The organism is Streptomyces shenzhenensis (genome assembly GCF_021462265.1).
GTDB classification, from domain to species: domain Bacteria; phylum Actinomycetota; class Actinomycetes; order Streptomycetales; family Streptomycetaceae; genus Streptomyces; species Streptomyces shenzhenensis.
Map to the genome: position 1 here is coordinate 1 of NZ_JAJONF010000013.1, position 223,616 is coordinate 223,616.

Here is a 223,616-nt window from a genome sequence, read left to right on the forward strand (position 1 = left end):
GTCCACCACCGCCCTCGTCTCGACGTACCGCACACTCAGGAAGTGAATGACATGCAGCTCGGACTCATCGGCCTCGGCAAGATGGGCGGCAACATGCGCGAGCGCATCCGCCTCGCCGGCCACACCGTCATCGGCTACGACCGCAACCCCGACGTCTCCGACGTCAAGTCCCTCGAGGAACTGGTCGAGAAACTCGACGCCCCGCGCACGGTGTGGGTGATGGTCCCGGCCGGCCACGCGACCCAGTCCGTCGTCGACGAGCTCAAGGACCTGCTGTCCGAGGGCGACACGGTGGTCGACGGCGGCAACTCCCGCTGGACGGACGACGAGAAGCACGCCGCCGAACTCGGTATCAAGGGCATCGGCTTCGTCGACGCCGGTGTCTCGGGCGGGGTGTGGGGCCTGCAGAACGGCTACGCCCTGATGGTCGGCGGCGACAAGCAGCACGTCGAGCGGCTGGAGCCGATCTTCGAGGCGCTCAAGCCGGAGGGCCCGTACGGCTATGTCCACGCCGGCAGGGTCGGCGCCGGGCACTTCTCCAAGATGGTCCACAACGGCATCGAGTACGCCATGATGCAGGCGTACGCGGAAGGCTGGGAGCTTCTGGAGAAGGTCAAGTCCGTGGACAACGTCCGCGAGGTCTTCCGCTCCTGGCAGGAGGGCACCGTCATCCGCTCCTGGCTGCTCGACCTCGCGGTCAACGCCCTGGACGACGACGCGCACCTGGACAAGCTGAAGGGGTACGCGGAGGACTCCGGCGAGGGCCGCTGGACCGTCGAGGCGGCCATCGACAACGCCGTGCCGCTGCCGGCGATCACGGCCTCCCTCTTCGCCCGGTTCGCCTCCCGCCAGGACGACTCCCCGCAGATGAAGATGATCGCGGCGCTGCGCAACCAGTTCGGCGGCCACGCCGTCGAGTCGAAGGAGTAGTGCGCCGTGGGGGACCTTCTCCTGGTCCGCCACGGTGAGACGGAGTGGAGCCTGTCGGGCCAGCACACCAGCTGGACCGACCTGCCCCTCACCCAGCACGGCGAGGAACAGGCCAAGTCCCTCGCTCCGCTCCTCACCGGCCGGACCTACGCACTGGCGCTGTCCAGCCCGCTGGGCCGCGCGATACGCACGGCCGAACTGGCCGGCCTGACCGGGGTGGCACCCGAACCCGACCTGCACGAATGGGACTACGGCGGCTACGAGGGCGTCACCACGGCGGAGATCCACCGTTCCCGACCCGACTGGTACCTGTGGACCGACGGCGTCCCGCCGGGCCCGGAGGGCCACCCCGGCGAGTCGCCGGAGCGGATCGGCGAGCGGGCCGACCGGGTGCTCAGGAAGCTGGAGAGCGCGCTCACCACCGGCACGGGCGACGTGATCCTGGTGGCCCACGCCCACTTCCTGCGCGTGCTGACCGCGCGCCGCCTGGGTCTGCCGCCCGCGGAGGGCAGGCTGTTCCAGCTGGCGACCGGGACGGTCAGCCGGCTGTCCACCGAGCACGGCCGGCCCGTGATCGCCGAGTGGAACAAGCAGCCGTAAGAAACGTCGAAACGGCCCGTCGGTACAACTGACGGGCCCTTTCGCCGTGTTGGCCTCAGGCGCTCACCAGCGGCTCTCCCGGGGCGGCACCACGGGAAGTTTCTACGGCCCCTTTCCTAACCCCTTGTCGAAAGGCGCGCGAAGCCCATAGCCTGACGCGGCGCCGGTGCCCTCGTCCGCCCCGGCCCGGCCGTGACGGGATGGGAGGGGCAGCCGCGTGAAGCGCACATCGCGTGACATCCGCACCGCGAATCGCTACGAGGTGCTGCGCCAGATCATCGCCCAGTCCCCGACCTCACGGCAGACCCTGGCGGCCGCGACCGGGCTGAGCGTGGCCACCGTGGCCACCCTCGTCGGCGAACTGCTCGACCTCCGGATGATCACCGAGGTCGGCTTCGAGGACTCGGCGGGCGGCCGCCCCCGGGGCCTCGTCGCCGTCAACTCCGCGGGCGGCGCGCTGATCGGCGTCGACATGGCCGAGACGTACGTCCGGGTGGAGCTGTTCGACCTGGGACTGAACGTGCTGGCCCGCGCGGTGGAGGACATGCGCCCCGGCGAGAGCCGCCCCGAGCAGGCGGTCGCCCGGGTGGCGACGGCCGTCGGCGCGGTGGTCGCCCAGGCCGGCGTCGAGGGCGCGCGGGTGCTGGGGGCCGGGGTGAGCGTGCCGGGGCAGGTGGACCGGGCCACCGGCATCGCCGAGTACGCACCCAACTGGGACTGGCACGACGTGCCGTTGCTCGACCTGCTCTCCGAGCACATCGCCTACCCGCTCCACCTGGACAACCCGCTGCGGGCGTGCGCGGTGGCCGAGCAGTGGTTCGGGGCGGCTCGCGGCCGCGGGGACACCGTGGTGGTGAACCTCGGCACCGGGGTCGGCGCCGGGCTCGCGCTGGGCGGCAGGCTGCACCGGGGGGTGAGCAACAGCGCCGGGGAGTGGGGGCACACCACGCTCGTGCTGGACGGGCGGCTGTGCCACTGCGGCAACCACGGCTGCGTCGAGACGTACGTCGGTGCCCCCGGCATCATGCTCAACCTGCGCGAACTCAGCGCACGCAGCACGCTGTTGCACCCCGAGGACCAGACGGCGACCATCGACGCCCTGGCCCACGGGGTCGCCACGGGCGACCCGGTGGCCGTCAAAGTGGTCCGCGACACGGCCCGTTACCTGGGGGCGGGCATCGCGGACCTGGTGAACCTGTTCAACCCCGAAGTGGTCGTGCTCAGCAGCTGGGTCGCCAGGAAGCTGGGCGCACCGCTGCTCGACGAAGTGCGCGAGGCCGTCCGGCGGCACGCGCTGCGGCGGCCGTTCGCCGCCACCGAGATCGTCCTCTCCCCCGTCCCCACCGACCCGGTCTGCCTGGGCGCGGCCACGTTCGCGCTGGAGGGCGCCCTGCAGGCCGTGGGACAGAGGACACCGAAACGCACCACCCCGGCAAGGAGCCGTACCGCACCGCCTTCATGACGACGGAAGGGATGCACGTGTCTCACCCGCACCACAGCAGATCGGTCCTCCTGACGGCCGCAGCCGCACTGGCCCTCACCGGGCCCCTGACATCACTCCCGTCCGCCTCGGCCGCCACCGGCACCGCCCCGGCCGCCGAGGTCTCCCCGCACGCCGCCCAGACCATCGACGACATCGGCGCCTCGGGCGCCTGGTGGGTCAACGACCTCCAGCACTTCTCGCCCAAGGTCCAGGCCCGGGTGGCGAAGCTGCTCTTCGCCAAGCAGGGCCTGGACCTCAGCTCGTACCGCTACAACATCGGGGGTGGCGGGGTCGCGGTCACCACCCCGGCGCGCGCCGCCGAGGACTTCCTGAACTCCGACGGCTCGTACGACTGGAGCAGGGACGACGGCGGCCGGACGTTCCTCGGGTACGCCGCGAAGTACGGCGTCGAGGACCTGATCGGCTTCGTGAACAGCGCGCCGGCGCGGTGGACCACCAACGGGCAGAGCTGCGGCGGACAGCTGAAGGCGGAGAACGAGTCCGACTACGCCCGCTACATCGCCGACGTCACCGACCACTTCGCCCGCCAGGGCGTGCGGCTGGACCACATCAGTCCCTTCAACGAACCGGACAACGACTTCGGTTCGTGCGGCCAGGAGGGCATGCGGGTCACCGTCGACCAACGCGACGACATCGTGCGGGCGCTCGGCGCCGAGCAGCGGGCCCGGCACCAGAAGACCTCGATCATCGCCGACGAGTCCAGCCAGACGACCCAGTTCGTCTCCGAACTCCCGCAGTGGATCTCGCAGCCGGACACCGCGCAGTACGTGTCCGCGCTGGCGCACCACACCTACGACAACCCCGGCGACGGCCAGCTCGGCAACGTCTACGAGACGTCGCGGACGGTCGGCCAGAAGTCCTGGGCATCGGAGATCTGCTGCTTCGGCAAGGGCTCGACGGGCTGGAACCAGGAGTACGACCCGTCCATCGACAACGCCCTGCTGATGTCCCGGATCATCTACAAGGACTTCGCGAGCGCCCACGACTCGGCCTTCCAGTGGTGGGTGGCGCTGGCCAGCGGCTACGGCACCGACCCGTACGCGAAGAACGACGCCGGCTGGAACGACGGCCTGATCTACTACGACCCCGACTACGCGACGAACGGCAACCAGACGCTGTACTTCACCAAGCGGTACTACGCGCTCGGCCAGTACAGCAAGTTCGTCGAACCGGGCTCGGTCGCGCACAACGTGACCGGCGCGCCGGACGGGGTCGAGGTGTCGGCGTACGACAGCGGCGGGAAGTGGGTGGTCGTGGTCAACAACCACAACACGACCGCCACCCCGCTGAGTCTGCACTTCAACAAGGCGACGCCGAAGCGGGCCGGGGAGGCGGTGCGGACGTCGGCCACCGAGGACTGGGCCGAGGTCGCCAAGCCGTCGGTGAGCGCGGGGACGGTCTCCGCGACCCTGGCGGCCCGCTCGATCACGACGTACGTCTTCGACCAGAAGGGCCACGGCAGTTCGGCCGTGACCGGCGCGCTGGCGGGCAGGCAGTCCGGCAAGTGCCTGACGGCGGACGCCTCCGGGGCCGCCATCGCCACCTGCACGGGCGCGGCGGACCAGTCCTGGTCGTACGACGCGACGGGTGCCCTGAAGGGCGCGAACGGCTATCTGACGGCGTCGGGTTCCGGCCTGACGGCCACCGCCGACCACACCGGTGACGCGAGCCAGCGCTGGCTGCTGAACGCCAACGGGCAGATCCTCAGCGAGGCGTCCGGCAAGTGCCTGGACGTCAGCGGACAGGCCACCGCCGACGGCGGCAAGGTGATCCTCTACAGCTGCAACAGCGGCACCAACGAGGCCTGGACCAGGAAGTAGCCGCACCGTACCGCACCCGACCGAGGGCCGCCGGCACCCCCCTGACCCGGCGGCCCTCAACTTGCCCTGCTTTCACATCTGTTCGCCATTCCGAACCGGTGCAACGTTTCACGCAGACTTCGTCCAACCTCTTGCCGAAGTGTTAGCCGAAGGTTAACGTCCCGCTCCGCAAAGCAATTTCAGCCATCTGGTTCCGAGGTCCCACGGGCCGTAGAGGCACAGCCGCACTCGACAGACAAGGACGTCAGCATGTCGGCACTCAGCAACAACAACTGGTCCCGCCGGTCTCTCTTCCGGGCGGCAGCGGGCATGGCCGCCGCCGGCACGCTGGCCGCGTGCGGCAGCAACAACGGCAGGGGCGGGGGCAGCGGGTCGGGCAAGCAGCTCACGCAGATGTACCACGCCTACGGCGAGGCCGGCGTGGAGCAGGCGCTCAAGAGGTACGCCTCCGGGTACAAGAGCGCCGACGTGACGACGCAGTGGATCACCAGCTCCGACTACGAGAGCAAGCTCTTCGCCACGCTGCTCACCAAGTCCGCCCCGGACGTGTTCGAGTTCCACCCGCAGATCCAGATGGTCAAGAGCGGTCAGGTCGCCGACCTGAGCGACCTCATCGACCCGGTCAAGGACGACTTCAACCCGGCGGACATCAAGTCGCACACCGTGGACGGGAAGATCTACGGCATACGGATGATCGACGACCCGCAGTTCTTCTTCTACCGGCCCTCACTGTTCGAGAAGGCCGGCGTCAAGGTCCCGGAGACCCTCGACGAGCTGATCGAGGCCGCCGCCAAGCTCACCACCAGCAAGATGAAGGGCGTCTTCCTCGGCAACGACCTGCACGCGATCATCAGCCCGCTGATCTGGTCCGCGGGCGCCGACACCCTCGACGACAAGAACCAGATCGCCTATCACACGCCGGGCGTCGTCGAAGGCCTCAAGAAGCTGCGCAAGCTGTTCACCAGCGGCGATCTGCTCCTCGGCGCCCCGACCGACTTCTGGGACCCGTCCTCGCTCAACCAGGGCCTGTGCGCCATGCAGTTCTGCGGTATGTGGGCGATGCCGCAGTTCCAGAAGGTGCTCGGCGACGACCTCGGGATCTTCCCCTTCCCGAAGACCGTCGACTCGGGCAAGCAGTCCGTCTACAACGGCGGCTGGTCGATGTTCGTCAACGCCAAGGGCGACAACGTCGACGCGGCCAAGGAGTACGTCAAGTGGCTGTGGATCGACCAGAAGAAGGACCAGGAGGACTTCGCGACGTCGTACGGCTTCCACATCCCGCCGCGCACCTCGATCGCCGCTTCGGCCACCAAGCTCAAGTCCGGTCTCCCCGCGGAGGGCGTGAAGCTCTTCAACGAGTTCGGGCACTTCGACAACATCGGCTGGACCCAGGCGATGATCCAGGCGTCGTGGGACGTCCTGTCCAACTGCGTCCGCAAGGCCGGTGACCCGGACAAGGCGCTCGACCAGTGCGACACGGCCGTCAACCGCGAGCTGAAGAAGCTCTTCGGATAGATCGCGGACGGATCGGATCCATGTCGACGACCACGACGCGCGACCTCGCGAACCCCGCCTCGGTGCCGGCCGGTCCGGCCAAGCCGCGGCGGGGCCTGCGGGACAGCCGCACCCTCAACTTCTGGCTCTTCATCGGCCCCTTCCTGATCGGGCTGATCGTCTTCGTCTACGTGCCGATCGGCTGGAGTCTCTACCTCAGCTTCTTCGACGCGCGGTTCACCGTCACGCCGGACAAGTTCGTCGGCTTCGACAACTACACGTACATGCTGACGGACCCCAAGTTCACGGGGTCGCTCGTCACCTTCACCGTCTTCGCGGTGTTCATCGTGCCGGCCACCTGGGCGGTGTCGCTCGGCCTCGCCCTGCTGGTCAACCAGATCAGGTTCATGCGGGCGTTCTTCCGGTCGGTGTTCTTCCTGCCGACCGCGTGCAGCTACGTCGCCGCGTCGCTGATCTGGAAGATGTCCCTCTTCAGCGGGGTCCGCTTCGGCCTGCTGAACACGGTCCTCGGCTGGTTCGGGGTCGACAGCATCGCCTGGCTGGCCTCCCCCAGCCCGCCCTGGTACTGGCTCGTCATCGTCACGCTCCGGCTGTGGCTGCAGTCCGGTTTCTACATGATCCTGTTCCTGGCGGCCCTGCAGAACATCCCGGGCGAGCTGTACGAGGCCGCCGCCATCGACGGCGCCAAGCGGGGCTGGCAGACCTTCCGGTACATCACCCTGCCGCAGCTGAGGGCCACCTCGACCGCGGTGATCCTGCTGCTGCTCATCGCCGCCTACCAGGCCTTCGACGAGTTCTACAACCTGCTCGACAAGACCACCTGGGGCCGGCCGCCGCTGGTCGAGCTGTACGCCACCGCCCTCGGCACGTCACAGGACTACGGCGCCGGGAGTGCGGGAGCCGTCATCCTGACCCTGCTGATCATCGTCGTCACCCTGTTCCAGGGCAAGATCATGGGCTTCGGAAGAGGGGACGAGTCCAAGTGACCACCACCACGCCCGACCTGAACAAGACCGCCGCCACGAAGGCCAGGCGCCGTCGCGGCGGCGGAGTGATGGGCAGCACCGGCCTGTACATCGCCACCGGTGTCGCCGCCTTCCTCTTCCTGGTCCCGTTCTACGTCCTGCTCCGCAACGCGCTCACCACGGACGCCGCCATCACCGGGCCGAGCTGGGAGTTCTTCCCCACGCACGTGCAGTGGGGCAACCTCAAGGAGCTGTTCGACGACCCGCAGGTGGACTTCGCCCAGTCCATGTGGAACTCGCTGATCGTCGGCGTCTCCATGACCGCCGGCATCCTGCTGGTGTGCTCGCTGGCCGGCTACGCCCTGGCCCGCATCCCCTACAAGCACGCCAACAAGATCTTCTACGTCGTCCTGGGCACCCTGATGGTCCCGACCTCGGTGACCTTCGTGCCCAGCTTCGTGCTGGTCTCCTCGCTCGGCTGGGTGGACACCTACCGGGGCCTGATCATCCCGGGCCTGTTCAGTGGTTTCACCTGCTTCCTGTTCCGGCAGTACTTCCTGGGGTTCCCGAAGGAGCTGGAGGAGGCGGCACGCGTGGACGGGCTGGGCTACTGGGGCTCGTACTGGCGCGTCGTCGTGCCCAACTCGCTCAACTTCTTCGCGGCGATCGCCACCATCACCTTCATCAGCGCCTGGAACGCCTTCCTGTGGCCGCTGGTCATCGGCCAGGACCCCGGGGCGTGGACCGTCCAGGTCGTGCTCTCGTCGTACATGACCAACCAGACGGTCGTCTTCCACACGATCTTCATGGCCACCGCCATCTCCATCCTGCCCCTGGTGTTCGTCTTCCTCTTCCTCCAGCGCTGGCTGGTCCAGGGGATCGCGCAGACCGGCATCAAGGGCTGACCCGCCTCGAGAGACCTGGAGACCGATGTCTTTCCGCTCCGCCACGGCTGTCGACTACGTCGAGGACGTCTCACCGGGCTCCGGGGCCCTGCCGCCCCGCGCCTGGTACCCCGCCTCGGACGCCGCGTCCCTCTCCCTGAACGGCAGTTGGCGCTTCAGGCTGTCGCCGACGGCCGACGCCGAGGACGACTCGTTCGCCGCGCCGGGGTACGACGCCGACGGCTGGGCGGAGGTCTCGGTCCCGGGGCACTGGGTGCTCCAGGGGCACGGCGCGCCGGTCTACACGAACCACCTCTACCCGTTCCCGGTCGACCCGCCCAGGGTCCCGACCGAGAACCCCACCGGTGACCACCTGCGGTTCTTCGACCTGCCCGAGGGCTGGGACCCGGCCGACGGCGGTACGGTGCTGCGCTTCGACGGTGTCGAGTCCTGTGCCCGGGTGTGGCTGAACGGCACGGAGGTCGGCGAGTTCAAGGGTTCCCGGCTGCCGCACGAGTTCGCCGTCGGCCATCTGCTGAAGCCGGCCGGCAACGTGCTCGCCGTCCGCGTCCACCAGTGGTCGGCCGGCTCCTACCTGGAGGACCAGGACCAGTGGTGGCTGCCCGGCATCTTCCGGGACGTGACCCTGCTGCACCGCCCGGCCGGCAGCGTCCTCGACTTCTTCGTGCACGCCTCCTACGACCATGTCACCGGCGCGGGCACGCTGCGCGTCGACTCCGACGTGGACGGCCGGGTCACCGTGCCGGAGCTGGACATCGACATCGCGACCGGCGAGCCGGCGACCGTCCCGGTCCAGGCGTGGACGGCCGAGACCCCGAGGCTGTACGACGGGGTGCTGGCCACCGAGGGCGAGCGGGTGCCGTTGCGGATCGGCTTCCGGACGGTGGAGGCGGCCGACGGGCTGATCAAGGTCAACGGGAAGGCGGTCCTCTTCAAGGGGGTCAACCGGCACGAGTGGCATCACGAGCGGGGCCGGGCGCTCGATCTTGAGACCATGCGCGCCGACGTGCTGCTGATGAAGCGGCACAACATCAACGCGGTCCGCACCTCCCACTACCCGCCGCACCCGGCCTTCCTCGACCTGTGCGACGAGTACGGCCTGTGGGTGATCGACGAGTGCGACCTGGAGACCCACGGTTTCACCGAGCAGGCCTGGCGGGACAACCCGGTCGACGACGACCGCTGGACCCCGGCGCTGCTCGACCGGGCCGCCCGGATGGTCGAGCGCGACAAGAACCACCCGTCGGTGGTGATCTGGTCCCTCGGCAACGAGGCCGGCACCGGCCGGGGCCTGACCGCGATGGCCGAGTGGATCCACGGCCGGGACGCCTCCCGGCTCGTGCACTACGAGGGTGACGTCGACTGCCGTGACGCGGACGTGTACTCGCGGATGTACGCCGACCACGCCGAGGTCGAGCGGATCGGCCGGGGCCTGGACGGCGGCACCCACAAACGCCGTGCACTCCCCTTCATCCTCTGCGAGTACGGGCACGCCATGGGCAACGGCCCCGGTGGCCTCGCCGACTACCAGCGGATCTTCGAGTCGTACGGCCGGCTCCAGGGCGGCTTCATCTGGGAGTGGATCGACCACGGCATCAAGGACGACCGCTACGGCTACGCGTACGGCGGCGACTTCGGCGAGGAGCTGCACGACGGGAACTTCGTCTGCGACGGACTGGTCTTCCCCGACCGGCGGCCCTCACCGGGGCTGGTGGAGTACAAGAAGGTGATCGAACCCGTCCGCATCGAGGGCGACGGCGCCACCGTCCGCGTCACCAACCGGCAGGACTTCGCCGATCTGGCCGCGCTGGACTTCGAGTGGTCGTACCAGGTCGGCGGCGAGACCGTCGAGTCGGGCCGTCTTGCCGTACCGGCCCTGGCGGCCGGCGAGTCGGCGGACGTGAAGCTGCCGGAGCCGCCCGTCGCCGCCGGCAGCGGCGAGACCCAGTGGACGGTACGCGCCCTGCTGGCGGCGGACACCGCCTGGGCGCCGGGCGGCCACGTGGTGGCCTGGGGCCAGTTCCCCGTCTCGGGGCGGCAGGTGCCGGCCTTCGCCGCCGCCGCGGGACCGGTGGTGTCCGGCGACGGGGTGATCACCCTGGGGCCGGCCGTCTTCGACGCCCGCGGCGGCGCGCTGCGGGGCATCGGCTCGGTGCCGGTGACCGGACTGCGACTGGACGTGTGGCGGGCGACGACCGACAACGACGACGGCGCGGCCTGGCAGAGCGACATCCGCTACGGCGCGCTGTGGCGGAAGTTCGGTCTGCACCGGATGCGGCACCGCCTGGACGCGGTGGAGCCGGCCGCCGACGCCCTGACCGTGCGCACCCGGGTGGCGCCCGCCGCCTGGGAGTTCGGGCTGGTGACCGTCTACCGCTGGACCACGGACGGCGACCGGCTCCGGCTCACCGTGTCTGTCACCCCCGACGGCGACTGGACGGTACCGCTGCCCCGGCTCGGGGTCCGCTTCGGGCTGCCGGCCGCCGACCGGGTGCGGTGGTTCGGCGGCGGGCCGGGCGAGGCGTATCCGGACACCAAGACGGCGTCGATGGTCGGCCGTTGGCAGTCGACGGTGGACGACCTGCAGACGCCGTACGTCCGTCCGCAGGAGAACGGCGCCCGCGCGGACGTCCGCTGGGCGGAGATCGGCGGGCTGCGGATCGAGGGCGACCCGGAGTTCTGGTTCACGGCCCGCCGCTGGACCACCGAGCAGCTGGACGCGGCCACGCACCGCAGCGACCTCACCCCGGGCACAGCATCCGACAGCGGCTCCGCGGCAGGCGTGTGGGTCAACCTGGACCACGGCCAGCACGGCATCGGCTCGCAGTCCTGCGGTCCGGGCGTGCTGCCGCAGTACCAACTGCACGCCCGGCCGGCCGAGTTCTCCTTCGTGTTCTCGGACATCGGCTGATCCGCCGCCCCTGGGCGCAGAGGGGAACGAGTACGGCCGTCAAACCCGGCGACCGATTCACCCGCACGAATGGCGGCGCATCGGAAGCCCCGCAGCCCGTCGCCCCGCCGTCGCACGACGGGGCGACGGGGCGACGGGGCGACGGGGCGACGGGCTGCGTGATGGCCGCCCCGACGTACCCGGCCGGCTCGGTCAGCGGGTGCGGGTGATGGTCTTGTGCTCGACGTAGCCGGTCAGGCCGACCTTGCCGTACTCACGGCCGATGCCGCTGGCCTTGTAGCCGCCGAACGGGCCGTCGAAGCTGTTGCCGGCCCCGTTGATGATGACGCCACCGGTGCGCAGCCGCCGGGCGACCGCCAGGGCGCGCTCGGTGTCGGTGCCCCAGACACCGCCGGACAGGCCGTACTCGGAGTCGTTGGCGATGCGGACGGCGTCGTCCTCGTCCTCGTAGGCGATGACCACGAGGACCGGGCCGAAGATCTCCTCCTGGGCGATGCGCATGGAGTTGTCGACGTCGGCGAAGACGGTGGGGGTGACGTAGTTGCCCTTCTCCAGGCCCTCGGGGATCTGCGGGCCGCCGGTGACCAGGCGGGCACCCTCCTCGATCCCGAGGTTGATGTAGTCGATGACGCGCTGCTGCTGGTCGCGGCGGATCATCGGGCCGATGAAGGTGTCCGGGGCGGCCGGATCGCCGACCTTGAGGGATTCGACCATCGTCTTCACGGCCTCGACGACCTCCTCGTACCGGCTGCGCGGCGCGAGGACTCGGCTCTGCAGGATGCAGGCCTCGCCGTTGTTGCCGAGCGAGGCGAAGCGCAGGCCCTGCATGACGGTGTCCAGGTCGGCGTCGTCCAGGATGACGGCGGCGGACTTGCCGCCCAGCTCCAGGCCGACGCGCTTGAGGTGGTCACCGGCGATGGAGCCGATGCGGCGGCCGGCGCCGGTGGAGCCGGTGAAGGAGATCTTGTCGATGCCGGGGTGGGAGACGAGGTACTCGCTGGTCTCGCGGTCGGCGGGCAGGACGGACAGGACGCCCTCGGGCAGACCGGCCTCGTGCCACAGGTCGGCGAGGAGCGCCATGCTCAGGGAGTTCTCCGGGGACACCTTCAGCACGACGGTGTTGCCAGCCAGCAGGGCCGGGACGAGCTTCGCCGTGGCCGCGGAGAACGGAGAGTTCCAGGGAATGACCGCGGCCACGACGCCGATCGCCTCGCGGCGCACGATGGTGTCGAAGGCGACCGACTCGTCGGAGGGCTCGATGATCTCCTCCCAGCCGAACTCCCCGGCGGCCTTGAGGTACGCCTTCACCTGGCGGGTCAGGAAGGGCTGACCCGCCTTGGTGAACCAGCCGGCCGAGCCGTTCTCGACGGAGATGGCGTGGGCGACCTCGTCGGCACGGGCGGCACGCAGTTCGTCGTAGCGGCGGACGACAGCCTGCCGCTCCTCGGGGGTGGTGCGCGGCCAGGGGCCCTGGTCGAAGGCCTTGCGGGCGGCGGCGACGGCCGCGTCGACGTCGGCCGGCGCGGCCTGGGCGGCACTGCCCAGCACGGACTGGTCGTGCGGGGAGCGGATGTCGAGCAGCAGGGACGGGTCGCTGGGGGCGGTCCAGGCGCCGCCGATGGAGAGCTTGTCGCGGACGGTCATGATTTCACGTTCTTTCGTGTGGAGAAGCGGCGGGACTGGAGTGCCCCCGGGGCGCGCCGTCGGGACGGCGCGTGGAGGGCAGTGGCGGTCCGGCGGACGGAGTTGCCCGCCGGTGGGGCCGTCGCGGCAGCCGATGGACGAGATCTGCACGAAGTGACCCGACCGCTGACCGCGCGGCACCGGCAGCGCGGCGCGGGTGACGTCGGCATTGCGCGTTCTTCATTCCCTGGGCTTTGTCCGCCACCCCACCGGATGGCAACATCAGTGTAGCCATCAAAGAAAGAAACGCAACACTGATGTTGCAGTTATTGGCAGTGCCGCATCTCACAAGAGGCTTTCGGTGGAGTGATCGTGCGTAGGGATAGATTTTGAGGACCATGAGAGCTGACGCCGCACGCAACCTGAACGCCGTCCTCCACGCGGGTGCCCGGCTCCTCGCCGAAGATCCGGGCACCTCCATGGCGGCCATCGCCGTGGCCGCCGGGGTGGACCGCACCACCGTTCACCGCCGCTTCGCCAACCGTGAGGCTCTGCTCAGCGCGGTGTTCCGAGCCAAGCTCGACTCCGCCGAACGCGTTCTGGACGAGGCCCGGCTCACCGAGGCGCCCGTCCCGGTCGCCCTGCACCGCTACCTGGAGGGAATCATCCCGGTCAGCCGTGTGTGGCCCGTCGACACGCGCCGCATGATGCGCAAGGACCCCGAGGCGGACGCCCGCCGGGCGGAACAGAGCAGTCGCCTGGACGCGTTCGTCCAGCGAGCCGTCGACGAGGGGTACCTGCGCGTCGACGTCAGCGCGGCCTGGGCTCGTGCGGTCCTGGACGAACTGGTCGACACCGCGGCACACCGGTTCCCCGATCTGGAGGCGCCTCAGGCAGCCGACCTGGTCGCCCGCACCTTCCTGGAAGGCGTCGGCGCGGCCTGACGCTCCGGCGACCTCCGTACCGAACCCCCGTACGGAATAGGCGCGTCGAGCGAGAGCCACCCCTTTCGGCAGCTCGGCCGGTCGGCGGCTCGGCGGCGAACTCGGCAACGCGTCTGCAGGCTTCGGCGCTGCTCAGGCCCTGGTCCATGAGCCGGAGAAGCCCATCGCACCCCTTGAGCCGGGGTGTTGCAACGACCACCGGGACTCAAGGCGTGGTCCGGGGCCTTCGGTCCGCTCAGCGTCCGTGCCCGGCGGCCCCGCAGCGGTACAGGGTGTAGCGGGAGACGTGGACCGGTGAGCAGTGGCCGATGACCCAGCGGACCAGGGCCCGGCCGGGAGTCCTCGCGCCCCGGGCCCGGTGGGTGAGGTCGGCCGAGGAGAGCACGACGTAGCGGAGCCGGCCGGTGTCGATCAGGTGGTGGAAGGTGCCGGGCGCGGGATACGGCACCCGCGCGGTGAAGCCGCCGAGCGGGAGGACGGAGGCGTTGTCGGAGAGGATGTACGGTGCCGCCATCTGCCAGCGGGGCACGGCGGCCAGGTAACGGGCACCGTCGCGGTGGGCGGTGAGGTAGGCGAGGACGCGCCGCTGGTCCGGGTCCAGGGCGTAGGCGCCGTTGCGGGTGGCGATGCTGCCGGGGCCGATCCGGCCGAACCCGCCGGGCTGGTTGTACCGCAGGGAGGTCGCGGACGCGGACCAGACGGCGGGGATCACCAGGACCCCCGCGAGGGCGACGGCCAGGGCGGCCCGGCGCGGACCTGACCCGCCGGCGGCGAGGAGGACCAGGGCCGGCAGGGCCAGGGCCGCGGCGACGCCGGCCGACCAGGTGAAGAAGCCCGGGTAGTGCAGCGTGAGGGCCGCGCACCAGCCGACGTCGATGGCGAGGACCGCGCACAGGACGCTCCGGCGCCGCACCCGGGTCACGGCCGTCGCGGCCAGGGCCGACAGACCGACCGCCACCACCCCCATGTAGTAGGTGTGTCCGGTCACGCTGCCGAAGCTGAAGACCAGGAAGAACGTCACCAGCCAGACGCCCCACAGCAGGTACCCGGCCAGGAAGGGATCGGTGCGCCCCGGGCGGCGGCGCCACAGCGTGACCAGCCCGGCGGCCAGGCCCAGCGCCGCCAGCGGGTACAGCCAGCCCGTCTGGCTGGCCAGCCCGGGGCTGAACATCTTCCAGACGCTGTCGCCCATCCCGGCCGAGGCCCTGCCGTGCGCCGGGTCGGCGACGATGCTCCCGGTACCGGCCGCGTCGACACCCAGCGCCTGGAAGCGGGTCAGGAAGTTGTAGCCGACGACCAGGGCGATCGGCGAGTTGTCGGTCGTGCCGTCGAGGTAGGGACGGTCGGCGGCCGGGGTGAGACCGGCGGCCAGCATCCACGACAGGGACACCGCCAGCATGACCGCCCCGGACACGGCAAGGTCCCGGAGCCGGCGGCGCACCGTCGTCGGTGCGGCCACCAGGTAGGTCACGGCCAGCGCGGGCAGCACCGCCCAGGCCTCCAGCATCTTGCACTGGAAGGCCACCCCGACCCAGACGCCCGCCAGGACGAGGGTGCGCGGCCGGGCGCGGGCGGTGGCCCGCTGGGTGGCCTCGGCGGCCAGCAGCAACAGCAGGACGAACGGCGCGTCCTCGGTGACCGAACGGCCGAGGCCCACGGTCACCGGGGTGAGCGTGAGGAAGGCCGCGGCCAGCAGACCCGCCGGTACGCCGGCCCAGCGCCGCACCAGCACGTGGAGCAGCACCACCGAGGCCACGCCCTCCACGGCCTGCGGGATCACCAGGGACCACGGGTGGAAGCCGAAGACCAGCGCCGACAGGGCCTGCGGCCACAGGAAGCCGGGCAGCTTGTCCAGAGTGATGGAGCCCGCCGGGTCGAAGGAGCCGTAGAGGAAGGCGACCGGATTGTCGGTCATGCTGCGCACCGCGCTCGCGTAGAAGGCGTGGTACGCGCTGTGCCAGATACCCCAGCAGAAGAGCAGCGCGGCGACGGCGGCGATGCCGGCGAGGATCGGGCGCTCGTAGCGCTGGGTACGGCTCCGCGCCCGGGCCGGCGAGGGCGGCGGCCCCTCGGCACGCAGGAGCGGCTCGGCGCTGACAGGGCTCGGCATCGCGGACGGCCTCCAGGACTCCCGGTGTCCAGGGCTTCCAGAACGCCCCGGCGTACTACGGCCTGTAGGACGACTGGATCCCGACGAACGTCACGTCCGGAATGTCAAGGAACACGCAGGATCTTCGTGAGTGGCGGTCGTGGAAGCCGTAAGAATCCTGAGCCCTGCCTGCGCCTCATCGCCCGGCGTGCTGGGCGGCGAGCCGCACCGGGGCGTTCTGGGCGCCGTACCCGCGATACCCGGGATCCCGCTGGACCAGTTCGAAGAACACCCGGCCCACCGTCCGGGTGTAGCAGTGCCGGAAGACACCTCCCGCGTCGCGGTCGTAGAGGATGCCGAGGTCGCGGTACGTGTCCAGTTCCCCGTCGGCGAACTCGTACCGGGCGGCGAGGTCGTCGTGGTAGTTGGCGGGGATGGGCAGCAGACGGCCACCGGCCGCACGGAAGGCCCGGGCGGCGGCGACCACGTCCTCGACGGCCAGGGCGATGTGCTGGGCGTGCAGGGTGTCGTCGGCCGGGGCCGCGCCGACCCCGAGGGCGATCCGGACGCTGCCGTCGGCGTTGGTGACGGCGCGGGAGCGCAGCAGCCCGTAGGGGTCGGCGACGTCGACACTCTCCTGGGCACGCAGGCCGAGGACGCTGCGGTGGAAGAGGGTCGCCTCGTCGTACTGGTGCCAGGGCTGGACGAGCGCGAGGTGGTCGATGCGTGCCGCCGGCGTCCCCGGCTCGTCCGGCGTCTCGGCGAAGTCGGCCCGCCAGTCGGGGTGTTCGGGGTCGCGGCCGGTGGCGCAGAAGAACAGTTCCGTGCCGTCGGGCGCGGCGACCGCGGCGAGCGGGACGTCCTCGGGGGCCCGGCGGCGGGGCAGCACGGGGGCGAGCAGCGCCTCGGCTCGGCGGGCGGCGGCCCGCGGGTCCGGTGACTCCAGGCCGATCGCGGCGAGCCCGGTGCCGTCGCGGCGGACGGCGGGACCGGTGTTGAGCAGGATCCGGGCCTCGCCGCGTTCCCACAGGTCGACGGGCTTGCTCCGATGACGCGCGGTCCGGGCGAAGCCGAGGGCGCCGAGCAGCGCCGAGACCGGCTCTGCGTCGGGCGTGACGAGTTCGGCGAACGCGATCCCCGTCGGCACGACGGGCGGGGGCAGCTCCCCCGCCCCGACGGCCTCTTGCAGCACCAGCAGTGAGCGGTGCGCGTCGACGGCGGTCGGGCCGGCCTCGGCCTGCCGGAAGACGTCGTTGAAGACTTCGAGGGAGAGCGGCCCGTCGTACCCGGTCCGCAGCACATGGCGGACGAGCCCGGCCACGTCGAACCCGCCCTGACCCGGGAAGCAGCGATAGTGGCGGCTCCACTGGAGCACGTCCATGGCGAGAAGCGGGGCGTCGGCCAGCTGCAGGAAGAAGATCTTCTCGCCGGGGATGTCCTCGATGCCCTTCGGGTCGGACCCCCGCGAGAGGATGTGGAAGCTGTCGAGGCAGGTGCCGAGGGCGGGGTGCCCGGCCGCCTCGACGATCCGCCAGGCATGGTCGTACGTACTGACGTACCGCCCCCAGGCGAGCGCCTCGTAGGCGACGCGGATGCCGAAGTCCTGGGCGAGCGTCGCCAGGTGGCCGAGTTGCTCGGCCGCGAGAGCGTCGTCGTCGATCGCGGCCGGGGAAACGGAGGAACAGACGAGAACGGTGTCGGCCCCCAGCTCCCTCATCAGCGCGAACTTGTGCCGGGCGCGGCGGAGGTTGCGCGCGAACTCGTCGGCGGGGACCGCTTCGATGTCCCGCACGGGCTGGTAGAGGTCGATGGAGAGTCCGAGGTCGGCACAGCGGGCGCGGATCTCGCGGGGCGGGAGCGGACTGGCGAGCAGGTCGTTCTCGAAGATCTCGACGCCTTCGAACCCGGCTCGGGAGGCGGCGGTGAGCTTTTCGGTGAGAGACCCGCTGAGCGAAACGGTGGCAATGGAAGTACGCACGACTTTTTTCCTCACCTGCAGGACAGCGCCCCGTCAGGGACGCGGGGCGGTATCGATGTGCGGCTGCCGCCGCGGGGGCGCGAGAGACCACGACCGGCCCGCCCCGGTCACACGACCTGCCCCGCCGGCCTCTCCCCCAGCTCCCCGATGTCGGCCAGCATCCGGCCGCTGTCCGCCTCCCTCCCCGTGAACAGCCGGAACGCGTCCACGGCCTGGAACACGGCCATCCCGCCCCCGTCCAGCACGGCGCACCCCGATGCCCGTGCGGTCCGCACCAGTTCCGTCTCCAGGGGCCGGTACACCACCTCGGCCACCCACAAACCGGGCCGCAGCAGCTCCGCGGGCAACGGCAGCCCCGGATGTGCGGCCATCCCGGTCGGCGTCGCGTGCACCAGCCCGTCCGCACCGGCCAGCAGTTCCGGCAGCCGGTCCAGGTCCGCGGGGACCGCGCGCCCCGCGCCGAAGTACTGGTTCAGGGACCCCGCGAGATCGACGGCCCGGTCGGCCAGCGCGTCCACGACGGTGACCCGCTCCGCCCCCAGCGTGAGCGTCGCGTGCGCCACCGCGGCCCCCGCGCCCCCGGCGCCGAGCTGTACGACGCTCTCCAGCGGGGCGTCCGGCAGCCCCCGCGCGAACGACGCCGCGAACCCGGTCACGTCCGTGTTGTGGCCGACGGCCCTCCCGTCGGCCTCGAAGACCACCGTGTTGACCGCGCCGAGCGCCTCGGCCTGCGGGGCGAGGGCGTCCAGGTGCTCGATGACCAGCTGCTTGCAGGGGTGCGTGACGTTGAGTCCGTCGAAGCCGAGGTCACGCGCGGCCCGCACCAGCTCCCCCACGGCCTGCGGCGGCAGGCCGAGCACGTCGAGGTCGATCCGCCGGTACAGGTACCGCAGCCCCTGCCGGTCGGCCTCCCGCTCGTGCAGGGCCGGGCTGAGCGAGGGGCCGATGCCGGAACCGATCAGTCCGACGAGATACGAGTCCTTGGCCACGTGGCCCTCCCGAGCGACATCACTAATGTACGAACTAGTACGTTAGCTATAGCACCCGGGGCGACAGCGTGGGAAGGCCTCTTCGGGAACGCCGGCGCGGCGGGCTTCTACAATCTCCGGCAACGGCCGCCCCCCGAAGGAACCCGATAGGAACCCGATGACCAGCGTCGAAGAACCGGCACAGACCAACGGGCGGCTGCGCGACGCCGCCCGCACGCGGGCCGAGATCCTCGACGTGGCCACCCAGGAGTTCGCCCGGGCCGGCTACGACGGTGCCCGCGTCGACGAGATCGCGGCCCGCACCCGCACCACGAAGCGGATGATCTACTACTACTTCGGCGGCAAGGAGCAGCTGTTCACGGCGGTCCTGGAGCGCGCGTACGGGGTGATCCGCGAGGCCGAGCAGCAACTGGACGTCGAGCACCTGGACCCGGTCGCGGCGATCCGCCGGCTCGCCGAGCTGACCTTCGACCATCACGAGCAGCACCCGGACTTCATCCGTCTGGTCAGCATCGAGAACATCCACGGCGCCGAGCACATCGCGGCCTCCGCGAAGCTCGGCAGGATGGGCTCGCCGGCGCTCGAGGTGATCCGCCGGATCCTGGCCGCCGGGCAGGAGTCCGGCCTGTTCACGGCCGACGTCGACGCCGTGGACCTGCACGCGATGATCAGTTCGTTCTGCTTCTTCCGGGTGGCGAACCGGCACACCTTCGGCGTCCTCTTCGGCCGTGACCTGGTGGACCCGGCGCAGCGCGGGCACTACCGGGCCATGCTCGGCGACATGGTGATCGCCTACCTCACCGCGGAGCGCGCGGCGGACTGAGCGCGCCGGCCGCCGGACACCCGGCGGGACCGGACGGGTCCGGCACGGCCTCTTGACACCGGGGAAACGCGAGCGCAACATCCGTACCCATCGCGACTAACTACCCAGTGGGTTAATTAGCGTCCGCCCCTGGTCCGCCGACCCGTCATCCCTGGGAACCGGCCCTCTCCCCCGCCGCTCACTCCGCTTACGTTGGAGTTCCCCGAAGGAGCACCGCCGTGTCCGTCCCCGCCCAGTCCGCCGCCACCGCCGTACCACCCGGTGGCCAGCCGAGGAAGGCCGCCCTGGCCGCCTGGATCGGCAGCGCCCTGGAGTACTACGACTTCTTCATCTACGGCAGCGCGGCCGCGCTGATCTTCCCGAAGGTCTTCTTCGACGACTCGGACCCGGCCACCGCCACCCTGCTCTCGCTGGCCACGTTCGGTGTGGCGTACGCGGCCCGGCCGGTCGGGGCGCTGTTCCTCGGACATTTCGGGGACCGGATCGGCCGTAAGAAGATCATGGTCTTCACGCTGCTGCTGATGGGGCTGTCGACGTTTCTGATCGGCTGCCTGCCCACCCGCGCCCAGGTGGGCGGCCTCGCCCCGGTGCTGCTGGTGCTGTGCCGGGTGCTGCAGGGCATCTCGGCGGCGGGTGAGCAGGCCAGCGCCAGTTCGATGAGCCTGGAACACGCGCCGCCGAACCGGCGCGGCTTCTTCACCAGCTTCACGCTCAGCGGCACGCAGGGCGGTCAGCTGATCGCCACTCTCGTCTTCATCCCGGTCTCACAGATGCCCGAGGACCAGCTGATGTCCTGGGGCTGGCGGCTGCCGTTCTGGCTGAGTGTCGCGGTGGCCGTGGCCGGCTGGTTCATCCGGCGCAGGCTTCAGGAGACCCCGGCCTTCGCCCGGCAGACGGCGAGCGAAGGTGTCGTACGGCTGCCGCTGGTGACACTGCTGCGATACCACTGGGCGGACGTGCTGCGGGTGGTCGCGGGCGCGCTGATCGCCTCGGTGAGCACGATCTTCACGGTCTGGGCGCTGGCGTACGCGACGAGCGACTCGGTCGGGATGTCCAGGACGTCGATGCTGTGGGTGGGCGCGCTGGCGAACCTGGTGGCGCTGGGCGCGATCCCGGCGTGGGCCACGCTGTCGGACCGGATCGGCCGGCGGCCGGTGTACCTGATCGGCGCGGTGGGCAGCGCGGTGGCGATGTCCGGTTACCTGTGGGCGATCTCCACCGGCTCCTACCCGCTGATCATGCTCCTCGGGATCGTCGCCTTCGGTGTCGTCTACAGCGCGGCGAACGGTGTCTGGCCGTCCTTCTACGGAGAGATGTTCTCCACCCGGGTGCGGCTGTCGGGCATGGCGATCGGTACCCAGATCGGGTTCGCGGTGGCCGGGTTCGCGGTGACCTTCGCGGCACGGATCGCGGGCCCGGGCGGCGACGACTGGTCGGCGGTGGCGCTGTTCACGGCCGCGCTGTGCGTGCCGCCGGTGATCGCGGCGCTGTCGGCCCGCGAGACCCACACGGTACCGACCGAACTGCTCGGCGAGCGTCCGGGTACGGAGGCGGCGCGGCCGGAGACCGTGACGGCCTGAACCGGTCGCGTGGGCACGTGAGGTGGCTGCCGACGTCGATGCCGGCGAACGCGTTGCCGACACCCGCGTACTGGGTGGAGCCGGTGCCATACAGCGCGGCGGCCGTGTTCAGCGCGGCGGTACGGGCAGCGGCGTAGTGCGCGAGGAGCGGCCGACACGCGTCCGCCCGGGCCGGTGCCCGGGCGGACCACGGCCGTCACCCGTGCCGGAGGTCCGGGCCGACGCGGGCCGGGCCGAGCGAGCTGCTCGGCGGGCGTCCGGGTGCTCAGGCGGCGCGGCCGGAGACCGTGACGGCCTGAACCGGTCGCGTGGGCACGTGAGGTGGCTGCCACGGTCCGGAACCGGCCGTCTGACGCCGCCTCGGCCGGCGCGTCGATCCTGCCGGGCCGCGTGCAGCGGGCCGGGAACCGAGTGACTCAGCCGGACACCAGCAGCTCCGTCCAGTCCTTCGCCACCCGCTCCAGCGAGAACCCCTCCCGCACCTGTTGGCGGGCCGCCGCCCCGGCGGCCCGCCAGTCGTCCTGCTCGGCGAGGCCGGCGATGGCGTCGGCCATCGCCTCGGGGGTTTCGTGGATCCAGCGCCGGTCGTAGATCTCGTCCGCGCCGGGCCACGGCAGCAGCGCGGGTACCGCGCCGGAGGCCATGCCCTCGGCCGGGGCGAGGTGGAAGCTCTCGTCGTCGCTGGTGGACAGGACGTGCCCGACGCGGCGCAGCCAGTTGGCCACGTCAGGGCCGAACTGGTCGAAGACGACGGCCCCTTCGAGCAGCGGCGAGGTCTGCATGCGGCGCAGGATCGCGTCGTAGTGCTCGCGCTCCGCGGGCTTGTTCCAGATCCACCAGTACTCCCACGGCGGCTTGGACTTGACCGAGAGGTGCCAGCGGCGGTCCCGGGCCCGCAGGGCTTCGAGGACGTCGAGGCCGAGGTCTAGGCGTTTGCGGCTGGGCGCGATGCCGATCATGCCGAGCCGGTGGCGGGCGCCGGGCGCCTTGGGCCGGTCGAGCTGGTGCACGTCGACCCAGTTGCCGATCGTGGTGATCTTCGCGGCGGGCCAGCCGGTGCGGTCCCGGGTGGCACGGGCGTAGTACGGGCTGACGCACACCACCCGGTCGACGGCGTCGATGTCCACCTGGCGCGGGTATCCGGCGTCGAGTTCGAAACGGTGCAGGCGCACGATCAGCCTGCTGCCGCGCCGCTTGTGGCGGCTGTACCAGATCGCCGCCGGGCCGCACCACTCGACGACGACCACGTCGGCCCAGGCGGCGAGTTCGCGGCCGGCGGCCGCGTCGTGCTGGGCGAGCGCCGGCCAGGCGTCGATCCGGACGTCGAGGCCGGGCAGCGCGCGGAGATGGTCGAGGAGGCGGGTGAGGAACTTCAGGTCGTGGCCGGCGACGCCGACCCGCAGCGGGCGGGCCCGGGCGGTGACGGCGGCGGGCGCGGCCGGGAAGGCGCGGTCGAGGTGGCCGCGCCAGCGGGCCGCCGCGGCCTCCATGGTGTACTCCCGGGCGGCCGCCGCGCACCGGCCGGCGGCGAGCTGCCGGGCCTGCGTGTCGCGGACGGCGACGCGGACGGCGTCCGCCGCGTCCGCGAGGGTGGCGCCGCCCGGTACGAACAGGGGGTAGTCGGCGCCGAGCAGTGCCTCGTGGGCGGGGGTGCGGTTGAGCACGACGGGCAGGCCGACGGAGCCGAACTCCAGGACCTTGGTGGAGAGTTCGAGGCTCGCGTCGAGGGAGGTGTCGCGCCAGCCGAGGCCGAGGTCGCAGTCGGCGGCGAGGCGCATGGCCTCCTCGCGGGGCACGCCGCCGTGGTGCACGACCTCGGGGGTGGTGGTGAGCGCCTCGGCCATGGCGGTGTCGAAGCCGGGGTGGGCCGGGTCCTTGTGGATCTTGTCGCCGACGGTGTGCAGTTCGGCCCGGATGCCGCGCTCCGCCAGCAGTGCGGGCAGCCGGGTCATGGGCAGGGTGTTCCAGCGGGGCGCGAACTTGCCGGTGTAGACGAGGCGTACCGGATCGTGCAGGCCGTTGCGGTCCGGGACCGGGAAGCCGGGTTCGGGCACCGCGGGCGGGCTGAGCACGGACCGCCCGCAGGCCTCCGGCACCCAGGCCTCCAGGAAGCAGCGCAACTCCTCCGTCTGGCAAAGCAGTTGCCGGCAGGCGGTGGCGATGCGGGCGAGGTCGGCACGGGCCTCCTCGGTCATCTGGGCCGGGGACTGCGGGATGTCGGTGAGGTAGGCCCAGATCCGGCCGTCGAAGGCGCCGTCGCCGGCGATCTGCTTCACCAGCCTGCGGCCGCGCAGCACCAGCAGGTCGCAGGGCTCCTCCGCGTCGAGCCGGGCGAGCAGCCGCGAGGCCTGGAGGGGCGAGAGGGGGTGCGCGCCCTGGCCGGGGACGAGGTGTTCCTCGTACGGCCGCACCACGGTGACGCCGGGCAGTCCGGCCAGTGGGTCGGTCAGCCTGCCCGTCTCGACGGGGGCCTTGAGGACGAGGCGGGTCCGGCAGCCCGCGCGGGACAGCGCCTGCACCGTCGACTGGGCCCAGACGGCGGAGCCGTCGATGAGGTTGAGGTCCACGTCGCCGTAGACGAGCGCCCGGAGGGTGCGGGTCATGACGGTTCCTTTCCACGCACGGCGAACAGGCGGTGCCCGGCACGTGACCAGTTCTCCGGCGGGACGCCGGAGTCCAGGAGCGACCGGCGGACGAGCAGCGGGCGCAGGGCCGGTACGAAGGCGTAGTCGTCGGCGGCGGGGGTGTGGCCCACCGCGTCGGCGCCCGAGAACTCCTGGGCGCAGAGCAGGTCGAGCAGGAGGGTGTCCGGGCGGTCCTCGGTCAGGTCCGTCCAGTCGGCGACCCAGGGGGCGGTGGGCGGTCCGGCGTGGACGGCGACCGAGGCGGCGGTGAGTTCGTCGAGGGCGAGGCCCGCCGGATCGGCGACGACCACCTCGGCCGGCCGGTGCAGCTGGCCGAGCGCCTGGGCGACGAGCCGGGCCACGTCGGTGGCGTCGCGGGGCGCCGCCAGCACGGCGACCCGGCGTTCGGCGAGCGGGTCGGGGCCGCCGGTGAGTGCGGCCAGCCGGGCCAGCCGGACCCGGGTGCTGTCCTGCAGGAAGACGTCCCGGAGCCGGTCCCGGCCGTCGGTGACCGGGTCGAGGCGGCACAGCGCCGTGCCGGTGTCGCCGTCGAGGACGGTGTCCCAGGGCAGCTGGGAGAGCCCCGGGGCGGACGACGCCGGGCCGTCCCGCCACAGCACCGCCGTACGGCCCAGTCCCCTCGCCCGGGAGATCAGTTCGGCCAGCCGCCGGTCCAGGTCGGGGGCGAGTGCGGTGCCGGTGAGGGACCAGGGGCCGTCATGGGCCGCGCAGGCGCTCAGCTGGACCAGGAAGACGTCCGGGTCGGTGCGTTCGACCAGCAGCCGTCCGTCGTGCGGCAGCACCCGGCTGACCACCGCGTCCGCCGCGAAGTCCTGGGCGGTGCGGTCGGTGAGCACGCCGGTGATCACCAGCCGGTCGCGGGGCGCCACGGACAGGGCGCGGTGGGAGAGGTGGAAGCGGTCGTCGGTCCGCGGCTCCGGGGCGGGCGCGGGGACCAGGGTGCCGGAGGACCGGCCCTTGGCCTTCCGCTGCCGCCACAGCCCGTACAGCTCGCCCGGCAGCCGGGCCGCGCCGCGCTTCGGCGACCGGGCCGCCGACACCAGCGCCTTGCCGATCCGCAGCGAGGTGGAGCCCTCCAGCATGGCCACCCGTGCCTCCAGCACGCCGGTCCGCTCCCGGGCCCGGCGCAGCGCGGCGGAGAGCTGGTCCTTGTCCCGCAGGGCGGCGGCGAGCCGTTCGGCGAGGCCGTCCTCGCGGGCGGACTCCAGGGCGCGGGCGGTGTCCTCGGCGGCCCGTTCCAGGTCGATCAGGCGGGCCCGCTGGGAGCGGGAGACGAAGTCGGCGAGGACGTACTCGTCGGCGATCCGCAGCGCGGTGGCGAAGCCGTCGGCCGGCAGCGGGCGGCCGAACCAGTCGTGCGGCGGCAGGAGTTCCTCGGTGCACGCGAACACCGCGCCGGAGTGCAGATGCGTGTAGCCGAGCGAGGCGGCGTGCAGCACCTGGCAGCGGTGCGCCACCAGCGCGTCGAGCAGGCGGTGGTAGGGCAGGTCGGTGCCGGGGTGGCCGAAGACGATCAGGCCGCGGCCGCCGGGCCGCATCCGTTCCAGTGCGGCGAGACAGTCCGCCTCGGCCCCGTGCAGGGCGAGGTCCGGGCCGTAGCAGAGGAGCATCAGCTCCCCCTCGCCGACGGGCTGTTCGTGCCGGGTGAGTCCGACGCCGGGCGGCAGGTGCAGATAGGGGTCGAGACGCAGGCCGCCGCTGGTCGCGTCCACGACCGAGGTCACGTCGTCCAGGTGCGGGTGGAGCAGATCGGTCAGGCGCATCAGCGGGTCCTTGTGAAGACATGGAAGCCGACCCGGTTCTCGCGGAAGCCGTACGGCCGGAAGAGGGTGTGGCTCAGGCCCAGGGGTTCGAGTTCCGCGCGGTACGCGGCGACCGGCCGGTGCAGGATGTAGTCGCCGCGCGGGACGGGTTCGTCGGTGTTCTCGTCGGTGACGATCAGCCGGCCGGTGATCCGCACGAGTGAGGCGAGGTTGCGCAGGCTCGCCGCCCACGCGGCGTCGTCCAGGACGTGGAAGAGGACGTCCACGCACATCACCACGTCGTAGAGCCAGGGGCTGCGCCACTCGTCGAGGGCGGCGACGCGGTAGCGGGGGCCGCCGCCGGTGGTCCGGGCGTGGCGGACGGCCTCCTCGCTGGCGTCGAAGGCGTCGACGTGGTGGCCGCAGCGGGCGAGGGAGCGGGCGAAGTGCCCTTTGCCGCAGCCCGCGTCGAGGACGAACAGCGGGGCGGCGGGGCTGGACAGGTCGCCGATCAGGGTGAGGAGCTGGCCGAGCCGGATCGCGTAGAAGATCTCGTTGCCGGGCCGGTCCAGGCCGATGTGGCCGCCGGAGGCGAGGTCGTCGCGTTCGCGGTGCCGGTTGTCCCAGTAGGTGAGGGGGGCGTCGGTGTAGGTGCCGGCAGGGGTGCGGACGGCGTCAGTCATGGCGCTCCAGCCACTCGGTGAGCACGCGGGCGATACGGGGGCCGGCCTTGCCGTCCCACAGCGGCGGTCCTTCGGGGCCGGCCGGCGGCTGCCCGTCGAGGACCTTGCGCAGGGCGGGCACCAGTTCGCCGGGCCGGACCAGGCGGTTGGTGCCGTGGGTGACGGTGACCGGGCGTTCCGTGGTGGTGCGCAGCGTCAGGCAGGGCACGCCGAGCACGGTGGTCTCCTCCTGGACGCCGCCCGAGTCGGTGATCACGGCGGCGGCCCCGCGGACCAGGCCCATGAACTCGACGTAGCCGAGCGGTTCGAGGAGACGGATGCCGGGCGCGTCGGCGAGCCCCGCCTTGCGCAGCGCCTCCCGGCCGCGCGGGTGCAGGGGCACGGCGAGGTCCAGGTGACCGGCGGCCTCGGCGAGCGCGCGGGCGGCGGCCGCGGCGGCCTCGGGGTCGTCGACGTTGGCCGGGCGGTGCAGGGTGACCACGCCGTACCGGTCGGGCAGCGCGTGGGCGGCGCGGGCGGCGGCCGGGTCGAAATGCTCCAGATGGGTGAGCAGGGTGTCGATCATGGGGTTGCCGACGAAGTGCACCCGGTCCGGGGCGGCGCCCTCGCGCGCGAGGTGTCCGACGGCCTCCGGGCTGGTGACGAAGAGCAGCTCGGCCAGCTGGTCGACCAGGCGCCGGTTGACCTCCTCCGGCATCGCCATGTCGAAGCTGCGCAGCCCCGCCTCGACATGGGCCACCGGGATGCCCAGCTTGGCCGCGACCAGGGCCGCGGCCAGGGTGGAGTTCACGTCGCCGTAGACGACGACCAGGGCCGGGGCACGGGCGAGCAGCTCGCCCTCCAGGGCCACCAGCAGGTCGGCGGTCTGCCGGGCGTGGCTGCCCGAGCCGACGCCGAGGTCGGTGTCCGGGGCGGGCAGACCCAGCTCCCGGAAGAAGACGCGGGACATCCGTTCGTCGTAGTGCTGGCCGGTGTGCACCAGGACCTGGTCGTGCCCGGTCGCGCGCAGGGCGGCGACCACGGGCGCGGCCTTCACGAAGTTCGGCCTGGTCCCTACGACATGGAGTACACGGCCGTTCATGTCGTACGTTCTCCGCTCTGTCGGCCTACCGTGGCGACATGGCCCGACGTCCGTCCCGGCACCTGCCGCGTGGTATTTCTCGGTTCCCCCGTGCCATCAGCTTGGCCGCATCCGTCGCCTGGGGCGAGTTGCGGCACGACCCCGCCCGGGCCGCGCTGCTCGGCGTACGGCTGCTGCCGGGGCGGCTGCGGCGCGGGCTGGAGCCCGTCGAGCGGCGGCTCGCCGCCCGGGCCCGCGGGGCCGGGCCCACCGCCGCCCCGTCCGCGGCCCGGGTGCCGGCGCCCGCCGGCCGTCCGGTGCGGCCGGAGCCCGGCCGGGTGCTGCATCTGGTCACCAACGGGCTGCCGTTCGCACACGCCGGCTACACCGTGCGCACCCAGGCGCTCGCCGAGGCCCAGCGGGCGGCCGGCCTGGATCCGCACGTGGTGACCCGCATCGGGTTCCCGGTGGCGCAGGGCATCCTGGACGCCCGCCCGTTCCAGATCGTGAACGGGGTGCCGCAGCACCGGCTCCTGCCCTATGGCATGCCCTACGGGCCGGGCGCGGTGCTGGCGCGCAACGCCGAGCTGGCCGGGCGGCTGGTGGAGCGGCTGCGGCCGGCCGTGCTGCACGCGGCCACCGACCACGGCAACGGGCGGGTGGCGCTGGCCCTGCGGGAGACCTACGGGCTGCCCGTCGTCTACGAGGTGCGGGGCTTCCTGGAGGAGACCTGGCTGACGCAGGCGCCCGGCCGCGGACCGGACGACGCGTCGTACCGCGCCCGGCGCGCCCTGGAGACGTACTGCATGCGCGGGGCCGATCTGGTGCTGACGCTGGGCGCGGCGATGAAGGCCGAGATCGTGGGCCGCGGGGTGCCCGAGGAGCGGGTCCTGATCGTGCCCAACGCGGTGGACGACGCCTTCCTCGCCGCGCCGCCGGACGGGGCACGGCTGCGCGCCCGGCTCGGCATCGCGGCGGACGACTACGTGGTGGGCACCGTGAGCAGCCTTACTCCACACGAGGGAATCGGCACATTGCTCCATGCGGGTGCCGAACTGCGCCGCCGGGGTGTCCCGCTGCGCCTGCTGATCGTCGGTGACGGGCCGGAGCGCGGCAGGCTCGAGGCACTGGCCCGGCGGCTCGGTCTCGGCGCCGGCGCCGCCCTGTTCACCGGCCGCGTGCCGCACCACCAAGTGCGCGCCTACCACGGCGTTCTGGACGTCTTCGCGGTGCCGCGCACCGACGGACGGGTCTGCCATCTGGTCACCCCGCTCAAGCCGGTCGAAGCGATGGCGAGCGGTCTTCCCGTGGCGGCCAGTGATGTCACGGCCCTGCGAGAGCTGGTGGAGGACGGCGTGAACGGGCGGCTCATCCCACCTGAATCTCCGCATGCTTGGGCAGAAGCTCTCGAAGTATTGCTCTACAGTCGAAACAGGCGGCATGAATGGGGAGCATCCGCCCGCGCGCTGGTAGCGCGTGAACGCACCTGGAAAAGGGTCGCTGCCACGACCCGAGAGGCGTACCGCGCTCTTGGATGTGTCTGAGACCCCGCGCCCGGAACCGCTCACCGTCCGGGCTCTTCGGATCCGTACGGCGTCTGCCGTAGCTGCCGTCGAGGGCGGAGTGAATCCCTATGCAGGTCGAAAAGGCCGTACCGCTCGGGGAATCGAGCGCATCGCTCGGGGATGAGGAACAGACCGACAGTTTCGAACTGGCCGTCATCGGGCTCGGCTACGTCGGGCTCCCGCTCGCGCGGGAGGCGTCGCTGGTCGGCCTGAGAGTGGCCGGGCTCGACCTCGACCCACGGGTCGTGGAGGGCCTCAACGCCGGCCACTCCCATGTCGACGACGTCTCCGACGAGGACGTCGCGCGGATGCGGGCGGCCGGGTTCACCGCGTTCACCGACGACAAGTGGCTGGCCCGGGCGCAGACCGTCGTGATCTGCGTGCCGACCCCGCTCGGCGAGGACGGCGGCCCCGACCTGAGCGCGGTGACCTCCGCCGCGCGGACGGTGGCCGGCCGGCTGCGCCCCGGACGGCTCGTCGTGCTGGAGTCGACCACCTATCCGGGCACCACCGAGGAGATCGTCAAACCCCTCCTGGAGGAGTCGGGGCTGCGGGCCGGCGAGGACTTCGCGCTGGCCTTCTCACCGGAGCGCATCGACCCCGGCAACACCACCCACGGGCTGCGCGAGACACCGAAGGTGGTCGGCGGCTGCACCCCGGCGTGCGCGGCGAAGGCCGCCGCCTTCTACGGCAAGCTCGTCGACACGGTCGTGCAGGCCAAGGGCACCCGCGAGGCCGAGATGGCCAAGCTGCTCGAGAACACCTACCGGCACGTCAACATCGCCCTGGTCAACGAACTGGCCATTCTGTGCCGCGAGTTGCAGGTCGACGTGTGGGACGCGATCCGCTGCGCGGGCACCAAGCCGTTCGGTTTCCAGCCCTTCAGGCCGAGCGCCGGGGTGGGCGGGCACTGCATTCCGATCGACCCCAACTACCTTTCCTACAAGGTGCGTTCGCTCGGTTACGAGTTCCGGTTCGTGGAACTGGCCCGGGAGATCAACGCGCACATGCCGGAGTACGTGGTGCGGCGCGCCCAGGACCTGCTCAACCACGAGGGCCGCGCCCTGCACGGTTCCCGGGTGCTGCTCCTCGGCGTCACCTACAAGCCGGACGTCGCCGACCAGCGCGAGGCGCCGGCGGTGCCGGTGGCCCGGCTGCTGCGCGAGCGGGAGGCCGAGATCGCCTTCCACGACCCGTTCGTACCGGCCTGGTTCGTGGACGGGGAGGCCGTGCCCCGCGTCGCCGACGTCATGCCCGCCGTGCGCTCGCACGACCTGACCATCCTGCTCCAGGACCACTCCGTCTACGACCTCTCGGCCCTCGGCGACGAGGCCCGCCTGCTCTTCGACACCCGGGGGCGGATCTTCCGGCCCGGCGTCGAGGTGCTGTAACCGGCCGCTGCTTGGACCGCTGTGGCAACTCCCCTGCCGCCGCCCGGAGTCGAAGCGCTCCGGGCCGCGGAGTCGAAAGGCGCTCAGATGCGGATACTCGTCGTCACCGTCGTCCACCACCCCGAGGACGCGCGCATCCTGCACCGGCAGATCACCGCGCTGCGGGACCGCGGGCACCACGTCGTCTACGCGGCGCCGTTCTCGGCCCGCGAGGTGCGGCCCCGCCCGGACCTCGAGGGCATCGACCTGCCCCGCGCGGCCGGCCGCAGCCGCCGTACGGCGGTCAGGGCGGCCCGTACCCTGATCGCCGAACGCGGCCACGAGGCCGACGTGATCCTGCTCCACGACCCGGAACTGCTGCTGGCCCTTCCCGGCACCCTGCGGCGCTGGCGGCGCTCCGGCACCGGTCCGGTGGTCGTCTGGGACGTCCACGAGGACACCGCGGCCGCGCTCGCCATGAAACGCTGGGTACCGGCGCCCCTGCGGCCGCCGCTGCGGCTCGGCGTCCGCGCGGCCGAACGGCTGGCCGAACGCCATCTGCGGCTGCTGCTCGCCGAGGACGCCTACCAGGAGCGGTTTTGCCGCACCCATCCGGTGGTGCCGAACTTCACCACCGCCCCGGCCCGGGCACCCGAACCGCCGGACAGCGAACGGGTCGTCTACGTCGGCCACCTGTCACGGGCACGCGGCGCGCTGGATCTCATAGAGACGGCCCGGCACCTCGGGTCCGGCCTGCGGGTCGAGGTGGCCGGCGCCGCCGACCCCGACGTCCGCGACGCGCTCACGGCGGCCGACCGGGACGGCGTCCTGCGCTGGCACGGCTTCCTGCCCAACGACCGCGCGCTCGCCCTGCTCCCGGGCGCGCTGGCCGGGCTCTCCCTCCTCCACGACCAGCCCAACTACCGCCACTCACGGCCCACCAAGGTCGTTGAGTACATGGCCCACGGCGTCCCCGTCGTCACCACCCCCACCCCGCTGGCCGCGGACATGGTCGAGCAGCACGGCTGCGGGCTCGTCGTCCCCTACCGGGATCCGCGCGCCACGGCGGCGGCGATACGCCGGCTGAGCAGCGACGCGATCCTGCGCCACACCGCGGCCCAGCGCGGCCGGGAGGCGGCTCTCACTCACTTCAACTGGCTTGAGAAGGCAGCCGAGTTCACGGGGTGCCTGGAGACCTGGGTACGGGAACGGGAGGACGCCGGGGCCGGGCGCGCGCGGGACGCGGCCCGTACCAGGCGGCCTCGCCGCCGCCCGGCAGCGAGGCCGTCACCCGGCCCCAGGCCGCGTCCTGGACGGGTCGGCTGAACTCCGCCTTGTCGGCGGCGAGTTCGGTAAGTTCGGCGACGGTGTCGTCAGGGCGGTCACACCGACGCGCTCACCCGGCCCTATCCGTTGGACCAGCCCCGTTCGCAGAGCACCAGCCGGTAGCCGTCCGGGTCCTCGACGGTGATCCCCCACTGGTTCCAGTACGGGTTCGGGGAGGGCACCCGCTTGCCGCCGTGCTCCTCCAGCCGGGCCACCAGGTCCTCCGGCACCGGACCGTCGGCGTAGATCACCAGCAGGTCCTCCTCGGTGGGCCGGGGTTCGACGGGCCGGGCGGGCTCGTGCACCAGCTCCAGATGCCAGTCGGCGTCCGGCCAGCCCACCATCAGAAGGTCGTGCTCACCCGGTTCCGGCCCGCCCTCGGCCCGCCACACCACACCGAGCCCCAGCCCTGCCACCCAGAACCGCTCGGCGGCCGCCAGGTCCCGGGAGGGCCGGGCGATCCGGATGTGACTGCGACCGTTGACGGACATCGTGACCTCTTCCCGAGCTGCCGTTACCCGCTCGGCAGCCTAGGTTCCCGGCCCGCGCGCCACCATCGGCCGATCGCCCTCGGTCACGGGTCCTAGGGCCTGTCAGGCGCGCGGAATGCCGTACGCCCGCTCCACGCGCAGCCGCAGCACCAGCCGGCGGTCGCGGACCATGGCGGCGCGGTAGTCGTCCCAGTCGGGGTGCTCGCCGCGGACGTCGCGGTAGAGGCGGACGAGCTCCTCGACGGTCGCGTCGTACGGGTCCGCGGCGACCGGCGAGAGGTCCGCGGTGCCCTCGGCGACCGTGTAGGCCCAGCGGTCGGGGCTGGTCACGTGGTAGGAGGCGCGGGGGTCGCGGCGCAGGTTGCGGGTCTTGGCGCGGCCGTCGGTGAGCGAGACGCGCACGGCCCGCTCGTCGGGGTAGTACGCGTGGTTGACATTGGACAGCTGGGGGCGGCCGTCGCTCTTGAGGGTCACCAGCACCCCGTCGTGTCCTTCGGCAAGCAGCTCCAGAAGAGCGTCCTCGGTCATGTCCGGTGCAACCGTGTCGCGCCCGCCGCGCATTCCCGGACCGGCCGGCGAGGTCCTTCGCGGTGCGCACCGCCGCCGTCGGACCGGCGGCCGCGGCGGGTCGTTGCCCGGCGCCTCTTCTATAGCGTCCGTCACACCGCGCGTGGATGAGCGGGACCATTCCGCTCTTCCTGCGCGACGATGAGGTCCGAGGTCGGACCGCACCGCGGACGACACGACCCAAGGAGAGCGATGGCACAGCTGCGACAGGAAGTCGACCCCGGTGAGGTCGGGCTGGACGTGAAGGCACTGGACCGCCTCGACCAGCACTTCGCCCACTACGTCGACGAAGGGCGCCTGCCCGGTTACCTGGTGGCGGTGGCACGCGGCGGCCGGGTCGCCCACCTCACCGCACAGGGCCACCGCGACCGCGCGGCCGGGCTGCCGGTCGAGGCGGACACCATCTGGCGGATCTACTCGATGACCAAGCCCGTCACCGCGGTCGCCGTGCTGATGCTCGTGGAGGACGGGCTGCTGTCGCTGGACGACCCGGTCGACCGGTTCCTGCCCGAGTTCGCCGCCCCGCGGGTCCACGTGTCCGGTTCCGGCGACGACATGGTGACCCGGCCGGCCGACGGACCGATCCTGATCCGCCATCTGCTCACCCACACCGCCGGGCTGACCTTCGCCTTCTACCGGACGCACCCGGTGGACGCCCGGTACCGCGAGGCGGGCCTGGAGTTCTCGGTGCCGGCCGGCGCGGACCTCGCCGAGACGATGGCGGTGTACGCCCGTATGCCCCTCCAGTTCGAGCCGGGCGCCCAGTGGAACTACTCCGTCGGCTTCAACGTGCTCAGCCGCGTCATCGAGGTGGTCTCCGGGCAGGGACTCGACGAGTTCTTCGCACAGCGGATCTTCCGGCCGCTCGGCATGCCGGACGCGGGCCTGCACATCGTGCCCGAACAGGCCGACCGCCTTTCGGAGTTGTACGGTGAGACGGAGGGTGGCGGCATAGAGGCCATCCCCGGCCTGCCGTTGCGCGGCCGCCCCCGTCTCCTGTCCGGCAGCGGCGGCCTCGCGGCGACGGCGTACGACTACCACCGCTTCATGGAGATGCTGCGCCGGGGCGGCGAACTGGACGGCGTGCGACTGCTGTCCCCCGCCTCGGTCGGGCTGCTGGCCAGCAACCACCTGCCCGGCGGGGCCGATCTGCGGGCCTACGGCGCCCCGGTCCACCGGGAACCCGGCAACGACGGACTCGGCTTCGGACTCGGCGTCTCCGTGGTGATCGACCCGGACCGCACCCTGTCCCCGAGCAGCCTCGGCGCCTACGGCTGGACCGGCGCGGCCACCACCGCCTTCTGGGTCGACCCGGCCCACGACCTCACCGTGCAGTTCCACACCCAGGTACGGCCGAAGACCCTGAAGGTCTTCCCGGAGCTGCGGCGGCTGGTCCACGAGGCGATCCAGGGCTGAGCGCCGTCCGGCCGTGCGGCGCCAGACCGGATTCGGCTCCGGGCGCGGGGCGCCGGCCGCGAACCGGCCGGCGCCGAGCGGGCCGACGTCCACGAAGGGCGTCGGGCCCAGGTACAGGTCGCGGATCACCTCACCGGCCGCCGGTGCCTGCCGGAAGCCGTGGCCGCGGAACCCGGTGGCGTACAGGAACCGGGAGACCGAGGCCGCCTCACCGATCAGCGCGTGGTGATCCGGGGTGTTCTCGTACAGACCCGCCCAGCCGCCGGTGCGGCACAGGTCGAGCACAGGTGGCCGACGCGGTGCAGCCCGATGTCGTACCCGGTCTCCTCGCCGAAGCGGGCGAAGGCCTCCAGGCTCCGCGCGCCCAGCTGGATGTCGAGCTCGCCGGAGAACTGGGCGCGCACCCCGCCGACGGCCTTCGAGGCGGATCCGGCGGCGAGTTCGTCGCGTTCGACGAGGACGACGTCGCGGACGCCCGCGCTCGCGAGGTGCCAGGCGATGCCGGTACCCGTCACCCCGCCGATGACCACGACCTGGGCCCGAAGGTTCACGCGCGCAGCTCCTGTCGGTCTCCGCCGCGCCTTCCCGGGGAGGCCGGGCGGTCGACGGCGTCTCAGGACCAGTGGGCCACCGCGTCGAGGTGAGGCAGCACGTGGTCGAGGCGCTCACGCTTCGTGCGCAGATACGTGATGTTGTTCTCGCACGGCTCGATCAGCAGCGGGACCGTTTCGGCAACCTCGATGCCGTGCCGTACCAGCGACTCCCGCTTGCGCGGGTTGTTGGACATCAGGCGTACCGAACTCACCCCGAGGTCGCGCAGGATGCCGGCGGCGACGCCGTAGTCGCGGGCGTCGACGGGCAGGCCGAGCGCGAGGTTGGCCTCGACCGTGTCCAGGCCCTCCGCCTGCAGGGCCATCGCGCGCAGCTTGGCGAGCAGGCCGATGCCACGGCCCTCGTGGCCCCGCAGGTAGACGACGATGCCGCTGCCCTCGGTGACGACCGCGCGCAGTGCGGCGGCCAGCTGGTCGCCGCACTCGCAGTGCTGGGAGCCGAACGCGTCCCCGGTCAGGCACTCGGAGTGCAGCCGGGTCAGCACCCGTTCGCTGTCGATGTCCCCGTAGACCAGGGCGACCTGCTCGTCACCGCGGTCGTGGTCCAGGTAGCCGATGGCCTGGAATTTCCCGTACACGGTGGGCAGCGGTGCATTGACGACGCGTTCCACGCCCGAACGCCGTGGGGACTTCGTGCCGAGTACGCCGATGTTTTCTGTCATGATCTGATTCCTAAGCAGAGACGAAAGGCCATGAAAAGATGAGTGGTTCGGGCGCGCGTACGGCGGCATACGGCTCGTTGCCGGCGGACACTACGGAAGAGGTACGGACCAGGGGGGCGGGCGTTTCAACACAGGTCGCCGTCCTTCCCGTGGGGAGCTTCGAACAGCACGGTCCCTACCTTCCGCTCGCGACGGACACCCTCGTCGCCTGTGCCGTCGCCCGGGAGATCGCCGCCGCGTACCCGGTGCACCTTCTCCCACCCGTCACGGTCTCCTGCTCGCACGAGCACGCGGCCTGGCCGGGGACCGTCAGCATCTCCGCGGTGACACTGCACGCGGTGGTGAAGGACATCGCCGACTCGCTGCGCCGCTCGGGCGTCGAGGCACTGGTCGTGGTCAACGGCCACGGCGGCAACTACGTGCTGGGCAACGTCGTGCAGGAGGCGTCCGCACGGGGCGAGCGGCTGGCCCTGTACCCGGCCGTGGAGGACTGGGAGGCGGCGCTCGTCCGGGCCGGAGTGGAGACCTCGGCGCTCTCCGACATGCATGCCGGAGAAATCGAGACCTCCATTCTTCTGCACGCTCATCCCGAATTGGTCCGCCCTGGTTACGAGTCCGCCGATTTCACCGCTGACGACCGTCGTCATCTCCTCACCCTGGGAATGTCCGCCTATACCGAGTCGGGCGTCATCGGCCGTCCTTCCCTGGGTTCGGCGGAAAAGGGGAAGGAACTCCTGTCGAGCTTCGCGGATTCCTTCGGCGCCCTTTTCGAACTGCTCACCGCCGGGCGGGAGTAGCGCAGTCGGGGGTACCAGCGCAGGACCAGGACCACCAGGCCCGGCAGGGCCGCCACGAAGCTGAGGACGCCGTAGACGACGGCGGTGGCGAACCCGCTGTCCGCGCCGAGGCCGGCCGCGGCGAACGCCCAGGCGGTGACGCCCTCCCGGGGGCCCCAGCCGCCGACGTTCAGCGGCAGGCCCATGGCGACCAGGGCGAGGACGGCGATCGGGACCAGGACCGCCACGGAAGCGGCCGAGCCCGCGACGCGCGCGGCCACCACGAACATCCCGACGTGCCCGGCGAGGATGACCGCCGAGGACAGCGCGACGCCCGGGGTGTTCCTGCGCGACAGCAGCGCGCGGCGGGCCTCGCCGAGGCCGGCGCGCAGGGCGCCGGCGCGCACGCCCGGGGACTTGTTCATCCGGATGGCGATCACGATCGCGCAGGCGCCGGCCAGCCCGGCCGCCGCCAGCGGGGCGAAGCTGCGCACCTCGTCCCGGACCGGCGAGGGCAGGATCAGCAGCGCGCCCGCGCCGAACACGGTCAACGCGATCTGTCCCGCGGCGCGTTCGAGGACGACCGCGCGGACCCCGCGCCCGATGTCGCCCTCGCTCCGCCCGTGCCTGACCGCCCGGTGCACGTCGCCGAGCACCCCGCCGGGCAGGGCCGCGTTCAGGAACAGCGCCCGGTAGTAGTCGCCGACGGCGGGACCGAGCGGCAGCCTCAGACCGAGGCTGCGGGCCACCAACTGCCAGCGCCAGGCGCTCAGCACGGTCGTGACCGCGCCGATCACCAGGCCGATGACCAGCGTCGGGGTGTCGATCCGGCGCAGTCCGTCGAGGAAGACGCCGGTGCCGAGCCGCCACAGCAGCACGGCGATGATGGCGGCTCCGGCGAGGGTGCCCAGGTGGGTGCGGACGGCCCGGAGGTCGAGGCGCCGGGGCATGACCGGCGGGGCGACGGGCGCGGCCTGCCGGACCAGGGTGGGGGTGCTCATGAGGTGCCTCCGGTCGGCCGGGCGAGCGCGAGCAGGTCACTGTGGTGCACCACGACCCGCAGTTCACCGGCCTCGTTGGCGGCGAGCCGCTCGGCCAGGTAGGCGTCGGCGCGCCCGGCCAGTTCGGGGCGCTCCTCGACGGCCGCGCCGACCCAGCCGCGCAGCCACTGCCCGGTGAGCGCCTTCTCGTCGGGGCCGAGCCGCCACGCGCTGGGGTTCACCTTCACGGTGGCGCCCCGGTCGGCGAACGCCTCGCAGGCGGCCGTGACCGCGTCCGGGCCGAGCAGTCCGCCGCGCCGCTGGTGGGCGTTGAACGCCTCGGCGATCTCGGTGTCCAGCGGGTGGGACGGCGTCAGTTCCACCCGCCCGGCCACCGAGAGGGTCAGCAGCGCGGGGCAGCCGGCCCCGGTGCAGGCCTCGGCGAGTGTGTCGACCTCTTCCCGGGTGAGGACGTCCAGGAGCGCGGACGCGGTCACCAGGGAGGCGCCGACCAGCGCGTCCGGGGTGAGCCGGGCGACGTCGCCGCGCCGGGTCTCCACCGTGACCCGGCTGCCGTCGGCGGCCGCGCGGGGCGAGGCGACGGCGGCGAAGTGCAGCAGGTAGGGGTCGCGGTCGTGCAGGATCCAGTGCTGTGAGCCGTCCAGGCGGGGCGCGAGCCAGCGGCCCATCGAGCCGGTGCCGCAGCCCAGGTCGTGCACGACCAGGCCGCCCGCCTTGCCGGGCAGGTTGGCCAGCCGGATCCGCAGCGGGTCCAGCAGATCGTGCGACCGGGCCGCCGCGTCCGCGCTCTCGCGCAGCTCCAGCCACTCGGGGGCGTACCGGGGCGGCTCCTCCGTCCCGGTCTCGCGCAGCCGTACGGTGGCCCGCTCGCCCGGCCGGACGACGGGACCGGCCCCGGCGATCACCTCGGAAGGCACCTGTTCGCTCCCTCGTCCCACTTCTGCGTCCGTGACATCCGCCGGCCCCGGCTGCGCGGGAATCGCGCCGACCGGAGCAGTGGTCGTGGTCTCGCTGGTCATGCCGCCCTCCTGGGTTCGTCGGGGAGCCGCAGCAGGACTCCGGCCAGGCTGCGGGCGGTGGCCGCCCAGCCGTCGAGTGCCGCCCGGCGGCCGCGCGCGGCGGCCTTGAGACGGCGGCGTACGTCCGCCTCGCCGAACCAGCCGCGCAGTTCGGCGGCGAGCGCGGCGGGGTCCTCCGGCGGCACGAGAATGCCGGGTACTCCGCCGTCGGGGGCCCGGCCGACCGCCTCGGGCAGTCCGCCGACGTCGGTGGCGAGCACCGGGATGCCCCGGGCGAGGGCCTCGGTGACCGCCATGCCGTAGGTCTCGGCGTACGAGGTGAGGACCATCAGGTCGGCGGCCGCGTAGCTGGCGTCGAGGCCGGCGCCGGCCCGCGGGCCCGCGAGGTGCAGCCGGTCGGTCAGCCCGTGTTCCGCGATCAGCGACCGCAGCTGGGCGACGTACTCGGGAGCCTGGTCGAGCCCGCCGACGCAGGTGCAGGTCCACGGCAGGTCGCGGACCGCCGCGAGCGCCTCGACCAGCCGGTGCTGGCCCTTGCGCGGGGTGACGGCGGCGACGCACAGCAGGTGCGAGACGCCGTCGGTGCCGACGGCCAGCGGGGCGATGTCGGCGCCGGGAGCGGCCACATGGACCCGGTCGGGGGCCAGGCCGTGGTGCGAGACCAGCCGTCGTACCGCCCAGTCGCTGGTCGCGATCACGGCCGGTACGGCGCGCAGCACCGCGCGCTCCCGGGCGTCCAGGTCGGCGGCCACGGCCGCCTCCAGGCCGGTCTCGTCGCCCAGCGGCAGATGGACGAGGACGACGAGCCGCAGCCGCTCCGTCTCCGGTACGACGATCTCCGGGACCCCGCAGGCCACCAGACCGTCCAGCAGGACGACGGACCCGTCGGGCAGTTCCCGCAGGGAGCGGGCGAGGGCGTCACGGTCGGCGGTGTCCGGGCGCGGCCAGGCCCCGGGCACCGCGTGCCTGGTGACCTGCCAGCCGAAGCCGGGCAGGTCCAGGCAGACCCGCCGGTCGTAGGCGTTGCCGCCGCTCGGGTTGGCCGGGTCGTCGACACCGCCCGGCATGACGAAGTGCACGGTGCGCAGGGACATGGGGAGGATCCCGATGTTCGCCGGGGCGTTGCTTTCGGTGGTGGCCGCGCGCTGCGCGGGCACGTAGGTGAGGGCCGGTTTGCGGCCGACGGTCATGTCGGTCACAGGGCACGCTCGTAACTCGCCCAGGCGACGTGCGACTCGTGAAGGGTGACGGTCAGCCCGGCGAGGCCCTTGGCCCCCTCGCCCAGCGCGCCCTTCTCGATGCGCTCGGCGAGCCGGTCCGCGATGACCTTCGCCAGGAACTCCGTGGAGGTGTTGATCCCGGCGAAGTCGGGCTCGTTGTCGAGGTTTCGGTAGTTCAGCTCGCTGACCACGGCGCCGAGTTCCTGGGTGGCAAGACCGATGTCGACGACGATGTTGTCGTCGTCCAGCTGCTCACGGCGGAAGGTGGCGTCCACCAGGAATGTGGCGCCGTGCAGTCGCTGCGCGGGTCCGAACACCTCGCCGCGGAAGCTGTGGGCGATCATGATGTGATCGCGGACGGTGATGCTGAACAACGGACGACCCTCCAGGTGCGGCGCGTCTGGTCCGCCGGCTGATCCCTGCCGGTGGATGCCCTTAATACGGCTCTTGGCTTCCCCGCGTTCAGTCCACTCTCACTCTTTTCTCAGGTCAGGACCTCTTGGGGAGCGCAGCGGACGGTATTGGACGTTCCGTCAGCCGTTGTCGCCGTAGCGGACCCGGTGGCAGAGGGCCGGAATCGCCCCCGAGGCGAGTTCAGGGAGGACCTCCGGCAGCTCCTCGAACGGGCTTTCCCCTGTGATGAGGGCGTCCAGCGCCGGATCGGCCAGCAGGTCCAGGGCCAGGGCGAGCCGGTCGGCGTAGGTGCGGCCGGAGCGGGCGGCCGGGGAGACGGTGCCGACCTGGCTGCTGCGCACGGTGAGCCGGCGGGAGTGGAAGGCCTCGCCGAGCGGGAGGGCGATCCGCCGGTCGCCGTACCAGCTCAGGTCGAGGACCGTGCCCTCGGGCGCGAGGAGTTCCAGCGCGCGGGTGAGGCCCTGCTCGGTGGCGCTGGCATGGACGGCCAGGTCGCAGTCGCCCAGGGCGTCCTCGGGGGCCGCGAAGTCCACGCCGAGGGCCTCGGCCGTCCTCGCGCGGGCCGGGTCCGCGTCGACCAGCTGGAGCCGTACGCCGGGGAAGCGGGCCAGCAGGGCGGCCACCGAGCAGCCGACCATGCCGCCGCCGATCACCGCGATCCGGTCGCCGACCAGCGGGGCCGCGTCCCAGAGGGCGTTCACCGCGGTCTCGACCGTGCCCGCGAGTACCGCGCGCGCCGGTGGTACCCGCTCCGGTACCACCGTCACCGCGCTCACCGGAACGACGTAACGCGTCTGATGCGGATACAGACAGAAGACCGTACGCCCGATCAGCCCAACGGGGCCTTGCTCGACCACGCCGACGCTGAGGTAGCCGTACTTGACCGGACCGGGGAACTCGCCCTCCTGGAACGGCGCCCGCATCACGGTGTGTTGGCTCTGCGGCACCCCGCCCCGGAACACCAGTGTCTCCGTGCCCCGGCTGACTCCCGAGTACAGCGCGCGCACCAGCACCTCGCCCTCGCCGGGCTCCGCGAGGGTGACGTCACGCAGCTCTCCGTGGCCCGGGGAGCGGAGCCAGAACGCGCGGGCCGAGCGGTTCATCGGCATCCTCCTGAACGATCGGGAAGTTGTTCACGTACCGAGATGTGCACAGCGATGAAGTGCACAGGCCGCGCACAGTACGCGGCGTTGATCGACTCTGTCACTCGGCCGGAGGACGTGCGGTGGCCCTGAACAACACTTACGAAGCCAGGCTGGTCCAGCAGGAGACCGCTGTGGGAGCGGGCGTGCAGATCCTTGTGCTGGCCCTGCTCGGGACGGCGATCGGCATGGGGCCGGCCGGCTGGCTGACGGGTCTCGCGTTCGCGATCGCCACCTGGGCCGTGCTCTCCCGGGCCCTGCACCGCGCCCGCCCCCGCTCCTTCGGTCCCGCCAACCGGGTGACCCTCGGCCGCGCGATCCTGGTCGGCGGCGTGACCGCCCTGGTCGCCGACTCCTTCGAGAGCTCCCCGCCGGTCACCCTGCTGGTCGGCCTGACGGCCGTGGCCCTCATCCTCGACGGCGTGGACGGCAAGGTGGCCCGCAGGACGGGTACGTCGACGGCCCTGGGCGCCCGCTTCGACATGGAGGTCGACGCGTTCCTGATCCTGGTGCTGAGCGTGTACGTCGCCACGCTGCTGGGGCCCTGGGTGCTGCTGATCGGCGCGATGCGCTACGCGTTCGTCGCGGCGGCGAGGATCGCGCCCTGGCTCAACGCCCCGCTGCCCCCGTCGATGGCCCGCAAGACGGTCGCCGCGATGCAGGGCATCTGCCTGCTGCTGGCGGGCGCGGACCTGCTGCCGTACCTGGGCGACCTGGGCGTGGTGCTGCTGGCGCTCGGCTCTCTGGTGTGGTCCTTCGGGCGGGATGTGGTGTGGCTGTGGCGCAACGCGCGGCACACGGTGCGGATACCGGCGGAACCGGAGCCGGCCGGGGCGGCCATGGAGGCGTCCGTCGAGGGGATCGAGATGCTGGAGCTGGCGGTGCGCTGACCCGGCTGCGCCGAGGACAGCCGAGGGCCCGGACCGGGGGTTGGTCCGGGCCCTCGGCTGTGGGCCTACGGGCGTTGGCCTACGACCGCGCGCCCCGCGTCCGTACGACGGCGAACGCGGCCGCCGCCAGGCCCAGGGCACCGACGATCAGGCCCGCGACGCCGAGGCCGCGGGCGGTGGAGTCGCTGGAGTCGGCGGCAGCGGTCGCCTCGGCGCCGGTCTTGGTGGCCGGCGCGGAGGAGGCCGCGGCCGCGTCGCCCGCGGCGGTCAGCTTGAGCGTCGGCGCCGGGTTCTCCGGCTCGTCGCCGCCGCTCTGCGCCTGATCGATCCAGCGGACGACCTTGCCGTCGGAGTACGTCTGCAGGGTCTTGAAGGTCAGCTGGCCGGTGTCCTCGGGCAGTTGCCCGAAGGCGACGTCGAAGTCCTCGTACTGCCCGGCACCGATCTTGCCGCCGGTCCAGGTGACCTCGGAGACGGCCTCGGTGATGGTGCCGTCGTCGGTCTTCACGGGCGTCTTCAGCTTGGTGGTGGTCACCTTGGCGGTCCAGCCGTCGTGCGGGGTGACGAGGACGCCCAGGACCGGGTGGTCGGTGGGCAGGTAGACCTGGACCTTGGTGGTGGCGGCGGTGTCCTCCTCGTTGGGCACGCGGAAGGTCAGCACGCCGTCGGTGGCGCCCTTGGCGTAGCTCTCCGGGTGGACGGTGACGTGCGCGGCGGCGGCACCGGCGGCGGCGAGGACCGACGCGGCGGTGAGCGCGGTGACGGTGGCGGTGCGGCGCAGGGCGCGGCGGGTCGCAGTCATGGCAGGCATGGCAGGCATGGTGAAGGGATCTCCGTACGAGTGAAGTCTGTCTGAGCGTCTTACGGGTGCCGGACGGTGTACGGGATCGGGATCGGGGGGCCGCGTCGGCTCACCGCGTGCCGCAGCGCGAGCAGCGGACGGGGCCGTATCGGACCGGCCGGGGCCGGACGGCGGCCGTCGGCCGGGGCGGGCAGCGGGGCGTCGTGCCACCAGGCGGCCAGACCGGGGACGAGCGCGGCCGTCCGGCGCAGCAGCGACCACAGCGCGGCCTCGCCGCGCCGCAGCCACCAGGAGGCGACGAGCGCGGCGACGACATGGGCGACGGTGGCGTGCGCGGTCAGGACGTGGAGGTGCGGGTACGGCTGCGCCGTACCCGCCACGGCATGACCGCCCATGCGCATGTGGGCCATGGTCATGGCGGGCGCGGGTGCCGGAGTGACCGCGCGGGCACCGTCGAAGCCGAGGTGCAGACCGGCCTGAGTGAGGAGCATGCCGACGCCGATCTCCGGCAGCCCGCGCTCACGGCCCGCGAGGGCCCGGCCCAGGCCGAACACGACGACGAACCCGGCCGCGTCCGCCCACAGCGGCGGCATGTCCCCCATGGCGAGGCCGTGCCCGGCGGCGGCCAGGAGCACGCACACCGCGGCGAACACCGCGGCACGCAGGCTCCGTACCGCCGGTGACGCACTCATGGTGAGCGATCCTCCCACGGTGGGGGATACGCGAGGCATGGACAGTCCGTTCACTCACCCCGGGGGATTACCTGTGCCGTGGCACCCCGTCAGCGGCGGATGAGGGCCAGCACCTCGTCCCGCGTCCGGGTCAGTGTGGGGGTGTCCGCCGCTTCCACGTTGAGCCGCAGCAGCGGTTCGGTGTTGGAGGGGCGCAGGTTGAACCACCAGGCGGGGGTGGAGACGGTCAGGCCGTCGAGTTCGTCGACGGCGACCCCGGGGTGGGCTGTGAAGTGGGCGCGTACGGCCGCGAGGGCGGAGCCGGCGTCGGGAACCGTGGTGTTGATCTCTCCTGATGCCGGATGGCGCTGGTAGCGCTCGATCAGGTGGGACAGGGGTTCCGGCTGTGAGCCGAGGGCTGCGACGACGTGGAGGGCGGCGAGCATGCCGGTGTCGGCGTTGTAGAAGTCGCGGAAGTAGTAGTGCGCCGAGTGCTCGCCGCCGAACACCGCGCCCGTGCGGGTCATCTCGGCTTTGATGAAGGAGTGCCCCACCCGCGTGCGGACCGGGACTCCGCCGAGCTCGCGGACCACCTCGGGCACGGTCCGTGAGGTGATCAGGTTGTGCAGCACGGTGCTTCCCGGATGGTCGGCCAGCAGCCGGGCGGCGATCAGGGCGGTGATGGCGGACGGGGTCACGGCTTCGCCGCGTTCGTCGACCACGAAACAGCGGTCGGCGTCGCCGTCGAAGGCCAGGCCCAGGTCGGCCCGCGTCTCCCGCACGACGCGCCGCAGGTCGACGATGTTGGCGGGGTCCAGCGGGTTGGCCTCGTGGTGGGGGAAGGTGCCGTCGAGCTCGAAGTACAGCGGGACGATCTCGACCGGAACGTCACGGAAGACGGCCGGCACGGTCAGACCGCTCATGCCGTTGCCGGCGTCCACCACGATGCGGAGCGGTCGGACGGCGCGGACGTCGACCAGGTTCAGCAGGTGGGCCGCGTAGTCCGCCAGCATGTCGCGCTGGGTGACGGATCCCGTGGGGCGGCGCGCGGCGGGCGGTCGTCCGCCGGACGCCCAGCGTTCGACGAGCGTGCGGACGGCCTGCAGACCGGTGTCCTGGCCGATCGGTGCGGCACCGGCCCGGCACAGCTTGATGCCGTTGTAGCGGGCGGGGTTGTGGCTGGCGGTGAACATCGCGCCGGGCAGGTGCAGGGCGCCGCTGGCGAAGTACAGCTCGTCGGTGGAGCACAGGCCGATCTCGGTGACGTCGGCGCCCTGCCCGGCGGCGCCCCGCGCGAAGGCACGGGCCAGTGCGGGCGAGCTGGGCCGCATGTCATGGCCGGTCACGATGGCGCCGGCGCCGGTCGTCTCGACGAAGGCGGCGCCGAACAGCCCGGCGAGTTCCTCGTCGAGCTGGTCCGGGACGAGGCCTCGGACGTCGTAGGCCTTCACCACGGCGGACAGGTCGAGGCCTGGTCTGTCGTTCACTGCGGGTCCTCCTCGTAGGTCGTCCAGACGGCGGTGTCCTGGGGGACGTCGCGGCCGTCGAGCGGTGCGCTGGACAGCAGGACCCGGGCGCCGTCGTCCAGCGGGACGGGGCGTGGCCCGAAGTTGACCAGGCAGCGCAGCCGGGCCGATCGGTCGAACGCGAGCCACGCGCCGTTCGCGGGGCCCCGCACGCGCGGTGCCGTGTCCGGGGCGGGATGGTCGTGGCGCAGCCGCAGTGCGGCCCGGTACAGGGCGAGCATGGACTGTTCGTCGTCCTGCTGCGCCGCGACGGTGAGTCCGGCCCAGTCGGCGGGCTGCGGGAACCAGCAGTCCCCGGGCGCGGCCTCGCTGAAGCCGTACGGAGGGGCGGTGCCGGACCAGGGCAGCGGCACCCGGCAGCCGTCGCGTCCGCGGTGGCGGTTGCCGGAGCGCTTCCACAGCGGGTCGCGAATCCGGGCGTCGGGGATGTGGGCCTGCGGCAGGCCCAGTTCCTCACCCTGGTAGACATAGGCCGCGCCGGGCAGGGCCAGCATCAGCAGGGCCGCCGCCCGGGCGCGCCGCTCGCCGAGCCGGCCGCCCCCGTACCGGGTGACCGGCCGGATCGCGTCGTGGCTGGAGAGCACCCAGGTGACGGGAGCGCCCACCGCCCGCATGGCGCGGGTCGACTGCTCGATGACCTCGCGCATCGCCGGTCCGTCCCAAGGGCATTCCAGGAAGGCGAAGTTGAAGGTCTGCTGCATCTCGCCCGGGGCGACGTAGCGGGCCAGCCGCTCGCGGTCGAATATGCCCGCCTCGGCCACCATCACGCGTTCGGCCGGGGCCACCGCCCCCGCGGGCGCCGGGTGCCGGTCCAGGAGACTTCGCCAGTGCCTGAAGAGCGGGTGCAGTTCCTCCTGGTCGTAGTAGGGCATCAGGTGGTTGCGGTGGACGTCCTGGTGCTGGCCGGGCCCGGCGTCGGGCAGGCCCTCGGCCTTGAACAGGGTGTGGGCGACGTCGACGCGGAATCCGTCGACACCGCGGTCCAGCCAGTGGGTGAGGATCCGCTCGAACTCGGTGGCCACCTCGGGGTGGCGCCAGTCGAGGTCGGGCTGCTCGGGCGCGTGCAGATGCAGGTACCACTGTCCGGGGCGGCCGTCCGCCTCGTCGACGCGGGTCCAGGCGGGGCCGCCGAAGGCGGACTGCCAGTCGTTGGGGGGAAGTTCGCCCTTCTCGCCGCGCCCTTCCCGGAACATGTACCGCTGCCGGGCCGGAGAGCCGGGCGGGGCCGCGACGGCCTCGCGGAACCAAGGGTGCCGGTGGGAGGTGTGGTTGGGGACCACGTCCACCAGGACCTTGATCCCGAGGGCGTGTGCCTTCGCGACCAGCACGTCGAAATCGGCGGGTGTGCCGAGGTCTGCCGCGACGCCGGTGTGATCGGCGATGTCGTACCCGCCGTCCGCCAGCGGCGAGGGGTAGAAGGGGGTGACCCACACCGCGTCGACGCCGAGCCGCGCCAGGTGGTCCAGGCGGGCGGTGGCGCCGGGCAGATCACCGGTGCCGTCGCCGTCGCCGTCCGCGAAGGCGCGCGGGTGGATCTCGTAGCAGACCGCCTCCCGCCACCACGGGGCGGGGCCGGAGGTCATTCGGACCGGTCCAGGCGGGCCACGCCGATGTGCGCGTCGGCCATGCCGTAGAAGACATAGCGCACGCCGTCGATCTCCTCGATCGCGGTCGGGAAGACCACGTTGGGCACGGTGCCGGAGCGCTCCTGCTCGGTTTCCGGGGCCATCAGCGGCTCGGAGGTGCGGGCGATGACACGGCTGGGGTCGGCCGGGTCGAGGATCATCGCGCCGGCCGCGTAGTTGACCGTCTGCACCTGCGCGAAGGGGTCCTCGATGGTGCCGGAGACGCCGTGGTGAATGAGCAGCCAGCCCTCGTCGACGCGGATCGGAGCCGGGCCGGCGCCGATCTTGAGCTCCTCCCAGGCGTACTCGGACAGGGCGACCAGGCGGTGGTGGCGCGGCCGGGTGAGGGCGCCCAGGTCCCGCTTCACCTCGTCGACGGGTACGTAGGAGATCCAGATGCCCGGGCGGTCGTCGGTCACCCCGGCGGGCAGGTGGACGCCCTCGCCCGGCCGGAACCAGCCGAGGTCCCACATCGGGCGGTGCAGCATGGCGTAGTACATCGCGCCGTCCGGGCCCGGCACGGGCTCGGGGAAGTGCACGACGTCCTTGTTCGGGAAGAGGTTGAGGTCGGTGTCGAGGTCGGGCTGGTAGGCGAACTGGAGCGGGCCGAGGCGCTCCCAGTGGACGAGGTCCTCGGAGACGGCGAGGGCCGGCTTGGGGCCGAGCGGCCCGTAGGCCACGTAGGACATGACGTACCGGCCCAGGTCCTCGATCCAGGTGGTACGGGGGTCCTCCACGCCGGCGTTGTTCTTGCCGCGCTCCCAGCCGGCGTCGGGCGCGAGGACCACGCCGCGGCGCTCGACCCCGGTGGGCACGCCGTCGTCCAGGACGACTTCGGCGAGGCCGACGCGGGAGACGTTGCCCTCGGCGACCAGCCGGGGCAGCAGGTGCAGCCGGCCGTCGGGCGTGCGGCCGGAGGCCGGGTTGAGCACGCCCTCGACCTCGTCGGCCTCGCCGGGCAGCGGGGACATCACTACGCCGACCCGGGTCAGGGTGTAGGGGACGGGGGCGGTGGTGCTGTGGGACACGGAAGTTCAGCCCTTCGTTGCTGAGTCGATGTCGGTGGAGGTGAAGCGGCTCTGGAAGACGAGGTAGAGGGCGACCGCCGGCGCGGCCAGGACGCAGGCCCCGGCGAGAATCGCGCCGAAGGGATTGGCGGCGGCGGAGGCGACGGTGCTGATGTAGTTGGCGAGCGAGACGGCCAGCGGCTGCATGTCCTGACGCTTGGTCACCAGGAACGGCCAGAGGAACTCGTTCCAGGGCCCGGTGAAGCTGAGCAGCACGACCGACATCAGGGCCGGCTTGCACAGCGGCAGCGCGATCCGGAAGAGGATCTGCAGCTCGTTCGCGCCGTCGATGCGGGCCGCCTCGAACATGGCGGCCGGCAGTTGCAGGAAGAACTGCCGGAAGACGAAGACGGCACTGGTGTTGATCGCGAACGGCAGGATCATGCCGAGGTAGGAGTCGGCGAGACCGTAGTCGCGGACGATCAGCACGTACAGCGGGATCAGCAGGAGCTGGAACGGCACGACCTGGACCAGCAGCACCAGGGCGAACGTCGAGCCGCGGCCGCGGAACTGCAGCCGGGCCAGGGCATAGCCGGCGAGCAGGCCGAACACGGTGGTGCAGAGGATCACACCGCCGGTGAAGATGCCGGAGTTCACCAGCGAACGGCCCAGCGAGATCGCCGAGTCGATCGCCGCGTAGTTGTGCAGGCTCAGGTTGGACGGGTTCGGGAACGCCCCGGCGGGGCTGGAGTCGGGCTCCTTCTGCAGGGAGCCGACGATCATGTAGTAGAAGGGGAAGAGGAAGGCGAAGGCGCCGATGAGCAAGGCGATGCGGGATCCGGTCGACCGGGTACGGGACCGCGGGGCGCGCTCGGCGGCGCGGCGCTCGCCGGCAAGGCCGGCTGCGACGTCGTTGGTCATCTCAGTCCCTCTCCACGAGTCGTCGGTAGACCAGCGAGACGGCGGTGATCAGGACGACGAGGATCACGCCGATGGCCGCCGCCTCGTCCGGGTGTCCCTGCTGCAGACCCCGCTGGTACATCAGCAGCACCGGTGAGGTCGTCGCCCCGTCGGGGCCGCCGCCGCTGGTGAGCAGATAGGGCTCGGTGAAGAGATTGGCGCCGGTGACGGTGGCCAGGATCAGCACCAGCAGGGTGGCGGGCCGGACCGCGGGAACGGTGATGGAGCGGAAGACGCGCAGCCGTCCGGCGCCGTCGAGGGCCGCCGACTCGTAGAGCTCCTGGGGCACGTTCTGCAGCGCCGACAGGTACAGCACCACGAAGAAGCCCAGTTGCTTCCACGCCACGAAGACCGCCACGACCGGCATGGCCAGATGGGAGTTGATCAGCCAGGACGGATCCGGCGCCAGCGGGCCGAGCGCCTGGTTGACCAGGCCGTCGCTGTTGAACAGGAACATCCATACGCCGACGACCGCGACGCTGGCCGTGATGTAGGGGATGTAGTACGCGGTGCGGAAGAATGACCGGAAGGGCAGCTTCTTGTTCAGCGCGTCGGCCAGGACCAGGGATGCGACGGCGGTCAGCGGAACGTTGATGACCAGGAAGACGGCGATGTTGGCGAACGAGCGCCAGACGTCCGGGTCGGTCAGCACCGTCGTGTAGTTCTCCCAGCCCACGAAGGGCCGGTCGACCTGGACGCCGGGAGCGGCGAAGAAGTAGTCGTGGAAGGACATCCACACGGCGAAGCCGAGGGGATACACGAAGATCGCGGCGAGGTAGATCAGGTAGGGGGAGACGAACAGGATGCCGATGGGCTGGTGGCCGCCCAGCCGCAGCCGCCACCGCCGTCTTGGCGCCGGTGCCTTGGCCGTGGTCCCGGCGGCGGGCCGGGACCGGTCAATGTCAGAGGTGGTACGGGACATGGCGGGTTCTCACTGGCCCTGGGCGAGCTTGTCCACCTTGGCCGCGGCGTCCTTGAGGGCCGTGGTGAGGTCGCCCTTCCCGAAGATGACGGCCCTGGTGTAGGTGTCGCGGAACGTCTGCCAGACCTCGACGGAGTTCGGCACGTTGGGTGCTTCGACGGTGTGCTCCGCCTGCTGCGCGAAGACCTCGTAGTCCTTGTGCGAGGCGAAGTAGGACGGGTAGACGCTCGTCAGGCCGGTGCGCATCGGCATCTGCCCGGTCGCCTCCAGCAGCTTGCCGTCCTGCTCCTTGCTGGTCGCGAACTTCATGACGTCCCAGGCCGTCCCGCGGTTCTTGCAGGAGGTGTACATGCCGATGGACTTCTCGTCGCTGAAGGTGCCCTTGCCGGCCGCGCCGTCGGCGGTGGGCACCGGCACGGCCCCCCACTTGAGCTTGTCGCCGTAGACGGAGACCGCCCAGGGGCCGACGGTGGCCATGGCCGACTTGCCCTCGGCGAAGGCGTCGCCGTTGTAGCTCTCCTTCGGCGCCAGGCCCTCGGCGTACATGGTCTTCCACAGCTGGGCGGTCTTGATGCCGTCGGGCGAGGCGAACTGGGCCTTGCCGTCCTCGACCAGTTGCTTGCCGGTCTGCGCGGTGAACATCGGGTAGTAGTCGAACCAGGACTGGTAGAACTCCGAGGTCGGGGCCGGCCAGATCGCGGCCTTGGCGGCCTTGGCCGCGACCAGCTTGCGCGAGGTGGCGAGGAAGTCCTGGTAGCTGGAGAGCTTGGGGTGCTCCGGGTCCAGCCCGGCCTTCCTGAACAGGTCCTTGTTGTAGAAGATCATCACCGGGTTGCTCTTCCACGGCAGCTGGTAGTACTTGCCGTCCGGCGACGCGTACTGCGACAGCCTGTCGCCGACGCGCTCCTGCAGGTACTTCTTGCCGTCGGGGAAGTCGTCGAGCGGAACGAGGCCGCCCTGCTTCTGGAACCCGGGCACGGCGGCCGGCGCGGTGTTGAGGATCAGGCAGGGCGCGTTGCCGGCGGTGATCGCCGCACCGATGACCTCTTCGGAGCTCTTGCCCGCGGGGATCTCCTGGGCGGTGATCTTCTCCTTGGGGTGGCCGGCGTTCCAGGCCGCCACCATGTTCTTGCCCCACGCGACTTCCTGCGCGTTGTTGGAGTACCAGATCGTGATCGGGCCGTGCGCGGTGGCGGAGGCGCCGGAGTCGGATCCGCCGCTGCCGCACGCACTGAGCGTCAGGGCGGCCACCGGCAGCAGGGCGAAGAGGGCCTTCTTCATCGGAGGTTTCCGTTTCTCGCTGGATGAATCTCTTGCGGTACGGCTCGGCCGGTGCGTGTGTGTCCCGTCCCGTCCCGGGGGCGGGGCACACCGGCGCGCCGCATGTCTCAGCGGACGTACGCGGGTCTCAGCGGACCGCCGCGGGTCTCAGCGACCGGCGCCGACATCCGCGACCGGCGCGGATATCGGCAATCGGCGCGGATCTCCGCGGACGTGCGCGTCTCAGCGGATGTGCGCGTCTCAGCGGACCGGCGCGGGGCCGGTGGAGCCGCGCACCACCAGGGCGGCGGGCTCCAGCTCCACGTCGGCGGTGGTGCCGGTCTCGATCAGTTCCACCAGCGCCTGCGCGGAGGCCCGGCCCCAGGAGACGGGGTTGGCGCGGCAGGTGGTCAGCGGGGGGCTGGTGTAGGAGGCGAGCGGTACGTCGTCGAAGCCGACCACGGACAGGTCCTCGGGCAGCCGCAGTCCGGCGTCCTGGGCGACCGCCATCCCGGCCGTGGCCGAGAGGTCGTTGCCGTAGACGATGGCCGTCGGCGGCGTGGGCCGCTGCAGCAGCAACCGGGTGGCCCGCGCTCCGCCCTCGGCGGTGAAGCCGCCCGGCAGTAACGTCCCCTCGGGCAGCCCCGCCTCGGTGAGGGCGTCGCTCCAGGCCTGGCGACGGCGCCGGGCGTGCACGAACTCCTCGGGGCCGGCCACGTAGGCGATGTCGCGGTGTCCCAGGCCGGCCAGGTGGTGTACGGCCGCACGGACGGCGGGACGGTCGTCGAGACTGACGGACGGCAGGCCGGCACCGGAATCCGGCACCCCCACGGCGACGGCCGGCAGGCCCAGCTCGGCGACCAGCGCCGGACGGGGGTCGCCGGCCCGCAGGTCGGTGAGGAACACGCCGTCCACGCGATGGTCGGCGGCGAGCCTGCGGTAGGTTTCCACCTCGTTCTCGGGGCGGCTCATCTGCAGCATCAGACCGTCACCGCTCTCCGATATGACCGTCTCGATGCCCGCCATGAAGGCGGGGAAGAACGGGTCGGTGCCGATGAGCTCGGGCTCACGTGCCAGGACCAGTCCGACCGCCCGGACCCGGCCCGTGGACAGCGCCCGGGCGCTGGAACTCGGCGTCCAGCCCAGCTCCTCGGCCGCGGACCGGACGCGCTCCTGGGTGTCCGCGGCCACGCCGGGACGGTTGTTGAGGACGAAGGAAACGGTCGCGCGGGAGACCCCGGCCAGTTTCGCCACGTCGGCGATCGTGGGACGTCGAGCCATGCGCGCACCGCTTTCTTCCAAGTAACCGTGCAAGCCCCCCAAGGGCGGCCGAGCAGGCCCGGCACCGGGGTGTCGTGAGGGGCACCCAACCGGCGTTTAAACCGGTTTGAATGAACGCCTCGTAGCCTCGGGGCTGGAGTCGCGGAAAGTCAATAGCCCGAAAGAAAGTTGTCCACTTGTCATATCCTGATACGACATGGGTGTTTTGCTCCGACCGGAGGGGCGGGCCGACGACGGCAGCCTCCACGGTGCGCGAGGGCCTCTCCCGATGCGGGCCGACACCCCCCGGACAGGGCGAGAAAGAAGATTCGCGAGGCTTCACGGAAATCGCCGGACTGCTGCATTACGAGCAATTTCCGGCCAGGCCGGCAGTGCCCTGGCGGCGAGCAATACCGCTCCCCCGGCGGGACTCTCAGAAAATCTCCCGCTCGTGACACCTTCCGGGATCCCGGCGGACCCCGCCGATCCCGCGACATCCCGCCGAACAGGAATCTCGGCAGGTCAACGCCGTGCGGAGGGCCCCGGCATCGGCCGCATGATCCGAGGTCGCCTTTCACCGATTCGGCACCCCGGAAGCATACGGAAGCAGAGACAAAAACCGGTCGATCGGCACGAAACGCGTGGCCACCAGCAGCACGCGACGGCCGTCAATGCCCCGTACACCCTCTTATTGCGCGTCGGCCACGACGGGCCCCGCCCTGCGACGGTCACCCGGGCGACCGGGCCGGAGTTTCTGTCCGGCCGCCGAGGAGCGGTACGGATGCCGGTGGCCGGGCAACTGCCCGGCGAGGGCGTGGCCGCGTGCGCCGGATCCTGGCCCTGGCCGACGCGAGCCTCAGTGGCATGCACATGATTAGCTAGGCCCAGCGGGCGGCCGCGCCGTGGCGCAGGACGTCCTCGGCTGGAGTGAGCCGCGTCGAAGGTGATGTGCAGCCCGGCCCGGGTGAGGAGCACGCCGACGCCGATCTCCGGCAGCCCGCACTCACGGCCGCCAGGGCCCGGCCCATGACGAACCCGACCACAAAGCCGACCACGTCGGCCCACAGCGGCGGCATGTCCCCCCCTGGCGAGGCCGTGACCGACAGCAGAAGCACCCCGGCCAGATGCGGTTCTGCGGGACTCCGTCAACCGACAAGTCAGCATCGAACTCCCGGGACTCGGTCGCGGAGGGCACAAGACCGGCTGACACAGACGTCGCCGGACTGGCCGTCACTGGTCCGCCGACGTTCCCGGAGACGAATGGCACCTCCGCACGCGCAGCAGACGCACCGGTTCCCCTTCCAGGCGTTGCTGACCGGGCTTGGCGGGCGGGCGGTGGGTCCGGGCCGTGAGCCTGGTCGTCCCGCAGCACCCCGCCCGTCACACGCACCGCCGCCATTGCACGACGTGCGACTGCCGGAAGCCCGCAGCGGGCGATATCGTCACCGGACGACCGACGACCGGACGTCGGCGCGATTCGCCAGGGACGAACCGGGGACGTGATGAGCATTCGGATTGAGCCTGCTTGTAGGCGACTGCTGGCGCACTCGACCGGCAGCACGACCACCCACCAGGGAAGCGGATACACCATCACCACGCACTACCGGACCTATCCCTTCATCGTCCGCAGGCCGGGGTCCGGCACGACCACCACTGCGGTGGCGTGTGGTACCTGTGACGCGGCCGTCGGTGTCCGCGTCCACAGCGTCGAGGAAGCCACCCGCCGCAGGCGCCGGATCGCTCTCGGAACGGTGTTGCTGCTCGTCGTCCTGCTTGTGGCCGCGATCAAACTGGCCCGCCTGGACGCCTGGCCGCCGGTCGGGGCCATCGCGTTCGTAGGCGGGTTCGGGGCCTACCGGCTGTACCGGGCATGGCAGCGCTACGACGGTATCCGGGCCCTCGAACGCCGCCACAAGATACTGCCGCCCACCGACGCCGCCGGGTAGATGCTCCTGGCCGTGGGCATGTGGGGGGTTTGGCGCCACCGGCGGCCGCGACGCGGGCGGGGAAACGGCGCCAGGGCCTAACGCCTATCCCCCAGTTGCGGCCTCCCGCATGGCGGCCGCCTCTGTGCGGCCGTCGGCTCACACACCGCTCAGCCTCGACGACCCGCCCAGGACGAGCCCGGAGCCCGGCGTGATGCGCGCGCCGGGTCCCGGCAGTCGTACGGCCGCCGGCTCAGCGCCCGACGGCCATCCGTACGAAGTCGGTTCCGCCGACGCGGGCCCGCCGGCCCTTCGGGCCCGCGACACCCAACTCGCCAGCGCGGTCTCGTTGATCCCGAGATCCTGCGCGACCTGCGCGATCGGCTTGCCGGTCTCGGCGACGGTCCGCACAGCCTCCTCACGGAACTCCGCGCCGAACTTCCGCCTCTTGCCTGCCATGACCTCAACTTCCGCTGCGGTCATGGTTTTAACACTACGAGGGGAAGGTCACCTGCCCGCTCGCCTGGCGCCGGGCACAGGCGTGGGGGGGACCCGCGGCGGCCGCCCCGTCAGCCGATGTCGACCACGACCTTGCCCCGGGCGGTGCCGCTCTCCACGGCGGCGTGGGCGTCGGTGACGTCGGCGAGCGTGAAGTGCCTCGGGTCGAGCAGCGGCTTGAGTGCCCCGGCGTCGGCGAGCGTGGCCGCCTCGCGCATGATCTCGCCGTGGTGTTCCCGGCCGCGCCCGGTCAGCAGGGGCAGCAGGGTGAAGACACCGGAGTAGGTCGCACCGCGGAAGGACAGGGGGGCGAGGCTGTGGCTTCCCCAGCCCAGGGCGCTCACGACGTGCCCCGTGTAGGTGCGTACCGCGGCGAAGGAGTCGTCGAGGACGGAGCCGCCGACGGTGTCGAACACGACGTCGAAGCCGTCGCCGCCGGTGTGCTCGGCGACGTACTCCTGCACGGCGGTCGTGGTGTAGTCGATCGGGGTGGCGCCCAGGCGCTGGACGACCTCCCGTCGGGCGGGCGAGGCGGTGGCGAAGACCTCGGCACCGCGGGCCCGGGCGATCTGTACGGCCACCTGGCCGATGCCGCCGGCTCCGCCGTGGACGAGGACCTTCTGTCCCGCGTGGACCCGCGCCCGGTCCACGAGGCCCTCCCAGGCCGTGATGAAGACCAGGGGCAGGGCCGCCGCCTCGCGCATGCTGAGCGCGGCCGGCTTGCGGGCCAGCAGACGGGCGTCGACGGCCGCGTACTCGGCGAGCGTGCCCTGCACGTCACCGACTCCGCCGGTCATGCCGAAGACCTCGTCGCCGGGGGCGAAGGCCGTGACGCCGGGGCCGGTCTCCTCGACCACGCCGGCCAGGTCCAGGCCGAGGACGGCCGGGAGCGTGCGCCGGGCGTGGGCGGCCTTGCCGGCCCGGATCTTGGTGTCCAGCGGATTGACGCCGCTGGCCTCGATCCTGACAAGCACCTGCCCCGGGCCGGCGACGGGCTTGTCGATCTCGCTGAGGACCAGCGGAGTGTCGAACTCCCGGAGAACCACTGCGCGCATGGCTGCGCCTCTTTCCTGTCTTGCTGGGTGGGTGTGCGCGGTCGGCACGGTGGTGCACCGGCCGCGATCAGATGTGACTGCCGACGAGCAGGTGCGCCGCCGACTTCGCTTCCTCCACGACGGAGCGGTCCTGGAGCAGGCGTCCCGAGGTCAGGGCGCCGTCGATCAGAAGCCCGATCTGCCGGGCGAGCGCGCCGGGGACTTTCGCGCCGGCGCGCTCGCACAGTTCGGTCAGCCAGTCCTGACGACGCCGCGTGTGCTGCACGGTGATGGCCCGGGCCTCCGAGTCCAGGTCCGCCTCGACCGCCGCGCTGACGAACGGACACCCGAAGAAGCCATGCCGGTCGAAGGCGTCCGTCAGCGCGTCGAACAGCCCGACGAGCTGCTCGCGAGGGTCGTCCCCGCTGCGTGCGGCGGCGTCCTGCAGTTGCGCCATCCAGGAGTCGTCGGTCCTGCGCAGGTACGCCGCGACGAGCTCTTCCTTGGTGCGGAAGTGCACGTACAGCGTCGACTTGGCGACGCCCGACGCCGCGATGACCTGATCGACGCCGACGCCGCGCAGCCCGTTCGCGTAGAACAGCTCCGCCGCCGCCGTGAGGATCCTCTCCTCGGACTTCGTCTTCCTGACCCGTGTCACCATGGCTCGACCTCCTTAATCGGACAGACTAGTTCGTTCGATTAAGTTCCGCAAGCGCGGAGTCCCGGGGCCGGCGGAGCCCTGGGGAGTTCGATCGGCCGGGCGCACTGCCGCGGCGGGGCCCGGCTGCCCGCGGTCCGCCGTGTCGCTCCGATGAGCGAAACTGCGTCTCATGTCGACTCATCTGACGCGGGACGTACTCGCTGAGCGGGATCAACGGCTGGTCGCGGCGCTGCAGTACAACGGCAGGATCAGCGCGGAGGAGGCGTCGTCCGTCCTGGGCTACAGCACGCGTGAGGTGCAACGCCGGTTGAAGTCCATGACGGGCAGTGGCGCGGTTCGCGTGGTGGCCCGCCGCACTCGCGGCCCGCACGTGGGAGCGACGATGCTGCGCGTCAAGGTGCTGCGCGGCAAGCTCGACACGATCACGTCCGCCCTGGCCAGACGCGAGGACATCCCCTTCGTCGACGTGTCGGCGAGCGGCGACGAGATCTCGGCGGTGCTGCTGCACACCTTCGAACCCCGCAACCGGCTGATCTTCCAGCAGCTGCCCGCCACCGGCGCCGTCACGGCGGTGACGGCGCAGACCGTGCTGCACGTGTTCTGCGAGGCGAGCGACTGGCGGCTCGACGTGCTCACCGCACGGGAACGCGAGATGCTGGCCCGAAGCCCTCAACCGCCCGCGCCCGGTCGGGAGTTGGACGCGACGGACGAGGACATCGTGGCCGCGCTGGAATCCGACGGAAGACTGTCCGCCGCCGCGGTGGCCGACCGCACCGGGCACGCGGAGTCCACCGTGCGCCGCCGGATGGCGTCGCTGTTCTCCCAGGGGCAGGTCGGTACACAGGTCCTCGTCGATCCACAGCGGCTCGGCATGGACATCGACGCGAACATCTGGATGGAGGTCCCGCCCGATCACCTGGACGCCACCGGCCGCTCCCTGGCCCGGCACCCTGCCGTCCACGGTGCCCTGGCCACGACCGGGCGGGCGAACCTGTGTGTGGCCGTGTGGTTCCGCGACATCGGGGAGCTGTACCGCTTCCTCACCGAGGACCTGAGCGGACGCTCCATCGCCGGCACGGACACCGTCCTGGTCGGGCAGTGGGTCAAGCGGGCTGGAATCCACCGGTGAACCGAGCCCCCTGAGACACAATCGCTCTCAACGGCAGCCCGAGGTGCTGGTTCCGCTCAAAAGTAGCCGCCTGTGGCCGCGTCCGCGGCCGCGTCGATCGATGATCGCAGACATGCCCGTCACATCAGCCAGGGAGAGACACATGTCGGACATCGATCTGCTCGCACCCATGACGGAGGCCGCCCATGCGGCCGGAGACTTCCTGCGGGCCGCCCCCGTCCCGGCGCCGGCCGCCACCTGGGCGGAGTTCGCGCACAACTTCGAGGCGCTCGACAAGCCCGCCGCCGACCGGCTGCGCGCCCGCCTTTCCGGGCTGCGTCCCGGCGCCGCCTGGGGCGAGGAACTGGGCGACACCCTCCCCGCGCACGGCGAGGTGTGGGTCGTCGACGCCGTGGACGGGGCGGTGCAGCTCCTGCAGGACCTGCCGTACTGGTCCGTCAGCATCACGCTCGTGCGCGACCTGCGGCCGGTGGCGACGGTGCTGCACTCGCCCGTGCGGGGTGAGACCTACACCGCCGCTCGCGGGCACGGTGCCCGGCTCAACGGCCGGCTGATCGAGCCCTCCCGCAAGACCGAGCTCGAACTCGCTCTGCTGGCGACCAGTCAACCGCCCACCGTGGCCGACCAGCCGGACGCCGTCCACGCCGCGGGCCGCTCGCTCTCGGCGCTCCTGCCCCACGCCGGGGCGGTGCGCAACCTCGGACCGACCTCCTGGCAGGTCGCGGACGCCGCCGGGGGGCGCATCGACGCCTTCTGGGAGTACGGACTCGACGACGTCAACCTCCTCGGCGGCTCCCTCGTGGCCACCGAGGCCGGACTGCGGGTGACCGACATCGAGGGCAACCCCTGGCAAGCAGGCGCCGCGAGCTTCATCACCGCCCCGGCCGCGCTCCACGACCAGCTCCTGAAGCTCCTCTCCTGACCCGGCCCGCAGGGTCTGCCGGCGGCCGGGTCCGGGGCTTCGTACGTCCGGGGCTTCGTACGTCCGGTGCTTGGCACGGCGTGCGCGATGCCGAGCGCGAGGCGCGGATCACCGAGCGAGTCCGGCACCCTCGCGTCCGGCGCCCGCGGGTGCGGTGGGCGCGGGTGCGGTGGGCGCGGAACTCCCCCGGGCCGCGCCCACCGCGGGTGTGTCAGGCCGCCCGGCGGGCCTGTCCCCGGTGGTCGCGGATGATGTCCGCGTACCGGCGTCCGCTGCCCTTGATCGTGCGGGCCTGGGTGCGGTAGTCGACGTGGACCAGGCCGAAACGCTTCTCGTAGCCGTACGCCCACTCGAAGTTGTCCAGCAGCGACCAGGCGAAGTAGCCGGCCAGCGGGGCCCCCTTGCGGACCGCCGAGGCGCAGGCCGCGAGATGGCCGGCCAGGTACTCCTGGCGCTCGGGGTCGTCGATCGTGCCGTCGGGGCGGACCACGTCCGGGTAGGCGGAACCGTTCTCGGTCACGTAGAGCTTGCGGGCGCCGTACTCCTCGGTGAGGCGCAGCAGCAGCGTCTCGATGCCGCTCGCGTCGATCTCCCAGTCCATGCCGGTGCGCGGGACGCCGGGACGGTGCACCGAACGGGCGTAGGGCGCGGGGCCGCCCGGGTCGTCCTCCACGTACGCCGGGAAGTAGTAGTTCAGGCCCAGCCAGTCGAGCGGGGTGGCGATGGTCTCCAGGTCGCCCGGCCGCTCCGGGAGTTCGACGCCGTAGGTCTCGACCATGTCGGCCGGGAAGCCGCGGCCGTGCACCGGGTCGAGCCACCAGCGGTTGACGTGGCCGTCGTGGCGGCGGACGGCGGCGGCGTCCTCGGGGCGGTCCGAGGCGGCGAACACGGTGGAGAGGTTGTTCACGATGCCGACCTCGGCACCGGGCGCGGCGGCGCGGATCGCCTGGGCGGCCAGGCCGTGGCCGAGGAGCAGGTGGTAGGAGGCGCGGACGGCGGCCGTGAGGTCGGTCAGACCGGGGGCCATCTTGCCCTCCAGGTGGCCGATCCAGGCCGAGCAGGAGGGCTCGTTGAGGGTGGTCCAGTGCCGGACGCGGTCACCGAGGCGCCCGGCGACGACGGAGGCGTACGCGGCGAAGTGCTCGGCAGTCGGCCGCTCGGTCCAGCCGCCCCGGTCCTGGAGGGCCTGCGGCAGGTCCCAGTGGTAGAGGGTGACCGACGGGGTGATGCCGGCCGCCAGCAGCACGTCGATCAACTCGTCGTAGAAGTCGAGGCCCCTGGCGTTGACCGGGCCGTCGCCGCCGGGCCGCACGCGCGGCCAGGCGACCGACAACCGGTAGGCGTTGGTGCCCAGTCGGCGCATCAGCTCGATGTCCTCGCGCCAGCGGTGGTAGTGGTCGCACGCGACGTCGCCGTTGTCGTCGCCTGCGATCTTCCCCGGGGTGTGCGAGAAGGTGTCCCAGATGGAGGGTCCACGGCCGTCCTCGGTGACGGCTCCCTCGATCTGGTACGCCGCGGTTGCCGTGCCCCACAGGAAGTCGTGCGGGAGGGCGGCGAGGTCGATGGTCACGAAAGTCCCTTCGGAACTGGAGGGTTCACTTGACGGCGCCGGCGGTCAGCCCGGCGACCAGGTAGCGCTGGAGGAGCAGGAAGCCGGCCACGACGGGGACGCTCACCACCAGTGAGGCGGCCATGATCTGGTTCCAGTACACGTCGTTGAGCGTGGAGTAGCCCTGGAGCCCGACGGCCAGGGTGCGGGTGGTGTCGTTGGTCATCACGGACGCGAAGAGCACCTCGCCCCAGGCGGTCATGAAGGCGTAGACGGCCACCGCGACGATGCCGGGGATCGCGGCGGGTACGACGATCCGCAGCAGCGCGCCGAGCGGCCCGCAGCCGTCCACCAGGGCCGCCTCGTCCAGGTCCCTCGGCACCGAGTCGAAGTACCCGATCAGCATCCAGATCGAGAACGGCAGCGAGAAGGTCAGGTAGGTGAGGATCAGGCCGCCGCGGGAGCCGAACAGGGCGATGCCGGTGGCGTTGCCGATGTTGACGTACAGGAGGAACAGCGGGAGCAGGAAGAGGATGCCCGGGAACATCTGCGTGGACAGCACGGTCACCGTGAAGACCCGCTTGCCGCGGAACTCGTAGCGGCTGACCGCGTACGCGGCGAACACGGCGACGACGACCGAGCAGACGGTCGCCGCGACCGACACGATCAGCGAGTTCACGAAGTACTTGGCGAGCGGGACCGTCGACCAGATGTCGATGTACGGGCGGACGGTCAGCCCGCTCGGCAGCCAGCGGAACTTGCCGGTGACGTCCGCGAGGGGCTTGAGCGAGCTGGAGATCATCACGTACACGGGGACCAGCACGAACCCGGTGAGCAGCGTGAGGAAGATCCGCCGGGACCAGAGGAAGGAGCGCGGCGGGGCCATCGGCGAGCTGGGGCTAGACATCCGCGGTCCTCCGTCCGCGCGAGGTGAACACCAGGTACCCGCCGGTCACCACCAGCAGGAAGAGCAGCAGGAGCACGGACATGGCCGAGCCGGTGCCGAAGTTCCAGGTGACGAAGGAGGCCTGGTAGATGTGGACCGAGATGAGGTCGGCGGCCTCCGGGGCGGACTTGCCGAACAGGACGTACGGCGTGTTGAAGTCGTTGAACGTCCAGAGGAACAGGACCAGGATCAGCACCTGGTTGACCGGGCGCAGCGACGGCAGGGTGATGCGGCGGATCTGCTGCCACATGCCGGCGCCGTCCAGGGCGGCCGCCTCGTACAGCTCCCGCGGGATGTTCTGGAGTCCGGCCATCACGATCAGGAAGGCGAACGGCCAGCCTTTCCACACCGACACGATGAGCAGGGCGTAGAAGCTGTTGTCGCCGATCAGCCAGAAGGACGGCTTGCCGGTGAGGTGCAGCTGGTCGTGCAGGACGTGGTTCACCAGGCCGTTGTCGTGCTGGAACATGAACACCCAGGTGATGACGGCCGCGTAGACCGGCAGTGCGTACGGCACCAGGAACAGGGCGCGCAGCAGGCCCCGGCCGCGGAAGGTGTCCTGCATGAACACCGCGGCCGCGGTGCCGATCAGCCAGCACAGGCCGACCGAGAGCAGGGTGAAGCCGACGGTGACGAAGAAGGAGTGCAACAGGGCTTTGCCGACCGGCGCGTCGAAGTCGACGGCCATCCTGTAGTTGCCGAAACCGGCCCAGGGGGCGGTGGTCCAGTCCCGGATGAAGAACTGGGTGAGCTCCTTGAAGCTCATCACGACGCCGATGACCATCGGGACGAGATGGACGAGGAGTTCGAGCAGCAGGGCGGGCAGGAGCAGCAGGTAGGGCAGTCCGATCCGGCGGATCCGCCCGGGGCGGCGGCCTGAACCGCCCGCCGCCCCGGGGGACTTCGCACGCACCGGCTCTTGCACGGCGGTGGTGGTCGTCATGGTGCTCAGGCCGCCGGCATCTGCTGCTGGGCCTTCTCCAGCTCGGCCTTCACGGAGTCGGTGGTGATGGGGCGCCCGGCGGCCACGTCGGCGAACAGGTTCTTCACGGCCGTACCGACGGTCGTCTCGAACTGGGACTCCGAGGCCACCTGGGGCAGGGCCGCGGCGCTGGTGGCGAGGGTGTTCTTCAGGACGGAGTTGGCGGGGGTGTTGAAGGCCGCGTCCTGCTGGGCGGTCTTGACCGGCGGGATGGAGCTGTAGGCGGTGTTGAGGATCTTCTGCTCGTCGTCGCTGGTCATGAACTTCACGAACTTCGCGGCGCCGTCGAGGTTCTTGGTGTTCTTGAAGACCGCCAGGTTGATGCCGGCGACCATCGAGTTGACCTGGGTGCCGGTGCCGGGGGTGCCGGACTGCACGGGCACCGGCGCGATGCCGTAGTCGCTGTCGCTCATGCCCTGCGACTTGAGGTTGGCGGACGCCGACTGCCACAGCAGCATGGCCTGCTTGCCCTTGGCGAAGTCGCTGACCGACTGGTTCTGCGCGTACTCGGCGTCACCGGTGGGGATGACCTTGTCCTTGGCCATCAGGTCGATGTACTGCTTCACCGCGGCGACGACGTTGTCGTTGGTGAAGTCCGGCTTGCCGTCGGAGGTGAAGAAGTCGGCGCCGTGCTGCTTGGCGAAGACGAAGACGTGGTGGATGTTCTCCGAGACGTTGCCGCCCTCGGCGCCCAGCACCGAATTGCCCTTCGCCGATATCTTCTTGCCGTCGGCGATCAGCTCGTCCCAGGTGGCGGGCGGCTGGGAGATGCCGGCGTCGGCGAAGATCTTCTTGTTGTAGTAGAGCGCGTACGCCATCGAGTACAGCGGTACGGCCGCCGGGTCCTTGCCCGTGGCGCCGGTGGAGCCGAGCGCGGAGTCGACGAACCGGTCCTTGCCGCCGATCTTGGCGAAGTTCTTGGCGTCCCAGGGCAGCAGCGCGCCGGTCGCCTGCAGCGAGGCGCTCCAGGTGTTGCCGATGTTCAGCACGTCGGGGCCCTGGCCCGAGGTGGTCGCGGTCAGGATCCGGTTGAGCAGGTCCGACCAGGGCACGACCTCGAGCTTGACCTTGATGCCGGTCTGCTTCTGGAACTTGTCGAGCTCCGGCTGGAGCACCTTCTTGTCGGCCTCGATGCTGGCACCCTGGTTGGAGGCCCAGTAGGTCAGCGTCTTCGGGGAGTCGTTGGACCCGCCGCCGGTGGACGAACCGCCACCGCAGGCCGTGGCCGCGAGGGCGAGAGACATGGTGACGGCGCCTACGGCCGCGGCTCGGATGCTGCGCATGGCTCCTGCTGTGCCTTTCCGGGAGTCGAGAACCCCGAGAGGGCTTCGCGAAGGCCGCCGCCCGCGAGTACGGACGCCTGGGCCGACGTTCGGCTTCCGAAGCCCCTCATGGCTTAATTTAGGACGTGAGTTAATCCCCCGGAGGGTGGCTCGTCAAGGGATCCGGCACGGGTGTCCACGCAGGCGGGCAAGGGAGCGGCCGGCGACGGAGCGGCGCTACGCCCACGCCCGACGGCGTGACCTGGGCCGAAGCCGGACGCCCTGCGCGGCGAGCGGCCGGCCGCCGTTCGACAACGGTTGTGTTTCGACGGGCGAATGCTGGTGGCCGAAGGACGGGCGGGGGTGGAGCCGGATACGGCGGTGGGGACCGGTTACGGCGATGGGGGCCGGGGTCGGCACGAGGGCCGGGGACGGCAACGCACGCCAGGCACGCCACGAGGACCGGGCACAGCGACAGACGCCCGACACGCCACAACGACCAGGAACAGCGACAGACGCCCGACACGCCACGAGGACCCGGCACAGCGACAGACGCCCGACACGCCACGAGGACCCGGCACAGCGACGCACGCCCGACACGCCACAACGACCAGGAACAGCACCGAACGCCCGACACGCCACAACCATCGGGCACAGCGACGCACGCCCGGCACGGCACGAGGGCCGGGGAGGTTGTCCCCGGCCCTTGCTCCTGCCCGTGTCAGTGGGCGGGTGCCGTGGCCGGTGTCGGGGCGTGGCCGGAGGGGCGGCTGGTGAAGGTGCCGCGGCCCTGGGTGCGGCCGCGCAGCCGGGTGGCGTAGCCGAACAGTTCGGCCAGCGGCACGGTGGCGGTGAGCACCGCCGTGTCGCCCCGGGTCACGGAACCGGTGACCCGGCCGCGCCGGGCGGCCAGGTCGCCGAGCACGCCCCCCACCGCGTCCTCGGGCACGGTCACCGTGACCTCGGCGACCGGCTCCAGGAGCGTCATCGCACAGGCCCGCAGGGCCTCCCGGAGGCCGAGCCGGCCCGCCGTACGGAACGCCGTGTCGGAGGAGTCCTTCACATGCGTCGAGCCGTCGGTCAGGGTGACCCGCAGCCCGGTGACCGGATGCCCGCCGAGGGGGCCCTCGGCGAGGGCGTCCCGGCAGCCGGCCTCGACCGCCCGGACGTACTCCTGCGGCACCCTGCCGCCGACGACCGCCGACCGGAACGCGAAACCGTCCTCGTGTCCGAGGGGTTCGACGTCCAGGACGACGTGCGCGAACTGCCCCGCGCCGCCGGTCTGGTGGACGTGCCGGTGGACGAAGCCGGTCACCCCGCGGGCCACGGTCTCCCTGAGGGCGACCCGTGGCCGCCCCACCGTGACCTCGGGGCCGCCGTCCCGCCGGATCTTCTCCACCGCGACCTCCAGGTGCAGTTCACCCATCCCGGACAGCACGGTCTGGCCGGTCTCGGCATCGGTGCGGACCACCAGCGAGGGGTCCTCCTCGGCCAGCCGGGCCAGCGCCTGCGCCAGCCGGCCGGTGTCGGTACGGCGGCGGGCCTCGATCGCGACCGAGACCACCGGCTCGGCGGCGACCGGCGGCTCCAGGAGCAACGGGGCGTCCGGAGCGCACAGCGTGGCGCCGGGACGGGCCGACTTCAGCCCGCCGACGGCGACGATGTCACCGGCCACCGCCCGGTCGAGGGGCTGGTGCCGGCCGGCCATGACACGGAGGATGCGCGCCACGCGTTCGGTACGGCGCGTCGCCGGGTCCCACACGGTGTCTCCCTTCTCGATCGTGCCCGAGTAGACCCGGACGTGGGTGAGGCGGCCGGTGGCGGTCGCGGTCACCTTGAACGCGAGCGCCGCGAGCGGCCCCTCGGGGTCGGCCGATCGCCACTGCTCCGCGCCCTGATGGGTACCGCGCACGGCGGGGACGTCGAGCGGTGAGGGCAGATACGCGACGGCCGCGTCCAGGAGCGGTTCGACGCCCCGGTTCCGGTAGGCGGAGCCGCACAGGACGACGACACCTTCGCCGGTCAGGGTGAGATCGCGCAGGGCACCGGCCAGGGTCGCGGAGGACAGCCGGCCGGGCGGCGCGCAGAACTCCTCCAGCGCGGCCGGGTGCAGCGCGGCCACCGCCTCCTCCAGCGCGTGCCGCCGGCGCTCCGCCTCGGCGCGCAGCTCCTCGGGCACCGGGCCGGCCACCGGTGCGGCCGCCGGTCCGGTCATCGCCGTACCGCCGGCGTCGGCCCAGACCAGCGCGCGCATGCGCACGAGATCGACGACGCCGGTGAAACCGTCCTCCGTGCCGATGGGCAGCTGGACGACGAGCGGGGCCGGGTGCAGACGGTCGCGGATCGACTCGACGGCTCTGTCGAGGTCGGCGCCCGCGCGGTCCAGCTTGTTGACGAAGGCGATCCTGGGGACGCCGTGCCGGTCGGCCTGCCGCCACACCGACTCGCTCTGCGGTTCGACGCCGGCGACCGCGTCGAACACGGCGATCGCGCCGTCGAGGACGCGCAGGGAGCGTTCGACCTCGTCGGCGAAGTCGACGTGGCCCGGGGTGTCGATGAGGTTGACACGGTGGCCGTGCCAGGCGCAGCTGACGGCCGCGGCGAAGATGGTGATGCCGCGGTCGCGTTCCTGGGGATCGAAATCGGTGACGGTGGTGCCGTCGTGGACCTCGCCGCGTTTGTGGATGGTGCCGGTGGCGAAGAGGATGCGTTCGGTGACGGTGGTCTTTCCGGCGTCGACGTGGGCGAGGATGCCCAGGTTGCGAACGGCGGCAAGCGGAATGACGGAGTTCGGGTGGAGTTCGGTGCGCATGGCCCGATGCCTTTCGAATGACATTCCCGGAACGGCTCCGGAGGGGCAGCGCAATTTCCCGTGCGGCGAAGTTCACCGGCCATGGCTGACGGCACGTCAATATCTGTACGTATGCCGGTGGTTGAAGATCCGGTCGCGCGTCACGGAGTCCGGTGCCGGCCGCGCAGCGGGCACCGGGGGGACGGGGACACGAGGATCACCTCGTAGCGGGAACGGGGAGAGGCGACGGCGGTGCGGTCCCGCATGGCCCTCTCCCCTCGTTCGTCCGGACTTGTCATGGAATTGCACCTGGACCGCGTTCCGCGGCTACGGTGGGTGATATGCGGTGAGTGTAGGCAGGGGGTGCGGGGCGCGGCACCCGGTTTTCGACCGCCCGCCCCGGTCCGGCACTTCGGCGGATGCCTGGACGGCGCGGAGACTCGGCGGCCAGGCGGCAGACCCGCCACGGGGACCGGGCGCCCGGAGGGTGACCTGCGGGGCTCTTTTGGGAAATGCCGGTTCGTTCCCTTTTCTCCACTCATCGGGGAATGCGGGGACTCGTTGTCCCGGCATTTTCCGGACATTCATCTGGCCGGCAGTGATAACTCCGCGCACCGAGAAGGCGCTTTCCGGAACGGCGGACGGGGGCGGACCAGGTCCACCCACAGAGACCGCCGCAACTCCAGCGAATGGCCGAAAAACACGCTTTACGGCTGCCACACGGACATCGGGACGCCGATCTCCCGCACCGGCACCGCCGGACCCGGAAAGGACGTCCGGAACGCCCCGGATGCACATCGTCCCGGGTGACGCACGGAACGAGCCGTCCGGTATCACCGAGGCAGGAGTTGATGTGGAACATGTGTGGACATCCGGTGAAGTGCTGCTCGTGGCTGAGAAATTGGGATCCCGCCTCGGGTTCCGGCGGGGCGCGCAATGGCCGGGAAGTGGTCTGTCCGGGTGGCCGGTGGACGCTCTATCACTGCACGAACAGGCCTAATCTGATGCGCGAGCAGGCTGAATGGGCCCGGCAAGCGGACGGATTGGAATCGATTGGACACGGAAAAGACGCGGAGAGCGCCATTCGCCGCACTGCGCCCGGGTGCCACGATGCCGGTCGCCGCGCAGGTGCTCATCGCGGGGACGCTCTTCTCCCGTCTCGGTGACACGCTCGCCACCCTGGGCCTGGTGCTGCACGCGGCGGACCGGGACATCCGCTTCGGGGTGACCGAGGTGATGCTCGCCGAGCTCATCCCGACGGTGCTCGCGGCACCGCTGATCGGTTCCGTGGTGGACCGGTTCAGTGCGCGTACGGTCTGCCTGTGGGCGCTGCTGGTCCAGGCACTGTCCCTGGGCGCGGCGACCGCGGTCGGCGGGTTCCATGTGCGGGTGGCCCTGGTCGCGCTGTCGGCGCTGGCCGGAGTGGCCTCGGTGGCCGCGGGGTTCAAGATGCTGCCCGCGGTGGCCGGTGAGCAGCACACGGGCCGGGCGAACAGCCTGCTGACGGCCGGCCTGTCCGTCGCGGGGCTGATCGGTCCTCCCCTGGCGGGCTTCCTGAACTCCCTGTGGGGCACCCCCGCGCTCCTCGCCGCGGACGCCGCCTCCTTCCTGGTGCTCGCGGGCTGCACCGTGCTGGCGGTGCCCAGCACCGTGGACGTGGCGATCGGCCGCCGCCCCGCCACCAGGCTGGCGGACGGCTACCGGGCGCTGCGCGACGCGCCGGTGGTGGGCACGCTGATGCCCGCGCTGGCGGCGGCGATGGTCGCCACCAGCGTCGAGAACGTGGCGGGCGTCTACTACCTGCGGGACGTCGTCAACGGCAACGACACCATGTTCGGCCTCTTCCTGGCGACCTGGGCCCTCGGGTCCGTTCCGGGCGCGTTGCTCGCCGGCCGCGCGGGCTGGTCGGACCGGCACAGCCTGCTCATCATCGGCGGCGTCCTGGGCATCGGCCTGGGGCTGCTGCTCACCGGCCTGATCCCGGTGGCCGCGGTGATCTTCCCGCTGTTCCTGATCGCGGGTTTCGGCAACGGTGCCTGCAACGTCGGCCTGCGCAACGCGGTGCACGCGCGCGTGCCGGCCGAGGTGCACGGCAGCGCCTGGGCCTGCTTCCAGGCACTGTCCCGCAGCTGCATCGGCGTCGGCTACCTGCTCGGCACGCCCAACAGCGCGGTCTCCAGCCAGGGGCAGGTGATCATCTCCGGTGTCATCCCGCTGGCGGCCATGGTGTGGGCGGCCGTGGTGACCCTCCGCCGCGGCCAGTCCACCGTGACCGAGCCCTCCTCCTGAGCCACCGGCCGCCTGCTCGGAAAGCGGCGGGGGAGCGGGACAGCGGGTCCGCCGTCCCGCTCCCCCGCCGCTCGTGGCCCTCTTGAGGGCGCCCGGTCGCCGACCACCCCGACCGCCCGCCGCGGTCGGCCTCCCCTCGCCCGGGCGGCCCGGCCGGAGCGCCGGACACGCGCGCGCCGTCGGCATCGTGTTCCACGGCGGCACTCGGCGACATCCGCGCTCCCGGATCCGAATGACAGTCAGTTGGTCTAGTCCTCTTGACGGAGGGGCCTCGGCGGCGGTTTGGTATGTACCAAATCCCGGCCCACCCCCCACCGCCCCGCCCTCGATGGGCATCCCGAAAGGGCCATTGTCATGCACCTGGCAAGATTCGCGGCCTCCGCGTGTGCCCTCGCACTCGCGGCCACCGGCGTCACCGTCGCGCTGGCCCCGGCCGGCAGCGCCGCGGCGAGCAGCGTCTACTCCGTGGCTCCCTACGTCGACATGTCGAACAGTCAGGAAGGACTGCTCGACACCGCCGTCACCGGACACGGTCTGAAGGCCTACACGGCGGCCTTCGTGCTCGGCGAGGGCTGCACCCAGATCTGGGGCGACACGCTCCCCATAGGCAACGACTCCTACACCGACCCCGAGATCGCCAGGGCGAAGTCCGAGGGTGCCTCCGTCATCATCTCCTCCGGCGGGGCGAGCGGTGAGCCGCTCGCCTGGACGTGCTCCACCCAGAGCAGCATCGACGCCGGGTACCAGGCCATCATCGACGACTACGGCGTCACCCAGCTCGACTTCGACGTCGAGGGCGCCGCCGTCGCCGACACCGCCGCTGCGGCCCGCCAGATGCAGGCGATGAAGGACCTCAAGGCGTCCAACCCGAACCTGCGGTTCTCCATGACCCTGCCGGTGCTGACGAGCGGGCTCACGAACGACGGCGTCAACATCCTCAAGGCCGCCAAGAACGCGGGCATCAAGATCGACGTGGTCAACATCATGACCATGGACTACTACGCGGGCACCGGCACCGAGATGGGGCAGGCCGCCCTCTCCGCGGCCAGGGCCACGCTGGCGCAGATGCAGTCCGTCGACTCGGGCTACACCTACGCCGACCTCGGCATCACCCCGATGATCGGCAAGAACGACGACGGGTCCACCTTCACGCTCGCGGACGCGCAGACGGTGGAGAGCTTCGCCGCCCAGAACGGTGTCGGACGGCTGGCGTTCTGGTCGGCCAACCGGGACCAGCCCTGCAGCGGCAGCGCCAACTCGCTGTCCACGTGCAGTGAGATCAGCCAGAACAGCCTCGCGTTCACCGACGCGTTCGTGCCCTACGAGGGCGGCTCCGGCGGCGGCGGAACAACCACCGACTTCTCGCTGTCCCTGTCACCGGGTTCCGCCTCGGCCGCCCAGGGCGGTTCGACGACCGCGACCGTCGCCACGGCCGTCACCTCCGGCGGCGCCGAGTCCGTCAGCCTCGCGGCCTCCGGAGCCCCCTCGGGCGTCAGCGTCTCCTTCAGCCCCGCCTCCGTGACGTCCGGCGGCAGTTCCACGCTGACGGCGACGGTCGGCTCGTCCGTCGCCGCGGGCACCTACCCGGTCACCGTCACCGGCACCGCGGCCGGCACCAGCCACAGCGCGACCTACACGCTCACGGTCACGTCCTCCGGCGGCGGCGGTGGCGGCGGTGGCGGTTCGCTGACCAACGCGGGCTTCGAGACCGGCAGTCCGAGCCCCTGGACCTGCACGGGCGGCAGCGCGGTGGTCGCCGGCCCGGTGCACAGCGGCAGCCACAGCCTCCAGGTCACGCCGAGTTCCAGCAGCACCGGCGAGTGCGACCAGGGCGTCACCCTGGCCGCCAACCACAGCTACACGCTCACCGCCTGGGTGCAGGGCCCGTACGCCTACCTCGGAGTCAGCGGCGGTGCCACCGCGAGCACCTGGTCGAACAGCGGCACCTGGAACCAGCTCACGGTCAGCTTCACCACCGGCAGCAGCGGATCGGTCACCGTCTACGTCCACGGCTGGTACGGCCAGTCCGACGTCTACGCCGACGACTTCACCCTCGGCTGACCGCGCAGACCGACGAGGGGGCCGGTTCCCCGGGCGCGTGCCCGGGGAACCGGCCCCCTTCTCGTCCGTACCGCCGCGCCCTTGACCGGTTACTGACCGAAGCCGTAGGCGAACAGGTGGTCGGTGCCCGTCGAACCGGTCACCGGCAGCGTCACCGACGCCACCTGCCTGGACGGATCCAGGGCGACCTTGGTGGCGAAGACGTAGGTCTTCACGTTGTCCCGGCCGCCGCTCCCGGTGTTCCGGTAGCCGGTGGCGACGGCCGTCGTGTCGCCCGGCAGCGGCTTGCTCGATCCGCCGTTGAGGGTCCAGTCCGAGAAGCCGACCGTCGCCCGGGTGGTGGTGCCGTCGGTGTAGGTGACGGTCAGGGTGCCCGAGACCCCGTCGGTCGGCGCGTTGACCGCCGCGCCCAGCAGCCCCAGCGACGCCCCCGAGGTGCCGGCCGGCATCGGGAGGGTCTGGCCGGCCATCTCCAGGTTGTCGAGCTGACCGGACGTCACCGTCGGCCAGGTGTAGGAGACTCCGTCGACCGTGAGGGGGGAGCCGCTCGTGACGCCGGCCGCCGACAGCGCGTTCTGCGAGTAGGCCCAGCCGCCGCCGTCGAAGCCGCCCGAGTACTTGGTGCCGTCGGGGTAGACGCCCTCGTTGGTGGCGTACGGCCACAGCGCGCCGGGCCTGGCGACGGCCACGCGGAGCGTCGCCCCGGACAGTGCCGTACCGGTGCTGTGGTCGGTCAGGGCGAAGGTGACCGGGTACGTCCCCTCGTTCGCGCCCGCGGTCACGTGGACCTTGGCCTCGGCGCTGCCCGAGGCGGGCACGGTCAGCGAGCCGGACGCCGTGTCCGGTGTGACGCCGGAGGGTGCCGTCGCCGTCCAGTCGACCGTGACGGCCTTGCTGCCGAGGTTGGTCAGGTCGAGGGTGCCGTCACCGGCCGCGCCGGGCTCAAGGACCAGGCCGTTGCTCGGACCGGTCGCGGCCAGCACCCGGCCGCCGCCCGTGGTGTCCGACGGCGGCACCGCCGACGCGCCGGACGCCCAGGAGGTGTTCGCCCGGGTGCCGAGCGTGTAGTCGAGCCTGCCCGCGCCCTCGAACTGCCGGTACGTCAGCCAGGACTTCTGCCACGCCTTGCCCTTGACGTTCAGGGACTGCACGTACGGCGCGTCGGGTGCGGCCTGCGGCGCGTTGATCCGCACCGTCCTGCCGTTTCCGAGGGCCACCTGGGCCGCCGGGAACGCCGGGCTGCCGAGCACCAGGGTGTCCGTGCCCGGGGTCTCCGGGTACATACCGAGCTCGGACCAGACGTACCAGGAGCTCATGGCACCCAGGTCGTCGTTGCCGAAGGAGCCGACCGGGGCGTTGAAGTACAGGTCCTGCTGGGCGGCGCGGACGGCTGCCTGGGTCTTCCAGGGCTCGCCGGTGTAGTTGTACTCCCAGGGGATCTCCACGCTGGGCTCGTTGCTCAGGTCGGCGTCGGTGCCGCCGGGGTTCGCGATGTCGTCGAGCAGGCTGTCCAGGTAGGACGAGTACGCCTTGGCGCCGCCGCGGGCCTGGATGAGCTGCCGCAGGTTGAAGGGGACCATGGGGGTGTACTGGGCGGAGGTGCCCTCCACGAAGCCGTTGGAGGTGCCGGGGGTGAACCCGCCCGCGAACTGGCCGTCCTTGTTCTTGGCCTGGAGGTAGCCGCTCTGCGGGTTGAAGACGTTCATCCAGTCCTGGGCGCGGGTGGCGAACTTCTGGTAGACGGCCGTCTTGCCGAGCGACTTCGCGAAGGCGGCGAGCGCGTAGTCGGCGGAGTCGTACTCCAGCTGGGTGGAGACCGGGCCGTAGAAGTTGCAGCAGTTGTAGTCGTTCTCGTCCAGCGGGAGGTAGCCCTTGGCGTCCCGTACCGACTCGCCGGGGCGGTCGTTGTTCGGGACGGTGGCCTCGTGCTGGAGGGCGGCGAGGGCCCCCGCCGTGTCGAAGTCCCTCGCGCCGAAGGCGTACGCGTCGGTGATGATGCCGGCGGCCGGGTCCCCGACCATCACGTAGCTCTCGCCGTTGTTCGAGGCCCACTTGGGCAGCAGGCCCGTCTGGTCGTAGCCGTTGAGCATCGACGTGACGACGTCACTGGCGACCTTGGGCTCGACCATCGCCATCAGCTGGGTCTGGGAGCGGTAGGTGTCCCAGCCCGAGTAGTTGGCGTACTGGGCCTTCTGGCCCTTGGCCAGCCTGTGGATCTGGTTGTCCATGCCCATGTACTGGCCGTTGTGGTCCGAGAAGACGTTCGGGTGCAGCAGGGCGTGGTAGAGCGCGGTGTAGAACTGCGTCCGCTGGTCGGCGGAGCCGCCGCCGACCTGGATTTTCCTCAGCACCGAGTTCCAGGCGTCGTGGTTGGCCTTCTCGACGGCGCCCACGTTCCAGTTCTTGATCTCCTTGCCGAGGTTGTCCGCCGCGTTGGCGTCACTCGTGTACGAGATGCCGACCTTCGCCTTCACCGTGGGGTTCGCGGAGGTGTCGAAGGTGAGGTACATGCCGTTCGCACCGGTCGTGGGCGGCTGGGCGGCCTTGGCCGCCGCGGCCGGCCGGGACGTGGCACCGGCGCTCGGGGCCGGGGAGGCCGTGCCGGAGGCCTTGCCGCCGTTCCCGTGCACGCTCGGGGCCGGCCTGGCCGGGACGGTGAAGTGCTTCTCCTTCAGCGGCGTCGACGTGGACTTCTGCGGGGCCGGCCGGACCTTACCCGCCTTCAGCGACTTGGCGTCGGGGGTGATGGTGCCGCCGACCCAGGTGCCGCCGGCGGTGAACGGCCGGTCGAACTTGATGTCGAAGTGCAGCGTGTACCGGTTGTTCGCGCCGCAGAAGTGGCCGCTGTCGATCGCGCCGCTGATCTCCTTGCCGTTGACCACCCGGACGCGGGTTCCGTCCACCTGGGTGGCGCCCCCGCTGAGCTTGAACAGCAGGTTCGCCTGCTGTCCTGCGGGGAAGGTGAAGGAGCCCAGACCGGCCCGGGTGGTGTCGGTCAGCTCGGTCCTGACCCCGTTGGCGTCGGTGACCTTGTAGGACCCGATGGCGGCCTGCTCGTCGGCGTGGCCGAAGCCGACGGACGTGCTGCCGAGGTTGCCCGAGAGCGCGCCGGTCACCGGCAGGACGGGCAGGTCGCCCGCGACCGGGCAGCCGGGTCCGGACACGTGGGTGAGGCTGAAGCCGGAGATCTTCTTGTCGGCGTACTCGTAGCCGCCGCCGTCGGGGCGGTCGGGCGTCGTGTCGGGGCCCCACTGCACCATGCCGGCCGGCATGTCGGGGCCGGGGAAGGTGTCCACGGCACCGGAGGTGCCGATGAGGGGGTTGACGAGGGATGCCGGGTCCGTCACGAGGGCCGGTGCCGCGGTGCTCGCGGCATGGGCGCTCGCGACCGCCGAGAGCGGCAGGGCTGCCATGCCCAGGACGCACACCACGGCCAGGCGTTGGCGGAATCTCTCTCGGGTGGTGCGTGGTGCGGCTGAAGGTCGGGGTCTCACCATCGGTTGCCTCCGCAGCAGTTCGTGCTTCGCACATCAGGTGTCGGCGCGCCGAGAAACACCGGAATGCCGGCGACAGGCAACGCACCCGGTCGCCCCCAACGGCGGCCTGACAACGTTGCCATGCACGAGTGTCGAGTGAAACGCCTGTGCTTGCGGCATGTCAACGAGGCCAACGAAAGTTTCTGCGCGCGAAGTTCACGGACGGTCAGGTCACTGACCCGGCGGACGCACCGCGGCCTGCCCTTGCGCCCGAGCTCACGTCGCACGAGGACGCGAACCCGCCCCACTCGCGGAGCCGGCCGACAGGACGGGCCGACCGCCGAAACTTGCGGTAGTTACGATTCCCGACCGAAGGCTCCTTCCGCACCGCATCACACCGCTACCGCGCACGCAGCACGCAGCACGCACCGGCCAGGACACCCGCCGCCGCGCACTTGCGCCCACAGCCGCGCCACGCGGGCGCAGACCTCCGCCCACCTGCGCGCCGACCGTGCGACTCGGACCCCGGGACCGCTGCGACGCGGAGTTCCCCGCGGGGCGGCGCGGATCGCGACCGGCCCGATGCCGCGAGCGAAGCGCGACGGATCGCGGTACGGACCGTGAACGGCCCGGTGCCGCGAGCAACGCACTACGGATCGCGGTACGGACCGCCGCAGGGCTGGTCTCGTCGATGCCCTCGGGGGCCTTGAAAGTCTTCAGGGCGAAGGTCAGGACCACGGTGACGGCGGCCCGCCAGCACGAGCGACACGCGACAGGGCCGCAGTACAGACCGTGAACGGCCCGCCAGCACGAGCGACACGCGACAGGGTCACGGTACGGACCGAGAGCGGCCCGCCGGCAGGAGCAACGCACGACGGGTCCTGGTGCAGGCCCTGAGCGGCCCGCCGGTGCGAGCGACACGCGACGGGTCGCCGCCGCCGGACCGGCACGTGTGCCGTGTCAGTGCCGGGATGCGGCCCGCTCGGCGTGAGTCGTCACGATGCCGGGCACCGGTCCGGCATTCATGGGAGCGGATAAACCCGAATAGCCGTCACGGCAATCAATTGACCATCGATTACTGCTTCTTGACCGAGCATTTCCTCGAACTTTTTCGAATTCAGAGGTGGGTTGTGTAGAGCGATCTCACCCGCGGGGGCCGCTCCGCCATGAGCCGCCGTCCACCTGATCGCCCAACTTGTCTGTCTGTGCCGGGACTTGGCCCTCGACCAGCGCAAGCACCAGATGCGCGACGGCCGGGCGATCTGGTCCGGAAGGGCACCGAAGAGCTTCCTGTGAGAAAGCTATTCGCTTCCATTGACCTGAACCCGTCAACTCTGCTTTGCTTCTCCGCGTCTGACAACGCATCACCATTTCGACGGCGAGAAGCCGTAGTGCGAACGCTTCTCGCTGGCTTTCCATCAGTCCGGTCCAGGACGAGAGTTCCCCGCGGATCGCAACACCGTGCGTGAGTTCCCCAACTGCCGAGCACATCGCCCGCGCAGTCACCCGGTGCCGCTCGGGCCTCTCCTCCAGCTCCGCGACGAAACGGGCGTCAACGTCGACGGCCGGAGCGGGCCGGCGGTGATGCGCCTCGTCGACGTTCCATGCAACCCACCTCCGCCGGACCGACGGCGGAGGTCCATGCGAAGAAAGGGCCCCATCACCCATGGGCACTCCCCACCTCCGCGGCGCGGCCCGAGCGACCCTCACCGGTCTCGCGTCGTTGTCCCTCGTCACCGCCGCGGCACTCGCCTCCATACCCCAGGCGACAGCCGCCCCCCAGGCCACGGGTCACACGGTGAGATCCAACCCCTACAGCCCGGCCTCCGGACACTCCTACCGGCACGGTGTCATACCGACCCTCCAGCGGAACGCCAAGATGAAGTCCTGGGCGGCCAGCCACCCGGCCGCCGCCGCGGCGACCGGACCGGAGACGCTGTCCTACGGCGGCGGCATCGACGGCATCGGTGTCCAGAGCGGCCACTCCAAGGTCTACCTGGTCTTCTACGGCTCGCAGTGGGGCACGCAGAGCACCAACAGCAGCGGTGACGCCACGTTCTCCGGCGACCCGGACGGCGCGGCCCCGGTCGCCCAGGAGATGTTCAAGGACATCGGCACCGGGAACGAGCGGTGGTCCGCGGACCTCACCCAGTGGTGCGACGGTCCCAACGTGTCGTCGGGCGCCACCAGTTGCCCGTCCAACGCGAACTTCATCCCGTACCAGAGCGGCGGCGTGCTGTCCGGCGTGTGGTACGACAACTCGGCGGCCTCGCCGAGCGCCGCGACCGGGCACCAGCTCGGCGTCGAAGCCGTCAAGGCGGCGGGACACTTCGGCAACACCACCGCCGCGTCCAACCGTGACGCCTACTACGTCGTCCTCTCACCGCACAACACCAACCCGGACAGCTACCAGGGCCAGTACTGCGCCTGGCACGACTACAACGGCGACAGCACGCTCACCGGCGGTGCCGTGTCCTCCTCCTACGGGGACATCGCGTTCAGCAACCAGCCGTACAACATGGACTCCGGCTCCGGCTGCGGCGTCGGGTTCGTCAACTCGCCCGGCACGCTCGACGGCTGGACCATGACGCTCGGCCACGAGTGGCAGGAGATGATGTCCGACCAGAACCCGGCCGGCGGCTGGACCAACCACACCGGCAGCTCGTACAACGGCCAGGAGAACTCCGACGAATGCGCCTGGCTCTCGCCCGGCAGCACGGGCGGGGCGGCCAACGTCACCATGGGCACCGGTACCTTCGCCGAGCAGGCCAGCTGGTCCAACGACACCAACAACTGCGCCATCTCCCACGCGATCGTCGGCGGCGGCAGCGGTGGCGGTGGCGGCACCTTCACCAACGGCACCTTCGAGACCGGCAGCCTGTCGAGCTGGACCACCAGCGGCAGCACCTCCGCCACCGGCTCGGCGGCGCACAGCGGCAGCTACGGCGCGATGGTCGGCTCGACCAGCCCGACGAACGCCTCCTCGGTCTCCCAGTCCTTCACCGCCCCGTCCGGCACCAGCAAGGTCTCCTTCTGGTACAACGTCACCTGCCCGGACACGGTGACCTACGACTGGGCGACGGCCACCCTCCAGGACACCACGGCCGGGACCACCACGACGCTGCTCGCCAAGACCTGCACCCAGGGTGCGGGCTGGAAGCAGGTCTCCGGCGCCGTGACCGCGGGCCACTCGTACACGCTCACCCTCGCCAACAACGACGACAACTACGCGGGTGACGCGACCTACACCTACTACGACGACGTGACCGTCTCCTGACCCCTCGAACCGTACGGTGGGGGCGGGCCGCCGGCCCGCCCCCACCGCCGTCCGCGCGCCCGCGCCGGGCGGCGGCATCCACCGGAGGGCCCGTGCCCCGTTCGCAAGTCCGTATGTGCCCCGCCCGGCGCGCACTGCGCGCCGGGCTCGCCGCCTTGGCCGCGGCAGCCGCGACGGCTGCCCTGGGCGGCTGTTCGTCCGGCCCCGCCGGACCGGCGGTCTCCCCTCCGCCGTCGCGTCCTCCCGCCGCCTCCGCGTCCTCCGCACCGTCCGGATCCGCCACCCGGTCGGTCGTCCTCGACGAACGGGCCCGCGGAACCTCGGTCCGGGTGGCCACCGGCACGCTCGTCGTGGTGCGCCTGCACAGCGCCTACTGGTCGACCCCGGCCGGGTCGGACCCGCGGGTGCTCGCCCCCGCCGGCGGCGGAACCACGGCCGCCGCGACCTGCCCACCCGGCCGCGGCTGCGGCATCTCCTCCGCCCGGTTCACCGCCCTGCGGCCCGGCACGGCTCAGGTCACCGCCACACGCGATTCGTGCGGGGAGGCCAGGCGCTGCCCGCCGGGGCAAGGACGCTACGACGTCACCGTGACGGTCACCCGATAGCGCCGCGACCGCCGGGCACCGCTGCCGTCGGCGGGCGGCAGGCCGTCCGCACGGGACGGCGTTCGTGGACGGGTCCACCACGGCGTGCGTGCACAGGCATCACCGTTGCCCGACGGCCGCGGTGACGAGCCGCAGGGCGTCGGCGAGCTGCTCGCGGTGCCGGCGCAGCGCCTCGGGGGTGACGCCCTTCCCGGCCACGGCCACGGCAAGGTCGTCGGTGGCCACCTTGAGCACGGCGCTCATGGTGGCGGCCCGCATGCGGATGTCGACCAAGTCGGCCGAGCGGCCCGCGCGTTCGGCGAGCACTTCGGTGAACGTGTCCTCCGCGCGCTCCCGGAGCACCAGATAGACGGCCCGCAGCGCGGGCTCCTCGTGCGTCATCCGGATCACGGTGAGAACCGCCTCGGCGTCCCCGTCGGTCGACGCGTCGGACGCGGGCCGGTAGGCGGCGCGCAGGTGCTCGGTCAGGCCGACGCCGGGCGGCCAGGCGCGCAGCACCGCCTGGAAGGCCGCGAGCGACTGGCTGAGCAGCGGCTCCACACAGCTTTCCTTGCTCGGGAAGTGGCGCCACAGGGTGCGTTCCGAGACCCCGGCCGCCCGCGCGATCTGCTCGCCGGAGGTGGCGGCCACGCCCTGCGCCGCGAACAGCCGGACCGCGTGACGGGAGATGCCGAGGCGCTGCCGCTGCCGTTGCCGGTCGCTCACCGGGGGCCGTCCCCGGCGGGGCGCTATCGGGCCACTGTCCACCGTCACGTCCTTCATCGGGCGATCCAATCACGCCCTGGCCGCGGGGCGACTGGCCGAAAACATTATTGGCAGTGACTGACAATAAAGTGTTACCGTCGAAGTGCCGGAAGATCACGTTCCGAGGTCCAGGAGGAGGACCCATGAACGGTGCCGCCGAGCGTTCCCGCCTGCCCTTCGCACGGCCGAACGTGCTCGATCTCGCTCCCCTGTACGAGGTGCTGCGCCGCGAGGCGCCGATCACGCCGGTCACCACACCGGCCGGGGATCCGGCCTGGCTGGTCACCCGCTTCGACGAGGTGCGCGACCTCCTGAGCGACAAGCGGCTCGGCCGCTCCCATCCCGAGCCGGAACGGGCGTCCCGCATCACCACCGCCGCGGTGCAGGAGGGCCCTTCGGGCAACTACGCCACCGAGGAGGCCGACCACACCCGGATGCGCCGGCTGCTCACCCCGGCCTTCTCCGCCCGGCGCATGGTGATGCTCTCCGATCACGTACGGCAGCTCGTGGACGGCTGTATCGACCGGCTGCTCGCCGAGCGGGCCGTCGCACCCGACGGGGTGGTCGACCTGCATGCCGGACTGGCCTTCCCGGTGCCGGTCGCGGTCATCTGCCGGCTGCTCGGCGTACCCGAGAGCGACCGCGAGCACTTCGCGTCGCTGTCGGAGCGCATGGCCAACTACACCATCGGGGACGATGCCGAACGGGCGCGGGACGAGTTCAACGACTACATGAGCACGCTCGCCGAGGCCAAACGCACCCGGCCGGGCGAGGACGTCATCTCCGACCTGGTACGCGCCCAGAGCGCCGACGCGGACTTCGACCACTCCGAAATGATCAGGCTCTGCGTCGGCCTGCTGTTCGCCGGGCACGAGACCACCGTCAACCGCATCGGGCTGGGCACGCTCTTCCTGCTCACCCGCCCCGAGCAGTGGCGGGCGCTGATCGCCGACCCCGTCGGCCGGGTCAACGCCGCCGTCGAGGAGATCATGCGCCTGGGCGCGCCCGGTGACCTCGGTCTGCTGCGCTACGCCCACACCGACGTCGACGTCGCCGGGGTCACCATCCGATGCGGCGACGCCGTGATCCTCTCCGTCAACTCGGCCAACCGTGACGCGGCCGTCTACACCGACGCCGAGACGTTCGACCCCGACCGTCCGGAACGCAACCACCTCGGATTCGGCCACGGCCCGCACTTCTGCATCGGTGCGAGCCTGGCCCGCACGGAACTGCGCGTCGTCTTCGCCGCCCTGGCCGAGCGCCTGCCCGGGCTGCGGCTCGCCAAGGACGTCGACGAGCTCCCGATGCGCACCACCCTCACCGGCGGGGTCAGCGAACTTCCCGTGACCTGGTGACGGTGCCGGCCGAGGGCCGTGCCCGCCGGGCGCCCGGTGGCACGCCCCGGAATGTCGCGGCGGGCGCGCGCCCGGCGTCAGGGCGGCGGCCCGTGCCAAGGCCGGGGTGGGACGCCCCCGTTCGGGAGCGTCCCACCCCGGCCGCCTTCGGCGAGTCCTACTTTCTCTTGAGGGTGAAGTCCTTGGTGACGGTGGAACGCTTCTTGATCTTCACCGTCGCGACGGTCGGCTGGAAGCCGTCCTTGGCCACGATGACCTGAAGCGGGTTGTTGCGGACGTCGAGCCACAGGGCGTACCCGCCGTGGGCGTCCGTCGTCAGCGTGTAGCTCGTCGCCCAGGTGTCGATCTGGACGGTCGCCCCGGCGATCGGCGCGGTGCCGCCGCCGGCGGTGACCCCCAGCACCGTCCCGGTGATCTTGCCCCAGGTGCTGGGCGGGGCGACGTGCATCTCCACGGGGAGCCTGGGCACGGAGTACGGAGTGTCGGTGCTGAAGGACAGCTGGGCGGTGAAGTCTCCCGGCTGGGTCACCTCGGCCACGGAGGCGTCCAGGGTGATCGTCACCTTCGAGCTCTTGCCGGGCTGCAGGGTGAGCTGTTGTCCGCTCTCGCTCAGCCAGCTGACGTCGCTCGACTCTCCCTGGTCGTAGCCCGGCAGCACCTCCACCGTGGTCGCGGGGGTCGCCAGCGCCACGCCGCCGCCGACCTTGAAGAAGCCGAGCGCGCCTCCGCCGCGGTAGGTGGCGGTGTCGGTGTTGGGCAGGGCGGTCCAGGTGCCGGCCTTCGGGTCGAGGGCGAAGCCCTGGTTGGTGATGCTGTTCTGGGTGACACCACCGGCGGTGACGAGCAGACCGTTGGCGGAGGTGTACGCGGCGCCCCAGAGGGTGACGGGCAGGTCGGCGACCTGTGACCAGGCGTTGGCGGCGGGGTCGTAGACGTAGGTGTGCTTGACCTCGCTGCTGCCGTTGTATCCGCCCGCGCAGTACAGCTCGCCGCCGATGCCGGCGCACGAACTCCAGGAGATCGGCTCCGGGTAGGCGGCCACCGTGGACCAGCTGTCGGCGGCCGGGTCGTAGACGGTGACGTCCGTGGAGCCGCAGGAGTCCGCCCCGCAGCCGCCGACCACGTAGAGCTTGCCGTCGAGCACGGCGCTGCCGGAGCCCGCGTACGGCTTGGGCGAGGCCGCGCCGGTGGTCCAGGCGTCGCTTCCCGGGTCGTAGATCTCCAGCTTGGAGTCGGGGTCGCCGCCGGCTCCCCAGCCGCCGACGGCGTAGAACTTGCCGTCGACGAAGCCGTGGGCGGCTGCCTCCCGGGTGTCCGCCGCGGCGGCCAGCCTGGTCCAGGTGCCGGCGACCGGATCGAGGACGTACATGTCCTTGGTGTCGGCGCTGCCGTCGAAGCCGAAGGCGGAGTAGACCTTCCCGTCGTCGGAGGCGACAGCGTTGTCCATCAGCTTCGCCGGCAGGTCGGGGGCCGCCTGCCAGGCGTCACCGGCGGCCCCCGGGACCACCTTGGCCGTGCTGCCCGCGGCGGACGCGGCGGCCCTGCTCGACAGCGGGGAGTACGTGCCCTTGACCAGCTTCAGCGGGGCGCCGCCCGCGGACTCGATGCTGAACCCGCCGGGCTGTTCCCCCAGCTTGACGGTGGCGGGTGCCGTACCGGTGTTCTTGACCGTCAGGGTCTTGGTGGTCTGCTCGCCCCATCCCACCGACGCGGTGATGGAGGTCTTGTCCAGCGTCAGCTGCCCGGCGCCGAGTGCGAAGTCCGCGCCGACCGCGCTGTCGGCCCGCACCTGCACCGTCTTGTCGAGCCCGGCGTAGTGCGGCTTCGCCGCGGTGAAGCCGTGGCTGCCGAGGGAGGAGAACAGGGCGTAGACGCCGTCGCCCAGCGCGGGGTCGTCGGGGGTGGCGACGGTGACGGTGCTCTGCTTGCTGTCGTCCTTGTTCGTCACGGTGGCACCGGCCAGCCCCGTGGCGGTGTTGGCGTCCGTCACGGTGCCGGTGAGCAGACCGCCCGCCAGGGGCGTGACGTGGCGCTCGCCGACGAAAACGTTGTCAACCTTCCACCACCAGCCGAACGAGCCGGTGAAGTGGAAGCGCAGCTGCACCGATGCCCGGCCGGCGTAGTCGGTCAGCGGGAGTTCGACCTTCTCCCCGCCGAAGGTGTCGGTGGCGGACCAGAGGGTGGTCCAGGTGGCGCCGCCGTCGGTGGTCGCGTCGACGTCCGCGCTCTGGCCCCCGATGGCCGAGTAGTCATCGGCGAAGGAGATCTCGGGGGCGGAGTTGCCGGTGAAGTCGTACACGGGGCTGAGCAGTTGCGAGTCCTGGGTCGCTCCGCCGCCGTAGTGGTCGCTGTCGACGATGGCGAACCCGCCGTCACCGCCGGTGGTGTTGCCGCGTGAGCCCGGGTCGTCGAAGGCCCAGCCGCCGGTCGTCCCGTCGGCGTTGACCACACTCCAGCCCTTGGGGGCGGAGTCGGTCGCGTCGAACGTCTCGGTGGTGCCGTCGTCCTTCACCGAGTAACCGGCGGGCCCGGTGGGCGCCCACGGGTCGACCGGAACCGCGACGTTCAGGCTCTGGTCGGCGTCCGCGACGGTGATCTTCCTGGTGGGCGACGTGTACCCGGGATAGGCGCCGGTCACGTGCAGCGTGTAGTCGTGGCCCTGGGGCAGTTTCAGGTCGAAGGCACCGGTGAGGGGGTCCGTCCACACCGGACCGCCGGGGACGCCGTCCGCGGTGATCTTGGCGTAGAGCGGCCAGCCGTGGCCGGAACCGTCGGTGACCTTGCCGGAGACCGTCCGGCTGGGGACCGGGGTCAGGGCGAAGTCCTTGGTGAGGGCGTCGCCGTCGGCGAGGGACACGCCGGAGGCGGTGCCGTTGGCGTAGCCGTAGGCTTCGACGGTGATGTCGTAGCTGCCGACCGGCAGGACGAGCGAGTAGGTCCCGTCGGCAGCGGTGTGCGCGGTGCCGCCGCCCTGGGTGGTGACGGTGGCTCCGGCGACCGGCTTGCCGGTGCTGTCGTCGGTGACGGTGCCGGAGAGCTTCCCGTGCGGGCCGCTGCGGAACGCGGCCAGCCCGTCGGGCGTGCCCAGGCCGGTCGGGCCGTCGTAGCCGGCACCGGCGGTGCACAGGTACGCGGGCGTGCAGGTGCCGTTGTCACCGCTGGTCACGTCGTTGAGACCGGTCCCGGAGGCGTACGGGTAGGAGTTGGGGTAGGTGCCCGCGACGGGGGTTCCGGCGTCCGCGTACACACTGGCGATGATCGGGGAGGCGGCGCTGGTGCCGCCGTACACCTGCCAGCCGCCACCGCCGTAGGTCTGGTAGACCGCGACGCCGGTGGCCGGGTCGGCCACGGCGGAGACGTCCGCGACGGTGCGCTTGTCGCATCCGGTGTCCGTCTGGAAGGCCGGCTTGGGCTCGTAGAGGGAGCAGCCGGATCCCGGGCCGAGGCCGTTGCGGTTCCAGACCGACTCGGACCAGCCGCGTGCGGAGCCGGAGTCCCGGACCAGCGAGGTGCCGCCGACGGACGTCACGTAGGGGGAGACGGCGGGGTAGGCCACCCCGTAGTCGCTGTCGCCCGAGGAGGCGACCACGGCGACACCGGGGTGGTTGTAGTGGGTGTCGTACGTCGTCTCGTCCTGGCTCTCGCCGCTGCCCGGGGTGCTGCTGTAGTTGGTGCCGTAGGAGTTGGAGACGTACTTGGCGCCGAGCGCGACCGCCTGGTCGACGGCGGCTCCGAGGTCCTCGAAGCTCGGCTGGTCCGCCTCGACGAGCAGGATGTGCGCGTTCGGCGCGGCCGCGGAGACCATGTCCAGGTCGAGCGAGATCTCGCCGGCCCAGCCGGCGTCGGGCGCGGGGTAGTCGGTGCCGCCGCGCTGGTCGACCTTGGTGAAGCAGCCGTTCGCCGCGGTGCAGGCGGGCAGCCCGTACTGCTCGCGGTAGACGGCGAGGTCGGCCTCGGCGCTGGGATCGTCATAGGCGTCGACGATGGCGATCGTCTGCCCCGCACCGCCGTCGGCGGGAAGGCTGTAGGCGCTCTGCAGGTCGGCGGGGCCGTAGCCGCTGGGGGTGACGGAGGCTGCCAGCAGGCCCTTGACGGCCTTGGTGTCGGTGCGGCGCAGGGCGAAGCAGGCGGCCTCGCCCTTCTTGGGCGTGGCGCAGGCCGGTTCGAGGGCGGCCTTCTTCTTGGCCGAGGCTGCCGACGAGGCCGAGGACGCCGGTGAAACCGACGGCGCCGCCGCGTGGGCCGGGATCTGCATGCCCACGACCGTCATCGCGGCGGCGCTCAGGACGGTCAGGCAGGCGGCGGCTCTTCGCCGTAAAGCTGAAGCGGTTCTCGGTGCAAGGCGCAAGACGTTACTCCTCAGTTTGCACTGCAAGGGTCGACTCGTACGTGATCCCCGGCCGACAGTGAATACGCGTGGCCGTATTCGCCAACTTCAATTGGCGTACCTCGAAGCGCAATTGACAATAAACGGCGTGTTACATGTGCATGTCATTAACTGCGCGACGAGATCCGGGCCCGGGAGAACAAATCTCCACGCCAATAGGGCCCTCCGCCGAAAACACGCGGGCCATTTCTGCTCGGTAATTGAGACTTGGTCGGCTGCAGGGACCGGGGGTCGGATGCACACCCCGCCGCGGCCACCGGAGTTGCCGGGGCCGGAACATGTGGCGAAACGGAGATCACCACCCTGGTGACCTGTGATAATCCTGACCTCGGCAGTCCCACCTGACAAGATCCGCCGCCTGCGAGCCCGCGCAGTTGCGCACTTGCGTAGCATCGGCGTGAACCTCGTTCCGATCTTCCGGGGAGTCGCTGATGGACGTTTTCTCCTCAGACGCGTTGTGGGCCGGCACCGGTCTGGGCGCTCCCGCCCGGCAGGTGCTGGAATACCTGGTCGGCCATCCGGACGCGGACGAGGACACGGTCGCGGCGGGAATCGGCGTGCCGGCCACGGCGGCCCGGGCCGCCCTGCGATCCCTGGAGGCCGAACTCCTGGCCGTGCGCGTCGGGGAACGGCCCACACGCTGGAGCGCCAGCCCGCCCCGCTCCTCGCTGGGCGCCCTGCTGGGCCGTAAACGGCAGGAGCTGGCCAGAGCGGAGCTGTACGCGGAACAGCTCCACGAGATCTATCGCACGGCCCCGGGCCGGCACATCGCCACGGATCTCTTCGAGGTGGTCGAGAGCGACGAACAGGTCGGCGCCCGCTACGCCCACCTGCTGCGCAGCAGCCGGCACGAGGTGCTGCACTTCGCGAAGCCGCCGTATGTGACCTCGCGGATCGCCCCCGCCGACGACTCCACCGCAACGGGCGCCACGGTCCGTCCCGGTGTCCGGCTCCGGTCCGTGTACGACAGCGACGGCATCTCGGACGACGGTTGCCTGGAGGCGGCCCTGCGGAGCACCACCGCGGAAGGAGAGCTGCGGCTCGTGCCCGGACTTCCCATGAAACTCGTCATCTTCGACGGCGTCGCGGCGATCATGCCGCTGCGGGGCGACGATCCCGCCGCGGGCTCACTGGTCGTGCACTCCTCGACGCTGCTGGACGTACTGACCGCCCTTTTCGAGAGCGTATGGGAGCGTGCCGTGCCCCTCTCGCTGGAAAGCCGGCCCGCTGCGCCGACCGCGAGCGCGGAAAGACACGACGGCGTGGTCCACAGCCGGACCCGGGACATCCTTCGCCTGATGTCCGCCGGGATGAAGGACGACGCCATCGCGCGCGCCCTGCGGCTCAGTCGCCGGACGGTTCAGACCCATATCAGCGATCTGGGCAGGCAGCTGGGCGCCCGGACCCGCTTCCAGATAGCCCTGCTGGCCCAGGAACGCGGCTGGCTCGGGGCCCCGGAGGAGTAGGCGACGCTCCCGGTGCGTTCCGGGCACCCTTTCCGTGAGACGGCCGAGCCCGGGCCGAATTCGACGGCCGCCCCGCCCGGCTTCTCATTCGAACAGGTTCGTGGACGGCTCACCCCCACGACGGTGCAGGACCGTTTACCCGAAACTCCGGTGCGACGGAAATGAGTTCGCCCATCGGCCGGTTGCGCGACACCCGGCGCAATGCCGCGTCTGCCGGGGAGAATGCCACGGAGAATACCGACTGCGCGGCCGCCGTCGCCGGCCCGTACAGCCTCTCCCTTCGCATGCGCGACCGCGGGCCGTCAGATCCCTTGCGGTCTTCTGACCGGGTTGGGCGGCCACCGGCCGGGCCGGTCGGCACCTCGTCACCGTTGAGCGCGTCGCACCGCGATCCGGATCGCCATGAGACCACCGCCCGGCCGTCCGCCGCGCCCGGTACGCCCTGCTCACGGCGTGGCAGCCCGGCTGCGACCGGCCGACGGCAAAGGCCCGGCAAAGGCCTGGATTCCCGCCCGGCACCCCGCTCAACCAGGGGCACGGAACGCGGACTTGTCCGTACGATCGACACCAGACCAGGGGAGATTTCGGGGAGATTCCGTGGAGGTTCCGGAGTGCCGTTCGACACCGGGGAATCCGTCTTGGGGGCCGAGGCGTTCGCATCCTGGGTCCGGTCGCGCCGTGCGGCGGCCCTGCTGACGCAGGAGGAACTCGCCGCCCTGGCCGCCGTGTCGGTACGCACCATACGCAACCTGGAGGCGGGGCGCGTCGGACGGGCACACACCCGGCGCCTGGTCCTCATGGCGCTGGCCGACCTGACGCCCCCACCGCCGTCGGCCCCGGCCCACGGCGCGGTCCCCGCCCAACTGCCGCCCGACGTACCGGCGTTCACCGGCCGCGACACCGAACTGCGGGCTCTGGACGGCCACCTGGCCGCCGCCACCGCCATCTGCCTGGTGTCCGGTCCCGCCGGAGTCGGCAAGACCGCCCTGGCCGTGCACTGGGGTCACCGGGCAGGTGACGCCTTCCCCGACGGGCAGCTCTACGCCGACCTGCGCGGCTCCGTACCCGGCACCGGACCGGCCACCACAGACGTACTCGCCGCCTTCCTGCGCGCTCTCGGCGTGCCCGGCGACGACCTGCCCCAGGCGCCGGACGAGCGGGCCGCCCGCTACCGCACGCTGCTCGCCGGGCGCCGCATGCTGGTGGTGCTCGACGACGTGGCGTCGGCGGACCAGATACGGCCGCTTCTGCCCGGCACCCCGCGCTGCCCCGTGCTCGCCACCGGCCGGGACCGCCTCGCGGACCTGGTCGCCCGGGACGGTGCACACCGCATCGGGCTCGGCCCGCTGCCGGCCGGCGACGCGCTGCGGCTGCTGCACGCCCTCGTCGGGGACCGCGTCGCCGCCGACAGCCTCGGCGCCACCGCCCTCGCCGAACGGTGCGGCCGGCTGCCACTGCCCCTGCGCGCCGCCGCCGAGGCCGCTCTGACCCACCCGGCACTTCCGCTGTCCGCGGTCTTCGCGGGCCCGGCGGCGGCCTTACCGGGAACAGGGCCGCAGGGCTGAGGTGTGGCGGGCACTCAGGGGGCACGGCCGGGATCCCGGTACGCGGAGAACGCGCGGCGCGATCCCCGCGGATCACCCCCTCAGGAACGTGACCCGCTCCCCCGTCTCCGTCATCTGGCGGGCCAGCGCACCCGCCGTGAACGCCGTCGGGTCGGTGCCCAGCCGCGCCGCCGCCGCGTCGGCCAGTCGCCGCACCGGCACCGTGCCGCGCGGGCCGAGTGGCAGGGGATCCAGTTCGCCGGCGTCGGGGGCGGTGTCGGCCAGGCCCCGCAGCCGCTTGGTGAAGGTGCCCCCGGGCCGCGGTTCCACCCCGAAGTGCAGGGACTCCGGTTGCTGGTGGAGGTCGAGACGGGCCAGGTCGCCCTGGAACAGGCAGAGCAGGACACTCGGTGCCAGGCGTTCCACCCGCACCGGCGGCAGCGGCCGCGCCCCGGCCGGGTCGGCATAGCCGTCGACCAGCAGTCCCGGGTAGCCGGAGACCAGGTCCGAGCGGATCAGCGCGCCGGTGACCATGGGGTGATCCAGCGGCAGCGGATGCGCGGCGTCCATCTCGGCGTCGGCCGTGCCCACCCGGCCGAGGCTGTAGGCGCCGTCCACCAGGTGGCGCATCCACTCCTGGTCGAGGTGGAGGAAGCGCACGGTCTCCACCGGCAGCAGCCGCTCGTCGGGGACGAGGTAGCCGAAGGGGACACCCTGAAGCCGGGAGAGACCCGTCAGCCACTCGGTGACACCCGCGGGGAGCGCGTCGTCGATGGGCGCCACCGCCAGGGGGTGCGCGTCGGCCACGGTGCGTTTCCCGGCCTGGTCGCGACGGCGCTTCCACTCGTACAGCGCCCCGGCGAAGCCCGTGCTGCGCAGCGCCAGCAGCCGGCCGGCCTCCCAGGCCGCGGCATGGCTGACGTCGAACATGCCGACTCCGGGGAGGTAGCGCAGCAGCTCGTCGGCGGCGCGGGCCGGGCCCTGGTCCGGGTCGGCGGAGGTCGCCGGGCCGATGGCGAACGGGCCCCGGTACCAGGCCACCGACCGGCCGCCGCCGCGCAGCCGGTGCCGCACCGGGACATAGCCCTGCCGCAGAAAGGCGTCGGCGTGCTCCTCTCCGCTGTCCGGCAGCCGCAGCGGGCTGCCGGCGTCGGTGAGCCGGGCCGCCAGTCTGCCGAAGGTCTCCGCCTCGTCGAGGCAGGCGAACCGCCAGCCGGCCAGCGAGACCAGGCGGACCAGCGAGTCGGGCCCGGCCGGCCCGAGGTCGAAGTCACCACCCGCCGGGAACCGCCCCTCCAGCGAGACCAGATGCACGGTGCTGGACGTGCCCGCCGGCGGCAGCCGCTTGCCGACCACCACCGCGCCGTCGCAGACGTCGCCGTCGCCGCGCCTGAGGTGTGCCAGCAGGGGCAGTTCGGCCCGGGTCGGCAGCAGGTCGGCCAGCAGCGCCCGGGGCACGTCGATGACCGTCACCTTGGGATCGTCCCCGGCCCGGAGCCCGGCGGGCGGCGGGAAGTACGCGTCCGCCGTGCCCGTCGCCGCCGACAGCGGCATGACCTGCGGCTCGGGCCGCTCGTCCCCGGCGAACAGCAGCAACGCCAGCCACGGCAGCGGCCCGCCAGGACCGGGCGCCGCCTCCGGGGCGCGCTCCCAGGGCAGGCTGGAGCGGCTGAGCACCAGATGCGGGAGCACATGGCTGTGGTCGCCGGTGCTGCCGTCCGGCGGGAACACGGCCCCGACCAGCTCCGGCGGCAACGCGAACCGCTCCCCGGCGACGGAGAAGGTCCGCGTCGCCGTGTACGCCCTGGGGTCGACTCCGATGGTCTGGGTGACCTTGATCGAGTAGTCCCCGGCGGCCAGCGAGGGCACCTGGTAGTCGAGGAACAGCGTGCGGTCCTGCGGCGTCGTGGTCACTGCGCCACCCCCACCTGCGGTACGACCAGGAACCCGGCCGCGTCGAATCCTCCGAGGCCCAGCGGGTCGTCGGCGGCATCGGTCAGAACCGCCGCCGCCACCGCCGCCCGTACGGCCGCGGTGGCCGGGGCGGTGACGGAGTCCGCGATCTCCTGGCGTCGGGCCGCCGGGTCCCGCCCGTCCGGGACGAACGGCGGCCGGTCCACCCAGTGGTAGGCGTTCTGCTGGGTGTCCAGGGCCGTGGTGGCGCGCAGCACGTCCCGGGGCAGGAAGGGCGGGGCGACCGGCTCGGTGGGCGGCAACGGCCGGATCGTGTAGCCCGTCAGCAGATCGTTCACCAGCGCCGGACCGGTCACGGAGGGCAGCAGCCGGTCGCCCCACATGGCCGCCGGCAGGTTCTTGGTCACCGGCTCGTAGCGGAAGCCGTCGTCGGCCCGGCTGCCGTCGGAGCGGCGGATCTCGATGCGGTGGGTGGCCGCCACCGGGTGGTCGTGGTCCCGGCCGAGCGGCGCGATCCCGAACGCGGTCGCCGCGCCCGCGGTGTCCAGCGCCCGGCCGCCCTGCTCCGGGCCCCGGTAGGCGTCATGGCTGGGGATGACCGAGTCGGTGCCCAGCACCAGCTCCAGCGGGTTGACGCTGCCCAGGTCGCCCGTGGCGGGCGCGCCGCCGGTGCCGGCCGCCCCGCCCTGGAGCACGACGGTGACCAGGGCGTCGTCGGCCGCCGGCAGGAACGCCTTGCGGAACGCCGCCCAGTCGATCGGCCGGGGCCCGGCCGGGTCCGCCGCCCCGAAGGCCAGGTCGAAGGAGCAGATGCCGATGTCGATCGCGGCCCGCCCGCTGAACTCCGGTCCCCACAGGCTCACCTGGGCACCGACCTGGGCCGAGACGGTGTGCGTGCCGAAGAAGCTGAAGGTGTACGACGCCCCGATGCTCGCCCAGAAGTCCGCCTGGTAGTGGTAGGGGCTCCAGCCGATCAGGAAGTCCATCGACGCGCTGAACCACGCCTTGAGCGATCCGTCCTGCCAGGTCGCGCTGAAACTGCCGCCCGCCATCAGGGCCGAGGGGGTCAGCGCGAAGTACGCCGATCCCTTCATCGCCAGTTGCTCGGTGACCTGCCAGGTGAAACCGAGCCTGGGGACGACCGGGTAGTGGGCCGGGACGGGGAAGCGCGGGTGGTAGCCGCCGACACTGAGCACGAAGTCGCCGTGGTGGTCCTCGCCGAACCACACCTGGAACGCGAAACCGCCGGTCAGCCGGCAGTCCCTGGACAACAGGTAGGAGTTCTCGGTGAGTTGGGCCCGCAGCGCGAAGTATCCGTCGTCGGGGACGAAGGTGGCGCGCAGCGCCAGCTGCACCTGGGCCAGCGGTGTCGCCCCGGCCTTGACCGCGTCCGGGGACGGCAGCACCAGGGTGGACAGCCCCAGCAGGTCGATCTCGAAGCGGTGCCCGAAGCCCACCGAGAGCAGCAGCACCGAGTCGATCATCCGGAACGAGCTGAAGTGCACGCCGAGCGCCAGGAAGAAGTCGCCCGGCGACGGCGGCAGGTAGTCCCGCAGTGCCCGCAGTTCGTCGGCGAGCGCCCCCGGGGCCTGTGTCCCGGCGGCCTCGGCGACCAGCGGGAAGGTCGCGACGGCCGCCACGTCCGGGGCGATGAAGCGCCGGTTGTAGCCGAACCCGGCGGCCAGTCCCTCGACGAAGAAGACCGGCGGACCGCCGATCGGGTAGTCCAGGAACGCGTACACGAACAGCGAGGGACCCTCGGGAAGTTGGGCGTACGAGCCGAGCGCGCCCAGCGAGAAGGTCTTGGTCCGCAGCACCGCCTTGCCGCTGTAGGAGGGCAGTTCGCGACCCTGGTAGGTAAAGGTGTCGGCGAGGAACGCGCCGCTGATCTCCACCTCTCCCGAGCTGTACGCCACCCCGAGCCCGCGCAGCTCGAACCGCGGTCCCGCGGCCGGGTCGGCGAGATCGAGGCCGATCGCGAGGCCGTCGAGGGTCAGGGCCAGCCCGGCCACGTTCAGCGAGGCGTCCAGCAGGAACGCCAGCTTGGCGGAGCCGCCGGGCGGGCGCTGGTAGGCGAAACCGATCCGCTGGAAGGTGACCGGTCCGAAGGTGCGCTGCACCTTGTACCAGACCACGTTGTCGTCGGTGGCCGTCGGCTGCCCGGGGGCCGCGGCGAGGGCCTGGGGCTGACCGGTGCCGGGCGCGGGCAGGCTCAGCGGCTGGGTGAGCTCGCCCAGCCTCAGCACCGCGTCGGCGGTGAACCCGGCCGTCAGGTCCGCGGCCGCGGGCAGCGGGGCCAGCTCCGCCGGCAACAGGGCGTTCAGTCCGGCCGCTTCGGTCGCAGCCAGCGGCCCCGACACGGCCAGCAGCCGCAGCGGGTCCACCCCGAAGGTCCCGCCGCCGGCGGCGAACCGCTCCCCCACCAGGGGCAGGTTCGCCAGGTCGACGGTGACGGCCAGGTCGGCGCCCAGCACGTACACGCCGGTGAGCCCGGCCTTGTCGAAGGCGAACAGGGCGTCCTTGAGGTCGACGGTGATGCCGTCGGGTACGTACGCGGCGGCCGCCGGCGACAGCGCCCCGACCAGCCGCTTCAGGGTGGGCGCCGGACCGGCGGGGGCACCGTGCCGGTAGGTGGCGACGAACCGCTGGGCGTCGGGACCGTCGGCGAACCGGACCGTGAAGGCGTAGGCCGTGCCGTCGACGGTGACGGTGAAGTCGCCGCTGTAGCGCCGTTCGGCGGTGTCGATGGTGACGGTGAGGTCCAGTTCGGTCGACTGGTCGACGGGGAGGGTGACTTCGGCGGTCAGCAGGAGCCGGTTCCGCCCGCTGGAGAAGGACAGGCCCAGGTTCCGCGCCGTCAGCCCGGCGAGCGGCGCGGGCAGACTCGCCCCGTACCGCTGGGCGACGTCGTCCGCCAGGTCGCCGATGGGGATGCGCACGCCGTCCTCGGTGCTGCCTGCGAAGGTCCAGCCTTCGGCGGGGTCGGGGTCGTAGCCCGCGGTGAGCTGGATGTCCGCGCCGCCCACGACGAAGTCCGCGGCCGCGGTGAACGTGGTGGCCGAGTCCGCGTGGTCCAGGGTGAAGGCGACCCCGGCCAGGGAGAAGCCGTCGGTGATCTGCCAGTCGGTCGCGAGATCCAAGGTGCCGTTGTAGGCGAGTTCCTGGCCGTCTCCCGGCAGGGTGAGCAGGAAGTCGAAGGCCTTCACGGTGATGTCGGGCAGATGGCTCGGGTCGCCGCCCAGGAACTGCTGGTAGACCTCGCGGATGTGCAGTGGCCCGTCGCCGTCCCGCAGTTGTCCGGCCAGCGTCCGCGAGCCGAAGTCGATGACGAGTTCGAGGGTGCCGGCGGCGCCGACGGCCAGCAGTCCGCTCAGGGTGCCCAGCACCCTCGGGGCTCCGGACAGCGGCCGCTCGATGCGGAAGGAGGCGTCGACCGCCTGGAGCGTCAGCAGTCCCGGGACCACGGACCACGTGTCCTGGGTCTGCAGTACGACACGGACGGAGGCCACCAGGTCCGGCTTCCCCGGGGTGAGCAGCAGTGCCAGGTCGGTGAGGCGGACCGGCGAGGTGATGTCGAAGTCGAGGCCGTCCGGCACGGGCAGCCCGGCGGGTCCGACCAGGGCCGCGGCGTCGGACAGCCGAATGGGCCCAACATCGCTGAAGTCGGCTTCCAGGAGCACCTGTTCGCCGGCGCCCACCACCTCGGTCGTCAGGACGACCTCGTTGCGCCCGGCGGCGGTGGTGAAGGGGATCACCCCGGTGACGCGGAGCGAGGCCAGTACGTCGAAGTCGACCAGGTAGTAGCTGAAGCGCGGGTCGCCGTAGATCTCGTAGCGGAGCTGTTCGACGGCGAAGAGGCCGAGGTCGGCGCTGCCGCCGGTCGGCCCGTTGAGCACCAGGTCGGGGACGGTGCCGGTCACCGCGTCCGAGCCGGGCAGTCCGGCGACCATGCGCACGGTCCCGTCGATGGTGTGCTCCGCTCCGGCGAAGACGAGGTCGAGCAGGGCGAGCCGGGTGCCGACGACCAGGGTGCCGGTGAAGGAGGCCGAACCGCTGCCCGGCACCGCGCCCTCGGCCAGGGCGACGGCGGCCGAATCGATGCCGAGGATCGGCTGCCGGAAGGACATGCCGTCGAACACGGTGCCCGCCAGCCCCGGCAGATTGCCCGCGAACGACCACGACTCGTCGCCGTCACCCTCGACGACCGCCACCACCTGGCCGTTGCCGTCGGCGGTCAGGGCCGCGGTGACCGTCATCCCCAGGAAGGGGGCGGCGTCTCCGGCGCCGGAGACGGTCACGCCGTCGGACGTGTCAACGCGGGACGCCTCCCGCAGCACCAGACGGCCGCCGGTCAGGAGGCGGCCGAGGAAAACCGCCGCCGGCCCGCCGACCAGCGTGTCGAGGGCGAGGTCGACCCGGCCGTCCGTGACGGTGACCGCGGCGCGCAGTTCATCGGGTGTCATGGCCGGTCATCCCTTCCCGTCCGTGAGGAGGACCCCCATCGGGGTCATGTACAGCGGGCAGGTGATCGTGATCTCGAAACAGCCGGCCTTCACGGCCGCTACGTCTTTCAGCGAGGTGATCCCGAGCCGTTTCTGCTCCTTCGCGTCGGGCGGGCGGGGCCTGGTCTCCTCCTCGGTGGCGAAACAGACGACGGTGTGCGGGGCGACCGGGGCGGGCTTCGCGGTGACGAAGTGCTCCAGATACCGCTTGACCGTCGCCCACCGGGGATGGCGGTACTGGCTCAGCCGGCCGCCCGCGCTGATGACCGCGCACTTCGGGTTCACCTGTGCGATGAACGCCGGGGCGGAGGAGGAGGTGGCGCTGCCGTGGTGCGGCACCAGCAGGAGATCGACGTCCTTGATGGCGTCTGCGTGGGTGTCCAGCAGGTACTGCTCCGTACTGCGGGTGGTGTCACCGCAGATCAGCACCTTCTTGGGGTTCGCGTCGGGGAACGCCTGGAACAGCGTGACGACGCTGCCGGTGTTCTTGAAGTTCTCCGAGCCCGAACCGTCCTGGATCGACACGCCCTCGGCGTCCTGGACGGCGGTGTAGGACTTTGGCTCCACACCGGCGGCGAGCACGGTCACCGTGCACTTCTCCTCGCGCCAGATGCGGATGCCGCCCGTGAGGGGGAAGTCGATGCTGTCCTTCTCCTTCCCGTAGTTGGCGACCGGCTTGCTCCTCAGCAGGATCTCGGCCGTCTGCGTGCCGGCCTTGTGATCGTCCTTGTCCGTCCAGCGGCAGACGATCTGTTTGATGGGCAGGTTGGCATCGGTGGCGTTGGGGTCGACGGTCCCGCCGCCGTCGGTCGACGGCTCGGGGGTGGCCGCGTCGGTGACGAGCTGCTGCGTCTTCTGCTGGTACTTGCCGTAGCTGCCGCTGTGGTAGACGTGGTAGATCGTGTATCCGGCGAGGGCTTCCGCGACGCGCGAGTTGTGGTCCTTGTCGGCGTGGGTGAGGACCAGCGTGTGCAGGACCGTGGTGTCCTTCAGGAACCCGGCCGACCGGACGGCGTCGTCGATCAGGTCGCTCTTCATCCCGTTGTACTTGTCTGCCTGGCCCGTACTGGTGCTCGCCGGGTCGAATCCGCAGTCGATCAGAAACCGGCGGCCTGACGGTGTGACGACCAGCGTGCAGTCGCCCTGGCCCACGTTGACGAAGGTCACCGTCATGGCTCCGGACCTGACATCGGGCACCGTCGTGGCCGTTGCCTTCAACTCCGCGATGTCGGTGGCCCAGTGCGCCATCTCCACGCGCATGGTCTCCGCGCGGTCCGCCAGGCCCGCCGCCCGATCCTTCTTGCGCTTCTTCTTGGGAGGTTCCTCGCGTACCCGTACCGCGCCGCCCTCGATACCGCCGGTGTCGGTCACTGCCCCACCAGCCTCAGCGTCCAGGTGCCCCCGCTGCGGCTGTGCGGGATGTCGTACAGCTCGACCTGGAGCTCGCCGGACGAGAGCTGGTTGAGGACCTCCGCGTCGTGCAGGCGCACCAGCAGTCCGGCCAGGTTCAGTTGCTGGACGTGGAGCGTGGACGCGTAGAGGTCCACCAGGGCGTCGCTGGTCAGGTCGCCGGTCTTGAGGTGGAAGCCCTCGGGGCGGGCCTCGATGCGGTGCCAGAAGGAGTTCGACTGGTGGAAGCGGATGCTGGGGTTGGTCTGGGTGGCCGACTGGGCCTGGAAGAGTTCCAGGAAGAGCAGGTTGCCGGCCGGCGCGTCGGCGACGTCGCGGCGCAGTTGGAGGTGGGCGGAGGCGGCCGAGACGGTGAGCGGGTTGGACGGCTCGGTCGTGCCGATACCGACGTTGTTGCCGATGGGGTTGAGGGCCAGCGGCCTGCTGCCGTGCGACTGGATCCAGCTGTAGCCGGTGTGGTAGCCCATCCGCAGGTTGGAGCTGGTGCCGTCGGTGGGGCCGAGGACGAGGCTGCCGCTGTTCGGGTCGGTGGGGGCGTCGACGATCTGCAGTTTGGCCTGCGGGGCCGTGGTGCCGAGCCCGGCACGCTGGCCTGCGAAGAGCAGGGGTGACTTCTCCACGGTGACGGCGGTGGCGGCGTCGGCGTAGCCGGGCACGTTGACGTAGCTGACGTACACCTGGGACTGGCCCAGGGAGGCGGGCACGACGAGGCCCGCCAGGGTCAGTTCGAGCCAGCCCGTGGGCGGCACGGTCACCGTGCGGGGCACGGTCAGTTTCCACTGCAGGCTCTGGGCGCCGATCTCCCGCAGGGGCTGGGGGAAGGCGGTGACGGGGAGCCCGGCCGGGTCCGAGGTGCCCGTGACGGCGAGGGTGGCGGCGGGCGCGGCACCGGCGGTGAGCAGGGCCCAGTCCGTGGACTCGCCGGCGTGCTCGACGTCGAGGGTGACGACGACGGAGGTCGCGCCGTCCGCGCCGTCGCCGCTGTCGGCGGTGCCGGTGAGGGTGAGGGGCTGGTCGTGGGAGGCGTTGGCGACGCGCAGCCGCAGGGTGTTGGGCGTCGAGCCGTCGCTGAGCACCCGGTTGCCGCCGGAGAAGGCGGCCCGCAGCGGGATGTCGGTACGGCCGAGGTGGTTGACGACGTCCAGGAACTGGAGCCGGGAGCCGGACAGTTCGTCGGTCTCGCCGGTGAAGGTCAGCTGCTGGTAGCCGAGTTCGACGCGGGTGCCCCGGGTGCCGCCGCGGCCGTCGGCGTTCATGCCCGTCAGGGGCAGGGTGAGGCCGGCGCCGGGACGGAGCGGGGCGGGGGCGGTGCACAGGAAGTAGAGGGTGTCGCCGCCGGTGCTGGGGTCCGGGGCACGCAGCACCTGCCAGCCGGGGGCGTTCAGCACCGGCTCGGGGGTGGTGGCGAGGGTCTGCGGGCGGAACCGCAGCGCCAGGTGGTGGTTGACGGCCGAGACGGGGCCGGTGAGCGGGCGGAGGGTGATCTCCTGCCGGGAGGTGTTGCGCACGGTCAGCGTCATCGGCTGGCCCAGGAGCCCGTCGTCGATGAACAGGACCGGGTGCTGGTCCTGGTTGGCGAGTTCGAAGTCGACGGGGTGGCTGCGGACGAACGCGGCCAGTTCCGCCTCGTCCTCGGCCATGTCGAGGCCGATCTCGGCCTCGGTCAGCGGGCCGTCGTAGACCCGGACGTGGACGAGACGCCCGTCATAGTGGCCGAGCGGGCCCTGGGCGAGGCGCCCGACGACCAGGGCGTCGGCGGCCGGACCGGGTGCGGTGCCGGTGGGCAGCGGGCGTTCGGCGACGAGGGTCGCGTTGATGTACGTACGCGCCGCCTGACCGTCGGAGGTGGCCGCGATGTGCGTCCACACGCCCGCCGGTACGGACCCCGGCGGGGCGGTCACGGTGGCGGCCCCGGCGGCGCTGACGTGGTCGACGGAGCCGTCGGCGGCGAGGGCGAGGGCGAAGACCTGGGCGGCCGTCGCGGCGATCCCGGCCCCGTGGGCCGGGAAGTGGCCGGGGTTGATCCAGGCCTCGACGGTGTAGCCGGCGGTCAGCGCCAGCCTGGGGGTCTGGCCCAGGGTCAGGGCGTCGGTCGCGCCGTCCAGTGCCAGGCAGCTGCCGAAGCGCTCGTCGGGAAGGCTCTTGGGGGCGCCCTCGGGGGTGCCGTTGAGGTGGTTGTCGGAGGCGTCGACGACGCCGTCCGCGGCGAGGACCTCGTCCAGGTGCCAGTGCAGGATGAGATCGGCGGTCGTCATGCCGGGGTCCCCCCGTCGGCGGGCTGGTTGGCGAGCTGCTTGTGGGCCTGGTCCTGGATGGCGGCGATCAGCTGGTAGACGCGGGCGAAGGGCAGTTGGCCCAGCGCTTCGAGGACCAGGTTGGTCTCGTCCAGGCCCAGGGTGAGGGTGATACGGGCAGCGGTGTCCGGGGGCGGCGGCGTCGCGGGCATGGGTGGTCTGCGTCCCTACTGTCGGTCGGCGTTCGTCTCGTTCGGATGGGTGCTGGTCACTGTCGGCCGGCGTTCGTGGCCGGGCGGGGCCGCAGGGTCAGCCAGCCTTCCCAGGCGGTGGGCCGGGCGGCGAAGGAGGCGTCCGGGCGCGGCTGGGCCAGCACCGGCCGTTCCAGGAGTGCGGTGAGCGCGTCGGTGTGACCGGTCAGCGCGGTGGGCAGCGGGGGGCGCTGTTCGGCGGGGGTGACCAGCGCGGTGTCGTCGTCGAGCGGTGCCAGCCAGCCCGCGTCGGCCAGTTGCCGCCACAGCCGCGGCTCGCCGGGGAAGGCTGCCAGGACGGCGGCCCGGTCGATCAGCGGCTCGCTGCCGGTGCGCAGCCAGCCGGTGCCGGACGGGGTGTCCCGCTCCAGCCAGCACCAGACGAAGCCCGGCTCGTCCGGGAGCGGGAGGGCGGGGGCCGCGGCGGTGCCGTCGCCGAGCACGGGGGCGGTGAGGAAGGCGGTCTCCATCGCGGCGAGCGCGTCCCGGTAGTGCGCGTCGGGGATGCGCAGCGATTTCGCCGGGAGGATGCCGCAGCAGGCGTGCACGGCGCCGCGCGGGTCGACCAGCATGGTCAGCGCCCGGGCCGGGGCGTCGATCGCCTGGAACAGCGCCGCGTCCTCGGTCTCGTCCCCGTCGGTCACCGAGTGCAGCACCGGGCCGAGCCGCCCGTCGGGTTCCTCGGGCCAGTAGCCGACCAGCCCGTCGCCGAGCCGTCCGTGGTCGCCGAGCCGGAGCGGGAACCGCACCCGGGTGAAGCCGTTGGACTCGCGGCCGCCGCGGCGCAGGTCCTGCCGGAAGACGTTCCAGTCCTGGTGCAGGGCCGGGCGCCCGGCCAGTTCCAGGCTCACCGTGGCCCGTACCACCGCCACCGGGCGGCTGACCAGCAGGGCCCGGTTCCGGTTCAGGGCGTAGTCCTCCGGCTCGATGGCGGCGAGCGCCTGGTCCAGGGTGCCCAGGAAGGCGGCCACCCCGTCCGGACCCGAGTCGCGCAGCCGGGCCACGACCGCCCGCAGGTGCGGGTTGCCGATGGCGTCCACCGGCACCGGGGCCCGGCCGGGGGCGGGCTGCCAGAGAGCGGTCCGGTCGGGGTCGTCGGGCAGCGCGTACACCGACCCGAGCGCGCCGCCGTCAGCCGCGTGCACCGCCACACTGCCGTCGAGACGGTTGCCGAGCAGCCAGCCGCACACCGGGGAGGTGGCGGGGATGTCGTTCATCTCGGCCAGGTCGCCGTCGGCGTCCAGCCAGCGCAGCGACAGCCGGGCCGGCTGGGCCAGCCGGGGCGGCAGGCCGACCCAGCCGGGATGCCCCTCGACCCGTAACTGGCTGGTCGTTCCGACGGTGTCGACGGGGATGTCCCGTACGCTGCCGAACGTGTCGACCATGCGAAGCCGCAGCAACCGCAAGGCTCCGGCCCTGATGGGGTTGAAGTCGCTGAGCGGCTGCGGGGTGTGGCGGCTCTCGCCCGCCACGGCGGGGGCGACCTCGGTCTCGGTCACCGCCCGGTGGTCGGGGAAGCCCAGTGGGTCGGCGACCGGCAGCTGGCGGGCGAGCCGGCGCATCAGCAGCGCGTCGTCGAAACCGCCGAGCGCCTGGGCGAGGTTGTTCTGTTCGTGGGCGGCCAGGTGGCGGTGGACGGCGACCAGGGCGGCCGCCCGCTGATCGGCCTTGCCGGACGCCAGGAAGCGGTCCAGGACCGGGTCCGGGTCGGCGGTGAACGCCTCCTCGGTGACGGTGCCCTCCAGCGCGGCCAGTACCGGCCCGGCCAGGTAGCGCAGGATCCGGGCGGCCAGCAGCGGCCGGGCCGAGGGAGAGAGCACGGCGGCCCCGGTGTAGACGTTGGCGGCCTTGGCCAGCACCGCCCCGCCGGCCGCCCGGGGGCGCAGTTCGGCCTGGTCGGCCGGCAGTGTGTAGGCGGCGGTGACGAAGTCGGTGTGGAAGTCGCGGCCGGCCGGGTTGAGGTTGCCGTTCGGGCCCGCCGGGAAGAACTCCGCCTCCCACTGGAGCAGCAGCGGATGCCAGGGCTGCGTCTGCCAGGTGCGGGTCAGCGCGGCCAGGGCGGGCAGGGCGGCGACCGTGTCGCGCAGAGCGCGCAAGGCATCGGCGCCGTCGGGGAGTTCGCCGTCGGTGACCTGGCACGCCAGCAGCCCGTCCTGTCCGAAGCGGTCGGAGGGGGTCGCGGCCGGGCCGGTGAGCAGCACCACGGGCTCGTTCGGCAGGTAGTACTGCGGGGCCGGACCCGGCAGCAGCCGGTAGCCGTCGGGCAGTTGGGCTTCGGCATCGGCCCGCGCGGCGTCCCGGTCCCGGCCCAGGGCGTCGGCGCGGGCGGCGCGGCGGCTGATGAGGGCGGCCCGGCGGCGCACGTGGAAGAGCACCTGGTCGGGGTCGGGGTAGCTGTCCCGGCTGGTGTCCGGCGGGTGGACGCACAGCATGTACCGGTACCAGTCGGCGTACAACTCCTGCCGCAGGCTGGTGAGTTCGGCGGCCGCCCGGTCGCAGGCCGCCTGTGCGACGTTCAGGGTGTTCAGCGCGGTCCCGGCGGCCCGCGGCAGCGCGGTGAGGTCGGCGTCCGCGGCCTGGCCGGCCCGGTCGTCGGTGACGGTCCACAGGTGTCCGGAGGGCACGGCCCGGAAGGTGTCGGCGTGCCGGGCCTCCAGCAGCTTCAGCCCGACGTCCAGCGGTGCCGACTCCAGTTCCTCGGCGAAGGCCAGTGCCTCCAGCAGGTTCTCCAGGTCGTCGGGGGCCAGGCCGGTGCCGTCGAGCACGGCGCCCAGATGGGCCGCGAGTGCCTCCGTCGGGGTGTTGCCGACCCACACCCCGGTGTCGTCGGCCGCGGAGTCCTGGCTCTCCCCCGCGTCCGGCGTGAACGCGATGTGGCCCCAGCACACCATCCGGTCCGGTGCGGGGCCGCCGTCCGCCGCCGCCGTCCAGCCGAAGGCGGTGCGCAGCACGTCCGGCCAGCCGGTCCCGGCAGCACGTGCCGACACCAGCGCGGCCGCCAGCACGTCCTGGCCCGGGTCCTCGTACCAGCCCAGCACGTCGTACGTCACGTCCTGCGGCGGCACCCCCTGGAACGCCGGGTCGTGCAGCCCGAACACGCTGTGGCAGTGCGGATAGAACGAGGCGAAGGCCGGCTCCCCGTAGCCCACCGCCGTCAGCGTCCGCAGGTAGCGGGCCCGGTCCGCCGGATCGGCCGAGCCGGTCCGCCCCGCCGGCCGCCAGGCGGTCAGCGGCACCCTGCGCCCCAGCAGCCGGTACGGCAGCCGTTCGGGCCCGTCCATCTGGTCCGCGATGTAGGGATACGGCACTCCGCCCGCGTTGTCCTCGGACAGGAAGTCGCTCTCCACCACCCACTGCTGCGCCACCGCCCCGCCCGCGCAGCGGGTCACCAGCCACCGGTTGGGCACCACCGGCGCCGTGCCCGCCGCGTCCTGCGACGATGCCAGCCGGGTCAGCGCGTCGGGCAGCGACCAGTGCAGATGGATGCCCGGCTTCAGCAGGAAGCCCTGGTCCTGGAACGGCACCGACAGCAGCGTCTCGCTGACGTAGGGCATGTCCGCCTGGTGATCGTGCCCGTCGACGGGGTCCCGGTACGGCAGCCTCGTGAAGTCCGTGAAGGGCTCCGTGACCTGACGCTCTCCCGCCAGGCACAGCGCGTCCAGATGTACGGGTACGACAAGCAGCCTGCCCAATGCGATCCCCCCAGTCCCGGCCTGCCGAAGTATGCGCACAGCCCCCCGCCCGGCAACGAGGCAGCGGACAGGCAAGGAAGGGGCATTCCGCAGGAGGGGGCGGGACCGTGCTCACGTCAGCCGCGTACCGCCGGGGTGTGGCCGCTCACGGAGGGAGGCGCCGTGGCGGGCAGGTCGGGGGTACCGGCCGGCGGGTCGGTGGAGCCGGAAGGCAGGCCGGGGGTACCCGAAGGCAGGTCGGCGGTACCGGAAGGCGGGGCCGGGCAGGCGACCGGTTCCGGCCCCGGCTCCGGTGCCCCGGGGCCTTGATGCCCCGTGGTGGCCGCGCGGCCCGGCCCTCGCGGGCCCCGGTTCGGTCCGCTCGTGCCACGCTCCGGCCTCCTCCCCCTCCGGGCAGGCGCACGGTGACCGCCCGTCACCGGCCGGTGCCAGGGCGGGCCACGTCGCCGGACGAAAACTCCTGTGCACCGGCGCGTACACCTCTGCGATCATCGCCGAATGGCGCAGAGTTTCGAATCGCTGGTCATCCGGCACACCCACCGTCTTCCCACCCCCAAGGGCACCGCCGGGGACGGAGCTGTCGCCGCACGGCAGTTCGACGCGGCGCTGGCGTCCGTGGGCTTCAAGCTCTCGGCGGAGCTGCTGGAGCGGCTGTCGGGACTGTCCGAGGCCGCGGTCGTGCACACGGCCAGGCGGACGCTGCGCACCGTGGGCGAGATGGTGGGCGACCACGTCCGGCACAACGCGTACTTCATCGACTTCCCGGCGAACGTGCCGGACACCGAAGAGTTCTGGATGCGGTGCGTGGCGAAGGCGCTCGGCGACGAGAAGTCGCGCGACAACGTGCTGAAGCAGCTGAAACACGGGGTGCTGGACCTGCTCAGCCTCCCCACGTACGGCCGCTACCAGCACACCTACGAGGAAATGCTGGCGGCGCAGGACGAACTGGTCGCCTCCGCGGGCGACCGGATCACCGTCCTGCATCTCGGCCGGGACCTGGACGACGAACTCACCGACCTGTACCTGGCCCTGGCCGGCAGCACGACCCCGCTGGGCGAGGACGACCTGCGCGACCTCAAGGCCCTCGCCGAGCGGTGCGCGCTCGGCCCCCGGCCGGAGGCGATCCCGGTCCGGGAGAACCGGGCGGTCGTCAACGCGGCCCGGCTCGGTGTCGGGGCGGACCTCCTCCTCGACAGCGTCACCGATGTGCTGCGGCTGGCCTGCGCGCTCTCCGGCGGTGACGTGACGCTGCGGGAGCCGACCCGGTTCCGGTCGCTGTCGCGGCCGCTGCGCCGGGGACTGCTCGCGGGACTCGACGCCGTGGTCGCGGCGAACCCCGCGAAGCTCGCCGACGTGCACGCGTACCGGGAGCCCTTCAAGCGGCTCGGCGAGCGCCTCCACCCGCACGAGTACCCGCGCTGGCCGCACGCCGCCGACGTGTTCGCGGTAGCGCGGGGCGAGCGGGAGGCACGGTCCTTCGACAGCCGGCTCGAGGAGCTGCTCGACGCGTTCGACGTACTCGGTGCGGTGCGGCTGCTGAAGTCCGCGCCCGGCAGGCTGTTCCGCGCCCTGGACCTCCTGCTGCGCATCGCCGCCGACCGGGAGGAACGGGACGCGGTGGTGGCCGCCGCGGTGCAGGTCGCTCCCGAGGTCTCCGGCCGCGTCGTGCTCTCGGTGCGCGAGCACCTGCACAACCGGGCAGGGGAGAGCGACCGGCCCCGGATCTTCGTCAACCGCCGGGGCCGCGCCTGGGCGACCCCCGACCACCGGTCGCCGGTCCCGGCCGCCGACCGCGACCGTCTGATCGCCGCCCTCGACGCCGAGCTGCGTCGTCGGCTCCCGGCGCCGGACCGGCTGCTGCTCGACCCCGATGTCCTCGACGTGGCGCTTCCGCTCAGCGGCCGGGCGACCGCGGCCGGGCTCGGTGTGCTGCCGCGCGGGTCGGTCTCCGTGGTCGACGGCGACCAGCTGCGCTTCTTCGTGTACTGGAAACAGACCAGGGCGCGGACCGACTACGACCTGTCGGCGCTGCTTCTCCACACCGACTACAGCACCGATTCCTGGCTCTCCTACACGTCCCTCAAAGCCGTGGGAGGCGAGCATTCCGGTGACATCACCGAGGCGCCCGACGGGGCCTCGGAGTTCATCAACCTGTCCCTGGACCGAGTGCGCAGCACCTTCGTCGTTCCGCAGGTGAACATCTACGCCGGCGAAAGCTTCGAGGAGGTCGAGGAGTCGTTCTTCGGCTTCATGCTGCGCGACGGCGAGCAGAAGGGCCGGCCGTTCGAGCCGCGCACCGTGCGGATGAAGTCGGAGCTGCGCGGGGTGGGCCGGGTGGCGCTGCCGCTGGTGTTCCGGCGCGGGGACGACGGCCGGTGGCACGCGAAGTGGCTGCATCTGTATCTGAAGGGCATCTCGTCGGCCAACCGGGTCGAGGAGAACCAGGTGTCCGTGTCGAAGGTGGTACGCGCCGTCGTGGAGCGCGAGCAGTTGACGGTGCGGTACCTGATCGGCCTGATGTCCGGCGGCTCCACGACCGTGGACCTGTGGGACGGCGAGCCTGCCCCGGCCGAGCCCGTGACGTACATCGGCCTCGAACGTCCCGCGGGACTGCATCCGGACTCACGGATCATCACCCTGGAAAACCTGCGCGACCTGATCCCGGGCTGAGTGCTACCGTTGCCGTGGCGAGGCCATGAAGGGGCTTCCTTCTCAACTCCTTTACTGAACAAGTTCTTTCGCTTTCCTCGCCGTCGACCCCAACCGGGAGGCGCCCACTCGGCGCCTCCCGGTTCTCGTGTGCGGACCAGCCGGCCGGACAGATCTCCGCCATGACCGTGTTCCCGCCGACAGGGCCGCGTCACCCGTGCCCGGATCGAACACCGGCTCAAGGCCGGCAAAGACCTCTGGACGGGACCCGGCCGCCGCGCCGCCGCAGCCGCGTCAGGGCACGCGCCACCAGGCTGCTGCCCGCCTGGCAGCCGTCGCGGGCGACGGCCTTCGCGAAGCCCTCTCGGCGTTCTCGGCGTTCTCGCCGTCCCTTCTGTTTTCGGTCGTCTCGTCCGGCGCGCCTGCCCCGGCAGCTGAGACGGCCTCCAGGCCGAGGTCAGCGGCGCGGGAGGGGTGGTAGCCCCAGCGGGGCCCGGGCGGTGGTCCCCCTGCGGATCCGGTGGCTGGCCCGCTGTCGGCGCGGTGCGGCCATGCCCAGACTCGGCGGTATGACGTTCTCCATCGACGCTCCCGTCACGGCCGCGACGCCCGCCGGCCCTGCGCGGCCCTCCGGTCCCGGCAGCGACTTCGCCAGACTCTCCCGACGCATCGGCGACGCAGGCCTGCTGGACCGGCGCCCGGGCTACTACACAGTGCGGCTCGGCCTGGTGATCACGGCTCTGCTCGGTGGCGGGACGGCCTTCTTCGCGCTCGGCGACAGCTGGTGGCAGCTGGCTGTCGCCGCCGCCATGGCCTTTGTCTTCGGCCAAGTGGCCCTCGTGGCACACGATCTGGCGCACCGGCAGGTCTTCCGCCGGCGCCGCCCGAGCGAGGCGTGGGGCCGTCTCTTCGGCAACCTCGTCATCGGCATGAGCTACGGGTGGTGGATGAACAAGCACACCCGGCACCACGCCAACCCCAACCACGAGGAACTCGACCCCGACGTCGCTCCGGACATCCTGGTGTGGTCCACCGACCAGGCACGCGGCAGCAGCGGCCTGGGCCGGGTCATCGGCGGCCACCAGGCGTTCCTGTTCTTCCCGCTGCTGACGCTGGAGGGTTTCAACCTGCATGTGGCGAGCCTGCGGGCGCTGCGTTCGCCGTCCATGAAGCACCGGACGCTGGAGGGCACGCTGCTCCTCCTGCACCTGGCGGCCTACCTGTCCGCGCTGTTCCTGGTGCTCCCTCTGGGCAAGGCCGTCGCGTTCCTCGCCGTCCACCAGTGTCTCTTCGGTGTCTATCTCGGCGGTACGTTCGCCCCGAACCACAAGGGCATGCCCACCCTCACCGGTGACGAGCGACCCGACTTCCTGCGGCGCCAGGTGCTCACCTCCCGCAACGTGAGGGGCGGTTGGTGCACGGACGTGCTACTGGGCGGCCTCAACTACCAGATCGAACACCACCTGTTCCCGAGCATGCCCACGCCTCATCTGCGGCGGGCCCGGGTGATCGTGCGGGAGTACTGCGCGGAGATCGGCGTGCCGTACCACGAGACCGGGCTGCTGCGGTCGTACCGCGAGGCCCTGACGCACCTGCACCGGGTGGGAGAACCCCTCAGGCGGCGGCGCAGGCCGTCCTGACGGCACAGTGGCGTCGCGGGGCGGGGGCCGCCGAGCCCGTCGCGGCCGGCGGGCTTCTCCTGGCCGTCCGCGTCGTGCCCGCCGTCTCCCGCCCGGTGCGGCTGGATGCGTCCTTCGCCGAGGCGTCGCCCGCTGCTAGCGTCGAAGCGGACCAGGAGACGGGGTGGGGCGATGTCGGCCGACGTGATCGATCTGGTGGCGATGGGCGAGGACTTCGTCCGCGATCCGTATCCGGTCTACGCGGCGCTGCGTGAGCGCGGCCCCGTGCACAGGGTACGGATCCCGGAGGGTACGGAGGCCTGGCTTGTCGTCGGGTACGAGGCCGGCCGGGCCGCGCTCGTGGATCCGCGGTTGTCCAAGCAGTGGAAGAACGCCTCGCCCTCCTTCCCGCTCCCCAGTCCTTCGGCGGGGCCGCACATGCTCAACTCCGACCCACCGGACCACGAGCGGCTGCGCAAGCTGGTCGTCCGCGAGTTCACTCCGCGCCGGATCGAGCAGCTCGCCCCACGCGTGCGGCAGATCACCGACGAGCTGCTCGACGCGATGACGGCGCTTCCGGAAGGGCGGGCCGATCTGGTCGAGGCACTCTCGTTCCCGCTGCCCATCTCGGTGATCTGCGAGCTGCTCGGCGTCCCGATGCTGGACAGGGCCGCGTTCCGTGCCTGGACCGGCACGATACTCACCGACCCGGACCCGGCCGCGCGGCAGGCGGCGACGGGTGAGGTGGCCGACTATCTCGCCGGGTTACTGGAGCGCAAGCGCCTGGCGCCGGGTCCGGACCTGATGAGCGCGTTGATCCGGACCACCGACGAGAACGGCGACCGGCTCTCCCCGGACGAGCTGCGGGGCACCGCCTGGCTGCTGCTGGTCGCGGGGCACGAGACCACCGTCAATCTGATCTCCAACGGCGTGTTGGCGCTGCTGACCCACCCCGGCCAGCTCGCCGTGCTTCGCGACGACATGACGCTGATGGACAACGCGGTGGAGGAGATGCTGCGCTACGACGGGCCGGTGGAGACGCCGACGTTCAGGTTCACCACCGAGCCGGTCGAGATCGGCGCCACGGACATCCCCGGCGGAGGTGAACTGGTCCTCGTGGCTCTGGCGGACGCGAACCACGACCCGGCCCGCTTCCCCGACCCGGCCCGCTTCGATATCCGGCGGCCCGCGGGCGGTCACGTCGCCTTCGGCCACGGCATCCACTACTGCCTCGGAGCGCCGCTCGCCCGCATGGAGGCCCGGATCGCTGTCCGTGCCCTGCTGGAGCGCTGCCCCGATCTCGCCCTCGACGCCCACCCGGCCGCCCTGACGTGGCGCCACGGCATGCTCATCCGCGGCCCACGTCAGCTGCCGGTCCGCTGGAAGTCCTGACCTCGCGCGGCGACGCCACGGGCGCCGAAAGCCGCTGTCCATGACCTGTGACGTGCGGGTTCGCACGAACTGGCCTCGGCCGCCGGACGGGCGGGTCAGACCGGCCCCGCGTGCTGTCGCGTCTGCCCCAGCTCGCCCTGCCGAGCGGGTCCGCCTTCCCCCGGCTGCTGCCGGACGACCGCCGAAGGCAGGACGCGCGGCACCCTGGAGGAGGGGGCGCGGCGGCGGGAGAGGAGGCGTGATGCGAACCAGCGACGAGATCTATCACCAGGTCCGCTGGGACCCGCGGTTCGACCCGGCCCGGTTCGTGCTGGGGATCAGCCAGCGTGGGGGTGCCGTGAAGCGCGTCGCGCTGGCCTCCTTCGTGCCTGGGGGCGACATCCCGTGGCACCGGGTGGTGTTCATCGAGGCGGACGGGGAGGTGGTCTGGGACCGGGCGACACGGGTGGACCGCATCGACGTGTCGGGCGCCGGCCGGGTGCGGAACACGCGGGCGGAGCCGGGCTTCGGCCGGGGAGAGCCCGTCGGCGTCCTCGGCCTGCCCCCGACGGCCCGCACAGCGGTGGCCTGGATCCCGCCCGCGGAGCTGTGGCCGCCGATCCAGGACATCCGCCGGGACTACGATCCGCAGATTTACCGCTGGCCGCCGCACGTCAATGTGCTCTTCCCCTTCGTCCCGGAGTCCGGCTTCGGGCGGGCCGCCTCGCTGCTCGCCGCGGCGACGGCCGAGGCGCCGGTCTTCACCGCCCGGCTGGACGGGGTGCGGACCTTCCGGCACAGGGCGTACTCCACCGTGTGGCTCGACCCCGCGGCGGCCGGCAGGGCACCGTGGGCGGACCTGCACCGCGCACTGCGGCAGCGGTTTCCGCACTGTCATGGGCCCACCGAGAACTTCACCCCGCACCTGTCCCTGGGCCGGACCCGGGATCCGCGGCGGGTCAGCGCCGACTGCGCCGTCCGGCTCGACGCCATGACGGCGACGGTCTGGGCACTCGTCCTGCTCTCGCGCAGGGGCCAGGGGCCGATGCGGCCACGGGCCACGATCGCCCTGCGCACGGGCGAGGTCCGCCGGCTGCCCGCGCCCGGCGTCGAAGCACCCGGCCCGGAGGACACGGCATGGCTCTCAGAGATCTCCGACAGGTGAGGCCGGTGAGGCCATGACCGGGTGGCACGAAACGTCGCCGCCGGGCGTCCAGGTCGCGGAGGCGCGGGGGCCGAGCCGCCGCTGACGAGCCTGCCGTGCGCGCGTCTCCGCCGCGGATCGGCTACGCACCGTACGGCCGCCGAGCAGAGCCTCGGCGACGCCCCGCCAACGTGGAACTCGACACAATTGGTCCACTTCAGGACGGATGAATGCGTAAATGTAGTTCTTTGAAGCCGGTTGCACTCCTGCGGTAACCAGCTCCGGGGAGGGGACGACGACAACGGCACAGGAGAAGCGTTTGATCACGGTACGTAAGCGAAGCACCGGGCTGATGGCTACGGCCGGCGTGCTCGGCGGCATACTCGCACTCACGGCCCTCGGCGGTACCAGCAACGCCGCCACCAGCGGCAACGGCACCGGGAACCACCCGGCATCGCGGGCACAGGCGGATCAGGCGGGCGCCCAGGACACTTCCGACGCCCGAATAAGGATCACGCCCGGTCAGGGTGCCCACGGCGTCGGGATCAACGCCCCCGTGGAAGCCGCCGTCAGCAACGGCAGGCTCACCAGGGTGACCATGACCGACGTCGCCACCGGTACCGAGATCCCGGGCACGCTGTCCCCGGACGGCACGTCCTGGAAGCCGGACGGCTCCCTGGAGCGGGCCACCAGGTACCAGGTCGCCGCGGAGGCCGAAGACGCCCAGGGCCGCGCCGCCACCGGGAACGCCACCATCACCACGGTCTCCCCGGCCAACGACTTCCTCGGGCACGTCTCCCCCGAGAACGGCTCGACCGTCGGTGTGGGCATGCCGGTGACGGTCAGCTTCGGCAGAGCGGTCGGCGACAAGGCCGCCGTCGAGTCGGAGATCCAGGTCAGCTCCAGCAGCGGCCAGCGGGTCGTCGGCCACTGGTTCAACGGCAACCGCCTGGACTTCCGCCCCGAGAACTACTGGAAGCCCGGCTCCACCGTCACCGTCAGGCTCACCCACCACGGCATCCGGAAGACGGTCACGTTCAAGATCGGGCGGAGCCAGATCAGCACCGTCGACGCCAGGACGAAGCAGCTGACCGTCGTACGGGACGGCAAGACGGTCAAGACCATCCCGATCTCGTCCGGCAGCCCCGAGCACCCGACGTACAACGGCCGGATGGTCATCTCCGAGAAGTACCGGCAGATCCGCATGAACGGTGCGAGCGTCGGCCTCAAGAAGGAGGACGGCAAGCCCGCGTACGACATCGGCGACGTACCGCACGCCATGCGCCTGACCGACTCGGGCACGTTCATCCACGGCAACTACTGGGGCGCCGACTCGGTCTTCGGCAAGGTCAACACCAGTCACGGCTGCGTGGGCCTGAAGGACGTCAGGGGCGGCGGCGACGGCGGGCAGCCCGCCGCCTGGTTCTTCGAGAACTCGATGACCGGTGACGTCGTGATCGTCAAGAACTCCGCGGACAAGACCGCGCCGGCCCCGGACAACGGCCTCAGCGACTGGAACATGCCGTGGGCCGAGTGGGTCTCGGGCAGCGCGACCCGGAGCGTGTCCGGCGGCGCCCCTCACGCGTGACGGACGCGGAGCGGGCCGTGGTCCGGCCACTGCCGAAGGCGCGGGGCCGGGAAGGCAGCCGGGGACGTACCGCCACCGGGTCCGTCGCGTGTGCGTGGCCGATCGCCGGCACGCGCGGCATCCGCGGGCGGCGCCGGTCAGCCGGCGAGCGTTCCCGGCGTCGTCTGCTCGGCCCAGATGACCTTGCCGTCCTTCGTGTAGCGCGTGCCCCAGCGCTCGGCGAACTGGGCCACCAGGAAGAGGCCCCGGCCGCCCTCGTCCGTGCTGGCCGCGTAGCGCAGATGCGGCGAGGTGCTGCTGTGGTCGGAGACCTCGCAGACGAGCGCGCGGTCGCGGATCAACCGCGCCTTGATCGGCCCGGTGGCGTGGCGCATGGCATTGGTGATCAGTTCGCTGCAGATCAGCTCCGTGGTGTACACGAGGTCCTCCAGCTCCCACTCCATGAGCCGGGCGGAGACGGCCGCGCGTACGCGGCGAACGGCGGCGGGGTCGCTCTCCACGTCCCATTCGGCGACCTGCCCGGGCCCCAGCACCCGCGTACGGGCGACGAGCAGCGCGATGTCGTCGCTCCGGTGCTCCGGGAGCAGGGCGCCGAGCACGGCGTCGCAGGTCTCCTCGGGGGACTGGTCCGCGTGCGCCAGCGTCTCGCGGAGCAGCCGGAGCCCGGCGTCGACGTCCAGGTCGCGGCGCTCGACGAGGCCGTCGGTGAACAGGACCAGTTTGCTGCCCTCGGGCAGCCGCAGCTCGGTGGACTCGAAGGGCAGTCCGCCGATGCCGAGGGGAAGGCAGGACGGCACGTCCACGAACTCCACCGTCCCGTCGGGGTGCACGAGCGCGGGCGCGAGGTGGCCGGCGCCGGCGATGCAGCAGGTGCCGGCCACGGAGTCGTAGACCGCGTACAGGCAGGTGGCGCCGGTGACGGTGGTCCGGTCGCCGGCCGCTATCGCGTCCTTGTCGATGAGGGTGACCAACTCGTCGAGGTGGCTGAGGAGTTCGTCGGGCGGCAGGTCCAGGGGGGTGGAGAAGTTGTGCACGGCGGTGCGCAGCTGCCCCATGGTGGCCGCGGCATGCAGTCCGTGCCCGACGATGTCGCCCATGACCAGCGCCACCCTGGCGCCCGGCAGCGGGATGACGTCGAACCAGTCGCCGCCGACCGCCTTTGCGGGGAGGTACCGGGAAGCGACCTCGACGGCGTTCTGTTCGGGCAGCGTGTGCGGCAGCAGTCTCCGCTGCAGCGCCACGGCCAGGCCGTGCTCGCGGGTGTAGCGGCGTGCGTTGTCGAGGGAGACGGCGGCCCGGGTGGCCAGTTCGGCCGCCAGGGACAGATCGTCCTGATCGAAGGGCTCGGGCTTCTCGGAGCGCCAGAAGTGGACGACGCCCAGCAGCACGCCGCGGGCGGACAGCGGCGCCGTGATGAGCGAATGGATCCCGTAGTCGATGATGCGGGAGCCCCGCACGGGGCTCACCTCCATCCATCGCGTGGCATCACGCAGACGAGGTACCAGGACCGCCTTCCCGCTCTCGGCGCTGTGGGCCTGTGGTGTGGACGGCCCGTAAGTGATCAGGTCGCCGACGGGGATGAAGGGAGCGTTGTCGTGGATGCCGCTGACCGCCGCGCGCCGCATCCGCTGGCTGCCGGTGCCCGTGCCGTTTATCTCCGGTTCCGCGTCGCTCAGCACGGACTCGGCCAGGTCGACGGTGACGTAGTCGGCGAAGCGCGGAACCGCGACCTGCGTCAGCTCTTCGGCCGTGCGGGTCACATCGAGGGTGGTGCCGATGCCGCCGGTCGCGTCGTAGAGCAGCTTGAGCCGCCACCGGACCAGTTCGACCCGCTGCGACGCCTCACCGATCATCTCCATCACTTCTTCGGTGCCGAGCTCCTCCTCTCCGGCCACCGCGGCGACCGCGAGCCGCGCGGACGCGGTGCCCACCGAACCGGCGAGCTGGGCTTCCGCGTGATGGACCAGCTCCGGCGGCGCTTCGGCCGCCAGTGAGTCGGGTCTTCCACCAGGGTAGGAGCGCAACGCGCGCAGGGCGCCCTCCCGCCCGAGGAAGCGCTCCAGCAGGGTCTGCAGCTGACCGACCGTGGCACGGACCTGCCAGCGCCGCTCCCTGACAGGCTCGCCGAGGATGTCGACGAACTGCTCCGCCTGCGCCCGCTCGGCGGCGTTCGGCCGGTCCACGAGGGAGACCGCGACATACCCGCCGAAGTTCAGCAGCGCACTCCAGAACATCGCATGGCTGATCGGGTCCATTCCCGCCATGCCGAACAGCTGCCGTGGCCGGAGCGGCCCCATGCCGAGGGGGCCCTCCCGCAGGAAGGAAGCGGGCAGCAGCCCGGCATCGGCGAAGGTCGGCAGCACGAGGGTGTACGCCCACACTGCGAACCCCGCCACCAGACCGACCAGCACGCCCCGGCGGGTACCGCCTTTCCAGAACAGGCCGCCCAGGACGGCGGGCGCGAACTGTGCCACGGCCGCGAACGACACCAGGCCGATCGACACCAGTGCCGTCTGCTCGCCCGCGAGCCGGAAGTACGCGTACCCGAGCAGCAGGACCAGCACGATGGTCGCCCGGCGGATGCCCAGCACCAGCCCGGCGAGGTTGCCCCGGTGCGTCAGCCGGGACCTGCTGCGCAGCAGCAGCGGCATCACGAGTGAGTTCGACACCATGGTGCTGAGCGCGGTCGTCTCGACGATGACCATGCTGGTGGCCGCGCTGAGGCCGCCGATGAAGACGAGCAGCGCGAGTGCCTGCTGGCCTCCGGCCATCGGCAGGGTCAGCACATAGGTGTCGGCGTCCACGGCCTTTCCGAACCGCAGGAGCCCGGCGGCCGCGACGGGAAGCGCGAAGACGCTGATCGCGAGCAGGTACAGCGGGAACAGCCACATCGCACGTTTGAGGTGCCTCTCGTCGACGTTCTCGACGACGCTGATCTGCCACTGCCGGGGCAGCAGCACGATCGCCAGCATGGACAGCACCGTGAGCCAGACCCACGTGCCGTAGCCGGTCTGCTCGCGCAGTGTGAACAGGGTGGTGAGGCCGGCGTCCTCGGCCCGGGAGAACAGGTCGTGGAGGCCCCCGAACATCCAGAAGACCACGAAGATCCCGGCCGAGAGGAACGCCACGAGCTTGACCACCGACTCGAAGGCGATGGCGGCGACCATGCCCTCGTGGCGTTCGGTGGCGTCCAGATGGCGGGTGCCGAAGACGATGGTGAACGCGGCGAGTACCAGGGCCGCGTACAACCCGGTGTCCTGCAGCAGCGGGATGTGGCTCAGCTTCGGGCTGGAGGTGACGGGGTACCGCCGGATGACCGCGAAGGTGATGGAGACCGCCTTGAGCTGCAGCGAGATGTAGGGGACGACCCCCACCACGGCGATGACCGTCACCAGACAGCCCAGCGCGGTGCTCTTGCCGTAACGGGCGGAGACGAAGTCGGCCAGCGAGGTGATCCGGTGCCGGTGGCTGATCCGGATGATTCTGCGCAGCACCAGCCAGCCCAGCGCGAGCATGAGCGTCGGACCCAGGTAGATCGGCAGGAAGCCGACGCCGGCCCCGGCGGCCCAGCCCACGCTGCCGTAGTACGTCCAGGAGGTGGCGTACACGCCGAAGGACAGCGCGTAGACCGTGGCGTTGTTGATGATGCTCCGACCGGAATCCGCCCGCCGGTCACCGTAGAAGGCCACGGCGAAGAGAAGACCGAGGTATCCGGCCGAAACCGCGGCGACGATCCAGGTCTGGAGCACGGCCTACCTCGATCTGCCGCCGATCACGGCGACCAGACCGATCACGATCGCCCAGACGAGAAACAGGTACGCCGCGAGAACGGGGACGCCGAAGACCTGGCCCATGCGGTCGAACCGCGCCAGGAACGGCGGAACGATCAGCACGAACCCCGCCGCCGCCACAGCGGCCAGGCGCAGACCGAGCTGCTCGTCGTCGCGCGACTCCGCCATGAGCCGCCTCCACATCCTCGATGCCGCGAGGTGCGACATGTGCCCGAATGTGACCGATGCCGGACCGCGGCGTCGATCGGCGCCGTAGTGACGCGCGCTGTGCTCAGTTCAACACGGCACCGGGACGCCCGCTACCGCAGACTCCGGGGCCCGGGCGAGACACCTGTCGGGGTGATCCGGGAGGCGGCCGCACGGGCTGGACGCGGCCCGGGCGCCGTCGCCTTTCCTTCGACGGTGCCCGGGCCCTGGCGGCGTCCGCGCGTCACTCGGCGGAGGCCAGGCAGCGCTCCTCGAACTCGTGGTACGTGGCGACGTCCGCCGTCCTGGCACTCAGGACGGTGCCGAGCCAGCCCAGCAGGAACCCGACCGGGATGGCGACGATGCCCGGGTTCTGCAGGGGGAACCAGGCGAAGTCCGCCGAGGGCAGCAGTGACGTCGGTGTGGAGGAGACGAGCGGGCTGAAGGCGACCAGCAGCACGGAGCAGCCGAGGCCGCCGTAGAGACCGAGGAGCGCGCCGCCCGCGTTGAAGCGGGGCCAGAACAGCGTGTACACGATGGTCGGCACGAGGGACGAGGCGGCGATGGCGAAGGCGAGGAAGGCGAGTGAGGCCGCGTTCCAGTCCCAGGCCAGCAGGGCGATGAAGATTCCCAGCGCGCCGACCGCGCCGGCCGACAGACGCGCCACGGCAACCTCCTGACGGTCCTCCACCCGGCCCTTGCGGATGCCGTGCGCGAACACGTCGTGGGCCAGTGCCGAGGCCGCCGCCAGTGTGACGCCGGCGGCCACGGAGAGGATCGTGGCGAAGACGAGGCAGGAGAAGGCCGCCACCAGCAGGGTTCCGCCCACCGACTGCGCGAGCAGGAGCACCGCGGAGTTGCCGGTGGAGTCGGCGGCCCGGACGGTGTCGGTGCCGACGACCGCGGCCGCGCCCAGGCCCAGGATGCCGAGCGCCAGGCACACGGCGCCCACCAGGCCGATCGTCCACAGCACCGCCGTGCGCAACTGGCGTGCGCTGCCCGGTGACAGCAGGCGCATGACGATGTGCGGGAGCCCTCCGACGCCCAGGGCCATGGACAGCGCGAGACTGAGGAAGTCCAGCTTGCTGGTGGTGCTGACCCCGAACCGCAGGCCGGGCCGCAGATAGGCGTCCCCGTGCCCGCTGTTCGCGGCGGCCGCGCCGAGCAGGTCGTCGCCGCTCCAGGAGAAGCGCCTCAGCACCAGGAGGACGGCCACCACGGTCACGACCACCAGCAGCGCGGTCTTGGCGACCTGGATGAACGTGGTGCTGGGCATCCCGCCGACCGCGACGTAGAAGACCACGAGGCAGCCGATGATGATCACGCACAGGGCACGCACGGCGCCCCCGGGCATCCCGGTGAACTGGGTCAGCAGGGCCACGCTCGCCGACAGCTGGGCCACCAGGTACAGGACGGACACGACGAGGGCGCAGACCCCGATGGCGAGCCGGACCGGCCGCTGCCGGTCCCGCATCCGCAGGGCGACGGTGTCGCCGAGGGTGAACAGACCGGTGTTGCGCAGCGGTTCGGCGATCAGCAGCAGCACCATGATCCAGCCGATGGCGGTGCCCACCAGATACAGCAGGCCGTCGTAGCCGGTCAGGCAGACCAGGCCGGTACTGCCCAGCAGCGTCGCCGCCGAGAGGTAGTCACCGCACATCGCCATGCCGTACCGCAGCGGCGACAGCGTGCGGCTGCCGAGGTAGAACTCGTTGACCTCGTCGCGGTGGGGACTGTTGATGATGGCCGTGAACATGGTGACGACGAGGAAGACGAGGAACAGGACCAGCGGCAGTCCTACCTGGTTGAGGGGGATGACGCCCCAGGCGGTGGTCACCGCTCACCCCTTCCAGCGGCGGTGCGGTCGCGGTGCGCGCGCAGTCTGCCGGCGAGCGGGTCGAACCGGGTGCGCATGTGCCGGTCGTAGCGCCACGCGGTGAGGAACAGCGCGGCGAACAGCGCGAGACTCCACATCAGTCCGAAGGTGAGGTGTCCCCACAGCGCGGTGGCCATCAGCCCGGGCGCGAAGCCGGACAGCAGGATGAGGAGCAGATAGCCGCCGACGACGGTGACCGCGGCCCGCGTCCCGAAGGCGAGGCGCAGGCGGCGAAGTTCGCGCAGGTCCACGGGCGGCTGCCCGTACTGGGCCGCCGTCGCCGGGGCGTCACCCGGTTCGTGGTGCGCGGGGGGCCGGGGAAACTGGTTCACCGCGCCACCGCCGCCAGGGCCGAGCTCATCCGGTCGGAGACCTCCCGCACCGTACCCGCCGCGTCCACGGGGAACAGCAGGTCCCGGGCGGCGTACCACCGCAGCAGCGGGACCGTCTGCTCCGCGTACAGCGCGAGGCGGCGCAGAACGGTCTCCTCGGTGTCGTCGGCGCGCCTGACGAGCGGGCCCACGCACCCGTCGCACCTGTCGGGGACGCGGGGCGGGGAGAACACCGTGTGCACGGTCGTCCCGCACGCCGGGCACAGGCGCCGGCCCGTCAGCCGCTGCACGATCTCCTCGTCCGGCAGCCCGAGGGCGAGCACCGCGTCGATCACGGTCCCGTCCTTCCCCAGGGCCTCTTCCAGCAGTTCGGCCTGCCCTACGGTCCGGGGGAAGCCGTCGAGCAGGAAGCCGTCCGCCGCGTCGGGTTCGCGCAGGCGCCCCGTGACGACGGCCGCGGTGAGCTCGTCGGGCACCAGCTCACCGGCGTCCGTGTGCCGCTGGACCAGCTCGCCGAGGGCGGTGCCCCGGCTGGTCTCCGCGCGGAACAGGTCCCCGCTGGAGATCGCCGGGACGGACAGCAGGCCGGCCAGGACACGGGCCTGGGTGCCCTTGCCCGCACCCGGAGGGCCGATCAGAACGATACGCATTCTCTGTTCCTGTTTCCTTGGTCAGTCTTCGGCCGGCGCGGCGGGGAGCTGGGCCTGGATCAGGTCCATGACGCCGGCATCGGTGAGGGTGGTGACGTCACCGAGCTGCCGGTTCTCCGCGACGTCCCGCAGGAGCCGGCGCATGATCTTGCCCGAGCGGGTCTTCGGCAGCTCCGCCACCGGCAGGATCCGCTTGGGCTTGGCGATGGGGCCGAGCGTGGCGCCCACGTGGTCGCGCAGCTCGCCGACGAGCCCGTCGTCCTGCGAGGCCGAACCGCGCAGGATGACGAAGGCGACGATGGCCTGCCCGGTCGTCTCGTCCTTGGCGCCGACGACGGCCGCCTCCGCCACCGCCGGGTGCGACACCAGCGCCGACTCCACCTCCGTGGTGGAGATGTTGTGTCCGGAGACCACCATCACGTCGTCGACCCGGCCCAGCAGCCAGATGTCGCCGTCCTCGTCCCGCTTCGCGCCGTCCCCGGCGAAGTAGCGGCCCTTGAAACGGGACCAGTAGGTGTCGATGAACCGCTGGTCGTCGCCCCAGATGGTGCGGAGCATGGCGGGCCAGGGCTCGGTGAGCACCAGGTAGCCGCCGGATCCGTTCGGGACCTCCGCCGCCTCGTCGTCGACGACGGTCGCGGCGATGCCGGGCAGCGGGGTCTGCGCGGAGCCCGGCTTGGTCTCCGTCACACCGGGCAGCGGGGAGATCATCATCGCGCCGGTCTCGGTCTGCCACCAGGTGTCCACGATCGGGCAGCGGCCACCGCCGATGTGCTCGCGGTACCAGACCCACGCCTCCGGGTTGATCGGCTCGCCGCAGCTGCCCAGCACCCGCAGGGACGACAGGTCGAACTTGGCGGGGATCTCCTCGCCCCACTTCATGAACGTGCGGATCGCGGTGGGCGCCGTGTACAGGAGGCTCACTCCGTACTTCTGCACGATCTCCCAGAAGCGGCCCTGGTGCGGGGTGTCCGGCGTGCCCTCGTACAGCACCTGCGTCGCGCCGTTGGCCAGCGGCCCGTACACGATGTACGAGTGGCCGGTGACCCAGCCGATGTCCGCGGTGCACCAGTAGACGTCGGTCTCCGGCTTGAGGTCGAAGACCGCGTGGTGGGTGTACGCGACCTGGGTGAGGTAGCCGCCGGAGGTGTGCAGGATGCCCTTCGGCTTCCCGGTCGTGCCGGACGTGTAGAGGATGAAGAGCGGGTGCTCGGCGTCGAAGGCCTCCGGCGTGTGCTCGGCCGACTGCCGCTCGACGATCTCGTGCCACCACACGTCCCGGTCCCCGGTCCACGGCACGTCCTGCCCGGTGCGGCGGACGACCAGCACCTTCTCCACGCCGGCGGTGCGGCCGAGCGCCTCGTCCACGGCGGGCTTGAGCGCGGACGGCTTGCCGCGCCGGTAGCCGCCGTCGGCGGTGATGACGACCTTGGCGTCGGCGTCCTCGATCCGGGTGGCGATGGCGTCGGCGGAGAAGCCGCCGAAGACGACCGAGTGCGCGGCGCCGATGCGGGCACAGGCCAGCATCGCGACGACGGCCTCCGGGATCATCGGCAGGTAGACGGCGACCCGGTCGCCCGCGCCGACGCCCAGCTCGGTGAGGGCGTTGGCCGCCTTGGAGACCTCGTCCTTCAGCTCGGCGTAGGTGATCGAGCGGCTGTCGCCGGGCTCGCCCTCGAAGTGGATGGCGACGCGGTCACCGAGGCCCGCCTCGACGTGCCGGTCCACGCAGTTGTACGCGACGTTGAGCTCGCCGTCCTTGAACCACTTCGCGAACGGCGGGTTCGACCAGTCCAGCGTCTCGGCAGGTTCCTTGGCCCAGGTCAGCCGGCGGGCCTGCTCGGCCCAGAAGCCGAGCCTGTCAGCCTCGGCCTGTTCGTACGCCTCGGCCGTGGCATTGGCGTTCTCGGCCAGGTCGGCGGGCGGCGCGAACCGCCGCTCCTCCTTCAGCAGGCTGGCCAGGCTCTCGTTGCTCATGGGGACTCCCTTGTCCTCGGTCGGTCGGCAGGTGGTGGATCAGCCCTGGAAGGGCCACGTCGGCAGGGACCGGTTCTTCCAGCTGGCGTTGGCCACCCCGGCGAACGAGCCGTACCAGGCGAGCAGCGCGGTGAGCAGGCCCGCCCAGCCGCCCATGTGGATCAGGGACGTCTGCTGCTGGAACTGACCGGCGGTGAGAAGCCCGAAGGTCACCGACAGCACCGAGAAGATGGCGAGCAGGAGACCGCTGATGCGGGTGGTGACGATCGTCATGTAGACGGTGAAGATCGTCCAGGCCAGCAGGAACAGGCCCGTCGCCTGATGGGCGTGGGCCGCCACCAGGTGGGGGGCGACGAACTTGACGTAGCCCGCGAAGGAGAGCCAGAAGGCCCCGTACGAGGTGAACGCCAGCGCGCCGAAGGTGTTGTTCTTGCGGAACTCCCACATGCCGGCGAGAACCTGGGCGATGCCGCCGTAGAACAGCGCGAGCGGCAGCACCACGGCCTCCAGCGTTCCGTCCTTGATCAGGCCGGAGTTGAAGCAGGAGAGCACGAAGGTGGTGAGGGCGAACCCGGCCAGGCCCAGCGGGCCCGGGTCGGCGATCGGCGGGTGCGACGGCGCCTGCGCGGCCGGGTTCTGCTCCTGGGGAACGGCGGGCAGCTCGTCGGTGACGGGCGTCTGGGTCTGGGTCATGGCGCGGTCCTTGGGTCGGGGTGCCTGCTCGGCACGGTCCTGGGACGGTGTGATGCGCCGTCTGCGGGCGCGCACGGCGGCAGACGGTTGCGGTGAGCGGTGTGCGGTGTGGGCGGCGGGGCGGCTCGGGGTCGGGGCCGTGAGGTGGCGCGCCCGTAGGCACGGGCGGTGGGACGTCCGGCTGCCGCTCCCGGTCGGGAGCGCGGCTTGGCGGCCGGGCGTTTCCGTGGTTTTCCCGCTCTGGCCGGTTACTGTGCTGCACCCGCGCCACGACGGGGAGTCCCGGTACGGGACTTGTCGGTCAGTGGCGTCCGTCGCGCGACGGACGGACGGGGGTGCGGGACGAACGGTCGTCCGCCACCGCTGAGCGGCCGGCGGTGCCCGCGTCCAGGGACTCCGGCATATGCAGGCGGGCGAGCATCCTGGAGGTGCCCGCGGGCACCGTGCCGGGCGTCGCCAACGACACGCCCACCATGGTCAGGAACGCCGCCGGCACACTCCAGGCCGCGGGCTCGGCGAGCAGGATGCCGGCCCAGCCAGGGCCGCCCGCGCCCAGCAGGGTGAGCATCAGCGCGGACACCGACAGTCCGCCGCCGACGAGCATCCCGGCGACGGCTCCGGACGGGGTCAGCCGCCGCCACCAGATGCCGAGCACCAGCAGCGGACAGAACGTGGAGGCGGCCACCGAGAAGATCAGCCCGACCTCGTGGGCCACGGACACGCCGCTCTCCGACAGCAGCAGCGCGATGGCGCACGGGGCGAGCACGGCCAGCGCGGAGGCCCGGCGGAAGCCGCGCACGTCGCCGCCGAGGAGGTCCTGCGAGAGCACGGCGGCCACCGACAGGGCCAGCCCGGAGCAGGTCGAGAGGAAGGCGGCGAAGGCGCCGGCGACCACCAGCGCCGTCAGCAGCTGGCCCGTGGGGCCCGGCACCAGCCGTCCCGGCAGCAGCAGGACCACGGCGTCCGCCCGGTCGGCCGCGGCCAGGCCGGGCGTGTAGAGCCGCCCGAGCCCGCCGTAGATCTCGGGGAGCAGGTAGAACACGCCCAGCAGACCGAGGACGCCCACGGTCGTGCGGCGGGCCGCGCGGCCGTCGGGGTTGGTGTAGAAGCGGGCGATGACGTGCGGCAGGCCCATCGCCCCCAGGAAGGTGGCCACCATCAGCGAGTACACGCCGTAGAGTGCCTGCCCGCCGCCCTGGTCCGCCGTGGTGCGGGCGGCCGGCGCGGGGGCCGCGGGCGGGCTGCCGGACGGGTGCCAGGCGCCGTGCCAGACGAGCAGCAGGACGATCGCCGGGACGGCGAGCGCGGCCAGTTTCAGCCAGAACTGGACGGCCTGGACGAGCGTGACGCTGCGCATGCCCCCGGCGATCACGCTCACCAGGACCACCGCCGTCACCAGCACGGCTCCCGACCAGGCCGGCGCTCCCAGGGCCGCGTGCAGGGCCAGTCCCGCGGCCTGCAGCTGCGGTACCTGGTAGAGCCACCCGATCAGCACCACGAAAGCGGTGGCCGTCCGCCGCACCGCCTGCGAGCCCAGGCGTGCCTCGGCGAAGTCGGAGACGGTGTAGGCCCCCGACCTGCGCAGCGGGGCGGCCACCAGGACGAGCAGCACCAGGTAGCCGGCCGTGTATCCGATGCCGTACCAGAGCATCGTGCTTCCGTACGCCACCAGCAGTCCGGCGATGCCCAGGTAGGAGGCGGCCGAGAGGTATTCGCCGCTGACGGCGGCCGCGTTGCGCAGCGGCGAGACCGTGCGGGAGGCGACGTAGAAGTCCGGGGTGGAGCGCGACCTCAGGCCGTAGCCGCCGACGGCCACCGTCAGGACGACGACCAGCAGGACGGCGGTCAGGTTCTCCGCTGTGCTCATGAGCGGTGGACGTGCTCGACGAAGTCGCGTTCGTGCCGCTCGGCCCGGCGCAGGTAGCAGAGCCCGGCGGTCACCAGCAGCACGTAGACCGGCAGCCCCAGGACCAGCCAGGGCAGGCCGACACCCCACAGCCGTATCCCGGGCGGCGCCCCCAGGTGTCCGAGCAGCAGCAGCGGCAGACAGGCCAGCGGCAGGCAGACCGCGCCGCACACCAGCAGCGCCAGCCGGAGCTGGGTGCGCATCAGCGCCTCGACGTACACCTCGCCGAGCGGGGTCTGTTCGTGTACGTCGCGTACCGCGGCGTTCGGCCGGCCGGGCCGGGCGGCGCGGGTGCGCGGATGGGTGACGGTCACGCGCCGGGCCGGCTCAGCCATCGGCGGCACCTCTTCCCCTCGGCGGGCCGGACGGGGGCAGCAGCAGTTCCCGCAGTCTGCGGTTGCTGCGGCGGCTGACCGGCAGGACGGCGCCGGCCACGCGGACCGACAGCCGTCCGGAGTCGGCCAGCAGCTCCTCGATGTGACCGGTGGCGACCAGATGGCGGCGGTGCACCCGCACGAATCCGGCGTCCTGCCACTGGTCCGCCAGGCTGGACAGCGGCACCCGCAGCAGGCAGCTGCCGGACGCGAGGTGCAGACGCACGTAGTCGCCGCACGCCTCCACGTGCCGCACCTCCGAGCGCCGCACGAACCGTGTCACACCGGACAGCTCGACGGCGATCGTCTCGGCGTCGTTCTCCGCCGGCTGCTCGGCCGGGGGCGCGGGCGCGGCGGCGGTGGCGTCCGGGGCCGCGGGGGCCGGATCCGCCCGCCGCTCGGCTATGCGCCGGACGGTCTCGGCGAGCCGCCCGGCGCGCACCGGCTTGAGCAGGTAGTCCAGGGCCCCCACCTCGAAGGCGTGCACCGCGAAGTCGTCGTACGCGGTGACGAACACCACCGGCGGCGGGTCGGTGAAGCGAGACAGGACCCTGGCCACCTCCAGCCCGTCCAGGCCGGGCATGCGCATGTCGAGGAAGACGGCGTCCACGGTCCTGTTCTCCTGCAGCGCGCGGTCCAGCGCCAGCAGCGCGGCGGCGCCGTCCGCCGCGGAGTCCACGCGGCCGACGCCCGGGTCCAGGCCGAGCAAGTAGACGAGTTCGTCCAGGGCGTGCGGTTCGTCGTCGGCCACCAGAATGCTCAGCATGCGTGAGTGTGTACATTTTCCGCACAGCGGGTCAATCTCCCTGGAGCTGTGGGATGCGCCACATCCGTGACCGGGTAGCGCTCAACTGAGCGTTCCGGCCTCTTCGCCCGGCCCTTGGCCGCCTCCCGCCGGTGCCGTCACCCCCGCCCGGTACTTGGGCACCCTGATCCGCACCTTGGTGCCCGCCCCGGGCGCGGTCTCCACCACCAGGCCGTACGCGTCCCCGTACACCTGCCGCAGCCTGGCGTCGACGTTCCCCAGTCCGACGCCTCCCGAACGGGGGGAACCCGAACGGGAGGAAGGTGAGGCCCCGGCACCGCCCGCGGCCAGGATGCGCCGCAGCTCCTCGGGGTCCATGCCGACTCCGTCGTCCTCCACGGTGATGTGCGCCTCGGCACCCGCGTCCCAGGCGAGCACCGTGATCTTCCCGGGGCCGGTCCGGCCCTCGAAGCCGTGCCGGACGGCGTTCTCCACCAGCGGCTGCACGCACAGGAACGGCACCGCGACCGGCAGCACCTCCACGGCCGCCTGGACGTCGACGCGCAGCCGGTCGCCGAAGCGCGCCTGCTCCAGGACCAGGTACTGGCCGATCGAGCGGAACTCCTCGGCCAGCGTGGTGAACTCACCGTGGCGCCGAAAGGAGTAGCGCGTGAAGTCGGCGAAGTCCAGCAGCAGTTCGCGGGCCCGCTCCGGATCGGTGCGCACCAGCGAGGCGATCGCGGTCAGGGCGTTGCACGAGAAGTGCGGGGAGATCTGCGCGCGCAGCGCCCGCAGCTCGGCCTCCACCAGGCGGGTGCGGGAACGGTGCAGCTCCGCCAGTTCCAGCTGCCCTGACGTCCAGCGGGCCACCTCGCCGGCCGCGCGGACCAGGCCCGCCGACACCCCGGGCGCGTAAGCGACCAGCGTGCCCTCCACCCGGTCCTCCACCACCAGGGGCGCGACGACGGCCTCCCTGAGCTCGCAGCGCACCTGCCCGCACCACACCCGGTCGGCCCTCAGCACGGCACTCCCGCCGCCCGCCAGCACGTCGGCGGCCAGGTCCACCGCCGCCGGGCCGTGGTGCTTGCCGGCGCCGTCCCAGGCGAGGACGCGCTCGGTGTCGGTGACGGCCAGCGCCGGGACGCCCAGCAGCTGCCGCAGATGCCGCGCGGCCGCGCCGGCCGACGCCTCGGTCAGGCCGCCGCGCAACGCCGGGGCCGCGAGGGACGTCCGGTGCAACGCCTCGAAGGCCGTCTGCCCGGCACGCCCGTCGAAACCGACGTGCCGCCGCGGCCAGCGCCGGTGCCGGAATACGCCCTTCATGGCGGACACGGTAACCCCCTGCGGAGCGGGTGGACGAGTCAGGAACGTGCCGCCTGTCCCACCCGGGAGACGACACGGCGATCCGTTTCCGTTTCGTTCACGGGTACCGGAGCACCTGCGCGCCGCAGCGGATGCGCGACGCTCCCGGCTGGGGCCGCTCCGGATGCCGCCGACCGGGTCCTCTTCCGCCCCGGCCGCCTCCTGCCGGGCTTCTCCGTCCGGGTGGCAGGCGCAGCGGCACCGCCGGCCGGCCGCCGCCGGCACCGGATCCGCCGGCGTCCTCGCCGCCTGCCGGCTGCGCGCCATCGGCACCGGCCGGCCCGGGGACCGCGCCCCGCGCCCGGCCGCCGTCCCCGGGCCGCACGGGGACGTGCCCCGTACGGGTCGCCGCGACCCGCGGCCCGCGCGTGACGGCGTGTCCCGGGCCTCACCAACTACGGGTGACACGCCTCCCTCACCAGGACCGGCCCGGCATCGGGCCCCGTCGTCCGCCCCCGCCCTCCGCCCGGGGCCTGAGCTGGCATCCGGCGGTCCGGTCCGAAGACCACCAGAACCATGTGACGCCGGTTCACCAGGCCGGACGTGAGGGTGGGAGTGCTGCGACGAACTGGAAACGGAGCACCACCATGGCAGAAGCAACCGCGCGAGAGAAAGCGCCGATGTACACGACTGCCGTCCCGGAGTACGCGCTGGCGGCGCGGAAGTACGTGACCGAGTTCATCGGCGCGTTCTTCCTGACGTTCGCGGTCGCGGTGGCCGCGCTGAGCGGCAGTACGTTCGTGCCGCTGGCGGCGGGCGCGACCCTGATGGTCATGATCTACGCCGGTGGTCACATTTCCGGCGGCCACTACAACCCGGCGGTCACGCTGGCGGTGCTCGTCCGGCGCCGGATCGGGGTCCGGGACGCGGCCGGGTACTGGGTCGCGCAGGTGGTCGGCGGCGTCGTCGCCGGGATCATCGGCCGGGCCGTGGTCAACCCCGCGCAGGTCAGGACCCTGACCCTGGCCGGGCACACCGAGGCGGCCGCCGCCGTGGCCGAGCTGCTGATCACCTTCGCGCTGTGTTACGTCGTGCTGAACGTGGCCACCAGCAAGGACCAGCCCGACAACGGGTTCTACGGGCTCGCGATCGGCTTCACCGTGGCGGCCGGCGCGTTCGCCGTCGGCGGCATCTCCGGCGGCCTGTTCAACCCGGCGGTCGCGCTGGGCGGCGCCACGGCGGGGCTGTTCGGCTGGTCGACGATCTGGGTCTACCTCGTCGTGCAGCTGGCCGCCGGCATCGCGGCCGGCCTGGCGTTCCTGGCACTCAATCCCGGCGACAGGTGACCGGGCGCGGACCGTCGTCGCTCTCCGCCCGAAAACGCCCCCGGTCGCTCGTCCCCCGGGCAGCCGCCCGTCGCGCACCCACCACCGACACGCACCCCCACCACCCCGACAGGAGACAAGGTCCATGACCAGCATGCAGCCCAAGCCGACGACGAACGACGCCGGAATCCCGGTCGCCAGCGACGACCATTCGCTGACCGTCGGCCCGGACGGCCCGATCCTGCTCCAGGACCACTACCTGATCGAGCAGATGGCCAACTTCAACCGGGAGCGGATCCCGGAGCGCCAGCCGCACGCCAAGGGAGCCGGCGCGTTCGGTTCCTTCGAGGTCACGAACGACGTCAGCGCCCACACCAAGGCCGCGGTGTTCCAGCCCGGCGCCCGTACCGAGGCGCTCATCCGGTTCTCCACCGTGGCCGGGGAACAGGGCAGCCCGGACACCTGGCGTGATCCGCGCGGGTTCTCGCTGAGGCTGTACACCGCCGCGGGCAATCTCGACCTCGTCGGGAACAACACGCCGGTGTTCTTCATGCGGGACCCCCTGAAGTTCCAGCATTTCATCCGCTCCCAGAAGCGCCGCGCCGACAGCGGCCTCAGGGACAACGACATGCAGTGGGACTTCTGGACACTGTCCCCGGAGTCGGCGCACATGGTGACCTGGCTGATGGGTGACCGGGGCATCCCGCGGACCTGGCGGCACATGAACGGGTACTCCAGCCACACCTACTCCTGGCTCAACGCCGCCGGCGAACTCTCCTGGGTCAAGTACCACTTCATCTCCGACCAGGGCATCGAGTGCCTCACCCAGGCCGAGGCGGACGAACTCGCCGGCAAGGACGGTGACTACCACCGGCGTGACCTGTTCGAGGCGATCAGGCGCGGGGAGTACCCGAGCTGGACGCTGAAGGTGCAGATCATGCCGTTCGAGGACGCCAAGACCTACCGGTTCAACCCCTTCGACCTGACCAAGGTGTGGCCGCACGGCGACTACCCGCTGCACGAGGTGGGCCGGCTGACGCTGGACCGCAACGTGAGCGACTTCCACACCGAAATGGAGCAGGCCGCGTTCGAGCCCAACAACCAGGTGCCCGGCACCGGCCTGTCACCGGACAAGATGCTGCTGGCCCGAGGGTTCTCCTACGCCGACGCGCACCGGGCCCGGCTGGGGGTCAACTACAAGCAGATCCCGGTGAACTCGCCGAAGGTCGAGGTGCACTCCTACTCGAAGGACGGCGTGATGCGGATCCGCAACGCCTCCGACCCGGTGTACGCGCCGAACTCCTACGGCGGCCCGCAGGCCGACCCGGTCATCGCCGCGGAGGTGCGCTGGTCCGCCGACGGCGAGATGGTCCGCCAGGCGTACGCCCTGCGCCGTGACGACGACGACTGGGGACAGGCCGGCACCCTGGTCCGCGAGGTCCTCGACGACGCCGCGCGCGACCGGCTGGTGTCCAACATCGCCGGCCATCTGCTGGGTGGGGTGTCCGAACCGGTACTGGAACGTTCCTTCCAGTACTGGAAGAACGTGGACCAGCCGCTCGGCGAGCGGGTCGAGAAGGCCGTCCGCGACGGGCGGTCCTGACCGTCGGCCCACACCGCCCATGGGCCCGGCGCCGCCCGCGCCGGGCCCGTCCCCTTGACGCCGGAACAGTGAGTGGTCCGGCATGGAACAGCCCAGTCTCTGGGCGGAACGCTGGCGCGATGAACCGTCCGACGACATCCCCGTGCTACGAGATCCGCGTGCGCGGTCACCTGAGCCCGACCCTGCTCGGCGCGTTTCCCGGCCTGCACGCCGAGACCGAGGGAGCCGCGACCGTGCTCACCGGGACGCTGCCCGACCAGTCCGCGCTGCACGGCGTGCTGGCACAGATCGAGTCGCTCGGCCTGGAGCTGACCGGTCTGCGCCGCCGCGGTGACCCGCCGGCGAACGGCCGGGGCCGCGGCGAGGGCCGTGCCTGAGGCCCGGCTCAGGACCCGCGTGCGGAGGGCGCGAGCAGGCCCAGGGCCCGGGCCCGCTCCACAGCCTGGCTGCGGCTGTGCGTGCCGAGCTTCCCGTACAGGTGCCGCATGTGCGTCCGCACCGTGTTCACGGAAAGGGACAGCTCGTCCGCGATCTCCGGCGCGGGCAGGTTCGTCGGCAGGTAGCGCAGTACGCGGGTCTCGCTGTGGGTCAGCGGCTCGCGCAGCCGGGACGGGGTACCGGCCGCCGGTTCCCGCCGCTTGCCTGCCAGGAGGTCGAGGATCTCGCAGACCATGCCGGCGTGAGCGGTCCCGCGACGGGCATGGCGCTCGAGCAATGCCGGCACGGGGTGCAGGAGGAAGGGCAGCACGGTGGCGTCGGGCGCGGCGAGACCGAGCGCGCTTTCGAGGGTGCGTCGGGCGGCGGCCTGATCGCCGAGCGCGTCCCGGGCGATCGCGTCCAGCAGGAGGGGCTGGACCAGCCAGCCGCGGGGTTCCATGAGCGGGGCGGAGCCGTCCAGGACGGGTGCGAGCGCGGCGGTCGCGGCCTGCGGGTCGTCCCGGGCGAGACGCAGCGCCGCAAGAGCGACCCGGGTCTCCCCGGTCTCGCGCTCACGCGGGTCCATCTCGGCCAGCGCCCGTTCGGCCCGTTCCACCTCGCCGAGCCGCACCAGGGTGTGCAGCTGGAACGCCCGCGCCTTCGTGGCGAGAGGATGCCGGGCGGCCACCAGACGGGTCACGCGCTCGGCGGCGCGGAAACCGGCCAGTGCGTCCTCGTCGCGGATCCGTGCGAGGTCGAGCAACCCGCGGCCGTAGTGCAGGATCAGGACGGTCACCGGGTCGGTCTCCTGACGCACCGCTCGCTCGGCCCGCTCCCACCACGGCTCCGCCTCGTCGAGCCGTCCCCGCCAGAGCATGTGCAGGCCGAGCGCCACATGCGCGGCCGTGACGATCCGCTCGTCGGCCCAGCCGTGCCGGTGGGCCAGCTCCATGGCCTGCCGGCCACGCTCAGCGGCCACGGCGAGCTCCCGGCTGAGCGCCACGACCGCCCAGTGCGCCAGCCCCAGGACCTCCAGATACGGCCGCCCGGTCCGACGGGCCAACGCGACGCCCCGTTCGAGATGCCGGTCCGCGTCCTCGTACCGCTGGGACCAGGTCTCGGCGATGCCCAGGCTGATCAGAGCCAGAGCACGCAGCTCGGCCCCGCGTTCGAGCTCCGCGTCCAGCACCTCGCCCGAGCCGAGCAACCGCCGCGCCTCCTCGACCACGGCCGGCAGGTCGCCACGCTGGCGGGCCAGCAGCAGCCGCAGCACGGTCACCATCAGATCGACGTGCTCGCGCCGGTCCGCGCGCACCCTCTCCGGGCGGCGGGTGGCCAGGGCCAGCCGCCGCTCCACCTCCGCCAGCGAACCGTGCTCGGCTTCGTCGAGCGCCGCCAGCGCCGTGAGCTCCGCGTCGGCCGCGATCAGCTCGGCGGGGAAGCGGGCCAGCAGGGCGTGAGCCGCGGCGGCCTGCCCGTCAAGACCGAGGCCGATCCAGTGGTCCGACAGCAGACGGGCCGCCGGACCCCAGTCCCCCGCCGCCTGGGCGTGCCGGATGGCCTCCACCGGATACCCGTGCTCCGCGTACCAGCCGGCCGCGGCACGGTGCACCACGGCCACCTCCTCCGGAGCGGTACGTCGCAGCTCCAGCTGGAGCAGGTCCGAGAACAGCGTGTGGTAGCGGAACCAGGACCGCCGCGCGTCCAGTGAGATCACGAACGCCCCGGCCTCTTCCAGGTCCTGCAGCACACGTTCGGCGCCCGAACCTCCCGTCAGCAGGTCGGCGAGCTCACCGTTGACCCGCTCCAGCACGCTGGTGCGCAACAGCACTCGCCGTACGTCCTCGCTCTGCCGCTCCATCACCTCGGCCAGCAGGTAGTCGGCCACGGTCCGCTCGCTGCCGGCGAATCCGGCCGCGAATCCCTCCGGGTCCGGATGCCCCGCCAGCGACAGCGCGGCCAGCCGCAGCCCGGCGGCCCATCCCTCGGTCCGCTCGTGCAACCGCGCGAGGGTGGGCCCGGACAGCTCCACCCCGGCGCCCCGGAACAACGCTCCCGCCTCTTCCGGGCTGAACCGCAGACTGTCCGCCCGGATCTCGGTGAGTTGCGCCTCCAGCCGCAGCCGGTGCAGGCCCAGGCGCAGATCCCGCCGGGTGGCCAGCACGAACCGCAGCTGCGTCGGCGCGCGCAGCAGCAGCAGTTCCAGCTGGCGCTGCGCCTCCGCCGACCGCAGCTCGTGCAGGTCGTCGATGACCAGCCAGACCGGACCCGCCAGCGCCGCGAGGTCGTGCAGCAGCCGCTCGACGATGGTCCACCCGTCCGGCTCCGGCGCCTCCGTCAACGGCCGCACCAGGCCGGCCACGGCGTCCGTGGCCCGCAGCGCGTTGCACACGGCGATCCAGAACCGCTGCGGATCGCGTTCCTCGCGCTGCACGGACACGCACGCGGCACGGTCCGCCAGGCCCGTGTCACGGATCCAGGAGCGCAGCAGGACCGTCTTCCCGCTGCCGGCCGGCGCCGAGAGCGTGGTGACGCGCGTGCCTGTGGCAAGGCGTGCGTACAGCGCGCGGCGGGAGACGACCCCTCCCGGGACAGCGGGCACGGTCCGAGTGTCGGCGCTCTGGGAAGTGCCTGTGCGCATGGCGATCACGGTGAAGTCGACGGGGGAACGGTGCTCACTTCCGACCATCGCACAGGTCGGCGGTGAATTCCCGCCGACCTGCGCGACGGCCGGCCCTCACCGCGGTGGATCCCCCCACCGGCTGTGCGGCGGTTCACAGCGCCGGAGAACGGCTCGTACGGCCGTCGGGCCGCGGCGTGCGCCGGTTCACGGAACGTCCTCCCGTGGCCGGGGGGCACGGGTGACGGCCTGGACCGCTCGCGGTGTGACGGCGATCTGCGAGCTGCCGGCGAGGCACTCCGGCGTACCCCTCGACGACCTGCCCCTCTGGCCTGTGGACTGGATTCGGTGGTGGAGGAGGAGCAGGTCATCGGTCAGGCCGCCCTGGCCCGGAGCGCGACCACCGTGGCCGAGGTGGTCGACGCGGAACTGGCCAGACTGGCACGCCAGTCGATCTCCGGCCTGCCGAGCGGTCCCGCTCATCTCGGCAGGAGACAGCCGGCCTCAAGCCCTGCCGGGGATCCCGTCCGGTCAAGGACGTCAGGGAGCGCCGGCTGTGTCATGGCGCGGGTACGGCGCGAGGACCGGACCACCGTTCGGTGCCGTCCGCGTGGTTGCCGTACGCCCGAAGTGCGGTCCGCCCGCCGCCGCTCGGACGACGAGGGGACCGCACCTCTGCCTGTGTTCACCGCAGGGCGCTCGGCACGGCGCGCAGGGGCGCCGGCCGAGTTCGGGCGGGTGTCAGGCGCACCCGGCCGGGGTCGCCCGCGACGCGTCGTCGATCAGCGCCCGCTGGGCGGCCCTGAGCCGTGCGACATCGGGCTTGACGACCTTGCGGTCGTAGGTCAGCAGGCCGTTGAGCTCGCCCTCGACGTCCGAGATCTGGGTGTAGACCGCGCCGTTGGAGCCCTGACAGGCCAGCGCGTGGACCTCGGAGAGCTTGGTCAGGTAGTCGTCGGTGTAGGTGGCCGGGTCGACGTCCACGTAGGACTGCTGCACCGACCAGGCGTGTCCGGGCACGCCGAGGCCGAGGCCGCCGTACTCGCCGCTGACCAGGGCGCGCCGGCCGTCGGGGTGGGGTGGCAGGGCGGGTGAGGGGTAGCCGTGCTCGTCCATGATGTCGCCGGTGCCGCCGTCGTCCCCGAGGTTGAGCCCGGACATGGAGTTGACCAGCCGGGTCGGGTCCCAGGCCTTGGCCTGGTCGGCGACCCGGGCCATGTCGTACTGGCCCCAGCCCTCGTTGAAGGTGACCCACATGACGACGGACGGGCTGCTGATGTGCTCGTCGATCATCTGCCGCATCTCACGCTCGTACTCGGCGCGGGCCGCGGCACTCGGGTTCACCCCGGCCGTCATCGCGGGCATGTCCTGCCACACCAGCAGTCCCAGCCGGTCGGCCCAGTAGAACCAGCGGTCGGGCTCGACCTTGATGTGCTTGCGCACCGCGTTGAAGCCCATCTTCTTGTGCATCCGCAGGTCGTAGGCCAGGGCCTCGTCGGTCGGCGCGGTGTACAGACCGTCCGGCCAGAAGCCCTGGTCGAGGGTGGCCATCATGAAGACGGGCTTGCCGTTGAGGACGGTGCGCGGCACGCCGTTCACCTTCTCGACGGCGATGGAGCGCATCCCGAAGTAGCTGCCGACGCGGTCGGCGCCGACGTTCACCTTCAGGCCGTACAGGAACGGGTCGTCCGGCGACCACAGGTGCGGCTTGCGGATGTGCAGGGTCAGGGGCGTGCCGGTGCGGCCGACGACGGTGGCCACCTTGTGCCTGCCCTCGTACGCCGTCGCCGTGACCGGCACGCCGTCGCGCACTCCCCGCGGCTCGACGGTCAGGGTGCCCGCGGCCACGTCCGGCGTGAGCTTGAGCGAGTCGACGTGGTCGGTGGCGACCGGTTCCATCCACACCGTCTGCCAGATGCCCGAGGTCGGGGTGTACCAGATGCCGCTGGGGTCCAGGCGCTGCTTGCCGATCGGCGGGTTCTCGCCGTTCGCCGCGTCGGTCGGGTCGTAGACGCCGACGATCAGCTCCTGGGTGCGGCCGGGCCTGAGGGCGTCGGTGACGTCGGCGCTGAACTTGTCGTAGCCGCCCTGGTGCTCGGCGACCTTGGTGCCGTTGACGTACACCTCCGCCTTCCAGTCGACGGCGCCGAAGTTCAGCTGCAGGTGCTTGCCGGAGCCGATCCGCCAGCCGGACGGAACGGTGAAGGTGCGCCGGTACCACATGCGGTCCTCGTGCCGTTCCAGACCGGAGAGCTGGGATTCGACGGGATAGGGGACGAGGATCCTCTCGCCGAGGTTCCTGCCCACCGGCGGCTGCTCGCCCGCCTTGGCCGCGGCGAACTGCCAGGTGCCGTTGAGGTTCTGCCAGGCACCGCGGGTGAGCTGGGGCCTCGGGTACTCGGGGTGGGCGTTGCGCGCGGAGACCTGGTCGGCCCACTTGGTGCGCAGCTCATAGGTGGACCTGTTGGCGCCGCTGCTCCAGAAGGCGCTGACAACGTTGCCGTCCGTCCTGGTCAGGCCGCCCTTTCCGTCGTAGCGGACGTCGGCTGTGCCGCGCGCGGTGCCGGTCTTGTTGCCCACGACCGGTTCCTTGAGGGCGACCAGTACCGTCCTCGGGTCCGCGGGGTCCAGCACGGCGTCGCCCAGCGGCCACTTGGCACCGCCGATCACCGCTTCGAGGTGGCCGGTCAGGCCGGCCGGGGGTGCGGCGAGCGGCTGCGCGAAGTCGAGCTTGAGGGTACGGCCGGTGCCCAGGACGGTGGTGGCGACGGCACCGTCGTAGTCGAAGCCGTCGGGCAGCCGGAACGCCGACTGCGGGACGGCCTCCTTGCTGCCGCCGGGCTCGGTCCAGCGCAGATGGAGGTTGGAGCCGCCGTAGTGCTCGAAGTACTCGACCTTGATGTCGTAGGCCTGGCCGGCGGTCAGCTCGACGGGCTGACTGGTCTGTTCGCGGTCCCAGTCGTCGACCCAGTGGTCGATGACCATCGTCCCGCCGACCCACAGCCGGAAGCCGTTGTCGCCGATGATCGAGAAGGTGGTGGGGCCGCTCTTCTCCGGCACGATCTTTCCGGTCCAGCGGACGCTGACGTCGTCCGACTGGCCGGTGGTGAAGGCGAGCCGGGGTTCGAGGTTGTCGAAGTCGAGGTTCGGGTCGAAGCCGGTCGCCTTGAGCTCGTGGAAGTCGAAGGCGCCGGGGGCGGACTGGGTGTAGTACTCGCCCTTGAGCCCGTGGATCTCCACGGGGTCGTCCGCCGCGGTCGCGGCGGGCGCCGCGGCGAGTCCCGCGGCGCCCAGCGCTGCGGCGAGCAGCAGGGCGAGGCGTTGCCTGAGAGGTCTGATGCGCACGGATCCTCCTTGACTGAGGAAGGGTGGCGGCTCGTTGCTTCAGTCTGTACAACGTTGGAAGGAACGGCAGTTGGCATGAGAGCACGGCTCCAGGCCGCTGTCCAGGGTCACGACGAAGCCCCGCGGGCGGGGCGCCCATCGACGCTGAGGAGATCCCTTGCGGGTCAGCCTGAAGGACGTGGCGGAACGCGCGGGCGTTTCGATCAAGACCGTGTCCAACGTAGTGAACAACTATCCGCACGTCACCCCGGGGATGCGGGCCCGGGTGCAGGCAGCCATCGACGAGCTCGGCTACCGGCCCAATCTGACCGCGCGTCACCTGCGCAAGGGGCGCACGGGGATCATCGCGCTGGCCGTTCCCGAGCTCGGCAACCCGTACTTCGCCGAGCTGGCCGGCGCCGTGATCGACGCGGCCGCGGAGCACGAGTTCACCGTCCTGCTCGACCACACCGGCGGCGAGCGCGAGCAGGAGATCCTGGTCAGCCAGGGCTTCCGGGCCCGGGTGATCGACGGGTTGATCCTCAGCCCGCTGGCCCTGGAGGCCGAGGACCTGCGGGGTCGGTCGGACGACGTACCGCTGGTGCTGCTCGGTGAGCGCGAGTACGACCTGCCCTTCGACCACATCGCCATCGACAACGTGGCGGCGGCCCGCTGCGCGGTGCGCCATCTGCTCGGCCGCGGCCGGACCCGGATCGCCTACCTCGGCGCGCGCACCGACTCCGTGAACCAGCCCGCCCACCTGCGACTGGACGGCTGGCGCGCGGAGTTGGCGGCGGCCGGGGTGCCCGCGCCGGACGGCCTGGTGGTGCCGGTCGGCGGCTGGGACCGCGACGACGGGGCGCGGGCGATGGCCGAGCTGCTGGACTCCGGCGTGCGCCCGGACGCCGTCTTCGCGTTCAACGACCTGATCGCGATCGGGGCCATGAGGGTGCTGCACGAGCGGGGCCTGAGGGTGCCCTGGGACGTGGCGGTGGTGGGCTTCGACGACATCGCCGAGGGGCGCTTCGGCGCCGTCACCCTGACCACCGTCTCGCCCGACAAACGGGCCATCGCCAAGATGGCCGTCGCCTCCCTGCTGCGCAGCCTGTCGGGCCGCGAGGAGCCCGGTGGACGCGAACTCATCGCCGAGTTCAGGCTCGTCGAGCGGGAGAGCACCCTGGGACGGCGGTGAACGAGATTTCGGACGGAAGGGTTTACAGGGCTTCTCCAACGATGTAAAAACCTCACCTGAACGACGTGCACGCCGAGTTGACCGCAAGAGCCAGCCTCCCCGAGAGCGCTCTCAGCTCTCCGGGGCCGCGCCGTTTGGGGACTCCCATGAAGCCCATCGCACTTGTCCGTCACGCCTCCGCACGACACCTCCTCGCCGCCGGCCTCGTGACGAGCCTCGCGCTCGCGACCGGATGCACCAAGTCCGAAGACGACTCCGGCACGCAGAGCCCCGCCTCGCGGCAGGACGACGCCGGCCAGGTGGTCGCCTCGCCCGGCACCGGTTCGGGGCCGACCTGCGCCATCGACGCCTACGGCGGCCAGAAGCTCGACCTCAGGGGCGCCACCGTCGGCTTCTCCCAGTCCGAGAAGGAGGCCAACCCCTTCCGCATCGCGGAGACCGCCTCCATCAAGGCCGAGGCGCACAAGCGAGGCGTCAAACTGCTCACCGCCAACGCCCAGTCGCAGTTCTCCAAGCAGATCAGCGACGTCCAGGACCTCATCGCCAAGGGTGCGAACCTCCTGGTCGTCGCGCCGCTCAACTCCGACGGCTGGGAACCGGTGCTGCGCGCCGCGGCCGCCAGGCACATCCCGATCGTGACCATCGACCGCAAGATCAACGCCACCGCCTGCAAGGACTATGTGAGCTTCATCGGCTCCGACTTCGCCGAGCAGGGCAGGCGCGCCGCGGACCAGATGATCGAGGCGACCGGCGGCAAGGGCGAGATCGCGATCCTGCTCGGCGCGGCCGGCAACAACGTGACCACCGAGCGCACCAGGGGCTTCGAGGACCGCATCAAGGAGAAGGCGCCCGGCCTGAAGGTGGTGTTCCGGCAGACCGGCGAGTTCGCCCGCGAGAAGGGCCAGTCGGTCACCGAGAACCTCATCCAGTCCAAGCCCGGCATCACAGGGATCTACGCCGAGAACGACGAGATGGGCCTCGGCGCCGTCAACGCCCTCAAGGGTGCGGGCAAGAAGCCCGGCGACGTGAAGATCGTGACCATCGACGGCACCCGCAACGCCGTACAGGGCATCGTCGACGGCTGGATCTACGGTGTGATCGAGTCCAACCCCCGGTTCGGACCGCTCGCCTTCCAGACCCTCGACGCCTTCACCAAGGGCGAGAAGGTGGGCCAGGACATCGTTATCAAGGACAGTTCCTACGCCAAGGCCAACGCCCAGTCGGACCTCGGCAAGGCCTACTGACGTGCTCTCCGTCACCCATCTGTCCAAGACCTTCCCCGGTGTACGCGCCCTGACCGACGTGGACTTCACCGCGCGCGCCGGGGAGGTGCACGCACTCGTCGGCGAGAACGGCGCGGGCAAGTCGACGCTCATCAAGGTCCTCACCGGTGTCCACCGGCCCGACGCCGGCGAGGTGAGGTACGACGGCGAACCGGTCCGCTTCAGCACGCCCCTGCAGGCCCAGCACGCGGGCATCTCCACCATCTACCAGGAGGTCAACCTCGTCCCGCTGATGAGCGTGGCCCGCAACCTCTTCCTCGGCCGCGAACCGCTCGGCCGGCTGGGCCTCATCGACTTCCGGCGCCTGCACCGCGAGGCCGACGACGCCCTGCGCCGCCTCGGCGTCCGGGTCGACGTGCGCCGGCCGCTGCGCGAACTCGGCGTCGGCGCCCAGCAGATGGTCGCACTCGCCCGCGCCGTCGCCGTCGACGCCCGCGTCGTCGTCATGGACGAGCCGACCTCCTCCCTCGAACCACGCGAGGTCCAGACCCTGTTCGGGGTGATCCGCATGCTGCGCGAGCGCGGCGTCGCGGTGATCTATGTCAGCCACCGCATGGACGAGCTGTACGAGATCTGCGACACGGTCACCGTGCTGCGCGACGGACGTGTCGTGCACAGCGGCCCGCTCGCCGGACTCGACCGGCTGCGGCTGGTCGCCATGATGCTCGGGCGGGAGATCGGCGAGGTCCGCGCGGAGGGCCTGACCAAGTTCTCCGGATCCCACGACCCGGCGGCCGAACCGGTACTGCGGGCCGCGGGACTGACGGTACGTCACCGTCTGGAGGACGTGTCGCTGACGCTGCGGCCGGGCGAGGTCGTGGGCCTCGGGGGCCTGCTCGGCTCGGGTCGCAGCGAGACCGCGAAGGCCATCGCCGGGGCGCTGCCCACCGACGCCGGCCGGGTCGTCGTCGCCGGGGTCCCGGTGCGCGCGGGCTCGACGGCCGCCGCCATCCGCGCCGGCATCAGCCTGCTGCCGGAGGACCGCAAGGCCGAAGGCATCGTGCCGGGCCTGTCGGTGCGCGAGAACATCGCGCTCGCCGCGCTGCCCGCGCTCTCCCGCTTCGGCCTCGTCGACGACGCCCGCGTCGACCGGATCGTCGAGACGTTCATGAAGAGGCTGCGCATCAAGGCCGCGGGCCCGCACCAGAAGGTCGGCGAGCTCTCCGGCGGCAACCAGCAGAAGGTGCTGCTAGCCCGCTGGCTCGCCCTGCGTCCCAAGGTGCTGCTGCTCGACGAGCCCACGCGCGGCATCGACGTCGGCGCCAAGGCGGAGGTGCAGGCGCTCATCGACGAACTCGCCGACGACGGGCTCGCCGTGCTGCTGATCTCCTCCGACACCGAGGAGCTGATCGAGGGCAGCGACCGGGTGGTGGTCCTCAAGGACGGCGTCGTCGTCAGCGAGCTGACCGGTGACGCGGTCACCGAGGACGCCCTGATGCGCGCCATCGCGGCCGTACCCGCTGGAGGGAGCGATGACTGAACTCACCCTGACCGGCGCCTCGTTGGACCGCGCCCGGCTGCTGCGCCTGTTCCAGGACTACGGCGTGTACGCGGGCGTCGTGGTGCTGCTGCTGTTCAACTTCGCCTTCACCCCGCACTTCGTGTCCGCGGAGAACTTCCGCACCCAGGCCGTCCAGGTCGCCCCCGTCCTCATCGTCGCGCTGGGCATGGCGCTGGCGATCGGCACCGAGGGCGTCGACCTCTCGGTGGGCTCGGTGATGGCCCTGTCCACCTCCCTGCTGTCGCTCTACCTCGGCTACGGACCCTGGATCGCCGCGCTGACCGCGGTGCTCGGGGGCGTCGTGGTCGGCGTCGCCAACGGCGCCCTGATCGCGTTCGTCGGCGTCCAGCCGATCGTCGCCACGCTCGCCCTGATGGTCGCCGGCCGCGGACTGGCCCTGGTCCTGCTGCCCCAGCTCAAGGACGTACGCGACCCCGGCATGGCGCGACTCGGCTCCGGTGCCGTCCTGGGCGTGCCCTACCTGGTCCTGATCGCGGCGGCACTCGCGCTCGTGGTGGCGTTCGTCGTCCGCCGCACCACCTTCGGCCGGCAGGTGCTGGCCATCGGCGACAGCCGCGCCGCGGCCCGGCTCGCCGGACTCCCCGTACGCCGCGTGCTGGTCGTGGTCTACGTCTGCGGCGGCGCCCTGGCCGCGGTCGCGGGCGTGCTCGCCACCGCCCGCCTCGCCGCCAGCGACCCCACTTCCCTCGGCACCCTGATGGAACTGTCCGCGATCACCGCCGTGGTCGTCGGCGGCACCCCGCTGAGCGGCGGCCGGGTGCGGGTCGGCGGCACCGTCGCGGGCGCCGTCCTCATCCAGCTGCTCACCACCACGCTCATCAAGCACGATCTGCCGCCGTCCTGGACCCAGATCGCCCAGGCCGTGGTGATCGTCCTCGCCGTCTACGCGGCCCGGGAACGAGGCAGGCGATGACCACGCACACCGAAGAGACCGGCAGGTCCGCCGGCACCGTGAGCCCGCAGGCCGGCGACCCCGCGCGGGCCGGACGTTCCGAGCGGCTGAGCGCGCTCGCCCAGCAGCACGGCGCCCTGGTCACCCTCGTGACGGCCATGGCCGTGGCGTCACTGAGCTTCGACACCTTCCTGACCGGGGACAACCTGGAGAACATGGCGCTGTCCTCGGCGTTCCTCGCCGTGGTGGCACTCGGGATGACATTCGTGATCGTGACGGGCGGCATCGATCTGTCGGTCGGGTCGCTGTTCGCCCTCGGCGGTGTGCTGGCGGCCTGGGGCTCGCGGTACGGAACGGTGGTCGCGCTGCTGCTGCCGCTGGCCGTGTGCGGTCTGATCGGGCTGGTGAACGGCCTGTTGATCGCACGTGTACGGCTGGCGCCGTTCATCGTCACCCTGGCCGCCATGCTGGGCGCCCGGGGCATTCTGCTGGCGATCACCGACGAGGGTTCGACGACGTATCTCGTCGACAAGGACTCGTTCTTCGCACGGCTCGGGCAGGGTTCGCTGCTCGGTGTCGGGGTGCCCGTGTGGATCACCGTGGTGCTGTTCGTGCTCGGTGCCGTCGTGCTGCGGCGGACCCGGTTCGGGCAGTACGTGTACGCGGTCGGCGGCAACGAGGACGCGGGGGCCCTGATGGGCGCGCCGGTGGCCCGGACGAAGGTCTCCGTCTACACGCTGTCGGGGCTGTGCGCCGGGCTCGCCGGGGCACTGAACGCGGCCTGGCTGGTGTCGGGCGTGACCATTCTCGGCACCGGCATGGAACTGGAGGCGATCTCGGCCGTGGTCATCGGCGGGACCCTGCTCAGTGGCGGCTTCGGGTTCATCAGCGGCTCGCTCGTCGGGGTGCTGCTGCTGAAGGTCATCCAGAACGTGATCAACCAGATCGGCTCGCTCGACTCCGCCTACCAACAGGTGGTCAGCGGCGCCTTCCTGGCCGTGGTCGTCGTCGCCCAGACCTTGCTGGGCCGCAGGCGCAGAGTGCTGTGAGGGCCGACTGCCGCCGCCGGGGACCGGGGGCCGGACGCGCGCCCCCCGGCGACCGATCAACTCCTTTGACAACGTTGCCTGTTACGGGCGTGGACAGAGGAAAGGCCGCGTGGTGTCATTCCTCAGGACGCCTTTACATCGATGCATGCGCCCGGTCCGCAGCTCGGGCGCAGTCGTCACCGCATGACCATTGCGCTCCCCGGAGCGCCGCCGTCGTGAGATGGAGCGTGCCGTGAGACCTTCATGGTCCAGATCGTTTCGCAAGTTGCGCAGACCCGCCGTGGTACACCTCGCGACCGGTGCGGCGGTGGCCCTCTGCCTGGCCGCCCCGGGCGTCGCGGCAGCCGGCACCGCGCACCGGCCGGCCCGCGCCGCCACGGTGACGGTGCAGGACGCCCGCTTCGAGGTGCTGTCACCGACACTGATCCGGACCGAGTACGCCGGGGACGACCAGTTCGAGGACCGGCCCACCTTCAACGCGGTCGGCCGGGACTCCTTCGCCCCGCCGCAGTACAGCTCGTCCGTCCGCGACGGGGTCCTGACCATCACCACCAGCGCCCTGACCCTGCGCTACCGGGTCGGCTCCGGACCCTTCACCGCGGACAACCTCACCACCGAGTTCAAGGCGGGGAACACACCGGTGACGGCGGCGCCCTGGCAGCATGCCGTGTGCGGCGTCGGGGCCCTGTGCGAGGCCGAGGACCAGGTGTACGACGGTCCCGGTCTGGCCACGGACCACGGCGGATACACCGGCAAGGGTTTCCTCGCGGGTTTCGAGGTCGACAACAACTCCTTCTCCGCGGACGTGCGGGCGCCGTCGGCCGGCAGCTACGAGTTCGCCGTGCGCTACGCCAACGCGGTCGGCAGCGACGGCCGTCACGAGACCCGCACCCTCAGCCTCGGCGTGGACGGCGGTGCCGAGCGGACGTTCTCCCTTCCCGAGACGTCCGACTGGAACACCTGGGACGTGGCCCGTCTGCCGTTGACACTCGGCGCCGGCCCGCACACCGTCACGCTGCGCCGCACCGCCACCGACTCCGGAAGCGTCAACATCGACAGCCTCGCCCTGCTCAGTCCGGGAGCCGCCTATCCCTCCCGGGAGCAGAGCGCGCCGGCCGGCTGCCGGTTCGGCACCAGCTGCGAGGCCGAAGACGCCCTGCTGTCGGGTTCCGCGACCATCGCCACCGACCACAAGGGCCATGCCGGCTATGGCTTCACCGCGGAACTGAACCAGGGATCGCGGGTCTCGGACCGGATCACGGGCGTACCCGACGACGGCACCTACCTGCTGCACCTGCGGTACGCCAACGGGACGGGCGGCGACGGTCTCCATCAGGCACGGACGATGGACGTCGGCACCGGCAGTGGTGCCTCGCGCACCCTCACTCTTCCCGCCACGGACAACTGGGACAGTTGGCAGTCGGCGTCCGTGCCCGTGGAGTTGAAGGCGGGCACCGACGAGATCACCCTGTCCTGTCCGGAGGCCACCAGCTGTCACGTCAACGTCGACACCCTCGCACTGAGCCCGCAGGGCGAGCCCGGCCCCGCACCTCATCTCGCCCTGGGTGGCTACCGGCGCAGCCTGGACGGACTCAACGGCGACAGCGATCCCACTCCCTGGACCACTCCCGGACTCCTGCACCGCGACGGCTGGTACCTGCTCGACGACACGCCCTCCGCGGTCTACGACCCCGCCGCCAAGAAGACCTCCGCGCGCCCCGCGCACGGCGGCCGGCCCTACCAGGACGGCTACTTCTTCGGCTTCGGACACGACTACCGGCAGGGCCTGTCGGACCTCGCCACTCTGACCGGACCGTCACAGTTGCTGCCGCGCTGGGCCTACGGCGTCTGGTACTCCGAGTACATCGACCGCACCGCGAGCGACTACGAGAACACCATCCTGCCCGCGTTCCGTGCCGCCGGCGTACCCCTGGACGTGCTGGTCACGGACACGGACTTCAAGTCGCCCAGCACATGGAGCGGCTGGAACTTCGACCCGGCCAAGTTCCCCGATCCGAAGGCGTTCTTCGACTGGTCGGCCGGCGAAGGGCTGTACAACACCTTGAACGTGCACCCGAGCATCCTCGGCTCCGACCCGCAGTTCGCGGCAGCGCAGGCCACGGCCAAGGGCAAGCTGCGCCAGGGCGGATGTGCGGCCGGCCCGGACTGCTACGTCTTCGACTTCGGTGATCCCGACCAGCTGAAGGCCTACCTCGATCTGCACCGGCCGATGGACCGGGCCGGCAACGACTTCTGGTGGCTCGACTGGTGCTGCGACGCCTCGCGCTCCTCGCAGGCAGGTGTCACCCCGGACGCGTGGATCAACCAGAAGTACGCCGACCTCACCGCGGAGACCGGCAGCCGGGGCTTCGTCCTCTCCCGCGCCTACGGATCCCTGCAGGCCGGCGGTTACAGCGGAGGAGTCGGCCTGCCCACCGGCCCCTGGGCCGACAAGCGGAGCACCCTGCACTTCTCCGGTGACACGACGTCGAACTGGGGCACGCTGCGCGCCGAGATCGGCTACACGCCAGGGGAGTCGGCCGCCACCGGCCTGGCCGCCGTCAGCCATGACATCGGCGGTCACAACGACCCGTACGGCATCCCCGGGTCGGAGACGTACACCTCCGGCGGCCAGACCCACCGCACCACCAGACTGCCCGACGACCTGTACGCCCGATGGGTGCAGTTCGGCACCTTCCAGCCCATCGACCGCCTGCACAGCAACCACAGCGACCGTCTTCCGTGGCAGTACGGCTCCGCGGCACGGCAGTCGGCCGAGAAGTTCCTGCGGCTGCGCGAGTCCCTGGTGCCGTACACGTACACCCTGGCCCAGGAGGCCAACGCCACCGGAACCCCGATCGTGCGGCCGCTGTACCTGCAGTACCCGGAGGAGGACGACGCCTACGCCAAGGCGGACAGCGAGTACCTCTACGGTCCGGACATGCTGGTCGCCCCCGTCACCTCACCCGGCACCAGCACCACCACGCCGGTGTGGTTCCCGCCGGGCCGGTGGACGGACTACTTCACCGGACAGACCTACACCGCGCCCGCGGGCGGCGCGACACAGGACGTCGCGACCACACTGGACACCATGCCGGTCTTCGTCCGCGCGGGCGGGATCGTCGCCACCCGGTCCGACGATGTTCCCCACGACGCGCACAGTCCGCTGGACAAGATCAGCGTCACGGTGGCCCCGGGAGCGTCGGGTGCCTTCTCCCTCTACGAGGACGACGGCGTCAGCTCCGTCGCCGGACGCTCGGCGACCACCCGGATCCGCTACACCGAGCACAAGGACGCGCATGTGCTGCGGATCGGGCCCGCCAGGGGGACGTTCCGGGGACAGGCCGGCCGCCGCACCTGGACCGTGTCCTTCCTCGGGGTGGAACAACCCCCGCGGCAGGTCGTCACGGACGGCGCACAGCTGTCGAAGTCGGCATGGCACTGGGACGCCGGCCGTCATGTCCTGCGGATCAGCATGTCCGCGCACAGCATCCGCGGTGCCATGACCATCAGGTACCGGTAGCGGACCGGCGAAGCCGAAGGGGTCCCGCGCGGCCGACGCCGCGCGGGACCCCCGCGCCGTCACCCGAGCCTGGACTCGGCCTTGCCGGGACGGACCGTGGCGCGGGCGGGAAGGACCGTGGCCGGGGCGGGAAGGACCGCGCTGTCCTGATGCCGGCCGGACCGGCGCACCGCCGCCGATTCCTTCACTCACCGAGTGACGTCCAGCTCTGTGTACATCCCGGCCGCGTAGTGGCCCCGGACATTGCACAGCAGCTCATAGCGGCCCGGCTGCAGCGTCACCGTGGTCCAGGACGCCGCACCGGGGGCGATGCCGTCTCCGGTACCGCTGCCGCAAGTGCGCGACGCCTCGCCGAGGCTGCCTGCTTCCGATACCCGGCCGTCGGAGCCGATGGCACGTTCGCCGGCGGCCTGGCCCGCCGGCAGCGGCAGCACGATCACCTCGTGGGCGAGAGTTCCCGCGTTGACAACCCGTATGGTCACCTTTCCCGCCGGGATCGTCGCGGGGTGGGCCACCATGCGCATCATGCCCGTGCCGTACCAGCCGGGACGGCCGTTGTCCGGCACGGACCGGTTCGGGCCGCTCATCATGCGTCCCATGTCCCACACGGTCACATCGACGGCACTGCCCTGCGCGGCCGGTGCGCTGCACCGTGTGCTCTGCCCTCGCCAGGAGGCCGGTCCCGTCCGGTGGAAGGCGCCGGACGCGGCCATCAGACCGGTCGTGGCGACACCCAGCACCAAGGCCGCGGCGGCGATGGCGATCGCCGACCGCACTCCTCGGCGAGGGTGCGCGTTCACCGGTGCTCCCGAAGCAGCGCGAGCCGGCGTTTGTACTCGTCGTCGTCGATCTCCCCGCGTGCGAACCGCTCGGCGAGCAGGTTCTCGGCGTGTCGCTCCTGCCACCCGCCCGCACCGGACGGTGCAGGGGGACCGGACTGCTGGTGATGCGCACCGGTGAGGTAGCGCACAAGTGCGACGAGCCCGATGATCAGGACGGCCCAGAACAGCACCATGAAAACCGTCATGACGATCCAGCCGCCCCAGCCCCATCCGTCTCCGTACCACATCATGCCGATCACTTCCCTCGGCTGAACTGCTCCAGTGCCACCAGGATGGATCAGCGAGACCTCGATCGAGCTGGGCCACTGTTCCCGGGTACAGGGCCGGAAGACCCAACGGCCCACCCGGCTCCGCCGCCCGCAGCCGTACGGAAACCCTTCGCGGAGCACGACGTTCCGCCCAGGCGTCCACCACCCCGGGTCTCCGCCGTCGCCTCGCGGCCGCCTCTCCGGACCGGCACCCCCGCCCCGTACCCGAGGAACGCGTCGCGGTGGTCACTCCTTGCCGCGGACCACCGCGACGGAGCAGTGCGCGTGATGCAGCAGGGCCTGGCTGACCGAGCCGAGCAGCAGGCCGGTGAAACCGCCGCGTCCACGTGCCCCGGCCACGACGAGCTGCGCGTCATGACTCGCCTCGATCAGCGCCGGGCGGATCCGGGAGCGCACCAGTCGCCGCTCCACGGTGACCTGCGGGTAGCGCGTCAGCCACGGGGCCGTGGTCTCGTCCAGCAGCCGTTGCTCCTCCTCGCGGAGCCGGTCGATGTCGACCACCATGTTCAGCGGGTCGCCCGGCCCCTCGTAGGCCCGTTCGCTCCAGGTGTTCCACACGTGCAGGGCCAGCACATCCGCGCCTCGCATCGACGCTTCGGCGAAGGCGAACTCGACAGCTCGTCCGCCGGCCGGGGAGCCGTCCACCGCCAGCAGGACGGGACCGTCCGGGTTCGGCGTGTCCCGCACCACCAGCACCGGGCAGTGGCCGTACGCGGCCAGGTGCACGGCGGTGGAACCGAGGAGCAGGCTGCCGAACGCGCCCAGACCGCGGCTGCCCACCACGACGAGCGAAGCGGTGCGCGACTCGATCTCCAGCACCATCAGCGGCTCGCCGACGGTGACCTCGCGGGTGATGTCCACCTGCGGCGCGACCTCGCGTGCCCGCTGCTCGGCCTTGGCCAGCGTGCCGTCCACCAGTTCGCGCACCCCCGCCCTGGCGGGATCCCAGGGCGCTCCACCGGGTGGTGGATGGATCGAGGGCCACCCGAAGGCGTGCACCAGCCGCAGGCCGACCCCGCTCAGCGCCGCCTCGCGTGCCGCCGTCCCGACCGCGTCCAGGCTGGACGGTGAGCCGTCGACTCCCACGACGACCGGTTTCGACATGCCGCACCTCCTCACAGTGACCATGTTGCGCAGGTCTGTCCGTCTCCCGTCCATCCTCCGCCGCTCTGCCGGGCGGCGCAGCGGCTCCCGGATCCGGCACCCGTCCCCAGAGTGGAGACCGCCCCGGGCGCCACGCCGGTCAGCCCCTCCCGAGCGGGACCGAGACGGCGGCCTCGGTACCGTACGCGTCCCGGCGGATGCGGCACAGCCGCGACCGCCGCGCCGACAGGCGACAGGCGACAGGCGACAGGCGACAGGCGAGGACCACTGGCCCGGAGGCGGGCGGACCGGCTCCCTCCTCGGCCGGGACGGACGCGGACGAGGATGCTCAGTCCTCCCCGCGCTGTCGCACACGCCGTGACGGGGCGAACTCGTACAGGTCCAGGACGGCGGGCGGGTCGGCGAGTCCGGGGCCGCCGGCCGCGACCCAGGCGGCGATGTCGGACGTCGCGTCGGGGTCGTTGACCAGTCCGAGCCAGACGGGCCGTCCGCCTGCGGCCCGGCCGGCGGAGGACGGCTGGACGACGACGACATTCGCGTGCTCACAGGCGTCCAGGCAGTTCACGGCCCGGACCCGGGCGAGCGCGCCCAGTTCGGACTTGAGCGTGGCGAGCTGGGCGGCGTGATCGACACCGGGGATCTTGTCGGTGCCGCAGCAGCAGCCCCGGCACACGGTGACCGTGCACCGGGGCTCGCCCTGCGCAGCGGGTGCCCTGCGGCGGCTCATTCGGCGGCCCGCCGCCAGGCCGCTTCGCGCAGCAGGCGCAGTCCGTTGAGGCCGACGATCACGGTGGAACCCTCGTGGCCTGCCACACCGAGGGGCAGCGGCAGGGTGCCGATCAGGTCCCAGGCGACCAGGCCGGCGACGAAGAGGCCCGCGATCACCAGGTTCTGCACGACCAGCCCGCGGGCCCGCCGGGACAGCGCGATCACGGACGGGACCGCACGGAGTTCGTCGCGCACGACCACCGCGTCGGCGGTCTCCAGCGCGAGGTCGGAGCCCGCCCGGCCCATGGCGACGCCGGTGTGGGCGGCGGCCAGGGCGGGCGCGTCGTTGACGCCGTCGCCGACGACCAGCACCTTGCGGCCGCTGTCTTCCAGTTCCCGTACGGCGGCCACCTTGTCCTCGGGCAGCAGCCCGGCCCGCACGTCCCCGATGCCGACCCCGGCGGCGAGGCGTGCCGCGGCACGCGGGTTGTCGCCGGTCAGGAGGAGGGGTGCCGATCCCACGAGAGCGGTCAGCGCGGAGACGGTGGCATCCGCGTCGGCACGCAGCCGGTCGGCGATGCCCAGCAGCCCGGCCGGAACGCCGTCCACGGTGACCACGACGGCGGTCCGGCCGCCGTCCTCCAGTTCGGCGGCGACCACCGCGGCGCTCGCGGCTCGCGAGTCCCCGGCCCGCACCCCGGCGAGCAGCCGTGCCGGTGCCCCGACGGAGATCTTCCGGCCGCCGGCGGTCGCGGTGACCCCGATGCCGGGTGTGGAGGTGAAGTCCTCCGCGACCGGCAGGGCGAGGCCCTGGTCCCGGGCCGCCTCGACCACGGCGCGGGCCAGCGGGTGCTCGCTCGGGTGCTCGGCCACGACGGCGAGCGCCAGCAGCTCTCTCTCGTCCAGCCCGGATCCGGCGAGCGGGCGGATGTCGGTGACGTGTGGGGTGCCCTCGGTCAGGGTGCCCGTCTTGTCCAGCGCGACCGCGTCGACCTCGCCGAGCCGCTCCATGACCACCGCGGACTTGACCAGTACGCCGTGGCGTCCGGCGTTGGCGATCGCGGACAGCAGCGGAGGCATGGTGGCGAGGACGACCGCGCACGGCGAGGCGACGATCATGAAGGTCATCGCGCGCAGCAGCGAGCCGGTCGGCGCGGCGCCGAAGGCGAGCGGGACGAGGAAGACGGCGAGGGTCGCGGCGACCATGCCGAGCGAGTAGCGCTGTTCGACCTTCTCGATGAACAGCTGGGTGGGCGCCTTGGTCTCGGAGGCCTCCTCCACCATGCGCACGATCCGGGCGATCACCGAGTCGGCGGCGTCCCGCTCGACCCGGACGCGCAGCGCGCCGGTGCCGTTGAGGGTGCCCGCGAAGACCTCGTCACCCACCGCCTTGGCGGCCGGCAGCGGCTCGCCGGTGATGGTCGCCTGGTCCACGGCGCTCGCGCCGTCCAGTACCCGGCCGTCCGCGCCGACCCGCTCACCGGGCCGCACGAGGATCGTGTCGCCGACGGTCAGCGCCTCGACGGTGACCGTCTCCTCGTCCCCGGTCGCCGTCAGCCGCGTCGCCGTGGCCGGTGCCAGATCGAGCAGACCGCGCACCGAGTCGGCGGTGCGGGCGGTGGCCAGCGCCTCCAGGGCGCCGGAGGTCGCGAAGATGACGATCAGCAGCGCGCCGTCCGTCACCTGCCCGATCGCCGCCGCGCCGAGGGCGGCCACCACCATCAGCAGGTCGACGTCGAGGGTCTTGTCCCACAGCGCCTGGAGCCCGGCCCAGCCCGGTTCCCAGCCGCCGGCCGCATAGGCCAGCGTGTACAGCGGGCCCCAGGCCCAAGCCGGGGCGCCGGTCAGCTGCAGGGGCAGCGCCACCAGGAAGAACCCCAGAGCGGCGAGCGCCCAACGAGCCTCGGGCAACGCGAGGACGCGGGTCCCGCGAGGCGTGGTGCGCTCTCGCGCGGACGTGTCCTGGCCGCGGGTCGGCGGGGCGAGGGTGGCGGAGGTCATCGGAGCGGAAGTCCTTCACGACGGGCGGTACGGCGAGGCTGCGGGCGCCGTACGCCTCGGCTCCGCACCCCTCACCGTACAGGACCACATGAAGACTCATTCATGTGTTCATGTCCGCGGGTCCGTAGGATGAAGCCCATGGGCCATGGAGCTGACGCCGAGAACACCACCGCCGCCACCGCGCGCGAGCGACTGGAGACCGTCGGCGCAGCCGACGTGGCCACCACGCTCCAGGCGCTCGCCACCCCCTCCCGGCTGCGCATCCTGGCCCGGCTGCAGGAAGGCCCGTGCGCGGCGACCGAACTCGCCGACGCCGTCGGCATGGAACAGTCCGCCTGCTCCCACCAGTTGCGCCTGCTGCGCAACCTCGGCCTGGTCACCGGCGAGCGCCGCGGCCGCTCGGTCATCTACGCCCTCTACGACAACCACGTCGCCGAACTGCTGGAGCAGGCCCTCCACCACGTCGAGCACCTGCGCCTCGGCCTGCGGGACACCCCGGTCACCGCGGAGGCGGCCGGGGCCCGCTGAGCCGCACCCGGACGCCGCCGCCAGGGCACAGCACGCCCCTCAGCGAGCTCCGCGCAACAGCCCAGGCCCCCCCTCCCCGGCCCTCAGGGGGCCAGTTGGCGCGAGTTGCCGAATTCTCAGCCGCGATCGGCGGACGTGCGGATCCGGCGGCAGCGTGAGGGATTCCGGTCGTCCGGGCAAACCGTCGGCACACTGGGCCAGTCGGTACCCGTCTCGATTGTTGAGATGGCCACACCCATCATGCGGACGCACCCTTGGGGCGGGCGCCCCCTTCTGCCACTATCCCTAGCAACCAGGTAGGAAAACTAGGGATCGAGGGGTGGCCGTGGGAGCGCTCAGCTGCGCGGACCGGGTGCTGCCCGTGCTGACCTCGCGTCGTCATATCGACTTCGGCCGTACGTCCAGCGCTTTCTGTCGTCCGGTCTGAGACCTCAGCGCGCCGTTCCGCACCTCTTTGATCACCCCTTCTCCCCTGAGAGGACACCTCTGTGTCTGCCGCAAGACCGCTCACCGCCCTGCGCACCCTCGCCGTCATGGCCGCGCTTCCCCTCCTGCTCACCGCCTGCGGCTACGGCTCCCAGGCCACCGATGACGGCAAGCAGACCCCGGCGGCCGCGGCAGGCGCCAAGAAGCTCTCCGCCGGCGAAGTGAAGATCGGCTACTTCCCCAACCTCACGCACGCCACCGCTCTGGTGGGTGTTCAGGAGGGCCTGTTCCAGAAGGAGCTCGGCGGCACCACGATCAAGGCCTCGACCTTCAACGCCGGTCCGTCCGAGATCGAGGCGCTGAACGCCGGATCCATCGACATCGGCTGGATCGGCCCCTCCCCCGCCATCAACGGCTACACCAAGTCGAACGGCAACAGCCTGCGCATCATCGGTGGTTCCGCCTCCGGCGGCGTGAAGCTGGTCGTCAACCCGAAGAAGATCAAGTCCCTGAAGGACGTCAAGGGCAAGAAGATCGCCACGCCTCAGCTCGGCAACACCCAGGACGTCGCGTTCCTCAACTGGATCGCGGACCAGGGCTGGAAGGTCGACGCCGAGAGCGGCAAGGGCGACGTCTCCGTCATCCGCACCGACAACAAGATCACCCCGGACGCCTACAAGTCCGGTTCCGTCGACGGCGCCTGGGTGCCCGAACCGACCGCGTCCAAGCTGGTCGCCGAGGGCGGCAAGGTGCTGCTCGACGAGTCGGCACTGTGGCCCGACAAGAAGTTCGTGATCACGAACATCATCGTGTCGCAGAAGTTCCTCAAGGAGCACCCGGACGTCGTCGAGGCCGTGCTGCGCGGTTCGGTGAAGACCAACGCGTGGATCAACGCCAACCCGGACGCGGCGAAGGCCGCCGCCAACAAGGCGCTGGAAACGCTGTCCGGCAAGGCGCTGCCCGCCGATGTCATCGACCCGGCCTGGAAGTCCATCACCTTCCTCGACGACCCGCTGGCCGCCACCCTCAACACCGAGGCGGAGCACGCGGTCAAGGCGGGCCTGCTGGACAAGCCCGATCTGAAGGGCATCTACGACCTCACGCTCCTCGACAAGGTCCTCAAGGCCGACGGCAAGAGCGAGGTCGACGACGCCGGTCTCGGCGCCGAGTAACCAGGAACCGGACCCGATGAGTTCCCAGGAGGTGACGACCATGGCGACCACGATCACCAGGAACGCGGCGGACGCCGCGGCGGTGACGTACGCCGCTCGTGTCGAGCACGTCTCGAAGTCCTTCCCCGCACCGGGCGCGCCCGGGGGACGGCAACTCGTGCTGGACGACATCACGCTCGACGTCGCGCCGGGCGAGTTCGTCACCCTCCTGGGGGCCTCCGGCTGCGGCAAGTCCACGCTGCTCAACCTGGTCGCGGCGCTGGACCAGCCGTCCAGCGGCACGATCGCCACGGACGGCCGGCCCGCCCTGATGTTCCAGGAACACGCGCTGTTCCCGTGGCTGACCGCGGGCAAGAACATCGAACTCGCCCTGAAGCTGCGCGGGGTCGCGGGGCCGGAGCGCCGGGCGGAGGCGGAACGGCTGCTGGAACTCGTACGGCTTCAGGACGCCCATCGCAAGCGGGTGCACGAACTGTCGGGTGGTATGCGCCAGCGGGTCGCTCTGGCCCGGGCGCTGGCCCAGGACAGCCGTCTGCTGCTGATGGACGAGCCGTTCGCCGCGCTGGACGCCATCACCCGTGACGTGCTGCACGACGAGCTGACCCGCATCTGGGGTGAGACGGGGCTGTCGGTGCTGTTCGTGACGCACAACGTGCGCGAGGCGGTACGGCTGGCCCAGCGGGTGGTGCTGCTGTCCTCCCGTCCGGGCCGCGTCGCCCGGGAATGGACCGTCGGCATTCCGCAGCCCCGCCGCATCGAGGACAGCGCGGTCGCCGAGCTGTCCGTCGAGATCACCGAGGAACTGCGTGGGGAGATCCGCCGCCATGGCCGGCACTGACACCGGCGTCGGCGCCGAGAAGGACGGCTCCACGGTGGCCGAGCAGCACCGGGACGCCTATGGTCTGGCGGGGCTGGAAGCCGGCCTCGACGCCCTGGACTCGGTGCGGTCCGGCCGTACGCCGCTGCGCGAGACCCTGATGCGCAAGGTCCTGCCCCCCGTCACCGCCGTGGTGCTGGTGCTGGCCGGCTGGCAACTGCTGGTGTGGGCGAACGTCGCCCCCGACTACAAGCTGCCCGCGCCCGCCGACGTGTGGGGCGAGGTCCGCGCCGCCTGGCTCCAGGGCACTCTCGTCGGCTACATCTGGACATCCGTCTCGCGTGGCCTGCTCGGCTTCCTGCTGGCGCTGGCCATCGGTACGCCGCTGGGCCTGCTGGTGGCCCGGGTGGCGTTCGTCCGGGCGGCCGTCGGGCCCGTCCTGTCCGGCCTGCAGTCGCTGCCGTCGGTGGCCTGGGTGCCGCCCGCGGTGATCTGGCTGGGCCTGGACGACTCGATGATGTACGCCGTGATCCTGCTCGGCGCGGTCCCGTCCATCGCCAACGGCCTCGTCGCGGGCATCGACCAGATCCCGCCGCTGTTCCTGCGGGCCGGCCGGACGATGGGCGCGACCGGGCTCCGCGGGGCCTGGCACATCGTGATGCCGGGGGCGCTGCCCGGCTATCTGGCGGGACTCAAGCAGGGCTGGGCGTTCTCCTGGCGGTCCCTGATGGCCGCCGAGATCATCGCCTCCTCGCCCGATCTGGGCGTCGGCCTGGGCCAGTTGCTGGAGAACGGGCGCAACAACTCCAGCATGCCCCAGGTGTTCCTGGCCATCTTCCTGATCCTGCTCGTCGGCGTCGCCATAGATCTGCTGATCTTCAGCCCGCTGGAGCGGTGGGTGCTGCGCGGCCGCGGCCTGCTGGTCACCCGCCCGGCCTGAACGCCGACGTCCGCGAGGCCGCGGTACTGTCACTGACCCGCCACCGTGCCGTCGAGGACGCCCGAGCGGCCCTGGCCGCCGCGACGACGGACTCGGACGCGGACGTCAGGGCCTGTGCGGCGCGGGCGCTGTGACCGCGACCTCCCGTGCGGCCAGGCGACGCCCCCGGACGACGGCCCGCCAGGGCGTCCGGGGAGTTCCCCCGGCCTGGCTGCCGCCGACAGCGGCGAGGAACTCCGCACCGGGCACGGTACCGATGCCCAGCGCGCTCAGGGCGCTGTCGGTGCGTTCACGCTCGCGAGACCGGCCCTCGATGAGCTGGTCCGTCCCGGAGATCCGCCTGCCGGCCGGACGCCGGTCAGGGGTTCGTCCAGGCCTCGGGGTCCTCCGCGAGGCTCAGGACCTCGTCGGGCAGCTTGGCCGCCGCCACGTGGGCCAGGGTGACCTCGCCGAGAATCTTGCGGACGTTGGCGCGTACGGCGATCCACAGCGGCAGCAGGGATTCCGCGGGACCACCGTAGGAGAGCTCGGGCGGGCGCACCCCCCGCACCGACACCAGGGGGCCGTCCGCCACCCGGATGACGTCCGCGATGGCGATCGAGTCCGCCGGGCGGGCGAGCCTGAAGCCGCCCTTTCCGCCCCGCTGGCTGACCACGAGACCACCCCGGCGCAGGTCGCCGAGGATACCCTCCAGGAATTTGTGCGGGATCCCCTGCGCCGTGGCGATCGCCTCGGCCTTGAGCGAGGCCTCGTCGCCTGCCGCGGCCAGCTCCAGGGCCGCCCGCACCGCATAGTCCGCCCGCGCCGAGATCCGCATGCCGCGATTATCCCTCACAGCCGTGTCCGCCCGTCACCGGCTGCGCCGTCAGGCGGGAAGGGTGAAGGACGGATGGGCGCCGTTGAGGAAGTAGTCCCCGATCTCGCGCAGTCTGTGGGCGGCCGGTTCGCGCAGGGTGTGGGTCCGGGCGTTGCGCCAGAAGCGGTCGAAGCCGTGCCGCGTGGAAGCGGCGTCGGCGCCGACGACGTCCAGGACACGGGTGGTGATCTCCTGCGCGGCCCGGGAGGCCGCGGTCTCGGCCGCGCTCGCGAGGACGGCGATCTCCGCGCACTCCTCGTCGTCGGCGTCCTCGCCCCGCGCAAGGCCGCGCAACAGGGCGTCCACCGCCTGGTCGGCGAGAGCGGACGCGGCACGTGCGCCGACGGCGAGCTCGCCGTACACGGTCAGCGCGTACGGATCCTGCGGCGGGCCGCCCGGCCAGGGCTGGGGCGAGAAGGGCTGCCAGGGCGACCGCACGGCCCTTCCGTGCTCATGGACCTCAGCCAGCAGTCCCTCGGCGATGCCGAGACAGAACTGGGCGGAGACCAGGCGCGCGGTCGGCGCGGCGAGAGAAGCGAAGGGTGACAGGACGCCCTCGTCCGGCGAGAGGGTGCCGAACACGTCGTCCGCCGCGACCGGCACGGAGTCGAACTCCACGGCGCCACCGGCTGCCAGCCGCTGCCCGAAGGTGTCCCCGCCGCTGCCGCTCACGACACCCGGGTGGGTGGGGTCGACGAGGACGGCCAGCGGCTCACCGGTGCCGTACCCGGCGGCTCGGACCACCAGCCGGTCGGCGATCCCGACGCCGGTGGCATACCTCTGACAGCCGCTCAGCAGACAGCCGCCCCCCGTGGGCGTCAGGATGAGCGGCGGTTCATGTGAGGCGATACCGCCTCCCCAGCACCACTGCCCCTGCGCGGACTCCCGCTCGACCCGGGCGGCGCGTGCGGGGTCGGCGAAGAAACGGGCGCTGAAGGACAGGAAGTAGTGGTGGCCCAGCAGGTGGCCGATGGCCCCGTCGGCCGCGGCGACGGTCCGGACGACCGCGTAGGCGGTGCGCCAGTCCGCGCCTCCTCCCCCGTGCCCGGCCGGTGCCAGCAAGGTCAGCAGCCCCGACTCGCGCAGCTGTGCGACCTCGTCGAGCGGTGCTTTGCCGGCCTGTTCGCGCTCGGCCGCGTCCGTGGCCAGGTCGTCCGCCATCTCGCGGGCTATGTGCAGCCAGTCGACCCGCGCGGCTCCCGCGTCGGTCACCTCGTCCGCCGTCACCGTCATGTCCGGACCCGCTTCGTGCGACGGCGGCTGTCGCTGCACCTCAGTGCTGTGGTCATGGCGTCTTCCTTCAGGGGAACGAGGACGGCGCGGTACCTGGCGAGGCGGCGTGGGAGTGCGGCGGTGCGCGGGGACGCGTCGGCTCGACCATCCTCACCCTCCTCTCCGACCACCGTCAACACTTCCCTAGTATTTCGATAGGAAAACTAGGAATAGCGGTGCGCTCCGGCTGATTCACGCTCCCGGATGGCGAGTTCACGATCCCGGGCGGCCGGGTGTCCGTCCCGGCCCCGAGGCTTGTCGGCGGGGACGTGCCGGCGCCCGCGGTGCGTGGCGGCGGCTCGCCGTGACGCCGTACCCCGTCCCTGCCTGCTCGACGACCCCGACGCCCCCGACAGCATCGTCGACCTGCTCGTCCCGGCACTGCGGGAACAGGGGACCCACCGCAGGGAGTACACCGGTACCGCCCTGCGCTGCGCGAATTCCTCACCGCCCTGCGGCAGTTGACCGAGACCGGCACGGCCGACTTCCACGGCGAGCTGCTCACCGCCACCACCCCCGTCCCGGCGCGGGTACCGGGTGCCGAGAGCGGTGTGCCCCTGCTGGTAGCGGCGATGGGGCCGCCTGGATCCGCCGGTGCCACCTCGGACACGGCGTTCGCGCAGCAGAACGGAACAGCCGGAGACGTCGGTGTCGGGCAGAGCCTCAGCGGCGGTGGACGCTGACGGCATAGCCGCCGCCGTCGTAAGGGACCGCGTCCCAGGTGGCGAAGCGGTCCACCAGGGCGAGGCCGGCCGCGGCGCAGCACTCGTCGTACTCCGGCAGGGTGATGCCGGGCGGCACCGGCAAGTGGGCCTCGTCCAGCCCGAAGCCCGCGACCATCAGACCGCCCGGGCGCAGGGCCGTGGCCAGGCGCTTGACCACCGCGGCCTCGGTCCCGGCGGCAAGCAGCGGGAAGACGTTACCCGCAGCCACCACGAGATCGAAGTCCGCTGCGAGGCCGAGCGAGGACGGCTCGAACTCGGTCAGATCGGCCTGGAACCACGGCAGGCCGGGCGCCTGCCTCTGCGCCTCCGCGAGCATCGACGCATCAAGATCCACCCCGACGCACTCGTACCCGAGTTCCGCGAGCCGGATCATGACCCGCCCGGTCCCGCACCCGGCGTCCAGCACCTGCGCTCCGGCAGGCACCAGCGCTGCGCAGAACCGCGCCTCGCCGTGCACGTCCTTCCCGCTGCGGGCCAGAGCCGCGAACCGTGCGGCATACCCCTGCCCGGACGTCCCCCCGGTCAACTCCTGCCAACGGCTCATGACGCCCACTATAGGTCGACCACGTGCCATTACGTCCGGCCAGGTCAGGCAGGGTGCCCACGTACCTTGCCCTTGCCCTTGGTAGGTTCTGGGCGGTGACGCCGGGGCTCTCGTCGCCGCGCATACCGACATGCGGCCGGACCTCGACGGACGGGGCACCGGTCCGCGCCGGCGCTCAACCCCAGATCCGTGCAGGGACGTTCGGTAGGGATCCGGGACTGCGTCGCGTCTCCGGACGGCAGCCGGCGAATCGCGTCCTGCCACGTACCCGATACGCCCCGGCACACCCCGATGCGCACGACCGTGGAGCCGGCCGGCCGTGAACGGACCGGCCGGCTCCACGTCCGGTCACTCCCCGGCGGCGGCGAGGGCGGCCAGCTCGCGGTCGACCGCGAGCTGGTGCGCCTCGGCGTCCTCACGCGCCTTCTTCGGGCTCCAGCGACCTGCCATCACGAAGACGAAGGGCAGGAAGAGCACCTGGCCGCCGACGCAGATCCACCACCAGTCGCGCCACTCGCCGGGCCCGTCCTTCGACGCCTTCTGGACCTTGGCGCCGTACTCCCGCAGCAGCTTCAGCTGCGGCGCCGCCTTCTGCACGACTCCGAGGTTCTCCGCGCCGACCTCCCGGACGGCGCGGGCGCCCAGCGCGGGTGGCACGGTGGCAGGGGTGTACTTGTCCAGCTCGGCGAAGAGCTCCGGGTGCGCGTTGACGATGGCCAGCGCGGACGCCGCCTGCACCGAGGCGACCTTGACCTCGGCGCCGTGCTCCACAAGCGGGGTCGCGGAGGTGACCAGCACCGGGATGAAGGCAGCGGAGACGGCGACCACGATGCGCACCGTCCAGCCCCACACTGCCAGGCCCGCCGCGGTCGCCGCCGGGTTGTGCCTCTCCACGGTCTCGGTGAAGCTCGCCATCCAGGGCGCGTAGGCGATGCCGCTGAAGACGCCGATGCCGATGAACAGCCAGGCGAAGGTGTAGTAGTCGGTCGTCGGGTGGGTGGCGCGGGTGGCGAAGACCGCGGTCATCACGACGGAGCCGGCCCCGCCGACCATCATGAAGGGCTTGCGCACCTTCAGCCGGTCCGAGAGCAGGCCGACCAGGACCAGGGAGACGGCGTTCGCCCCCCAGTACCAGTTGGCCAGCGCGTTGGTGCGCTGCTCGCTGTAGCCGAAGGTGGTCGCGAAGTAGACGACGAAGTTGCCGACCGCCGCGTAGTACAGCAGCAGGAACACGGCGATGGCGAAGGCCGAGCCCAGCACGTCCAGGCGCATCATCTGCCGCCACTCGCCGCGGCGCACCGCCTCGGTGTCCAGCCCCTTGGCGCGAGCCTCGACCAGCGCCCGGTCCCGCAGCGACACCATGATCTGGTCGCGCAGCGCCGGGGACAGCTCGCGCAGCGCGAAGATCGCGACGACGAAGACGACGAACCCGGCGATCGCCGAGTAGCGCAGTTCGTCCTGCCAGGTGGCGCTGTCGAGGGTGTTGCTGGTGACGGTGGTGACCACCAGGGAGCCGATGACCGGGCCCATCGTCCAGTACCCCATCGCGGTGGCCCGGCCGAGCTGCGGGGAGAAGTCCCTGATCAGCGCGGGGGTGGCTACCAGCACGATGCCCTCGATGAAGCTGACGAGTGCGAAGAGCACCAGATAGGTGGTCTTGGTCGCCGCGTTCGGCAGCCCGAAGAAGACCAGCAGCGCGGCGATCAACAGCCCGTAGACCACCAGGTTCGCCCGGCCCCAGCGGTCCGCCAGACCGGCCACGAGCGAGGCGAAGGCCCCGATCGCGTTGCCGATCACCGAGACCCAGACGAAGTAGCGGTAGGTCATGTCGAAGTGCGTGATGATCGACGTCGCCACCGCGTACTGGATGTACAGCATGTAGTACAGCACGACGGTGGTGGCGACCACGATCGCGAGATACGCCAGACGCCGACCGGTGGGCGGGTAGTCCGCCAGGTCCCGGCGGTACAGCCGGGCCAGCGGGCCGCGGGCGCCCGCGGCGGGCACATCGGGCGCGGGTCTGTCGGCGTCGAACGTCGTCGGAGTGGCGGACATACGGCTCCTCCTGGGAGTACCTGGAAACCGGGGATCGCGTCGGTGCGACGGGGGCGCGGTGCGGCCCGGCTCCGAGAGCGTGGCCAGAGGCTAGTACCGACTAGTCGGTACGCCTAGGGGTCTGCACAAAGTCGTTCACCCGCTTCATCACCCGGCTCCGACGGGTCGGGCGGGACCCGCCGGCGGGCCGTCGCTCCGGCGATGCCAGAAGGCAGCGCAGGTCAGCGCGGGTGCCGCAGCCGAACCCATAGCGGTCCAGGCCTGCTTCACCAGTGCCCCGGCTCACCGTCCAGGGTTTCGGGCCGGACGGTGACGAACTGCGCGCGTCGGCGATCCTGGACCTCGCGCTGGGCGACCCGGTCACCGCCACCGTGCGGGTCGGCGGGCCCAACGGTGACGTCCTGCGCCTGGCCGGCGTACCGGTTGCCGTGCCGGGCGGTTCCACAGGCCGCTTCGCGCTGGACATCCGACTGCCCGAGGCAATGAACGACACGGGTATGACGCGGCACGAACTCCTGGGCGCCATGACCCACGAGTCCGGATGGCGGCTGTCGGTCTCGGTGGCGGATCCGGCCTCGGCGCGGCATGCGCCCGGCACGGCATCGTCACGGGGGCGGGCATACGGGAGAGCGAGGCGAACCGGGCATGGGGCCAATGGCCGTGATCCGCGGCAGAAGACGCACCGTCCTGGCCGCTGCCGGGACCGCGACAGTCCCACTGCGGCTTGCCGCAGTGGCGTGACGTAGGTCCGCACCTGGCCGGGATGGGGCCGGGCCGTCAACGAGTACCCGTACGCCGCGTGATCCGCAGCGATGAGGAGGCGAGCCCCCGAAGTCGCTGCCGGGTGTTCTCAGTCGGTCAGTGCGGAGGCGAGTTCCGCGGTGGCCCGGACGAGTTCGGTGTCCGGTTCGACGAGCAGTCGCTGGATGGTGCCGCGGTTGGCGCGCACGGCTTGGCGGGCTTCGCGTTCCCACCCCACGTAGTTGTCGCGACGGTGCAGCAGTTTCGGGTAGGCGGCGGCCGTCTTCTCCCACTGCCGGGCGTCGGCGATGTTCTTCAGCAGTTGGACGATCTCCACGCGGCAGGTGACGTGAGGGAGCCGGGCGAGTTCCCACAGGAACGGGACCGTGGCGGCGGTTGCCTGTTCCACGACGAAGCCGTACTGGCAGATCCGCTCGCGCAATTCGCTGATCGCGTTCCGTGCCGTGGCCGTGTCACCCCAGGCGATGCTGTTGAGCAGCAACGGGATGGCTGTGGCAGGGCCGCGGGAGTCCTTGATCTCATGCCAGGGCACCTGCCCCACGTTCGTGAGTGGCGTTGCCATTTCCGCTCCTGATACAGGCGTCGGATGCTGGGGGTTCGTCGGTTCCGTCGAAGCGGCGGGTATCGTGCCGGGACTTCTCACGGCAGTCGCGTCAGGGCCGGGGGGTGGCCGGCAGCAGGGCCCAGACGGTCTTGCCCGCCGGGGAGTGCCGCACCCACCCCCAGTCCTCGGACACGGCCTCGACGATGCGCAGCCCGCGGCCGTTCTCCTCCAAGGAGCCGGTGGCACGGGGGTACACGGGCGGCCGGTCACTCGGGTCGGTGACGGCGCACATCAGGTGGCCGGCTTCGAGACAGAGCTCCAGCCACACATCGGCCTCGCCGTCCGGAGCCTGGGGTACGGCGTGTGTCACCGCGTTCGCGGCCAGTTCGGTGACGACGACGGCGGCGTCGTCGCTCAAGTGGTCGAGCGACCAGCGGCACAGGGTGCGGTGGGTGAAGGTCCGCGCCTGCGCGAAGCCCTGCCTGCTGCCGGTGATGCGCACGGCGGCGGAGCTGGGCGCCCCGCGCAGCGGCTCAGGCTCCCGGCGGGCCTCGTGGCTCGGGAAGCCGGGGGGCGCCGCGCCGGCGAGCGGACCGGCCCCAGCGATCCGACCCGGCCGTGGCGCAGACCCGCCGGGAATGCGAGGCGCTTGGTGCACGGGTAATGACACGGCGTCTCCCTGATGTGACGTCAGGACTGGGCGTCGACACTGCGGTTGACGCCCCCGCTATTATCCACTCCGTCAGCGCCGTTGTGCAATTTCACGGGAAATTGCGCGCAGAGTGGCCGAACGCAGGAGTGTGGGGCGCGGCGCCGCCCCCGCCCGAGCGGGCGGTCGCATACACGCGCGGCAGAACGTCAGCAAGGAGAGTGCGGTGCCATCAGTGTCAAACGGAGTCCGGGCGAGTTCATTGGCGGCCTGCTGGATCAAGAGCCGGCACAGCAACGCCGAGGGCAACTGCGTCGAGGTGGCCCCTCTGGGCGACGGAGGTATAGCCATCCGCAACTCCCGTGACCCCGACGGGCCCGCCCTTGTCTACACACCGGCGGAACTGGCCGCCTTCCTGGCCGGCGCGAAGGAGGGGGAGTTCGACCACCTGGTGTGAAGCGGAGGCGGGCATCTCCACTTCGGCCAACACGTCCGGAAGCGGCCGACGGGATGCGATAATGCTGTATGTCTTCTGCTGGTCGACAGGGAGTCAGGATGTCCGCCGAGTCACCTCGCGCCTCCCGCCTCGAACCCTATCTGAGCCGGACCGAGCCCGCCCCCACTCTGTTGAAGATGCTGGTGGGCGTGCAGTTGGCGGGCATCCGCGAGGGCGCCGGCTTCGCACAGGAACAGGCGGCGCGCGCCCTCGGGTTCAGTCCGGCGAAACTGTCGCGCATCGAGGCGGGCAAGGGGCGCAGGCCACCCACGGAAAGCGATGTCCGCGCGCTGCTCGAACTCTACAAGGCCGACGACTACGAGGCGTCGGTCCTGCTCAAGCTGCTGGAGCGTGCCGGTGAGCCGGGCTGGTGGCAGCGCTACGACAAGCGGCTGATGCCCGAGTGGTTCGACCGGCTGGTGGGACTGCAGGAGGCGGCCGCCGCCATCCGTACCTTCGAGATCCAGTACGTGCCGGGCCTGCTGCAGACGGCGGCCTACACCAGGGCGGTGGTGGAGCGCGGGCTACCGACGGCGCCGGCCTGCGAGGTGCAGCGCCGTGTGGAGCTGCGCATGCGCCGACGGGAGCTACTGCATCGCGCGGACGCCCCGCAACTGTGGGCGGTCATAGACGAGTCGGTCCTGCTGCGCGTCCTGGGCAGCCGTGCGGTGATGCGCGAACAGCTGGAGTACCTCGTCGAGATGGCCGGGCTGCCCCATGTGACCGTGCAGATCGTGCCGCTGGACCTGACGAACGCCTCCGCGCCGGCCATCCCGGTCACCTACCTGCGCTTCGGCGGACTCGACCTGCCCGACATCGTCTACCTGGAGCACATCAGGAGCGCGAACTTCCTGGAGGACCGCGACGAGACGGAGGAGTACCGGGTGGCCCTGGACCGGCTGGCCGACGAGGCCCTCAACCCTCGCGAGTCCCTGGCCCTGCTGCGCGACACGCTGGAACAGCGCTACCCCGCTCCGTGACTCCGCGTCAGGTCCGGCGAAAGAGCCGGCGATCCTGACGCGGAGCTGCGCCCTTTCCTACCGGATGCGTCCGACGCCGCCGAACTCGATCCATTCCTGCGTGAGCTGACGGGGCACCACCTCGGAATCCGGTCGCCAGGTGGACACCTCCACCAGCCCCGGTTCGAGAACGTCCATGCCCTCGAACCACTCCGCGACGTCGTTTTCCTGGCGTACCCGGCCCCAGTGCCCCTGGGTCACCTGATCCATGAAGCCGGTGACGAAGTCCCGTACCTCGGCATCCTCGCTGACCAGCTGGCACATCACCATGAAGCTGCCCGGCACGAGCGGTCGGGCCACCCGGCGGGCCACGGCGAGCGGGCCGTCACTCTCGCTGTCCGGGATGCAGTGGAACACCGAGTTGAACAGCACGGCCACCGGCTGCGTGAAGTCGATCAGGCGCTTCGTGTCGGGGTGGGAGAAGATCGCGTCGGTGTCCCGCATGTCGGCGTGGATGACCGCGGTGCGCTCGTTCTGCTCCAGCAGGGCGCGGCCGTGCACCAGGACCATCGGGTCGTTGTCGACGTACACCACCCGGGAAGACGGGTCGACCTGCTGCGCCACCTGGTGCACGTTGTCCTGGGTGGGCAGCCCGGATCCATGGTCGAGGAACTGCCGGATGCCGTACTCGGCCGCCAGCGTCCTGACCACCCGCTGCAAAAAGCGCCGGTTGTTCAGCGCCAGTGCGCGGGTGCTGGGCACGACCTTGTCCAGTTCCTCACAGGCTGCCCGGTCGGCCGCGTAGTTGTCCTTGCCGCCCAGGTAGTGGTCGTACATGCGCGCGGCCGTGGGCACCGTGGCATCGATCGACGTGGACAGTTGCTTTCCAGGCTGCATCATTCCCCCAGCTCCCAGCCGCGCCAACCGGACTGGCCCGACAGTCAACCCATCCTAGGGAAAGGGTATTTGGCGATGCCAGCCCGATCGAGGGATACGGAGCCGTCCGAGGCACCACCGAGTACCGCCCACTCGGCCGGACCGCCACGTCGTAGCGGTGAAGTCGTCGCCGCCGACACGGATCGGACACGGGCCGCCCCCGCAGGACCTGGGACGCGGCCGTCACCCCGAGCCGGTCACGGTGAGGCGGCGGTCCCGGTGACTGCACAATGGGGTCCGTGGCCACCGCTCCGATCGCTCGTCATGTGCTCCGCGCCAGGGACCTCGCGGACGCCCGCTACGCCGAGGCACTCACCGTGGCCGACATGGCCGCGGCCGCCGCGTTGTCCCCGGCCCACTTCAGCCGCTGCTTCAAGGCCGCCTTCGGTGAGTCGCCGCACCAGTACCTGCTGACCCGACGCCTGGAGCGGGCCGCCGCCCTGCTCCTTGCGACCGACTGGACGGTGGCCGCGGTCGGCGTCGCCGTCGGTGTGCGGAGCATCGGTTCGTTCACGACGAGTTTCCGCAGGATGTACGGGATGACCCCGCAGGCGTACCGGGATGCGCACCCTCCCGCCGCACGGCATGTGCGCATCCCCCGCTGTGTGGCGATGGCCTACGGACGGCCGCGGAACCGCACGTTTCGAGAAGACACGGGGTCGCCGGCTTGCCTAGCGTCGAATGCAGGCAACGGACCAGGGAGCGACCATGACAAGGATCAAGATCGCCAACACGCAGTTCTGGGTGCACGACCAGGACGAGGCGCTTGACTTCTACACGCAGAAGCTCGGCTGGGAGGTCCGGGCGGACGTGACGATGGAGGCATGGAACTTCCGGTGGCTGTGCGTCGCCCCGCCCGGCGGGGAGGGTCCGGCGCTGGTGCTGATGCCGGTACCGGGGCAGCCGATGCTGGACGAGGCGAGCAGTGCCCAGCTGTCGGATCTGGTGGCCAAGGGCGCGGGCGGCACGCTGTTCCTGGAGACCGACGACTGCAAGGCCGCGTACGACGAACTGTCCGCCCGCGGTGTCGCGTTCAACGACCCGCCAACGGTGCAGCCGTACGGGATCGACACCTCGTTCCGGGACCCGTCGGGCAACAATATCCGGCTCACACAGGTACTGGAGTTCGACCCGCGACGGCACTGACCCACATCCGCAGGCGTGCTTCCCGACCTGACGCGCGACGTACTGCAACGGCCTCGAAGGCGATTGGCCGGAGCCCCTCCGCAGTCGCCGCGGGAGGGCGTGAAAGCTCGGCTGCGGCTCGCCGTCGCCCCGCCCGGATGTTGCGGGTGATGAATGGCGGACGCCGTCCGTCCTCGCTCGGCCTCGCTCCGGGGAGACCTGTGCTTGAGCCACGCCCACGCTCAGGACGTTCGCCTCGATCACAGTCACGCGACGCCGGGCGTCAGCCGGGCCTCGCCGTCAGGCCGGCGGGGCGGGGAGGTCCGCGGCCGTGAGCCAGCGCCGCCCGGCGTCCAGGTGCGCGGCCGCCCGCGGAAGGCCGCGAAGCGGCTCGGACAGCGTCGCCAGGGCGTCGCTCAGAGCGGCGGTGGGCACGCCGCGGGCGTGGAGGAACTCCACGCCGAAGGAGAGATAGCCGGTGAGGACCTGCGGATCGTCGACGTAGTTCGCCGCGGCCACGACGTCCGGGAGACGGCCGAGGTCCTCCAGAACGGCCTCGGCGTGCTCCGCACGCGGGTCTCGCAGCCGTGGGTACCGCTCCAGCAGGCGGGCGAGCAGTCGCCGCAGCAACTCGGGCCGCTGCCGGACGATCCGGGAGTACTCGTCGTCGGCGAGGTGTTCCAGGGGCGCCGCTTCCCGTGGGGTCTGCGGCCACCGCCCGGCGAGCGTGTCGGCTGCGACGGCCGGATCGGGCGCGTACAGGTCGGCTCCGAGCGTGCGGGCCCAGACGCCTCCCGGTCCGAAGCCCGAGCCGCCCGCGAGCACCGGCGTCCCGGCGCGCCGGCAGCACTCGACGAGGTGGTGTGCGGCAGGCAGGCGCACCGGGATCATGCACGACAGGCCCACCAGGTCGGGCCCCTGCCGGTGCATGTGGGACACCAGGCGCGGGGCGAGGACGTTGGCGCCCAGGAACGTCACGTCGAAGCCGCGCAGCCGCAGCACCTCGGCGGCGATCCGTGCGGGCAGGGTGTGGCACTCCCCCTCGGTGCACGCGAACAGGACCCGGCGGGCCGGTGCCCGGTCCCGGGGCCGCAGCTCGGCGGCCGCGGCGGCCACGCCGCTCACCACGCGCTCGCTCACATGGGTGGCGGCGTGCTCCTGCGCCACGCTCCACTCCGTGGACACCCATCGAGCGCCGACAGCGGCCTGTGCCGGGGCGATCAGGCGGAGCAGAATGTCCTCCGGCGTGACCCCGGCCCTCAGCAGGTCCAGGGCGAGGGCGGTGGCCCCGGTCTCGTCGGCGTGGGCGAGGTGGTCGTCGAAGGCGGCACGGACCCCCGGCGTGACGGCGGACGCGCCGGTCACCGCGGGGCTCCGGCGGCGCCGGACGAACCGGGCGAGGGGGACGACGACTGGATCGCCAGCACCGCGATGTCGTCGTGGGCACGTCCGGCCAGCCACTCGGCGACGCGCAGGGCGATCCGCTCGGCGATCGCACCGGCCGGCATCCCCGCGCAGCCCGCCAGGTCGTGCGCGAGCCGCTCCGCCCCGTACTCCTCGGCACCGGTGGGGCCGCCCCGTGCCTCGGTGACCCCGTCGCTGTACAGCAGGATCAGCTCGTCGGGCGCCAGGCTGACTCCGGCCTGGCCGAATTCCGCGTCGGGCAGGGCCGCGACCAGCATCCCGCCCACGTCCACAGCCTCCACGGTGCCACCGCGGCGCAGCACCAGCGGCGGCAGATGTCCGCCACCGGCGAGTACGACGTCCAGGGTGCCCTGGGCGCCCGGGCGGGCCGTGCCCATGACCAGGCTGGCGAACCGGCCCGAGTCCGCCTCCAGCAGCGACTGGTTGAGTACGTCGAGTACCCGCAGTGGCCGGGACTCGACGAGGGTCAGGGTCCGCAGGCTCTGACGGACGTGACCGGAGAGAACGGCCGCCTCGACGCCCTTGCCACAGACGTCCCCCAGGGTGAACTTCACGCCCCCGCCGCCGTCCCGCGCAGGTTCCACCTGGTAGAAGTCGCCGCCGAAGCCCAGTGCATCCGGGGCGGGACGGTAGGCGGCGCCCAGCCGCACCCCCGGCACCTCGGGCAGCGGCGCCGGATCGAGGCCCGACTGGAGGACGGCCGCGGTATGGGCCTGCTCGGCGTAGAGGGCGGCGGTCGACAGCGCCGTACCGGCCCGGAAGGCGAAGTCACGCACCAGGGCGGCGTCCGCTGCGGGCCGGCCCCCGGCCCGGGCCGAACGGACGAGAACCAGAGCCCCCGCCGGGGCCCCGCTACCCGGCAGTGCCGTCACCAGCGACTCCCCTCCCTTGCCCGGGTCCGGGGGCGCCGCCCCGCCGAGCGCGCCGAGCCCGTCCGGCCGGCAGGGGGCGGGCCGCGGCGACAGACCCGTCAGGGCCCTCCCCAGTTGCGGCACCCGATCGAGGGAGGACACCGGCAACACGCCGGACTCCACCGCCGCGCCCGGCGCGGCGCAACGGTGCCAGTCCGCGTGGCCCCCGCGCGGCGGCAGTACGAGCAGCGCGGCGTCCGCCAGGGCCGGTACGGCGAGTTCCACCACGCTCCGGGCGGTGCGGCCGTGGTGCAGCGAGGCCCCCAGCCGTCGGCCCGCCTCGCTCAGGAACGCCGCCCGGAACCGCTCGGCTCGTAGCTCGGCCGCGCATCGGCGGACCCCGGTCTCGTCACTGACGAGCCACACCGAGCAGTCCTGCACCGTGCTCCGGTGGCCGCTCAGCCGCCGGCCGAGGAATTCGGCGTCGAAGCGCACCGCGGAGGCGACGACCGCCTGTCCCAGGGGGCCGGCGGTCGCGGGGTCCGGGGTCGTCCCCGGCCGCAGCCCCGGAAAGTAGACGGCGGTCCGGCCGTTGCACCAGCGGACCACGCCGGAGGCGTCGCAGACCACGACCGCCTGGTCGACGAGGTCGAGCAGGGTGTCCAACAGCTTCCGCCCGGGACGGCCCGGCGCTTGCCCGCTGCCGTGCGAGGCCGGGTTCCGGGCCCTCGTGCCCGTCACCGGTCCCGTACCTCGCAAGGGCCGGCCCGGGCACAAGGCGGAACACCGCCGACTGCCTCGCCAGCCGGTGCAGGAGACATGTGCACCGCCGCTTCACACTCTGGCACCCAATAAATCCCTTTAATACTTTTTCCACCTTACAGCCTGGACTCGCCGGGTCCCGATGGCAGGACACCCGTGGCCGACCGCGAACCGGGGCCGCGGCGGCGTGGTACGCAGGCGGGGACGCAGGCCGGACCGGACGCCTCCGGCGGGCACAGCCGCACTCGGGCTCGCGCGGATCACCAGGTCGGCTTCGTCCCGCACGCCGCGCAGGCACCGCGGCGGTACATCCTGGTGAACCAGAGCACCCCGCCCACGCTGGGGCCGCCTCGGCGGTGGACGACGGGGCTTCCGTCACCTTCGCGGGACGGGATGCCTGGTCGCACCCGCAAACGCCGGTCCGAGCCGCGCCCTGCACCGGCCCGCCTCTACGACCAGCTCAGGAACATTCGCAGATGTACCGCCGGCAGAAGAGGAACCCCCTCGTCGTTGTCGGCCGTTCAGTGCTGAAGAGGCTTCAGTACGCCCAGGCGTTGCAACTCCACAATGTGTTCGGCTGCACGTCGGGGCGCTTCTCCGCCGGTGATCAGCACACCGGCTTCGATGTTGCGCCTGGCGGCTGACTCAGTCAGGTTGGCGCTGCCGAGGAAGAGCGTGTGGCGATCGACGACGGCGAGCTTGGCGTGCTGGCGGGAGCCGACCTGCCGGGCCGGGTCCCGGGCCCAGGTCCACAACTTCACTCCGGGAACCGACGTGAAGGCGTCGGCGGGCTCCTTCCCCGAAAGGAGCCCGCCGGCGCCGGCCAGGGTCTCGACCACGACGTGCGTCTGCACGCCTCTGTCCACCGCCTCTGTCAGGGCACGTGTCAGGGCGGGGTAGGCACGAGCCGCGTACGTCATGGCCAGCAGTTCGTGCTGGGCCTCATTGATGACCTCGATGAGCACCTGGGCGGTGGCGCGGACGGGTACGGCAGGTGTGGAGGGACCGCTCCACACCGTGCGGACCTGGACCGCGTCCCGGGCCTTCTTCCGAGCGGCGACGTAGCCGCGCAGATAGGCGGCCGCCTCGGCCGGCGGCACCGACTCCGACTCGATCGCGTCGCACAGTCGTGCCACGGCCTCGCCGACCGCCGGTGTGGCCAGTGCGGTCAGGATCCGTTCCCTGGAGCGTGCCCGAGCGAGCAGACCGACCAGGTCCTTGCTGCGGGAGAGCCCGAGGACGGCCACGGCGGCCTCGGCAGCGGCCTCGAACCCGGGTCGGCTCACGGCAGGAGACCGACCGGTGTCAGCACCGGTTCCTTGTCCCCGGCCAGCGGGACGAGGAACCGACGGTCCAGGAACCGGTTGCCGCGTTCGCACGTCGTTTCCGACACGAACAGACAGACGTGGCACGCGGCTCCGTGGAGGAAGTCGGCCGGGTCGTGCGGCAGGCGCTCGGCGCAGAGCGGATCGGCCGAGCAGTGACCGGCGTCGGTCAGGGCCCGGCGTACGATCCGGTCGAACTCGCGTTCCTCGGCGAGGGAGACCAGACCGCCCAAGGTGCCCTCGGAGTCCGGAACCGCGGTGTAGATGAGGATGCCCGTCCTCGGGTGCTGTTCGTCTCCCGCGTATATTCGCTCGGCGAGCGAGGCGGAGTTGTACCCGCATTCCAGGGCGATGGTGCGGATCAGCAGGTGGGACAAGGTGTGCAGGGCGATGTACCGTGCTCCGGGCCAGCCGTGGTAGGGGTCGAAGTCACTCGTCTTGCGGTCCGACCTGCGGTTGGCCCGGAAGCGTGCGTACGCCTCCCTATGCGCCTCCATCTGCGCGGACTTCTCCGTTCGGGCGGCCCACTCGGCCATCAGACCGTCCCGTACCCGCAGGAAGACGCCCTCGCCGCGCACCTCGCTCGCCGGCACCCAGTTCCGGGCTCCGCGGGACAGATCGACGCGCTTGGCGATCTCCGGGGATTCCGGGTCGGGCGCGTCGAGCCGGGTGAACCCGATCAGTGCCCGTGCCTCGCGCAGCCGCTCGACCTGCCTGATGTCGGCGAACAACTCGCTCAGATGGGTCGGCACCGGGACCTGGCGCAGCGCGAAGTCGTCGCTGGGAGCAGGGACGGGTCCGGAGAGCGCGTCCCATTCCGGTCCGAAGAGGTCGGCCTGGACGTCGGGCGCGGAGGGAGCCGGTCCGGCCGTCCCCTGTTTGCGCGCCGCGATGGCCGCGACCACGGTGTCAGCGTCGAACTCCTTCAGGAAGGCGAACTTCGGCATGCGCGCCATGAAGTCGAACTGCATACGGTCCTCGATGAGTTCGAGGTCGGGCCAGTGGTCGTCGAGGAGCTTGTCGATGTCGCCGCCCTGCGCCTTGGGCAGGGCCAGCGCGCTGAGGGTGAGTGGAAACCACTGGTTGGAGGCGCCCGCAACCATCAGGACGGACTCCTGCGCGCAGCCGTTCGACTCGAAGGTGCCCAGGTGCGGGTGCCGCCCGCGGCATGAAGGCAGGTTGCGGCGGCCCCGTTCCCCCATGGCTTCCCGGATGTTGCGCTTGACGCCGCAGGCGACGCACTCGATGGTGACGTTGGCGGCCTGGTTGCCGCCGTGGTCCTTCATGCGCAGCTTCGGACGTGGAGTCTTGCCGCAGGTCTGACCGTGGTGGACGTACGCGGTGTACGGGAACTCGTCGAGATGCCCTGCGGTGCAGACCAGGGTGAAGCGGGCGGCCACGGCGAGTGGCTTGCCCCGCTTGCAGTCGTGGACGAACTTCGCCTCGTGCGGTGTCCGCGGATTGGGGTTGATGAACGCGAACTCTCCGGAGTCGACGGCCGCCAGCACGTTGCACGCGGTGCAGCGCAGCCACTGCGGGAAGGGCGTGACGGGCACGCCGATTCCCTGGGCCGCCCAGCCCTTCGGGTCCGTGTCGGCGCCCTCCAGCCAGGGAGCGGCCCGCAACTGCTCGACCTGTCCGCGGCCGTAGCGCTGGAGGGACCGGTTGACCGCGGCACGGAGGCGGGGCTCGTCGATGTCGTAGTCGGTGATCCCGGAGTAACTCCAGGAATCGATACCGCGGATGAGGACCGAGAAGTTCGGCAGGTCGACGAGGGCGCCGACACCGGCGGTGAACATGAGGTGGCTGGGCCGTACGGCACCGACCCTGCGGTTGCCGGCGTGGGTGCTCATCGCTGTGCCTTCCTGGCCGTGTCGGCCGTGAGGGGCCCGTACTCGTCACTGTCCACGGTGGTCGCCGTGTCGGGGTCGGCGTCGGACTCGGTCGCGGGCGTGCCGAACGTCCAGTCGGGTCCGCCGCCCGAGGGTTCTTCCAGGAATGCTCCGCCGCCGGGCAGGAGCAGGTTGATCTCGTTCTCCGTCTCACGCATCGACATGCCGACGGTCAGTTCGGTCCACCGTGATCCGTCGGCGCGCCTGAGCAGTCCGTTCACGACGGTCGTCTTGTGCTTCTCCTTGCGGTAGCCGAGCGCTGAGGTGCTCTCGTCGCGCTTGCGGCGCCATTCGTCCTTCAGCCGGTCCAGCCGTTCGCTCAGGTACTGGCGGGGCTGGTCGCCGCCCACCCGTTCGGCGCGTTCCAGAAGCCGCCGTTCGACGTCCTGCGCGAGCGGCCCGTCGAGGTCGACGTGGTGGGCGTCGAGGTTGCGGGAGGTGTCGTAGGTCGCGTGCCGCAGCGCGGCGACGTAGGTGGCGGCGACGCCCCGGTCGAGTGCGCGGCGGGTGTACGGGGTGACGGACAGTGCCTCCACCTGGCGGTAGAACGTCGCGTGGTAGTGCTCGAAGTCCTCGTAGTGCGCGAGGTCGCGGGGCCGCGACCAGTTGTAGAGGGTCACCACCAGACCTGGGCGCCTGGCGTCACGGCCGACCCGAGAGGACGCCTGGATGTACTCGGCGGTGTTCTTGGGCTGGCCGACGACCAGCATCAGGCCGAAGCGGGAGACGTCGACACCGACCTGCAGCATGGAGGTGGCGAGGACCACGTCGACGGCCTGTCGGACGGCCGGTGTCATGGAGGCGCGGGGTTCGCGCTTCTCTTTCATGGCGGTCGCGTACTCGCGGATGAAGGCGCGCCGCCGCACGGACGTGTCACGCTCGGGGTCGAACTCGATCTCCAGCCGTTTCAGGGCGGCTCCGATGTCCGCCGAGGAGATACGGGAGGTCAGCTCCTGGATGCTGAGCATCCCCGTTCTGCTCACGATGCGGTCCGAGAGCGTGTCCTGGCCCTTGCGGCTGCCGTTGGCACGCACCCGGGTGGTGATGTCGTCGTCCATGTACCTTCGCATGCCGGCGAGTTCGCGGGTCGCGTTGAAGTAGCCGACGAGGGTCATGTACGGGTCCGCGGGGCTGCCGTAGTCGTCGAACAGCTGCTGTCCCGCGAGCAGCAGGATCTCCGCGACGCGGATCTCGGCGGCTTTCAGTCGTGTTCCGTGCGCGCACACGCCGAGGTAGCGACGGCCCGGGTTCTCCCGGCTCAGTTCCACCTGCCGCGAGAAGAAGGTGTCGCCGACGTCCAGCACCTGGGGCGGGAAGACGGCGACCTCGCGGCCGAAGACACCGCGCACCTGGTCGGCGGCCCGCTTGGTGGTCGCGGTGGAGGCGACGATCTTGGGGCCGGTCTCTTGGCGCCGGCCGTGGGCGTCGGTGAAGCTCCACGTGCACAACTGGTCGACGGCGCCTTCGAAGAGGCCCACGGTGGTGCCGAGTGCCCCGGATATCAGGTGCAGCTCGTCCTGGATGATCAGGTCCGGCGGCCGCAGACGGGTGACGGGTTGGGCGGTGACGCCGGGCAGGGCGCCCCGGGCGTTGTGCCGGCCACCGCAGCCCGTCTTGGCGTCCAGGTCGTCGTGCCGGTACCCGTGGCGGGGGCAGAGCTCGGTGACCCTGCCGAACAGCAGGCCCGCGTAGCCGTTCCAGGGGAGCTGGGCGAACTTGTCGACCGTGGCGATCAGCAGCGAGGGCGCCAGCCGGTAGATCTCCTCGTCGACGGTGAGGACCGGGATCCCCTCCCCGAGCGATTCGCGACGGGAGAAGGGGCAGCTGTCCTGCCCCTCCCCGCGCGGGCAGTACAGCAGGATGCGGCGGCGGCCTTCGTCGTACTCCATGTTCGAGCGGGCCGTCAGTCCGCTGCCGCACCAGGGGCAGGTGAGGACCTGCAGGACGCGGGCGTACTTGTCGCTGGCGCTCTCCTTGGCCTCGGCGATCTGTTCCTTCGCCTCGTCGAACCAGTTCGGCGAGACGGAGGTGCCCACCCAGAGTCCGATGCGGAAGGGAGTGGAGCCCCAGCGCCGGTCCCGTGCGAACTCCTCGCGGCGCAGCACCTCGCAGGCGCTCACCAGGGCGGCGGCGCGCTGGAACTGTTGGGCGGTCAGCAGTCGCAGGGTGTAGCGCATGAGCACGCCCACCCCGGCCTCGCCGCTGCGGGCCTCGGCTCCCGAGCCGATCGTTCCCTGCAGGCGTCTCAGCGCGAAGGTGTAGGCGGCCAGGCCCAGATACGCCTCGGTCTTGCCGCCACCGGTCGGGAAGAAGAGCAGATCGACGAGGGCTGCCCGGCCGGTGCCGCGGTGCGGGTGTCCGGGCTGGGTGAGGGAGGCGATGTTCAACAGTACGAAGGCGAGCTGGAACGGGCGCCAACTGGCTGCCGTTTTGCCCTTGGCATGCACCTCCTCCTGGGCCTCCCGATAGGAAAGGGGGTCGTTCTCACGGCCGGCGCGGGCGGCCGCGACGGCGGTGTTGCGCCGCTGCAGGGCCATGGCCCGGTTGGCGAACCGGAAGGCCGCCAGGGCCGTTTCGTCGGCCAGGAGCCGGTCGATGCCGAGGGTGATGCGGTCACAGACCTCGAGTGCCTGCTCGATCGCGACCTCGGCCGATTCGCGCAGGTCGCCGGGGAGTGAGCGGGCTGCCCGGCGCTGCTGCTCCAGCCAGGCGCCGTACCCGTCGGCCAGCGGTGCCAGGGCCGCGCCGAGATCGGCCCGGCGGTCGGGCACGGCGAGCGCGGCCAGTTCGTCCATGCCCAACTCCAGCCCGCGGAGCAGGTCCTGGTCCTCGAGTGCCGGAGCGGTCGTCGCCCTCACGTCGTACTCGGGAAGCCAGACGGTCGTCAGCCGGTGGGCATTGCGTTCGCCGGCGCGGACGTGCGCGTGCACGGCCACGTTGCGGCCCTTGGCGTGGCTCAGGCTGTCCCGGTAGAGGAGACGCAGCCGCCGTTCCTCGGAGTCCTCGGGCACTTTGCCGCCGGCCGTGTCGAGGGGATCGTCGACCGGCAGGAAGACGGCGGCCTGGTCGTCGGGAAAGGCGGTGACGTCGATCTCGGCCTGGAAGAGCCAGTGGGCGTCGCGTGCGTCCCGGCTGTCCGGCTGCCGGTTCACCAGGGCCAGCTCGACTATCCGCAGGTCCTCGGCGTCCGCGCGACCCGTGTGCCGGCGTACCTGCACGTCGAGGACGACGGCTTCGCCGTCGAGTTCGACGGCCCGGTCGCTCCCGCCGGTCACGTCGATGTCCACCAGGTGCTCGACGGGCCGACGCGACCAGACCCTGCGGGTCGTCCCCCGCTCGGTGGCTTCCTCCGACTGCGTGTACCGCCCCCAGCGGACCACGGCACTGAGCGTGCCGACGGATGCCGGGACGGTGAAGGACAGCCCCATGGACGACGCCCAGATGTGCCCGGCGGCCTGCGGGCTCAGCCGGTCCTGCAGAGCACTGTCGTCACCTTCCTGCTCGTCGCCCGACTCGCCGTCCGCGCTCTGTGCCGCCGCCCGGGCGATCCCTTCCGTGGTGACGGCCTGGGGGCGGGGACCGAGCATGCCGACCAGGTAACGGTCGCGCGGCCCGGAGGAGGCGCTCGGCAGGGTCTCCGTCTCGCCGTCCCACGGACCGAGCAGGTCCCGGCGGATGTAGGTCACAAGTGCGTCCCGGACCTCGTAGGAGTCCCCGGCCCGGAATGTCTGGGGAACTTCGTCGAGCGGGTGCGGGACAGCGGCCTGGGCAGGCTGGGCCGGCATGCGGTGGGTCCTTTCGGACAGGTCCGTTGCGATTCGGGCGGGTGGCGATGGTGTGACGGCATCAGAAATATAGATTGTTGACTGAGTTCACACAATGATTCCCGAAGGCTCCGTCGCCCGGCATCCCGATCAGTCTCTAGTCTGGTGCTCGCCCACCGCCCGCCCGTGACCCGAGGACGCCCATGCCCCGTCTCGCCCTCTCCGACGACTTCGTCGCGGACCTGATCTCGTTGCAGAGACCGGTTCAGAAGGACGTCAACGACGCGATCCAGATGTTCCGGGGCCTGACCGTGCCTCAGCTGCACTCCAGCAAGGGCATGCATCTGGAGAAGCTCGAAGGAGCGCGCGACCCCCGGATCCGCACGATCCGGATCACCCGGTTCTACCGGGGGGTCCTCCTCGCCCCGGACGACGGGAGCGGATTGTACACACTGCTGCGGGTCGCACCGCACGACGAGGCGATCAACTGGGCCTGCAAGCGCGCCTACTCGGTCAACGGGGCCACCGGCGGACTGGAGGTCCGCAATGTCGAGGCGCTCGAACAGATGGAGACCTACTTCGAGACGAAGGCGGTCGAGACACCGGCACGTCTGTTCGCTCAGTACTCCGACACCGTGCTGCGCGATCTGGGCATCGACGATCAGGTGCTGCGGCTGGCGCGGGTGTGCGTCACGGTGGACGACCTCACGGTCATGGCGCCGCCCATGATGCCCGCCGACCAGTACGAGGTGCTGGAGTACCTGGCGGCCGAATACTCGCCCGAGGACGTCTGGGAGCAGTTGATCGCTCCGCGCGGGCAGACGGTTCGCACGGCCGAGGACCGGCCGGCCGTCACGCTCAGCGAGGCGATCCTCAACACGCCCGACCGCATCGTGGAAGTCACCGGCCCCGGTGAGCTGGAGCGCATCCTCACCGAGGACTTCACCCGTTGGCGTGTCTTCCTGCATCCCACCCAGCGCCGGTACGCCTATCATCCCGGATTCAACGGACCGGCTCAGGTGACGGGCGGCCCGGGCACCGGCAAGACCGTCGTCGCGCTGCACCGGGTCCGGCATCTGCTGCGCTCCGGGCACGAGAGTGACCGGATCCTGCTCACCACCTTCACCAACGCCATGGCGGCCGCCCTGCGGGACAGCCTCGCACTGCTGCTCGGCGACGCCGACGCCCACTTGCTCGACCGGGTCGACGTCACGACGGTGGACTCGCTGGCCGCCCGGGTCATACGGGAGGCGAGGGGCAGCTCACCGAAGCCCTTGTCGGCGGCGGCCGAGAAAAGCGCCTGGACCCGTGCCGCCGCCCGCGAGGACCTGCCATGGTCGGAGCGCTTCCTCTCCCAGGAGTTCCGCAGCGTCGTCCTGGCTCAAGGCCTGCGGACGCCCGAGGAGTATCTGCGCTGCGTGCGCAGGGGGCGCGGCACGCAGGTCGGACGGGTGCAGCGAGCGCGGCTGTGGCGGGTGATGGAGCGGTTCACGGCGGACCTGACCGCGCGCGACTCGGCGACGTACACGATGCTCTGTGACCAGGCCGCCCGGATCCTGGCCGACAAGGGGCCGCGCTACCGGCACGTCGTGGTGGACGAGGCACAGGACCTGCACCCGGCCCAGTGGCGGGTGCTGCGCGCCTGCGTCGCCGAACAGGCCGACGACCTGTTCCTCGTCGGTGATCCTCACCAGCGCATCTACGACTCGCGGGTCTCGCTCCGCTCGCTGGGCGTCCAGGTGCGGGGGCGCACGTCCCGCCTGCGTGTCAACTACCGCAGCACCGAGGAGATCCTGCGCTGGTCGGCGTCGCTCCTGGACGGTCAGCCGGTGGGCCGGCTCGGTGAGGACGACGACGAAGAAGGCGGCCGCGACTCGCTGCACGGCTACCGTTCCGAGCTGCACGGCCGCGTTCCGGTGGCCCGGGGCCATGCCAGTCAGGACGACGAACTGCGGGCGCTGGTGGAGCAGATCCGGGTCTGGGTGGACCAGGACGGCGTGAGGCCCTCCGAGGTGGCGGTGTGCGCCCGGTTCAACACGCTGGTTGACGCGGTCGTCACGCGTCTGCGCCGGGAGGGGGTACCGGCGGTCGCGGTCAGGGACGACCCGGGGCCGGAGGTGTCCGGTGTGCGCGTGGCGACGATGCACGCGATGAAGGGACTGGAGTTCCGCTGCGTGGCCGTCGTGGGCGTGACGTCGAGCGTGCTCCCCTTCGCTCCGCAGGTGACGCCCGCCGACGAGGACGTCGTTCAGCACCGCTCCGATCTGCTGGCCGAGCACTGCCTGCTCTTCGTCGCCTGCACACGGGCACGTGACGCGCTGGCCATCTCCTGGAGCGGTCAGCGCAGCCGCCTGCTGGACCCGGTCGCCGACTGAGACACCGCGGCCCTGTCACCTGTGCGGTACGGGTGACAGGGCCGACGGTCGGAGAGCTCAGGCTCTTATCTCCCGGACGACGACCGTGCGCCTCTTGCCCAGGGACGCGTCGTACGAGATCTCGCGTCCGGTGGGCTGCCACATCAGCGCATGGCCGAGGGGGGACGACGGGGAGACGATGTCCGCCTCCTCGGTGGGCAGTTCGGCGACGGTGTACAGGGTCTCCTCGTCGATGTCACCGTCGAACTCCAGGACCAGAAGCGCGCCCGGGATCACCACGTCCGGCGCGGTCGTCTCCCGCCCGATGCCGACGGAGTCGAGGAACATCCGCAGGAAGGTGAGACGCTTCGCGCGCCGGTCACGCTGGTCGGCCCGTGTCCTCCTGAGGAAGACGAGTTGCGCCGCGTCGGCCCCGTCGGGAGTGTCGTCGGGAGCATCGAGAGCCGCCTGCAGTTGCTGCGCCTCCCGCACCAGCCGCTGAAAGGCCGCGGCGGGGATCTGCCGGACCGGCAGTGAGCTCCGCGTGGCCGGGCCCGGCCCGGCCGGCGCGACGCCGGGCTCCGCCGGCCGGGCGGGGCCCCCGGAGGGGCCGGTGTCGGCGCGGTTCTTCGACGACACCCCGGACGACACCCCGGACGGCATCGCCGCAGCGGACATCGCCTCCGTGGCCGGACCGTGCAGCAACCCGCGCGGATCCACGGGCGCCGGTACGGCCTCCACGTCGGTGGCCACCGTCGCCGTTCCCGTGCCGCCCGAGTCCTCGCTCGGTTCGCTCCCGCGCTCGGTCGCCGCGCCTTCGTCGTCCGGCTCCGTGCCGGCGCGCCCGGTGTCGGCCGCGGTGCCCGACTGCTCCGTCTCCTCCCGCACCGGCTCGATGCCCAGCCGTTCCAGCTCGGCCCACAGGGGCGCCAGCGCCTGCTCGCGGTCGAGGTGGAATCGGCTGCCCCGGATCCGGACGAACGTCCAGTCGACGCGTTCGAGGTCGCGCTGCCTGGCCGCCGCGGTGGAGGCGTCCTCGCCCTCGGCGAAGGCGTCACCGTCGCAGGCGACCGCGAGCCGGCGCGTCCCGCCCTCCACCACCAGATCGAGGGTGTGGCGCCCCACCTTGTATCCCGGGCGGACCCGGTAGCCCCGAGCCGTCAGTTCCAGGTACACCTGCTGCTGGAACAGGCTGTCGAACGCTTCGTGCCTGACGTCGGGCAGGACCTCTCTCTCGACCGCGGCGGTGTCCTCCTCCGCGGGCCGGGTGAGGTGGTCGAGCCACCGTCGGCGCAGGTCGTTCTCGTGGAACTGTTCGGCGCGCGCGCTGTGGAACACCCACACCTGGTCCTGGGCGCGCGAGGCCGCCACGTTGATCCGTTGCTCGTAGGTCTTGCCGTTGAACCCTCCCGGCACGGACCCGGCGCCCGTGGACGGTGAGTTGACGCAGGAGACGAACATGACGTGCCGCTCGTCGCCCTGGAAGTCCTCGGCGTCGCCGACCCGGATGCGGCGCGCCTCGCGCTGCTCGTAGTCGAGGCGGTCGGCCAGCAGGTTCTCCAGTTCGGTCAGGTGGCCCTTGCCCGCGCGGAGGCTGATGATCCCCATGGTCTTCCCGTCGTAGGCGGGGTCGGTGCAGCACCGCACGACGGCGTCGACGAGTGCCTCGGCCTCGGCGGGGTTGCACAGCCGGGAGTTGACGCCGAGGGCTTCACCGTGTTCGACGTGCACGGTGCGGACCGGGGGCAGCCGGTCGGCCCCGTACTGCCGCAGGGGCAGCAGATGGCGGTTGTAGCAGAGGTCGTTGGAGAAGGAGATGATCTCCGGCATGCACCGGAAGTGCTCCTTGAGCATGAGGGTGCCGCGGCCCGCCGAAAGCGCTTCGGTGAGGTCGAAGAAGCTGGAGTCGGGGCCGAACAGGCTGCGGACGTCCGGTTCCAGCGCGGTGAGCAGGCGGTCCCTGAGGTGGAAGTACTCGTCCTGCTTGAGGCCGACGTTGGACGGGCTGACCTGCTTGCTGTCGCCGACGACGACCATCCGGTCGGCGAGCCAGCTCAGCAGCATGGCCTCCAGGCCGGACTGGCTGGCCTCGTCGACGATCACGACGTCGAACATGCCGGGCCGGTCCATGGGCACCGTCTCGGCGACCTGGTGCAACGGCATGATCCACGCCGGTACCGCCGTCTGCGCCTTGCGCAGGGCGGCCTGGGCGTCGCGCCGGTAGCGGTGCTGGTACTTGCCCTTGATGCGCCGGGCGGCCTGCTGGTAGGCGCTGAGCGCCCGGGACTGGTCGCCGGTGAGCAGGCCGAGGCAGCGGTGCCAGGCGCGGGCGGCGGCGAGCCGGGCGAGCATGATGCGGGCCTCGTCGTCCGCCTCCGTCAGCCGCTTGCGCAGGGCGCGTTCGGCCTCGGGGTCGGTCAGCCGCTTCATGCGCTCCCGCCACGCGGACCAGGCCCAGGCCTCGGCCAGCGCCGGCAGCCAGGTCTCCCAGGCGGTGTCCTCGTGCGTGGTCGTGACGCGCTCGGCCAGAGCCGGGAACGCCTCGCGGACACAGGTGAGGGCCGTGTCGTGTTCGGCCCGCAGCCGCGCGGCCTCCCGCACCTCGGCCATCTCTTCGCTGAACGAGCGGTAACCTTCGGGGTCCCGGTCGCGTACGGCGTCCAGGGCGCGCACGACCGCGGGTGCGGCACCGGGCCGGTCGCTCCAGGCGCGCAGCAGTTCCTCGGTGTCCGCGACGACCTTGCGGGACCCTTCGGCCGCGCGCAGCGTCGTCGCCGCACGCAGCAGGGTGCGCACGGCGTGCTCGACGGGGGCGTTGTGCCAGGTGGCGACGGCGAGCCCCGGTGAGGTGGCCGCGGCGGTCAGGACGTCGGTACGTGCGGCGGCGACGGCGAGCAGCGCGTCGAGCACCTCCGCCTCCTGACGCAGCCGTGCGAGGCGCGGCCCGTGTCCGTGCCAGGCGGCGGCCGGAGTGCCCCACTCGGACTCCACCTGAGCCAGACGCAGTTCGAGCTGGACACGGGCGAGGACGACAGCCGCCGTCGGGACGTCCTCCGGAGTACGTCCGTCGACCCGTACGGCGTCGACGAACGCGCCGACCGTCTTCGCCAGCTTGGAGCGCATGCCGAGGGGTCCGCGCAGCTTCTGGCCCTGACCGAGCCCGTCGTGCAGAGCTGTGGCCTGGGCGAGCGCCGTGGCCGGGTCGTACTGGTCCAAGCCGCTGACCATGGCCGTGCCCAGCGTGGCGAGCGAGGCGTCGACGGCGGCGAGGGCCTCGGAGACGGCGGCCCGCCGGCTGCGCGCCTGCCAGTCCTGGCCCTCGGTCACCTCCTTCAGCAGTACCGCGGCCCAGTCGCCGGCCGGAGCGGCGAGGGACGCGGCACGGGCACGGGCGGCGGAGAAGGCGTCGAGCGCCGAGGACAGCCGCTGCTGTTCGGCCTCGCTCAGGCTCCGCACGGCCGCGTCGTACTCCGCGCACAGGGCATCCTGGCGCGCGGCGGCGTGCGCGTCCTCGGCCGACCGCACGACCCGCACGGCCTCCTCGAAGTCACCGGGGCTCGGCAGCTCGGAGGGGCCGGGCACCTCGGCGGCCAGGGCCTGGTGGTGCGGGGTGTAGGCGCGGGTGGCGTGCAGCAGGCGCAGGGCCTCGCCGGCGGTCAGGGCGGGCTGCTCCTGCGGGACGGGGCCGAGCCAGTCGTATCGTCCCGTCTCCGCGGTGAGGCGCTCGGCGATCTCCTGGAGGCTGCCGCTGTAGTCGCCGATCTCCGTCTCGAAGCGGTGGGTTTCCTGCTCGCGCAGCACCGCGAGGTCGCGCAGCATGGCCTGCTGAGCGGCCCGGGCCCTGGCGAGTCGTGACTGGAGCGCCTTGACCGCCTTCCGGGAGGCCTTCTCGTCGTAGCCGGCGTACTCACTGAGGATCTTGTGCACGGACGCCTCCAGCTCGCGCTGGGCGGCGGCGCCGTCCTCGGTACGGCTCACGCAGAGGTCGCGGATGGACTCCGGAAGCTTGTCCCGCAGTACGCGCAGGGCGCGCGGGGTGTGGCTGGTGATGAGGACCCGCTTGCCCTGGGCGAGCAGGTCCGTGACCAGGTTGGCGATGGTGTGCGTCTTGCCGGTGCCGGGCGGACCCTGGACGACGACGAGCCGGTTGGCGCGCAGGCGTTCGGCGATCGTGCGCTGCTCCTCGTTGGCGGGCAGGGCGAAGTACATCTCGTCGCTGTCGGTCGCGGTCCCGCCCTCCGCCGCCGCGAGGTCGGCCGCGGTGAGCGCGCCGTCGCGGCCCGCGATGTAGCTGAGCAGCTCGGTGGGCGGGGTGCCCGCGTCGATCTGCCGGGCGATGGCCTTGAGCGCGTCCATGGTCGAGCGGCGGCTGCGTTCCCGCAGGACGAGTGCGGGGGTGAGTCCCACCTGCGGAACGTCGAGGCTGCGCGGCTTGGCCCGCTCCACGGTCGGGGCGTAGCTGCCGGCGCTGTGCGCGGCGTTGACCCAGCTGCGCAGGGCGGTGTGCACGGCGTCGAGGTGTTCGGGGTCCGTCACGTCCGAGGCGCCTTCCAGCACCTCGACGATCTCCTCCCGCACGGGGCCCGGCACGTGCTGGGCCCCTTCGAGCATGCCCTCTTCGAGTTCCAGCCCGGCACCGGTCGGATCGGGGGCGGCGGTGAGCGTGCCGGTGGACGGATCGAGCCGGAGGATGGCCCGGTGGGTCACGAGGTGCCGTTCCACCCGCTGTCCCGCGGCCGTCTGCCAGGTCAGGCGGCCGAGGCCGAGGACGAGCTCGTAGGCCTCACCGAGGTTGGCGGCGTCCTCGTGCATCTTGTGCAGCCGGTCGTACAGCCTGACGACGGGGTCGATCGCGCGCCGCCGCTCCGCCCAGGCGAGCCATTCCTGTTCCCAGGCGGCGTACAGCTTCTCGATCTTCTCTCGTTGGGGGTGCTCGTCCAGCTCGTGGTAGGTCTTGTCGAGCGGGATGCCCTGCGACCAGTCGGGAAACTCCGGTTCGATGCGGCGGCGCAGGTGCGGGGCGCGGGTCTGCTTGAAGTCGCGGATGCGGTTCTCGTCCACCCAGGGGACGAGCAGAGTCCTGAGGTGCGGCGCGTCCTCGCGCTCGGGGCGGGTGACGGTCAGCCAGGCCGGCTCGTCGGCGCCGAGCATGCCGTCGATCATCACCTCGACACCGTCGTCGTCGGGCAGTTCATCGAACCACACGGCGCCGGCCGCGCCGTCCAGCGTGCGAACGGGGCGCGTCTTCGACTCCTCCGCCTCGGCGAGGAAGCGGAAGATCTGCCGCACGCGCGCGGAGTCGAGCTCGTCGCCGGAGAGCTGAGGCGCGGGCGGCGGCGTGACCTGTCGCCCCGGGCCGGCCGACTGCGCGGGGATGGCGTGGAGCGTGGCACGGGTGCTGTGCTGCTGCTCGAATCCGCCGGCGGGGATACCGAGGCCGCCGCCGGACTCGGCCTGGGTGCCGCTGTCGCGGGACAAGGACGCGGCGCCGGTGCCGAGGGTGGCCGACACGGCGGTCGGGGCCGTGGTGAAGGTGACACGCTCCCGGTCGTGTGCATCCCGGAAACGGACCTCGATGTCCAGGTCGTCGGCGGTTCCGGCCGGGATGCTGTAGGCCCACGTGGCGGAGAGCCTGCGTCCCGTGCGCAGGGTGCCTTCCAGTTCGTCGTCGAGCAGATCACCGCTGTGGTCCTGCACCTGACGGGCCGTCTTGCCGTAGGGGCCGCCGCGCACCAGCAGGCTGATGCCGTCCACGGCGACGGGCCGCCCGGTGCCGTTGCTCAGGTGCAGGGTGCAGCGCACCAAGTCGTCACCCGGCCGGTACCCGTGGCTGTCGTCGGCGTCGGCCAGTTCGTACGGCATGACGTCGTCCACGCGTACGTACAGGCCGTCGTCGTACTGGTAGACGGAACCGACCGGCCGCAGGCCGTCACCCGGCACGCTCTCGTCCTGACTCACACGCCCCACCCCACTGTGTGCAGAGGGCCAGCTCATGACCCGTTCGGTGACATCTCGCCCAGCCGCCTCAAGCCGCCAACAAGCGCCCCCCGGCGCGCGACCTTGTATGTGAACTGAGCACACGCGGCGAGAGTACCAGCAACCCCTGACAACACACGCCCCTGGGACCAACCGTGCCGCAAGCTCAACGGCGTGCGATCAAGCAGCGACTTCAGCGGGCCCCGGCATCACGACAGAGCCACCTTGACGAGAGAGAAAGTCATTGACTGAGTTCACAATTACACGGCAGGATCTCAAGCGCGTCACCCATTGTGCGTGACGTCGTTCCGGAGGAGGGCAATCGCGCCATGGACATGCAAGTGGTCGACGTCTCGCCCCAGTTGGCGGCACAGTGGCTGACCAGCAACACCAACAACCGACCGCTCAGCAAGGGCACGGTGCAGCAACTGGCCGGCCAGATCCAGCGTGGTGAGTGGCAGTTGACTCACCAGGGGATCGCCTTCGACGAGGACGGTGTCCTGATCGACGGACAGCACCGCCTGGCGGCCATCGTCAAGGCGGGAGTCGCCGTGCGGCTGACCGTCACGCGCGGTGTGCCGCGCACCGCGTTCACCGTGATGGACACGGGCCGCAAGCGCACCGGGCGCGACGCACTCGCCCTCGCGGGCGAGGCCAACGCGACCCATCTGGCGGCAGCCCTGCGAGGACTGCACCTGTACCGGACCGCACCGAACTCCTCCTGGAGCGGCGGATCGTCGGTCACGAGCAACGACCAGCTCCTGGACGTGCTCGGCAAGCACCCCGGTGTCCGCGACGCCCTGCAGCGCGGCATCGCCTTGAACCGCGGATGCCGCATCACCGTCACGGCCGCGACGATCGGCTGGTACATCACCACCGAGGCGCGGCCCGACGTCGACCAGTCCGCGTGGGAGGAGGGAGTCGTCACCGGCGCGCGTCTGGAGCCGGGCGACCCGCGCCTCACGCTGCGCAACACCATGCTCAACCTGGCACTGGGCAACGCACACCGGCGCCGCGACGACTCACGTGAGCACCTGCTCTACTACCTCAAGGCGTGGAACGCGTGGGTCGAGGGCCGCAGCATCAAGCTGCTGCGCCGCTCCCCCAACGAGACGATGCCCCGCGTCTCCAGTCGCTCGGCTCTGACGCCGGCGGACAACAGCGCCTGAAAAGGCATAGATTAAGCGGACAGCCCCCTGTCGCGAGAGACACCCGGACATGGATGGGCCGGGCCTGTGGCACTCGGCAGGGGGACACGCGGGAAAGGAGGCGCATGCGCGCCCAGGAAATCACCTTCCTCAAGCTCGTCCAAGGGGACAAGCAGTTCCAGGTGCCGCTCTACCAGCGCACGTACAGCTGGGGCAGGGAACAGCTCCAGCGGCTGTGGGAGGACGTCGGGGAACTCGTCGAACAGCATCTGGCCGGCGAGACGGCGGCGCCGCACTTCCTGGGTTCCGTGGTGCTCGCACCGGGCCAGATCCAGGCAGGCGGGGTGCAGAGATGGCTGGTGGTGGACGGGCAGCAGCGGCTCACCACGCTGATGCTGGCCTTCACGGCGCTGCGCGACCACCTGAAGGAGACGGGTGACGCGCGCGGTGTGGACCGGGTGCACCGCCAGATACTGGTCAACGAGTTCCACGAGGGCGCGGACCACTACCGTTTGCTTCCCACGCAGGCCGACCGTGAGGCGTACACCGCCTGTGTCCAGTCCCGGGCCGACGCCGGCGGTGGCGACAACATCGGGGCCGCCTACCGGTTCTTCCGCGGTGCGCTCGCCGAGGGCCACGAGGCGAACGACGTGCAGTGGACCGCCACGGTCGAGACGGTCCTCAAGGATCTGCTCTCCATCGTGGAGATCACCGCCGAGTCCGGCGACAACGTCTACCGGATCTTCGAGTCGATCAATAACACGGGTGTCGGGCTCAGCCAGAGCGACCTCCTGCGCAACTACGTCTTCATGCTGCTGCCCAAGCGAGGCGAACGGATCTACCAGGAGCTGTGGCTGCCCATGCAGCAGAGCCTGGGCCCGAAGAACCTCGAACTGCTGGTCTGGCTCGACCTGGTGGTACGTGGCCACTACAAGACCAAGCAGAGCGAGATCTACCGGGAGCAGCAGAAACGGCTCCAGCCGCTGGCCGGCGACGAGGACGCGCTGCAGCACGAGATCGAACAGCTGGCCGAGCGGGCCGGCAGGTTCCTGCGCATCGTCGAGCCCGCTCGTGAGCAGTCCCCCGCCCTGCGCGCGGTCCTGGAACGCCTGGCCTCCTGGGGCGGCCAGACGCACTACCCGCTCGCCCTGCACCTGCTGGACCTGCTCGCGGCAGGCCGGACGACACCCGACGACGCGGCGCAGGCGCTCGGCTACGTCGAGTCCTACCTGGTACGGCGCCTGATCTGCCAGACGCCGACGACCGGCCTCAACCGGATCTTCATGGAGGCGCCGAAGGAGCTGGAGACCGACCGGCCCGCCGCCGAGGCGGTACGGCGGTTCCTGTCCGGCCGTCGCCGCCGCTGGCCGAGCGACGAGGAGCTGCGCGAGGCGATCCGCACCAAGCCGTTCTACTGGAGCGGCCGGCCTCCGCAACGCAGTTACATCCTGCGCCGGCTGGAGGAGAGCTACCGCCCCTCCGAGCCGGTGGACTTCGCCAGGGCGTCCCTGAGCGTGGAGCACGTCCTGCCGCAGCGACCCGCTCCGGCGTGGTTCGACCTCCTCTCCGAGGAGACGGAGCCGAACCAGGCTCCGCAGGAACTGCACGACCTGCTGGTGCACACCCTCGGCAACCTCACGCTGACCGGCGACAACTCCAAACTGTCCAACCACCCCTTCGAGCGCAAGCAGCAGATCCTCGACTCCAGCGCCCTGCGCATGAACCTTGAGATCGCCTCGGCGCAGCGCTGGGGCAAGGCGGAGATCCTGGCGCGTGCCGACCGCCTGTCCGAGCGCGCGGTGGGCCTGTGGCCCGGCCCGATCGGCGGGGTGAAATCGGCCGGTGAGGAGTCCCCGGGCTGGGCCGAGCTGCGGGCCGCGCTGGTGGCGATGCCGAGCGGCACGTGGACGACGTACGGCGATGTCGCCGAGCTGATCGGCAGCCACCCGGTGGCCGTCGGAGCGTACCTGGGCGGCAACTCGACGGTGATCGGCGCCTACCGGGTGCTCACCTCGGAAGGCAAGATCTCTCCTTCCTTCCGCTGGCCGGACGGCGACGACCGACAGCCGCCGCAGGAGCTGCTGACGAGCGAGGGCGTGCGCTTCGACACCTGGGGCCGGGCACACCGCTCGCAACGCCTGACCGCGGCGGAGCTGGCCACCCTGCTGGGGAAGGACGTCGCACAGCCCACGGCGCACGATCCGCTCCCCGAGGGGGAGGATGCGGCGGCAGCCGAGCGCTTCCGCACCCAGTTGCAGGAGCACTGGCCGGACGCGCAACCCGGCGTCATGGGGGCCCTCGACTTCTGGCGCCGGCAGGGCGGTTACGTCAACTACGGCCGCTATGAGGAGACCAGTTGCTTCCCGATGCTGGACGCCGGGACGAGCCGTAGCCAGCACCTGCTCTGGCCGGTCGCGATCTACCCGGTGAGCGGCACGGTAGAGGTGGTCTTCCAATACCTGAAGTCCCGCACGCCCTTCGACGACACCGAACAGCGCCGGGAACTGCTGAACCGCCTGAACGAGATCGACGGCATCGACCTGCCCGAGGCGAAGCTGGAACTGCGTCCCTCCTTCCCGGTGACGGTCTTCGCCGGGCACGGTGACGAGATCTGCGAGGTGCTGGACTGGTTCGTGGGGGTGGCGGCGCTGGATCTGGCGCGGCGGCGGGACTGAGACCTTGCCGCTTTCCCCGCGTTGAGGCACACCCGCCCGGCGGGGGCGGAGCCGACCCGCGCGAAGGCCCTCTCGCACCACCCCCACTATCGTCTTATTGACGATAATGGGGGTGTCGTGCAAGGCTGACAAGGCGTCAAGCGCCGCAGACCGCGACCTGCGGGACGGACGCCGCACCCTTCCTCCCGTCCCGGCCGCCCCGAACGGGATCCCACCTGACGCCCCGCCGACCGGGCCTGCCCGCCGCGCGCCACCGAACACCTGGAGTTATCCGTGGCCGATACACGCATACCGAACCCCCGCCTCGACGCGCGCGGAGCCGACCGGGCCGCAGGGGTACTGCTCGGCGCCGCGGTGGGCGACGCGTTGGGCGTGCCGTACGAGTTCCAGGCGACCCTTCGGGACGACCAGCAGCCGCGGATGATCGGCGGCGGCCTGGGACCGTACAAGCCCGGTGAGTACTCCGACGACACCCAGATGCAGGTGTGCATCGCCGAGGTGGCGGCGACCGGGGCCGATCTGCGCGGCCCCGACGCCCTCGACGCGATCGCGGCCGGCTTCCGGCGCTGGCTCGCCGGGGGCGCCAGCGACGTCGGCAACCAGACCAAAGCCGTCCTGTCGGCCGCGGACCACGCGTCCGGGACCGCGGGCGCGGCGATGCTGGGAGCCGCCCGCGACTACGCCGCCCGCCACCCCCAGAGCGCGGGCAACGGCTCGCTGATGCGCACCGGCATCGTCGCGCTCGCCCATCTCGGGGACGCGGCCGCCATGGCCGAGGCGGCCGTCGCGGTCAGCGCGCTCACCCACCCGGACCCCGACTGCGCCGACGCCTGCGTGCTGTGGTGCTCGGGCATCCGCACCGCCGTGCTGGAGGGGACCTTCGACGGCGTACACGCCGGCCTGGACCTGCTGCCGGCTGACCGCCGAGCTCTCTGGGTGGAGCGGCTGGACGAGGCGGAGGCCCACCCCCCGCACCACTTCTCCCCCAACGGCTGGGTCGTCTCCGCGCTCCAGGCCGCCTGGTCGGCGATCACCCGCACCCCCGTCCCCGAACTGGCCCCCGCCGAGCAGAGCTTCCCCGCCCAGCACCTGAGTCTGGCCCTGGAGGCGGCGGTCCGGGCCGGGAACGACACCGACACCGTCGCGGCGATCGCCGGCGCCCTGCTCGGCGCGCGCTGGGGCTGCTCCGGCATCCCGCTGGAGTGGCAGCAGGCCGTGCACGGCTGGCCCGGTCTCACCGGCGTCGACCTGGTGCGCCTGGCGGTGCGCACCGCCCGGGGCGGGCAGGACGACGGCGATGGCTGGCCCTCGGCGGCCCGCGTCCCCGTCCCGGCCGGCGCGCACCGCGGCTTCGCCGTGCCCCACCCGCACGACCCCGGGGTGTTGCTGGGCAACCTCGCCCTGCTCCAAGGGGCCGAGCCGGTCGCCGTCGACGCGGTGGTGTCGCTGTGCCGCATGGGCGCGGCCCCGGTGCTGCCCGACGCCGACGCCGAGCACGTGCGCGTCTGGCTGGTGGACAACGACGGCGACAACGCCAACCTGCACTACGTGGTGGACCAGGCCGCCCGTGAGGTGCTGCGGCTGCGTGGCGCGGGCAAGCGGGTCCTGCTCCACTGCGCCGCCGGCCAGAGCCGTACCCCGGCCGTCGCCGCCGTGTACAGCCACCTTGCCACCGGCGCGGACGCCGGGACCGCGCTGAAGGAACTGCGTGAGGTGCTGGTGCACGGTTGGCAACTGTCGGCGCACGTCGAACTGCTGGAGGCCGTGCATGCGTTGGCCGGTCCGCCGGTCGACAGCCAGGCTTCGCTGTTCAGCTGGCCCGAAGAGGAGGACGGGGAGCAGGAGGCTTTGCCGGACGTTGCCCTTGAGCCGGAGGTACAGACCGAGTTCCTGAGGGAGAAGTGGGCGGCCTCGCGTGTCCGAGGACTGCTGCTCGGCCTGGCCGTGGGCGACACCCTCGGTGCGGCCCGGGGCAAGCTGCCCGCCGACGTCTCGTTGCGGGCCGGGGTGAGCACCCAGTTGGCCTGTTTCACGGCCGAGGGGACGATCCGCGCGTTCGTGCGGGGTGACCACAAGGGGATCTGCTCACCCTCGGGGGTGGTGTGGCACGCCTACCGCCGGTGGGCTGATCTGCAGGGCATAGAACTGCTGGATCACCCCGGGTCTGGGCAAGGGGGAGCGTGGCCGGACGGTTGGCTCGCTCAGGTGCCCATGCTGGCGCAGCGGCGGGGTTCGGCGCCCGCGACCGTCACCGCCCTGTCCGGAAGCGGGTCGGGCAGCCTGGGGAACCCCACCGCCAGCCGTGGCTGCCACGCCCTCACTCGTACCCTGCCTGTCGCCGTGGCCGTGGCCGGGCACGGCTCGGACTACTGGGTCGACGAAGCTCGCGCGATGGCCGCCCTCACCCACGGCGACCCCGCCGCGCAGTCCGCTGCCGCCCACGCGGTCGTGCTGGCCGCGCGCTGCCTGACCAGTGGGGCTCGACCGCAGGTGCGGCGTGCCTTGAGGGAGGGCATCCGCTTCCTTCGCGAGGTCATGACCGGCGCCGAACTGGAGCAGCTCACCAGGGCACTCGATCGTGCCGGCACTCATCCCGCCGACGCGAACTTCCTCGCCCACGTCGCGCCGGACGCCACCGCCCCCTCCGCTTTGCTGGGCGGTGTGTACGTCGCCGCGTCCTTCCCGGAGCGGGATCAGGTGACCGACGCGCTGCACTTCGCCGCCGGGGCGCCGGACGGCGACTCGGTCGCCTGCGTGGCCGGCGCGCTGCTCGGAGCGGCGCACGGCGCGGAGGCGCTGCCGGTCGATCTGGTGAGCCGGCACGAACTGGCCTGGGTGCTCGACACCTTGGCCCGCGACCTCATCGCCCAGATCACCGACTCGCCCAGCGGCAGCGAGTACACCGCCGGCTGGGACCCGCACTGGTGGGGCCGCTACCCCGGCTGGTGACCAGCGGCAGCAGCCCTGTCGGCGGCGCTCTGGTCGTCCGATGGCAGGAGAGCGGCGGCCGCGGTGCGCAGCAGGCGGACGAGTTCGGGTGTGTCGGCCGCGGGGTCGTGCGCGTACAGCAGGTTGCTGGCGAGCATGGCGCGTTCGGCGGTCGTGCCCTGCTGGAAGTCCGCCGAGTCGGCCAGCCCGGCCGCCCAGGCCGGAACGGCGGCCTTCCACTGCTCCCGCTGCCGCTCCAGGAGGAGTTCGGTCCGCCCGGCCCGCGCCTTGGTGAGGGCGCGCCGGATGTAGAGGGACTGCACGGGGCAGTCGGAGCCGAACATGCTGCGTGCGACCTCAGCGCCCCGGCGGTCCTGAGCTGAGGGCGTCTGACCCGCCAGGTACTGCTCGTCGTTGAGCAGGGCCTCGCGCAGTTCCTTTCCCCACCGCTTGAGGTGGGGAAAGGAGGACTGCTCTTCCCGCACGGCCCTGATGCTCTGCTCCCACCCCTTCAGCCAGCGGTCGAGTTCCTCCGCCCAGTCAGCCTGGACCCGGTAACGATGCACCTTGTCGCCAGAGCGGAACGCCGCGGTGAACCCGCTCAGTTCGTCATCGTGCCGCGCCGCTTCCGCCCGCGCACCCTTCAGACCGCGCAGACCGGGATGCTTCAGGTCGCGCGCTCCGTCAAGGCGCCTGGCCCAGCCGCCGTGATACCGCTCGATCACGACTTGGTCCGGCAGCTGCGCAGCGACCTCCTGAAAGAACGATTCGCGGTCGTCCCAGTCGACGATCGAGGTGCGAGCATCTTCCGGGACCGGCCCGCTTGAGCGGGATTCCGCGATGACGTCGACAGCGGGCCGGTCGCGGCCTGTGCGGACAGCCGCCGGATCGTCCAGCAGACCGTGCAGCCCCGCGAGCAGCAGTTCGAGCTTCTCCGCCACCGACCGCTGGTCCTCGAGCCATTCCAGGGCGCGATCGTTGCCCTGCACCTGGACACTGAAGCTGCCGTCCCTGCCGAGGAAGTCGGATCCCGGGGTGCATCCGTAGGCGGCGAGTTCTTCGGTGGCCGCCTTGATGACGCAGGCGTCCCGATCCCCCGGAGAACCGGCCACAGCGGTCACGGGCAGGGAGAAGGTCAGCGTGTCCACGTAGGTGGCGTTGCCCGGCAGCCCCAGATCGTCGTACAGCTCGATGGTGTACTCACCCGGGCCGACGCTGCCGATGTAGGCACTCACCCAGCCGTAGACGCGACAGCCGCCGTCGCCCTCGTCGTACCCGTCTGCGTCACCTTCGTCGTCCCCTTCGCCCACAGGACCCTCCACGGAGTCCGTCGCCCAGGCCTTCCATGCCTCATCCGGATCACCACCTGCGGCCTCCAGCCAGCCGTTGGGGTCAGCCAGACCGTGATGGACGGCAGCGGAGGCGAAGCCGACGGCGTCACGGGCACGGATACCGACGATGTCCGGGTCGATGCCCGCACGAACCAGGATGTCGGCGTCTTCGAGACCGCATCCCAACTGGATGAATTTCTCTCTGTCCGCGTCGTTCCCACCCATGCCCAGGCTCTCCCACTCTGCTGATGCCACCGATCTGCCCGGTCGCCGGACGACCGGGCAGCCCACTCCCCATGAGGCAGCCGTTGTCAAAGGCCATCAGTATGTGCTGTCGTGCGCTAAGTTCACAACGATTCACGCCCGGCCAACTGAAGAGGCCCAGGTGCTGGCCCGACTGAGCCGGGCCGGCATGCCCCTGGCGGACATCCGGCTGGTACTGGCCGGCTGGTCCAGCGAACGCGGACCTGGTGCGCGGGCTCCTCCAGGCATACCTGCGCCGCCTGAAACAGGGCCTGGCCGACGCCCGCGGTGAGTTCTCCACATTCCGAGCCGTCAGCGTGCTCAGGGCGGCGGACGACGGCACGGTGATCGTCTGCGCGGACGGTGACGACGGCCTGGACAACGTCGGCGTCAACCGCGAGTTCCTGCTGGACGCGCTCGCGGCCGCGGCCCGGGACGCCCTGGTCCTCGAACTGGGCGCCCCCACCGCACCGCTCGCGATCCGCCGCCCCGACGCAGAACGCGCCTTCTCGCTGCTGATGCCGGTGCGTCTGGAGGACTGAAGTCCGTCTTCAACAGAACATGAGCGCGGATATGATCAGAAAATGGAGATCGCTTCGCCCCGGCGTGTGAACCGGAAGTGGCCAGTGCTGGGCATGTGGGTGGCCATAGGCGCGGACGGCCAAGCGGTCGTGTCCCTGAAGAAGATCAAAGCAGGTGTGCCGGTCGAGGTGCCCCTGCCGGAGAACATGACGGCTCTGCGGCGGCTGGCCACCAACGCGCGCAGAGGAGTACGGGGGCCGGGCCTGAAGGTGCGGGTCACGGGCACTCGGCAGGCTCCCGAGGTCACCGTTCTGACGGCGAGCAACGCGGTCGGCATCCTGGTTGTCGGCGCCCTGGCCGAATCGTTCAAAGCACGCCTGTCCGATGACGCCGAACGAGCCCTGCTCCTGCTTCGCAGCCGTGAGGAGGAGCGCCGCCGCCAGGAGCACTCCTATCTCGGCCGTGTCGACGCGCAGCGAGCCGACGAGTTCGGATCTTCCACCGGCCTCCGCACTGTCTCAGGGGGACTTCCGACCCTTGGCCGCCGTCGCTGAACCGTCACCCCACAGGCTGCGACCGCCACGCCCTGGGCATCCTGGCGCACTCCGCCTCATGTACGATGATCAAGAGGGCAGTGCTCCTGAGCGCTCTCTCCTCTCAGACGAAGGCCCCCGGAGCCTTACCAACTCCAACGCAGGGGGCCTTCGTCGTTCCCAGGAATCGGCGGTGCTCGCCAGGGCGGCCGAGCCACCCGACGACTGCCTCGTCGCAGTGCGGTGTCGCGCTCGCCGTCGCCCGCCGGTGATGGTCCAGCTACTGGCCCGGGTCCGAAGTGGCCGCCCTGTATCCGGGTTCGGGCCGGCCCTCTTCAGGACCGACCCGTACGGACGGCGTCACCCGGCGTTCTTCTCCGCCCAGGTCGCGAGCCCGACCATGCCGCCCTGTTCCGCGGCCGCCAGCGCCTCGCGGGCGCGCTCTATCGCCTTGGCGAGTACGTCCAACTGGGCCGTGTCGAGCATCAGGATGACCGTTGAGTCCTCGAACGCGTCTTCATCCTCGTAGTGGGCGGTCATCACGGCCCGGTTGCCGAAGCTGGGATCGTTGAAGATGCTCAGCGCGACGGTGCCGCCGATCTGTGCGTCGACCGTGCCGAGATTGATGTTGAACATGACGTCCGGTTCTCCGTTCGATACGGGCGTGAACAGTCCCGCTCCAGTGCGTTCGGTCGCGCGGGGCGACATTGCGCGAACCGGCGGGCTCGCCGGGTGCGGGGCAGGGAAGAGGTGTGATGCGCCGGAAGTGCGTGGAGGTCTTTGGGGCCGGTACCCGCCCCGACGGCGTCAGCAGCTCTCGCCGAACTTGACGGCCTCGATCGTCACCGGCTGCCCGTCGAGCTTCGCCCCGGCCGCCGGATCGGTCGAGCAGACCGCCCAGTTCGACTCGACGAGCACCCAACGGTCCTGGCCCGACGCGTCGTTGACCGTGATGCTGGTGGAACCGTCGAGCGCCTGGCGGGCGACCTTGACGGACTTCCCCACGAAGTTCGGCATGGTGGAGCCGGCCTTCTCGGGTTCACCCTGGTCACCGCCCGCGGGGCAGGTCTCCTCCAGCTTGACCGTGCTGAAGTCGATCTTCGTGTCCGTCGCGCGTTTGCCGGGCTTCGGGGTCTGGGCGCAGACCTTCCAGTCCCGGTCGAGAATCTGGTTGCGCCCCCGGCCGAGCGCGTCGTGCGACGTCAGGTAGTAGAAGCCGGCGGCCTGCGCCTGGTCCTGGGCGCTCTGCAGTCCCTTGCCCACCATGTCCGGCAGCACGGCGGTGGCCTCGGTGGTGGCCGGGGATTCCTGGGCGTCCCCGGGTTCCCGGGTCCCCTCGCCGGTGGGGGTGGCCGACGCCTCGGGGGTGGGGGCGCTGGGCTTGGCGTCCGCGCCGGTGCCGGCGGTCGGGCCGCAGGCGGTGAGCACGGCGAGCGCCAGCGCGACGGTCGCGGAGGTGCGGGTGATGCGCATGGTTAACCCCAGGGATGTCTCAGGCGGGAGTGGACCGTTGTGCGTCGGCAGGTTCGGCCCGCCGTACCGACGACCGGGCCCGGCAGGACGCTCGGCCGACGGTCGGCCGGGGACCCCTCGATGGCAACCGGCCGGCCCAGTATGCAGTTCGTGCACTGAGTTCACAACTTCATGCTGGAAACCTGGCGCGCACGTCTGCCCGGCGGGCAGCGGGCGTCCAGGCTCTGAGCCGGGCTCAAGAACGGGCACCGGGGAGGGGGGAGAGCGCGATGAAGAAGAACACGCTGGAGTACGAGCACGCTCTGGACTCCGTGGTCGACATCATGTCGGCCACCACGCGGGCCGACTGCCCCGCCTGACCGTCGGCCGCGGCGGCGTTCGCCACGGAAGCCGGTCGGCGCGCGCGACGGCTACGCGTCCTTGTCGGGCGTGTCCCAGGCCGGTAGCGGCACGCCGTCGAGCGCAGTGTGCTGGACCACCGCACACCGCATCTCCCGGACGGCAGCGAAGAGGCGTCGCCCGACCGCTTCGATGTCCTTCGGAGGGAACGAGATCCGGATCTGGTGCGGGTGTGACATGTCGTAGGTGAGCAGCCAGTCCGTGTCCGCGGTGGCGAAGTGGTCCTGGCCCGAGTCACCGTCTTCCGAGCGCCAGTTGCCTCGGTCCACGGTCGGCGCCAGGGCCCGCCGGAGGATCGCCAGGCGCTGGTCGTGGGCGAGCGGGCTCTCGGCGAGCCGGAGGCAGCGGTGGATACGGGGCCGGAACGGGGTGAACCACGGAGCCAGATCCGGCTCCATGTCCGCGAGCAACCGGGAGGCGAGGCGTCCCCCGGTCCATGCCTCGACGAACCCCGCCGCGCCCATGGGGTGGGGCTCGTAGCGCCCCGCTCTGTCCCGCACCACGGTGGACCAGCTCGCGGCTTCGCCCTCGGTGAGCCAGCAGAGTTGGTCGCCGTCGATGGTGGCGCCCCAGATCAGCAACCCTCCCGGCGCCGGATGGAGAGGGTACGGGTACCGTCCCTGGTGTCTCCCGGGCGTGCCCGACGGCCCGCCCCTCTGCCATTCGACCCTGTCGTGCCCGCTCCTGCCGAACGGCCTCCGCAGGCGGACGTAGTCGCAGAACTCGCCCCGCCCGTACGTCTCCACCAGCCACTTGTAGTCGTCGGGCAGCCGCACGCCGAGCCCGGTCTCCGCGGCGGCCCAACTGCCGCGGGCGTCGACGGGAGCCGCCGGCGGCGGCACGAGCCGCACCAGGCCCGGATTACCCGTCACGGCACGTCGCGGCGTACGAGCGCCTTGGCGAAGGGCTCGCCGGTACGGCGGGCGTACGTCATCCGCTCGCGTACCTCCCTCACGGTGCGCGGGCGGTACCCGGGCCCGCCGCAACAGCTCTTGTGGAAGCGGACACCCGCGTGCAGCAGGACGGACAGTGCCCTCCAGGCCGCGGTGTCCCGGCGCGGCGGCGCGGCGAAGGCCGACCCCACATGAATCAGCGTCCCCGCACAGCGCGGACAGATCCGCTGCCGGTCCCTGTCGTACGGCTGCTTGTACGAGGCCCTGCACGGAAGGCAGACGTACGAGGTCTTGGCATGGCTCATGCCGCCAGGTTAGACGGCACCCGGGCCGGACTCGACGGGATTACGGGCCCAGGGCCTCTCGAACACCGGCATGCTCATGCGACCCGACGCAGCAAGCCCAGGCGGACGGCCTCGCTGCGAAGCACCATGGCAGATACGTGATCCCGCTCGTCGACCTGCTCAACCCACTCATCCATGCGCAAACGGTCGCAGGCACCTCTGACAACGACCTGTTGCGCTGACGGCGGGCGGCGCGCCGGGCCGCATTGGGCCGCCTTTGCGGAACGGTGATGCGTGAGCACGGCCTCGCCTTCCCCGAGATCCGGGTCGTACCCTGAGGCAGTAGCCGTGGCGGCTGAGGAGGTGACGGGTGACGGGTCCTTCGGCAGCGAAGATCCAGTCGATGTCTTGTGCGTCCGCGCCGAGTTCGTCGTCGGCCCGGCACCAGGTCCGGTAGTCGACCGGGCCGAGTTGGAAGCGCAGTCGGCGCCGACTGTCAGGCAGATGTACATCGACCACGTCACCAGGGCCGGTTCCGAGACCACGGGTCTTCACCCGGCCGCGCACCTTCCGTTCGGTGAACAGGCGTTCCATGCCGCGTTTGATGAAGAGGTGGTCGGCACTGGACTCACCGTTGTTCTCGCGGTGACAGACCGGAGCGGTCGAGTGGTGGGCGAAGTGACACACCTTCGTCGTATAGCGGCGATCACTCAGCTCGCCTCCGCAGCCGCCCAGTTGCAGACCGCATCAGTAGGTGTGGTCCTGGTGGGCCTTGCGCCATCTGTCCGATTCCCACGCGTCCATCGGCAGGATCACCGGGTGGTCGAGCATGAAACCTCGCAGGAAGACGTCCGAGGAAAATCACACAGCCGGGCCGGAGCGAAACAAGAGCCGTCAGTATCTTCTCATGTACTGAGTTCACAAGAGGAGTAGAGGATCACAAGATTCCATCGCCGGCTGTTCCGTCGTTGGGGCTGAGGCATAGGCTCACACCGGGCAATCAGGCGACCGAGGAGCAGTACATGCGGGACAGCGCTGCTGAGTGTCACCAGGCGTCGGCCGACGTGGAATCCATGCCGCCAGGGATCCCCGTTCCCAGCCGTGACGAGGTGCTCGGCCAGGCGATTCCTTTCGACCGGGCTCGTTGGCTGACTCGTCTGCCCAGCGTCGACTGGTGGCCGCCGGAACTCGACGACTGCCCGACGGTGGCCGGCCGACGGAGGGTCGACCGCAACACGGTGTTCGCTGTCGCCCGCCGCTCGGACACCGTCGAGGGCCGTCGGCACCTGCTGACCGCCGCCCTGGTCTGGGGCACGGGCACCAAGGCCCGGTCGGTCGCGCGTCGCGCGGACATCTTCGCGGCGGCCTCCGCCGAGGACATCGACGCACGCCTGCAAGCCGCGCTGGGCACGCTGCGGGAAGAGGGCCCCGTCGCGGCGTACTACGCCTTCAACAACGACCAGCGGATCAAATACCTGGGCCCGGCATTCTTCACGAAGGTGCTCTACTTCGCCGCTCATGAGCCGGGCGCGGCGGCATGGCGGCCGCTGATCCTGGACCGTTTCGTCGCACTGGCTCTGCGGGCCGAGGACACCGGCGAGAAGTGGCGCACGAGCGGATGGACAACACCCTGCTACGGCCGGTACCTGTCCTTCGCCTACGAGCGAGCCCAGCGAGCGGGCGTCCTCCCGGACCAGATCGAGGCCGCGTTGTTCGCCCATGGCAAGCAACTGGCGTAGCCCTCAAGGTGCCTGCGGGGCGATCAACAGGACTTGGCCGTCACTGACATCAACTCCACCATGATTCCGTTCAGTTCGGCCTGTAGCTCGGCCGCGCTCGTCCTGAGCGCCTGCGCCTCCCGCGGCGAGCGGTTGACAGGAATCACCGCGCCAGGGGCGGTGAGGGTCAGCCACGCGCGGGCGACGCGCATCGTCCGGCGTGTCTGATTGCTCGCCATGAACGCCTTACCGAGGACGGACATCCTCCCCTCGATGCGGGCGACCGACTCGCGGACCTGCCGTCTTTCCTCGGCAGTGGAGTCCTGGGCCTTCGTCCGGTCCTGTTTGGTCTTTTGCTGTTGGACGCGTCTGATCGACGCGCCCACCTCCCTCCACTGCTGCGCGGTCAGTGTGCGCGCCGGACTGGTGACGGGCGGTCGGCTCGACACGGGGCGAGGCGGCTTCGCGTACAGCGCGATGGCCCGTTCCCTCTCCTGATTCGCCCAGGCGCGCAGGGCCGGTGAATCGGCGGACAGGGCCTCGGCACCCCGCACTCCGAGCTTCTCCAGAACAGCGGGCAGGCAGGACAAGAGGCCGTCATCGTCGCGAAGCAGCACCGACAGTACTGCCTTGGTGTCCCACAGAGGGCTGTCGACCTCGACGAGGAAGTCGATGCGCTCGGAAGCGGACATGCTGGTGAGCGGCTCACCGAGTTGCGCGGCGAGGGCGGACCAGCGCTGTGTGCGCCCTCTCGGTGCGGCAGCCCGCTCGCCCGACGCTGCTGGTCCGCCGCCGGGGGCTGTGCCCTCGCGGCCGCGACGGTCGGCTGCTGAACCGTCTGCCGCGCCCGAGGGGCCGTGACCGGCTTCGCCTCAGGGGTTTCGGGGAGTACCCGGGCCAGGCCCGTGCGGGCGGCCTGGTGTGCGTCGAGTCGCACGAAGTGGTCCAGGTGGACGGCCCATCCGCCGGCGCCTTCACGAACCAGTAGACGTGCGCGGTCGACTGCTCGGTAGACGTACTGCGCCGGAGGCAGTGCGCTGTCGCCCGGCAGGGACAACACCGCTCGTACGATGGGGCTGCCGAGAGGCTTGACGTCCGCCATGACGAGGCGGCGCCCCTCGGCGGCGAACTGCGAGTCGCCGGGGACGGGAGCTTCCGGGTCCAGGGCGAAGACCATGGAGACAACCACGGGAAACGCGAACGGCTCCGGACGCCGGGCCGGCCCGCGCATGGCCTCCGCGGACGGTGTCAGCAGGCCGGCCTCCCCGATCCGGCACTCCTCCAGGGGGCTCCAGCGGACGGACCGTTCGTCGAAGGTCCGGGTGCCGATGAACACGCGGCGCTCACCGCCCACGGTCTCCAGACGGAACCGCAGGCTGTAGCCGTTGCGGGCGAGGAGTTCCTCGGTGAGCGGGCCGTCCGTGCCGAAGAGCCAGTCAACCTCGTCGACGCCGCCGCTGAGGGCGAGGTTCGCCGTGCGCCAGCTTCGGTAGTCGAGGCGCGCGAGTTGGAAGCGGAGCCTGCGGCGGGCGGCGGGCAGGTGCAGGTCCACCGCGCCGCCGGGTCCCGAGCCGAGGTCATGGGTCCGCACATCGCCCCGCTGCCCCTGCTTGCCCAGCAGGTCGCGCAGGCCCCGCTTGATGAACAGGTGGTCGGCGCTGGACTCGCCGGTGGCAGCACGGCCGCAGGTGCGGCCACCGGCCACATGGGCGAAGTGACATACTTTGTCGTGGTAGAGCCGGTCCATCAACTTGCCGCCGCAGCCGCCGAGTTCATAGCCACACCAGTACGTGTAGCGGGGGTGGCGCCTGCGCCAGGCTTCCAGCTCCGCGGCTCCCATGGGGAGGATCACCGGATGGTCGGAGCTGCTGCTGCCGATCACGGCTGTCTGCACGAGACGGTGGTCGAGCACGGGACCTCACAGGAAACGCCCGGAAGTGTCCGCCCAACCGGGCACGGGCGACGCGAACCAGCACAGTATCTGCTCCGTGCGCTAAGTTCACAAGAGCCATCTCGCTGAGGTCGTTGTCGCCTGCTGCCTCGCTACGGCAACCCGGATGAGGAGGGGAGTGCCACTTCGCCCCACACGGTCTTCGTGTAGGCGTCCCTGCTTTCCCAGCCCCAGCGTTCGGCGTACGACTCCACCAGCAGCAGTCCCCGTCCCGATGGGGCGTCGAGCGAGTGCGAGGCGCGGGGAGTGGGCTCGGGGAGGCGCTCCGGGCGGGTGTCGGTCACCTCGATGCGGAACAGGTACGGCACGAGGAGCAGCGCGAGCCGGAAGTCGCGGCCGGGGAGGCTGCCGTGGCGGATGGCGTTGGCCGCGAGTTCGGCCGTGACGAGGGCGACGGTTCGGGCGGGGTCGGAGCTGTGCGGGAGGCCGGTCCACTCGGTGAACTGCTGGACGGCGAGCCGACGGGCGAGGCAGGCGCCTCGTCTGGTGCTGCTGAAGCGCAGGGCCAGGTGGAGGGCGGGCGAGTGCGGGGGCTTCGGCTCGTCGGTGAGGTGTGGGTGTGTCACGGGGGCAGCGTGACGGGTTCAGGAGTGGCTTGACCAGGTACGACGGCCGTACTGCTGGCTCGCTGTACGGAGGAGACGGCTGATCCTGGAGCCGGCCGTACGGCCAGTTGTACGGGCGTTACGGGATCAGGGGGTCGGACACGGATGCGGTGCGGGGCCTCAGGTCCGGTCGGCTTCATGGCTACCACCGGATCAGGGCGGGCATGGCTGTGTGGTCGGGGCCTTCCGTCATGCCCCCGGTGAGCGGCCTCTTGCACGTTCGGCCGGGCACACCGCCGCGGCCGGGCCGTCACACCTCGACGCGCAGCCAGGTGTCGCCGGTGCGGAGCCAGAGGGTGCCGTCGCGGCCTTGACCGCAGCGCAACACGACCCGGCCGGGTACGTCGAGGGTGCGGCGCTCGGTCACCGCCCAGGTCGTCCCGTCGAACTCGGCGCGGGTGAGGTCGACGGTCCGCTTGTTGTGATGGCGGCGGGTCAGTACCGCCCGGCCGCCGCGGACCGCGAAGCCGTCCGGGTCGCGTACGGGGCTGCGGTGGCTGGTGACTTCGCCGGTGGACGGGGTGATCCGGGTCAGGTGGGTGCCGGACCGGCTGCCGGAGTACCAGACCAGCCACACCCGGTCGTCCTCGGTCGCGGCCGTGCAGCCCTCCAGCGGGTGGTCGGGCAACCGGCCGCCAGGGTGCCAGGTCGCGCGGCCCTCGGCGTCCCAGCCCGCGAGGCCGGCCGCGGACTCCGGGTGGCCGCCGTAGATGCCCTCGTCCCCGTAGGCGGTCCAGATCCCTCCGCGGCGGTCGGTCACCAGGGCGGGTATGTCGTCGCCGACGCAGAACTCACCCTCGGGCGTCCCCGAGGCGGAGTACACCACGGCATTGGGCTCCCAGGCGCCTTCGGTACCGCCCCGCCGCGTACGGCCGCTCACCAGCAGGAACCGCGAGTCCGGGAGCAGGGCCAGGTGGCTGGGCCAGATCCGGACGTCCTCGACGAGGGTACGCCGCTCCCCCTGCCTCGTGACGGTGACCAGCTCGCCGGTGAACGGGTCCTTCGGCCGCCACCCGACCCACCCTTTGACGTAGGGGCTGCGCTCCAGGTACCGCCGGTGGACCAGCATGACCGCCAGCTCCCCGGCCGGTCCGACCGTCCACCACAGGGCCTTCTGCCCCCGCGAGGCATCCGCGGCGGGCAGGCTCCACGCCTCCTGCACGGCGGCATCGGCGTGGTCGCTCATCGCGTGACGTGACATCGGGAACGGTCACCTCGGGGACTCCGGGGGCCGACGCCGCCCGAAGATCCCCACCTTACCGATGGTGAGTCCGGTGTCGTACGGGTTTCTGTACGGCCGTTGTACGGGCCCCGAGGCGTGTCCCGGTCCTCGCAGCCCGCGTTGGACATGGCCCCGGGGTGGTGGGGGCGGGTGGTTGTGCTTCGGGACGAAAGGGCGTGAGGGCGGTGCGGGAGACGCGAGAAGCGCGGGAGCCGCGGAACGGTCGTACGGTGCGGACGAAGGACGAGGGGCGCGACCTGCCGGGGGCGTGGTCGGCGTACGGCAGGCTGCTCCAGCACCTGCGCAAGCGGGCCGGGATGAGCCAGCAGGAACTCGGGGAGGCCATCGGCTACTCGCAGGAGCAGGTCGCCTCGGTCGAGCAGGGGCGGCGGCCGGCGAAGGCGGCGTTCACGAGGGCGGCGGACCGGGTACTGGAGGCGCGGGGTGTGCTGGAAGTCCTCCAGGACGAGGTGGACAGGGCGAAGCTGCCGCGCTTCTTCCGCAACTTCGCGCTGATCGAGGCGGAGGTGGTCAGCCGCTTCTCCTACGACCCGCTGCTGGTACCGGGGTTGTTGCAGACGGAGGGGTATGCGCGGGCTCTGTTCGCGGGTCACTGTCCCCCGCTGAGCGAGGAGATCATCGACCAGCACACGGAGGCCCGGCTGAGCCGACAGAAGTTGTTGACGCGGGTGCCGCTCGCGGAGTTGTCGTTCATCATCGGTGAAGAGGCTCTGCGGAATCCGGTGGGCGACGCGGAGGTCATGCGCGGGCAGTGGCAACACCTGCTGGAGCTGGGTGCGTTGCGCAATGTGGAGGTGCAGGTCATGCCTGCCGTCTCCGGGTTTCACTCCGGCCTGAACGGGCCGTTCGTGCTGCTGGAGAGCAAGGAGCACCAACACCTCGGATACATCGAGTCCCAGGAAGTCGGGTGCGTTGTGCAGGACCCGGCGGAGGCCAGCGCCTTCGGGTTGCGGTATGGCAAGCTGCGATCGCAGGCTTTGAACGGCGTGGAGTCTGCGCGGCTCATCGAACGGCTGGCGGGAGAGACGTGAACATGGAGCAGGTGACCGAGGACATGGACGGGCTGCACTGGTTCAAGAGCAGCTACAGCGGGTCGGGGGGTGGCGACTGCGTGGAGGTGGCCGCCAGCCTGAACGCCGTGTATGTACGGGACTCCAAGGCGGCGGGTGTTGGGCCTGTACTCCGGATTGACCAAGACCAGTGGGCGGCTTTCGTGGCGCTCGCGGTGAGGTAGGACGTAAGAAAGACGGGCTCGCTCAGGTCACCAGGGGTGACCTGAGCGAGCCCATTGTCATGCCGACGGTTCAGAAGAGGGCACCCTCGGCGCCTTCACCGAAATCCGCACCACCTCGGGCGGCCAGCTGTTCCTTGCGCTTCCGAACAGCCTCCGGGGAGGGCGGGGGCAGGTCGGGGTGCTTCTCCCTTGCCTTCTTCTCCGTCACTCCCTTGTGCAGGCCGCGGTGAACCTCATCGGCATACGCCTGGTGGTTCAACTGGCGCAGCCGGTCGATGATCTCGGTCCGGGCGAGCAGGCCGATCGTGTAGCGCGGCCCCTGCTCGGTGCTGTGGAAGCCGTGTTGCAACGGAAACGTCTCGTGAGTCGGGTCGACAGGCGGTGTCTGCCCCGACTCGTTCAGCAGATCGTGCCATCCGTACGCCTCCACGGTCGCCTTGTCGATCTCCTCGTGGATGGCCCGGAGCTCAACGACCTCGGGGTCCTGACAGGCGGAGTCGTGGAACAAGTTGTAAGTAGAGGTGAGGCCTACGTTCCGGGCCTTCATGAGGTCGTCGCGGTAAGTGTACAGGCGGGTTCCGGCGGCACGGAGTCGGTTGGTCAGCGGGGGACGGACCAGGGTTTCGAAGACGTCGGTGGGGGTGTAGCGGAGGTCACCCTTCATGGTCGACGCGCGGTCGATGGCCCACCAGTAGTGCGGGGCGCTGCTGAGGATGGCAAGGAGGGCGGGGTCGTCGGAGGCGAAGACGACAAGCTGTTCACTGAAGACCTGTCCAGTGGGGACCAGCACCGGCATGACCACCTTACTTACTCGCGCCACGACCAAGCAGTGATCCAGATCCTCAATCGCCGCATACATTCCCGGCGCGCGTTCGGCAAATTGCCACCAACGGTCACGTCGAGCTGCCCGATTGTTGAGAGCACGCTCCGGCTTGACCTCCCGCAAGACCTTGCCGTAAGCCTTGGGGTATTTCATGGCCACCTCTTCAGCCCATCCTTTAAAGAAAATAATCCATCGCCCAGGAGGCCGCCCCGTCTTCTGATTGAGATCTTGTCCGTTCAAGTAAGGGAAAAGAACTTCGCCATATATCGCGTTCTCAGCAATCCACTTCCTTGCCTCCGTCACAGGCAAGGTAAACCCGAGACTGTCAGCCTTGCTCCCATTGAAGGAAAGATCAGCGTTGCACTTAAGACGCTCCCCCCATGAGGACATTCTCGTCGACGCACCGAGTGACGAAGAAATACCGCGCGCAACAGCAGAGCCGTCCAAGAGGATCAAAGAAGAATCCGCCGATATCTGATTGGTAGTCCAGACGGCGCAATATTCCAACGCCGCAGACCTCGACGGCCACCTCTCGCTCTTGATCGCCCGCCGAATTTGCACTCCGCGCTCGATCAACTGATCGAGCCCTACTTCGCGAGTATCGCCTTGCGCTAGGGTATTGGTAGCAATCAACCCACTCTGCCCCTGCGAATTCAACAAATAATTTACCCGCAGAGTGAAATACGCCACGAGGTCGGCGTTGCCGCGCGTACCGTGCGCAGAATAGTCAACCAGGCACTCTCGGTACGCCTCCCCAAAAGCACCTGTGATTTTACTGCCTCCCAGAAAAGGAGGGTTCCCCACGATTGCATCGAACCCACCCCGTTGCGTAAACACCTCCGGAAACACCAGCGGCCAATGCACCGGCCGCCTCTCCAGCGCCCCCTCCGGCAGCTCAGCCCCCAGCCACTCCTCCGCCCGAGCCCGCGCCTGACGCACCACCTCGGAGTCGTCCTCGACCCCGTCCTCCATGATCCGCTGGACGGTCCACGCCGCCTGCGGGAACAGGTCCCGGACCCGCTCGCCGCCGTCCTCCGCGTACCAAGGCACCCGTCCCGAAGCACAAGTGGCCAGCGCCGCGCCCGCGATCAGGTCACCCACCAGTCGCAGCCGCCGCGAGTGCCGGTTGACCTCTTCCAGCCGCTCCCGCTTCCTCTTCAGCGCCGGCAGGTCGACGCCCTTGATGGCGGTGATCGCCAGGCGCTCGCGCGTGAGCTGGTCCACCAACTGCCGGGCCTGCTCTGCCAGGATGTCGGTCTGCTGCTTCGGCTTCATGTGGACGCCCTGGATCTGCTCCATGCAGTGCACGCCGAGCAGCGAGTCGCCGCACACGAGTCGGTCGTCCAGGAACGTGAACGGGCGCCCCGGGTCCATCGACACCAGCCACAGCGACAGCTTGGCCATCTCCACGGCCATGGGGTTGATGTCCACGCCGTACAGGCAGTGCTCGATGATCTGGCGGCGGGCCTCGATGACCACCGGGTCCTGTTCCGCGTCGGCCGCCGTCACGGCCTCCACGGCTCGCCCGGCGCGGTAGGCCATCGCGTCGGTGCGGCCCTCGTTCTCCCATGCCTCTATCAGGCGGTCGCCCAGGTAGCGGCAGGCCGCCACCAGGAACGCCGCCGAACCCATCGCTATGTCTGCGACCTTGAGGTCCAGGATCTGCTCGGAGGACTTCAGCCGCCACTCCCCCGTGTCCGCCGTCTGGAGCGGGCCCGGCTCGTACACCAGGGGCTCCAGCGCGTGCAGCACGACCTCCTCCGCGAGGAAGCGGGGGGTGTAGTGCGTGCCGGTGTTCTTCCGGAAGGAGGACTCGGTGACGTACAAGGCGCCGTTCGGGATGACCGTCGGCAGGCCGCGCAGGTCGTCGCGGAGGATGCCGGCGAACGGCAGCAGCCGCTCTGTCAGGCCGGCGTGGCTCTTGGTCACCGCGTTCAGGCGGCGACGCGTCTCCGCCGCAGCCTCGGCCGCCACCGGGGCGAGCTTCTTCTCCAACTGGCCCGCCGTCGCGGGCGGCTTCGGGTCCTTCCACTTCTCGTGGATGGCCTTCGCCAGCGCCTTCAGCGAACCGCCGGACTTCGCCGCCAGGGACTCCAGCTCCCGCAGCGGCACCTCGTGTTCCAGGCCCTCGGGGCCGATCAGCCCCACCATGTGTTCGGTCGCGCGGCGGCCGTCGAACGAAAGCAGGCCCTCGTAGACGTAGCCGATCTGCTCGACGTCCAGCGCGCGGAAGCTGAGCGTGCGGACCTCGCGGTCCTTGCCCTTGCCGACGCGGACCTCCTGCACGGCCTGGAGCATGTGCAGGACCGTGCGGTCGTCTATCGGGAGGAGCGGGGTGGTGCGCTCCAGCCAGGGGTAGGCGTCGGGGTCGAAGATCGAGCCGTCGTAGGCCGGGAGGTGGAGGCCGGAGCCGGGGTGGTCCACTCCCCCGTGCACGGCGTGGAACAGGGCTATCAGGCGGTGCCAGGCCGACCTGGTGTGCTCCAGCGACGCCTCGCCCTCCTCGTCGGCGCGGGCCTTCAGCTCGTCGCGGAGGAAGCGGGCGGAGTACGACCGGGCGTACACCTCGTTGTCCGCCGGGAGCAGGCCGCGTTCCTCGGCGAAGAGCAGGAACACGATGCGCATCATCACGGCGACCGAGGCACGGTACACCTCGCCGGCGCTGACACCCGTGGCGTGCAGGCCGGGGGCGCCGTCCTCCATCGCGCGTACGTCCGCGCGGCCGATCGCGTCCACGAGCAGCTCCACCGCCTGGCGGACCTGGACGCCGAGTGCCTCGGTGACGTCCTCGCCCGCCGCGAGGCTGGCCTTGAGCAGGCCCACCAGGGTCTCGGGCTCGTCGTACTCGAAGAAGCGGCGGCGGCGCAGCAGCGAGACGAAGGCGCGGACGACGTTGCGTTCGGCGGCCTCGTTCCAGCCGATCGCGTCGAAGACGGCCGTGGTCGTCACGCCGCCGAGCGGTGCCCACACCAGGCACCACCAGCGGCCGTCGGTGACCAGGCCGAGCGGCACGCCGTGGTGGCGGAGCAGGCGGGCGAGGCGGTCGGCCGGGGCCGCGGCCCAGTCGCCGCCACCGCCGGCCCGCGCGGTGGGCGCGGTGCCGGCCGGGACCGTCATGCCGAGCAGCCGGACCCGCTTGGCGGCGGCCTCGGTGCTGGGCTCGGTGGCGAGGTCGGTGCCCGGGTCGGCGAGGGCGAAGTCGGGGCGGACCTCGGTGTTGTGCTCGGCGACGCGGAGGGTGAGACGGTCGAGGCCGTGGTGCTCGGACTGGCCCACGCGGAGCGTCAGGGCGTCGTTCCAGCCGAGGAGGCGGCTCAGGATGTACGCCACCCACTCGTCGCGGCCCGCGGTGGTGTCGGTCTGCCAGTCGGCGTGGCGTGCGCGCAGCCGGGCCCGTTCGTCCTTCTCCAGCGCGTCGAGCTGGGGCCAGGCGCGCAGCAGGACGGGCATGGTGAGGAAGGGGCCGGAGACCTCGGTGAGGTCCAGCCACTCCTGGTGCTGGCGGCGGCCGTCGGCGGCCTGGGCCTTGGCTGCGGCTATGCCGGAGCTCGCAGGGCGGGGGCTCATCGGCGGGCCTCCTTTGCGGGAACGACGAAGACGACGGCGGCGGGGAAGAGGTGGGAGCGGGGCTCGCGGTAGCGGGCGGCGATGGCGGCGAGTTCGCGCTCGCGCTCGGCCGGGATGCCTTCGAGGCGTTCCCGCCAGCGGCGGCGGTCGTCCTCGAACTGGCGGCGCTCGTGGCCGGTCAGTTCGTGGGTGGACAGCAGGGCGAGCTGTTCGCCGTCGCCGTCGCCCTCCTCCTTGAGCTTGGCGCGCAGTGTGGCCTCGAAGCGGTCGAGGGTGGCGGTGATACGGCGCTCCTCCTCGGCCCGGCGGTCGGCGAGCCGACTCTCCAACTGGCGGCCGAGTTCGGCGGCGCGGGCCTCCAGGGAGCGGTAGAGCGGGTCGCGGAGCACCGGCCAGGCCTCGGTGAGTTCCCTGCGCAGGTGCGGGGCTGCCTCGGTGCCCTCGGTGAGCGCCTGGGAGAGGGCCCGGCCCTGCTCGTTCACCGACTCCCAGCGGCGGAAGCGGCCGGTGTCGCCGAACCAGCCGCCCGCGTACAGGACTTCCTCGTGCAGGCGGGTGCCGTCGGTGCCGACGAGCACGTAGCGGGCGTAGGCGGAGACCAGGGTGGTCGTCACCGCCGGGTCGTCGGTCACCACGGCGGTGACGCGGCTGAGGCCGACCGAGTCGGCGTTCCAGACGGCGGCGGTGAGCAGGCGCGTGGACAGGGCGACGAGGGGGTGCTTGAGGTGGGCGAGGACCACGTCGTCGCCGGCCTGCGCGGCCACCGCGGGGGAGAACGTGAGCGGGCGCTGCTCGCCTTCGCGGAGTTTGTGGGCGAGGCCGCGGGTGGCGCGCTCCCAGCTTCCGGAGAGGGGCTGCACCTCGAAGAGGTCGCCGGGCTCGAAGTGTTCGGCGCGGGAGTCGGAGGGCAGGAGCGGCGGCTGGTGGTCGAGGGCGAGGGCGGTGTCCACGACGCGCTTGACGTTGGCCGGGGTCAGGCCGAGGGCGGTCACGGTGCCCTCGTACTGGTCGGCGAGCCGCTTGGTCTGGGCGGTGACGTTCTGCTCGGGCGCGACCTCGCCGCCGGTGCGGCGGCCCTTGATGGGCTTGGGGCGCGCGTTCTCGATGTCGACGGGGGCGGTGTCGCCGGTCATGCGGCGCTGTACGGCGTCGGCGAGGACGGCGTTGACGGAGCCGAGGTCGTGCTCCATGCGCGCGACCTTCTTGGCGACGCGGGAGAGGAATTCGAGGTCGGCCTCGTAGGAGCCGGCCTGGGCCTGCTGCCAGCCGGAGCCGATGAAGTGGGTGATCTCCGGGTCCTGCTGCTGGCCCCAGCGGTCGATGCGGCCGATGCGCTGTTCGAGCTTGTTGGGGTTGAAGGGTATGTCGTAGTTGATCAGGCGGTGGCAGTGGTTCTGGAGGTCGATGCCCTCGCCGGCGGCGTCGGTGGCGAGCAGGATGCGCACCTTGCCCTCCTCGCGGGAGGGGTCGGCCTGGAAGCCGAGGCGGATGCGCTCGCGCTCCTCGGCGGACAGGCCGCCGTGGAGGCGTTCGACGCAGCCGCCGTCGGTCAGTTCCTCCTGCTGGAGGAGGTCGTGGAGCCATTCCTGGGTGTCGCGGTACTCGGTGAAGACGACGACCCGTTCGTTCGTCCAGTGCTTGCCGTCGGGCGTCCGGCATATCGCCTTGAGCGCGCGGATGAAGGCCTCCGCCTTCGAGTCGGGGGCGGCCTCGTGGGTGAGGGCCCAGCGCTCCATCTCCCGCAGCAGGTCCAGTTCCCGGCCGTCCTCGGCGGGCGTGAGCGAGGTGGAGCGGGTCAGGGCGTCGTCCTCGGCGTCGACGAGGCCGGTGTCGTCCAGGTCGGCGACGAGGTCGGCGAACTCCTCCAGCCACTCGGGGACGTCGGCGGCGGCCGCGCGTCCCTTCGCCGGGCCGGTGTCCTCCAGGTGGGAGAGGTAGACCCGGACGGTGTGCAGGAAGGCGGCCGGGGAGGAGAACAGGCGCTTCTTCAGCAGCAGGGTCACCAGGTCGGCGGCGCGGCGCCCGCCCCGGGCCTTCGGGGTGAGCTTCCTGCGGCGCTGCTCGGCGAACTCCCCCAGCAGGCCGTGGATCTCGTGTTCCTGCGGCGTGTAGTCGACGGGGAGTTCACGGGTGCGGCGGGTGCGGAAGCGAGGTGTGCCGTCGGCGTTGGTGACGGTCGACTTCAGGCGTCGTACGACGGTGTCCTTCAGGGCTTCCTTGTCGGGGTCGACGCCGCGGGCGAACCGCTGGTCGTCGATGAGTTCGAGCAGGGCCGTGTAGGACTCGGGGTAGCCGTTGTGCGGGGTGGCGGAGAGGAAGAGGCGGTGCTCGAAGTGCGGGACGAGGCGCCGGATCAGCTTGGTCTGCTGGGAGTCGACGGCGTACACCTGCTTGGGCGCGGCGGGCGCGACGTGGTGGGCCTCGTCGAGGACGAGCAGGTCGAAGAACCGCTTGTGCTCGCCGTCGGGGCTCTCCTCGGGGGCGCCGATGACCTCGTCGAGGAGGCGCTGGGCCTTCTGGCCGCGCAGCCAGGGCAGGGAGACGATGGTGAGGGGGTGGACGCGGAAGGGGTTCGCGGCCGTGCCGTGGGTGCGGCGCAGGCGGGCGCAGTGCTCGGAGTCGACGATGGTGAACTCCAGGCCGAACTTCTCGGCCATCTCGTCACGCCATTTGAGGGTCAGGCCCGCCGGGCAGACCACCATGGCGCGGCGGGCCCGGCCGCGCAGCAGGAGTTCCTGGACGACGAGTCCGGCCTCGATGGTCTTGCCGAGGCCGACGTCGTCGGCGAGGAGGAGGTTGACGCGGGGGGCGCCGACGGCGCGGGAGACCGGCTCCAACTGGTACGGCTCGACGGCGACACCGGAACGGAACGGCGCCTGGAGGGTCCTGGCGTCGGCGGAGGCGACGGCGGACCAGCGGACGGCGTCGAGGAACGCGGCGAGGCGGTTCGGGGAGTCGTAGGAGTCGGTGGAGGCGTCGGGGAGGGAGCCGGCGGGCAGCACCCGGCGGCCGGGCTCCACCTCCCAGATGACCGAGAGGGTGTCGCCGAAGCGGCCGTCGGCGACGGACTGGAGGTGGACCAGGGTCGCGCCCCGGCGGGCGTCGTCGCCGTCGCCGGCTCGCGGGGAGGGCTCGACCCGGGCCACCACCCACGACTGTCCGCGGACTTCGACGAGGTTCCCTTCCTCGGGGAGCTGTTCGGCCCCCGTCCGCTCGGTCGCACGCTGAACTGCCGACGTCATGAGCGCTGTTCCCCTCAGTGTCTCCTGCGCCGTCCGTAGACCGTGACCTGTCTCCCCACCGGAACGGCGCGACGGAGCGTAACACGATCTGTCAACTGTGAACAGAGCTCACACCCTTGATGTGCAATCGATATGCCACACTTCAGCCCATCCGCCCCAGCCGCTGCAGCAGCGCCCGGCTGCGCCCGTGCCCGGAAGCAGGCATGACGGCGTCCTCCTCGTCGGCCAGGCGGCGCAGCAGTTCCTCGGCGGCATGTCTTTCGCCGGTGCGGATCAGCAGGACGGCGATCTCGTAGCGGGTGTCCGACACCGCGGGGTGGCCCGGTCCGAGCAGGCTGCGTTGTTCGGCGAGGACGGACTTCAGCTCGTCCAAGGCATCCCGGGTGCGGCCGAGCGCGCCCAGGCACAGGGCGGCTCCGGACCGCGCGGCGAGCGTGCCCGCGCGGTCGAGGCCGGGCGCGGCCATCAGTCCCCGGTACTCCTCGAGGGCGTGAGCCGGACGGCCGGCGCGGCGCAGGGCCTCGATCTCGGCCAGACGTGGATGAGGGGGCGTCGACTCGGCAGCGGAAGCCGGTCGGGGTGCCCAGGCCGTGAGCAGGGCCGCCACCTCGGCGGCCGAGCCGGGCCGGTCCTCGGGCCTCTTCTCCAGCAGACGCTCGACCAGGGTCCGCAGACCGTCGGGCACATCGGGGCGGCGGTCGGTGAGCGGCGGGACGGGCTCGTTGGCATGCCGGTGGTACAGCATGAAGGGGCTGCCGTCGGTGAACGGCGGTGTACCGGTGAGGAGTTCGTACAGGACACAGCCCAGCGAGTAGAGGTCGCTGGCGGGCACCGTGCGGCCCACGGCCTGTTCGGGCGCCATGTAGACGACCGTGCCCGGGGTGGCGTTGGAGGCCGTGAAATGCGTTTCGCCGGACTGCGGTTCCAGGGCTGCGGCCACCCCGAAATCAAGGACCTTGATGTCTCCGTCCGGGGTGATCATCAGGTTCGACGGTTTGAGGTCGCGGTGCACGACGCCCTGACCGTGGGCGTAGGAGAGCACTTCGGCTGTACGGAGGGCGACGTCCGCCGCCTGCTCGATGCCGAGCGGTCCGTCGTTCTTGAGGACGGCGTCCAGGGCTCGGCCGGGGATGAGATCCATGACCAGGTACAGCTCGCCTTCGTGGTTGCCGTGGTCGTGGACGGCGGGGACACCCGGATGGCGCAGGCGGCCGGTCAGGCGGATCTCGCGCAGGAAGCGGCGTTCCAGCGTGCCGGGTTCGGCACCGCGGCCGCGGGTCGCCAGGAGTTTGACGGCCACGTCGCGGTGATGGTCACGGTCGTACGCCGCCCAGACGACGCCCATGCCGCCGCGGCCCAATTCGTGCGTGAGCTCGTACCGCCCAAGGCTTCGCCCCATCGCGCCCCGCCCCCACTCCCGACGCTCCCCGCGCCCGCCGCCTCCCGGCGGCCGGGGACGTCACGGCACCCGGCCGACGAGATCATTGTGTCACCGGCTCACGGCGCTCCCAGCCCTTGGGTACCCAGAAAGATGATTCCTACAACCACCCGCCGGGGCGGCCAGGAACGGGGGCACGCATCACAGCGGCATCGGGCCCTGCGGAACCAGGAACGGCCGGCGGGGATCCTCGGGCACGGTGCGCCTGACAGCCAACTCGGGTCGCGGCTGCGGCAGGTGGGGCGCGAGGGCCGCGTAGACCTCGGCCGCCGAGGAAGGGCGGTCCTCGGGCCGTTTGGCGAGCAGGGCCGTGAGCAGGTTCTGCAGGTCGCCGGGCACGTCCACCCCGGAGTCGGCGACGAGGGGCGGGGGCGAGGCGAGATGGTGGGAGGACAAGAGCGCGGGCTGATGGGTGGGGAAGGGAGTCTCGCCCGTCAGCATGTGGTGCAGCAGGCAGCCCACGGCATACAGGTCGCTGCGGCCGTCGAGTTGGTCCCGTCCCGCCAGCAACTCGGGTGAGGCGCAGAAGAGGTTGCCGATGCCCTCGCCGGTCGTCGTCAGCCGCGGATCCGTGTCACTGAGCAGTTTGACCAACCCGAAGTCCAGGATCTTCACGACGCCGTCCCGCCGGATCATGATGTTCTGCGTCTTCAGGTCCCGGTGGACCAGATCGGCGGCATGGACCGCGGACAGCCCGGCGCAGAGCTGGGCCGCGACGGCGACCGCCGAGACGAGGTCGAACCGCCCGTCCTCCTGCTGGTCGAAGAGGTGCTCGAGAGTGGTGCCTTCGATCAGTTCCATCACCAGGCAGCAGGTGTCGTCCGTGAGCGATGCGTCGAAGACAGTGGCGACGTTCGCATGGTCCAGGCGTGCGGCCGCCCGCGTCTCCCTGCTGAACCGGGTCAGGGCCGCGTCGCGGCTGCTCGCCACGGCCAGCAGCTCCGTTGCGACGGTCTTGACCGCGACGGGCCGGCCGAGGGGCAGGTCCCGCCCCTGCCACACCTGCCCCATCACACCTCGACCCAGAATCGACTCCAGCCGATAGCGGCCACCGAGCACCATTCCCGGCGCGAGACTCGGCATCTTCCCCGACCTCCACATCTCCCACACATCAGCATGGAACGTAAGCCCTGTGAACAGAGTCAATGAGCGTAGTAGCCTTCTTGCCATCGGTTGCTGGGGAGCCGACACCCACCCAGTCACCAAGTACCTCGGAGACTGATCGATGAGTACCCTCGACGTCGTGCCCGTCAGCCTGGCTGAGATCGCCCGGATCGCCGGCGTCGGGCGGGCCGCCGTGAGCAACTGGCGCAGGCGCCACGACTCCTTCCCCGCCCGGATCGGGGGGACCGACGTCAGCCCGCAGTTCTCACTGGCCGAGGTCGAACAGTGGCTGCGGGACAACGGCAAGCTCAGAAACCTCGGCGGCAAGGAACTCCTGTGGCCCCGCTTCGAGTTGCTCGGCAGTCGGAACGAGTCGGGGCTGGCCGTGGCCGAGGCCGCGCGCCGGATGCGGTCGTCCAGGGCGCGGATCTCCCATGCCGAGCTCTCTCCGCAGGCTCGGGAGCTGGTGGCCGAGGCGGCGAAGCTGGGGCGGGCGGAGGGGCCGCGCGACACCTTCGAGTTCCTGCTGCAACGGTGGCTGGAAACCCATGTCCGGCAGCTCAGCACCACGCCACCACCGCTCGCCACGCTGATGATCCGGATCGCCCTCACCTCCCGTCTCGGTGCGCAGGATGGCGGACTGACCGTCCTGGACCCGGCGTGCGGCACGGGACACCTGGCGGCAGCTGCCGCTCAGGAGTACGACAGCCCGGGCCTCGAGTTGCTCGCGTGCGAGCGGGATCCGGCGCTGGCCGCGCTGGCGTCCGCCCGGCTCGGCTTCGTCGCGGAGGACCGTCACATCCGTACACGGATCGCCACGGCCGACGCGCTGCGAGAGGACCCCTTCACCGGGACCAAGGCCGACATCGCACTGTGCAACCCGCCGTTCAATGAACGGGACTGGGGATACGAGGAACTCGCCACCGACCAGCGCTGGACCCATGGGCTGCCCCCGCGGACCGAGCCAGAACTGGCCTGGGTGCAGCACCTCCTCTCCCACCTCAAGCCCGGCGGAGTCGCCGTGGTGGTCCTCCCTCCCGCCGTGGCGTCACGCAAGGCGGGTCGGCGCATTCGCGGCTCTCTGCTGCGCACCGGAGCGCTTCGGGCGGTGGTGTCCCTACCTCCGGGCAGTGCCCAACCCCACAGCGTGTCACTGCAGTTGTGGGTCCTGCGAGCAGCAGCGGACGGCCTTGCCGGCCCTCCTCCGAGCCAGGACGCACTCCTGGTGGACGCCACCGGCTTCGCACGACCGGGAACGCGCGAGCCGAGCCCCGACTGGGACGCTCTGGGTTCCTTCGTCCTCACCGCGCTGGCGACCCTCGACCATTCCGGTCAAGAGCCGCCGGAGAGCGCCGTACGCGTTCCCTTGCTCGACCTTCTGGACGACGAGGTGGACGTCACCCCGGGCCGCTACACCGCGTCGGCGTCCGAACCGTCGTTGAAAGAACTTGCCAATAGGTGGAGCGAGTTCGGGTCGCTGCTGACCGATCTCGCCGATCAGGCACAACATCTGTCCGTACTCGACGTCGAGACCGGCACCCAGCAGACCACGACGACAGTGGGAGACCTGGTCAAGGCCGGCGCGCTGACACTGCGCGCCGGTCAGCAGCCTCCGGAGAAGACGGCACCTGCCAACGGGAACGCCGTACCGCTCCTCACCATCGCCGACCTGCTGCTCGACGGTGCGCCCAGTGGGCTGCTGGCCACCCGATCGGCCCACACCCTTGCCGAAGAGGGCGATGTAGTGGTCGCCGGAGTGATCCGGGCCTTCAAAGCCTGGGTGCATGAGGGCGCACCGATGGCTCTGGGCCCGCAGCTCTACACCCTGCGGGTGGACTCCGAGAAGCTCGATCCCCACTTCCTCGCCGGCTGTCTGCGCGCTCCGGCCAACGGGCGCCAGGCGGGCACCCATGCTTCCAGCTCCTCCCGCGTCGACATCCGGCGGTTGCAGGTGCTCCAGCTTCCCCTGGAGAAGCAGATGGTGTACGCGGATACGTTTCGTCGCCTCAGGGCCTTCGAGGCGCTCGTCGCCAGAGCCGAGCGTTCAGGTAAGGGGTTGGTGGGCGACATGAGCGATCGCCTCGCGGCAGGTGGACTGGCTACCTGACCCTTACCGGCCGGTCGCCCGGACTCAGCAAACGACCCCGCACCGCCAGCCAGATCCTGGAGACTACCGAGAGACTCGGAGACATCACACAACGAATCCAAGCCGCCGTGAGACACCCCGCCCCCGGCGGGCCCGCGCGGGGCCGGTCGGCTCCCCGCGCGGGCCGGTGGCTCACGCGTCGTTGACCGGACCGGTGCCGAGGCGGACGTTGTCGATCGCCCAGAACCAGTTGTTCCCCGCGTTGAACAGCCGGAAGTTCACCCTGACCGACGTCGCTCCGGACGGGACCGCGAAGGAGAGGTCGACCAGCTGGTTCTGCTGGTCCTGGCCGTTGTTGGTGTTCCCCGAGGCCGCGCTGGAGTAGTGCAGCACGCGGGTTGCCCCTCCGGCGTCGAACTCGACGGTGACCTCGGCCTCCTGCGGGCTCTCCTGACGGTAGTGGGAGTCGAAGCCCAGGTGCAGGGTCGAGGTGCCCGGCGGGATGGCGATCGCGGGAGTGGTCAGTGTCGAGTCGAACCGGCCGCGGCTCGACGGGCTGCCGGTGTCGTCCCAGTCGTCCGCGTCGGCGACCGCCACGATGCCCAGGCTCCGGCTGAAGTTCGGCCGGTCCTGCCCCGCCGGGAACCAGAACTGCTTGGAGAGGAAGGTCCAGCCCTGCAGTTCCCTGGTGCCCTGCGGCATCGTCGGCGCGTTGGTGACCGTCCACCCGCCGGGCGTGGTCCGCGTCCAGCCCACCAGGCCGGGACGGCTGAGGTCGACGGCCGATGCCAGGGACGGGGCGACGGACTCGAAGTCCTCGGCGAGCAGGTAACCGGTCATCACGGGGCCGACCTCGGCGGCCAGCGACGCCGTCTGCTCCTTGGCCCGCCCGCCCAGGCTCGCGGTGACGGTGGCCTTGACCGCGGCGGACGTACGGGCGGCCGACACCGGCGCGACGACGTCCCACGCGAGGGCGACGGAGGAGCGCGCCGGAACCGTGGCCGGCACGGAGGCCGACGGGGTGGCGGTCCAGCCGTCGGGCAGGGTGAGCGTGCCCGCCAGGCCGGTGAGCGGGGCGCTGCCGGCGTTGGTGACGGTCGCGGTCACGGTGCGCGGTTCGCCGGGCGACAGCACGGTGCCATCGGTCTTCGGTGAGGCCGAAGGACCGGTCAGGGTCACGCTCATCGCGGCGGCGACCTTGGTCCGCACGCGCGCGTCGGCGATCTTCAGCAGACCGTCGCCGTCGGCGTGCGCGGCCACGATCAGGCTGCCGACGGTGGCATCGGCGGCCGGTGTGACCCTGAAGCGGACGTCGGCGGATTTCCCGGCGGCCAGTGACCGCGGCGCGGCCCCGGACCGCTCGACCGTCCAGCCGGAGGGGATGAGCAGGGTGGCCGCGAGGCGGTCCAGGTGGGCCGCGCTCCGATTCGTCAGGGTGACGACGACCTCGGCCGGGCTGCCCTGGGCGAGCGGGGTGTCCAGGCCCGGCAGCGGCTCGGGCAGGGTGATCGAGGCGGCCAGTGCCGGGAGTATGCCGGTGGCCGGGTCGGTGACACCCTCCTTGGGGTCGGCCAGGCGGCCGGTCATACGTCGCAGGAAGCCCGGGTCGCTCTCGTCGACCACGACGATGTCGTACCAGCCGTGGCGGGAGAGATGGATCGGCACGACGCGCTTCTGCCCGGGCGCGAGGGTGACGGTCCGTACGTGGTCGTCGGCGTGGCGCGGGTAGACCGACTCGCCGACGAGGAGCGTCCGGGTCGTCGAGGAGGGGTTGGCGCAGTGGACCATGACCGGGCCCGGCCCGGCCTGCTCGACCAGGTACGCCTCGGCACCGGCGCCGGCGCCGCGCAGTTCCCACGTCGACCAGCCGGGGCCGCGCACCTGGAGGTCGTAACCGTCGGGGCCGTAGCCGACCGTGTCCGCGGTGCTTCCGCCCGCGGCGAGCGTCCAGGTCCGCGGCTCGCCACCGTCGCCGGGGTACGCGGTGACCGCGGCCGCCGCGGTACCGGTGTTGCCAAGCCGCAGCCGGACCTGGCCGTCGGTGACGTCCGCACGCAGCGACAGGCGGTACGGCAGGGGACGGGTGGGACGGGTGCCCGCCTCCTGCTCCGGGAGCGCCTGCTTCTTCGGCGGAACGGGGTTCCAGCGGCCGATCGGCGCCGGTACCGGGCCGGGCTGCTCCACCTCGGGCTGCCGATGGGTGCGGTGGAAGTCGAAGACGGAGGTGAGGTCGCCGAAGACACTGCGGCGCCAGGCGCTGATGTTGGGCTCCCGGACCCCGGTCCACTGTTCCATGAAACGGATCACGGAGGTGTGGTCGAACGCCTCGGAGGAGACGAAGCCGCCCACCGTCCACGGCGACACGATCGTCATCGGCACGCGCGGGCCGGGGCCGACCGGGCGGCCGTTGAACCAGTCGTCGCTGTTGCCGGAGTCGGGCTTGGGCGCGACCGGGGCGGGCACGTGGTCGAAGTAGCCGTCGTTCTCGTCGAAGTTGATGAACAGCACCGTCTTCGACCAGGTCTCGCGGTCGCTGGCGAGGGCGTCGAGCAGGTCGTAGACGAGGTTGGCGCTGCCGACCGGGGTGGAGGAGCCGGGGTGTTCGGAGAGCGCCGCGGTGGGTACCACCCAACTCACCGCGGGCAGCATGCCGTTCTTGATGTCCGCCGTGAGCCGGGGGATCAGGGTGTCCGGCTCGGAGCGGTAGGCGCCGCGCAGGAAGAGCCGGCGCTCGGCCTCGGTCAGGGAGTCCACACCCTGCTGGAACTGGGCGAGGGCGGCCTGCCGCTGCGCGGAGGACTGGCCCCAGAGGCTGTCGTAGAACTGCTCGGTGGTGGAGAACTCTCCGCTGACCTTGGAAAGGATCTTCCGGCCGATCTGCTTCCACGGCCGGAAGTATTCGACCGCGTTGTCGGTGAAGTTGTCCCACTCCTGGTAGATCTGCCACGAGATCCCGGCCGCCTCCAGGCGCTCGGGGTAGGTGGTCCAGTCGTATCCGGCGTGGGTGTAGGAGTAGGCGGCGTTGGTGACGGCTCTGTTCACACCGTCCGGCTCGAAGCCCGTGGTGCCGGTCCACAGGTAGTTGCGGTTGGGGTTGGTGGAGCCGTATATGGAGCAGAAGTAGGAATCACAGATGGTGAACCGGTCGGCCAGTTCGTACTGCAGGGGTATGTCCCGCCGGTCGTAGAAGGCCATGGTGCTCTGGCCCTTGGCGGCGATCCAGTCGTTCCACCAGCCGTTCGCCCGTGCCTGGGTGGCGTCCGTGAATCCGTGCGGAAGCGAGCCCAGGTACTGGATGTCGCTCTCCGGGCGGCCGGCGTCGACCGCCGCCTGGCGGGCCGAGAAGGGCAGGACGTCGCCGCCGGCCCGCGGCTGCCTGAAGACATCGGCGCCCTCGGGCAGGCGCAGGGGGGTGCGGTCGCCGAAGCCGCGCACCCCCTTGAGGGTGCCGAAGTAGTTGTCGAAGGAGCGGTTCTCTTGCATCAGCACGATGACGTGCTCGATCGCTTGCATGCCGCCGCGCGGCATCGGCGCGGCCATGGCCTTGAGAAGCGAGGGGGGCAGAACGGAGAGCGCGGCGCCACCGGCGAGAGCGCCGAGGATCCTGCGGCGGGAGGTTTCGGACATGACGCGGAGGCTATGCCTCCGACACGGTGATCAAGAACCCTCTGCGACAGGGTTTCGCCCACTGTTCACGCCGAGGAATCCGACGTTCGTCCTGGTCACACGGTCGGGTTCGGCAGACGGTGAGCAGGACGGCGGTCACGCGGCCGTGCGGGAGCGGCGCCTCGCGGCTACCGAGGGTGAAACCCCGGCCGGGCCCACCGCCTCACCCGACCCCCACGCCACCGCCCTGCACCGTGGACGTCGACCGTGCCGACGACGCGATCCACACGCGCACCACCCCGGCCGCCCGCCGTCCGCCCGCTGCCCTGCACGAGGCCTTGCAGACGGTCGACGAGGCCGGATGGTTGCCCCTCGGCGCCGGCTCACCCTGGCCTTCACCCCACACCAGCCGGAGGACCGATTCCGATCACGCACGCCGCACGGTCCGGCACGAGACCGTCACCCTCTGCGAAGGACGCCGTCCGCGTGTTCGCGGACGGCGACGCGAAGCTCGCCCGCTACCGCGAAGCGTTCGAAGCCGGGGCCGACCCGAAAGCAGTCCCCGACCGGATCGCCGAAGTCCAGCACCGCCGCACCGAAGCCCGCAGCGCGGAAGGAGCAGAACGCCAGGAAACAGGGACTGACGTTCGAACCCGGAAAACAGCTCGTGCGAGCCGAGGCAACCCTCGACCCGCACAAGTTGGGGATATGGTCCGTGTCCGAGGGGGGACTTGACCACTGACGATACGGTCGTGCTGGCGCAGTGGCGGCTCAAGCTCCAAGATCCGCCGGACGCCCTCACTCCCTCCCCATGAAGACCGGCATCCAGCGGGCGCATATCTCCGGGCCTCCGCCATCCAACGAGATCACCCACCGCAGTCAAGCCAGTGGGCGAGCGAAGGCCAGTTCACGCACGACTGCGTCACCCGGCCTACGGGGCGCTTCTCAGGGGTCGCAGGGCAGCTGCGCCGGCCCGCATCATCGCGGACACCGGTGCCCCCGCCCATTGCACGAGGTCACGCGGAAAGCCGGTGTCGAGCTCGATGGTCACCCGCACGTACCGGGTGTGCAGCTGAGCGACTTTGACGGGACGTGGTGCGACAGCGTCCGGTCCGCGCCGCAGTGCGGCCCGGTAGGTGTCCTTGCGCTGATTCATGTCTCGTCCTGCCGCTTGATGAGTTCGTCTGCGAGGTCCATGTACGCGGAGCCTTTGGCCTCCACCGGACTTCCGAACGACTGGGCGTACAGGTCGAGCCGCGGAATGTGGGTGGACAACACGTCGAATCCCCGCTCGGTGAGAGCTTCGCGGGCGTCCGCGTCGGGACCGGTACGGGTGGCGTCCGCACGATTCGTCCGGTTCAGCAGAACGGCGGCGCGGGCCGACTGGACTCGCAAGGACTGTACGTCGCCCATCTCGCCACCGATGGGCGCCATGCGATCCAGCTCGATGGGAGCCGGCGTCACCGGCACGATCCACTCGTTTGCGTACCTCATGATGCTGCGGGCGATCCGCGCGTGGTCCTCCAGCTGCGGAGCATCGAACACGACGGCCTGCCGGTCGCCCAGGAAGTCGTTCACGCGACGGTGCACGTCGCTCACCGGCAGAGCGACCACAGGAAACGGGAAGCCACCTGCCAATTCGCTCCAGCGCAGAGCGGAGGAGGCAGGGTCACCGTCGACCAGCAGCGGCGAGACACCCGACTCGTGAAGTGCGTGGGCCAACCAGACTGCGCTGGTCGTCTTTCCCACCCCGGGCTTCAGGTTCACAAAGGCATAGCTCAGCGACACAGACGTCAACCTATGGTCTCGGGCGGCTGCCGGCCGTCGACCCGGGACACACGGTGTCATCGTTCACCCCGCGGCGCCGGTGAATCATTCGTGTGGGTGAGTGCGGAACGATGTGGGGCGTTGCCCTGCTGGTTGACCGAGGCCTGGCCCTCCTGCTCACCCGTACAGACGCAGTCGGGGTCCCCTCACTCGTCGAGGGGACCCCGACTGCGGTGCGGCCGGCGGCTGTCTACTGCTCCGGGGTGAGGACCTGGAGGGAAGCGGCGCTCGCGTAGAGGTCGACCGGGCCGGTGTCCGCGGTGCGGACCTGGACATGTGTGTCAGCCGCGTACGGGACCTCGCCCTGGACGGTCAGGGCCTGCGGTGTTGCGGTCAGTTGGACGGTCTGACTGGTCAGGTCCTGTTGGCCGGTCCAGAAGTCCACGTAGACCGTACCGGTGCCCTGCAGGGTGACCGAGGTCTGGTACCTCTGGCCCGCGGGCAGCTGGGACGTCGGATCGACCCATATCCAGGTGCCGGGAGCCGCGGTGGACTGCGTCCACTTCACCGCACTCGCGCCCTGGGGTGTGGTCGTGGCCGTGACGGTCCCGGGCACCGGGCCCACACCGTTCTGTACCGGTCCCTGCCAGGCCAGTTGGCCGGTTGGCGCGCTTCCGAGCAGGTTGGGCCCGGTCGGGGTGAGGATGACGGGCTTGCGTCCCGGCGGAAATTGCAGGGGACCGGCCGCGTAGGACGGCGGTGCGTCGGCGGCCGCGCCGGCCCATGTCCGGTCGGCGGTGGATGACAGGGTGAACGTGAGTTCGCTGGTCGCGGGCCGACGTGACGCGGCGTCGGCCCCGGTGAGCAGCGAGGCGGGCAGCCAGGCAGACGCCCACGACTTCCCGTCGACCGACAGGTGATGCACATAGGTGCTCGTCGAGGCGCCCGGCGCGGTCATCATCAGCCGGTGCCCACCGGGCAGGTCGATCCGCACCCTGGAGAATATCGGCGCGCTCAGCGCGAGCACCGGCGTACCCGGGGTCTCCGGATACATGCCGAGGCTGGACCACACGTACCAGGAGCTCATGGAGCCGAGGTCGTCATTGCCGGGCTCCCCGCCGGGAGTGTCCGAGTAGACCGAGGTGAGCAGGCGGTGCACGATCTCCTGCGTCCGGTAGGGCGCGCCCGCGTAGTCGTAGACGTACGGGGTGCCGAAGGCGGGCTCGTTGCCGGCCCATTCGTACGGGAGGTTGGGGCCGGCGTTGAGCTGCTGGAAGTAGGTGTCCAGGCGCTTGGCGGCGGCTTCGTTGCCGCCCATCGCGTCGATCAGGCCGTGGATGTTCTGTGGGATCGCCCAGGTGTACTGGGCGGCGTTGCCCTCCTGAAAACCGGACTGGCCGAAGGTGCCCATGCCGTCGGTGGTCGGATCGAACTGCGGGAACTGGCCGTTCCCGTCGCGCGGCTGAACGTAGCCGGTGTCGGTGTTGAAGACGTTGGTCCAGTTCTGCGAACGGGTCAGGAACGTCCGGTAGGTCGAGGTCTCGCCCAGGGCCTTGGCGAGGGCCGCGATGCCGAAGTCGGCCGTGGCGTACTCGATGGTCTCCGACGCCCCGTTGTTCACCGGCGACAGCGAGCTCTGGGTGGTGTTCGGGACATACCCGAGCGATTCGTAGGACGCGAGCTGAGGCCGCTCGACGTACCAGCCCTGCCCCATCTCCGCGGGCGACGCCGGCACGCTGGTGGCGCCCTTGACCATGGCGGCGAGCGCGGCCTTCGCGTCGAAGTCCCGGGCCCCCATGGCGTATGCCTCGGCCAGGATCAGGTCGGCGGCGTCGCCGTTCATGACGTCGGTGTAGTCGTTGGCGAACCCCCACTTGGGCAGCCAGCCGCCCTGCGCCTCGTCGTTGAGGAGTGAGGTCATCATCTGGCTCGTCCGTTCCGGGGCGATCACGGCGAGCAGGGGTATCTCGGAGCGGTAGATGTCCCAGCCCGAGAAGTTGGCGTACTGCTCCTTGCCGTGCGCCGTCCGGTGCACCTTGTCGTCGAAGCCGAGGTAGTCGCCGTTGGCGTCGGAGAAGATGCTCGGTTCCAGCAGGGTGTGGTAGAGCGCGGTGTAGAACTGCCGGCGCTGGGCCGGGGTTCCTCCGCCGATCCGCATCCGGGAGAGCAGGCCGTTCCACTGCGCGCGGGTGCGTTCGGAGACCGCGGACACACTCCAGCCCGGGTCCTCCCTCGCCAGGTTGGCGGCCGCGTTGTCCTGGCTCACGTAGGAAAGGGCGACCTTCATCGTCACCTGGCGCCGGGTGGTGGTGTCGAAGCTGACCCAGGCGCCCGACTGCAGACCGTCGGTGCCGGCGGCCTGGGTGCGTGACTGCGAGCCCTTCGCCTCGACTTCGCGGGGGGCCACCGGTGTTCTGGTGTGCACACCGGCGGGCTTGCCGTGGGGACCGGCAGGTACGGGCTCGGTGACCGGGCCGTGCGCGCTGACGCGGCTGGTGCCCGGGGACTTGACCACGGTGTCCTGACGGATCGACACCTCGGATGCCAGCAGATCAACCGGGCCCGTCCCGGCGGTGCGCACCTGGAACTGCGGGGCGCCGATGGCGCCGCCCGGGATCGCGGTGTCCACGGTCAGCGTGACCGGCGTGGAGGTGAGGTTGACGGCCTTGCCGCCGACGTCCTGCCGGCCGTTGTAGAAGTCGAGGTAGACGTCGCCGCTCCCCTGCAAAGTGACGCTGGCCTGGTAGCTGTCGCCCTGGACCAGGCCCGAGGGCGTTGCCTGGATCCAGGTGTTGGCCAGTGCCGTGCTCTGCTTCCAGGAGACGGCGCTCGCACCGTCGGGCGTCGTGGCGGGGTTGATGCTCGCCGTGGTCCCGCCGCTTGTCACCTCGTGGTAGCTCCACGGGAGATCACCGGCCGGCTGGGTGAAGACATTGGGACCGGTGGGCGCGGTGTGCCAGGTGCCGTAGGAGGAGAACGGGCGCGAGAAGGTGGCGACGAAGTGCACCGGGTAAGTGCCCGGTGAGCCGCAGAACTGCCCGGCCGTCTCGGTGCCGGTGACTTCGTTGTCACCCACCACCTGGATGTTCGCGGCCTGATTGCCGGACTGCGCGTCGCCCATCTTGAACAGCAGGTTCGCCGCGTCGGTGCTGGGATAGGTGAACTGGGCCACGCCGGTACGGGCGGTGGCCGCGAGGTCGGCCTGGACCGGTGTCGCCGTACCCGGGTTCAAGGTGACCGAGTAGGAGCCCGGTGCGGCCTGCTCGTCGCTGTGCCGGAACGCCGCGGTGGTGTTCGCCGGGTCGGCCGTGAGACCGCCCACGGTCGGCAGGACGGGGAAGTCGCCGTAGGCGCCGCAGCCCGGGCCCGACATGTGGGTGAGGCTGAAGCCGGTGATGGAGGTGTCGTCGTAGTTGTAGCCGCCGCCATCAGGTCGTGAGGGGGTGTCAGGGCTTAAGGACAGCATGCCGAAGGGCGCGGTCGCCCCCGGGTAGGTGTCCACCTGACCGACCGTGGCCCCGCCCGATCCGGTACCGATGAGCGGATCGACCAGCGACACCGGGTTGTCCACCAGCGCATCGGCGGCCGACGCCTTCCACCCTGGCGACGTCGAGGTCTGGGCTGCGGCTACCCCACCACCGCTTGTCGCGAGCAACGTCCCAGCCAGCGCCGCGATCACCACGGCCTGCGGGCGTCGTATCTGTCTGTGACGGAGACGCATCCGCGCCAACCTTCCTTTGACAACGTTATCAGGAAGGGTTGTATCGCCGTCGGGCCTTGTCTCACAAGGTGCTTGCGCGCCCTCGTCCCGCTCAGGGGCCAACAGGCTCGTTTTCACCACGGGTTGACGCGGGCCGGTTCCCCGGCGGGCATGACGCGACAGCCCGGCCGGCCGAGCTCCCGAAACAGCTGCCGGACTCGACCGTGGTTCTGCAGGGCGTCCGTTGCCCGACGCCCACAGGGGCGTCGGGCGGTGAGCGATCAGGTCAGGACGAGCTCCAGTACGGTGACCGAGAGCGGCGGCAGGGTGCTGGTGAAGGACGCCGCCACGCCGGTGACGGTGCTCCTCCTCGGCACCAGCGTGTCGGGATCCGTCAGCGTGTTGGTGGTGGTGCGCGAGGGGCCGGTCAGGACCGTCGCGGTGGCCCGCCTCTTGACGCCCTTGACCAGCCCCTTCAGTTCGACCGGCACGTTCGCCTTCTCCGTCCCGCAGTTGACCACCGCGAGGTAGAGGCGGTTGCCGGAGCGGGTGGCCACGGTGGCGAGACCGGGCAGCGCACGAGCGGTGGCCGGCAGCACCGTGTTGCCGAGCCTGCTCGTCAGCATGTGCTGTGCCCAGTAGCTGGGCGACACGTAGCTGGTGAGGTTGTCGTAGGCGATCAGGTTGGTGGCCCAGACGTTGTTCTTGACGTGCGAGAAGAGCGGTGCGTAGCACTCCATGAGGACCTGGTCCGAGTTGCGGATCAGCCCGGCCAGCCAAGCGGCGTCGCCGAGCGCCGCGTTGAGGTCGGGTGTGGGGCGGCCCTCCTGCGCGGCCCACTCCCCGACGAACACCTTCGTCGAATTGCGGTCCCGGTTGTCGTACTTGTGGGTGGAGGCCTGGGCGGCGGATGGCGCCAGGTAGTAGTGCTCGTCGATCAGGTCCGGCGTGCGGCTCGTCACGGACGTCGTGGCGATCAGCTTCAGATGCGGGTACTTCGCCTTGATCGCGTCGTAGAAGGCCGCGAACCGCTCGTCGTACGACCCCGAGGAGTCGAACCAGTCCTCGTTGCCTATCTCCACGTACTCCAGCGGGAACGGCTCCGGATGTCCGTCGGCGGCACGTCGTGCGCCCCAGGTGCTGGCGACGGGACCGGTGACGTACTCGATCTCGTCGAGTGCGTCCTGGACGAACGGCTTCAGCGCGTCACCGGTGACGTGTTCGCCCTTGAGCGAGTAGCCGGCGTAGACGGCGAGGACCGGTTGGGCCTTCATGTCCTCTGCCCACTCCAGGTATTCGAGGAGTCCGAGTCCGTCCGTGGACCAGTAGCCCCAGGCGTCGTCCATGTGGCCGGGACGCTCCCAGACCGGGCCGATGGTGTTCTTCCAGTCGAAGCGTGTCGCGACGGTGTTGCCCTCGAGGAAGTTCCCGCCGGGGAAGCGCAGGAACTTCGGCTTCAGAGCGACCAGTTTGTCCATCAGGTCGATGCGCAGGCCGTTGGACCGATTGTTGTAGGTGGGCGGGAAGAGGGACACATGCTGGAGCCACAGGGTCTCACCCGCGGCGGAGGGGTCGGCCGTGGTGACGGTCAGCCTTGCGTCCCCGGCCACGGGGGTGCGCGAACCGGTGCGCAGGGTCAGCTCGAACGGGCGGCCGTGGAAGGCGGTGCCGATGTGGGGCACATGGGCGGACGCGTACACCGTCGCGCCGTCCGCCGACTCGATGGCCACCGTGAGCGGGCCGACGCGTCGCGACGCCTTGGCGAACAGCCGGGCGGTGTAGGAGGTTCCGGGCCGCACCGGTATGCCCCAGAAGCCGTCGTTGGCGACGCCGGCCCGGCTTCCGGCGCCCGTGCTGCTCGGCAGCGCGACCTTGAGGGAACGGTTGAGCGCGTCGTTGAGCGGGTTGCCGGTGTCGAGTGCGAGGGTCGTCCCGCCGACGGCGGACCAGTGGACGGGCGTGGTGTCGCTCGCCGTCATCGAGCGGTTCTGCACCAGTTCGGCATAGATGCCGCCCTCGCCGGAGTGGTTGATGTCCTCGAACATCAGGCCGGGAAGGATGGGGGACACGGCGTGCGCGGGGTTGGCGACATCTACGCTCAGCAGCGGCGTCGTGGTCTCCACCGGGACCCCGGCCAGCGCCGCGACCTGCTCGGAGGTGAGGACGGACGGGAACATCCATACGTCGTCGATCAGACCGTGCCACTGGTCGACGTGCCCACCGCCGTAGAGTGCACGGCCGATGGCGGTGTCACCGCTGCCGGCCCAGCCCGCGGTGTAGGCGGTCTCCCCCTCCAGCACGCCGTTGACGTAGAGGCGAACGACGCCGGCGGTCGGATCGCTGACGCCGACCAGATGGGTCCAGGTGTCGATGGTGGGCGCTGAAGCGGCGGCCGCCACCGCAGCACTCTGAGTGGCGTCCGAGTCCAACCGGGCGAAGGCGAAGGTGCCGGTGTCGTCGCGCAGCCCCAGGTAGAATGAGCTGACGACCTTGCCGTCGATGCTGACGGCGGTCTGGTAGCCGCCGAGTTGAGCGATGTTGACCCAGACGCCTACCGAGAACGCCTTGGAGGTGTCGAGGACCGGCCCGGACGCCGTGGCGTTGCCGCCTGCTGCGAGGCTCAGACTGCGGGTGCCGACCTTGCCGGTGCCCCAGCCGGCCGCGCCCTGGAGCGTCGCGATGCGACCGTTGCCGGAGGAGTCGGCGGCGGAGGTGCCGGAGCCTTCGTCGAAGGTCCAGTGGGCCGCTGCGGCGGGAAGGTCCGCAGCAGTGGCGTTCGCAGTGGTGCCGGCCGGTTCGGCGGCCCCGGCGGGAGTGGCGGCGGCGAAGGTCCCGGCGAGGGAGGCGGCACCCAGGACGGTGAGGACGGTTCTGCGGGGCACTCCGGCTTCTGAAGGCATGCGGCTCATTCCTTGTCGACAGACCGTTGGGTTGCGTACCGGCCGGAGTAGGGCAGCCTGCCGAAGCCGTGACCTCGTTCGAAATGCCGTACGTCGATCGGTACTTCGAGCAGCAGGGATCTTAAGGTGTCGGCGAGGCCCGTCAACACCCCTTGTACCGCAGTGCTTCTCCGGACCTGGCCCGCCCCGTGGCACCAAGCGGGCCTCGCCGCCGCCCGTGAACCGCCCCCGACCCGAGCCGCTCCATCACCTCGATCACCAAACCGCTCGGCATCTCCCCGGGCGCGCTCTGTAACCACATCCCCCACCTGCGTGCGCCCCGTTCCGCCGCAGTCCCCGCCGACTCGAAGCGCACCGGATTCATCAAGAAGGGCACCGTCTCGGCCGGGGTGCAGCGGCAGTACTCCGGCACAGCGGGGGCCCGTATTTCAATAACTGTCAGCGACGGGTTTCCGT

The 223,616-nt window shown here is 71.5% G+C and carries 150 protein-coding genes and 4 pseudogenes; 62 read left to right on the top strand and 92 right to left on the bottom strand.

All coding sequences use genetic code 11. From position 1 onward, the window contains the following. Nucleotides 1–42: 42 nt before the first annotated feature. The 8 genes from gnd (at nucleotide 43) to LQ326_RS18610 (ending at nucleotide 11,150) form a co-directional block, all read left to right on the top strand. Nucleotides 43–930: a phosphogluconate dehydrogenase (NAD(+)-dependent, decarboxylating) gene (gnd, locus tag LQ326_RS18575; protein WP_308401961.1), complete on the top strand. Its 888-nt coding sequence runs from the start codon at nucleotides 43–45 to the stop codon at nucleotides 928–930. Nucleotides 931–936: 6 nt separating this feature from the next. Continuing rightward, entirely contained in the window at nucleotides 937–1,530 is a 594-nt protein-coding gene (locus tag LQ326_RS18580; protein ID WP_234538189.1) for a histidine phosphatase family protein, read from the top strand. Between the two features lie 217 nt (nucleotides 1,531–1,747). Then, complete coding sequence (locus LQ326_RS18585; RefSeq protein ID WP_234538192.1) at nucleotides 1,748–2,992, top strand: ROK family protein; 1,245 nt, start codon at nucleotides 1,748–1,750, stop codon at nucleotides 2,990–2,992. 11 nt (nucleotides 2,993–3,003) lie between these two features. Further along, entirely contained in the window at nucleotides 3,004–4,854 is a 1,851-nt protein-coding gene (locus tag LQ326_RS18590; protein ID WP_234538194.1) for a glycoside hydrolase, read from the top strand. A gap of 249 nt (nucleotides 4,855–5,103) precedes the next feature. Continuing rightward, a complete protein-coding gene (locus tag LQ326_RS18595) occupies nucleotides 5,104–6,369 on the top strand; it encodes an ABC transporter substrate-binding protein (protein ID WP_234538196.1) in 1,266 nt (421 codons plus the stop codon). A 20-nt stretch (nucleotides 6,370–6,389) separates the two neighbouring features. Continuing rightward, a complete protein-coding gene (locus tag LQ326_RS18600; protein ID WP_234538198.1) occupies nucleotides 6,390–7,355 on the top strand; it encodes a carbohydrate ABC transporter permease in 966 nt (321 codons plus the stop codon). Next, the gene (locus LQ326_RS18605; protein WP_234538200.1) at nucleotides 7,352–8,239 is read left to right on the top strand and encodes a carbohydrate ABC transporter permease; all 888 of its coding nucleotides are present in this window, start codon (nucleotides 7,352–7,354) and stop codon (nucleotides 8,237–8,239) included. The genes LQ326_RS18600 and LQ326_RS18605 overlap by 4 nt, the downstream gene beginning before the upstream one ends. Nucleotides 8,240–8,264: 25 nt before the next feature. Beyond that, nucleotides 8,265–11,150, top strand: coding sequence for a glycoside hydrolase family 2 TIM barrel-domain containing protein (locus tag LQ326_RS18610; protein ID WP_234538203.1), 2,886 nt, complete (start codon nucleotides 8,265–8,267; stop codon nucleotides 11,148–11,150). Between the two features lie 192 nt (nucleotides 11,151–11,342). Here the strand turns inward: LQ326_RS18610 and LQ326_RS18615 are convergent, their stop codons facing one another. After that, nucleotides 11,343–12,794: an aldehyde dehydrogenase gene (locus LQ326_RS18615; RefSeq protein WP_234538206.1), complete on the bottom strand. Its 1,452-nt coding sequence runs from the start codon at nucleotides 12,792–12,794 to the stop codon at nucleotides 11,343–11,345. Between the two features lie 377 nt (nucleotides 12,795–13,171). Between LQ326_RS18615 and LQ326_RS18620 the strand changes: the two genes are divergently transcribed. Continuing rightward, nucleotides 13,172–13,717 (top strand): TetR/AcrR family transcriptional regulator, encoded by a 546-nt coding sequence (locus tag LQ326_RS18620; protein ID WP_234538208.1) that lies wholly within the window; start codon nucleotides 13,172–13,174, stop codon nucleotides 13,715–13,717. A gap of 235 nt (nucleotides 13,718–13,952) precedes the next feature. Here the strand turns inward: LQ326_RS18620 and LQ326_RS18625 are convergent, their stop codons facing one another. The 3 genes from LQ326_RS18625 to LQ326_RS18635 all read right to left on the bottom strand — a co-directional run bounded on the left by LQ326_RS18625 (nucleotide 13,953) and on the right by LQ326_RS18635 (nucleotide 18,773). Then, nucleotides 13,953–15,827: an ArnT family glycosyltransferase gene (locus LQ326_RS18625; RefSeq protein WP_234538211.1), complete on the bottom strand. Its 1,875-nt coding sequence runs from the start codon at nucleotides 15,825–15,827 to the stop codon at nucleotides 13,953–13,955. A gap of 175 nt (nucleotides 15,828–16,002) precedes the next feature. Continuing rightward, nucleotides 16,003–17,784 (bottom strand): bifunctional sugar phosphate isomerase/epimerase/4-hydroxyphenylpyruvate dioxygenase family protein, encoded by a 1,782-nt coding sequence (locus tag LQ326_RS18630; RefSeq protein ID WP_234538215.1) that lies wholly within the window; start codon nucleotides 17,782–17,784, stop codon nucleotides 16,003–16,005. Between the two features lie 107 nt (nucleotides 17,785–17,891). Beyond that, nucleotides 17,892–18,773 (bottom strand): shikimate dehydrogenase, encoded by an 882-nt coding sequence (locus LQ326_RS18635; protein WP_234538217.1) that lies wholly within the window; start codon nucleotides 18,771–18,773, stop codon nucleotides 17,892–17,894. 157 nt (nucleotides 18,774–18,930) lie between these two features. Between LQ326_RS18635 and LQ326_RS18640 the strand changes: the two genes are divergently transcribed. Continuing rightward, on the top strand, nucleotides 18,931–19,596 hold the full coding sequence (locus tag LQ326_RS18640) for a TetR/AcrR family transcriptional regulator (RefSeq protein ID WP_234538219.1): 666 nt from the start codon (nucleotides 18,931–18,933) through the stop codon (nucleotides 19,594–19,596). Nucleotides 19,597–19,814: 218 nt separating this feature from the next. Continuing rightward, nucleotides 19,815–21,176: an MFS transporter gene (locus tag LQ326_RS18645; RefSeq protein WP_234538221.1), complete on the top strand. Its 1,362-nt coding sequence runs from the start codon at nucleotides 19,815–19,817 to the stop codon at nucleotides 21,174–21,176. A gap of 416 nt (nucleotides 21,177–21,592) precedes the next feature. Here the strand turns inward: LQ326_RS18645 and LQ326_RS18650 are convergent, their stop codons facing one another. From LQ326_RS18650 to wecB, 4 genes are read right to left on the bottom strand one after another with little or no spacing between them, the layout of a single operon-like run. Continuing rightward, nucleotides 21,593–23,779 carry a glycosyltransferase gene (locus LQ326_RS18650; RefSeq protein ID WP_234538223.1) on the bottom strand — a complete coding sequence of 729 codons (2,187 nt, stop codon included), beginning with the start codon at nucleotides 23,777–23,779 and terminating at the stop codon, nucleotides 21,593–21,595. After that, nucleotides 23,776–25,584 (bottom strand): hypothetical protein, encoded by a 1,809-nt coding sequence (locus LQ326_RS18655; protein ID WP_234538225.1) that lies wholly within the window; start codon nucleotides 25,582–25,584, stop codon nucleotides 23,776–23,778. Before LQ326_RS18655 ends, LQ326_RS18650 begins: the two co-directional genes overlap by 4 nt. Further along, nucleotides 25,584–26,246 carry a class I SAM-dependent methyltransferase gene (locus tag LQ326_RS18660; RefSeq protein WP_234538227.1) on the bottom strand — a complete coding sequence of 221 codons (663 nt, stop codon included), beginning with the start codon at nucleotides 26,244–26,246 and terminating at the stop codon, nucleotides 25,584–25,586. Before LQ326_RS18660 ends, LQ326_RS18655 begins: the two co-directional genes overlap by 1 nt. Beyond that, nucleotides 26,239–27,327 carry a non-hydrolyzing UDP-N-acetylglucosamine 2-epimerase gene (gene wecB, locus LQ326_RS18665; RefSeq protein WP_234538229.1) on the bottom strand — a complete coding sequence of 363 codons (1,089 nt, stop codon included), beginning with the start codon at nucleotides 27,325–27,327 and terminating at the stop codon, nucleotides 26,239–26,241. The genes LQ326_RS18660 and wecB overlap by 8 nt, the downstream gene beginning before the upstream one ends. 101 nt (nucleotides 27,328–27,428) lie before the next feature. Between wecB and LQ326_RS18670 the strand changes: the two genes are divergently transcribed. The 3 genes from LQ326_RS18670 to LQ326_RS18680 all read left to right on the top strand — a co-directional run bounded on the left by LQ326_RS18670 (nucleotide 27,429) and on the right by LQ326_RS18680 (nucleotide 31,567). Beyond that, complete coding sequence (locus LQ326_RS18670) at nucleotides 27,429–28,850, top strand: glycosyltransferase family 4 protein (protein ID WP_234538233.1); 1,422 nt, start codon at nucleotides 27,429–27,431, stop codon at nucleotides 28,848–28,850. A gap of 89 nt (nucleotides 28,851–28,939) precedes the next feature. Next, nucleotides 28,940–30,262 (top strand): nucleotide sugar dehydrogenase, encoded by a 1,323-nt coding sequence (locus LQ326_RS18675; RefSeq protein WP_234538236.1) that lies wholly within the window; start codon nucleotides 28,940–28,942, stop codon nucleotides 30,260–30,262. 87 nt (nucleotides 30,263–30,349) lie between these two features. Beyond that, nucleotides 30,350–31,567 (top strand): glycosyltransferase, encoded by a 1,218-nt coding sequence (locus LQ326_RS18680; RefSeq protein WP_234538237.1) that lies wholly within the window; start codon nucleotides 30,350–30,352, stop codon nucleotides 31,565–31,567. An 80-nt stretch (nucleotides 31,568–31,647) separates the two neighbouring features. On the opposite strand, the gene LQ326_RS18685 is transcribed toward LQ326_RS18680, so the two are convergent. Continuing rightward, the gene (locus LQ326_RS18685) at nucleotides 31,648–32,058 is read right to left on the bottom strand and encodes a VOC family protein (protein WP_234538238.1); all 411 of its coding nucleotides are present in this window, start codon (nucleotides 32,056–32,058) and stop codon (nucleotides 31,648–31,650) included. A gap of 102 nt (nucleotides 32,059–32,160) precedes the next feature. Then, a complete protein-coding gene (locus tag LQ326_RS18690) occupies nucleotides 32,161–32,586 on the bottom strand; it encodes a PPOX class F420-dependent oxidoreductase (RefSeq protein ID WP_234538392.1) in 426 nt (141 codons plus the stop codon). A gap of 231 nt (nucleotides 32,587–32,817) precedes the next feature. On the opposite strand from LQ326_RS18690, the gene LQ326_RS18695 reads away from it, so the two are divergent. Then, nucleotides 32,818–34,041: a serine hydrolase domain-containing protein gene (locus LQ326_RS18695; RefSeq protein ID WP_234538239.1), complete on the top strand. Its 1,224-nt coding sequence runs from the start codon at nucleotides 32,818–32,820 to the stop codon at nucleotides 34,039–34,041. Nucleotides 34,042–34,065: 24 nt separating this feature from the next. Here LQ326_RS18695 and LQ326_RS18700 read toward each other — a convergent pair. Both LQ326_RS18700 and ribA read right to left on the bottom strand, forming a co-directional pair. Beyond that, nucleotides 34,066–34,592, bottom strand: a pseudogene (locus tag LQ326_RS18700) (FAD-dependent oxidoreductase); the annotation flags it as partial. Between the two features lie 62 nt (nucleotides 34,593–34,654). Beyond that, a complete protein-coding gene (gene ribA, locus LQ326_RS18705; protein ID WP_234538240.1) occupies nucleotides 34,655–35,314 on the bottom strand; it encodes a GTP cyclohydrolase II in 660 nt (219 codons plus the stop codon). Nucleotides 35,315–35,352: 38 nt separating this feature from the next. Between ribA and LQ326_RS18710 the strand changes: the two genes are divergently transcribed. Then, entirely contained in the window at nucleotides 35,353–36,111 is a 759-nt protein-coding gene (locus LQ326_RS18710; RefSeq protein ID WP_181809304.1) for a creatininase family protein, read from the top strand. Nucleotides 36,112–36,164: 53 nt separating this feature from the next. Here LQ326_RS18710 and LQ326_RS18715 read toward each other — a convergent pair. The 5 genes and pseudogenes from LQ326_RS18715 to LQ326_RS18735 all read right to left on the bottom strand — a co-directional run. Then, nucleotides 36,165–37,091, bottom strand: a pseudogene (locus LQ326_RS18715) (lysylphosphatidylglycerol synthase transmembrane domain-containing protein); the annotation flags it as partial. After that, complete coding sequence (locus LQ326_RS18720; RefSeq protein WP_234538242.1) at nucleotides 37,088–38,110, bottom strand: trans-aconitate methyltransferase; 1,023 nt, start codon at nucleotides 38,108–38,110, stop codon at nucleotides 37,088–37,090. The gene LQ326_RS18720 and the pseudogene LQ326_RS18715, both read right to left, overlap by 4 nt. Continuing rightward, entirely contained in the window at nucleotides 38,107–39,300 is a 1,194-nt protein-coding gene (locus LQ326_RS18725) for a glycosyltransferase family 4 protein (RefSeq protein WP_268207269.1), read from the bottom strand. The genes LQ326_RS18720 and LQ326_RS18725 overlap by 4 nt, the downstream gene beginning before the upstream one ends. A gap of 5 nt (nucleotides 39,301–39,305) precedes the next feature. After that, nucleotides 39,306–39,704 (bottom strand): 6-pyruvoyl trahydropterin synthase family protein, encoded by a 399-nt coding sequence (locus tag LQ326_RS18730; protein ID WP_046728401.1) that lies wholly within the window; start codon nucleotides 39,702–39,704, stop codon nucleotides 39,306–39,308. A gap of 159 nt (nucleotides 39,705–39,863) precedes the next feature. Then, nucleotides 39,864–40,847, bottom strand: coding sequence for a zinc-dependent alcohol dehydrogenase (locus tag LQ326_RS18735; protein WP_234538244.1), 984 nt, complete (start codon nucleotides 40,845–40,847; stop codon nucleotides 39,864–39,866). A gap of 122 nt (nucleotides 40,848–40,969) precedes the next feature. On the opposite strand from LQ326_RS18735, the gene LQ326_RS18740 reads away from it, so the two are divergent. Further along, a complete protein-coding gene (locus LQ326_RS18740) occupies nucleotides 40,970–41,776 on the top strand; it encodes a CDP-alcohol phosphatidyltransferase family protein (RefSeq protein WP_234538246.1) in 807 nt (268 codons plus the stop codon). Nucleotides 41,777–41,855: 79 nt separating this feature from the next. On the opposite strand, the gene LQ326_RS18745 is transcribed toward LQ326_RS18740, so the two are convergent. From LQ326_RS18745 to LQ326_RS18785, 9 genes are all read right to left on the bottom strand, one after another. Then, nucleotides 41,856–42,578 (bottom strand): YcnI family protein, encoded by a 723-nt coding sequence (locus LQ326_RS18745; RefSeq protein ID WP_234538393.1) that lies wholly within the window; start codon nucleotides 42,576–42,578, stop codon nucleotides 41,856–41,858. Between the two features lie 59 nt (nucleotides 42,579–42,637). Then, nucleotides 42,638–43,270 (bottom strand): hypothetical protein, encoded by a 633-nt coding sequence (locus LQ326_RS18750; RefSeq protein ID WP_234538247.1) that lies wholly within the window; start codon nucleotides 43,268–43,270, stop codon nucleotides 42,638–42,640. 89 nt (nucleotides 43,271–43,359) lie between these two features. Next, complete coding sequence (locus LQ326_RS18755; RefSeq protein WP_234538248.1) at nucleotides 43,360–44,736, bottom strand: phosphomannomutase/phosphoglucomutase; 1,377 nt, start codon at nucleotides 44,734–44,736, stop codon at nucleotides 43,360–43,362. Next, nucleotides 44,733–46,358 carry a glycoside hydrolase family 13 protein gene (locus LQ326_RS18760; RefSeq protein ID WP_234538249.1) on the bottom strand — a complete coding sequence of 542 codons (1,626 nt, stop codon included), beginning with the start codon at nucleotides 46,356–46,358 and terminating at the stop codon, nucleotides 44,733–44,735. The genes LQ326_RS18755 and LQ326_RS18760 overlap by 4 nt, the downstream gene beginning before the upstream one ends. Continuing rightward, nucleotides 46,355–47,428 (bottom strand): glycoside hydrolase family 130 protein, encoded by a 1,074-nt coding sequence (locus LQ326_RS18765; RefSeq protein WP_234538250.1) that lies wholly within the window; start codon nucleotides 47,426–47,428, stop codon nucleotides 46,355–46,357. The genes LQ326_RS18760 and LQ326_RS18765 overlap by 4 nt, the downstream gene beginning before the upstream one ends. Nucleotides 47,429–47,434: 6 nt before the next feature. Then, complete coding sequence (locus LQ326_RS18770) at nucleotides 47,435–48,328, bottom strand: carbohydrate ABC transporter permease (RefSeq protein WP_234538251.1); 894 nt, start codon at nucleotides 48,326–48,328, stop codon at nucleotides 47,435–47,437. A gap of 1 nt (nucleotide 48,329) precedes the next feature. Beyond that, nucleotides 48,330–49,289 carry a carbohydrate ABC transporter permease gene (locus LQ326_RS18775; RefSeq protein WP_234538252.1) on the bottom strand — a complete coding sequence of 320 codons (960 nt, stop codon included), beginning with the start codon at nucleotides 49,287–49,289 and terminating at the stop codon, nucleotides 48,330–48,332. Nucleotides 49,290–49,298: 9 nt separating this feature from the next. Continuing rightward, on the bottom strand, nucleotides 49,299–50,570 hold the full coding sequence (locus LQ326_RS18780) for an extracellular solute-binding protein (RefSeq protein WP_234538253.1): 1,272 nt from the start codon (nucleotides 50,568–50,570) through the stop codon (nucleotides 49,299–49,301). Between the two features lie 240 nt (nucleotides 50,571–50,810). Further along, nucleotides 50,811–51,830 carry a LacI family DNA-binding transcriptional regulator gene (locus LQ326_RS18785; protein ID WP_234538254.1) on the bottom strand — a complete coding sequence of 340 codons (1,020 nt, stop codon included), beginning with the start codon at nucleotides 51,828–51,830 and terminating at the stop codon, nucleotides 50,811–50,813. A 1,481-nt stretch (nucleotides 51,831–53,311) separates the two neighbouring features. Here LQ326_RS18785 and LQ326_RS18790 point away from each other — a divergent pair. Continuing rightward, the gene (locus LQ326_RS18790; RefSeq protein ID WP_234538255.1) at nucleotides 53,312–53,755 is read left to right on the top strand and encodes a hypothetical protein; all 444 of its coding nucleotides are present in this window, start codon (nucleotides 53,312–53,314) and stop codon (nucleotides 53,753–53,755) included. Nucleotides 53,756–53,893: 138 nt separating this feature from the next. On the opposite strand, the gene LQ326_RS18795 is transcribed toward LQ326_RS18790, so the two are convergent. The 3 genes from LQ326_RS18795 to LQ326_RS18805 all read right to left on the bottom strand — a co-directional run bounded on the left by LQ326_RS18795 (nucleotide 53,894) and on the right by LQ326_RS18805 (nucleotide 55,927). Beyond that, on the bottom strand, nucleotides 53,894–54,217 hold the full coding sequence (locus tag LQ326_RS18795; protein ID WP_234538256.1) for a transposase: 324 nt from the start codon (nucleotides 54,215–54,217) through the stop codon (nucleotides 53,894–53,896). A gap of 86 nt (nucleotides 54,218–54,303) precedes the next feature. Further along, the gene (locus LQ326_RS18800; protein WP_234538257.1) at nucleotides 54,304–55,287 is read right to left on the bottom strand and encodes a zinc-dependent alcohol dehydrogenase family protein; all 984 of its coding nucleotides are present in this window, start codon (nucleotides 55,285–55,287) and stop codon (nucleotides 54,304–54,306) included. 67 nt (nucleotides 55,288–55,354) lie between these two features. Beyond that, entirely contained in the window at nucleotides 55,355–55,927 is a 573-nt protein-coding gene (locus LQ326_RS18805; protein ID WP_234538258.1) for a TetR/AcrR family transcriptional regulator, read from the bottom strand. A 169-nt stretch (nucleotides 55,928–56,096) separates the two neighbouring features. On the opposite strand from LQ326_RS18805, the gene LQ326_RS18810 reads away from it, so the two are divergent. After that, nucleotides 56,097–57,056: an Lrp/AsnC family transcriptional regulator gene (locus tag LQ326_RS18810; protein WP_234538259.1), complete on the top strand. Its 960-nt coding sequence runs from the start codon at nucleotides 56,097–56,099 to the stop codon at nucleotides 57,054–57,056. 142 nt (nucleotides 57,057–57,198) lie between these two features. Then, nucleotides 57,199–57,978, top strand: a complete 780-nt coding sequence (locus LQ326_RS18815; RefSeq protein WP_234538261.1) for an inositol monophosphatase family protein — start codon at nucleotides 57,199–57,201, stop codon at nucleotides 57,976–57,978. A 211-nt stretch (nucleotides 57,979–58,189) separates the two neighbouring features. Here LQ326_RS18815 and LQ326_RS18820 read toward each other — a convergent pair whose 3' ends face one another. From LQ326_RS18820 to fusA, 5 genes are all read right to left on the bottom strand, one after another. Continuing rightward, a complete protein-coding gene (locus LQ326_RS18820) occupies nucleotides 58,190–59,548 on the bottom strand; it encodes a GH1 family beta-glucosidase (protein ID WP_234538263.1) in 1,359 nt (452 codons plus the stop codon). A gap of 25 nt (nucleotides 59,549–59,573) precedes the next feature. Continuing rightward, nucleotides 59,574–60,434, bottom strand: coding sequence for a carbohydrate ABC transporter permease (locus tag LQ326_RS18825; protein ID WP_234538265.1), 861 nt, complete (start codon nucleotides 60,432–60,434; stop codon nucleotides 59,574–59,576). Then, complete coding sequence (locus tag LQ326_RS18830) at nucleotides 60,427–61,416, bottom strand: carbohydrate ABC transporter permease (RefSeq protein ID WP_234538266.1); 990 nt, start codon at nucleotides 61,414–61,416, stop codon at nucleotides 60,427–60,429. The genes LQ326_RS18825 and LQ326_RS18830 overlap by 8 nt, the downstream gene beginning before the upstream one ends. A gap of 5 nt (nucleotides 61,417–61,421) precedes the next feature. Continuing rightward, nucleotides 61,422–62,738 (bottom strand): ABC transporter substrate-binding protein, encoded by a 1,317-nt coding sequence (locus LQ326_RS18835; RefSeq protein WP_234538268.1) that lies wholly within the window; start codon nucleotides 62,736–62,738, stop codon nucleotides 61,422–61,424. 700 nt (nucleotides 62,739–63,438) lie between these two features. Next, nucleotides 63,439–65,529 (bottom strand): elongation factor G, encoded by a 2,091-nt coding sequence (fusA, locus tag LQ326_RS18840; RefSeq protein ID WP_234538270.1) that lies wholly within the window; start codon nucleotides 65,527–65,529, stop codon nucleotides 63,439–63,441. A 1,089-nt stretch (nucleotides 65,530–66,618) separates the two neighbouring features. On the opposite strand from fusA, the gene LQ326_RS18845 reads away from it, so the two are divergent. Continuing rightward, entirely contained in the window at nucleotides 66,619–67,797 is a 1,179-nt protein-coding gene (locus LQ326_RS18845) for an MFS transporter (RefSeq protein ID WP_234538272.1), read from the top strand. 354 nt (nucleotides 67,798–68,151) lie between these two features. Then, entirely contained in the window at nucleotides 68,152–69,858 is a 1,707-nt protein-coding gene (locus tag LQ326_RS18850; protein ID WP_234538273.1) for a carbohydrate binding domain-containing protein, read from the top strand. An 89-nt stretch (nucleotides 69,859–69,947) separates the two neighbouring features. Here the strand turns inward: LQ326_RS18850 and LQ326_RS18855 are convergent, their stop codons facing one another. Further along, on the bottom strand, nucleotides 69,948–73,271 hold the full coding sequence (locus LQ326_RS18855) for a lectin (protein WP_234538274.1): 3,324 nt from the start codon (nucleotides 73,269–73,271) through the stop codon (nucleotides 69,948–69,950). A gap of 1,729 nt (nucleotides 73,272–75,000) precedes the next feature. Between LQ326_RS18855 and LQ326_RS18860 the strand changes: the two genes are divergently transcribed. Further along, nucleotides 75,001–76,611: a hypothetical protein gene (locus LQ326_RS18860; RefSeq protein ID WP_234538275.1), complete on the top strand. Its 1,611-nt coding sequence runs from the start codon at nucleotides 75,001–75,003 to the stop codon at nucleotides 76,609–76,611. Between the two features lie 92 nt (nucleotides 76,612–76,703). After that, complete coding sequence (locus tag LQ326_RS18865) at nucleotides 76,704–77,216, top strand: hypothetical protein (RefSeq protein WP_234538276.1); 513 nt, start codon at nucleotides 76,704–76,706, stop codon at nucleotides 77,214–77,216. A 99-nt stretch (nucleotides 77,217–77,315) separates the two neighbouring features. Here the strand turns inward: LQ326_RS18865 and LQ326_RS18870 are convergent, their stop codons facing one another. Further along, the gene (locus LQ326_RS18870) at nucleotides 77,316–77,978 is read right to left on the bottom strand and encodes a TetR/AcrR family transcriptional regulator (RefSeq protein ID WP_234538277.1); all 663 of its coding nucleotides are present in this window, start codon (nucleotides 77,976–77,978) and stop codon (nucleotides 77,316–77,318) included. A gap of 125 nt (nucleotides 77,979–78,103) precedes the next feature. Between LQ326_RS18870 and LQ326_RS18875 the strand changes: the two genes are divergently transcribed. After that, nucleotides 78,104–79,315 carry a cytochrome P450 gene (locus LQ326_RS18875; protein WP_234538278.1) on the top strand — a complete coding sequence of 404 codons (1,212 nt, stop codon included), beginning with the start codon at nucleotides 78,104–78,106 and terminating at the stop codon, nucleotides 79,313–79,315. 157 nt (nucleotides 79,316–79,472) lie between these two features. Here LQ326_RS18875 and LQ326_RS18880 read toward each other — a convergent pair whose 3' ends face one another. Then, complete coding sequence (locus LQ326_RS18880) at nucleotides 79,473–83,585, bottom strand: carboxypeptidase regulatory-like domain-containing protein (RefSeq protein ID WP_434056952.1); 4,113 nt, start codon at nucleotides 83,583–83,585, stop codon at nucleotides 79,473–79,475. Between the two features lie 548 nt (nucleotides 83,586–84,133). On the opposite strand from LQ326_RS18880, the gene LQ326_RS18885 reads away from it, so the two are divergent. Together LQ326_RS18885 and LQ326_RS18890 are read left to right on the top strand one after the other, a co-directional pair. Next, a complete protein-coding gene (locus LQ326_RS18885; protein ID WP_234538280.1) occupies nucleotides 84,134–85,168 on the top strand; it encodes a helix-turn-helix transcriptional regulator in 1,035 nt (344 codons plus the stop codon). 611 nt (nucleotides 85,169–85,779) lie between these two features. Continuing rightward, nucleotides 85,780–86,733 (top strand): helix-turn-helix domain-containing protein, encoded by a 954-nt coding sequence (locus LQ326_RS18890; protein WP_234538281.1) that lies wholly within the window; start codon nucleotides 85,780–85,782, stop codon nucleotides 86,731–86,733. Between the two features lie 72 nt (nucleotides 86,734–86,805). Here LQ326_RS18890 and LQ326_RS18895 read toward each other — a convergent pair whose 3' ends face one another. Genes LQ326_RS18895 through LQ326_RS18920 form a run of 6 tightly spaced genes read right to left on the bottom strand, consistent with a single transcriptional unit; the run spans nucleotide 86,806 to nucleotide 100,715 of the window. After that, nucleotides 86,806–88,626 carry a hypothetical protein gene (locus LQ326_RS18895; RefSeq protein ID WP_234538282.1) on the bottom strand — a complete coding sequence of 607 codons (1,821 nt, stop codon included), beginning with the start codon at nucleotides 88,624–88,626 and terminating at the stop codon, nucleotides 86,806–86,808. Next, nucleotides 88,623–93,089: a DUF6603 domain-containing protein gene (locus LQ326_RS18900; RefSeq protein ID WP_234538284.1), complete on the bottom strand. Its 4,467-nt coding sequence runs from the start codon at nucleotides 93,087–93,089 to the stop codon at nucleotides 88,623–88,625. The genes LQ326_RS18895 and LQ326_RS18900 overlap by 4 nt, the downstream gene beginning before the upstream one ends. A 6-nt stretch (nucleotides 93,090–93,095) precedes the next feature. After that, complete coding sequence (locus LQ326_RS18905; protein ID WP_234538286.1) at nucleotides 93,096–94,499, bottom strand: ComEC/Rec2 family competence protein; 1,404 nt, start codon at nucleotides 94,497–94,499, stop codon at nucleotides 93,096–93,098. Beyond that, nucleotides 94,496–96,793: a LamG domain-containing protein gene (locus LQ326_RS18910; protein ID WP_234538287.1), complete on the bottom strand. Its 2,298-nt coding sequence runs from the start codon at nucleotides 96,791–96,793 to the stop codon at nucleotides 94,496–94,498. Before LQ326_RS18910 ends, LQ326_RS18905 begins: the two co-directional genes overlap by 4 nt. Beyond that, nucleotides 96,790–96,984, bottom strand: a complete 195-nt coding sequence (locus LQ326_RS18915) for a hypothetical protein (protein ID WP_234538288.1) — start codon at nucleotides 96,982–96,984, stop codon at nucleotides 96,790–96,792. Before LQ326_RS18915 ends, LQ326_RS18910 begins: the two co-directional genes overlap by 4 nt. Nucleotides 96,985–97,040: 56 nt before the next feature. After that, nucleotides 97,041–100,715 carry a hypothetical protein gene (locus LQ326_RS18920; protein ID WP_234538289.1) on the bottom strand — a complete coding sequence of 1,225 codons (3,675 nt, stop codon included), beginning with the start codon at nucleotides 100,713–100,715 and terminating at the stop codon, nucleotides 97,041–97,043. Nucleotides 100,716–101,213: 498 nt separating this feature from the next. Between LQ326_RS18920 and LQ326_RS18925 the strand changes: the two genes are divergently transcribed. From LQ326_RS18925 to LQ326_RS18945, 5 genes are all read left to right on the top strand, one after another. After that, nucleotides 101,214–103,385: a TerD family protein gene (locus LQ326_RS18925; protein ID WP_234538290.1), complete on the top strand. Its 2,172-nt coding sequence runs from the start codon at nucleotides 101,214–101,216 to the stop codon at nucleotides 103,383–103,385. Between the two features lie 548 nt (nucleotides 103,386–103,933). After that, a complete protein-coding gene (locus LQ326_RS18930) occupies nucleotides 103,934–105,004 on the top strand; it encodes a fatty acid desaturase family protein (RefSeq protein ID WP_234538291.1) in 1,071 nt (356 codons plus the stop codon). Nucleotides 105,005–105,175: 171 nt separating this feature from the next. Then, nucleotides 105,176–106,375 (top strand): cytochrome P450 family protein, encoded by a 1,200-nt coding sequence (locus LQ326_RS18935; RefSeq protein WP_308401955.1) that lies wholly within the window; start codon nucleotides 105,176–105,178, stop codon nucleotides 106,373–106,375. A 241-nt stretch (nucleotides 106,376–106,616) separates the two neighbouring features. Next, nucleotides 106,617–107,519 carry an RNA repair domain-containing protein gene (locus LQ326_RS18940; protein ID WP_234538292.1) on the top strand — a complete coding sequence of 301 codons (903 nt, stop codon included), beginning with the start codon at nucleotides 106,617–106,619 and terminating at the stop codon, nucleotides 107,517–107,519. A 331-nt stretch (nucleotides 107,520–107,850) separates the two neighbouring features. Next, the gene (locus LQ326_RS18945) at nucleotides 107,851–109,086 is read left to right on the top strand and encodes a L,D-transpeptidase (protein WP_234538395.1); all 1,236 of its coding nucleotides are present in this window, start codon (nucleotides 107,851–107,853) and stop codon (nucleotides 109,084–109,086) included. Between the two features lie 137 nt (nucleotides 109,087–109,223). Here LQ326_RS18945 and LQ326_RS48340 read toward each other — a convergent pair whose 3' ends face one another. The 11 genes from LQ326_RS48340 to LQ326_RS19000 all read right to left on the bottom strand — a co-directional run bounded on the left by LQ326_RS48340 (nucleotide 109,224) and on the right by LQ326_RS19000 (nucleotide 122,939). Then, nucleotides 109,224–112,835: a SpoIIE family protein phosphatase gene (locus tag LQ326_RS48340; protein ID WP_308401957.1), complete on the bottom strand. Its 3,612-nt coding sequence runs from the start codon at nucleotides 112,833–112,835 to the stop codon at nucleotides 109,224–109,226. 3 nt (nucleotides 112,836–112,838) lie between these two features. After that, nucleotides 112,839–113,045, bottom strand: coding sequence for a hypothetical protein (locus LQ326_RS18955; protein WP_234538293.1), 207 nt, complete (start codon nucleotides 113,043–113,045; stop codon nucleotides 112,839–112,841). 262 nt (nucleotides 113,046–113,307) lie between these two features. Next, nucleotides 113,308–114,900 (bottom strand): sodium/solute symporter, encoded by a 1,593-nt coding sequence (locus LQ326_RS18960; RefSeq protein ID WP_234538294.1) that lies wholly within the window; start codon nucleotides 114,898–114,900, stop codon nucleotides 113,308–113,310. Continuing rightward, complete coding sequence (locus tag LQ326_RS18965) at nucleotides 114,897–115,271, bottom strand: DUF485 domain-containing protein (protein ID WP_234538296.1); 375 nt, start codon at nucleotides 115,269–115,271, stop codon at nucleotides 114,897–114,899. Before LQ326_RS18965 ends, LQ326_RS18960 begins: the two co-directional genes overlap by 4 nt. Next, complete coding sequence (locus LQ326_RS18970; RefSeq protein ID WP_234538297.1) at nucleotides 115,268–115,921, bottom strand: adenylate kinase; 654 nt, start codon at nucleotides 115,919–115,921, stop codon at nucleotides 115,268–115,270. Before LQ326_RS18970 ends, LQ326_RS18965 begins: the two co-directional genes overlap by 4 nt. 21 nt (nucleotides 115,922–115,942) lie before the next feature. Further along, nucleotides 115,943–117,898: an acetate--CoA ligase gene (gene acs, locus LQ326_RS18975; protein ID WP_234538299.1), complete on the bottom strand. Its 1,956-nt coding sequence runs from the start codon at nucleotides 117,896–117,898 to the stop codon at nucleotides 115,943–115,945. Between the two features lie 39 nt (nucleotides 117,899–117,937). Next, nucleotides 117,938–118,591, bottom strand: a complete 654-nt coding sequence (locus tag LQ326_RS18980) for an acetate uptake transporter (protein WP_234538301.1) — start codon at nucleotides 118,589–118,591, stop codon at nucleotides 117,938–117,940. 301 nt (nucleotides 118,592–118,892) lie between these two features. Beyond that, nucleotides 118,893–120,458, bottom strand: coding sequence for a sodium/solute symporter (locus LQ326_RS18985; protein WP_234538303.1), 1,566 nt, complete (start codon nucleotides 120,456–120,458; stop codon nucleotides 118,893–118,895). Next, complete coding sequence (locus tag LQ326_RS18990; protein WP_234538305.1) at nucleotides 120,455–120,832, bottom strand: hypothetical protein; 378 nt, start codon at nucleotides 120,830–120,832, stop codon at nucleotides 120,455–120,457. The genes LQ326_RS18985 and LQ326_RS18990 overlap by 4 nt, the downstream gene beginning before the upstream one ends. Continuing rightward, the gene (locus tag LQ326_RS18995) at nucleotides 120,825–121,637 is read right to left on the bottom strand and encodes a LytR/AlgR family response regulator transcription factor (RefSeq protein ID WP_234538307.1); all 813 of its coding nucleotides are present in this window, start codon (nucleotides 121,635–121,637) and stop codon (nucleotides 120,825–120,827) included. The genes LQ326_RS18990 and LQ326_RS18995 overlap by 8 nt, the downstream gene beginning before the upstream one ends. Before the next feature lie 81 nt (nucleotides 121,638–121,718). Continuing rightward, complete coding sequence (locus LQ326_RS19000; RefSeq protein WP_234538308.1) at nucleotides 121,719–122,939, bottom strand: sensor histidine kinase; 1,221 nt, start codon at nucleotides 122,937–122,939, stop codon at nucleotides 121,719–121,721. A gap of 626 nt (nucleotides 122,940–123,565) precedes the next feature. On the opposite strand from LQ326_RS19000, the gene LQ326_RS19005 reads away from it, so the two are divergent. The 3 genes from LQ326_RS19005 to LQ326_RS19015 all read left to right on the top strand — a co-directional run bounded on the left by LQ326_RS19005 (nucleotide 123,566) and on the right by LQ326_RS19015 (nucleotide 126,223). After that, nucleotides 123,566–124,264 carry an aquaporin gene (locus LQ326_RS19005; RefSeq protein WP_234538310.1) on the top strand — a complete coding sequence of 233 codons (699 nt, stop codon included), beginning with the start codon at nucleotides 123,566–123,568 and terminating at the stop codon, nucleotides 124,262–124,264. Nucleotides 124,265–124,388: 124 nt separating this feature from the next. Next, nucleotides 124,389–125,846 (top strand): catalase, encoded by a 1,458-nt coding sequence (locus LQ326_RS19010; RefSeq protein WP_234538312.1) that lies wholly within the window; start codon nucleotides 124,389–124,391, stop codon nucleotides 125,844–125,846. Nucleotides 125,847–125,965: 119 nt separating this feature from the next. Beyond that, nucleotides 125,966–126,223 carry a DUF8691 family protein gene (locus LQ326_RS19015; RefSeq protein WP_234538314.1) on the top strand — a complete coding sequence of 86 codons (258 nt, stop codon included), beginning with the start codon at nucleotides 125,966–125,968 and terminating at the stop codon, nucleotides 126,221–126,223. A gap of 8 nt (nucleotides 126,224–126,231) precedes the next feature. On the opposite strand, the gene LQ326_RS19020 is transcribed toward LQ326_RS19015, so the two are convergent. Together LQ326_RS19020 and LQ326_RS19025 are read right to left on the bottom strand one after the other, a co-directional pair. Beyond that, nucleotides 126,232–128,865, bottom strand: a complete 2,634-nt coding sequence (locus tag LQ326_RS19020) for a winged helix-turn-helix domain-containing protein (protein WP_234538317.1) — start codon at nucleotides 128,863–128,865, stop codon at nucleotides 126,232–126,234. 759 nt (nucleotides 128,866–129,624) lie between these two features. After that, nucleotides 129,625–132,228 carry a PA14 domain-containing protein gene (locus tag LQ326_RS19025; protein ID WP_234538319.1) on the bottom strand — a complete coding sequence of 868 codons (2,604 nt, stop codon included), beginning with the start codon at nucleotides 132,226–132,228 and terminating at the stop codon, nucleotides 129,625–129,627. A 157-nt stretch (nucleotides 132,229–132,385) separates the two neighbouring features. On the opposite strand from LQ326_RS19025, the gene LQ326_RS19030 reads away from it, so the two are divergent. From LQ326_RS19030 to LQ326_RS19055, 6 genes are all read left to right on the top strand, one after another. Next, on the top strand, nucleotides 132,386–133,399 hold the full coding sequence (locus LQ326_RS19030; protein ID WP_234538321.1) for a LacI family DNA-binding transcriptional regulator: 1,014 nt from the start codon (nucleotides 132,386–132,388) through the stop codon (nucleotides 133,397–133,399). A 146-nt stretch (nucleotides 133,400–133,545) separates the two neighbouring features. Continuing rightward, nucleotides 133,546–134,643 carry an ABC transporter substrate-binding protein gene (locus tag LQ326_RS19035; protein WP_234538322.1) on the top strand — a complete coding sequence of 366 codons (1,098 nt, stop codon included), beginning with the start codon at nucleotides 133,546–133,548 and terminating at the stop codon, nucleotides 134,641–134,643. 1 nt (nucleotide 134,644) lies between these two features. Next, on the top strand, nucleotides 134,645–136,162 hold the full coding sequence (locus tag LQ326_RS19040) for a sugar ABC transporter ATP-binding protein (RefSeq protein ID WP_234538324.1): 1,518 nt from the start codon (nucleotides 134,645–134,647) through the stop codon (nucleotides 136,160–136,162). Beyond that, a complete protein-coding gene (locus LQ326_RS19045; RefSeq protein WP_234538326.1) occupies nucleotides 136,155–137,117 on the top strand; it encodes an ABC transporter permease in 963 nt (320 codons plus the stop codon). Before LQ326_RS19040 ends, LQ326_RS19045 begins: the two co-directional genes overlap by 8 nt. Beyond that, nucleotides 137,114–138,145: an ABC transporter permease gene (locus LQ326_RS19050; RefSeq protein WP_234538327.1), complete on the top strand. Its 1,032-nt coding sequence runs from the start codon at nucleotides 137,114–137,116 to the stop codon at nucleotides 138,143–138,145. The genes LQ326_RS19045 and LQ326_RS19050 overlap by 4 nt, the downstream gene beginning before the upstream one ends. Before the next feature lie 220 nt (nucleotides 138,146–138,365). Next, a complete protein-coding gene (locus LQ326_RS19055; protein ID WP_234538329.1) occupies nucleotides 138,366–141,668 on the top strand; it encodes a TIM-barrel domain-containing protein in 3,303 nt (1,100 codons plus the stop codon). A gap of 188 nt (nucleotides 141,669–141,856) precedes the next feature. Here LQ326_RS19055 and LQ326_RS19060 read toward each other — a convergent pair whose 3' ends face one another. The 5 genes from LQ326_RS19060 to LQ326_RS19080 all read right to left on the bottom strand — a co-directional run bounded on the left by LQ326_RS19060 (nucleotide 141,857) and on the right by LQ326_RS19080 (nucleotide 146,592). After that, nucleotides 141,857–142,468, bottom strand: coding sequence for a sulfocyanin-like copper-binding protein (locus LQ326_RS19060; protein ID WP_234538331.1), 612 nt, complete (start codon nucleotides 142,466–142,468; stop codon nucleotides 141,857–141,859). Beyond that, nucleotides 142,465–142,740 carry an SHOCT domain-containing protein gene (locus LQ326_RS19065; protein WP_234538332.1) on the bottom strand — a complete coding sequence of 92 codons (276 nt, stop codon included), beginning with the start codon at nucleotides 142,738–142,740 and terminating at the stop codon, nucleotides 142,465–142,467. Before LQ326_RS19065 ends, LQ326_RS19060 begins: the two co-directional genes overlap by 4 nt. 264 nt (nucleotides 142,741–143,004) lie before the next feature. Continuing rightward, complete coding sequence (locus LQ326_RS19070) at nucleotides 143,005–143,883, bottom strand: universal stress protein (RefSeq protein WP_234538333.1); 879 nt, start codon at nucleotides 143,881–143,883, stop codon at nucleotides 143,005–143,007. 328 nt (nucleotides 143,884–144,211) lie between these two features. Beyond that, nucleotides 144,212–144,610, bottom strand: a complete 399-nt coding sequence (locus LQ326_RS19075) for a (2Fe-2S) ferredoxin domain-containing protein (RefSeq protein ID WP_234538334.1) — start codon at nucleotides 144,608–144,610, stop codon at nucleotides 144,212–144,214. Further along, the gene (locus LQ326_RS19080) at nucleotides 144,607–146,592 is read right to left on the bottom strand and encodes a heavy metal translocating P-type ATPase (protein WP_234538335.1); all 1,986 of its coding nucleotides are present in this window, start codon (nucleotides 146,590–146,592) and stop codon (nucleotides 144,607–144,609) included. The genes LQ326_RS19075 and LQ326_RS19080 overlap by 4 nt, the downstream gene beginning before the upstream one ends. A 138-nt stretch (nucleotides 146,593–146,730) precedes the next feature. Here LQ326_RS19080 and LQ326_RS19085 point away from each other — a divergent pair, with 138 nt between their 5' ends. The 4 genes from LQ326_RS19085 to LQ326_RS19100 all read left to right on the top strand — a co-directional run bounded on the left by LQ326_RS19085 (nucleotide 146,731) and on the right by LQ326_RS19100 (nucleotide 150,475). Next, nucleotides 146,731–147,120: an ArsR/SmtB family transcription factor gene (locus tag LQ326_RS19085; RefSeq protein ID WP_234538336.1), complete on the top strand. Its 390-nt coding sequence runs from the start codon at nucleotides 146,731–146,733 to the stop codon at nucleotides 147,118–147,120. Between the two features lie 488 nt (nucleotides 147,121–147,608). Next, on the top strand, nucleotides 147,609–148,718 hold the full coding sequence (locus LQ326_RS19090; protein WP_234538337.1) for an ABC transporter substrate-binding protein: 1,110 nt from the start codon (nucleotides 147,609–147,611) through the stop codon (nucleotides 148,716–148,718). Between the two features lie 40 nt (nucleotides 148,719–148,758). Next, nucleotides 148,759–149,556 carry an ABC transporter ATP-binding protein gene (locus tag LQ326_RS19095; RefSeq protein ID WP_234538396.1) on the top strand — a complete coding sequence of 266 codons (798 nt, stop codon included), beginning with the start codon at nucleotides 148,759–148,761 and terminating at the stop codon, nucleotides 149,554–149,556. Then, nucleotides 149,543–150,475 (top strand): ABC transporter permease, encoded by a 933-nt coding sequence (locus LQ326_RS19100; RefSeq protein ID WP_234538338.1) that lies wholly within the window; start codon nucleotides 149,543–149,545, stop codon nucleotides 150,473–150,475. The genes LQ326_RS19095 and LQ326_RS19100 overlap by 14 nt, the downstream gene beginning before the upstream one ends. Nucleotides 150,476–150,833: 358 nt before the next feature. Here LQ326_RS19100 and LQ326_RS19105 read toward each other — a convergent pair whose 3' ends face one another. Together LQ326_RS19105 and LQ326_RS19110 are read right to left on the bottom strand one after the other, a co-directional pair. Beyond that, a complete protein-coding gene (locus LQ326_RS19105; protein WP_234538339.1) occupies nucleotides 150,834–151,292 on the bottom strand; it encodes an RrF2 family transcriptional regulator in 459 nt (152 codons plus the stop codon). A gap of 48 nt (nucleotides 151,293–151,340) precedes the next feature. After that, nucleotides 151,341–152,564: an acyl-CoA dehydrogenase family protein gene (locus tag LQ326_RS19110; protein WP_234538340.1), complete on the bottom strand. Its 1,224-nt coding sequence runs from the start codon at nucleotides 152,562–152,564 to the stop codon at nucleotides 151,341–151,343. Nucleotides 152,565–152,891: 327 nt separating this feature from the next. On the opposite strand from LQ326_RS19110, the gene LQ326_RS19115 reads away from it, so the two are divergent. Then, on the top strand, nucleotides 152,892–153,068 hold the full coding sequence (locus LQ326_RS19115) for a hypothetical protein (protein WP_234538341.1): 177 nt from the start codon (nucleotides 152,892–152,894) through the stop codon (nucleotides 153,066–153,068). Then, nucleotides 153,035–153,184: pseudogene (locus LQ326_RS19120) on the top strand (LLM class F420-dependent oxidoreductase); the annotation flags it as partial. The gene LQ326_RS19115 and the pseudogene LQ326_RS19120, both read left to right, overlap by 34 nt. An 82-nt stretch (nucleotides 153,185–153,266) precedes the next feature. On the opposite strand, the gene LQ326_RS19125 reads toward LQ326_RS19120, so the two are convergent. From LQ326_RS19125 to LQ326_RS19145, 5 genes are all read right to left on the bottom strand, one after another. Then, nucleotides 153,267–153,872, bottom strand: coding sequence for a class I SAM-dependent methyltransferase (locus LQ326_RS19125; RefSeq protein WP_234538342.1), 606 nt, complete (start codon nucleotides 153,870–153,872; stop codon nucleotides 153,267–153,269). 348 nt (nucleotides 153,873–154,220) lie between these two features. Further along, nucleotides 154,221–155,927, bottom strand: a complete 1,707-nt coding sequence (locus LQ326_RS19130) for an MFS transporter (protein ID WP_234538343.1) — start codon at nucleotides 155,925–155,927, stop codon at nucleotides 154,221–154,223. A 266-nt stretch (nucleotides 155,928–156,193) separates the two neighbouring features. Beyond that, nucleotides 156,194–156,436, bottom strand: coding sequence for a hypothetical protein (locus LQ326_RS19135; RefSeq protein ID WP_234538344.1), 243 nt, complete (start codon nucleotides 156,434–156,436; stop codon nucleotides 156,194–156,196). Between the two features lie 341 nt (nucleotides 156,437–156,777). Beyond that, on the bottom strand, nucleotides 156,778–157,251 hold the full coding sequence (locus LQ326_RS19140; protein ID WP_234538345.1) for a hypothetical protein: 474 nt from the start codon (nucleotides 157,249–157,251) through the stop codon (nucleotides 156,778–156,780). Between the two features lie 91 nt (nucleotides 157,252–157,342). Continuing rightward, entirely contained in the window at nucleotides 157,343–157,735 is a 393-nt protein-coding gene (locus tag LQ326_RS19145) for an ATP-binding protein (protein WP_234538346.1), read from the bottom strand. Nucleotides 157,736–158,108: 373 nt separating this feature from the next. Between LQ326_RS19145 and LQ326_RS19150 the strand changes: the two genes are divergently transcribed. Both LQ326_RS19150 and LQ326_RS19155 read left to right on the top strand, forming a co-directional pair. Then, nucleotides 158,109–158,339: a DUF397 domain-containing protein gene (locus LQ326_RS19150; protein WP_181804120.1), complete on the top strand. Its 231-nt coding sequence runs from the start codon at nucleotides 158,109–158,111 to the stop codon at nucleotides 158,337–158,339. A 98-nt stretch (nucleotides 158,340–158,437) separates the two neighbouring features. After that, a complete protein-coding gene (locus tag LQ326_RS19155; protein ID WP_234538347.1) occupies nucleotides 158,438–159,358 on the top strand; it encodes a helix-turn-helix domain-containing protein in 921 nt (306 codons plus the stop codon). Nucleotides 159,359–159,415: 57 nt separating this feature from the next. Here LQ326_RS19155 and LQ326_RS19160 read toward each other — a convergent pair whose 3' ends face one another. Then, nucleotides 159,416–160,234, bottom strand: coding sequence for an SAM-dependent methyltransferase (locus tag LQ326_RS19160; protein WP_234538398.1), 819 nt, complete (start codon nucleotides 160,232–160,234; stop codon nucleotides 159,416–159,418). 365 nt (nucleotides 160,235–160,599) lie between these two features. Between LQ326_RS19160 and LQ326_RS19165 the strand changes: the two genes are divergently transcribed. Together LQ326_RS19165 and LQ326_RS19170 are read left to right on the top strand one after the other, a co-directional pair. Beyond that, a complete protein-coding gene (locus LQ326_RS19165) occupies nucleotides 160,600–161,043 on the top strand; it encodes a helix-turn-helix domain-containing protein (RefSeq protein WP_234538400.1) in 444 nt (147 codons plus the stop codon). After that, nucleotides 160,982–161,419: a VOC family protein gene (locus LQ326_RS19170; protein ID WP_234538348.1), complete on the top strand. Its 438-nt coding sequence runs from the start codon at nucleotides 160,982–160,984 to the stop codon at nucleotides 161,417–161,419. Before LQ326_RS19165 ends, LQ326_RS19170 begins: the two co-directional genes overlap by 62 nt. 279 nt (nucleotides 161,420–161,698) lie before the next feature. Here LQ326_RS19170 and LQ326_RS19175 read toward each other — a convergent pair whose 3' ends face one another. The 5 genes from LQ326_RS19175 to drmA form a co-directional block, all read right to left on the bottom strand. Further along, nucleotides 161,699–162,763 carry a cobalamin B12-binding domain-containing protein gene (locus tag LQ326_RS19175; protein WP_234538349.1) on the bottom strand — a complete coding sequence of 355 codons (1,065 nt, stop codon included), beginning with the start codon at nucleotides 162,761–162,763 and terminating at the stop codon, nucleotides 161,699–161,701. Further along, a complete protein-coding gene (locus LQ326_RS19180) occupies nucleotides 162,760–164,415 on the bottom strand; it encodes a PP2C family protein-serine/threonine phosphatase (protein WP_234538351.1) in 1,656 nt (551 codons plus the stop codon). Before LQ326_RS19180 ends, LQ326_RS19175 begins: the two co-directional genes overlap by 4 nt. 542 nt (nucleotides 164,416–164,957) lie before the next feature. Then, nucleotides 164,958–165,722: a DISARM system phospholipase D-like protein DrmC gene (drmC, locus tag LQ326_RS19185; RefSeq protein ID WP_234538353.1), complete on the bottom strand. Its 765-nt coding sequence runs from the start codon at nucleotides 165,720–165,722 to the stop codon at nucleotides 164,958–164,960. Continuing rightward, entirely contained in the window at nucleotides 165,719–167,614 is a 1,896-nt protein-coding gene (gene drmB / locus LQ326_RS19190) for a DUF1998 domain-containing protein (RefSeq protein ID WP_234538354.1), read from the bottom strand. Before drmB ends, drmC begins: the two co-directional genes overlap by 4 nt. Continuing rightward, nucleotides 167,611–171,438 carry a DISARM system helicase DrmA gene (gene drmA / locus LQ326_RS19195; RefSeq protein ID WP_234538355.1) on the bottom strand — a complete coding sequence of 1,276 codons (3,828 nt, stop codon included), beginning with the start codon at nucleotides 171,436–171,438 and terminating at the stop codon, nucleotides 167,611–167,613. The genes drmB and drmA overlap by 4 nt, the downstream gene beginning before the upstream one ends. A gap of 182 nt (nucleotides 171,439–171,620) precedes the next feature. On the opposite strand from drmA, the gene LQ326_RS19200 reads away from it, so the two are divergent. After that, nucleotides 171,621–173,792: a UvrD-helicase domain-containing protein gene (locus LQ326_RS19200; RefSeq protein ID WP_234538356.1), complete on the top strand. Its 2,172-nt coding sequence runs from the start codon at nucleotides 171,621–171,623 to the stop codon at nucleotides 173,790–173,792. Between the two features lie 57 nt (nucleotides 173,793–173,849). Here LQ326_RS19200 and LQ326_RS19205 read toward each other — a convergent pair whose 3' ends face one another. After that, nucleotides 173,850–179,729 (bottom strand): AAA domain-containing protein, encoded by a 5,880-nt coding sequence (locus LQ326_RS19205; RefSeq protein ID WP_234538357.1) that lies wholly within the window; start codon nucleotides 179,727–179,729, stop codon nucleotides 173,850–173,852. A gap of 347 nt (nucleotides 179,730–180,076) precedes the next feature. Here LQ326_RS19205 and LQ326_RS19210 point away from each other — a divergent pair, with 347 nt between their 5' ends. From LQ326_RS19210 to LQ326_RS19220, 3 genes are all read left to right on the top strand, one after another. Further along, complete coding sequence (locus LQ326_RS19210) at nucleotides 180,077–180,916, top strand: hypothetical protein (RefSeq protein ID WP_234538358.1); 840 nt, start codon at nucleotides 180,077–180,079, stop codon at nucleotides 180,914–180,916. Nucleotides 180,917–181,020: 104 nt separating this feature from the next. After that, complete coding sequence (locus LQ326_RS19215) at nucleotides 181,021–183,570, top strand: GmrSD restriction endonuclease domain-containing protein (protein WP_234538359.1); 2,550 nt, start codon at nucleotides 181,021–181,023, stop codon at nucleotides 183,568–183,570. 273 nt (nucleotides 183,571–183,843) lie between these two features. Continuing rightward, nucleotides 183,844–186,519: an ADP-ribosylglycohydrolase family protein gene (locus LQ326_RS19220; protein WP_234538360.1), complete on the top strand. Its 2,676-nt coding sequence runs from the start codon at nucleotides 183,844–183,846 to the stop codon at nucleotides 186,517–186,519. Here LQ326_RS19220 and LQ326_RS19225 read toward each other — a convergent pair. Then, nucleotides 186,504–188,054, bottom strand: a complete 1,551-nt coding sequence (locus tag LQ326_RS19225) for a hypothetical protein (protein WP_234538361.1) — start codon at nucleotides 188,052–188,054, stop codon at nucleotides 186,504–186,506. The genes LQ326_RS19220 and LQ326_RS19225 overlap by 16 nt on opposite strands. Nucleotides 188,055–188,383: 329 nt before the next feature. Here LQ326_RS19225 and LQ326_RS49145 point away from each other — a divergent pair. Continuing rightward, nucleotides 188,384–188,614 (top strand): annotated as a pseudogene (locus LQ326_RS49145) (DNA polymerase III subunit beta); the annotation flags it as partial. Nucleotides 188,615–188,656: 42 nt separating this feature from the next. Further along, complete coding sequence (locus LQ326_RS19235; protein WP_234538362.1) at nucleotides 188,657–189,148, top strand: hypothetical protein; 492 nt, start codon at nucleotides 188,657–188,659, stop codon at nucleotides 189,146–189,148. A 339-nt stretch (nucleotides 189,149–189,487) separates the two neighbouring features. Here LQ326_RS19235 and LQ326_RS19240 read toward each other — a convergent pair whose 3' ends face one another. From LQ326_RS19240 to LQ326_RS19255, 4 genes are all read right to left on the bottom strand, one after another. Continuing rightward, nucleotides 189,488–189,763 (bottom strand): hypothetical protein, encoded by a 276-nt coding sequence (locus LQ326_RS19240; RefSeq protein ID WP_234538364.1) that lies wholly within the window; start codon nucleotides 189,761–189,763, stop codon nucleotides 189,488–189,490. Between the two features lie 171 nt (nucleotides 189,764–189,934). Then, entirely contained in the window at nucleotides 189,935–190,600 is a 666-nt protein-coding gene (locus LQ326_RS19245; RefSeq protein ID WP_234538366.1) for a PASTA domain-containing protein, read from the bottom strand. Between the two features lie 410 nt (nucleotides 190,601–191,010). Beyond that, nucleotides 191,011–191,871: an SMI1/KNR4 family protein gene (locus LQ326_RS19250; RefSeq protein ID WP_234538368.1), complete on the bottom strand. Its 861-nt coding sequence runs from the start codon at nucleotides 191,869–191,871 to the stop codon at nucleotides 191,011–191,013. After that, nucleotides 191,868–192,197, bottom strand: coding sequence for a deoxyxylulose-5-phosphate synthase (locus LQ326_RS19255; RefSeq protein WP_234538370.1), 330 nt, complete (start codon nucleotides 192,195–192,197; stop codon nucleotides 191,868–191,870). The genes LQ326_RS19250 and LQ326_RS19255 overlap by 4 nt, the downstream gene beginning before the upstream one ends. A 327-nt stretch (nucleotides 192,198–192,524) precedes the next feature. Between LQ326_RS19255 and LQ326_RS19260 the strand changes: the two genes are divergently transcribed. Both LQ326_RS19260 and LQ326_RS19265 read left to right on the top strand, forming a co-directional pair. Then, entirely contained in the window at nucleotides 192,525–193,109 is a 585-nt protein-coding gene (locus tag LQ326_RS19260) for a hypothetical protein (RefSeq protein WP_234538372.1), read from the top strand. Between the two features lie 89 nt (nucleotides 193,110–193,198). Next, the gene (locus LQ326_RS19265; RefSeq protein ID WP_234538374.1) at nucleotides 193,199–193,915 is read left to right on the top strand and encodes an 8-oxoguanine DNA glycosylase OGG fold protein; all 717 of its coding nucleotides are present in this window, start codon (nucleotides 193,199–193,201) and stop codon (nucleotides 193,913–193,915) included. A gap of 23 nt (nucleotides 193,916–193,938) precedes the next feature. On the opposite strand, the gene LQ326_RS19270 is transcribed toward LQ326_RS19265, so the two are convergent. The 3 genes from LQ326_RS19270 to LQ326_RS19280 all read right to left on the bottom strand — a co-directional run bounded on the left by LQ326_RS19270 (nucleotide 193,939) and on the right by LQ326_RS19280 (nucleotide 197,651). After that, nucleotides 193,939–194,586 carry a hypothetical protein gene (locus tag LQ326_RS19270; RefSeq protein ID WP_234538376.1) on the bottom strand — a complete coding sequence of 216 codons (648 nt, stop codon included), beginning with the start codon at nucleotides 194,584–194,586 and terminating at the stop codon, nucleotides 193,939–193,941. 1,351 nt (nucleotides 194,587–195,937) lie between these two features. Beyond that, entirely contained in the window at nucleotides 195,938–196,411 is a 474-nt protein-coding gene (locus LQ326_RS19275; protein WP_234538378.1) for an ATP-binding protein, read from the bottom strand. A 289-nt stretch (nucleotides 196,412–196,700) separates the two neighbouring features. Beyond that, nucleotides 196,701–197,651 carry a hypothetical protein gene (locus tag LQ326_RS19280; protein ID WP_234538380.1) on the bottom strand — a complete coding sequence of 317 codons (951 nt, stop codon included), beginning with the start codon at nucleotides 197,649–197,651 and terminating at the stop codon, nucleotides 196,701–196,703. A 251-nt stretch (nucleotides 197,652–197,902) separates the two neighbouring features. Between LQ326_RS19280 and LQ326_RS19285 the strand changes: the two genes are divergently transcribed. After that, nucleotides 197,903–198,724: a helix-turn-helix domain-containing protein gene (locus tag LQ326_RS19285; RefSeq protein ID WP_234538381.1), complete on the top strand. Its 822-nt coding sequence runs from the start codon at nucleotides 197,903–197,905 to the stop codon at nucleotides 198,722–198,724. A gap of 2 nt (nucleotides 198,725–198,726) precedes the next feature. After that, a complete protein-coding gene (locus tag LQ326_RS19290; protein ID WP_234538402.1) occupies nucleotides 198,727–198,927 on the top strand; it encodes a DUF397 domain-containing protein in 201 nt (66 codons plus the stop codon). Nucleotides 198,928–198,997: 70 nt separating this feature from the next. Here LQ326_RS19290 and LQ326_RS19295 read toward each other — a convergent pair whose 3' ends face one another. From LQ326_RS19295 to LQ326_RS19310, 4 genes are all read right to left on the bottom strand, one after another. Beyond that, entirely contained in the window at nucleotides 198,998–203,317 is a 4,320-nt protein-coding gene (locus LQ326_RS19295) for an Eco57I restriction-modification methylase domain-containing protein (protein ID WP_372496892.1), read from the bottom strand. Then, entirely contained in the window at nucleotides 203,314–206,559 is a 3,246-nt protein-coding gene (gene drmD / locus LQ326_RS19300) for a DISARM system SNF2-like helicase DrmD (protein ID WP_234538383.1), read from the bottom strand. The genes LQ326_RS19295 and drmD overlap by 4 nt, the downstream gene beginning before the upstream one ends. 142 nt (nucleotides 206,560–206,701) lie before the next feature. After that, on the bottom strand, nucleotides 206,702–207,958 hold the full coding sequence (locus tag LQ326_RS19305) for a serine/threonine-protein kinase (protein WP_234538384.1): 1,257 nt from the start codon (nucleotides 207,956–207,958) through the stop codon (nucleotides 206,702–206,704). 180 nt (nucleotides 207,959–208,138) lie between these two features. Beyond that, entirely contained in the window at nucleotides 208,139–209,080 is a 942-nt protein-coding gene (locus LQ326_RS19310) for a serine/threonine-protein kinase (protein WP_234538385.1), read from the bottom strand. A gap of 142 nt (nucleotides 209,081–209,222) precedes the next feature. On the opposite strand from LQ326_RS19310, the gene LQ326_RS19315 reads away from it, so the two are divergent. After that, on the top strand, nucleotides 209,223–211,208 hold the full coding sequence (locus tag LQ326_RS19315; RefSeq protein WP_234538386.1) for an N-6 DNA methylase: 1,986 nt from the start codon (nucleotides 209,223–209,225) through the stop codon (nucleotides 211,206–211,208). Between the two features lie 171 nt (nucleotides 211,209–211,379). Here the strand turns inward: LQ326_RS19315 and LQ326_RS19320 are convergent, their stop codons facing one another. The 5 genes from LQ326_RS19320 to LQ326_RS19340 all read right to left on the bottom strand — a co-directional run bounded on the left by LQ326_RS19320 (nucleotide 211,380) and on the right by LQ326_RS19340 (nucleotide 223,160). Continuing rightward, nucleotides 211,380–214,814, bottom strand: coding sequence for a phosphocholine-specific phospholipase C (locus LQ326_RS19320; RefSeq protein WP_234538387.1), 3,435 nt, complete (start codon nucleotides 214,812–214,814; stop codon nucleotides 211,380–211,382). A gap of 910 nt (nucleotides 214,815–215,724) precedes the next feature. After that, a complete protein-coding gene (locus LQ326_RS19325) occupies nucleotides 215,725–215,949 on the bottom strand; it encodes a hypothetical protein (protein WP_234538388.1) in 225 nt (74 codons plus the stop codon). Next, nucleotides 215,946–216,581: a nucleotide-binding protein gene (locus LQ326_RS19330; RefSeq protein WP_234538389.1), complete on the bottom strand. Its 636-nt coding sequence runs from the start codon at nucleotides 216,579–216,581 to the stop codon at nucleotides 215,946–215,948. Before LQ326_RS19330 ends, LQ326_RS19325 begins: the two co-directional genes overlap by 4 nt. Nucleotides 216,582–216,810: 229 nt before the next feature. Next, nucleotides 216,811–220,131: a GH92 family glycosyl hydrolase gene (locus LQ326_RS19335; RefSeq protein WP_234538390.1), complete on the bottom strand. Its 3,321-nt coding sequence runs from the start codon at nucleotides 220,129–220,131 to the stop codon at nucleotides 216,811–216,813. Between the two features lie 410 nt (nucleotides 220,132–220,541). Beyond that, nucleotides 220,542–223,160, bottom strand: a complete 2,619-nt coding sequence (locus LQ326_RS19340) for an alpha-L-arabinofuranosidase family protein (protein WP_234538391.1) — start codon at nucleotides 223,158–223,160, stop codon at nucleotides 220,542–220,544. Nucleotides 223,161–223,616: the final 456 nt, after the last annotated feature.

Coding starts and splice junctions, on each gene's coding strand:
- LQ326_RS18595 (WP_234538196.1), top strand. CDS start 5,104: ATGTCGGCACTCAGCAACAACAACTGGTCCCGCCGGTCTCTCTTCCGG.
- LQ326_RS19010 (WP_234538312.1), top strand. CDS start 124,389: ATGACCAGCATGCAGCCCAAGCCGACGACGAACGACGCCGGAATCCCG.
- LQ326_RS18720 (WP_234538242.1), bottom strand. CDS start 38,110: ATGACCAGCGAGACCACGACCACTGCTCCGGTCGGCGCGATTCCCGCG.
- LQ326_RS18735 (WP_234538244.1), bottom strand. CDS start 40,847: ATGAACCGCTCGGCCCGCGCGTTCTGGCTCCGCTCCCCGGGCCACGGA.
- LQ326_RS18945 (WP_234538395.1), top strand. CDS start 107,851: ATGGCTACGGCCGGCGTGCTCGGCGGCATACTCGCACTCACGGCCCTC.
- LQ326_RS18745 (WP_234538393.1), bottom strand. CDS start 42,578: ATGACTGCGACCCGCCGCGCCCTGCGCCGCACCGCCACCGTCACCGCG.
- LQ326_RS18825 (WP_234538265.1), bottom strand. CDS start 60,434: ATGTCTAGCCCCAGCTCGCCGATGGCCCCGCCGCGCTCCTTCCTCTGG.
- LQ326_RS18610 (WP_234538203.1), top strand. CDS start 8,265: ATGTCTTTCCGCTCCGCCACGGCTGTCGACTACGTCGAGGACGTCTCA.
- acs (WP_234538299.1), bottom strand. CDS start 117,898: ATGAGCAACGAGAGCCTGGCCAGCCTGCTGAAGGAGGAGCGGCGGTTC.
- LQ326_RS18775 (WP_234538252.1), bottom strand. CDS start 49,289: ATGTCCCGTACCACCTCTGACATTGACCGGTCCCGGCCCGCCGCCGGG.
- LQ326_RS19015 (WP_234538314.1), top strand. CDS start 125,966: ATGAACCGTCCGACGACATCCCCGTGCTACGAGATCCGCGTGCGCGGT.
- LQ326_RS19035 (WP_234538322.1), top strand. CDS start 133,546: ATGAAGCCCATCGCACTTGTCCGTCACGCCTCCGCACGACACCTCCTC.
- LQ326_RS18655 (WP_234538225.1), bottom strand. CDS start 25,584: ATGCGCCTGACCGATCTGCTCCACCCGCACCTGGACGACGTGACCTCG.
- LQ326_RS19080 (WP_234538335.1), bottom strand. CDS start 146,592: ATGACCTCCGCCACCCTCGCCCCGCCGACCCGCGGCCAGGACACGTCC.
- LQ326_RS18860 (WP_234538275.1), top strand. CDS start 75,001: ATGGGCACTCCCCACCTCCGCGGCGCGGCCCGAGCGACCCTCACCGGT.
- LQ326_RS19105 (WP_234538339.1), bottom strand. CDS start 151,292: ATGCGGATCTCGGCGCGGGCGGACTATGCGGTGCGGGCGGCCCTGGAG.
- LQ326_RS18790 (WP_234538255.1), top strand. CDS start 53,312: ATGAGCATTCGGATTGAGCCTGCTTGTAGGCGACTGCTGGCGCACTCG.
- LQ326_RS19070 (WP_234538333.1), bottom strand. CDS start 143,883: ATGTCGAAACCGGTCGTCGTGGGAGTCGACGGCTCACCGTCCAGCCTG.
- LQ326_RS18760 (WP_234538249.1), bottom strand. CDS start 46,358: ATGACCTCCGGCCCCGCCCCGTGGTGGCGGGAGGCGGTCTGCTACGAG.
- LQ326_RS19240 (WP_234538364.1), bottom strand. CDS start 189,763: ATGTTCAACATCAATCTCGGCACGGTCGACGCACAGATCGGCGGCACC.
- LQ326_RS19100 (WP_234538338.1), top strand. CDS start 149,543: ATGGCCGGCACTGACACCGGCGTCGGCGCCGAGAAGGACGGCTCCACG.
- LQ326_RS18925 (WP_234538290.1), top strand. CDS start 101,214: ATGGCGCAGAGTTTCGAATCGCTGGTCATCCGGCACACCCACCGTCTT.
- LQ326_RS18835 (WP_234538268.1), bottom strand. CDS start 62,738: ATGCGCAGCATCCGAGCCGCGGCCGTAGGCGCCGTCACCATGTCTCTC.
- drmB (WP_234538354.1), bottom strand. CDS start 167,614: ATGAGCACCCACGCCGGCAACCGCAGGGTCGGTGCCGTACGGCCCAGC.
- LQ326_RS18795 (WP_234538256.1), bottom strand. CDS start 54,217: ATGACCGCAGCGGAAGTTGAGGTCATGGCAGGCAAGAGGCGGAAGTTC.
- LQ326_RS18990 (WP_234538305.1), bottom strand. CDS start 120,832: ATGGCTGAGCCGGCCCGGCGCGTGACCGTCACCCATCCGCGCACCCGC.
- LQ326_RS18800 (WP_234538257.1), bottom strand. CDS start 55,287: ATGCGCGCAGTGGTTCTCCGGGAGTTCGACACTCCGCTGGTCCTCAGC.
- LQ326_RS19075 (WP_234538334.1), bottom strand. CDS start 144,610: ATGAGCCGCCGCAGGGCACCCGCTGCGCAGGGCGAGCCCCGGTGCACG.
- LQ326_RS19295 (WP_372496892.1), bottom strand. CDS start 203,317: ATGAGCCCCCGCCCTGCGAGCTCCGGCATAGCCGCAGCCAAGGCCCAG.
- LQ326_RS19290 (WP_234538402.1), top strand. CDS start 198,727: ATGGAGCAGGTGACCGAGGACATGGACGGGCTGCACTGGTTCAAGAGC.
- LQ326_RS18815 (WP_234538261.1), top strand. CDS start 57,199: ATGTCGGACATCGATCTGCTCGCACCCATGACGGAGGCCGCCCATGCG.
- LQ326_RS18880 (WP_434056952.1), bottom strand. CDS start 83,585: ATGACGGTCGTGGGCATGCAGATCCCGGCCCACGCGGCGGCGCCGTCG.
- LQ326_RS19280 (WP_234538380.1), bottom strand. CDS start 197,651: ATGTCACGTCACGCGATGAGCGACCACGCCGATGCCGCCGTGCAGGAG.
- LQ326_RS19200 (WP_234538356.1), top strand. CDS start 171,621: ATGCCCCGTCTCGCCCTCTCCGACGACTTCGTCGCGGACCTGATCTCG.
- LQ326_RS19130 (WP_234538343.1), bottom strand. CDS start 155,927: ATGTCCGCCACTCCGACGACGTTCGACGCCGACAGACCCGCGCCCGAT.
- LQ326_RS19050 (WP_234538327.1), top strand. CDS start 137,114: ATGACCACGCACACCGAAGAGACCGGCAGGTCCGCCGGCACCGTGAGC.
- LQ326_RS18650 (WP_234538223.1), bottom strand. CDS start 23,779: ATGACCCGCACCCTCCGGGCGCTCGTCTACGGCGACGTGGACCTCAAC.
- LQ326_RS18830 (WP_234538266.1), bottom strand. CDS start 61,416: ATGACGACCACCACCGCCGTGCAAGAGCCGGTGCGTGCGAAGTCCCCC.
- LQ326_RS18970 (WP_234538297.1), bottom strand. CDS start 115,921: ATGCGTATCGTTCTGATCGGCCCTCCGGGTGCGGGCAAGGGCACCCAG.
- LQ326_RS18980 (WP_234538301.1), bottom strand. CDS start 118,591: ATGACCCAGACCCAGACGCCCGTCACCGACGAGCTGCCCGCCGTTCCC.
- LQ326_RS18615 (WP_234538206.1), bottom strand. CDS start 12,794: ATGACCGTCCGCGACAAGCTCTCCATCGGCGGCGCCTGGACCGCCCCC.
- ribA (WP_234538240.1), bottom strand. CDS start 35,314: ATGACAGAAAACATCGGCGTACTCGGCACGAAGTCCCCACGGCGTTCG.
- LQ326_RS18620 (WP_234538208.1), top strand. CDS start 13,172: ATGAGAGCTGACGCCGCACGCAACCTGAACGCCGTCCTCCACGCGGGT.
- LQ326_RS19085 (WP_234538336.1), top strand. CDS start 146,731: ATGGGCCATGGAGCTGACGCCGAGAACACCACCGCCGCCACCGCGCGC.
- LQ326_RS19045 (WP_234538326.1), top strand. CDS start 136,155: ATGACTGAACTCACCCTGACCGGCGCCTCGTTGGACCGCGCCCGGCTG.
- LQ326_RS19095 (WP_234538396.1), top strand. CDS start 148,759: ATGGCGACCACGATCACCAGGAACGCGGCGGACGCCGCGGCGGTGACG.
- LQ326_RS19305 (WP_234538384.1), bottom strand. CDS start 207,958: ATGGGGCGAAGCCTTGGGCGGTACGAGCTCACGCACGAATTGGGCCGC.
- LQ326_RS18850 (WP_234538273.1), top strand. CDS start 68,152: ATGCACCTGGCAAGATTCGCGGCCTCCGCGTGTGCCCTCGCACTCGCG.
- LQ326_RS19265 (WP_234538374.1), top strand. CDS start 193,199: ATGCGGGACAGCGCTGCTGAGTGTCACCAGGCGTCGGCCGACGTGGAA.
- LQ326_RS18915 (WP_234538288.1), bottom strand. CDS start 96,984: ATGCCCGCGACGCCGCCGCCCCCGGACACCGCTGCCCGTATCACCCTC.
- LQ326_RS18675 (WP_234538236.1), top strand. CDS start 28,940: ATGCAGGTCGAAAAGGCCGTACCGCTCGGGGAATCGAGCGCATCGCTC.
- LQ326_RS19245 (WP_234538366.1), bottom strand. CDS start 190,600: ATGCGCATCACCCGCACCTCCGCGACCGTCGCGCTGGCGCTCGCCGTG.
- LQ326_RS18685 (WP_234538238.1), bottom strand. CDS start 32,058: ATGTCCGTCAACGGTCGCAGTCACATCCGGATCGCCCGGCCCTCCCGG.
- LQ326_RS18680 (WP_234538237.1), top strand. CDS start 30,350: ATGCGGATACTCGTCGTCACCGTCGTCCACCACCCCGAGGACGCGCGC.
- LQ326_RS19065 (WP_234538332.1), bottom strand. CDS start 142,740: ATGATGTGGTACGGAGACGGATGGGGCTGGGGCGGCTGGATCGTCATG.
- LQ326_RS18750 (WP_234538247.1), bottom strand. CDS start 43,270: ATGAGTGCGTCACCGGCGGTACGGAGCCTGCGTGCCGCGGTGTTCGCC.
- LQ326_RS18935 (WP_308401955.1), top strand. CDS start 105,176: ATGTCGGCCGACGTGATCGATCTGGTGGCGATGGGCGAGGACTTCGTC.
- LQ326_RS18660 (WP_234538227.1), bottom strand. CDS start 26,246: ATGACTGACGCCGTCCGCACCCCTGCCGGCACCTACACCGACGCCCCC.
- LQ326_RS18805 (WP_234538258.1), bottom strand. CDS start 55,927: ATGGTGACACGGGTCAGGAAGACGAAGTCCGAGGAGAGGATCCTCACG.
- LQ326_RS19140 (WP_234538345.1), bottom strand. CDS start 157,251: ATGGCAACGCCACTCACGAACGTGGGGCAGGTGCCCTGGCATGAGATC.
- LQ326_RS18870 (WP_234538277.1), bottom strand. CDS start 77,978: ATGAAGGACGTGACGGTGGACAGTGGCCCGATAGCGCCCCGCCGGGGA.
- LQ326_RS19160 (WP_234538398.1), bottom strand. CDS start 160,234: ATGCAGCCTGGAAAGCAACTGTCCACGTCGATCGATGCCACGGTGCCC.
- LQ326_RS18695 (WP_234538239.1), top strand. CDS start 32,818: ATGGCACAGCTGCGACAGGAAGTCGACCCCGGTGAGGTCGGGCTGGAC.
- LQ326_RS18725 (WP_268207269.1), bottom strand. CDS start 39,300: ATGACCGTCGGCCGCAAACCGGCCCTCACCTACGTGCCCGCGCAGCGC.
- LQ326_RS18855 (WP_234538274.1), bottom strand. CDS start 73,271: ATGGCAGCCCTGCCGCTCTCGGCGGTCGCGAGCGCCCATGCCGCGAGC.
- LQ326_RS19215 (WP_234538359.1), top strand. CDS start 181,021: ATGCGCGCCCAGGAAATCACCTTCCTCAAGCTCGTCCAAGGGGACAAG.
- LQ326_RS19320 (WP_234538387.1), bottom strand. CDS start 214,814: ATGTCCGAAACCTCCCGCCGCAGGATCCTCGGCGCTCTCGCCGGTGGC.
- LQ326_RS18640 (WP_234538219.1), top strand. CDS start 18,931: ATGACCAGCGTCGAAGAACCGGCACAGACCAACGGGCGGCTGCGCGAC.
- LQ326_RS18780 (WP_234538253.1), bottom strand. CDS start 50,570: ATGAAGAAGGCCCTCTTCGCCCTGCTGCCGGTGGCCGCCCTGACGCTC.
- LQ326_RS18710 (WP_181809304.1), top strand. CDS start 35,353: ATGAGTGGTTCGGGCGCGCGTACGGCGGCATACGGCTCGTTGCCGGCG.
- LQ326_RS18900 (WP_234538284.1), bottom strand. CDS start 93,089: ATGACACCCGATGAACTGCGCGCCGCGGTCACCGTCACGGACGGCCGG.
- LQ326_RS18690 (WP_234538392.1), bottom strand. CDS start 32,586: ATGACCGAGGACGCTCTTCTGGAGCTGCTTGCCGAAGGACACGACGGG.
- LQ326_RS18770 (WP_234538251.1), bottom strand. CDS start 48,328: ATGACCAACGACGTCGCAGCCGGCCTTGCCGGCGAGCGCCGCGCCGCC.
- drmA (WP_234538355.1), bottom strand. CDS start 171,438: ATGCCGGCCCAGCCTGCCCAGGCCGCTGTCCCGCACCCGCTCGACGAA.
- LQ326_RS19170 (WP_234538348.1), top strand. CDS start 160,982: ATGACAAGGATCAAGATCGCCAACACGCAGTTCTGGGTGCACGACCAG.
- LQ326_RS18955 (WP_234538293.1), bottom strand. CDS start 113,045: ATGGCGGAGTCGCGCGACGACGAGCAGCTCGGTCTGCGCCTGGCCGCT.
- drmD (WP_234538383.1), bottom strand. CDS start 206,559: ATGACGTCGGCAGTTCAGCGTGCGACCGAGCGGACGGGGGCCGAACAG.
- wecB (WP_234538229.1), bottom strand. CDS start 27,327: ATGAACGGCCGTGTACTCCATGTCGTAGGGACCAGGCCGAACTTCGTG.
- LQ326_RS19235 (WP_234538362.1), top strand. CDS start 188,657: ATGGAGATCGCTTCGCCCCGGCGTGTGAACCGGAAGTGGCCAGTGCTG.
- LQ326_RS19225 (WP_234538361.1), bottom strand. CDS start 188,054: ATGGGTGGGAACGACGCGGACAGAGAGAAATTCATCCAGTTGGGATGC.
- LQ326_RS18845 (WP_234538272.1), top strand. CDS start 66,619: ATGCCGGTCGCCGCGCAGGTGCTCATCGCGGGGACGCTCTTCTCCCGT.
- LQ326_RS18885 (WP_234538280.1), top strand. CDS start 84,134: ATGGACGTTTTCTCCTCAGACGCGTTGTGGGCCGGCACCGGTCTGGGC.
- LQ326_RS18940 (WP_234538292.1), top strand. CDS start 106,617: ATGCGAACCAGCGACGAGATCTATCACCAGGTCCGCTGGGACCCGCGG.
- LQ326_RS19315 (WP_234538386.1), top strand. CDS start 209,223: ATGAGTACCCTCGACGTCGTGCCCGTCAGCCTGGCTGAGATCGCCCGG.
- LQ326_RS18600 (WP_234538198.1), top strand. CDS start 6,390: ATGTCGACGACCACGACGCGCGACCTCGCGAACCCCGCCTCGGTGCCG.
- LQ326_RS19310 (WP_234538385.1), bottom strand. CDS start 209,080: ATGCCGAGTCTCGCGCCGGGAATGGTGCTCGGTGGCCGCTATCGGCTG.
- LQ326_RS19325 (WP_234538388.1), bottom strand. CDS start 215,949: ATGAATCAGCGCAAGGACACCTACCGGGCCGCACTGCGGCGCGGACCG.
- fusA (WP_234538270.1), bottom strand. CDS start 65,529: ATGCGCACCGAACTCCACCCGAACTCCGTCATTCCGCTTGCCGCCGTT.
- LQ326_RS19165 (WP_234538400.1), top strand. CDS start 160,600: ATGGCCGCGGCCGCCGCGTTGTCCCCGGCCCACTTCAGCCGCTGCTTC.
- LQ326_RS18625 (WP_234538211.1), bottom strand. CDS start 15,827: ATGCCGAGCCCTGTCAGCGCCGAGCCGCTCCTGCGTGCCGAGGGGCCG.
- LQ326_RS18810 (WP_234538259.1), top strand. CDS start 56,097: ATGTCGACTCATCTGACGCGGGACGTACTCGCTGAGCGGGATCAACGG.
- LQ326_RS18590 (WP_234538194.1), top strand. CDS start 3,004: ATGCACGTGTCTCACCCGCACCACAGCAGATCGGTCCTCCTGACGGCC.
- LQ326_RS18910 (WP_234538287.1), bottom strand. CDS start 96,793: ATGACGACCGCCGATCTCATCCTGCACTGGCACCTGGACGAGGTCCTC.
- LQ326_RS19000 (WP_234538308.1), bottom strand. CDS start 122,939: ATGAAGGGCGTATTCCGGCACCGGCGCTGGCCGCGGCGGCACGTCGGT.
- LQ326_RS19270 (WP_234538376.1), bottom strand. CDS start 194,586: ATGTCCGCTTCCGAGCGCATCGACTTCCTCGTCGAGGTCGACAGCCCT.
- LQ326_RS18785 (WP_234538254.1), bottom strand. CDS start 51,830: ATGGCTCGACGTCCCACGATCGCCGACGTGGCGAAACTGGCCGGGGTC.
- LQ326_RS18995 (WP_234538307.1), bottom strand. CDS start 121,637: ATGCTGAGCATTCTGGTGGCCGACGACGAACCGCACGCCCTGGACGAA.
- LQ326_RS18930 (WP_234538291.1), top strand. CDS start 103,934: ATGACGTTCTCCATCGACGCTCCCGTCACGGCCGCGACGCCCGCCGGC.
- LQ326_RS19110 (WP_234538340.1), bottom strand. CDS start 152,564: ATGACGGTGACGGCGGACGAGGTGACCGACGCGGGAGCCGCGCGGGTC.
- LQ326_RS18875 (WP_234538278.1), top strand. CDS start 78,104: ATGAACGGTGCCGCCGAGCGTTCCCGCCTGCCCTTCGCACGGCCGAAC.
- LQ326_RS19055 (WP_234538329.1), top strand. CDS start 138,366: ATGGAGCGTGCCGTGAGACCTTCATGGTCCAGATCGTTTCGCAAGTTG.
- LQ326_RS19255 (WP_234538370.1), bottom strand. CDS start 192,197: ATGAGCCATGCCAAGACCTCGTACGTCTGCCTTCCGTGCAGGGCCTCG.
- LQ326_RS18985 (WP_234538303.1), bottom strand. CDS start 120,458: ATGAGCACAGCGGAGAACCTGACCGCCGTCCTGCTGGTCGTCGTCCTG.
- LQ326_RS19125 (WP_234538342.1), bottom strand. CDS start 153,872: ATGAGCCGTTGGCAGGAGTTGACCGGGGGGACGTCCGGGCAGGGGTAT.
- LQ326_RS19210 (WP_234538358.1), top strand. CDS start 180,077: ATGGACATGCAAGTGGTCGACGTCTCGCCCCAGTTGGCGGCACAGTGG.
- LQ326_RS19005 (WP_234538310.1), top strand. CDS start 123,566: ATGGCAGAAGCAACCGCGCGAGAGAAAGCGCCGATGTACACGACTGCC.
- LQ326_RS19155 (WP_234538347.1), top strand. CDS start 158,438: ATGTCCGCCGAGTCACCTCGCGCCTCCCGCCTCGAACCCTATCTGAGC.
- LQ326_RS19340 (WP_234538391.1), bottom strand. CDS start 223,160: ATGCCTTCAGAAGCCGGAGTGCCCCGCAGAACCGTCCTCACCGTCCTG.